Annotated in this window: 217 protein-coding genes, 2 tRNA genes, 1 other RNA gene and 2 pseudogenes (1 of these 222 only partly in view); 67 read left to right on the forward strand and 155 right to left on the reverse strand. The window is 68.7% G+C overall.

Annotated elements, in window-relative coordinates:
- Nucleotides 1–13 precede the first annotated feature (13 nt).
- Nucleotides 14–703: a sigma-E factor negative regulatory protein gene (locus tag DER72_RS00235; protein WP_110068006.1), complete on the reverse strand. Its 690-nt coding sequence runs from the start codon at nt 701–703 to the stop codon at nt 14–16.
- Nucleotides 704–897: 194 nt separating this feature from the next.
- Nucleotides 898–1,503, reverse strand: a complete 606-nt coding sequence (gene rpoE / locus DER72_RS00240) for an RNA polymerase sigma factor RpoE (RefSeq protein ID WP_110068007.1) — start codon at nt 1,501–1,503, stop codon at nt 898–900.
- 341 nt (nt 1,504–1,844) lie between these two features.
- Here rpoE and DER72_RS00245 point away from each other — a divergent pair, with 341 nt between their 5' ends.
- Complete coding sequence (locus DER72_RS00245) at nt 1,845–2,930, forward strand: 3-deoxy-7-phosphoheptulonate synthase (RefSeq protein WP_110068008.1); 1,086 nt, start codon at nt 1,845–1,847, stop codon at nt 2,928–2,930.
- Nucleotides 2,931–2,996: 66 nt separating this feature from the next.
- On the opposite strand, the gene dinG is transcribed toward DER72_RS00245, so the two are convergent.
- Together dinG and rhlB are read right to left on the reverse strand one after the other, a co-directional pair.
- Complete coding sequence (gene dinG / locus DER72_RS00250; protein ID WP_110068009.1) at nt 2,997–5,135, reverse strand: ATP-dependent DNA helicase DinG; 2,139 nt, start codon at nt 5,133–5,135, stop codon at nt 2,997–2,999.
- Nucleotides 5,136–5,139: 4 nt separating this feature from the next.
- Nucleotides 5,140–6,417 carry an ATP-dependent RNA helicase RhlB gene (gene rhlB, locus DER72_RS00255; RefSeq protein WP_258306129.1) on the reverse strand — a complete coding sequence of 426 codons (1,278 nt, stop codon included), beginning with the start codon at nt 6,415–6,417 and terminating at the stop codon, nt 5,140–5,142.
- 152 nt (nt 6,418–6,569) lie between these two features.
- Between rhlB and DER72_RS00260 the strand changes: the two genes are divergently transcribed.
- Both DER72_RS00260 and xthA read left to right on the forward strand, forming a co-directional pair.
- A complete protein-coding gene (locus DER72_RS00260; protein WP_110068011.1) occupies nt 6,570–6,824 on the forward strand; it encodes a hypothetical protein in 255 nt (84 codons plus the stop codon).
- Nucleotides 6,824–7,651: an exodeoxyribonuclease III gene (gene xthA / locus DER72_RS00265; RefSeq protein ID WP_110068012.1), complete on the forward strand. Its 828-nt coding sequence runs from the start codon at nt 6,824–6,826 to the stop codon at nt 7,649–7,651. The genes DER72_RS00260 and xthA overlap by 1 nt, the downstream gene beginning before the upstream one ends.
- 188 nt (nt 7,652–7,839) lie before the next feature.
- Here the strand turns inward: xthA and DER72_RS00270 are convergent, their stop codons facing one another.
- From DER72_RS00270 to DER72_RS00295, 6 genes are all read right to left on the reverse strand, one after another.
- Nucleotides 7,840–8,568: an energy transducer TonB gene (locus DER72_RS00270; RefSeq protein ID WP_110068013.1), complete on the reverse strand. Its 729-nt coding sequence runs from the start codon at nt 8,566–8,568 to the stop codon at nt 7,840–7,842.
- On the reverse strand, nt 8,565–8,969 hold the full coding sequence (locus tag DER72_RS00275) for a biopolymer transporter ExbD (protein WP_110068014.1): 405 nt from the start codon (nt 8,967–8,969) through the stop codon (nt 8,565–8,567). The genes DER72_RS00270 and DER72_RS00275 overlap by 4 nt, the downstream gene beginning before the upstream one ends.
- On the reverse strand, nt 8,962–9,528 hold the full coding sequence (locus tag DER72_RS00280; protein ID WP_110068015.1) for a MotA/TolQ/ExbB proton channel family protein: 567 nt from the start codon (nt 9,526–9,528) through the stop codon (nt 8,962–8,964). The genes DER72_RS00275 and DER72_RS00280 overlap by 8 nt, the downstream gene beginning before the upstream one ends.
- On the reverse strand, nt 9,512–11,161 hold the full coding sequence (locus tag DER72_RS00285; RefSeq protein WP_146209024.1) for a MotA/TolQ/ExbB proton channel family protein: 1,650 nt from the start codon (nt 11,159–11,161) through the stop codon (nt 9,512–9,514). The genes DER72_RS00280 and DER72_RS00285 overlap by 17 nt, the downstream gene beginning before the upstream one ends.
- 277 nt (nt 11,162–11,438) lie before the next feature.
- Nucleotides 11,439–12,377, reverse strand: coding sequence for an electron transfer flavoprotein subunit alpha/FixB family protein (locus DER72_RS00290; RefSeq protein WP_110068016.1), 939 nt, complete (start codon nt 12,375–12,377; stop codon nt 11,439–11,441).
- 14 nt (nt 12,378–12,391) lie between these two features.
- Nucleotides 12,392–13,141, reverse strand: a complete 750-nt coding sequence (locus tag DER72_RS00295) for an electron transfer flavoprotein subunit beta/FixA family protein (RefSeq protein WP_110068017.1) — start codon at nt 13,139–13,141, stop codon at nt 12,392–12,394.
- A gap of 473 nt (nt 13,142–13,614) precedes the next feature.
- On the opposite strand from DER72_RS00295, the gene DER72_RS00300 reads away from it, so the two are divergent.
- Nucleotides 13,615–15,279 carry an electron transfer flavoprotein-ubiquinone oxidoreductase gene (locus DER72_RS00300; RefSeq protein WP_110068018.1) on the forward strand — a complete coding sequence of 555 codons (1,665 nt, stop codon included), beginning with the start codon at nt 13,615–13,617 and terminating at the stop codon, nt 15,277–15,279.
- Nucleotides 15,280–15,425: 146 nt separating this feature from the next.
- Here the strand turns inward: DER72_RS00300 and DER72_RS00305 are convergent, their stop codons facing one another.
- The 16 genes from DER72_RS00305 to DER72_RS00380 form a co-directional block, all read right to left on the reverse strand.
- A complete protein-coding gene (locus DER72_RS00305) occupies nt 15,426–15,572 on the reverse strand; it encodes a hypothetical protein (RefSeq protein ID WP_181395574.1) in 147 nt (48 codons plus the stop codon).
- Nucleotides 15,569–17,785 (reverse strand): ATP-dependent helicase, encoded by a 2,217-nt coding sequence (locus DER72_RS00310; protein WP_110068019.1) that lies wholly within the window; start codon nt 17,783–17,785, stop codon nt 15,569–15,571. The genes DER72_RS00305 and DER72_RS00310 overlap by 4 nt, the downstream gene beginning before the upstream one ends.
- The gene (locus DER72_RS00315; protein WP_110068020.1) at nt 17,782–18,339 is read right to left on the reverse strand and encodes a DUF1285 domain-containing protein; all 558 of its coding nucleotides are present in this window, start codon (nt 18,337–18,339) and stop codon (nt 17,782–17,784) included. Before DER72_RS00315 ends, DER72_RS00310 begins: the two co-directional genes overlap by 4 nt.
- 23 nt (nt 18,340–18,362) lie before the next feature.
- Nucleotides 18,363–19,211: a TatD family hydrolase gene (locus DER72_RS00320; protein ID WP_110068021.1), complete on the reverse strand. Its 849-nt coding sequence runs from the start codon at nt 19,209–19,211 to the stop codon at nt 18,363–18,365.
- Between the two features lie 12 nt (nt 19,212–19,223).
- Nucleotides 19,224–19,562 carry a PilZ domain-containing protein gene (locus DER72_RS00325; protein WP_110068022.1) on the reverse strand — a complete coding sequence of 113 codons (339 nt, stop codon included), beginning with the start codon at nt 19,560–19,562 and terminating at the stop codon, nt 19,224–19,226.
- 14 nt (nt 19,563–19,576) lie between these two features.
- Nucleotides 19,577–20,575 (reverse strand): DNA polymerase III subunit delta', encoded by a 999-nt coding sequence (locus DER72_RS00330; protein ID WP_110068023.1) that lies wholly within the window; start codon nt 20,573–20,575, stop codon nt 19,577–19,579.
- Nucleotides 20,566–21,186, reverse strand: coding sequence for a dTMP kinase (tmk, locus tag DER72_RS00335; protein WP_258306148.1), 621 nt, complete (start codon nt 21,184–21,186; stop codon nt 20,566–20,568). The genes DER72_RS00330 and tmk overlap by 10 nt, the downstream gene beginning before the upstream one ends.
- 209 nt (nt 21,187–21,395) lie before the next feature.
- Nucleotides 21,396–22,400 carry an endolytic transglycosylase MltG gene (gene mltG / locus DER72_RS00340; RefSeq protein ID WP_110068025.1) on the reverse strand — a complete coding sequence of 335 codons (1,005 nt, stop codon included), beginning with the start codon at nt 22,398–22,400 and terminating at the stop codon, nt 21,396–21,398.
- A gap of 21 nt (nt 22,401–22,421) precedes the next feature.
- Nucleotides 22,422–23,237 (reverse strand): aminodeoxychorismate lyase, encoded by an 816-nt coding sequence (pabC, locus tag DER72_RS00345; RefSeq protein WP_110068026.1) that lies wholly within the window; start codon nt 23,235–23,237, stop codon nt 22,422–22,424.
- Between the two features lie 19 nt (nt 23,238–23,256).
- Nucleotides 23,257–24,495 (reverse strand): beta-ketoacyl-ACP synthase II, encoded by a 1,239-nt coding sequence (gene fabF, locus DER72_RS00350; RefSeq protein WP_110068027.1) that lies wholly within the window; start codon nt 24,493–24,495, stop codon nt 23,257–23,259.
- Nucleotides 24,496–24,692: 197 nt separating this feature from the next.
- Nucleotides 24,693–24,926, reverse strand: coding sequence for an acyl carrier protein (acpP, locus tag DER72_RS00355; protein WP_008956801.1), 234 nt, complete (start codon nt 24,924–24,926; stop codon nt 24,693–24,695).
- A gap of 131 nt (nt 24,927–25,057) precedes the next feature.
- Nucleotides 25,058–25,801 carry a 3-oxoacyl-ACP reductase FabG gene (gene fabG / locus DER72_RS00360; protein ID WP_110068028.1) on the reverse strand — a complete coding sequence of 248 codons (744 nt, stop codon included), beginning with the start codon at nt 25,799–25,801 and terminating at the stop codon, nt 25,058–25,060.
- Between the two features lie 30 nt (nt 25,802–25,831).
- Nucleotides 25,832–26,800 carry an ACP S-malonyltransferase gene (gene fabD / locus DER72_RS00365; RefSeq protein WP_110068354.1) on the reverse strand — a complete coding sequence of 323 codons (969 nt, stop codon included), beginning with the start codon at nt 26,798–26,800 and terminating at the stop codon, nt 25,832–25,834.
- Nucleotides 26,801–26,805: 5 nt separating this feature from the next.
- On the reverse strand, nt 26,806–27,921 hold the full coding sequence (gene plsX / locus DER72_RS00370) for a phosphate acyltransferase PlsX (RefSeq protein WP_110068029.1): 1,116 nt from the start codon (nt 27,919–27,921) through the stop codon (nt 26,806–26,808).
- Nucleotides 27,922–27,964: 43 nt separating this feature from the next.
- Nucleotides 27,965–28,135 (reverse strand): 50S ribosomal protein L32, encoded by a 171-nt coding sequence (gene rpmF / locus DER72_RS00375; RefSeq protein ID WP_023005526.1) that lies wholly within the window; start codon nt 28,133–28,135, stop codon nt 27,965–27,967.
- Between the two features lie 32 nt (nt 28,136–28,167).
- Entirely contained in the window at nt 28,168–28,695 is a 528-nt protein-coding gene (locus DER72_RS00380; RefSeq protein WP_110068030.1) for a YceD family protein, read from the reverse strand.
- A gap of 102 nt (nt 28,696–28,797) precedes the next feature.
- Between DER72_RS00380 and DER72_RS00385 the strand changes: the two genes are divergently transcribed.
- Nucleotides 28,798–29,379 carry a nucleoside triphosphate pyrophosphatase gene (locus DER72_RS00385; RefSeq protein ID WP_110068031.1) on the forward strand — a complete coding sequence of 194 codons (582 nt, stop codon included), beginning with the start codon at nt 28,798–28,800 and terminating at the stop codon, nt 29,377–29,379.
- On the opposite strand, the gene DER72_RS00390 is transcribed toward DER72_RS00385, so the two are convergent.
- From DER72_RS00390 to DER72_RS00400, 3 genes are read right to left on the reverse strand one after another with little or no spacing between them, the layout of a single operon-like run.
- Nucleotides 29,371–30,477 carry a S49 family peptidase gene (locus DER72_RS00390; RefSeq protein ID WP_110068032.1) on the reverse strand — a complete coding sequence of 369 codons (1,107 nt, stop codon included), beginning with the start codon at nt 30,475–30,477 and terminating at the stop codon, nt 29,371–29,373. The two genes, DER72_RS00385 and DER72_RS00390, sit on opposite strands and share 9 nt — an antisense overlap.
- 3 nt (nt 30,478–30,480) lie before the next feature.
- Nucleotides 30,481–31,134 carry an HAD-IA family hydrolase gene (locus DER72_RS00395; RefSeq protein WP_110068033.1) on the reverse strand — a complete coding sequence of 218 codons (654 nt, stop codon included), beginning with the start codon at nt 31,132–31,134 and terminating at the stop codon, nt 30,481–30,483.
- Between the two features lie 9 nt (nt 31,135–31,143).
- Nucleotides 31,144–32,091: an RluA family pseudouridine synthase gene (locus DER72_RS00400; protein ID WP_110068034.1), complete on the reverse strand. Its 948-nt coding sequence runs from the start codon at nt 32,089–32,091 to the stop codon at nt 31,144–31,146.
- A gap of 556 nt (nt 32,092–32,647) precedes the next feature.
- Between DER72_RS00400 and rne the strand changes: the two genes are divergently transcribed.
- Nucleotides 32,648–35,683 carry a ribonuclease E gene (rne, locus tag DER72_RS00405; protein ID WP_110068035.1) on the forward strand — a complete coding sequence of 1,012 codons (3,036 nt, stop codon included), beginning with the start codon at nt 32,648–32,650 and terminating at the stop codon, nt 35,681–35,683.
- A 110-nt stretch (nt 35,684–35,793) separates the two neighbouring features.
- On the opposite strand, the gene murB is transcribed toward rne, so the two are convergent.
- The 9 genes from murB to DER72_RS00450 are packed head-to-tail and all read right to left on the reverse strand — an operon-like array spanning nt 35,794 to nt 44,590.
- Nucleotides 35,794–36,822, reverse strand: a complete 1,029-nt coding sequence (gene murB / locus DER72_RS00410) for a UDP-N-acetylmuramate dehydrogenase (RefSeq protein WP_375153248.1) — start codon at nt 36,820–36,822, stop codon at nt 35,794–35,796.
- On the reverse strand, nt 36,819–37,295 hold the full coding sequence (locus DER72_RS00415) for a low molecular weight protein-tyrosine-phosphatase (protein WP_110068036.1): 477 nt from the start codon (nt 37,293–37,295) through the stop codon (nt 36,819–36,821). The genes murB and DER72_RS00415 overlap by 4 nt, the downstream gene beginning before the upstream one ends.
- On the reverse strand, nt 37,295–38,095 hold the full coding sequence (gene kdsB, locus DER72_RS00420) for a 3-deoxy-manno-octulosonate cytidylyltransferase (RefSeq protein ID WP_110068037.1): 801 nt from the start codon (nt 38,093–38,095) through the stop codon (nt 37,295–37,297). Before kdsB ends, DER72_RS00415 begins: the two co-directional genes overlap by 1 nt.
- Nucleotides 38,095–38,304 (reverse strand): Trm112 family protein, encoded by a 210-nt coding sequence (locus tag DER72_RS00425; RefSeq protein ID WP_110068356.1) that lies wholly within the window; start codon nt 38,302–38,304, stop codon nt 38,095–38,097. The genes kdsB and DER72_RS00425 overlap by 1 nt, the downstream gene beginning before the upstream one ends.
- 10 nt (nt 38,305–38,314) lie before the next feature.
- Nucleotides 38,315–39,385 carry a tetraacyldisaccharide 4'-kinase gene (lpxK, locus tag DER72_RS00430; protein ID WP_110068038.1) on the reverse strand — a complete coding sequence of 357 codons (1,071 nt, stop codon included), beginning with the start codon at nt 39,383–39,385 and terminating at the stop codon, nt 38,315–38,317.
- Entirely contained in the window at nt 39,382–41,142 is a 1,761-nt protein-coding gene (gene msbA / locus DER72_RS00435; RefSeq protein WP_110068039.1) for a lipid A export permease/ATP-binding protein MsbA, read from the reverse strand. Before msbA ends, lpxK begins: the two co-directional genes overlap by 4 nt.
- Nucleotides 41,139–41,576, reverse strand: a complete 438-nt coding sequence (locus DER72_RS00440; RefSeq protein ID WP_110068040.1) for a biopolymer transporter ExbD — start codon at nt 41,574–41,576, stop codon at nt 41,139–41,141. The genes msbA and DER72_RS00440 overlap by 4 nt, the downstream gene beginning before the upstream one ends.
- Nucleotides 41,573–42,271, reverse strand: a complete 699-nt coding sequence (locus DER72_RS00445) for a MotA/TolQ/ExbB proton channel family protein (protein WP_181395575.1) — start codon at nt 42,269–42,271, stop codon at nt 41,573–41,575. The genes DER72_RS00440 and DER72_RS00445 overlap by 4 nt, the downstream gene beginning before the upstream one ends.
- 42 nt (nt 42,272–42,313) lie before the next feature.
- A complete protein-coding gene (locus DER72_RS00450; protein ID WP_258306130.1) occupies nt 42,314–44,590 on the reverse strand; it encodes a DNA internalization-related competence protein ComEC/Rec2 in 2,277 nt (758 codons plus the stop codon).
- 135 nt (nt 44,591–44,725) lie between these two features.
- Between DER72_RS00450 and DER72_RS00455 the strand changes: the two genes are divergently transcribed.
- Complete coding sequence (locus DER72_RS00455; RefSeq protein WP_110068042.1) at nt 44,726–45,268, forward strand: DUF2062 domain-containing protein; 543 nt, start codon at nt 44,726–44,728, stop codon at nt 45,266–45,268.
- A 117-nt stretch (nt 45,269–45,385) separates the two neighbouring features.
- Here the strand turns inward: DER72_RS00455 and DER72_RS00460 are convergent, their stop codons facing one another.
- From DER72_RS00460 to DER72_RS00470, 3 genes are all read right to left on the reverse strand, one after another.
- The gene (locus DER72_RS00460) at nt 45,386–46,138 is read right to left on the reverse strand and encodes an ABC transporter ATP-binding protein (RefSeq protein WP_110068043.1); all 753 of its coding nucleotides are present in this window, start codon (nt 46,136–46,138) and stop codon (nt 45,386–45,388) included.
- Nucleotides 46,131–47,372 (reverse strand): lipoprotein-releasing ABC transporter permease subunit, encoded by a 1,242-nt coding sequence (locus DER72_RS00465; protein ID WP_110068044.1) that lies wholly within the window; start codon nt 47,370–47,372, stop codon nt 46,131–46,133. The genes DER72_RS00460 and DER72_RS00465 overlap by 8 nt, the downstream gene beginning before the upstream one ends.
- 97 nt (nt 47,373–47,469) lie before the next feature.
- The gene (locus DER72_RS00470; protein ID WP_110068045.1) at nt 47,470–47,610 is read right to left on the reverse strand and encodes an EAL domain-containing protein; all 141 of its coding nucleotides are present in this window, start codon (nt 47,608–47,610) and stop codon (nt 47,470–47,472) included.
- A gap of 128 nt (nt 47,611–47,738) precedes the next feature.
- Between DER72_RS00470 and DER72_RS00475 the strand changes: the two genes are divergently transcribed.
- Nucleotides 47,739–48,794 (forward strand): agmatine/peptidylarginine deiminase, encoded by a 1,056-nt coding sequence (locus tag DER72_RS00475; RefSeq protein ID WP_110068046.1) that lies wholly within the window; start codon nt 47,739–47,741, stop codon nt 48,792–48,794.
- Nucleotides 48,795–48,937: 143 nt separating this feature from the next.
- Nucleotides 48,938–49,840 carry a carbon-nitrogen hydrolase gene (locus DER72_RS00480; RefSeq protein WP_110068047.1) on the forward strand — a complete coding sequence of 301 codons (903 nt, stop codon included), beginning with the start codon at nt 48,938–48,940 and terminating at the stop codon, nt 49,838–49,840.
- 45 nt (nt 49,841–49,885) lie between these two features.
- Here DER72_RS00480 and DER72_RS00485 read toward each other — a convergent pair whose 3' ends face one another.
- The 7 genes from DER72_RS00485 to DER72_RS00515 all read right to left on the reverse strand — a co-directional run bounded on the left by DER72_RS00485 (nt 49,886) and on the right by DER72_RS00515 (nt 55,907).
- The gene (locus DER72_RS00485) at nt 49,886–51,130 is read right to left on the reverse strand and encodes a uracil-xanthine permease family protein (protein WP_110068048.1); all 1,245 of its coding nucleotides are present in this window, start codon (nt 51,128–51,130) and stop codon (nt 49,886–49,888) included.
- 65 nt (nt 51,131–51,195) lie between these two features.
- Nucleotides 51,196–51,825, reverse strand: a complete 630-nt coding sequence (upp, locus tag DER72_RS00490; protein WP_110068049.1) for a uracil phosphoribosyltransferase — start codon at nt 51,823–51,825, stop codon at nt 51,196–51,198.
- 119 nt (nt 51,826–51,944) lie between these two features.
- A complete protein-coding gene (gene ung, locus DER72_RS00495) occupies nt 51,945–52,643 on the reverse strand; it encodes a uracil-DNA glycosylase (protein WP_110068050.1) in 699 nt (232 codons plus the stop codon).
- Nucleotides 52,644–52,661: 18 nt separating this feature from the next.
- Nucleotides 52,662–53,141, reverse strand: a complete 480-nt coding sequence (gpt, locus tag DER72_RS00500) for a xanthine phosphoribosyltransferase (protein ID WP_110068051.1) — start codon at nt 53,139–53,141, stop codon at nt 52,662–52,664.
- Nucleotides 53,142–53,145: 4 nt separating this feature from the next.
- A complete protein-coding gene (locus tag DER72_RS00505) occupies nt 53,146–53,691 on the reverse strand; it encodes an adenine phosphoribosyltransferase (protein ID WP_110068052.1) in 546 nt (181 codons plus the stop codon).
- 43 nt (nt 53,692–53,734) lie between these two features.
- A complete protein-coding gene (locus tag DER72_RS00510) occupies nt 53,735–55,036 on the reverse strand; it encodes an NCS2 family permease (protein ID WP_110068053.1) in 1,302 nt (433 codons plus the stop codon).
- A 241-nt stretch (nt 55,037–55,277) separates the two neighbouring features.
- Nucleotides 55,278–55,907, reverse strand: coding sequence for a riboflavin synthase subunit alpha (locus DER72_RS00515; RefSeq protein ID WP_110068054.1), 630 nt, complete (start codon nt 55,905–55,907; stop codon nt 55,278–55,280).
- A 405-nt stretch (nt 55,908–56,312) separates the two neighbouring features.
- Between DER72_RS00515 and DER72_RS00520 the strand changes: the two genes are divergently transcribed.
- The 4 genes from DER72_RS00520 to DER72_RS00535 all read left to right on the forward strand — a co-directional run bounded on the left by DER72_RS00520 (nt 56,313) and on the right by DER72_RS00535 (nt 59,470).
- Nucleotides 56,313–57,371 (forward strand): methionine ABC transporter ATP-binding protein, encoded by a 1,059-nt coding sequence (locus DER72_RS00520; RefSeq protein ID WP_110068055.1) that lies wholly within the window; start codon nt 56,313–56,315, stop codon nt 57,369–57,371.
- Nucleotides 57,352–58,005 carry a methionine ABC transporter permease gene (locus DER72_RS00525; protein WP_110068056.1) on the forward strand — a complete coding sequence of 218 codons (654 nt, stop codon included), beginning with the start codon at nt 57,352–57,354 and terminating at the stop codon, nt 58,003–58,005. Before DER72_RS00520 ends, DER72_RS00525 begins: the two co-directional genes overlap by 20 nt.
- A gap of 66 nt (nt 58,006–58,071) precedes the next feature.
- On the forward strand, nt 58,072–58,866 hold the full coding sequence (locus DER72_RS00530; protein WP_110068057.1) for a MetQ/NlpA family ABC transporter substrate-binding protein: 795 nt from the start codon (nt 58,072–58,074) through the stop codon (nt 58,864–58,866).
- Nucleotides 58,867–58,999: 133 nt separating this feature from the next.
- The gene (locus DER72_RS00535; protein ID WP_110068058.1) at nt 59,000–59,470 is read left to right on the forward strand and encodes a GAF domain-containing protein; all 471 of its coding nucleotides are present in this window, start codon (nt 59,000–59,002) and stop codon (nt 59,468–59,470) included.
- A gap of 98 nt (nt 59,471–59,568) precedes the next feature.
- Here DER72_RS00535 and DER72_RS00540 read toward each other — a convergent pair.
- The 3 genes from DER72_RS00540 to glpK all read right to left on the reverse strand — a co-directional run bounded on the left by DER72_RS00540 (nt 59,569) and on the right by glpK (nt 61,312).
- Nucleotides 59,569–59,645 (reverse strand) — tRNA-Val (locus DER72_RS00540).
- Between the two features lie 21 nt (nt 59,646–59,666).
- Nucleotides 59,667–59,743: transfer RNA gene (locus DER72_RS00545), tRNA-Val, on the reverse strand.
- Nucleotides 59,744–59,824: 81 nt separating this feature from the next.
- Nucleotides 59,825–61,312 (reverse strand): glycerol kinase GlpK, encoded by a 1,488-nt coding sequence (gene glpK / locus DER72_RS00550; protein WP_110068059.1) that lies wholly within the window; start codon nt 61,310–61,312, stop codon nt 59,825–59,827.
- A 150-nt stretch (nt 61,313–61,462) separates the two neighbouring features.
- Here glpK and DER72_RS00555 point away from each other — a divergent pair, with 150 nt between their 5' ends.
- Nucleotides 61,463–62,227: a DeoR/GlpR family transcriptional regulator gene (locus DER72_RS00555; protein WP_110068060.1), complete on the forward strand. Its 765-nt coding sequence runs from the start codon at nt 61,463–61,465 to the stop codon at nt 62,225–62,227.
- A 154-nt stretch (nt 62,228–62,381) separates the two neighbouring features.
- Nucleotides 62,382–63,878: a glycerol-3-phosphate dehydrogenase gene (gene glpD, locus DER72_RS00560; protein WP_110068061.1), complete on the forward strand. Its 1,497-nt coding sequence runs from the start codon at nt 62,382–62,384 to the stop codon at nt 63,876–63,878.
- Nucleotides 63,879–64,271: 393 nt separating this feature from the next.
- Here the strand turns inward: glpD and DER72_RS00565 are convergent, their stop codons facing one another.
- Nucleotides 64,272–65,651, reverse strand: a complete 1,380-nt coding sequence (locus DER72_RS00565) for a lyase family protein (protein ID WP_110068062.1) — start codon at nt 65,649–65,651, stop codon at nt 64,272–64,274.
- Nucleotides 65,652–65,865: 214 nt separating this feature from the next.
- On the opposite strand from DER72_RS00565, the gene DER72_RS00570 reads away from it, so the two are divergent.
- Both DER72_RS00570 and DER72_RS00575 read left to right on the forward strand, forming a co-directional pair.
- Entirely contained in the window at nt 65,866–66,249 is a 384-nt protein-coding gene (locus tag DER72_RS00570) for a phasin family protein (protein ID WP_110068358.1), read from the forward strand.
- Between the two features lie 171 nt (nt 66,250–66,420).
- Nucleotides 66,421–66,957: a carboxypeptidase-like regulatory domain-containing protein gene (locus DER72_RS00575; RefSeq protein ID WP_110068063.1), complete on the forward strand. Its 537-nt coding sequence runs from the start codon at nt 66,421–66,423 to the stop codon at nt 66,955–66,957.
- Between the two features lie 27 nt (nt 66,958–66,984).
- On the opposite strand, the gene hda is transcribed toward DER72_RS00575, so the two are convergent.
- Nucleotides 66,985–67,686 carry a DnaA regulatory inactivator Hda gene (hda, locus tag DER72_RS00580; RefSeq protein WP_110068064.1) on the reverse strand — a complete coding sequence of 234 codons (702 nt, stop codon included), beginning with the start codon at nt 67,684–67,686 and terminating at the stop codon, nt 66,985–66,987.
- Nucleotides 67,683–68,759, reverse strand: coding sequence for an AI-2E family transporter (locus DER72_RS00585; RefSeq protein WP_110068065.1), 1,077 nt, complete (start codon nt 68,757–68,759; stop codon nt 67,683–67,685). The genes hda and DER72_RS00585 overlap by 4 nt, the downstream gene beginning before the upstream one ends.
- A gap of 176 nt (nt 68,760–68,935) precedes the next feature.
- On the opposite strand from DER72_RS00585, the gene purM reads away from it, so the two are divergent.
- Together purM and purN are read left to right on the forward strand one after the other, a co-directional pair.
- A complete protein-coding gene (purM, locus tag DER72_RS00590) occupies nt 68,936–70,003 on the forward strand; it encodes a phosphoribosylformylglycinamidine cyclo-ligase (RefSeq protein WP_110068066.1) in 1,068 nt (355 codons plus the stop codon).
- Nucleotides 70,000–70,731, forward strand: a complete 732-nt coding sequence (gene purN / locus DER72_RS00595; protein WP_110068067.1) for a phosphoribosylglycinamide formyltransferase — start codon at nt 70,000–70,002, stop codon at nt 70,729–70,731. Before purM ends, purN begins: the two co-directional genes overlap by 4 nt.
- An 86-nt stretch (nt 70,732–70,817) precedes the next feature.
- On the opposite strand, the gene dcd is transcribed toward purN, so the two are convergent.
- The 6 genes from dcd to DER72_RS00625 all read right to left on the reverse strand — a co-directional run bounded on the left by dcd (nt 70,818) and on the right by DER72_RS00625 (nt 75,679).
- Nucleotides 70,818–71,384 (reverse strand): dCTP deaminase, encoded by a 567-nt coding sequence (gene dcd / locus DER72_RS00600; RefSeq protein ID WP_110068068.1) that lies wholly within the window; start codon nt 71,382–71,384, stop codon nt 70,818–70,820.
- Between the two features lie 101 nt (nt 71,385–71,485).
- Entirely contained in the window at nt 71,486–72,289 is an 804-nt protein-coding gene (gene apbC / locus DER72_RS00605; protein WP_110068069.1) for an iron-sulfur cluster carrier protein ApbC, read from the reverse strand.
- Between the two features lie 155 nt (nt 72,290–72,444).
- Nucleotides 72,445–73,461 carry a kinesin gene (locus DER72_RS00610; RefSeq protein WP_110068070.1) on the reverse strand — a complete coding sequence of 339 codons (1,017 nt, stop codon included), beginning with the start codon at nt 73,459–73,461 and terminating at the stop codon, nt 72,445–72,447.
- A gap of 178 nt (nt 73,462–73,639) precedes the next feature.
- Entirely contained in the window at nt 73,640–74,383 is a 744-nt protein-coding gene (locus DER72_RS00615) for an RNA pseudouridine synthase (RefSeq protein ID WP_110068071.1), read from the reverse strand.
- Complete coding sequence (locus DER72_RS00620) at nt 74,380–75,003, reverse strand: hypothetical protein (protein ID WP_110068072.1); 624 nt, start codon at nt 75,001–75,003, stop codon at nt 74,380–74,382. The genes DER72_RS00615 and DER72_RS00620 overlap by 4 nt, the downstream gene beginning before the upstream one ends.
- Nucleotide 75,004: 1 nt before the next feature.
- Nucleotides 75,005–75,679: a hypothetical protein gene (locus DER72_RS00625; protein WP_110068073.1), complete on the reverse strand. Its 675-nt coding sequence runs from the start codon at nt 75,677–75,679 to the stop codon at nt 75,005–75,007.
- A gap of 147 nt (nt 75,680–75,826) precedes the next feature.
- Here DER72_RS00625 and DER72_RS00630 point away from each other — a divergent pair, with 147 nt between their 5' ends.
- Complete coding sequence (locus tag DER72_RS00630) at nt 75,827–76,810, forward strand: serine hydrolase (RefSeq protein ID WP_110068359.1); 984 nt, start codon at nt 75,827–75,829, stop codon at nt 76,808–76,810.
- A gap of 159 nt (nt 76,811–76,969) precedes the next feature.
- The gene (locus tag DER72_RS00635; protein WP_110068074.1) at nt 76,970–77,896 is read left to right on the forward strand and encodes a YihY/virulence factor BrkB family protein; all 927 of its coding nucleotides are present in this window, start codon (nt 76,970–76,972) and stop codon (nt 77,894–77,896) included.
- A 38-nt stretch (nt 77,897–77,934) separates the two neighbouring features.
- Here the strand turns inward: DER72_RS00635 and DER72_RS00640 are convergent, their stop codons facing one another.
- Both DER72_RS00640 and DER72_RS00645 read right to left on the reverse strand, forming a co-directional pair.
- Nucleotides 77,935–78,162 carry a lipopolysaccharide assembly protein LapA domain-containing protein gene (locus DER72_RS00640; RefSeq protein WP_110068075.1) on the reverse strand — a complete coding sequence of 76 codons (228 nt, stop codon included), beginning with the start codon at nt 78,160–78,162 and terminating at the stop codon, nt 77,935–77,937.
- A 114-nt stretch (nt 78,163–78,276) separates the two neighbouring features.
- Nucleotides 78,277–79,695, reverse strand: a complete 1,419-nt coding sequence (locus DER72_RS00645) for a phospholipase D-like domain-containing protein (RefSeq protein WP_110068076.1) — start codon at nt 79,693–79,695, stop codon at nt 78,277–78,279.
- A 350-nt stretch (nt 79,696–80,045) separates the two neighbouring features.
- Between DER72_RS00645 and DER72_RS00650 the strand changes: the two genes are divergently transcribed.
- Nucleotides 80,046–81,464, forward strand: a complete 1,419-nt coding sequence (locus DER72_RS00650) for a xanthine/uracil/vitamin C permease (protein WP_110068077.1) — start codon at nt 80,046–80,048, stop codon at nt 81,462–81,464.
- Between the two features lie 90 nt (nt 81,465–81,554).
- Here DER72_RS00650 and DER72_RS00655 read toward each other — a convergent pair whose 3' ends face one another.
- The gene (locus DER72_RS00655) at nt 81,555–82,358 is read right to left on the reverse strand and encodes a glycerophosphodiester phosphodiesterase family protein (RefSeq protein ID WP_258306132.1); all 804 of its coding nucleotides are present in this window, start codon (nt 82,356–82,358) and stop codon (nt 81,555–81,557) included.
- Nucleotides 82,359–82,543: 185 nt separating this feature from the next.
- Here DER72_RS00655 and DER72_RS00660 point away from each other — a divergent pair, with 185 nt between their 5' ends.
- Both DER72_RS00660 and DER72_RS00665 read left to right on the forward strand, forming a co-directional pair.
- On the forward strand, nt 82,544–83,098 hold the full coding sequence (locus DER72_RS00660) for a hypothetical protein (RefSeq protein WP_110068079.1): 555 nt from the start codon (nt 82,544–82,546) through the stop codon (nt 83,096–83,098).
- A gap of 114 nt (nt 83,099–83,212) precedes the next feature.
- The gene (locus DER72_RS00665) at nt 83,213–84,190 is read left to right on the forward strand and encodes an NADPH:quinone reductase (protein ID WP_110068080.1); all 978 of its coding nucleotides are present in this window, start codon (nt 83,213–83,215) and stop codon (nt 84,188–84,190) included.
- 70 nt (nt 84,191–84,260) lie between these two features.
- Here the strand turns inward: DER72_RS00665 and DER72_RS00670 are convergent, their stop codons facing one another.
- The 20 genes and pseudogenes from DER72_RS00670 to DER72_RS00765 form a co-directional block, all read right to left on the reverse strand.
- A complete protein-coding gene (locus DER72_RS00670; protein WP_219983214.1) occupies nt 84,261–84,500 on the reverse strand; it encodes a hypothetical protein in 240 nt (79 codons plus the stop codon).
- Between the two features lie 47 nt (nt 84,501–84,547).
- On the reverse strand, nt 84,548–85,189 hold the full coding sequence (ureG, locus tag DER72_RS00675) for an urease accessory protein UreG (RefSeq protein ID WP_110068081.1): 642 nt from the start codon (nt 85,187–85,189) through the stop codon (nt 84,548–84,550).
- 41 nt (nt 85,190–85,230) lie between these two features.
- Entirely contained in the window at nt 85,231–85,950 is a 720-nt protein-coding gene (locus DER72_RS00680; protein ID WP_219983217.1) for an urease accessory protein UreF, read from the reverse strand.
- Nucleotides 85,940–86,449, reverse strand: a complete 510-nt coding sequence (ureE, locus tag DER72_RS00685) for an urease accessory protein UreE (RefSeq protein WP_110068083.1) — start codon at nt 86,447–86,449, stop codon at nt 85,940–85,942. Before ureE ends, DER72_RS00680 begins: the two co-directional genes overlap by 11 nt.
- A gap of 66 nt (nt 86,450–86,515) precedes the next feature.
- Complete coding sequence (ureC, locus tag DER72_RS00690; protein WP_110068084.1) at nt 86,516–88,219, reverse strand: urease subunit alpha; 1,704 nt, start codon at nt 88,217–88,219, stop codon at nt 86,516–86,518.
- Nucleotides 88,216–88,578, reverse strand: coding sequence for an urease subunit beta (locus DER72_RS00695; RefSeq protein ID WP_110068085.1), 363 nt, complete (start codon nt 88,576–88,578; stop codon nt 88,216–88,218). The genes ureC and DER72_RS00695 overlap by 4 nt, the downstream gene beginning before the upstream one ends.
- Nucleotides 88,579–88,731: 153 nt before the next feature.
- Entirely contained in the window at nt 88,732–89,034 is a 303-nt protein-coding gene (locus DER72_RS00700; protein ID WP_110068086.1) for an urease subunit gamma, read from the reverse strand.
- 29 nt (nt 89,035–89,063) lie between these two features.
- Nucleotides 89,064–89,954 carry an urease accessory protein UreD gene (locus DER72_RS00705; RefSeq protein WP_110068087.1) on the reverse strand — a complete coding sequence of 297 codons (891 nt, stop codon included), beginning with the start codon at nt 89,952–89,954 and terminating at the stop codon, nt 89,064–89,066.
- A gap of 260 nt (nt 89,955–90,214) precedes the next feature.
- Nucleotides 90,215–90,913, reverse strand: coding sequence for an urea ABC transporter ATP-binding subunit UrtE (urtE, locus tag DER72_RS00710; RefSeq protein ID WP_110068088.1), 699 nt, complete (start codon nt 90,911–90,913; stop codon nt 90,215–90,217).
- On the reverse strand, nt 90,913–91,752 hold the full coding sequence (urtD, locus tag DER72_RS00715; RefSeq protein WP_110068089.1) for an urea ABC transporter ATP-binding protein UrtD: 840 nt from the start codon (nt 91,750–91,752) through the stop codon (nt 90,913–90,915). Before urtD ends, urtE begins: the two co-directional genes overlap by 1 nt.
- Nucleotides 91,749–92,915 (reverse strand): urea ABC transporter permease subunit UrtC, encoded by a 1,167-nt coding sequence (gene urtC / locus DER72_RS00720; RefSeq protein WP_110068090.1) that lies wholly within the window; start codon nt 92,913–92,915, stop codon nt 91,749–91,751. The genes urtD and urtC overlap by 4 nt, the downstream gene beginning before the upstream one ends.
- A gap of 3 nt (nt 92,916–92,918) precedes the next feature.
- Entirely contained in the window at nt 92,919–94,514 is a 1,596-nt protein-coding gene (urtB, locus tag DER72_RS00725) for an urea ABC transporter permease subunit UrtB (protein ID WP_110068091.1), read from the reverse strand.
- A gap of 92 nt (nt 94,515–94,606) precedes the next feature.
- Nucleotides 94,607–95,951, reverse strand: a pseudogene (gene urtA / locus DER72_RS00730) (urea ABC transporter substrate-binding protein).
- Between the two features lie 316 nt (nt 95,952–96,267).
- Nucleotides 96,268–97,770 (reverse strand): tripartite tricarboxylate transporter permease, encoded by a 1,503-nt coding sequence (locus DER72_RS00735; RefSeq protein WP_110068092.1) that lies wholly within the window; start codon nt 97,768–97,770, stop codon nt 96,268–96,270.
- Nucleotides 97,771–97,819: 49 nt separating this feature from the next.
- Nucleotides 97,820–98,302 (reverse strand): tripartite tricarboxylate transporter TctB family protein, encoded by a 483-nt coding sequence (locus DER72_RS00740; RefSeq protein ID WP_110068093.1) that lies wholly within the window; start codon nt 98,300–98,302, stop codon nt 97,820–97,822.
- A gap of 91 nt (nt 98,303–98,393) precedes the next feature.
- The gene (locus DER72_RS00745) at nt 98,394–99,389 is read right to left on the reverse strand and encodes a tripartite tricarboxylate transporter substrate binding protein (RefSeq protein WP_110068094.1); all 996 of its coding nucleotides are present in this window, start codon (nt 99,387–99,389) and stop codon (nt 98,394–98,396) included.
- A gap of 154 nt (nt 99,390–99,543) precedes the next feature.
- Entirely contained in the window at nt 99,544–100,272 is a 729-nt protein-coding gene (locus DER72_RS00750) for a response regulator (RefSeq protein WP_110068095.1), read from the reverse strand.
- Between the two features lie 46 nt (nt 100,273–100,318).
- Nucleotides 100,319–102,013, reverse strand: a complete 1,695-nt coding sequence (locus tag DER72_RS00755) for a sensor histidine kinase (RefSeq protein ID WP_110068096.1) — start codon at nt 102,011–102,013, stop codon at nt 100,319–100,321.
- Nucleotides 102,014–102,086: 73 nt separating this feature from the next.
- Nucleotides 102,087–102,914, reverse strand: a complete 828-nt coding sequence (gene cobA / locus DER72_RS00760) for a uroporphyrinogen-III C-methyltransferase (protein ID WP_110068097.1) — start codon at nt 102,912–102,914, stop codon at nt 102,087–102,089.
- A gap of 162 nt (nt 102,915–103,076) precedes the next feature.
- Nucleotides 103,077–104,537 (reverse strand): sodium-dependent transporter, encoded by a 1,461-nt coding sequence (locus DER72_RS00765; protein WP_110068098.1) that lies wholly within the window; start codon nt 104,535–104,537, stop codon nt 103,077–103,079.
- Between the two features lie 141 nt (nt 104,538–104,678).
- Between DER72_RS00765 and cfa the strand changes: the two genes are divergently transcribed.
- The 5 genes from cfa to DER72_RS00790 all read left to right on the forward strand — a co-directional run bounded on the left by cfa (nt 104,679) and on the right by DER72_RS00790 (nt 111,221).
- Nucleotides 104,679–105,830 (forward strand): cyclopropane fatty acyl phospholipid synthase, encoded by a 1,152-nt coding sequence (cfa, locus tag DER72_RS00770; RefSeq protein WP_110068099.1) that lies wholly within the window; start codon nt 104,679–104,681, stop codon nt 105,828–105,830.
- 79 nt (nt 105,831–105,909) lie between these two features.
- Nucleotides 105,910–107,880, forward strand: coding sequence for an ATP-dependent DNA helicase RecQ (locus tag DER72_RS00775; protein WP_110068100.1), 1,971 nt, complete (start codon nt 105,910–105,912; stop codon nt 107,878–107,880).
- A gap of 101 nt (nt 107,881–107,981) precedes the next feature.
- Nucleotides 107,982–108,320 carry a 4a-hydroxytetrahydrobiopterin dehydratase gene (locus DER72_RS00780; protein ID WP_110068101.1) on the forward strand — a complete coding sequence of 113 codons (339 nt, stop codon included), beginning with the start codon at nt 107,982–107,984 and terminating at the stop codon, nt 108,318–108,320.
- Nucleotides 108,321–109,508 carry an amino acid aminotransferase gene (locus DER72_RS00785; RefSeq protein WP_110068102.1) on the forward strand — a complete coding sequence of 396 codons (1,188 nt, stop codon included), beginning with the start codon at nt 108,321–108,323 and terminating at the stop codon, nt 109,506–109,508.
- 201 nt (nt 109,509–109,709) lie between these two features.
- A complete protein-coding gene (locus DER72_RS00790) occupies nt 109,710–111,221 on the forward strand; it encodes a uracil permease (RefSeq protein WP_110068103.1) in 1,512 nt (503 codons plus the stop codon).
- Nucleotides 111,222–111,294: 73 nt separating this feature from the next.
- Here the strand turns inward: DER72_RS00790 and DER72_RS00795 are convergent, their stop codons facing one another.
- The 4 genes from DER72_RS00795 to DER72_RS00810 all read right to left on the reverse strand — a co-directional run bounded on the left by DER72_RS00795 (nt 111,295) and on the right by DER72_RS00810 (nt 116,722).
- Nucleotides 111,295–112,242 carry a Nudix family hydrolase gene (locus DER72_RS00795; protein WP_110068104.1) on the reverse strand — a complete coding sequence of 316 codons (948 nt, stop codon included), beginning with the start codon at nt 112,240–112,242 and terminating at the stop codon, nt 111,295–111,297.
- Between the two features lie 71 nt (nt 112,243–112,313).
- Nucleotides 112,314–113,531, reverse strand: a complete 1,218-nt coding sequence (gene argJ, locus DER72_RS00800; protein ID WP_110068105.1) for a bifunctional glutamate N-acetyltransferase/amino-acid acetyltransferase ArgJ — start codon at nt 113,529–113,531, stop codon at nt 112,314–112,316.
- A 30-nt stretch (nt 113,532–113,561) separates the two neighbouring features.
- Complete coding sequence (gene secA, locus DER72_RS00805; RefSeq protein ID WP_110068106.1) at nt 113,562–116,291, reverse strand: preprotein translocase subunit SecA; 2,730 nt, start codon at nt 116,289–116,291, stop codon at nt 113,562–113,564.
- 59 nt (nt 116,292–116,350) lie between these two features.
- Nucleotides 116,351–116,722 (reverse strand): hypothetical protein, encoded by a 372-nt coding sequence (locus DER72_RS00810; RefSeq protein WP_258306133.1) that lies wholly within the window; start codon nt 116,720–116,722, stop codon nt 116,351–116,353.
- 116 nt (nt 116,723–116,838) lie between these two features.
- On the opposite strand from DER72_RS00810, the gene DER72_RS00815 reads away from it, so the two are divergent.
- Nucleotides 116,839–117,300 carry a DUF721 domain-containing protein gene (locus tag DER72_RS00815; protein ID WP_110068107.1) on the forward strand — a complete coding sequence of 154 codons (462 nt, stop codon included), beginning with the start codon at nt 116,839–116,841 and terminating at the stop codon, nt 117,298–117,300.
- 86 nt (nt 117,301–117,386) lie between these two features.
- On the opposite strand, the gene lpxC is transcribed toward DER72_RS00815, so the two are convergent.
- The 17 genes from lpxC to rsmI form a co-directional block, all read right to left on the reverse strand.
- Nucleotides 117,387–118,298 carry a UDP-3-O-acyl-N-acetylglucosamine deacetylase gene (gene lpxC / locus DER72_RS00820; protein WP_110068108.1) on the reverse strand — a complete coding sequence of 304 codons (912 nt, stop codon included), beginning with the start codon at nt 118,296–118,298 and terminating at the stop codon, nt 117,387–117,389.
- Nucleotides 118,299–118,410: 112 nt separating this feature from the next.
- Nucleotides 118,411–119,586, reverse strand: a complete 1,176-nt coding sequence (ftsZ, locus tag DER72_RS00825; RefSeq protein WP_110068109.1) for a cell division protein FtsZ — start codon at nt 119,584–119,586, stop codon at nt 118,411–118,413.
- A 34-nt stretch (nt 119,587–119,620) separates the two neighbouring features.
- On the reverse strand, nt 119,621–120,910 hold the full coding sequence (ftsA, locus tag DER72_RS00830; protein WP_110068110.1) for a cell division protein FtsA: 1,290 nt from the start codon (nt 120,908–120,910) through the stop codon (nt 119,621–119,623).
- A 194-nt stretch (nt 120,911–121,104) separates the two neighbouring features.
- Nucleotides 121,105–121,830, reverse strand: a complete 726-nt coding sequence (locus tag DER72_RS00835) for a cell division protein FtsQ/DivIB (protein WP_110068111.1) — start codon at nt 121,828–121,830, stop codon at nt 121,105–121,107.
- Nucleotides 121,827–122,756: a D-alanine--D-alanine ligase gene (locus tag DER72_RS00840; RefSeq protein WP_110068112.1), complete on the reverse strand. Its 930-nt coding sequence runs from the start codon at nt 122,754–122,756 to the stop codon at nt 121,827–121,829. Before DER72_RS00840 ends, DER72_RS00835 begins: the two co-directional genes overlap by 4 nt.
- Nucleotides 122,753–124,165, reverse strand: a complete 1,413-nt coding sequence (gene murC, locus DER72_RS00845; protein WP_110068113.1) for a UDP-N-acetylmuramate--L-alanine ligase — start codon at nt 124,163–124,165, stop codon at nt 122,753–122,755. Before murC ends, DER72_RS00840 begins: the two co-directional genes overlap by 4 nt.
- Nucleotides 124,166–124,217: 52 nt before the next feature.
- Nucleotides 124,218–125,306, reverse strand: coding sequence for an undecaprenyldiphospho-muramoylpentapeptide beta-N-acetylglucosaminyltransferase (gene murG, locus DER72_RS00850; protein ID WP_375153249.1), 1,089 nt, complete (start codon nt 125,304–125,306; stop codon nt 124,218–124,220).
- Entirely contained in the window at nt 125,303–126,586 is a 1,284-nt protein-coding gene (gene ftsW / locus DER72_RS00855) for a putative lipid II flippase FtsW (protein WP_110068114.1), read from the reverse strand. Before ftsW ends, murG begins: the two co-directional genes overlap by 4 nt.
- Nucleotides 126,583–127,962 (reverse strand): UDP-N-acetylmuramoyl-L-alanine--D-glutamate ligase, encoded by a 1,380-nt coding sequence (gene murD, locus DER72_RS00860; protein ID WP_110068115.1) that lies wholly within the window; start codon nt 127,960–127,962, stop codon nt 126,583–126,585. Before murD ends, ftsW begins: the two co-directional genes overlap by 4 nt.
- 44 nt (nt 127,963–128,006) lie before the next feature.
- Entirely contained in the window at nt 128,007–129,089 is a 1,083-nt protein-coding gene (gene mraY, locus DER72_RS00865) for a phospho-N-acetylmuramoyl-pentapeptide-transferase (RefSeq protein ID WP_110068116.1), read from the reverse strand.
- Nucleotides 129,090–129,098: 9 nt separating this feature from the next.
- Complete coding sequence (murF, locus tag DER72_RS00870) at nt 129,099–130,484, reverse strand: UDP-N-acetylmuramoyl-tripeptide--D-alanyl-D-alanine ligase (RefSeq protein ID WP_110068117.1); 1,386 nt, start codon at nt 130,482–130,484, stop codon at nt 129,099–129,101.
- Nucleotides 130,481–132,007 (reverse strand): UDP-N-acetylmuramoyl-L-alanyl-D-glutamate--2,6-diaminopimelate ligase, encoded by a 1,527-nt coding sequence (locus DER72_RS00875; RefSeq protein WP_110068118.1) that lies wholly within the window; start codon nt 132,005–132,007, stop codon nt 130,481–130,483. The genes murF and DER72_RS00875 overlap by 4 nt, the downstream gene beginning before the upstream one ends.
- A 51-nt stretch (nt 132,008–132,058) precedes the next feature.
- Nucleotides 132,059–133,768 carry a penicillin-binding protein 2 gene (locus DER72_RS00880; protein ID WP_110068119.1) on the reverse strand — a complete coding sequence of 570 codons (1,710 nt, stop codon included), beginning with the start codon at nt 133,766–133,768 and terminating at the stop codon, nt 132,059–132,061.
- Complete coding sequence (ftsL, locus tag DER72_RS00885; protein WP_110068120.1) at nt 133,765–134,088, reverse strand: cell division protein FtsL; 324 nt, start codon at nt 134,086–134,088, stop codon at nt 133,765–133,767. The genes DER72_RS00880 and ftsL overlap by 4 nt, the downstream gene beginning before the upstream one ends.
- A gap of 10 nt (nt 134,089–134,098) precedes the next feature.
- Nucleotides 134,099–135,055, reverse strand: coding sequence for a 16S rRNA (cytosine(1402)-N(4))-methyltransferase RsmH (gene rsmH, locus DER72_RS00890; RefSeq protein WP_110068121.1), 957 nt, complete (start codon nt 135,053–135,055; stop codon nt 134,099–134,101).
- 61 nt (nt 135,056–135,116) lie between these two features.
- Nucleotides 135,117–135,469: RNase P RNA component class A (rnpB, locus tag DER72_RS00895), an RNA gene on the reverse strand.
- Between the two features lie 50 nt (nt 135,470–135,519).
- Entirely contained in the window at nt 135,520–136,377 is an 858-nt protein-coding gene (gene rsmI, locus DER72_RS00900) for a 16S rRNA (cytidine(1402)-2'-O)-methyltransferase (RefSeq protein WP_258306136.1), read from the reverse strand.
- A gap of 49 nt (nt 136,378–136,426) precedes the next feature.
- Between rsmI and DER72_RS00905 the strand changes: the two genes are divergently transcribed.
- From DER72_RS00905 to DER72_RS00920, 4 genes are read left to right on the forward strand one after another with little or no spacing between them, the layout of a single operon-like run.
- Entirely contained in the window at nt 136,427–138,175 is a 1,749-nt protein-coding gene (locus tag DER72_RS00905) for a penicillin-binding protein activator (protein ID WP_110068123.1), read from the forward strand.
- Complete coding sequence (locus DER72_RS00910; RefSeq protein ID WP_110068124.1) at nt 138,159–138,527, forward strand: YraN family protein; 369 nt, start codon at nt 138,159–138,161, stop codon at nt 138,525–138,527. The genes DER72_RS00905 and DER72_RS00910 overlap by 17 nt, the downstream gene beginning before the upstream one ends.
- 37 nt (nt 138,528–138,564) lie before the next feature.
- Nucleotides 138,565–139,158, forward strand: a complete 594-nt coding sequence (locus tag DER72_RS00915; RefSeq protein ID WP_110068125.1) for a phosphoheptose isomerase — start codon at nt 138,565–138,567, stop codon at nt 139,156–139,158.
- A 5-nt stretch (nt 139,159–139,163) separates the two neighbouring features.
- Nucleotides 139,164–139,742 carry a BON domain-containing protein gene (locus tag DER72_RS00920; protein WP_110068126.1) on the forward strand — a complete coding sequence of 193 codons (579 nt, stop codon included), beginning with the start codon at nt 139,164–139,166 and terminating at the stop codon, nt 139,740–139,742.
- A 102-nt stretch (nt 139,743–139,844) separates the two neighbouring features.
- Here DER72_RS00920 and DER72_RS00925 read toward each other — a convergent pair whose 3' ends face one another.
- From DER72_RS00925 to zapE, 8 genes are all read right to left on the reverse strand, one after another.
- Nucleotides 139,845–140,339: a ClpXP protease specificity-enhancing factor gene (locus DER72_RS00925; RefSeq protein ID WP_110068127.1), complete on the reverse strand. Its 495-nt coding sequence runs from the start codon at nt 140,337–140,339 to the stop codon at nt 139,845–139,847.
- A 49-nt stretch (nt 140,340–140,388) separates the two neighbouring features.
- Nucleotides 140,389–141,015, reverse strand: a complete 627-nt coding sequence (gene sspA / locus DER72_RS00930) for a stringent starvation protein SspA (RefSeq protein ID WP_110068128.1) — start codon at nt 141,013–141,015, stop codon at nt 140,389–140,391.
- A 142-nt stretch (nt 141,016–141,157) separates the two neighbouring features.
- Nucleotides 141,158–141,925, reverse strand: coding sequence for a cytochrome c1 (locus tag DER72_RS00935; RefSeq protein WP_110068129.1), 768 nt, complete (start codon nt 141,923–141,925; stop codon nt 141,158–141,160).
- Nucleotides 141,925–143,184, reverse strand: coding sequence for a cytochrome bc complex cytochrome b subunit (locus DER72_RS00940; RefSeq protein WP_110068130.1), 1,260 nt, complete (start codon nt 143,182–143,184; stop codon nt 141,925–141,927). The genes DER72_RS00935 and DER72_RS00940 overlap by 1 nt, the downstream gene beginning before the upstream one ends.
- Nucleotides 143,184–143,777: a ubiquinol-cytochrome c reductase iron-sulfur subunit gene (petA, locus tag DER72_RS00945; protein ID WP_110068131.1), complete on the reverse strand. Its 594-nt coding sequence runs from the start codon at nt 143,775–143,777 to the stop codon at nt 143,184–143,186. Before petA ends, DER72_RS00940 begins: the two co-directional genes overlap by 1 nt.
- A gap of 224 nt (nt 143,778–144,001) precedes the next feature.
- Nucleotides 144,002–144,391 carry a 30S ribosomal protein S9 gene (gene rpsI, locus DER72_RS00950; RefSeq protein ID WP_110068132.1) on the reverse strand — a complete coding sequence of 130 codons (390 nt, stop codon included), beginning with the start codon at nt 144,389–144,391 and terminating at the stop codon, nt 144,002–144,004.
- Nucleotides 144,392–144,404: 13 nt separating this feature from the next.
- Nucleotides 144,405–144,833: a 50S ribosomal protein L13 gene (gene rplM / locus DER72_RS00955; RefSeq protein ID WP_110068133.1), complete on the reverse strand. Its 429-nt coding sequence runs from the start codon at nt 144,831–144,833 to the stop codon at nt 144,405–144,407.
- Nucleotides 144,834–145,006: 173 nt separating this feature from the next.
- Nucleotides 145,007–146,194 carry a cell division protein ZapE gene (gene zapE, locus DER72_RS00960; RefSeq protein WP_110068134.1) on the reverse strand — a complete coding sequence of 396 codons (1,188 nt, stop codon included), beginning with the start codon at nt 146,192–146,194 and terminating at the stop codon, nt 145,007–145,009.
- A gap of 194 nt (nt 146,195–146,388) precedes the next feature.
- On the opposite strand from zapE, the gene DER72_RS00965 reads away from it, so the two are divergent.
- Nucleotides 146,389–146,838 carry a YhcB family protein gene (locus tag DER72_RS00965; RefSeq protein WP_181395576.1) on the forward strand — a complete coding sequence of 150 codons (450 nt, stop codon included), beginning with the start codon at nt 146,389–146,391 and terminating at the stop codon, nt 146,836–146,838.
- Between the two features lie 299 nt (nt 146,839–147,137).
- On the opposite strand, the gene DER72_RS00970 is transcribed toward DER72_RS00965, so the two are convergent.
- Nucleotides 147,138–147,899: a Nif3-like dinuclear metal center hexameric protein gene (locus DER72_RS00970; RefSeq protein WP_110068135.1), complete on the reverse strand. Its 762-nt coding sequence runs from the start codon at nt 147,897–147,899 to the stop codon at nt 147,138–147,140.
- A 102-nt stretch (nt 147,900–148,001) separates the two neighbouring features.
- Between DER72_RS00970 and DER72_RS00975 the strand changes: the two genes are divergently transcribed.
- On the forward strand, nt 148,002–149,255 hold the full coding sequence (locus tag DER72_RS00975) for a S1C family serine protease (protein WP_110068136.1): 1,254 nt from the start codon (nt 148,002–148,004) through the stop codon (nt 149,253–149,255).
- An 84-nt stretch (nt 149,256–149,339) separates the two neighbouring features.
- Here DER72_RS00975 and hisD read toward each other — a convergent pair whose 3' ends face one another.
- From hisD to DER72_RS01020, 9 genes are all read right to left on the reverse strand, one after another.
- The gene (gene hisD, locus DER72_RS00980; RefSeq protein WP_110068137.1) at nt 149,340–150,659 is read right to left on the reverse strand and encodes a histidinol dehydrogenase; all 1,320 of its coding nucleotides are present in this window, start codon (nt 150,657–150,659) and stop codon (nt 149,340–149,342) included.
- Nucleotides 150,660–150,778: 119 nt separating this feature from the next.
- Nucleotides 150,779–151,429: an ATP phosphoribosyltransferase gene (gene hisG, locus DER72_RS00985; RefSeq protein WP_110068138.1), complete on the reverse strand. Its 651-nt coding sequence runs from the start codon at nt 151,427–151,429 to the stop codon at nt 150,779–150,781.
- 19 nt (nt 151,430–151,448) lie between these two features.
- Nucleotides 151,449–152,711, reverse strand: coding sequence for a UDP-N-acetylglucosamine 1-carboxyvinyltransferase (murA, locus tag DER72_RS00990; RefSeq protein WP_110068139.1), 1,263 nt, complete (start codon nt 152,709–152,711; stop codon nt 151,449–151,451).
- Between the two features lie 12 nt (nt 152,712–152,723).
- Nucleotides 152,724–152,978 (reverse strand): BolA family protein, encoded by a 255-nt coding sequence (locus tag DER72_RS00995; RefSeq protein ID WP_110068140.1) that lies wholly within the window; start codon nt 152,976–152,978, stop codon nt 152,724–152,726.
- Between the two features lie 123 nt (nt 152,979–153,101).
- On the reverse strand, nt 153,102–153,437 hold the full coding sequence (locus DER72_RS01000; protein ID WP_110068141.1) for a lipid asymmetry maintenance protein MlaB: 336 nt from the start codon (nt 153,435–153,437) through the stop codon (nt 153,102–153,104).
- Nucleotides 153,434–154,087 carry a phospholipid-binding protein MlaC gene (locus DER72_RS01005; RefSeq protein WP_110068142.1) on the reverse strand — a complete coding sequence of 218 codons (654 nt, stop codon included), beginning with the start codon at nt 154,085–154,087 and terminating at the stop codon, nt 153,434–153,436. The genes DER72_RS01000 and DER72_RS01005 overlap by 4 nt, the downstream gene beginning before the upstream one ends.
- Nucleotides 154,088–154,131: 44 nt before the next feature.
- Nucleotides 154,132–154,596, reverse strand: coding sequence for an outer membrane lipid asymmetry maintenance protein MlaD (gene mlaD / locus DER72_RS01010; RefSeq protein WP_110068143.1), 465 nt, complete (start codon nt 154,594–154,596; stop codon nt 154,132–154,134).
- 54 nt (nt 154,597–154,650) lie between these two features.
- Nucleotides 154,651–155,433 carry a lipid asymmetry maintenance ABC transporter permease subunit MlaE gene (gene mlaE, locus DER72_RS01015; protein WP_110068144.1) on the reverse strand — a complete coding sequence of 261 codons (783 nt, stop codon included), beginning with the start codon at nt 155,431–155,433 and terminating at the stop codon, nt 154,651–154,653.
- On the reverse strand, nt 155,430–156,242 hold the full coding sequence (locus DER72_RS01020) for an ABC transporter ATP-binding protein (RefSeq protein ID WP_110068145.1): 813 nt from the start codon (nt 156,240–156,242) through the stop codon (nt 155,430–155,432). Before DER72_RS01020 ends, mlaE begins: the two co-directional genes overlap by 4 nt.
- A gap of 249 nt (nt 156,243–156,491) precedes the next feature.
- Between DER72_RS01020 and DER72_RS01025 the strand changes: the two genes are divergently transcribed.
- The 10 genes from DER72_RS01025 to DER72_RS01070 all read left to right on the forward strand — a co-directional run bounded on the left by DER72_RS01025 (nt 156,492) and on the right by DER72_RS01070 (nt 163,658).
- The gene (locus DER72_RS01025) at nt 156,492–157,487 is read left to right on the forward strand and encodes an SIS domain-containing protein (RefSeq protein WP_110068146.1); all 996 of its coding nucleotides are present in this window, start codon (nt 156,492–156,494) and stop codon (nt 157,485–157,487) included.
- Nucleotides 157,488–157,513: 26 nt separating this feature from the next.
- Nucleotides 157,514–158,071 carry an HAD family hydrolase gene (locus DER72_RS01030; protein WP_110068147.1) on the forward strand — a complete coding sequence of 186 codons (558 nt, stop codon included), beginning with the start codon at nt 157,514–157,516 and terminating at the stop codon, nt 158,069–158,071.
- A gap of 4 nt (nt 158,072–158,075) precedes the next feature.
- On the forward strand, nt 158,076–158,660 hold the full coding sequence (gene lptC / locus DER72_RS01035; protein ID WP_110068148.1) for an LPS export ABC transporter periplasmic protein LptC: 585 nt from the start codon (nt 158,076–158,078) through the stop codon (nt 158,658–158,660).
- Complete coding sequence (gene lptA, locus DER72_RS01040; RefSeq protein ID WP_110068149.1) at nt 158,657–159,163, forward strand: lipopolysaccharide transport periplasmic protein LptA; 507 nt, start codon at nt 158,657–158,659, stop codon at nt 159,161–159,163. Before lptC ends, lptA begins: the two co-directional genes overlap by 4 nt.
- Nucleotides 159,164–159,171: 8 nt before the next feature.
- Nucleotides 159,172–159,897: an LPS export ABC transporter ATP-binding protein gene (lptB, locus tag DER72_RS01045; protein WP_110068150.1), complete on the forward strand. Its 726-nt coding sequence runs from the start codon at nt 159,172–159,174 to the stop codon at nt 159,895–159,897.
- A 154-nt stretch (nt 159,898–160,051) separates the two neighbouring features.
- Entirely contained in the window at nt 160,052–161,464 is a 1,413-nt protein-coding gene (locus DER72_RS01050) for an RNA polymerase factor sigma-54 (RefSeq protein ID WP_110068151.1), read from the forward strand.
- 175 nt (nt 161,465–161,639) lie between these two features.
- Nucleotides 161,640–161,948 carry a ribosome hibernation-promoting factor, HPF/YfiA family gene (gene hpf / locus DER72_RS01055; protein ID WP_110068152.1) on the forward strand — a complete coding sequence of 103 codons (309 nt, stop codon included), beginning with the start codon at nt 161,640–161,642 and terminating at the stop codon, nt 161,946–161,948.
- A gap of 7 nt (nt 161,949–161,955) precedes the next feature.
- Entirely contained in the window at nt 161,956–162,420 is a 465-nt protein-coding gene (gene ptsN, locus DER72_RS01060; protein ID WP_110068153.1) for a PTS IIA-like nitrogen regulatory protein PtsN, read from the forward strand.
- A 45-nt stretch (nt 162,421–162,465) separates the two neighbouring features.
- Nucleotides 162,466–163,386, forward strand: a complete 921-nt coding sequence (gene rapZ, locus DER72_RS01065; protein WP_110068154.1) for an RNase adapter RapZ — start codon at nt 162,466–162,468, stop codon at nt 163,384–163,386.
- 2 nt (nt 163,387–163,388) lie between these two features.
- The gene (locus DER72_RS01070) at nt 163,389–163,658 is read left to right on the forward strand and encodes an HPr family phosphocarrier protein (RefSeq protein WP_110068155.1); all 270 of its coding nucleotides are present in this window, start codon (nt 163,389–163,391) and stop codon (nt 163,656–163,658) included.
- Between the two features lie 3 nt (nt 163,659–163,661).
- Here DER72_RS01070 and pmbA read toward each other — a convergent pair whose 3' ends face one another.
- A complete protein-coding gene (gene pmbA / locus DER72_RS01075; protein WP_110068156.1) occupies nt 163,662–165,002 on the reverse strand; it encodes a metalloprotease PmbA in 1,341 nt (446 codons plus the stop codon).
- Nucleotides 165,003–165,116: 114 nt separating this feature from the next.
- Between pmbA and yjgA the strand changes: the two genes are divergently transcribed.
- Nucleotides 165,117–165,656, forward strand: coding sequence for a ribosome biogenesis factor YjgA (gene yjgA, locus DER72_RS01080; protein WP_110068157.1), 540 nt, complete (start codon nt 165,117–165,119; stop codon nt 165,654–165,656).
- Between the two features lie 183 nt (nt 165,657–165,839).
- Here the strand turns inward: yjgA and tldD are convergent, their stop codons facing one another.
- The 7 genes from tldD to DER72_RS01115 form a co-directional block, all read right to left on the reverse strand.
- Nucleotides 165,840–167,294 (reverse strand): metalloprotease TldD, encoded by a 1,455-nt coding sequence (gene tldD / locus DER72_RS01085; RefSeq protein ID WP_110068158.1) that lies wholly within the window; start codon nt 167,292–167,294, stop codon nt 165,840–165,842.
- Nucleotides 167,291–171,124, reverse strand: a complete 3,834-nt coding sequence (locus DER72_RS01090) for a YhdP family protein (protein WP_110068159.1) — start codon at nt 171,122–171,124, stop codon at nt 167,291–167,293. Before DER72_RS01090 ends, tldD begins: the two co-directional genes overlap by 4 nt.
- Nucleotides 171,125–171,128: 4 nt before the next feature.
- Nucleotides 171,129–172,592, reverse strand: coding sequence for a ribonuclease G (gene rng, locus DER72_RS01095; protein ID WP_110068160.1), 1,464 nt, complete (start codon nt 172,590–172,592; stop codon nt 171,129–171,131).
- 80 nt (nt 172,593–172,672) lie between these two features.
- Nucleotides 172,673–173,290, reverse strand: a complete 618-nt coding sequence (locus DER72_RS01100; protein WP_110068161.1) for a nucleoside triphosphate pyrophosphatase — start codon at nt 173,288–173,290, stop codon at nt 172,673–172,675.
- Nucleotides 173,291–173,303: 13 nt separating this feature from the next.
- Nucleotides 173,304–173,798: a rod shape-determining protein MreD gene (gene mreD / locus DER72_RS01105; protein ID WP_110068162.1), complete on the reverse strand. Its 495-nt coding sequence runs from the start codon at nt 173,796–173,798 to the stop codon at nt 173,304–173,306.
- Entirely contained in the window at nt 173,798–174,646 is an 849-nt protein-coding gene (gene mreC, locus DER72_RS01110; protein WP_375153250.1) for a rod shape-determining protein MreC, read from the reverse strand. The genes mreD and mreC overlap by 1 nt, the downstream gene beginning before the upstream one ends.
- A 104-nt stretch (nt 174,647–174,750) precedes the next feature.
- Nucleotides 174,751–175,788, reverse strand: a complete 1,038-nt coding sequence (locus DER72_RS01115; protein ID WP_102588540.1) for a rod shape-determining protein — start codon at nt 175,786–175,788, stop codon at nt 174,751–174,753.
- A gap of 172 nt (nt 175,789–175,960) precedes the next feature.
- Here DER72_RS01115 and gatC point away from each other — a divergent pair, with 172 nt between their 5' ends.
- From gatC to DER72_RS01135, 4 genes are read left to right on the forward strand one after another with little or no spacing between them, the layout of a single operon-like run.
- Entirely contained in the window at nt 175,961–176,248 is a 288-nt protein-coding gene (gene gatC, locus DER72_RS01120) for an Asp-tRNA(Asn)/Glu-tRNA(Gln) amidotransferase subunit GatC (protein WP_110068164.1), read from the forward strand.
- A 29-nt stretch (nt 176,249–176,277) separates the two neighbouring features.
- A complete protein-coding gene (gene gatA / locus DER72_RS01125) occupies nt 176,278–177,738 on the forward strand; it encodes an Asp-tRNA(Asn)/Glu-tRNA(Gln) amidotransferase subunit GatA (RefSeq protein WP_110068165.1) in 1,461 nt (486 codons plus the stop codon).
- Nucleotides 177,738–179,192, forward strand: a complete 1,455-nt coding sequence (gene gatB / locus DER72_RS01130; RefSeq protein WP_110068166.1) for an Asp-tRNA(Asn)/Glu-tRNA(Gln) amidotransferase subunit GatB — start codon at nt 177,738–177,740, stop codon at nt 179,190–179,192. The genes gatA and gatB overlap by 1 nt, the downstream gene beginning before the upstream one ends.
- A gap of 12 nt (nt 179,193–179,204) precedes the next feature.
- Nucleotides 179,205–179,756, forward strand: a complete 552-nt coding sequence (locus DER72_RS01135) for a cupin domain-containing protein (RefSeq protein ID WP_110068167.1) — start codon at nt 179,205–179,207, stop codon at nt 179,754–179,756.
- Nucleotides 179,757–179,774: 18 nt separating this feature from the next.
- On the opposite strand, the gene DER72_RS01140 is transcribed toward DER72_RS01135, so the two are convergent.
- The 4 genes from DER72_RS01140 to DER72_RS01155 all read right to left on the reverse strand — a co-directional run bounded on the left by DER72_RS01140 (nt 179,775) and on the right by DER72_RS01155 (nt 183,817).
- Nucleotides 179,775–179,945 carry a DUF6435 family protein gene (locus tag DER72_RS01140; protein WP_110068168.1) on the reverse strand — a complete coding sequence of 57 codons (171 nt, stop codon included), beginning with the start codon at nt 179,943–179,945 and terminating at the stop codon, nt 179,775–179,777.
- Between the two features lie 155 nt (nt 179,946–180,100).
- A complete protein-coding gene (locus DER72_RS01145; RefSeq protein WP_110068169.1) occupies nt 180,101–181,618 on the reverse strand; it encodes an aldehyde dehydrogenase in 1,518 nt (505 codons plus the stop codon).
- The gene (locus tag DER72_RS01150; RefSeq protein WP_110068170.1) at nt 181,615–183,033 is read right to left on the reverse strand and encodes an aspartate aminotransferase family protein; all 1,419 of its coding nucleotides are present in this window, start codon (nt 183,031–183,033) and stop codon (nt 181,615–181,617) included. Before DER72_RS01150 ends, DER72_RS01145 begins: the two co-directional genes overlap by 4 nt.
- Nucleotides 183,034–183,046: 13 nt before the next feature.
- Nucleotides 183,047–183,817: a gamma-glutamyl-gamma-aminobutyrate hydrolase family protein gene (locus tag DER72_RS01155; protein ID WP_110068171.1), complete on the reverse strand. Its 771-nt coding sequence runs from the start codon at nt 183,815–183,817 to the stop codon at nt 183,047–183,049.
- A gap of 169 nt (nt 183,818–183,986) precedes the next feature.
- Between DER72_RS01155 and DER72_RS01160 the strand changes: the two genes are divergently transcribed.
- Nucleotides 183,987–185,357: a glutamine synthetase family protein gene (locus DER72_RS01160; protein ID WP_110068172.1), complete on the forward strand. Its 1,371-nt coding sequence runs from the start codon at nt 183,987–183,989 to the stop codon at nt 185,355–185,357.
- 97 nt (nt 185,358–185,454) lie between these two features.
- On the opposite strand, the gene DER72_RS01165 is transcribed toward DER72_RS01160, so the two are convergent.
- The 13 genes from DER72_RS01165 to hemA all read right to left on the reverse strand — a co-directional run bounded on the left by DER72_RS01165 (nt 185,455) and on the right by hemA (nt 199,667).
- Entirely contained in the window at nt 185,455–186,153 is a 699-nt protein-coding gene (locus tag DER72_RS01165; RefSeq protein ID WP_110068173.1) for a glycine zipper 2TM domain-containing protein, read from the reverse strand.
- Nucleotides 186,154–186,412: 259 nt separating this feature from the next.
- On the reverse strand, nt 186,413–187,705 hold the full coding sequence (locus DER72_RS01170; protein WP_110068174.1) for an FAD-binding oxidoreductase: 1,293 nt from the start codon (nt 187,703–187,705) through the stop codon (nt 186,413–186,415).
- 30 nt (nt 187,706–187,735) lie between these two features.
- Nucleotides 187,736–188,578 carry an ABC transporter permease subunit gene (locus DER72_RS01175; RefSeq protein ID WP_110068175.1) on the reverse strand — a complete coding sequence of 281 codons (843 nt, stop codon included), beginning with the start codon at nt 188,576–188,578 and terminating at the stop codon, nt 187,736–187,738.
- 2 nt (nt 188,579–188,580) lie between these two features.
- Nucleotides 188,581–189,492, reverse strand: a complete 912-nt coding sequence (locus tag DER72_RS01180; protein ID WP_110068176.1) for an ABC transporter permease subunit — start codon at nt 189,490–189,492, stop codon at nt 188,581–188,583.
- Nucleotides 189,493–189,570: 78 nt separating this feature from the next.
- The gene (locus tag DER72_RS01185) at nt 189,571–190,704 is read right to left on the reverse strand and encodes an ABC transporter ATP-binding protein (protein ID WP_181395577.1); all 1,134 of its coding nucleotides are present in this window, start codon (nt 190,702–190,704) and stop codon (nt 189,571–189,573) included.
- Nucleotides 190,705–190,890: 186 nt separating this feature from the next.
- Entirely contained in the window at nt 190,891–191,994 is a 1,104-nt protein-coding gene (locus DER72_RS01190; protein WP_375153251.1) for a polyamine ABC transporter substrate-binding protein, read from the reverse strand.
- Between the two features lie 108 nt (nt 191,995–192,102).
- Complete coding sequence (locus tag DER72_RS01195; RefSeq protein WP_110068179.1) at nt 192,103–193,449, reverse strand: glutamine synthetase family protein; 1,347 nt, start codon at nt 193,447–193,449, stop codon at nt 192,103–192,105.
- Nucleotides 193,450–193,485: 36 nt separating this feature from the next.
- Nucleotides 193,486–194,793 carry an FAD-binding oxidoreductase gene (locus tag DER72_RS01200; RefSeq protein WP_110068180.1) on the reverse strand — a complete coding sequence of 436 codons (1,308 nt, stop codon included), beginning with the start codon at nt 194,791–194,793 and terminating at the stop codon, nt 193,486–193,488.
- A 211-nt stretch (nt 194,794–195,004) separates the two neighbouring features.
- A complete protein-coding gene (locus DER72_RS01205) occupies nt 195,005–195,751 on the reverse strand; it encodes a molybdopterin-synthase adenylyltransferase MoeB (RefSeq protein ID WP_110068181.1) in 747 nt (248 codons plus the stop codon).
- Nucleotides 195,752–195,753: 2 nt separating this feature from the next.
- Nucleotides 195,754–196,254, reverse strand: coding sequence for an Lrp/AsnC ligand binding domain-containing protein (locus DER72_RS01210; protein WP_110068182.1), 501 nt, complete (start codon nt 196,252–196,254; stop codon nt 195,754–195,756).
- A 181-nt stretch (nt 196,255–196,435) separates the two neighbouring features.
- Nucleotides 196,436–197,299, reverse strand: a complete 864-nt coding sequence (gene prmC / locus DER72_RS01215; RefSeq protein ID WP_110068183.1) for a peptide chain release factor N(5)-glutamine methyltransferase — start codon at nt 197,297–197,299, stop codon at nt 196,436–196,438.
- A complete protein-coding gene (gene prfA / locus DER72_RS01220; RefSeq protein ID WP_110068184.1) occupies nt 197,299–198,390 on the reverse strand; it encodes a peptide chain release factor 1 in 1,092 nt (363 codons plus the stop codon). Before prfA ends, prmC begins: the two co-directional genes overlap by 1 nt.
- An 8-nt stretch (nt 198,391–198,398) precedes the next feature.
- Nucleotides 198,399–199,667, reverse strand: coding sequence for a glutamyl-tRNA reductase (gene hemA / locus DER72_RS01225; protein WP_110068185.1), 1,269 nt, complete (start codon nt 199,665–199,667; stop codon nt 198,399–198,401).
- Nucleotides 199,668–199,830: 163 nt separating this feature from the next.
- On the opposite strand from hemA, the gene DER72_RS01230 reads away from it, so the two are divergent.
- The 11 genes from DER72_RS01230 to htpX all read left to right on the forward strand — a co-directional run bounded on the left by DER72_RS01230 (nt 199,831) and on the right by htpX (nt 210,645).
- Nucleotides 199,831–201,591: a tetratricopeptide repeat protein gene (locus DER72_RS01230; protein WP_110068186.1), complete on the forward strand. Its 1,761-nt coding sequence runs from the start codon at nt 199,831–199,833 to the stop codon at nt 201,589–201,591.
- 37 nt (nt 201,592–201,628) lie between these two features.
- Nucleotides 201,629–202,246 carry a lipoprotein insertase outer membrane protein LolB gene (lolB, locus tag DER72_RS01235; protein WP_110068187.1) on the forward strand — a complete coding sequence of 206 codons (618 nt, stop codon included), beginning with the start codon at nt 201,629–201,631 and terminating at the stop codon, nt 202,244–202,246.
- A 4-nt stretch (nt 202,247–202,250) separates the two neighbouring features.
- A complete protein-coding gene (gene ispE / locus DER72_RS01240; protein WP_110068188.1) occupies nt 202,251–203,153 on the forward strand; it encodes a 4-(cytidine 5'-diphospho)-2-C-methyl-D-erythritol kinase in 903 nt (300 codons plus the stop codon).
- Between the two features lie 28 nt (nt 203,154–203,181).
- Nucleotides 203,182–204,123 (forward strand): ribose-phosphate pyrophosphokinase, encoded by a 942-nt coding sequence (locus DER72_RS01245; RefSeq protein WP_181395578.1) that lies wholly within the window; start codon nt 203,182–203,184, stop codon nt 204,121–204,123.
- A 110-nt stretch (nt 204,124–204,233) separates the two neighbouring features.
- A complete protein-coding gene (locus DER72_RS01250) occupies nt 204,234–204,869 on the forward strand; it encodes a 50S ribosomal protein L25/general stress protein Ctc (protein ID WP_110068190.1) in 636 nt (211 codons plus the stop codon).
- A gap of 99 nt (nt 204,870–204,968) precedes the next feature.
- Nucleotides 204,969–205,556 carry an aminoacyl-tRNA hydrolase gene (pth, locus tag DER72_RS01255; RefSeq protein WP_110068191.1) on the forward strand — a complete coding sequence of 196 codons (588 nt, stop codon included), beginning with the start codon at nt 204,969–204,971 and terminating at the stop codon, nt 205,554–205,556.
- 74 nt (nt 205,557–205,630) lie between these two features.
- Entirely contained in the window at nt 205,631–206,722 is a 1,092-nt protein-coding gene (gene ychF, locus DER72_RS01260; RefSeq protein WP_110068192.1) for a redox-regulated ATPase YchF, read from the forward strand.
- 146 nt (nt 206,723–206,868) lie between these two features.
- On the forward strand, nt 206,869–207,270 hold the full coding sequence (gene msrB / locus DER72_RS01265) for a peptide-methionine (R)-S-oxide reductase MsrB (RefSeq protein WP_110068193.1): 402 nt from the start codon (nt 206,869–206,871) through the stop codon (nt 207,268–207,270).
- Between the two features lie 94 nt (nt 207,271–207,364).
- Nucleotides 207,365–208,333, forward strand: a complete 969-nt coding sequence (gene ylqF, locus DER72_RS01270; protein ID WP_110068194.1) for a ribosome biogenesis GTPase YlqF — start codon at nt 207,365–207,367, stop codon at nt 208,331–208,333.
- A gap of 42 nt (nt 208,334–208,375) precedes the next feature.
- A complete protein-coding gene (locus DER72_RS01275) occupies nt 208,376–209,605 on the forward strand; it encodes a pyridoxal phosphate-dependent aminotransferase (RefSeq protein WP_110068195.1) in 1,230 nt (409 codons plus the stop codon).
- A gap of 137 nt (nt 209,606–209,742) precedes the next feature.
- Complete coding sequence (htpX, locus tag DER72_RS01280) at nt 209,743–210,645, forward strand: protease HtpX (RefSeq protein ID WP_110068196.1); 903 nt, start codon at nt 209,743–209,745, stop codon at nt 210,643–210,645.
- Nucleotides 210,646–210,735: 90 nt separating this feature from the next.
- Here htpX and DER72_RS16320 read toward each other — a convergent pair.
- Nucleotides 210,736–210,879, reverse strand: a pseudogene (locus tag DER72_RS16320) (IS3 family transposase); the annotation flags it as partial.
- A 179-nt stretch (nt 210,880–211,058) separates the two neighbouring features.
- Here DER72_RS16320 and DER72_RS01285 point away from each other — a divergent pair.
- The gene (locus DER72_RS01285; RefSeq protein WP_110068197.1) at nt 211,059–211,241 is read left to right on the forward strand and encodes a hypothetical protein; all 183 of its coding nucleotides are present in this window, start codon (nt 211,059–211,061) and stop codon (nt 211,239–211,241) included.
- The gene (locus DER72_RS01290) at nt 211,238–212,866 is read left to right on the forward strand and encodes a class I SAM-dependent methyltransferase (protein ID WP_110068198.1); all 1,629 of its coding nucleotides are present in this window, start codon (nt 211,238–211,240) and stop codon (nt 212,864–212,866) included. Before DER72_RS01285 ends, DER72_RS01290 begins: the two co-directional genes overlap by 4 nt.
- A 45-nt stretch (nt 212,867–212,911) precedes the next feature.
- Here the strand turns inward: DER72_RS01290 and DER72_RS01295 are convergent, their stop codons facing one another.
- From DER72_RS01295 to pdxB, 4 genes are all read right to left on the reverse strand, one after another.
- Nucleotides 212,912–214,060 carry a phospholipase D-like domain-containing protein gene (locus DER72_RS01295; RefSeq protein WP_110068199.1) on the reverse strand — a complete coding sequence of 383 codons (1,149 nt, stop codon included), beginning with the start codon at nt 214,058–214,060 and terminating at the stop codon, nt 212,912–212,914.
- Between the two features lie 149 nt (nt 214,061–214,209).
- Nucleotides 214,210–214,959, reverse strand: a complete 750-nt coding sequence (locus DER72_RS01300) for an endonuclease NucS domain-containing protein (RefSeq protein WP_110068200.1) — start codon at nt 214,957–214,959, stop codon at nt 214,210–214,212.
- A gap of 92 nt (nt 214,960–215,051) precedes the next feature.
- The gene (locus DER72_RS01305; RefSeq protein ID WP_146209026.1) at nt 215,052–215,342 is read right to left on the reverse strand and encodes a hypothetical protein; all 291 of its coding nucleotides are present in this window, start codon (nt 215,340–215,342) and stop codon (nt 215,052–215,054) included.
- Between the two features lie 366 nt (nt 215,343–215,708).
- On the reverse strand, nt 215,709–216,884 hold the full coding sequence (gene pdxB / locus DER72_RS01310) for a 4-phosphoerythronate dehydrogenase PdxB (RefSeq protein WP_110068202.1): 1,176 nt from the start codon (nt 216,882–216,884) through the stop codon (nt 215,709–215,711).
- Nucleotides 216,885–216,977: 93 nt separating this feature from the next.
- Between pdxB and DER72_RS01315 the strand changes: the two genes are divergently transcribed.
- Nucleotides 216,978–217,259, forward strand: a complete 282-nt coding sequence (locus DER72_RS01315; protein WP_110068203.1) for a hypothetical protein — start codon at nt 216,978–216,980, stop codon at nt 217,257–217,259.
- A gap of 3 nt (nt 217,260–217,262) precedes the next feature.
- Here the strand turns inward: DER72_RS01315 and DER72_RS01320 are convergent, their stop codons facing one another.
- Together DER72_RS01320 and rlmKL are read right to left on the reverse strand one after the other, a co-directional pair.
- On the reverse strand, nt 217,263–217,610 hold the full coding sequence (locus DER72_RS01320) for a glutaredoxin family protein (RefSeq protein ID WP_110068204.1): 348 nt from the start codon (nt 217,608–217,610) through the stop codon (nt 217,263–217,265).
- Between the two features lie 82 nt (nt 217,611–217,692).
- Nucleotides 217,693–219,897 (reverse strand): bifunctional 23S rRNA (guanine(2069)-N(7))-methyltransferase RlmK/23S rRNA (guanine(2445)-N(2))-methyltransferase RlmL, encoded by a 2,205-nt coding sequence (rlmKL, locus tag DER72_RS01325; RefSeq protein ID WP_110068205.1) that lies wholly within the window; start codon nt 219,895–219,897, stop codon nt 217,693–217,695.
- Between the two features lie 244 nt (nt 219,898–220,141).
- On the opposite strand from rlmKL, the gene rmf reads away from it, so the two are divergent.
- Nucleotides 220,142–220,348, forward strand: coding sequence for a ribosome modulation factor (rmf, locus tag DER72_RS01330; RefSeq protein WP_110068206.1), 207 nt, complete (start codon nt 220,142–220,144; stop codon nt 220,346–220,348).
- Between the two features lie 106 nt (nt 220,349–220,454).
- On the opposite strand, the gene DER72_RS01335 is transcribed toward rmf, so the two are convergent.
- Nucleotides 220,455–220,666, reverse strand: the 3' end of a protein-coding gene (locus DER72_RS01335) for a quinone-dependent dihydroorotate dehydrogenase (protein ID WP_110068207.1). It continues 814 nt past the right edge of the window; the window shows 212 of its 1,026 coding nt (coding positions 815–1,026); its start codon lies beyond the right edge, outside the window; the stop codon is at nt 220,455–220,457.

A 220,666-nucleotide genomic window follows, 5' to 3' on the forward strand; every position in this document is an offset into this window, starting at 1 on the left:
CACCCCGCTGCGCTCAGCGCTGACCGAGACCGTCGGCGCCGGAGGCGCGCAGCAGCGGCATCCAGGTATCGCCGCTGCGGTAGGCGGCCCCCTCGGCGTGGCGATCCAGGTAGGACTGCAGCAGGCGGGCCTGCTCCTCGTCGATGAGTAGCGACTGGCGCTGCCCCGGCGCCATGAACATGGGGGAGGCGTCAGCGCCGGCCCCCACGGTCATCAGGCCCTGTCCGGCGCCCTGAGGCAGCTGGAAGAGGGGCAGGTTGACCAGCGAGGGAGGCGCGGCACTCTCGCCGGCCGCCAGGCTGGCGGGTGCTGGCTGAGTGGCGCTGCCGCCGGCGACACTCGGCTGAGTACCATCGGAGCCGCCGCCCCCGTAGAACTGCACGCCGGTGATGACCATCAGCGAGACCGCGGCGGCGATGCCGGCGCTGCGCGCGAAGGGCAACGAGCGGCGGGTGGTGGGAGCAGGAGCATCCATCCGGGGCGGCTGCTCGTCCTTGAGGCGCGCCATGATGCCGGCGGAGAGATCGGTGGCGACGTCGATATCGGGCTCCCGACGCATCAGGCTGCGCATCAGGTGATAACGCCGCCACGCCTCGGCGGCATCGGGGGAGGCCTCCAGCGCCTTGAGCACTCGGCGCAGCTCCAGCTCGTCCCCCTCGTTATCCATCAGGGCAGAAAGCGACTCCCGTGCGTTCTGACTCATTCTCAACACCCTCTACAGTGGCAGGACGCTCCGCCCTGCTCCCTCGATTTCAGCCTGGAATCGGCATTCCCGGAATGGGCCGGGAATGCCGACGCAATCTCCGCCTGGCAGGCGGGTCGAACATAGCTTCTGACGTCAAAGGCGATCGACAGTTCAGCCAATCGGCAAAAAGTGTGCAGCCGCCCCTGTCGCCCCTACTCCTCCACGGTCTCGCGGTTGCGGGAGGTGGTGACCAACGGCTGGATGTGCTGGTCCACCGCCTCCCGGGCGCGGAAGATCCGCGAACGCACCGTGCCCACCGGGCACTGCATGATGTTGGCGATATCCTCGTAGGAGAGCCCCTCGAGCTCACGCAGGGTGATCGCCGTGCGCAGGTCATCGGGCAGATTGTCGATCGCCTCGAAAACCGCCGCCTCGAGCTGGTCGCGGGCCATGGCCGCCTCCGGCGTCTCGGAATCCGCCAGGCGTCCGCTGTGGTCGACGATCTCGGCATCCGCGATATCCAGGTCGCTGCCCGGCGGACGGCGGCCTCGGGAGACCAGGTGGTTCTTGGCGGTGTTGATGGCGATGCGATACATCCAGGTATAGAAGGCGCTCTCGGCGCGAAACTTGCCCAGTGCCCGGTAGGCCTTGATGAAGGCCTCCTGGGCCACGTCCTGCACCTCGGCATGGTCGTGGACGTAGCGCCCGATCAGGCCGATAATCTTGTGTTGGTACTTCCTCACCAGCAGGTCAAAGGCCTGGTTGTCGCCCTTCTGGGCGCGCTCGATGAGCTGCTGGTCGGTCTCCCTGTCACCCATTCACGGCCTCCCCGACAGACGGCGAGGAGAGCGTGACGAGTGCGCTCGGGGAGCGACGGTCATGTTGAAGAGTGCGTGCATGGCATCAACCCGAAGCCCTGAAGGGGCAGCAAAAATTCCGGAGGCCGTAGCCCAAAGTCGCACAAGTGTTCCCTTTTCCTGGCCATCCATCAACCCGGGGCGGGTCATCGTGGCATCGCCAGGGCGAACCGCGCTGTGACCAGCAGGCCCCGGCGAGGGTTCCGTGATTGATCTGATGCGGCCCCACCGGTGTATAGTAGGGGAAAAACGATTCCTCGCCCCCGGGGCCATCAGCGCAGACACGACACACAGGTAGCCGAATGACAGATCAGCAGGTCAGCAACCTCAACGTCCTCTCCCAGGACGTCCTTATCACTCCCGAGGCCCTGAAGCAGGAGATCCCCCTCACCGAAGCCGCCGAGCGCACCGTCATCGAAGGGCGCGAGACCATCCAGCGCATCCTCGACGGCGAAGACCCCCGCCTGCTGGTAGTGGTGGGCCCCTGCTCCATCCACGATGTGGATGCCGCCCTCGACTACGCCCGCCGCCTGCGCCGCCTGGCCGACGAGGTGAAGGAGAGCCTCTACATCGTAATGCGGGTCTACTTCGAGAAGCCGCGCACCACCGTGGGCTGGAAGGGCCTGATCAACGACCCGCACCTCAACGGCTCCTTCGAGATCGAGGAGGGCCTGCACATCGCCCGCCGGCTGCTGGTGGAGCTGGCCGAAATGGGCCTGCCCCTGGCCACCGAGGCGCTGGACCCGATCTCGCCGCAGTACATCCAGGACTGCATCAGCTGGTCGGCCATCGGGGCGCGCACCACCGAGTCCCAGACCCACCGCGAGATGTCCTCCGGTCTCTCTTGCCCGGTCGGCTTCAAGAACGGCACCGACGGCAGCCTGGAGGTGGCGGTCAACGCCCTGCAGTCGGTGGCCCACCCGCACAACTTCCTGGGCATCGACTATGCCGGCCGGGTGGCGATCATCCGCACCCGCGGCAATGCCTACGGCCATGTGGTGCTGCGCGGCGGCAACGGCAAGCCCAACTACGACAGCGTCAGCGTGGCCCTGGCCGAGCAGGAGCTCAGGAAGGCCGGCATCAAGCCCAACATCATGATCGACTGCTCCCACGCCAACTCCAACAAGGACCCGGCACTGCAGCCCCTGGTGCTGGAGAATGTCACCAACCAGATCCTCGAGGGCAACCGCTCGATCATCGGCCTGATGGTGGAGTCGAACATCGGCTGGGGCGCCCAGAAGGTGCCCGAGGACCTCAGCCAGCTGCAGTACGGCGTCTCCATCACCGACGCCTGCATCGACTGGGACACCACCGAGCGCGCCTTCAAGGCGATGAACGAGAAGCTCGCCCCGGTGCTGGCCAAGCGGCTCGAGGCGCAGCCGGCGTAATCGAGGCGCCTCCTGAACGCAAGCGGGCCCGCCGACTGGCGGGCCCGCTTGCGTTTACCCTGCCCCCTACTGGCGGACGCCGTCGATCTCGCGCACGAAGGGTGGCAGGGCGTCGAGCAGGGCCTGGCCATAGCGGCGGGTCAGCACGCGGCGATCGAGCAGGGTGATGCGGCCGCTGTCCTGCTCCTTGCGGATCAGCCGGCCACAGGCCTGCACCAGCTTGATGGAGGCGTCCGGCACGCTGATGCGCATGAAGGGGTTGCCGCCACGGCTCTCGATCCACTCGGCGAGCGTCGCCCCCACCGGGTCGTCGGGGACCGCGAAGGGCAGCCGGGTGATCACCACGTGGGTGAGGTAGTCGCCGGGTAGGTCGACCCCCTCGGCGAAGCTGGCCAGGCCGAAGATGATGCTGCCCTCTCCCGCATCGACCCGCGCCCGGTGCCGGGTGATCAGCTCGCGCTTGGGCAGCCGATCCTGGGCCAGCACCCGCTCGCCCAGGGCCTTGGGCAGCGCCTTCTCCACTGCGCGCAGCTGCGCCCGGGAGGAGAACAGCATCAGTACCGCCTCCTTGTCCCCCAGCGCCTGGACGAAGTCGACGATGGCGCGCTCATGGCCCTCGCGGTCGGCCGGGTCCACGGCCTCCCGGGGTACGCTGAGCACCGCCCGGGAGTAGTCGAAGGGGCTCGGCAGGCGCTGGTAACGGTAGCGGTTGGCGAGCCCCGCGCGCTCTTGCAGCCGCTCGAAGCGCCCCAGCGCGGTGAGCGTGGCCGAGGTGACCACGGCGCCGAAGGTGGCGCCCCACAGGCTCTTCGCCAGGGTATGGGCCGCCGAGACGGGGCTGGCCGAGAAGCTCAGCTCCGGATCGGCCCCGAAGCGCTCCAGGGTCAGCCAGCGCGCCCGCGGAGGCTCGCCCTCGGGGTCTGCCTCGCAGAAGGCCTGCCACAGGGCGTGGGCCTCCAGGGCGCGACCGTGGAGCAGCGCCACCAGCGGCAGCCACGCCTCGGCCTGTTCCTTCGGAAGCCCAGTATGCTTCTCCGGGTCGAGGCTCTCGCGCAGGATATCGGTCATGCTCTCCAGGGTTCGGGAGAGCTCGGCGAAGATCACCAGCAGGGCCCCGGCCAGTTCGCGCAGCGCCTCCGGGGCGCGGCCCAGCTCGAAGCGGTGCTGGCGAGCCTCCTCGCCGTCGGCGAGGCCCTCGGGGCGCCCGGCCAGTTGGTGGCCCAGGGCGAAGGCCTCGCCGAGTTTCGGCTCCAGCGCCTCGATGGCCTGGGGCAGCGTGGCCAGCAGCCGCGCCAGGGTCGGCTGCACGGCCAGCGCCTGGTTGAGCTCGGTCAGCGACTTCTTCAGGGTGCGCAGCCAGCCCAGGGCGCCGCCCACGGCGAAGCGATGGGTGAAGTGGTTGAGCGCCTTGTCGGGCAGGTGGTGGCCCTCGTCGAAGACGTGGATGCAGTCGCCGGGGTCGGGCAGCACCACCCCGCCGCCCAGGGAGAGGTCGGCCAGCACCAGGTCGTGATTGGCGACGATGATGTCGGCCTGCTCCAGGTCGCGCCGGGCGCGGAAGAAGGCGCAGGCCCCGAAGTGACCGCAGCGGCGGTTGGTGCACTGGCGGTGGTCGACGGTGAGCCGGCGCCAGTGGGTGTCCTCAATGGCCTCGGGCCAGCTGTCGCGATCGCCGGCCCAGCGGCCGTTGCCGTAGGCCTCGCCCAGCGACTGGGCCAGGGCCTGGAAGTCGTCGCCGCCGCTGGCGATCTCGCGCTCGAAGAGCGACAGGGTGGGGTTCTCCTCGACGCCCTCGAGGACCTGGTCGAGGCGCGCCACGCAGACGTAGCGGCCGCGCCCCTTGGCCAGGGCATAGCCGAAGTCGATGCCGCTGTGGGCCTTGAGGGCGGGCAGGTCCTGGTGCAGCACCTGCTCCTGGAGGGCGACGGTGGCGGTGGCCACCACCAGCCGCTTGCCGCGGGCCTTGGCCACCGGCAGCGCGGCCAGCAGGTAGGCCAGGGTCTTGCCGGTGCCGGTGCCCGCCTCGAGCACGCAGACGTGCTCGTCGCTGACCCGCTTGCCGGCCTCGTCGGCCTCGATCCCCCCCAGGGTGCGGGCGATCTCGGCGATCATCAGCCTCTGGCCGTAGCGGGGCGTCAACTCGAGGCCCTCGAGCACGCGGCGGTAGGCGGCCTGGATCTCCCCCTTCAGGGCCTCGTCGAGCATGGGCTTAGAGCAGGCCTTCGGGCGGATGCTCGCAGGGCAGCTTGTCGCCGATGAAGCGCTCGATCTCGGGGAGCGAGAAGGCGTCCTCCTCACCGACGAAGCTGATCGAGACCCCCTTGGCGCCGGCGCGGCCGGTGCGGCCGATGCGGTGGACGTAGTCCTCCGGGTCTTCCGGCAGGGTGTAGTTGATCACGTGGCTGACATCCTCGATATGGATGCCGCGGCCGGCCACGTCGGTGGCCACCAGCACCTGGATCTCGCCCTCGCGGAACTTCTCGAGGGTGGAGATACGCTGGTTCTGGGGCACATCGCCGGAGAGCATGGCGGCGTTGATGCCGGCCTTGCTGAGCAGCTCATCGAGCTTGCGCACCAGGTCGCGGCGGTTGCCGAACACTATCACACGGTCGAAGCTCTCCTGCTTGAGCAGGTTGACCAGCAGGCGCTGCTTGTCGGCATCGCTGACCAGGTAGACCCGCTGATCGATATCGGCGGCATTCTCCACCGTGACCGCGATCTCGATGTGGGTCGGCTCATGGGTCCACTGGCTGGCCAGGTTGAGGATGTCCTCGGTGAAGGTGGCCGAGAAGAGGAAGGTCTGACGCTCCTCCTTCTTCGGAGTGTGGCGGATGATGCGCTTGACGTCCGGGATGAAGCCCATGGAGAGCATCCGGTCGGCCTCGTCGAGCACCAGCACCTCGACCTGGGTCAGGTCGACATCGCGCTTCTGGTGGAAATCGAGCAGCCGGCCCGGGGTGGCCACCAGGATGTCGAGGCGGTCGGCCAGGGCCTCGCGCTGCTTCTGGTAGTCCATGCCGCCGACGACGCTGGCCACCTTGAGGTCGGTGAAGCGGGCCAGGGCCCTGGCGTCCTTCTCGATCTGCAGGGCCAGCTCCCGGGTCGGGGCGACGATCAGGGCCCGCGGGGCGCCGGGCTTCTGGGCGTTCGGCGCCTCCTCCTCGAGGAAGTAGGCGAGGATCGAGATCAGGAAGGCGGCGGTCTTGCCGGTGCCGGTCTGGGCCTTGCCGACCACGTCGCCGCCCAGCAGGGTGTGGGTCAGCGCCTCTGCCTGGATCGGGGTGCAGTACTCGAAGCCCAGGGCATGAATGGCACGCATCAGCGGCAGCGGCAGATCGAAGTCATGGAAGCGCCACTTGCCTGCCACGGCAGGCACCTGGAACTGGCGCAGGTCCCAGCCGGAGGCGTTGCGGCGCCGCGGCTTGCGACGACGACGCTTGGGCTTGCGATCCTGGGCCGGTGCGTTGATCTGATCCGACTCGCTCATAGGCTGCTGTCTGTCCGTTTGGGTGGTTGAGTGCATAACACAAACGCGCATTGTAACAGCCAATGCGACGAAGGGCGCGTCTCGTGAGCGCTTCGCCTGTAGTAGGCGCGGTGGGACTGGTAGAATGCGCGCCAGACCAGAGGAGTTGACCCATGACCCGTCGCAAGAAGACCCGCTCGCTCGCCGACAAGGTGACCATCCGCACCGGTCGGCGCAAGGACTACAAGAAGTGGCGCCACGAGAACCCCGACCAGGTCACCTCGTCGACCCGCTACACCCAGAAGAAGCGCCAGCAGCGCAAGCTCCAGGCCGCCCGCAAGCTGGCCCGCCAGGAGGCCGGCCAGAGCATCGTCATCCACGCCGAACAGCAGACCGAGACCCCCGACCAGGGAGGTCCGCAGAGCTGATGCGCCTGGTGTCCTTCAACATCAACGGCATTCGCGCCCGGCTCCACCAGCTCGAGGCACTGGTGGCCACTCAGCGTCCGGCGGTGATCGGCCTGCAGGAGACCAAGGTCCAGGACAGCGAGTTTCCCCGCGAGGCGGTGGAGGCGCTGGGCTACCGAGTGTTTTTTCACGGCCAGAAGGGGCACTACGGGGTGGCGCTGATGATCGACGCCGGCCAGTGCGGCGAGCCCGAGACGGTCCACTACGGCTTTCCCGACGACGGCGAGGAGGCCCAGCGGCGCATGATCGGCGTGCGCCTGGTGCTGGCCGACGGCGAGGTGCTGACGGTGTGGAACGGCTACTTCCCCCAGGGCGAGAACATCGACCATCCGGTGAAATTTCCCCACAAGCGCGACTTCTACGCCCAGCTCAGGCGGCTGCTGGAGACGCAGCATCGCCCCGACGAACGTCTCGCGGTGATGGGCGACTTCAATATCTCCCCCGAGGAGATCGACATCGGCATCGGCGAGGCCAACCGCAAGCGCTGGCTGCGCGAGGGCAAGACCAGCTTCCAGCCGGTGGAGAGGGAGTGGCTCGACGGTATCAAGGCCTGGGGGCTCGTCGACAGCTACCGGGTGCGCTATCCGGCGGTGGACGACCGTTACAGCTGGTTCGACTACCGCTCGAAGGGCTTCGACCGCGAGCCCAGGCGCGGCCTGCGCATCGATCATATCCTGGTCACCGCACCGCTGGCCGAGCGGGTCGTGGACGCCGGCATCGACTATGACCTGCGCGGCATGGAGCGGCCCTCCGACCACGCCCCGGTGTGGACCGAGCTCGCTCTGTGAGCCTGTCCCCTCGGGGCGGCTGAGCTGGCGGTTGGCCCGCTCCCGGCGGGGCCCTATAGTGAGGGGCCCGCCCACCACGCCGGGGATCGCCACCATGCCCGGGGCAGCAGCATGGCCACCCCCCTGGTGCTCAGCGACGAGGCCTTGACCGCCCTGCTTGCCAGCCGACTGTAGGTTCCTAGCGCAACCTAGCGCAGCTGGAACTCGAGACGCTGGCGGGCGCGCCGCAGGCGGCCGTCGGCCTCGAAGCGCCACTGCCCCACCGCCTCTTCGGCGGCCTGCTCGAAGACCTGGCGCGGCCGGGCATCCAGCACCCGGATACTGGCGCGATCGACGCTGCCGTCGGGCCGAATCAGGAACTCCAGCTCCACATGGCCCTCGATCCCACGACGCTGGGCGCGTCGCGGATAGCCGGGCGGTACGCGACTCAGCGGCACGGCCTCCCCCACCTCCACCGGCCCGCCATCAGCGACCGCCGGCTCGCCCCGGCCCTCGTCCGCCCTGCGCTCCCGAACCTGCTCTGCCCAGGGCGCTTCGACTGGTTCGGCGACCGGCGCTGGCTGCGGCATTGGCGCAGGTTCGGGCGCAGGCTCGGGCGCAGGCTCGGGCGTCGGCTTGGGCATCGGCTCGGGCGTCGGCTCGGGTATGGGCTCGAGCGCAGATGTCCCTTCGGCCGAGGCGCTCTCGACAGGCTCGCTCTCGACCGCCGTATCAGGTAGCGCCGGCGCGTCGGCGACCTCCTCGGGTGCCGGCTCGCCCGCCTCGTCGCTCTCCGTCAGCGACGCCATCCGCAGCGGCATCGCCGCCTCCAGCGGCGCCACCTCTTCCATCGGCGGCGTCACCAGCAGCGCCAGCAGCCAGAACAGCCCCACGGCCAGGGCGGCACCACCGAGCCCCGAGAGGGCCAGCCGCATCATGGACCGCTCCGGGTGGCCGCCACCGCCACGTCCTCGACGCCCGACTCCCGCAGCCGGTCCATCACCTCCACCAGCAGCCCGGTGGTGGAGCGGCGATCGGCCTGGATCACCACGCCGCCCTCGCTGCCAAGCAGCCCGGCCACCTCGGCGCCGACCCGGTGCAGGTCCACCGGGCGCCCGTCGACCCACACCGCCCCTTCCGCGGTGAGTGCCACCATGACCTGGGCCTCGGGCCTCGGGGTCGCAGCGCTGGAGTCGGGGCGCTCGATCTCAACGCCGCTCTCCTTGATGAAGCTGGTGGTGACGATGAAGAAGATCAGCATGATGAAGACCACGTCGAGCATCGGCGTGAGGTCCACTTCGCTGGCCTCGCTGTCGGCCTCCAGGCGGCGTCTACGCATCCCGCTCGTCTCCCCTCTCTTCGACGGCACGGGCCAGGCGGTCATGCAGCCGCTGGCGCTCGCGCCGAATGATCACTTCCAGGCGTGTGGTGGCCAGCAGGCCCGCCACGGCCACCGCCATGCCGGCCAGGGTGGGCAGGGTGGCCCGGGCCACCCCGTCGGCCATGGCCCGCGCCTGGTGGGTCTCGCTGAGCGCCAGGCCGTCGAATACCACGATCATACCGGTCACGGTCCCCAGCAGGCCGAACAGCGGACAGAGCGCCACCAGCAGCTTCATCCACGGCAGCGGACGGCGCAGCCGGGCCACCAGCTCGCGGCTCCAGGCCTCGCGCAGGGTGCGCGCGCTCCAGCTCGCGTGATCCCGGCGGGCCGACCAGCGGCGCAGCAGGGCGCGGCGCTCCGCACGCCAGGTGACCCGAAAGTACCACCAGCGCTCCAGGGTCAGGGCGAAGAGCAGCGCGGCCACCAGCATGATGCCCACCAGCACGGCACCGCCCGCCTCCACCAGGCGTTGAAGCGGCGCGGCCCAGCCCCACCAGGCCTCAGGCGGAAAGGGCATGGGACTCTCGTGACGACGCCTTGGCGGGGGTGGAGTGCGCCTCCAGGTGGTCGGCCAGGGTCGCGCTGGCGTGCCCCTCCAGCAGGCCCACCAGGCGTCGACTGCGGCTGACCAGGGCGGTATGGGCGAACAGCAGCGGCACCGCGGTGATCAGGCCCAGCACCGTGGTGACCAACGCCTGGCTGATCCCGCCGGCCATCAGCTGCGGGTCCCCGGTGCCGAACACCGTGATCGCCTGGAAGGTGACGATCATGCCGGTGACGGTACCCAAAAGGCCCAGCAGTGGCGCCACGGCGGCCAGCAGCTTGACCAGCCCCTGGCCACGCTCGAGGCGCGGCAGCTCCGCCAGCAGCGCCTCGTCCAGGCGCGCCTCGAGCGCCTCGGGCGGCAGGCCATCGGGCAGTGCCTCGAAGCGCGCCAGCACCCGCCCCAGGGGGTTGTCATCGCGCAGCCGCTCGGGGGTCCTGCACTGACGGCGCAGCCGCAGGGTGACCCCCAGCAGGTAGGCGTACTGCAGCAGCGCGGCGAGCAGGCCGAGCCCGCCCAGCGTCACCACCACGTAGCCCACGGCGCCACCCTGGTGGAAGCGCTCCACCAGGGTGGGCTGGGCCGACAGGGCGTCCAACAGCCGACCGGCGGTGGGGTCCAGCAGCAGCGCCTCGCCGCCGGACCAGGCCGCCGCCAGGCGGTTTCGCTGCTCGGCGGAGAGCCCTTCGACCACCGCCAGGCGCGGTGTATCGCCATGCTCGGAGGTGCTGCGGCGCAGCAGATCGCCGCCGCCGAAGGCCATCAGGTCGCCCAGGCGGGCCACTTCACGCGGCGCGATATGGCCCGCGAGGTCGGCCACCGGCGCCTCGAAGCGCCGCCAGCGTCCGCTCTCCGCGGTCCAGGCCTCCAGCCCACGCAGCAGCTCCGCACTCGCTGCGATGCCGCTCGCCCCCTGTGAGGGTCGTGTCGGCAGCTCGAGCCCGCTGCCCAGGCGCAGCCAGCTCCCGGCGAGGCTGTCACGCAGCTCGCCGGCCTGGCGATCCACCCGTGCCAGCAGCTCGGCGTCGCCGCCATCCTCGGCGATCGGGGTCACGGGCAGCGGCACGCTGGCGGGGGCGCCAGCCTGCTCGGCCTCAGGCGACAGGGAGACCGGCAGCGCCAGCAGCTCAGGGGGGCGCCGCGCGCGGGCAATAGCCAGCCCCTTGCGCAGTTCGGCCAGCGCGGCTGCGTTCAGGGGCTGCCAGCCCGCCTCCGCGCGGGACCAGACGCCCCCTTCACGGCCATCCGGGCTCAGGAAATAGAGGCCCACCCGACCCAGCCGCAGGTAGTCCACCTCCCGGGACGCGTCACCCACCAGCAGCCCCCGCCAGCTGTCGATCTCGCGCCCGTAGGCGAGCTCCTGGCGCCAGGCGGCCACCAAGCCCTCCCACTGTTCATGGGCCAGCAGCGGCTCGGCGGCCAGCTCTCGGCGCAGATCGCCCACCCGCGCCCGGCGCTGCTCGACCAGAAAGGGCAGGTCGCCGGCGATGAAGGCCTCCAGCCGCGCCAGGCTGCGCGCCATCTCGGCGGCCAGCGGCAAGGCCAGGCCGAGCGCGCCTGGCTCGAGCCTCGGGTCCGCCTCCTCCGGCGATGCCCCGCTGGCCATGCCCGGTGTTATCAGCAGGGCCAGGCACAGGCAGGCGGACCTGATCCACCACCTCGCCCTTGATCTTCCTCTACGCTCGTTCACCCTCGTCTCCCGAAACAGCGACTGGCGTGATGCTCCCCCATGGCGCGCTGCTCTGCCATGGTCCAGATCCAATGCGACATTAATGCAAATGATTCTCTATTCTACCCTGACGACACCCCATAAAAAACCGGCCCTCGTTCGAGGGCCGGCAACGGCGTGTTCGATGCGCCTGTCGAGAGCAAGGCTCTCTTGCTTACAGCTTGCTTTCCAACTCGGGTAGGGCCTCGAAGAGGTCGGCCACGAGGCCATAGTCCGCGACCTGGAAGATCGGCGCCTCCTCGTCCTTGTTGATGGCGACGATCACCTTGGAGTCCTTCATGCCGGCCAGGTGCTGGATGGCACCGGAAATGCCCACGGCGATGTAGAGCTCAGGCGCGACGATCTTGCCGGTCTGGCCCACCTGCATGTCGTTGGGCACGAAGCCGGCGTCCACCGCGGCGCGCGAGGCGCCGATGGCCGCGCCCAGCTTGTTGGCGATGCCGTCGAGCAGCTTGAAGTTCTCGCCACTGCCCATGCCGCGGCCACCGGAGATCACCACCCGGGCGGCAGAGAGCTCGGGGCGGTCGGACTTGGCCAGCTCCTCCTTGAGGAAGGTGGACTGGGTGTTGTCGGCCCCTTTCGTGAAGGACAGGTCCACCGCCTCGACGGCGGCACTGCCCCCTTCGGCAACGGCATCGAAGGCGGTGGTGCGCACGGTGATCACCTTGAGGGCGTCCTCGCTCTGCACGGTGGCGATGGCGTTGCCGGCGTAGATCGGGCGCTTGAAGGTGTCCGGGGACTCCACCGCGATGATCTCGGAGATCTGGGCGACGTCCTTGAGGGCGGCGACCCGGGGCAGCACGTTCTTGCCGGTGGTGGAGGCGGCCGCCAGCAGGTGGGTGTAGTCGCCGGCCAGCGCGTTGAGCAGCGCCGCGGTGGGCTCGGCCAGCAGGTGGGCGTAGGCGGCGTGGTCGGCCACGCGGACGCGGGAGACGCCGTCCAACTTGGCGGCGGCCTCGGCGATGGCGGCCACATTTTCGCCTGCCACCAGCACGTCGATATCACCGCCAATGGCCTTGGCAGCGGCGACCACATGGGCAGTGGTGCCGGCCAGGACGCCATCGTGATGTTCCGCGAGTACCAGAATGCGCATGAAATTCGCTCCTATCAAAGCACTTTGGCTTCGTTCTTGAGTTTGTCGACCAGCTCATCCACGGAGCCCACCTTGACGCCGCCCTGGCGCTCGGCCGGCGGCTCGACCTTGAGCAGCTTGACCTTGGAGGCCACCTCGACGCCGAGATCCGCCGGGGTCTTGACGTCCAGGGGCTTCTTCTTGGCCTTCATGATATCCGGCAGCTTGGCGTAGCGCGGCTCGTTCAGGCGCAGATCGGTGGTGACGATGGCCGGCAGGGAGAGCTCGATGGTCTGCAGGCCGCCGTCGATCTCGCGGGTCACCTGGAGCTTCTCGCCCTCGACCTTCACCTCGGAGGCGAAGGTGCCCTGAGGCAGGCCGGTGAGGGCCGCCAGCATCTGGCCAGTCTGGTTGTTGTCGGTGTCGATGGCCTGCTTGCCGAGGATCACCAGGCCCGGCTGCTCCTCCTCGACCAGCTTGGCCAGCGCCTTGGCGGCACCCAGCGACTCGACGCGCTCATCGGTCTCGACGTGAATCGCCCGGTCGGCGCCCAGTGCGAGCGCGGTGCGCAGCTGCTCCTGGGCGGCCTTGGGGCCCACGGTGACGGCGACCACCTCGCTGGCGACCCCGCGCTCCTTCAGGCGCACCGCCTCTTCCACGGCGATCTCGCAGAAGGGGTTCATGGCCATCTTGACGTTGGTGAGGTCGACGTCGGAGTGATCCGGCTTGACCCGAATCTTGACGTTGTAGTCGATGACGCGTTTGACCGCGACGAGTACTTTCATGGTGTCCTCGCTTGGTATCTGGTGCGGCACTGGCGTGCGCGCACCTTCCTGAAACGGGCCGCTTAGGGGAAACACTGATTTATTGCTGCGCTCGATATCCTGACCGCCGGCGGTACTCAAAATCCTCATTTACTGCCGTGTAAACTCCGGTTTTTCCGTTCCGGCGGCGGTCAGCCTCTCATCGCTCGCGACATAAATCAGCGCTTCCTTAGAACGGCGCGACATGCCTTTATAGATTTCATGCGAGCGTTTGATAGGCGCCGCATCGAAAAACCCTGTCAATGTGCCATAGCCGGGCCCATGGCAACAATCCCACCTTGGGACGCCCACCTCCTCGGCCTAACGAATCGAAGGGGGTGACCTGAATCCGCTATTATGCCTATCATGGAGCCAGGCCAGAAGCAAACGACCGTTTTAATTACCTTCGACGTTGGTGGCAGACCATCGGCAGCGAAGCGAGGGAGGAGACCCCAGTGGAACAAGTAGAACGCGATTCGATGGACTTCGATGTGGTCATCGTCGGCGCCGGGCCTTCGGGCCTGGCCGCGGCGTGCCGGCTGATGCAGCAGGCCAATGCCGCCGAGCAGGAGCTAAGCGTCTGCGTGGTAGAAAAAGGCTCCGAGGTGGGCGCCCATATCCTCTCCGGCGCCGTCTTCGAGCCCCGCGCCCTGGCCGAGCTCTTCCCCGACTGGGAGGCGCGCGGCGCGCCGCTGACCACCCCGGCGATCCGCGACGAGCTCTACCTGCTCAAGAATGCCGAGAAGGCATTGAGGCTGCCCAATGCCCTGGTGCCCAAGTCCATGCATAACACCGGTGGCGACATGCCGCGCTATGTGATCAGCGCCGGCAACCTGTGCCGCTGGCTGGCCGAGCAGGCCGAGGGCCTCGGGGTCGAGATCTTCCCGGGCTTCGCCGCCCAGGAGGCGATCGTCGAGGAGGGGGTAGTCAAGGGCATCCTGATCGGCGACATGGGCGTGGGCGCCGACGGCGAGCCCAAGGACAACTACATGCCGGGCATGGAGCTGCGCGCCAAGTACACCCTGTTCGCCGAGGGCGCCCGGGGCCATATCGGCAAGCGCCTGATCCAGCAGTATGACCTCGACGCCGGCCGCGACCCCCAGCACTACGGCATCGGCCTGAAGGAGCTGTGGGACATCCCCGCCGAGCAGCACGAACCCGGCCTGGTGCTGCACGGCTCCGGCTGGCCGCTCGACAAGTCCACCCACGGCGGCTGGTTCCTCTACCACGCCGAGAACCAGCAGGTGGTGGTGGGCCTGATCATAGACCTCTCCTACCAGAACCCCTGGCTGTCGCCCTTCGACGAGTTCCAGCGCATGAAGCACCACCCGGTGCTGGCCAAGCATCTCGCGGGCGGCAAGCGCATCGCCTACGGCGCCCGGGCCATCACCAAGGGCGGCCTCAACTGCCTGCCGAAAATGACCTTCCCGGGTGGCCTCTTGATCGGCTGCGACGCCGGCACCCTGAACTTCGCCAAGATCAAGGGGCTGCACACCGCCATGAAGTCTGGCCTGGTGGCCGCCGAGGCGGTCTTCGAGGCCATCGCCGGCGGTGATGAAGGGGGACAGGAGCTGACCGCCTTTACCGAGAAGTGGGAGGCGAGCTGGGCCTACGCCGAGCTCAAGGAGAGCGCCAGCTTCGGCCCGGCGATCCACAAGTACGGCACCGTGGGCGGCGGCGCCTACAACTTCGTCAACCAGCTGCTCGGCGGCAAGCTGCCCAACGTCCACGACACCACGCCGGATCACGCGGCCCTCAAGCCCGCCGCCGAGTGCGAGAAGATCGACTACCCCAAGCCCGACGGCAAGCTCTCCTTCGACAAGCTCTCCTCGGTGTTCCTCTCGAACACCAACCATGAGGAGGACCAGCCCTGCCACCTGCGCCTGGCAGACCCGGAGTTGCCGATCCGTGACAACCTGCCGACCTACGCCGAGCCCGCCCAGCGCTACTGCCCGGCCGGGGTCTACGAAGTGATCGAGGGGGACGACGGCAAGCCGCAGTTCCAGATCAACTTCCAGAACTGCGTGCACTGCAAGACCTGCGACATCAAGGACCCGGCCCAGAACATCACCTGGGTGGCACCGGAAGGCGGCGGCGGGCCCAACTACCCCAATATGTGACCCCATCCAAGATAGCCGCTCTACTCTTGCGCTCCCTCCGCGGGAGCGCAATTCGTTGTGCCCCCGAAGGGAGCTCATGACCTCAGGGACTGATCGCTGCTTCCACCAGTAGCCTCGAGCCTCATCGAGGCTTGTGGGCACGGATGCTACTCGCCAGTGGCCAAGGGCCGCGACGGGTCGCGGTCCAAGTCGAGGTGGTCGCCCAGGCGGGCGCGGCAGTCCAGCAGCCTCGGCGGCAGGCGACTGTCGAGGGCCTCGGCCAGTTCGGAAGCGGTGATCAAGGAAGGGCTCATGGGCGGTCTCCTTCCAGCAGTTCGATGGGCGCCCGGCGCGCGATCAGGCGCCGGCGGCCGGCATGGCGGAAGCGCACCTCAATCACCGGGTTGTCCGGGTCGCCCTCCACCAGGTCGATCTCGCCCTCACCAAAGACAGCATGGCGCAGGCGCTGCCCCACGTCGAAGGCGCGATAGTCGACGGCACCCTCGGCCACCCCCGACGAGGCCGCCGAGGCAAGTGGCAGCGAGGTGCCGAGCCTCGCCAGATAGCGCTCGACCAGCGCTGGCCGCGACACCGCCAGGGGCGCCTCGGCCCTGGCGGCCGACGCTGACGGCTCCTCCTCAAGCCGCTCGGCCACCCGCTGGCACTCCTCCCAGGCGCTCTCGGCCAGGAAACGGCTCGGCCGGTGGTCGCCGCCGTCGTGGAGCAGCAGTAGCCGCTCCCGGGCCCGGGTGATGGCCACGTAGAAGAGCCGGCGCTCCTCCTCCAAGCGCTGGGCGGTCAAGGGGTTGTCGCGGCTGTAGTGGGGAAAGTCCTGCTCGTTGGCCCCGGCCAGCACCACCAGCGGCCACTCCAGCCCCTTGGCGCCGTGCACCGTGGTGATCAACACGCCCTGTGCATCGCTCTGCACCGGCCGCTGCAGCAGTTCGATGAAGGCCGCCGGGTCGTTGCCGAGCTCGGCGGCCTGCTCCAGCAGCACGTCGAGCAGGCGCACGTCCTCCTCGCCCTTGTCGCGCCGGGCCGCGGCGCGCTTGAGCACCTTCTCGGCCTCCACCGCCTCCACCACGTGCTCGAGCAGGCGCGCGGGCGGCCAGGCCGAGCGCTTGGGCAGCTCACAGAGCAGCGCCCAGCGCTTCTTGAGGGTGCGCTGCTGGTGAGGCTTGAGGCCGGCCAGCAGCGGGTCGTGGCGCTCCGGCCAGCGCTGGGTGTCGGCCAGCACGGCGGCGAGGCGCTCCAGTCGCTCCCGGGCCACGAAGGGGGTCGGCTGGCTCAGCAGCAGCGCCAGGTGGGCGGGATCTGCCAGCAGGGCCGGCTCCCGCGCCAGGCGCAGGTAGCCGGCCAGGGCCTGGACCAGCGGCAGGCGGAAGACGAAGCGATCCTGGCGCGAGAGCCGGAAGGGTATCCCCTCGCGGAGCAGCGCCAGCTGCAGCGGCACCGAGAGCGACCAGCTGCGCACCAGCACGCAGGCCTCGTTGAGCCGACGGCCATCCCCCTGCCAGGCCGCCAGGGTCTCGATCAGGGCGCGGCTGCCCTGAGCCTGGGCCAGGCGGGTCTTCGGGTTGCCCGGTGCGGCCAGGCAGAGCTGGTCGGGGCGGCGCCGATTGGCCTCGATGGCGTGGTTGGCGGCCAGGGCCAGGGCGTGGCCATGGCGAAAGGTGGTGGAGAGCGGGTAGTCGAGCGCGGCACCGAAGGTGGCGGTGAAGCGTTCCAGCATGGTGTCCGGATGGGCGCCCCGCCACTCGTAGATGCACTGGTTGGCGTCGCCCACCGCCATCACCTCGGCGCGATCACCGGCCAGCACCGCCAGCAGGCGCTGCTGGGCGACGTTGATGTCCTGGTACTCATCGATGATCACGTGATCGAGAAAGCCCTGCACGCGACTGCGCAGCCGGTCGTCGGCCTCCAGGGCGCGCAGCGGGCGGTAGAGCAGGTCCGCATAGCCCATCAGGCCATGGTCGTCGAGCAGCGCCTCGGCGTGGTCGAAGGCCGCCACGAAGTGCTCGGTGGCCTCGCCAAAATCGAGCCGCGTGTAGAGCTCCGCCGGCGGAAGCATCTCGGCCTTCACCAGGGCGCAGAAGTGGGCCAGGGCCTCGAGGCGTTCGGCGTCCAGGGCCGCCTCCCCCGCCTCGGGACGGTCGACCAGGGCGCGCTGGGTGGCCTGACGCAGCAGCCGCTCGCCCTGCCAGTCGGCGGTGAGCAGCGTGCGCGGCGACAGCGCCCCCCAGCGGGTCAGGCTGGCGGTGAGGCGGTGGCCCAGGGAGTGGAAGGTGCGCACGTCGGGCAGCGGCTGCCCGGCAGGTGCCATGGCGGCCAGGCGCGCCTGAAAATCCTCGCGGGCCGAGCGGTTGAACATCAGCACCAGGATCCGTTCCGGCGCCACGCCCCGGGCCAGCAGCTGCAGCACCCGGGCCACCATGGTGGTGGTCTTGCCGGAGCCTGCCACCGCCGCCACCCGTGCGTGACCGCCCCCGTGCTCGACGACGGCACGCTGTTCGGGGGTCAGCCTCACGCCGTGTCGCCGCTGTCCAGGCGCCCCAGGGGCTGCCAGACGCCGGCGCTGACCAGGCCCAGCTCCTCGCCGCCGCCTTGCAGCGGGCGGTGCTCGGCGGCCTCCACCAGCCGGTAGTAGACGTTGCGCCCGAGGCGCGCGGCGAGGCCGAAGCGTACCGGCACCTCGGGCACCGTCTCGCCGGCAGGCGTCTCGCTCAGCGACAGGCGATGGTCCTCACCCAGCGCCAGACGGTCGCCGACGTTGGTGGTGAGCCACCAGGTACCCTGTGCATCCGGGTCGGCGTCCACCACCACGAAGGGACGATCCTCCACCCGGATGAACTGCTTCTCGGCCGGGGTCACCAGGGCATGGCGGCCGTCATCCTCGCGGCGCAGGATCGTCGAGAGCAGCCGCACCAGTCGCGGACGTGCGATCGGCGTCCCCTCGTGGAGCCAGCGGCCGTCGGCGACGATCACCAGGTCCATCTCGCCGACCTGCTCGGGATGCCAGCGATCCACCGGCGGGATCTCGCCCTCAGAATCGAGTTGCGCCAGCAGCGGGTCGAGGTTCATGGCGGCTCCAGCCTTGCAATGAATCAGCCCAGCAGGCCCGCGCCGCGCAGCGTCTCGCGCAGCTCGGCGGGCGCCTCGGGGGCCGCGGCCCGGAACAGGCGGTAGAAGTTGGCGGTGGTCTGCATGGCAACCTCCTCCACGCTGATGCCACGCTCGGCGGCGATGCACTCGGCGACCTCCACCACCCAGGCCGGCTCGTTGGGCTTGCCGCGATGGGGCACCGGCGCCAGGTAGGGGCTGTCGGTCTCGATCAGCAGCCGGTCCAGCGGCACCTTGCGCGCCACCTCGCGCAGCGCCTCGGCGTTGCGGAAGGTGACGATGCCGGAGAGCGAGATGTAGAAGCCGTGGCGCACCGCTTCCCGGGCCATGTCGAGATCCTCGGTGAAGCAGTGCAGCACGCCGCCGATGGCCGGATCGGTGTGCTCGCGGAGCATCGCCAGGGTCTCCTCGCGGGCCTCCCGGGTGTGGATGATCACCGGCAGCTCGAGTTCGGTCGCGGCGATCAGCTGACGGCGGAAGCGCTCGCGCTGCACCTCGCGGGAGGGCACCTTGTCCGGCGCCTTCTCCAGATAATGGTAGTCCAGGCCACACTCGCCGATGGCCACGGCGCCGAAGCGCTCGGCGGCCTCCTTGATCGCCTCGAGGCTCGGTTCCTCGGCGACGCTGTGCAGCGGGTGAACCCCGGCGGAGATCACCACGTCGTCATGGGCCCTGGCGATGGCGGCGATACCGGGCAGCTCCTCCAGGGTCACGCCGATGGCCAGGAACTGCTTCACCCCGCGGGCGCGGGCGGCGTCCAGGGTGGCGGCGAGGTCGCCGCCATGAGTCGCGGGGTCGAGGCGATCGAGATGGCAGTGGGAATCGACAAACATGGGGGTCCTTGATTACAGCGTGTAGGTGGGCGCGCCCTTGTCCAGATGGCCGGCCAGCAGGCTCTCGATGCGGTCGCGCACCGACTGGTCACCGGCACTGAAGTGGATGCCGACGCCGGGCATGCGCCGTCCACTGACCCCTTCCGGGGAGACCCACACCACCTGGCCGGTGACCGGGACCCGGTCGCTCTCGCCGGGCAGGGTGAGCAGCAGGTAGATCTCCTGCCCCAGCTCGTAGCGCTCCCGGGTGGGCACGAAGATGCCCCCCCGCTCGAGCATCGGCATGTAGGCCGAGAGAAGCGTCTGGACATCCTGGATATTCAGCGACAGGGCCTTCTGGGCAGCCGTCATGGGCCTCTCCTCGTTCACGAGCGCAGCAGCGCGGACCAGCGCACCAGCCAGGCTTCGAGCACCAGCTGGGGGTTGGGATTGCCGCCCGCGGTCAGCAGGCGACGCTGTTCCCGGGCGTAGTCGAGCAGGCGGAACCAGTCGCGTAGGCGCGCGTTCTTCACCGCCTGGCGGTAGAGCGGTAGCAGATCGGGATTGCGCAGCTCGCTGGATTGCCCCGAGAGCCCCAGCCGGATCAGGTCCTCCAGCCAGGCGATACCGTACCACAGGATCGCCTCCGCCGACTGACGCTCCAGCCGGGCGGCCTCGGCCACCGGCTCGGCGCCGCGAACCAGCGCCTCGAAGGTCTCGACCAGCTGCTGGCGCAGCGCCCGGGAGGCCGGCTCGGCCTGGGCCAGGGCGGCCAGGGGCAGCCCGCCGGCGAGCCCCAGCCAGAAGCGGGCCTCCTGCTCGTCGCCGAGTCGCTCGGCTAGCCAGGGCAGGCAGGCCGCCTCCCCGGGCACCGCCAGGCTCCAGTGCTGACAGCGTGAGCGGATGGTGGGCAGCAGGCGCGAGGGAATGTCGGCGAGCAGCACGAAGAGGGTGCGCTCCCCCGGCTCCTCGAGGCTCTTGAGCAGGGCGTTGGCGGCAGCCAGGTTCATGGCCTCGGCCGGGGCGATGACGATCACCCGGTAGCCGCCCTGCTGTGGGGTCTGGGCCACGAAGGCGTTGACCTCGCGGATGACATCGATGCGGATCTGGCGCTTGCCCTCCTCCGGCTCCACGCGCAGCAGGTCGGGGTGATAGCCCGAGGCCAGCATGCGGCAGCCGTGGCAGCTGCCGCAGGCGCTCTCACCGGGGGAGGCGCACAGGGTGCGCGCGACCAGGGCGTCGGCCAGGGAGCGCTTGCCTACCCCGCGCGGCCCCGAGATCAGCAGCGCATGGGGCAGCCGGCCCGCCTGGGCCAGGCGCGTCAGCTCGGCGAAGCGCGGCGCCAGCCAGGGCAGCGGTTGGCCGACCGAGGACGCTACCGCCATGCCGACACCCGCTGGGCCAGGAGCGCCTCGATCTGCTCCCCGACCACCGCCAGGGGGCGCGAGGCGTCCACCACGGCGATACGCTCGGGGGCGGCGGCGGCGCGGGCCAGGTAGGCCTGGCGCACCGCTGAGAAGAACTCGCCGCGTTCGCGCTCGAAGCGATCCGGCGTCTCGCCGCGCAGGGCCACGCGTTCGCGGGCCGCCTCGATGGGCATGTCCAGCAGTAGGGTCAAGTCGGGGGCGAGGTCCCGCTGCACGAAGCGCTCCAGCTCGGCGATGCGCGCGGGGTCGATGCCCCGCCCGCCGCCCTGGTAGGCGTAGGTGGCATCGGTGAAGCGGTCGCAGACCACCCAGGCGCCGCGCTCGAGCGCGGGGCGAATCACCCGCGCCAGGTGCTGGGCGCGGGCGGCGAAGACCAGCAGCAGCTCGGCATCGACGTCTAGCGGCTCCTCGACGTCGGGGTCGAGAAGCAAGCGGCGGATCGCCTCGGCCCGCGGGGTACCGCCGGGTTCGCGAGTCTGCACCACCTCGAGCCCTCGGGCTTCGAGCCAGGCGACCACCCGGGCCAGGTTGGTGGACTTGCCGACCCCCTCGCCCCCCTCCAGGGTAATGAAGCGCCCCTTCCCTTGATTCCCTTGATCGCCATTCCGCTCGGAATTTTCCCGGCGACACTCCCCGGAGCGCCGGACCGTCGAGGAGGCGCTGTGAATACTTCCCTGTACGCTACCGGCGCCATCCCTGGCGCAGGAGCTTCTCTGCGGACTATCCCCGGCGTTCCTCGCTATCCGGTCGGCGTCTTGGTTGCTCATGCCTGCTCCCGTCAGCGATTGCGGATATACCGGTTCACCGCGTTGTTGTGCTCGCGCAGGGTGCGCGAGAAGTGGTGCGTACCGTCGCCTCGGGAGACGAAGTAGAGGGTCTCGCCGGGCAGCGGATCCACCGCGGCCTCCAGCGACGCCCGGCCCGGCATGGCGATGGGCGTCGGCGGCAGGCCGTCGATCACGTAGGTGTTGTAGGGGGTCGCCTCGCGCAGGTCGGCGCGGGTGATGCGGCCCTCGTAGCGCTCGCCCATGCCGTAAATCACGGTGGGATCGGTCTGCAGGCGCATCCCGGTCTGCATGCGCCGCTTGAAGACACCGGCGATCTCGCGGCGCTCCTCGGGCGCACCGGTCTCACGCTCGATCAAGGAGGCCATGATCAGCGCCTCGTAGGGCGACTCGATGGTGAGGTCGTCGGCGCGCCCCTCCCATACCTCCTCGAGGATCGTCTCCATGCGGGTGAGCGCCTGGCGGAGGATCTCCACGTCGCTCACCCCCTTGTGGTAGCGGTAGGTGTCGGGGAAGAACCAGCCCTCGGGATGGACGCCCTCGCGGTCCAGCAGCGCCATCACCTCCTCGTCGGAGAGGCCGGCGGTGCGGTTCTCCAGCTTGGGGGCGTTGTCCAGCAGCTGGCGCATCTGACGGAAGGTCCAGCCCTCGGGGATGGTCAGCGGGTAGGTGACCACCCGGTCGCTGCCGAGCAGCGCCACCAGCTCGCGCCCGCTCATGCCCGGCTCCAGCATGTACTCGCCGGCACGCAGGCGCGGCACGCTGTCGGGCTCCAGGCGGGTCAGCAGGCGGAAGGCCCAGTCGTCCTCGATCATTCCGCGCTGGGCCAGGTCGGCCACCACCCGGTTGTAGCCGGCGCCGCGGGGCACCTCGTAGAGGGTCGGCTCGCTCACCGCGATGGGCGCCTCGAGCCGGGATTCCCAGTAGCGGTAACCACCGAACAAGGCAGCGGCGGCCAGGATGGCCAGCACCAGCAGGATCTTCAGCACACGCAGCATCGGCGTCCTCGTCGTCTCAGGTCAGGTCGGATCGGGCAGTGGATAGCCCAGCAGGCGATGGGCCTCGGCCTGGAAGCCCCGGTGCAGCGGCGCAAGGGACCAGCGCTGCCGCACGATGCCGTCGGCATCATCGAGGCGAACCACCGGCCAAACCCCCTGCACCGAGTTGCAAAGCCACACCGCCTCGGCCGCGATGAGTGCCTCGGGCCCGGCCTCGACCTCGGCGATGGAAAGGCGCTCCCTCAGGGCCTCGCGCAGGGTGCCCGCCACGCCGCAGCGGTCGAGGCGCGGCGTCTCCAGGCGGCCGTCACGCTGCCAGAAGAGGTTCATGGCGGTCGCCTCCACCAGCCGGCCATCGCTGTCGCAGAGCAGCCCCTCGGCAACTGTTTCGTCGTCCCACTCCGAACGGGCCAGCACATTCTCCAGGCGATTGAGGTGCTTGATCCCCGCCAGCGCCGGCTGGATGCCCAGCCGCAGGCGGCAGTGTCGCACTCGCACGCCCTCCCACCAGTGGCTCTGCGCGGGGGCGAAGGTCGCCAGCTGCCAGCGCAGGCGAGGCTCGGGGGACGCCGGCGGCCGGTAACCGCGGCCACCGCTGCCGCGAGTCAAGATCAGCTTGAGTACCACGAGCCCCGGCCCCGCCTCGGCCAGGGGGGCGGCCAGCTCACGCTCGGCGGGCATCGGAATGCCCAGGGCATGGCAGCCACGCACCAGCCGCGCCAGGTGCTCATCCCACAGCAGCGGACGGCCATCGCGCAGCAGCACGGTCTCGAATAGGCCGTCGCCGTAGGCGGCTCCGCGGTCGTCCAGCGGCCAGCCGCCCTGCCCGTCGCGCATCGGCTTGGCTACTCCCGGGTCAGACCCGGGAGAAGATCAGGGTGCCATTGGTGCCGCCGAAGCCGAAGGAGTTCGACAGCGCCACGTCGATCTTCATCTCCCGGGCAGTGTGCGGCACGTAGTCGAGATTGCAGCCCTCCTGGGGGTTGTCCAGGTTGATGGTAGGCGGCGCCACCTGATCGCGGATGGCCAAGATCGAGAAGATCGCCTCCACGGCGCCGGCGGCCCCCAGCAGGTGGCCGATCATCGACTTGGTGGAGCTCACCGCCACGGACTTCGCCGCCGCGCCCATCACCTTCTCCACAGCGCGACTCTCGGCCAGGTCGCCGGCCGGGGTGGAGGTGCCGTGGGCATTGATGTAGTGGATGGCCGAGGCATCGATGCCGGCATCCCTGACGGCATTGGCCATGGAGAGCGCCGCGCCGCTGCCGTCCTCGGGCGGGGCAGTCATGTGGTAGGCGTCGTCGCTCATGCCGAAGCCAATCAGCTCGGCGTAGATGGTCGCACCGCGCGCCCTGGCGTGCTCGTACTCCTCCAGCACCAGCACTCCGGCGCCATCGGAGAGCACGAAGCCGTCGCGGTCACGGTCCCAAGGGCGGCTGGCCGCCTCGGGCGCCTCGTTGCGGGTCGACAGCGCCCGCGCCGCGGAGAAGCCGCCCAGGCCCAAGGGCGTGGTGGCCATCTCGGCCCCGCCGCAGATCATCACGTCGGCGTCACCGTAGGCGATGGTGCGGGCGCTGTAGCCGATGTTGTGGGTACCGGTGGTGCAGGCAGTGGTGATGGCGATGTTGGGGCCACGGAAGCCGTGCTGGATGGCCAGATTGCCGGAGATCATGTTGATGATGGAGCCGGGCACGAAGAAGGGCGAGATGCGCCGCGGGCCGCTCTTGAGCATGGCGCTGTGGTTGTGCTCGATCATCGGCAGGCCGCCGATGCCGGAGCCGATGGCCACGCCGATGCGCGCGGCGTTCTCCTCGGTACACTCGATCCCGGAATCCTGGATCGCCTGGGCCCCTGCCGCCACCCCGTACTGGATGAAGAGGTCCATCTTGCGGGCCTCCTTGGGGTTCAGGTAGGGACTGATGTCGAAGTCCTTCACCGAGCCGCCGAAGCGGGTGTTGAAGCCGCTGGCATCGAAGTGCTCGATGGGGGCGATACCACTCTTGCCGGCCTTGATGCTGGACCAGCTCTCCTCGACGCTATTCCCCACCGGCGTGACCAGTCCCAGACCGGTCACCACTACCCTTCTACGTGCCATCAGTGTTCCTCCAGACATCCAGTATGACAGGGCTCCCCCGCGAGGAGCCGTCCTTTGCGCGCATTATACCGAGTCTCCCCGCCCTGCGCTGCCCTGACAAGCCTCCTATCCCGCTGCCACGAAAAAGCCGCCTAGCGAGGCGGCTTTTCTCCGGGGAAGCGGTTCCCCGCGTCAGGCGGCATCGACCGCCACCAGGCTTACTGGTGGGCGTTGACGTAGTCGATGGCTTCCTGGACGGTGGTGATCTTCTCGGCTTCTTCGTCCGGGATCTCAGTATCGAACTCTTCCTCGAGCGCCATGACCAGCTCGACGGTATCCAGGGAGTCGGCGCCCAGGTCCTCGGTGAAGGAGGAGCTGTTCTGGATGTCCTCTTCCTTGACGTTCAGGCGCTCGGCCACAACCTTCTTCACGCGCTCTTCGATGGTGCTCATTATGACGTACTCCAGTCGTTCAAATTGGCCGTCCAGATGACCAGCCGTTGGGGTTCCAGATCCGCAGACGGAAGCTGCGGGGTAGTTTATAGACGCCCCGGGGCCGGCGCAACCGCCGTCCCGGAAGGGACTCAACGCATGTTCATCCCACCGTTGACGTGCAGCGTCTCGCCGGTGATGTAGCTCGCCGTGTCGCCGGTAAGGAAGCCCACCGCCGCGGCAATTTCCTCCGGCTGGCCCAGCCGCGCCAGGGGAATCTGGCCCAGCAGCATCTTGTGCTGCTCCTCGGGCAGCGCCTCGGTCATGTCGGTGGCGATGAAGCCCGGGGCCACCGCATTGACGGTGATGGCGCGAGAGGCAACCTCGCGGGCCAGGGCCCGGGTGAAGCCCTCCATGCCCGCCTTGGCGGCAGCATAGTTGGTCTGCCCCAGATTACCCATGGTGGCCACCACCGAGCTGATGTTGACAATGCGACCGAAGCGCGCCCGGGTCATGCCACGCAGGCAGGCCTTGCTGACGCGATAGACCGAGGTCAGGTTGGTGTCGACGACGTCGCTCCACTCCTCTTCCTTCATGCGCATCAGCAGGTTGTCGCGGGTGATCCCGGCATTGTTGACCAGGATGGTCGGCGCTCCGAACTCCTCGGTGACCGCCTTGACCAGGGCCTCGACGCTGGCCGCGTCGGTGACATCGAGCCGGCGCCCGGCGCCCTGGATCCCCTGGGCCTTGAGATCGGCGTCGATCTTCTCGGCGCCGGCATCGCTAGTGGCGGTGCCGATCACAATGCGCCCCTGACGGCCCAGCTCATGGGCGATGGCCCGGCCGATGCCGCGGCTGGCGCCGGTGATCAGGGCAACTCTCGTTTCGGTTGTCATGGTGTTTTCGCCTTCGTCCTGAGGAATGGTTCAGCCGTTGGTCGAGCCGCCGTTGGCGGCGCTGCGGGCCAGCTCCAGGGCCGCCTCAAGGCTGTCCGGGTCGTTGACGGCCAGCCCTTTGCTGCCCCGAGCGATGCGCTTGCCGAGGCCGGTGAGCACCTTGCCGGGGCCGCACTCGATGAACACCTCGGCGCCGCCCTCGACCATGGCCTCGACGCAGGAGGTCCAGCGCACCGGGCGATAGAGCTGCTCGATCAGCCGGGTACGCAGGGTCTCGGTATCGGCGTGGGCCTGGGCATCGACGTTCTGGAAGACGGTATAGCGCGGGGCACGCAGCTCGATGGCGGCCATCGCCTCGGCCAGGCGCTCGGCGGCGGGCTCCATCAGCGCACAGTGGGAGGGCACCGAGACAGGCAGCGCCATGGCACGCTTGGCACCGGCCGCCTGGCAGGCGGCGATGGCGCGCTCCACGGCGGCACTGCTGCCGGCGATCACCACCTGACCGGGGGCATTATAGTTGACCGCGGAGACCACCTCGCCCTGGGCGGCCTCGGCGCAGGCCTGCTCCACCACGCCATCGTCGAGACCGAGGATCGCCGCCATGGCGCCCTGACCCACCGGCACCGCCGCCTGCATCGCCTCGCCGCGCAGGCGCACCAGCTTGACGCCCTCGGCGAAGCTCATCACCCCGGCGCACACCATGGCGCTGTACTCGCCGAGGCTGTGACCGGCCATGGCACCGGGGCGCGGCCCCTCCAGCTCCTGCCAGACCCGCCAGATGGCGACGCTGGCGGTGAGCAGGGCAGGCTGGGTGCAGGCGGTGGCATTGAGGGCGTCTGCCGGCCCCTCCTGCACCACCTGCCAGAGGTCATAGCCCAGCGCGTCGGAGGCCTCCTCGAAGGAGGTACGCACCACGCTGTAGCGTTCCGCCAGCTCCCGCAGCATGCCGATCTGCTGGGAACCCTGCCCGGGGAACACGAGGGCGAGGGATTGAGTCATCTTGGTCACCTTTGCTCTTGTTGGCTGTCATCAGCGCCGGAAATTCCCGGCGTGAGGATGTCGGGATCGCTGGCGACTCGACCGGCCCTGCCGATCGACTCGCCAACGCCCCGCCGTGGGGCCAGGCCCGCCGCCAGGCAGCGCGGCAGGTCATGCCGCACCTCCTGGACCGCCCGCAGCACCGCATAGTGGAAGCCTGCGGCGTCGGCACCGCCATGGCTCTTCACCACGATGCCGCCTAGGCCCAGCAGGCTGGCGCCATTGTAGCGCACCGGATCCAGCTCGCCCTTGAGGCGGCGCAGCGCCGGCCGCGCCAGGGCCCCGACCAGGCGGCTGCTCCAATGGGCCTCGAAGGTCGCCTGGACCCGCTCCACCAGCATGCGCGCCAGCCCCTCGCTCGCCTTGAGCACGGCGTTGCCGACGAAGCCGTCGCACACCACCACGTCCACCTGGCCGGCGAAGATGCCGTCGCCTTCCACGTAGCCACGATAGTCGAGTCCGCCGAGGGCACGCAGCCGCGCATCGGCCTCGCGAACGCTGGCCGTGCCCTTGGTGCCCTCGACGCCGACGTTGAGCAGCGCCACCCGGGGGGCCTCGATCCCGTCCACATGACGAGCCATCAGCTCACCCATCAGGGCAAAGTCCACCAGCCGCTCGGCGGAGGCCTCGACGTTGGCCCCCAGATCGAGCAGATAGCAGCGCCCCTGGCTGCGGGTCGGAATGGCAGTGCTGATCGCCGGACGCGGAATGCCGGCCACGGTGCCCAGCGCCTGGCGCCCCAGCGCCACCAGGGCACCGGTGTTGCCGGCGCTGACCCCCGCCGCGGCGTCGCCGGCCGCTACCGCGGCCAGCATCCTGGCCATGCTGCTGGCCTGGCCATGGCGCAGGGCGTCGGCGGGGCGCTGACCAGGGGCGATTACCTCGGCGGCATCCACGACCTCCAGACGCGAACCAGCCGCGACGAGACGCCGCGGCAGGCAGGAGATCTCTCCCTCCAGCTGTCGACGCGGGCCGAACAGCAGGAGCGAGAGACGGGAGTCCTGGAGGGCCGCACTGGCCGCTCCTCGCACGGTGGCGCGGGGACCGAGGTCACCGCCCATCGCATCGATGGCGATCCGCACGGGGAGTCAGCGGCCAGGCGTCACCGGGAGATGCGTCGTCGCCTCAGGCGTCGACGACCTTGCGACCACGGTAGAAGCCGTCCGGAGAGACGTGGTGGCGCAGGTGAGTGGTACCGGTCTCCTTGTCCTGGGACAGGGCCGGAGCGCTCAGGGCGTCGTGGCTACGACGCATGCCGCGCTTGGAACGGGTCTTGCGGTTCTGTTGAACTGCCATGGGATGTCACTCCAGAGTAAAACGATGATGAATCAGGATTTGCCCTTGAGGTGCCTGAGCACATCGAAGGGGCTCGCTGCGGGCTCCCGGGATGCCAGGGCATCCTCCCCGCTGGTCAGCTGGTCGCGAGAGACCTCACAGTCGGCCTCATCGTGGTAAACCACCTGAGGCAGGCTGAGGATCAGTTCGTCCTCGACCACCGTCAGCAGGTTCAGCTGTTCGTCTTCCACCAGCACCGGCTCATGCGTGCTCGGCAACTCGGCTGCCAGATCGTCGCTGGTGACCATCCCCAGCAGGAAATCGCTCTCCACGCGCTGCGCCAGGGGCGACAGGCAGCGCCGGCACGGCAGCTGCAGGTCGGCCTCCAGGCGGCCATGGATCACTCGGCGTCCCTGGGCGTCGATGCCGAAACCGAGGGTGACGCGAATATCGCCGGTCTGGGCGCCGACCTCTTCGGCCAGGCGTGTAAAATCGACGAGGGCCATCAGGCCCTCGAGTCGCTCGGCGCGGGCTGCAAGCTTGTAGGGCTCGACCCTGATGGGAAGTCGTGTGGTCAACATAGGCGCGCAATGATAGGCACTCCCCCCTCCCCTGTCAAAGCCGCCGTTGAGCGTTCGGCTCATGCTACCCTCGGTTATCCATCCGCCACTGGGAAAGTCCCCATGTCACGACTCGTCCTCGCCTCAGGTTCTCGCTGGCGCCGCCAGCTCCTCGATCGCCTGGAAATCCCCTACGCCTGGCAGAGCCCCGACATCGACGAGACCCCACACCCGGGGGAGGCTCCCGCCACCCTGGTGCACCGGCTGGCGCTGGGCAAGGCCCAAGCCCTGGCCGAGACGTGGCCCGACCACCTGATCATCGGCTCCGACCAGGTGGCCCTGTTCGACGGCGATATTCTCGGCAAGCCAGCCGATGCGGCCGCCGCGAGACGCCAACTGGCGCGCTTCTCCGGGCAGCGGGTGCGTTTCCTGACCGGCCTGGCCCTGCTGGACACGCGCCGTGGGCGCCACTGGGTAACCCATGAGACCTATGACGTGGTGTTTCGCCGGCTCGGCGAGGGCGAGATCGCCCGCTACGTGGAGAAGGAGCTGCCGCTGGAGTGCGCCGGCAGCTTTCGCATGGAGGGGCTGGGGGTCGCCCTGTTCGAGAAGCTCGAGGGCGACGACCCCAACACCCTGATCGGCCTGCCGCTGATCCGCCTCTGCGCCATGCTGCGCGAGGCGGGCCTCGACCCGCTAGGGTAACTGATAGCGCAGCGGCGAATCGGCGCGGGGCACCCCCAGCAGCTCCATGGCGACGCGACCAAACTGCCGGGAGAAACGCTCGAAGGGGTCCAGGCGCGGGGTGTAGTCCCGCACCCTGGGCTCGACCAGCCGCTCCCGGGCCAGGCCGCCCAGGCTGCCGATGCCGTCCACCAGGCCCAGCCCCACGGCCTGCTCGCCGCTCCACACCAGGCCGCTGAACAGTCGCTCGTCCTCGCTCAGGCGATCGCCCCGCCCTTCTCGCACGGCCTCGATGAACTGGCGGTGGGTAGTGGCCAGCACCGACAGCCAGAAATCGCGCTGCTCGGGTGCCAGCGCCGAGAAGGGGTCGAGGAAGGCCTTGTTGTCACCGGCGGCGAAGACACGTCGTTCCACGCCCAGGCGCTCGATCGCCTCCTCGAAGCCGAAGCTGGCCGAGATCACTCCGATGGACCCCACCAGGCTGGCCGGCGCTACCAGGATCTCGTCGGCCGCCGCGGCTATATAGTAGGCGCCGCTGGCCCCCACATCCTCGATCACCGCGATGATCGGCTTGTCGCCCTCGCCGCGCAGCCGCATGATCTCGTCGAAGATGCGCTGAGACTGCACCGGACTGCCGCCGGGGCTGTCGATCTGCAGCACCACCGCCACACTCTCCTCGGCATCCCAGGCGCGATTGAGCCCGGTGATGATGCGCTCGGCACTGGCCGGCGACTCCGAATCGATCACGCCGCGCACCTTGACCACCCCCAGGTGCGGCCCGGACGCGGCACTGCTGCCGGGGGGGCCGGCCACCAGGCTGTAGAGAGTCGCCGAGAGCGAGGCCAGGATCAGCGCCGCGAACAGGAAGCGGAAGAAGAGCTTCCAGCGTCGCGCGCGGCGCTGCTCCGTCAGCATCCCGCCGATCCAGCGATCCATCATCTCCAGCTGCTGGAGGCGCTGGCGCTCGCGCAGGGCCTCGGCGCTCTCGGCCTGCGCCGCGACCGGTTCCGCCAGTGTGCGGCGCGCCTCGCGCTCCTCGCGAGCCTGCTCGGGGCTGCGCTCCTCCCCCTGGGTCCAGGGGTCCTGCGTGGTACCACGCTTCTGATCGTCGTCACTCATGCCTTACCTTCCCTGCAGCCAATCGAAGAGTTCGGGCACCGCCTCGGCGGTGAAGGTCGGCCAGCTGGCCGCCAACCGCGCGGGCGCATGCACCCCCCAAGTCACCGCCACCCGGTCCATGCCGATGGCCCGGGCCATCTCCAGATCATACTCGGTGTCCCCCACCATTACCGCCTCCGCCACGTCCACCTCGAGCTCGTCCAGCAGCTCGTTGAGCATCTGCGGGTGCGGCTTGGAGCGGGTCTCGTCGGCGGTGCGGCTGGCGTGGAACCAGCGACCGCTGCCGCTCTCGCGGAAGACGCGGTCGAGGCCTCGGCGGCTCTTGCCCGTGGCCACCGCCAGACGCTGCCCGCCACGGCCGTACAGGTCGGCAAGCCCCGCCTCCACCTCGGGGAAGAAGCGCATCGGGGTGTCGTTGCCCTCGACGAAGTGCCAGGCGTAGCGGCTGCGCAGCAGCTCGGCGCGGTCGGGGTCGATCCCCGGACAGAGGGTGGCGATCGCCTCGGGCAGACCCAGGCCGATGATGTCACGCACCGCGGCGGGCTCCAGATGGCCCCAGCCCGCGTCCCGGGCCGCCGCCTGCATGCAGTCGACGATGCGGGCCACGGAGTCCATCAGGGTCCCGTCCCAATCGAAGATCACCAGTCGATAGCGCATCGTCACTCCTCAGCCGGCCTGGCGGGCGCGGGCGAGCGCCGCCTGGAGGTCGTCGGGCAGCGGCGCCTTGATCTGCACCGGGCGGCCGCTGGTGGGCTCGGGGAAGCTCAGCGATTCGGCGTGCAGGAAGAGCCGCGTCACGCCGAGGGACTCGCTGAGCCGCTGGCTGTCGCGACTGGCATACTTGTCGTCGCCCAGCAGCGGATGGCCGGCATGGGCGGCATGCACGCGGATCTGATGGGTCCGCCCGGTGACCGGCTCGGCCTCCAGCAGCGTCACCCTCGGCAAGGCCTCACGCACCGCGAAGAGCGTGCGGGAGACCTTGCCGGCCGGATCGACCCGCACCCGACGCTCGCCGTTGGCCAGGGTGTAGCGGTCCAGCCGTGCCGCCACGTAGTCTCGCCGCGCCGGCCAGCGACCGGCCACCAGGGCCAGGTAGCGCTTGCCCATCTGCTGCTGCTTGAGGGCCTCGTTCAGCACCAGCAGCGCCGGACGCGACTTGGCCAGCAGCAGGCAGCCGGAGGTGTCGCGATCCAGCCGGTGCACCAGCTCCAGGAAGTCCAGGTCATCGCGCACCTGGCGCAGCGCCTCGATCAGGCCGATCTTGACCCCGCTGCCGCCGTGTACGGCGAGCCCCGCCGGCTTGTTGATCACCAGCCAGTCGCGCCCCTCGACCAGCACGCTGCCGGCCAGCAGGTTGCGCAGGTTGTCACTCACCTCCCGCACCGCCTCGCGGGGAGAGAGCTTGAGTGGCGGGATGCGCACCAGATCACCGACCACGAGGCGGGTGTCCGGCTTGACGCGCTTCTTGTTCACCCGCACCTCGCCCTTGCGCACGATGCGGTAGATGAGCGCCCGCGGCGCTCCCTTGATCCGGGTCATCAGGAAATTGTCGACCCGCTGGCCATCCTGACCTTCCGTCACCTCGACCCACTGTACGTCGCGCCCTTCGGCCATGCCGAGACTCCACTGCCGGAAACTGCCAAAAGGCGCATTCTATCGCAGTGGGCTTCCCGGCGCGCCAATTGCTGGCGCGGCCCGGTTGCTGTTATATTGCCAATTCGCTCCAATGGACCAAACCCGGCCCTCTGGCGCCTGCCCGACAGACACGCAGGCCGGAGCGAAAAGATCAGGCCGCGACGACGTCGATACGTCCCGCCGCCCGCAGCAACGGAAACACAGCGATAGATACAGCGCCACGCCCGGATCCCCCGATGTTTCCCCCGTCATGGAACCTCGGCAGGCCACGGGACACGTTCAACAGCGTGCCGGAGACCGGCGGCGGCGAATCGATGAATGCCAGGTGTTGGCGGTGACCGCAGGGCCGGATGGGTGACCCCCACCGAGACATGTCCTGCCTCCGCCCCGTACTCAACAACTCGTGCCGTGACGCGTCGTCATCGAACCGCCATGGCCGTAGATACGCGTATTCCTGCGATACGCTGAGCACAGGCACGCAGCACACAGAGGTTCGCCACGTCGTTCTCGCCGGCACTCCATAGTGCGAGACAACATGAAACGGATGCTCATCAATGCGACCCAGCCCGAAGAGCTGCGGGTCGCGCTGGTCGATGGACAACGCCTCTACGACCTGGACATCGAATCCGGTGCCCGGGAACAGAAGAAAGCCAATATCTACCGCGGCAAGATCACCCGCATCGAGCCCTCCCTGGAAGCCGCCTTCGTCGATTTCGGCGCCGATCGCCACGGCTTCCTGCCCCTCAAAGAGATCTCCCGGGAGTACTTCGTCAAGGAGCCCGACGGCCGCCCCAGCATCAAGGAGGTGCTGAAGGAGGGCCAGGAGGTCATCGTCCAGGTCGACAAGGAGGAGCGCGGCAACAAGGGTGCGGCCCTGACCACCTTCATCTCCCTGGCCGGACGCTTCCTGGTCCTGATGCCCAACAACCCCAAGGCCGGCGGCATCTCGCGGCGCATCGAGGGTGAGGAGCGCAGCCAGCTCAAGGAGGCGATGAACCAACTCAGCGTGCCTGACGGCATGGGCCTGATCGTGCGCACCGCGGGCATCGGCCGCAGCCCCGAGGAGCTGCAGTGGGACCTCGACTACCTGGTGCAGGTGTGGGAGTCGATCACCAGCGAGGCCAGCAAGCGCCCCGCCCCCTTCCTGATCTACCGCGAGTCCAACGTCATCATCCGCGCCATGCGCGACTACCTGCGCCAGGACATCGGCGAGGTGCTGATCGACAGCCCCGAGGTGCATGAGCAGGCGCTGGCCTTCATCCGCCAAGTGATGCCCTCCTACCAGCAGAAGATCAAGCTCTACACCGACGAGGTGCCGCTCTTCTCGCGCTTCCAGATCGAGTCGCAGATCGAGACCGCCTACGAGCGTGAGGTGAAACTGCCCTCCGGCGGCTCCATCGTCATCGATCACACCGAGGCGCTGGTCTCCATCGACATCAACTCGGCGCGCGCCACCCGTGGCAGCGATATCGAGGAGACCGCCCTGCAGACCAACCTGGAGGCGGCCGACGAGATCGCTCGCCAGCTGCGTCTGCGCGATATCGGCGGCCTGGTGGTGATCGACTTCATCGACATGAGCCCGGCACGCAACCAGCGCGAGGTCGAGAACCGCATGCGGGATGCGCTGAAGCTCGACCGCGCCAGGGTGCAGATCGGCCGCATCTCGCGCTTCGGCCTGATGGAAATGTCCCGCCAGCGCCTGCGCCCGTCGCTGGGCGAGACCAGCGGCGTGGTCTGCCCACGCTGCGACGGCCAGGGCACCATCCGCGACGTGCGCTCCCTGTCGCTCTCCATCATGCGCCTGATCGAGGAAGAGGCCATGAAGGAGCGCAGCGCCCAGATCCGCGCCATCCTCCCGGTACCGGTCGCCACCTACCTGCTCAACGAGAAGCGCAACGTGCTGGCCGACATCGAGCGTCGCCAGGGCGTGCGGGTGGTACTGCTGCCCAGCCCGGACATGGATACGCCCCACTACGATGTCCAGCGACTGCGCGACGACCACGTGGACGAGGAGGGCTCTGCCTCCCTCTCCAGCTTCGAGCTCTCCACCGACACCGAGGTCGGCCGCGAGCCGGAACCCTCCTTCGGCAAGCCGGTGCAGCGCGCCGAGGCCGCGGTGAAGACGGTCATTCACCACGAGCCTGCCCCCGCCTCCCTGCAGCAGGAAGAGGCCCCGACACCCAAGGCCCCCGCCAAGGCCCCTGCCCCGGCAGCCAGGGCGCCGGCCCGCCCGCCCGCGGTGCAGCAGCCGGTCGCCGAGTCCCAGACCGGCGTGCTGGGCCGCCTGGTCAAGGGCCTGGCCAAGCTGCTCGGCGGCGACGAAGCGCCTGCCGACAGCGGCAAGGCCCCCGCCGCCCGCGGCGAGGAGTCACACACAGACCAGGGCGCCCGCAAGCCCGCTCAGCGCGACGACGAGCGCAGCGGTCGCCATCAGCGTCAGCGTCGCCCGCGCAGCGAGGAGCGCCGCAGCGCGCCGCGTCAAGAGAGCGAGCGCAGCGACGGCAGGGCCGACTCCGCCGACAACCGCGGTGGCCGCGGCGGTCGTGGGCGCGGCCGCCAGGACGACGCCCGTCAGGCTCGCCAGCCGGAGGCACCCAAGCGCGATGACAGGCCGCGGGACGAGAAGCCCCGCGACGACGCGCGTCGTCCCCGCGGCGGCGACCGGCGTGACGAGCGGCCCGCCGAGAAGCCGGTAGAGGCGAAAAGCAACGCGCCCAAAGCCGAGGCGCCGGTAGACGACGGCAAGCCCAAGCGCACCCGCAACAACCCGCGCAACCGCAGCCGCCAGCACGCCATCAGCCCGAGGGCACTAGAGGAGCAGCAGCGCCTCCAAGCCCAGGCGGCCGAGGCCCAGCCGGAAACAGCAGCAGAGGCGCCCAAGCCCGCCGAGCCGAAGGCCGAGGCACCCAAGCCCGACGCGCCGAAGGCCGAGACGCCCAAGCCGATCGAGCCCAAGGCCGAGACGCCAAAAGCCGCCGAGCCCAAGGTCGAAGCACCCAAGCCCGACGCGCCGAAGGTCGATACGCCGAAAGCCGCCGAGCCCAAGGCCGAAGCACCCAAGCCCGACGCGCCGAAGGTCGAAGCACCGAAAGCCGCCGAGGCGAAGGTCGATACGCCGAAAGCCACCGAGCCCAAAGCCGAAGCACCCAAGCCCGACGCGCCGAAGGCCGAGGCACCGAAAGCCGCCGAGGCGAAGGCCGAAGCACCCAAGCCCGACGCGCCTAAAGCCGCCGAGCCCAAGGTCGAAGCACCGAAAGCCGCCGAGGCGAAGGTCGATACGCCGAAAGCCGCCGAGCCCAAGGCCGAAGCACCCAAGCCTGCCGAGGCACCGAAAGCCGCCGAGCCGAAGGCCGAAGCACCGAAAGCCGCCGAGCCCAAGCCCGAAGCACCCAAGCCCGACGCGCCGAAGGCCGAAGCACCCAAGCCCGACGCGCCGAAGGCCGATGCCAAGGCCGAGGAGACGCCGGAGGAGCGCCGCGCCAACCGCCGTCGCCGCCGCGCCCACAACGACCCGCGCGAGGTCCGCCGTCGCGAGCTCGAGGCCAAGGCCCAGGAGGGTCCTCAGCGCTAGTAAATAGAGGCAAGCAGGGCTGAGGCCCCGCTTGACCCTCTTTGAGACGACAGCGCCCGCAGCCATGGCTGCGGGCGCTGTCGTTATGGCGTGGCCGTCGAATCAGGCCATCAGCACTCGCCGGCCAGCCGGGGCTCCCGCTCCAGGGTCACGCCGAAGCGCTCGTGCACGCGGCTCGCCACCCGCTCGGCGAAGCCAAGCAGCTCCGCCGCACTGCCGCCACCGAAGTGGACCAGCACCAGCGCCTGGCGCTCATGCACACCGAAGTGCCCGTCGCGCAGGCCCTTGAGGCCGCAGCGGTCGATCAGCCAGCCGGCGGCCAGCTTGACCCGCCCGTCGGGCTGGGAGAAGTGGGGCATCTCGGAGTGCTCGGCCAGCAGTCGCTCGGCCAGCGCCTGCGGTACCACCGGGTTCTTGAAGAAGCTGCCGGCGTTGCCGAGCACCGCGGGGTCGGGCAGCTTCTCGCGGCGAATGGCACACACCGCCTCGGCCACTGACAGCGGCGTCGGGGCCTTCCCCACCCGGCTGGCCAGATCGCCATAGCCCAGACGCGCCCGCGCAGTGCGCGAAAGGCGCAGCACGAGCCGGGTGATCACCACCCGCCCCGCGAGACGCCCCTTGAAGATGCTGTCGCGGTAGCCGAAGGCGCACTCCTGCGGCGTCATCCAGCGCTCGCGGCCATCCGCCAGATCCACCACCTGCAGCGCCTCCAGCACCTCGCAGAGCTCGACCCCATAGGCGCCGATATTCTGGATCGGCGCCGCCCCGCAGTGGCCGGGAATCAGCGCCAGGTTCTCGGTGCCCCACAGGCCGAGGCGCGCCAGGGCCATCACCAGCTCGTGCCAGATCACCCCCGCCTCGGCGTGGACCCGCACCTCGCCCTCCTCGCCTTCCTCAACCTCCTCGAGCCACCAGGCCGCCATGGCCGGCCGGATGACCAGCCCAGGCAGGCGCTCGGGCAGGATCAGGTTGCTGCCGCCGCCGAGCAGGGTCAGCGGCCAATCCCGGGCGCGCGCCTCCGCCAGGGCCATCTGCAGCTCGGCCAGGCTCGCGGGCGCAACGAAATGCTCCGCCATGCAGGGCAGGCCCAGGGTGTTCGACGCGGCCAGATCATGCGCAGGATAAGCCAGCGGACTCAAGGGCGGCGCTCCAGCCGCGCCTCGATCTCGGCCAGCAGGCCGCGCCCCCCCTGCTCCACCAGGTCGAGCACCTCCTCGAAGCCCTGCTCACCGCCGTAGTAGGGGTCGGGCACCGCGCGATCCGGCATACCGGCGAAGGCGAGAAAGAGCCCGAGATGGGCGTCGAGGGTCGCAGGGGCTCGGGCCCGCATGGCCGCCAGGTTGTCATGGTCCATAGCCAGCAGGTAGTCGAAGGTGTCGAAGTCCTCATCATGCAGCTGGCGGGCACGCAGCATCGAGAGATCGATGCCGCGGCGGGCGGCCGCCTCGCGAGTGCGCGGATCCGGCGCCTTACCGACGTGCCAGCCCGCGATGCCGCAGGAGTCGACCTCGACCCGGTGAGCCAGGCCGCGCTCATCGAGCAGGCGACGGAACACCCCCTCGGCGGTGGGTGAGCGGCAGATATTGCCCAGGCAGACGAAGAGTACCCGCATCACTCCCCTCCCCCGCGTTCGGCGGTGTCCAGCAGGGCCCTCACCCGGGCCAGGTCCTCGGCGGTATCGACCCCGGCGGGGTGCGGCTCCCGGGCCAGGGCCACCTGAATCGCGTGGCCGTGATGGAGCGCGCGCAGCTGCTCAAGCTGCTCGAGCCGTTCCAGAGGCGACGGCACCCAGTTGCGATACTCGGCCAGGAAGCCGGCGCGATAGGCGTAGAGACCGATGTGGCGCAGCCAGGCGTCGGTCTCGAGCAGCTCGGGGCGGGCGGCGAAGGCGTCACGGTCCCAGGCCTCTCTATCCCAGGGCAGGGGCGCCCGGGAGAAGTAGAGCGCCCGCCCGGAGAGGGCGCGCACCACCTTCACCACGTTGGGATTGAAGAGGCTCTCCACGTCGCTGATCGGCTCGGCGAGGGTGGCGATGGAGGCCTCCGGGTCGTCGAAGAGCCGGTCGGCCACCTGGTCGATCAGCGTCGCCGGGATCAGCGGCTCGTCGCCCTGGACATTGACCAGCACGGCGTCATCGGCCAGGCCCAGCCGCTCGGCCACCTCGGCCAGGCGGTCGGTGCCGGAGGGATGGTCGGCGCGAGTCATCACCACCTCGGCGCCCTCGGCCGACATCGCCTGCTCGATGCGGCCATCGTCGGTGGCCACCACCACCCGGACGGCCCGACTCTCGCAGGCGCGCTGCCAGACGTGGGCCACCATGGGCCGGCCGGCGATCTGGGCCAGGGGCTTGCCGGGCAGGCGCGAGGAGGCGAAGCGCGCCGGAATGACGGCGATGAAGTCGCGCTCGGCCATCACGCCTCCCCCGTGCGTCCGGGGGAGGCGCGAAGCTTCTCGTCGGCGGAGAGCCGGCGCGCCTCCTCGGGCAGCATCACCGGGATGCCGTCGCGCACCGGATAGACCAGGCCATCATAGAGACAGTGCAGCTCCTCGGCCTCGCGCTGGTACTTCAGCTTGCCCTTGCACAGCGGGCAGACCAGCATGGCCAGCAGTTCCTTGTCCATCATGTTCACCTCACTCCTGGTGGTGAGCCGGCGCGCTGCCGGCTCGCGAATTCATGTCGGGCGCCGCGGCGTCCAGGGCGGCCAGCCGCGCCTCGAGCCAGCGGACGAAGGCGGGATCCGGCGTCGCCTCCACCTCCAGCACCCAGCTGTCACGGGGCGCCAGGTCACGGCACTTCACGGCGTCCTTGGCGGTCATCACCAGCGGGCGACCGTCGGCGAAGGCGAGCTCCTCGGAGCGATAAGCGTGGTGGTCGTCGAAGGGGTGGGCAGTCGCCTCGACGCCGAGCTCGGCCAGGGTCTCGAAGAAGCGCGCCGGGCGGCCGATGCCGGCCACGGCGTGCACCGGCCCCGTGAACGGCAGCGGTAGCGGTGGATAGCGCTTGCCGTCACCCAGCCGGCGCCAGGCGACCGGGGCCAGCGTCATCGCGAAGGCCCCCGGCGGCGGGGTGAAGGCCGGCTGGCCGTCGACCGCCACGCCATTGATCACGACCGCGTCGACACTGGCCAGTCGCGAGAGCGGCTCGCGCAGCGGCCCCGCCGGCAGGCAGCGGCCGTTGCCGAAGCCCCGGGCCCCGTCCACCACCACCAGCTCGAGGTCGCGCCCCAGGGCCAGATGCTGGAGGCCATCGTCGCTGACCAGGATGTCGCACCCCGCCGCCAGCAGCCTGCCTGCCCCGCGGGGGCGGTCCGGGTCCACCACCACCGGCACCCCGGTCTGGTCGGCCAGCATGCGCGGCTCGTCGCCGCACTGCGCCGCGGGTGTCCGGTCATCGACCCACAGCGGATAGGCGTCGCTCTGCCCGCCATAGCCGCGGGAGAGGATGCCCGGGCGATGACCGCGCTCGACGAGGTGGCGCACCAGCCAGGCCACCAACGGCGACTTGCCGGTGCCGCCCAGCGTCAGGTTGCCCACCACCACCACCGGCACCGGGGCCCGCCACACCGCGCGGCGCCCCTCGGCATAGGCAGCGGCGCGACGCGCCACCGCGGCGCGGTAGAGACCCTCCAGGGGACGCAGCAGCGCCAGCCAGGGTGCACCGCCATAGGCGGCGGCCAGCCAGCGCTCGCCCAGCCCACTCATGCGGGGTCGGCCTCCTGGAACTGCAGGCGGTACAGCGCGGCGTAGGCGCCGTCGCGGGCCAGCAGCTCGGCGTGGCTGCCCTGCTCGATCACCTCGCCCTGCTCCATGACCAGGATCCGGTCGGCGTGCTCGATGGTGGAGAGACGGTGGGCGATCACCAGAGTGGTACGCCCGCGGCAGACCTCTTCCAGCGCCGCCTGGATATGGCGCTCGGACTCGGTGTCCAGCGCCGAGGTGGCCTCGTCGAGGATCAGCAGCGGCGAGTCCTTGAAGATCGCCCGGGCGATGGCCAGGCGCTGACGCTGGCCGCCGGAGAGCATCACGCCGTTGTCGCCCACCACGGTGGCGTAGCCGCCGGGCAGGCGCTCGATGAACTCGTGGGCATGGGCGGCCCGGGCGGCGGCCTCGATGGCCGCAGGGTCGGCGTCGGGTACGCCATAGGCGATGTTGTCGGCGATGCTGGCGTTGAACAGGGTCACCTGCTGGGAGACCAGGGCGATCTGGCGGCGCAGCGGCGTCAGGCGGTAGTCGTCCAGGGGCACGTCATCGACCAGCACCCGCCCCTCGGTGGGCCGATAGAAGCGCGGCAGCAGCCCCACCAGGGTCGACTTGCCGCTGCCCGAGCGGCCCACGATGGCGATCATCTCGCCCGGCGCCACCTCGAGGTCGATGCCCTTGAGCACCTCGGGCTGGCCCTCGCCGTAGCGGAAGCGCACGCCCTCGAAGCGGACCCTGCCGACCAGCCGGCCCGGCTCGTGGTGCCCCTCGTCCCGCTCGGCGGGCACCTCCAGCAGGCCGAACAGCTCGGCGGCGGCGGCCAGCCCCTTCTGGATCTCGCTGTTGATCTCGGTGAGCTGGCGCACCGGCTTGGCCATCAACGAGGCGGCGGTGATGAAGGCGACGAACTCGCCGGCGGTCATGTTGTCCATCAGCGCCGGCGACATGGCCAGCCACACCAGCACCGCCAGGGCCAGGGCCACCAGCAGCTGAATCACCGGAGTGCTGACCGCCTTGGTCAGCGCCTCCTTCATGCTCTGCTGGCGGTTGTACTCGCTGGCGGCGGCGAAGCGAGCCTTCTCGAAGCCCTCGGCGCCGTGGGTGCGCACCACCCGGTAGCCGGAGAGCGCCTCGGAGGCCACGTGGGTGACGTCCCCCATGGAGGCCTGGATGCGCATCGAGATGCGCCGGAAGCGCTTGCTGGCGTAGCTGACCACCCCGCCGATCAGCGGCGTGACGGTCAGGAAGAGCAGCGTCAGCATCCAGTTGGTCCACAGCAGGTAGCCCACCAGGCCGAGGACGAAGAGCCCCTCGCGCAGCAGGATGGTCAGCGCCTTGGTGGCCGCGCCGGTGACCTGCTCCACGTGGTAGGTGACCCGCGAGATCAGGTGGCCGCTGGAGTGGCTGTCGAAGAAGCGCCCCGGGAGGTGGAGCATATGGTTGAAGACGTTGCAGCGCAGGGCGTGGACCACGTTGCGCGCCACGTTGCTCATGAAGTAGGTGCCGAGGAAGGTGCCGAGGCCCCGGGCGGCGAACATGCCCACCACGAAGAGCGGCAGGAAGAGCCGGAAGGAGGCATCGGGGTTCTGGATGCCATCGATCAGGCGCTTCATCATCTCGGCGAGCGCCGTGCTGGAGGCGGCATAGATAACGTAGCCGACAATGGCCAGGCCGAAGGAGCGCCAGTGGGGGCGCACATAGCTCAGCAGGCGCTTGTAGAGCGTCCAGCCGGAGTGTTGGGGGGTCCTGTCCTGATTCACGGCGTCTCCGCTTGTGGGGAAATGGTCTCGCCGGTGCGGCTTTCGGTGGTGGCGATACGCACCCGCTCGATGCCCTGCAGACCGGCCTGGTCGAGCACGCGGACCACATCGGCGTGGCTGGCGCGGCCATCGGCCTCCACCACCAGACCGTGCTCGCGGGCCTGCTCGGCCTCGGCGGCCAGCGCCGAGGCCAGCTCGGCCGGCGTCAGCTCGCGCTCGCCGAGGCGGTAGACGCCGGCCGCGGTGACCACCAGGGTGACCGGCGAGACCTCGGCGGCGGCCCCGCTGGTCGTCTCGGGCAGTTCGAGCTCCAGGGCCTGGCGGGTCTCGAAGGTGGTGGAGACCATGAAGAAGATCAGCAGCAGGAACACCACGTCGATCAGCGGCGTGAGGTTGACCTCCACCGGGTCGCGGCGGGTACGCGCAAACCTCACGAGCGCTTCACCCGGGGCGCCATCCGCCCGTCGGCCTCGAGGCGCTCCTCCTCGGCGGCGGCCTCGTGGCGCTCGGCCAGGGTCAGCTCGCCGCCGTAGTGGGCGAGGAACTCCACCACCTGGCCCGACTGCTCCTCCATGCGCACGGTGATGTCCTCGACCCGGCGCAGGAAGTAGCGGTGGAACATCAGGGCGGGAATCGCCACGGTCAGGCCCGCCGCGGTGGTCACCAGGGCGCGGGAGATGCCCCCGGCCAGATCGGCGGTGCGGCTGGCGCCGTCGCCGGCGACGATCACCGAGAAGACCTCGATCATCCCCACCACGGTGCCCAGCAGCCCGATCAGCGGAGCGATGGCGGCGATGGTGCCGAGGGGGCTCAGGAAGCGCTCCATGTCATGGATCACCGCGGTGCCCGCCTCCTGGAGACGCGCCCGCACCTGTTCATGGCCGAGGCGCGCGTTGCGCAGCCCCGCGGCCAGCACGCCGCCCAGCGGCGAGTGGCTCTCCAGCCAGAAGAGGTTGACCTGGCCCCGGGAGACCAGAGTGCAGACCTCCTGGCCGAGCCCCCGGGGCGCGATGCGCCCGGCACGCAGGGTCCAGAGGCGTTCGATGATGATCACCGTGGCCAGCAGCGAACAGCCCAGCAGTGGCAGCATCAGCCAACCCCCGGCGATCAGGGCCTCCATCATGTCCATGCGCTTTCCCTCGAAGATGCCCCGTGAACCTTGATCCCGAACTCAGGGCGATTCTAACGCAAGGCAGTCGGCTCCGACACCGCCCCGCCGCCAGGGCAGTGGCCGTGTGCTCTCGACGACCCGACCCGCCTCGCCCCCCAGCCGGAACGTCAGCGCGCCATCCAGCGCCGTGCTCCACTGGCAGCTGCCGGCGCCGCGGAAGCGCCTGACCACCTCGTCGTGGGGATGGCCGAAGGCGTTGCGCCGCCCGGCGCTGTAGACCACCTGACGCGGGGTGAGCCACTGCACCAGCTGAGGCCCGGAGCTGGTCTGGCTGCCGTGGTGGCCGGCCACCAGCAGGGTCACCGGCGCCTCGGCCTCGAGCAGGAAGGCGCGCTCCACCCGGCGCCCCACGTCGCCGGTGATCAGCAAGCGCTGCCCGCCCACGCTCGCCTCCAGCACGCAGGAGCGGTCATTGCTGGAGAGCGCGGCGGTCTCCTCCGGCGGCCACAGGAAACGGAAGCGCACGCCGTCCCGCTCCCAGCTGTCGCCGCGCCGGCAGGCGGCGAAGGGAACGCCGATCTCCTCGCCAGGCGGCGCCAGGAAGCGCCCCACGCGATGGCGCTCCGCCAGCAGCGCCACCCCGCCGGCATGATCGATGTCATCGTGGCTGACGATCACCTCGTCGAAGCGCTGACCCGGCGGCCACAGCACGCTGACCGGGACGAACCCCGAGGCGAAGCGTGGCCCCGCATCATAGAGCGCCCGATAGCCGGCGGTGCGCAGCTCCACCAGCTGCCCCTGGCCCACGTCCAGCACGCGCACCTCCAGCTGGCCGGGGGGGATGCCCGCCGGCGCAAGGCTCAGCGCCACTGCGGCCAGCGCCAGGCTGCCCGTGGCGCGCAGCGGGGCCGCAAGCCCGGGCAGCACCCAGAGCAGCGCCATCAGCCCCAGGCAGAGCGCCAGGGGCGTCACCAGGGCCGGCTCGGGGAGCCACAGCGGCAACCAGGCCACGGCGGCCTCCAGGCCTCGGGCCAGGGCCTCGCTCAGGTGCGCGAAGAGCCACCAGCAGAGCGCGGAGAGCGGCGGCAGCGGCGCCAGCAGCCAGCCGAGCAGCCCCAGTGGCACCAGCAGGCTGCTGACCACGGGCACCGCCACCAGGTTGACCAGCGGCGCGGCCGGGGCCAGCCGCGCGAAGGCCAGCAGCACCGCCGCGGCCATCAGCGGCGCCAGCAGCAGCTGGGTCCTAACCAGAGCCCACAGCCAGCCGCGCACGCCACGGGGACGTGGCCGGCCCTGCCAGGCCAGGATCAGCAGCGCCACCGCCAGGAAAGAGAGCCAGAGCCCCGGGCGCCAGGCGCTCAGCGGGTCGATGGCCAGCACCACGGCCAGCGCCAGCCACCACCCCTGCCAGGGCCCCGGGGCGTGGCGCCCGCTGGCGACCCACAGCCCTATCAGCGCCATCACCAGGGCACGCAGCGCCGGGGGCTCCAGGCCGGCGAGGGTCGCATAGCCCGCCGCCGCGACGCCGGCCATCCACCAGGGCCACACCGCCAGGCGCCATCCCCCCGGGGTCGCCAACCGCGCGGCTCCCCGGCCCAGCAGCAGGGCAAACCCCGCGACCAGCCCCACATGCAGCCCGGAGATCACCATCAGGTGGGTGGTGCCGCTGGCGTTGAGCAGGGCCCAGTCATCCGCCGTCAACCGATCGCCGGCGCCCAGGGTCAGGGCCGCCAGCCAGCGCTCGGCGCGAGGTGGCAGCGCCCGGCCCTCCAGATGCGTGAGGGCATGCTCACGCAGGCCGGGCGCGGACTCGGCCAGCCGCTGCGGCGGCGGCTCATGGCGCACATAGCCGGTGGCCTGGATGCCCTCGCGCCACAGCCAGGCCTCGTAGTCAAAGGTGTGGGGATTGGCGAAGCCCGCCGGCGGACGCAGCCGCACGGTGAGCGCCCAGTGCTCGCCGGGCTGCATGGGGGGCGCCTCGAAGGCGCTCAGGCGCACGCGTCGCAGGCGTTCGCAGGCGGGGCGCGCCGCGGCAAGCGGGTGGCAATCGCTCACCGCCAGGGTGAGGCGGGTCAGCCGCTCCTCCTCCGTCACCTCCACCAGCCGCCCCTGGATGGCGAGATCCTCGCGCAGCAGCCCATCGGGCAGGACCGCCCCGCGTGCCAGCAGCACGGCGGCCGTCACGCCGACCAGTGCCGCCAGAGGCAGCCAGTCGGCCGGTCTCCGCCTGGCCAGCGCGCCGAGGGCGAGGAGCCCCAACCCCTCGAGCAGCCCCGGCGGCGGCTGGCTGCCCAGTCCCAGGCCAGCGAGCGCGGCCAGGGCCAGGAGGATGGCCATTCCAAGTCGCATTCCCTTGCTCCGGATGGGTGCATGTCTGCCCGTGCCCGGCGCCCTGCGTGGAAGCGCAGTCATGGCAAAGGCAGGCCCTTGTATGGATAATAGCTCGCGTCACGATGCCGCGAGCCCGACGACATGCCGCGCCGCTTTCTCCAGCGCTACATGCCCCACCCCGAGACACTCAGGCGCCAGCGCTCGCTGCGTTTCATGAGTCACCTGATCGGCAACCCGGCCCTGTGGGTGTTGAGTCGTCGCAGTGTGGCCAACGCCTTTTCGGTGGGCCTGTTCAGCGCCATGCTGCCGATTCCCTTCCAGATGGTGGTGGCCGCCTTCGGCGCCTGGCTGGCGCGCGCCAACCTGCCCCTCTCCGTGGGCCTGGTATGGATCACCAACCCGCTGACCATGCCGGTGATCTTCTACGCCAACTACCGCCTCGGCGCCTGGCTGATGAACATGCCGGCGCGGGAGGTGCCCGAACGCCTCACCACCCGCTGGATTGCCGAACAGATGGCCGATATCCTGCCCGCCCTGGCGGTGGGCTCGGTGGTCACCGCCGTCGCCCTGGCGCTGCTCGGCAACCTGGCGATCCGGCTGATCTGGCGCTGGCAGGTCTCGCGCAGCTGGAAGGCCCGGCGGCGCCGGCGGCGCCAGGCGCCCTGCGACAAGGATCTGCCCTGAGGCGCCGCTGCTCCCACCCTATCGTTGCCCTATCGACTGCCCATACGCGAACGGCCGGCCCCAAAGGGGGCCGGCCGTTCGCGGTTGCCAGACGATGGCGGCGTCGCGCCTGCGGGCTTACGCCACCGGGGTGGGCCGCGGCTGCTCGCTCAGGCGTCCCTCGTCCAGGCGCATGACCCGGTCCTGATGGGCCGCCAGCCCCGGGTCGTGGGTCACGATGACGAAGGCGCAGGCGGAGGTGCGCGCCAGCTCATCCATCAGCGCCAGGATGCTCGCCGCGGTGTGCTGGTCCAGGTTGCCGGTGGGCTCGTCCATCAGCACCAGGCTCGGGTCGGTGACCAGGGCCCGGGCGATGGCCACCCGCTGGCGCTCGCCGCCGGAGAGCTCACCCGGCTTGTGGTCGGCGCGCCCGGCCATGCCGACCCGCTCCAGCAGCTGGCGGGCGCGCGCCTCGGCGACCTTCTTGCGCTGCCCGCGCACGATCAGCGGCAGCGCGGCGTTCTCCAGGGCGGAGAACTCGGCCAGCAGGTGGTGGAACTGGTAGACGAAGCCGATATGGCGGTTGCGGAAGTGGCCCAGGGCCGCGTCGCCCAGCGCCGAGAGCGACTCGCCGGCGATGCGCACCTCGCCTCGGGTGGGCTGGTCCAGGCCGCCCAGCAGGTTGAGCAGGGTGGTCTTGCCGGAGCCGGAGCTGCCGACGATGGCGACCCGCTCGCCGGCATGCACGGTGAGCTCGAGTCCGTCCAGCACGGTGACGTCCTGGGGACCCTCGCGGTAGATGCGGGTCAGGTCGCGGCACTCCAGCATCGGCGCCCCCTGCACCGTGGCGGCGCCCTGCTCGGCGGTAGCTTGCATGGTCGTCTCACTCATAGCGCAGCACCTCGGCCGGCTGGACCTTGGCCGCCCGCCAGGCCGGATAGAGGGTGGAAAGGAAGGTCAGGCCCAGGGCCGCGGCGACGATGTCGCGCACGTCCGTCCAGTCGAGGCGCGACGGCAGGTTGCTGATGAAGTAGACCCCCGCGTCGAGGAACTGGATGCCGAACAGGCTCTCGACCCCGTCGATGATGTCGGAGATGGTCAGCGCCAGCAGCACCCCGAGCGCCACCCCGACCAGAATGCCAATCACCCCGATGGCCAGCCCCTGGACGATGAAGATGCCCATGATCGAGCGTGGCGTGGCGCCGATGGTGCGCAGGATGGCGATGTCGGCGTGCTTGTCGGTGACCACCATCACCAGGGTGGAGACGATGTTGAAGGCAGCCACGGCGATGATCACCGTCAGCAGCAGCGCGATCATACGCTTCTCCATCTGGATCGCCTGGAAGAGGTTGCCGTGAGAGAAGGTCCAGTCGATGCCGCGATAGCCCGGCCCCAGCTCGTTGATGATGCTGCGGGTCTCGGCGGCGGCCAGGAAGAGGTCGTCGAGCTCCAGGCGCAGGCCGCCCACGGCGTCGCCGAGGCGTGCCAGGGTCTGCATGTCCTCGATATTGGCATAGGCCAGGGCGGCGTCCAGGTCGGCACCGACGCTGAACACCCCGCTCACCGTGAAGCGCTTGAGGCGCGGGAAGACACCGGCCGGGGTGATCGAGGCCTCGGGCACCAGCAGGGTCACGGTATCGCCCACGCCGACCCCCAGCCGCCGGGCCAGGATGGAGCCCAGCACGATGTTCCACTCGCCGGGCTGCAGGTCGTCGAGCCTGCCCTGCTGCATGTGGCGGCCGATGATCGAGACACGATCCTCCCATTCGGGGTGGATGCCGTTGACCATGGCGCCCTCGTTGCGTCCACCCACCGAGAACATGCCCTGCTGCTCCACATAGGGCGCGGCGCCGATCACCCGCTCGCGCTCCATTAGCCGGGCGGCCAGGGACTCCCACTCCACCAAGCCGGTACGCGATTCGATCTTGGCGTGGGGCACCATGCCGAGGATGCGGGTACGCAGCTCGTGGTCGAAGCCGTTCATCACCGAGAGCACCAGGATCAGCACCGCCACGCCCAGCATCAGGCCCAGCATGGAGGTCAGCGAGATGAAGGAGATGAAGTGGTTACGGCGCTTGGCGCGCACGTAGCGCAGCCCGATCAGGAATGGCAGACGGTCAAGCATGGAGGCGTTCCTTGTCAGCGGGCGCCCATGGTACGGCTTTTTGGACGCCGCCGCACCGGGGCGGCGACGTCTTGCCGCGGATTTGCACGACTCCCGCTCAGGCCAGACGAGGCTCGGTGATCGGCAGCGCCTCGGACATGCCGATGCAGGCTCCCTGAGCATGGTCGACGCCCAACTCGCCCACCCGCGCCAGCACCTCGGGGCTATGCACGAACTCCGCCACCGTCTCGATGCCCAGCTCCCGAGCGAGCGAGGGCGGGGGTCGCGGAGGGGAACCCTCTCACGGTCGCCACTTGCATCGCCGTGCATTGATGCCTACATTCGCGACCTGACCCACCGATCCACCCAGCGGGGCTTTCTCTGACCATGGCCAAACGCCTGCTTCCCGAATGGCACCCTCAGGATGCCGTCCAGCTCACCTGGCCCGGCCCCGAGAGCGACTGGGCGCCGCTGCTCGAGCGCATCGAGGCCACCCTGGAGGCCATGGTGGTCGCCATCGCCCGCTATCAGGCCGTGCTGATCAGCGTGCCCGACACCGCCACCCGCACCCACCTGGCCGGCCGCTTCGCAAGCCTCGGCGTGCCGGAGAAGCGAGTGACGCTGGTGGTGGCGCCCGCCGACGACACCTGGGCCCGGGACCATGGCCCGCTGGCCGTGGAGGATAACGGCGAGCTGCGCCTGCACGACTACGTCTTCACCGGCTGGGGCGGCAAGTTTCCCGCCGCCCGGGACAATACCCTGACCCGGCGGCTGGCAGAGGCCGGCGTCTACGCCTGCCCGGTCAGCGAGCGCGGCCTGGTGCTGGAGGGTGGGGCGCTGGAGAGCGACGGTGCCGGCACCCTGCTCACCACCGAGGCGTGCCTGCTCAATCCCAACCGCAACCCCGGCCTCGATCGAGCGGCGGTGGAGGCCTGGCTGCACGAGGACTTCGGGGTGACCCGGGTGCTGTGGCTGGCCCATGGCCACCTGGAAGGGGACGACACCGATAGCCACGTGGACACCCTGGCGCGCTTCTGCGACCCGGCCACCATCGCCTACGTGCGCTGCGACGACGAGAGCGACCCCCACTACCCGGCGCTGGCCGCCATGGAGGCGGAGCTCAAGGCCCTGCGCCGCCGGGACGGCGAGCCCTACCGGCTGGTGCCGCTGCCCTGGCCGAGCCCCTGCTTCGACCCGGTCGACGGCCACCGCCTGCCGGCCACCTACGCCAACTTCCTGATCATCAACGGCGCGGTGCTGGTGCCTACCTATGGCGACGCCGCCGACACCCGGGCGCTGACCGCCCTGGCCGGCGCCTTCCCGGGGCGCGACATCATCCCCATCGACTGCCTGAGCGTGATCCGCCAGCACGGCAGCCTGCACTGCCTGACCATGCAGCTGCCCCAGGGTAGCCTGGCCATCGAGAAGCGGGACGCCACCTGAAACAAGAGGCGCCGAGGGACAGGTCATCGCGGGGTCCTTTTCCAGGGGTGGAAAAGGTAGCGTACAGGGAAGTATTCACAGCGCCCCCGCAGAGACCTGTCGCCGGACCCGCCTCAAAAAGAGACATACGAGGAGGTTTCATCATGCCCCACCAACTGAAGGTCGGCCTGGTCCAGCAGCCCGCCTGGCCCGACAAGGCCAAAAGCCTCGCCGAGAGCGAGGCCGGCATCCGTGAGCTGGCCGCCGCCGGCGCCGAGCTGGTGATGCTGCAGGAACTGCACGCCACCCACTACTTCTGCCAGTACGAGGACACCGAACTCTTCGACCTGGCCGAACCCCTGGACGGCCCCACCGGCACCCGCCTGGCGGCGCTCGCCGCCGAGCTCGATATCGTGCTGGTGGGCTCGCTGTTCGAGCGCCGCGCGCCGGGGCTCTACCACAACACCGCCGTGGTCTACGACCGCAAGCACGGTGCCGTGGGCCACTACCGCAAGATGCATATCCCCGACGACCCGGGCTTCTATGAGAAGTTCTACTTCACCCCGGGCGACGCCGACGACGCCCGCGGCCAGGGCTTCCACCCCATCGACACCTCGGTGGGCCGGCTCGGCCTGCTGGTGTGCTGGGACCAGTGGTACCCGGAGGCGGCGCGCCTGATGGCGCTGGCCGGGGCGGAGCTTTTGCTCTACCCCACCGCCATCGGCTGGGACCCCGCCGATGACGACGCCGAGAAGAGCCGCCAGAAGGACGCCTGGACGCTGATCCAGCGCAGCCACGCGGTGGCCAATGGCGTGCCGGTGATCGTCGCCAACCGGGTCGGCCACGAGCCGGATCACTCCGGGGTCGGCCGCGGCATCGACTTCTGGGGCGGCAGCTTCATCGCCGGCCCCCAGGGGGAGCTACTGGCCCACGGCGGCGTCAACGCCGAGCGCCTGCTGGTGACCCTGGACATGGCGCGCGGCGAGGACGTGCGCCGGATCTGGCCGTATCTGAGAGATCGCCGCATCGACGCCTACGGCGATCTGACCCGGCGCTACCGGGACTGAGACTGGTGCCGTCAGCAAGCCAGAGGGCGCCGGGGCAGTTGCTACCTACTCGCCCTCTTCGGCCCGCGGCAGCACCCAGTTGAGCACGATGCCCACCAGGGCCGCGAGGCTGACCCCCTGCAGGGTGAACTGGCCGCCGCCGAACTGCATGCCGCCGATACCGAAGACCAGGATCAGCGAGATCACCACCAGGTTGCGCGGCGCGGTCAGCGAATGGCCGGCGCGCACCAGGGTGTTCATGCCTACCACGGCGATGGAGCCGAACAGCAGGGTCATGATGCCGCCCATTACCGGCCCCGGGATGGTCTGCAGCAGGGCGCCGAGCTTGGCCACGAAGGCCAGGCCGATGGCGAGACAGGCCGCCACCACCATGTATTTCGGGTTGAAGGCCCGGGTCAGGGTCACCGCGCCGGTCACCTCGGAATAGGTGGTGTTGGGCGGGCCGCCGAACAGCGCCGCGGTGGTGGTAGCCAGGCCATCGCCCAGCAGGGTGCGATGCAGGCCCGGCTTCTCCAGGTAGTTCTTCCGCGTCACCGAGCCGATGGCCACCATGTCGCCGATATGCTCCACCGCCGGCGCGATGGCCACCGGGATCATGAAGAGGATCGCCGCCCAGTGGAAGCTCGGCGCGGTGAACGCCGGGATCGATAGCCAGGCCGCCTCGCGCACCGGCGTGAAGTCCACCATGCCCATCGCAAGCGCCAGCACATAGCCGGTGACGATGCCGCCCATGATCGGGATCAGGCGGATCAGGCCGCGGCCGAACACCGCCAGCACCAGCGTCACCAGCAGGCTGGTCATGGAGAGGAAGATCGCCGGGGCATAGCCGATGTTGTCGCTGGTCTCACCGGTGGCCATGCTGACCGCCACCGGCGCCAGCGCCAGACCGATCACCATGATCACGGGTCCCACCACCACGGCCGGCAGCAGCCGATGCAGCCAGGCGGTGCCCTTGAGGCGCACCGCCTGGGAGATCACCACGTAGACCAGGCCGGCGGCCATCAGGCCGCCCATGGTGGCCGGAATACCGAAGTTGGCCACCGAGCCCTGGATCGGGGCGATGAAGGCGAAGGACGAGGCCAGGAAGACCGGCACGGTGACCCGGGTCACACCGTGGAACACCAGGGTCCCCACGCCGGCGGTGAACAGCGCCACGCTGGGGTCGAGCCCGGTGAGCAGCGGCACCAGTACCAGGGCGCCGAAGGCCACGAAGAGCATCTGGGCCCCAGTCAGCAGGGTCCTGGGCAGTGATTCGGCCGCGGGCTGGGCGGCCGCCGAGGTGTCAGTCATGAAAGTTCTCCGAAAAAACGCCCCTGGAGCGAGGTCTCAGGGGCGCGATGACAACAGGCAGGGAATCAGCGAGTACCGAAGATCTTATCGCCGGCATCCCCGAGGCCGGGCACGATATAGCCGTGCTCGTCGAGGCGCTCGTCCACGCCGGCGGTGTAGATCTCGATGTCCGGGTAGGCGTCCTGGACCCGTTTGATCCCCTCGGGCGCCGCTACCAGCACGATCACCTTCATCTGCTTGCAGCCGCGCTCGCGCAGCATGTCCAGGGTCGCCACCATGGTGCCCCCGGTGGCCAGCATGGGGTCGATCACGATGGCCATGCGCTCGTCGAGGTCACCCGCGAACTTGGCGAAGTAGGGCACCGGCTCGAGGGTCTCCTCGTCGCGGTAGAGCCCCACCACGCTGATCCTGGCGCTGGGGATCAGGTCGGTGACGCCGTCGAGCATGCCGAGGCCGGCGCGCAGGATCGGCACGATGGTGACTTTCTTGCCCTTGAGCAGGTTCACGGGGATCTTGTTGCCGCTCCAGCCGTCGATCTCCTGGACCTCGAGCTCGAGATCCTTGGTCGCCTCGTAGGTCAGCAGCTTGGCCAGCTCGCCGGCCAGCTCACGGAAACTCTTGGTGCTGATGCCGGCTTCGCGCATCAGGCCCAGCTTGTGCTGGACCAGGGGGTGCTGGATGGCGTAGACGCTCATGGGAGGACCTCTTTCACTGGTGCGACGGCAGTCGCTGGCGGCGGAAAGGTGCATCGACCTTGGTCGGATGGACCAGGGTGACAAATTGCGCGCCATTCTACCCGCATCCCGCGTGGAGGTTAAGGCGAACCCGCGTCCGGTCGCTCGGGCAGCTGCCAGTCGATGGGCGCACGGCCGTGTTCGACCAGAAAGGCGTTGGCCCGGGAGAAATGGTGGTTGCCGAAGAAGCCGCGATGGGCGGAGAGCGGCGACGGGTGCGGCGACTCCAGCACCAGGTGGCGCGAGGCATCGATCAGCGCCCTCTTCTTCCGCGCGTGGCTGCCCCACAGCAGGAACACCGTGGGCTCGCCGTGCTCGCTGACCGTGGCGATGGCGCGGTCGGTGAAGGTCTCCCAGCCGCGCCCCCGGTGGGAGCCGGCATTGCCCTGCTCCACCGTCAGCGAGGTGTTGAGCAGCAGCACCCCCTGGCGCGCCCAGTGCTCCAGGTGGCCGTGGGCCACCGGGCGGAAGCCGACATCGCTGGCCAGCTCCTTGTAGATGTTGGCCAGCGACGGCGGAATGCGCACCCCCGGCTTCACCGAGAAACACAGGCCATGGGCCTGGCCGGGGCCGTGGTAGGGATCCTGACCGAGGATCACCACCTTGACGGACGGCAGAGGCGTCAGCTCGAAGGCCCGGAACCAGTCGGCGGAGTGAGGGTAGATGATCTTCCTGGCCGTCTTCTCGGCGGCCAGGAAGTCGCGCAGCGACTGCATGTAGGGCGCCTGGAACTCCTCGCCCAGCCACTGCTGCCAGCTATCGGGAAGCGGTGCCGCCATCCCTGCCCTCCTCGCGCCTCAGCGCTTGACCTGGTCGACCAGCGGCTCGACGTAGGCCACGCCCATGTCCCAGGGAAACTGGATCCAGCAGTCCTGAGCCACCTCCGTGAGGTACTGGTCCACCAGCGGGCGGCCCTCCGGCTTGGCATAGACGGTGACGAAGTGCGCCCGAGGCAGCAGCTCGCGCACCTTGCGCGCGGTCTTGCCGGTGTCCACCAGGTCGTCGACCAGCAGCCAGCCCTCGCCGTCATGGTCGACGCCCTTCATCACGTCGAGCCCCCCCTGCTCCATGTGGTCGTAGCTCTTGATGCAGACGGTATCGATCAGCCGCACGTTGAGCTCCCGGGCGATCAGCGCGGCGGGGATCAGCCCGCCGCGGGTAATGGCGATGATGCCCTTGAAGTCGCGCTCCACCAGCTGGTGGCAGAGCTCGCGAACGTCGCGATGCAGCTGGTCCCAGGAGACGGTGAAGTGCTTGTGGTAGCGGTTGCTGCTCATGGGGTCACTCGTCCTCGGTGAAGGAACAGACAGCGAAGACGTTGAAGCCCGCCTCGCGGATGCGCGCAGAGCCGCCGAGATCCGGCAGGTCGACGATGGTGGCGGTCTCCACCACCTGGCCCCCGCTGCGGGTGATCAGCTTGGCGGCGGCCAGCATGGTGCCGCCGGTGGCGATCAGGTCATCGACGATCAGAATGCGATCGCCCTGCTTGAAGGCGTCGGAGTGGAGCTCCACCTCGGCCTCGCCGTACTCCAGGGTGTAGGTCTCGCTGATGGTACGGAAAGGCAGCTTGCCCTTCTTGCGCACCGGCACGAAGCTGCAGCCGAGCTCGTAGGCCAGCGGCGCCCCGACGATGAAGCCGCGGGCGTCGATGGCGGCGACGGCATCAATCTCCATTTCCTGGTAGCGGTGCACGAAGCTGTCGATCAGTTTGCGGAAGGCCGCGCTGTTCTGCAGCAGCGGCGTGATGTCACGGAAGTTCACCCCCGGCTGCGGCCAGTCGGGGACGGTGCGGATGACGGACTTGATGTAGTCGCCGTAGATGCTCATCGATACGGGTCTCGGTGAGTGGGTGCAAGCGGTAGTCGGGGGATCAGTCGAGGAACAGGAACTTGGCGGCGAACAGCAGCGCCAGCACGACCACCGCCGGATTGAGGTCCTGGAAGCGCCCGGAGAGCGCCTTGATCGCCGCATAGCTGATGAAGCCCAGGGCGATGCCCTCGGCGATGGAGAAGGTCAGCGGCATGGCCAGGGCGGCGATCAGCACCGGCGCGGCGTCGGTGGGGTCTTCCCAGTTGGCATGGGCCAGGCTGCCGGCCATCAGCACCGCCACGTAGAGCAGCGCGCCGGCGGTGGCGTAGGCGGGAATCGAGCCCGCCAGCGGGGCGAAGAAGAGGCTGATCAGGAACAGCACCGCGACCACCACGGCGGTCAGACCGGTGCGCCCGCCGGAGGCGATGCCCGCAGTGGACTCGATGTAGCTGGTGGTGGTGGAGGTGCCGAGCACCGCACCGGCCATGGAGGCGGTGCTGTCGGCCATCATGGCGCGCCCGAGGCGCGGCAGCTTGCCGTCCTTGTCGAGCAGCTTGCCGCGATGGGCCACGCCCACCAGAGTGCCGGAGGTGTCGAAGAGGTCGACGAACAGGAAGGCGAAGATCACGCTGAGCATGGCGATGTCCAGCGCCCCCCACAGGTCCAGCGCCATGAAGGTGGGGGCGATGGAGGGCGGCATGGACATGATGCCGCCATACTCGTTGTGGCCGAGCAGCATGGCCATCACGGTGATGCCAAGGATGCCGATCATCACCGCCCCGGTGACCTTCAGGTAGGCCAGCGCGGTGATCACGAAGAAGCCCAGCAGCGCATAGATGGCCGCCGGCTGGGAGAGATCTCCCAGGGAGACGTAGGTGGCCGGGTTGGAGACCACGATACCGGCGTTCTTCAGGGCGATCATCGCCAGGAAGAGGCCGATACCGGCGGCGATGCCAAGGCGTAGGGAGAGCGGGATCGAGTGGATGATCCACTCGCGCACCTTGAAGATGCTGAGCAGGAAGAAGCAGAGACCGGAGAAGAAGACCGCGCCGAGCGCCGCCTCCCAGGTGTAGCCCATGCCCAGCACCACGCCGTAGGTGAAGAAGGCATTGAGGCCCATGCCCGGCGCCTGGGCGATGGGGTAGTTCGCCCACAGCCCCATGATCAGACAGCCGATGGCCGCGGCCAGGCAGGTGGCGACGAAGACCGCGCCATAGTCCATGCCTGCCTCGGAGAGGATGCTGGGGTTGACGAAGATGATGTAGGCCATGGTCAGGAAGGTGGTGATCCCGGCGATGACCTCGGTCTTCACGTTGGTGTTGTGCTCGGACAGCTTGAACTGCTTGTCGATCAGGCTCTTCATGAGGCTCATTCCTGCGCGCGTGGACGGTGCGACGGTCCCTTGGGGGGACGAGAAGGGTCACGAGAAGGGTCACGAGAAAAGCGGCCTATGGTACCCACATCCCCGGCGGGATGCGAGAGACCGGAAGGCCGCCGATTCAGACGCTTCACGCTGCTCTTCACACTGTATAAGCAAAGGCCGGGCCAGGCGCCAGCCGCGCCGCCAACGCAGACCTGACGAAATGGTCAATCACCCGCTGCGTTCAGATGCCGCGGGCCGCCAGCACCCGCTCCACGGTCTCGACGATGGCCTGGGTCTGGGGGTCGATCTCGATGTTGACACGATCGCCCGGCACCCGGTCCACCAGGGTGGTACGGGCCAGGGTCTCGGGGATCAGGTTGACGCAAAAGCGCGGGCCGTGGGCGGCGCTGGCCGGGCGCACCTCGCCGATGGTCAGGCTCGCGCCATCGACGCCGATGTAGCCCTTGTCGAACAGGAAGCGCCCCAGGGCGTGGGGCAGTTCGAACCAGAGGCGACGATTGTTGGGTGCCTCATCGAGCTCCACCAGTTCGGCCATCGCCATCACGTGGCCGGACATCGAGTGCCCGCCGATCTCGTCGCCGAAGCGGGCGGCGCGCTCGATATTGACCCTGTCGCCGACCGCCAGTGCACCAAGATTGGTCACCCTGAGGGTCTCGCGCATCAGGTCGAAGCTAATCCGCTCTCCGTCGATGGCGGTCACCGTCAGGCAGACCCCGTTGTGGGCCACCGAGGCACCGAGCTCAAGCCCCTGGCGCAGCGCCTCGGGCAGGGCGATGACATGGGTGCGGAACTGCTCCGCTTCTTCAATGGCGACCACCTCGGCGGTGCCCTGCACGATACCGGTGAACATGGCGTCTCCTCGACTGGGATGGGCCCCGGACGGGGCCAAGGCTCACGAGTGTAGAGAACTCCGCCCCGCCGCGTCCACGCCGGGACCCGGCAGCTCAGCACTTTCACCTACCATCCACGATTGAACAGGAAATTATTCTGTCTACCTGGCGGGTCGGCCACAACAACACCCAGGCTGATTGACAGCCACGTCCGCCGCGCCTAAGCTTCCTCGCTACATTGAACGGCGCCGATTTGTACCCGGCTTGCGGGCGCCAGCGCGGTGGCACGCTCCTCGGAGCGGCCAGCGTGTGAAGTGCAGCTAAAAGGGTGTGTCCAGCGTTGATGGCCACCCGCAAGGGTGGCCTTTTTTGTGCTCCACCCTGTCCTGCCCCGCCCGCCCCGGCGCCCCGTTTGCGGTGCTTCCATGATCCGACTACGTAACGTCTCCAAGACCTATGTCCTCAAGGGCCGGCGCGGCAGCGCCCGGACCGTCCAGGCGTTGAAGGATATCGACTTCCACGTGCCCGCCGGCCAGATCCACGGCGTGATCGGCCTCTCCGGGGCCGGCAAGTCGACCCTGATCCGCTGCGTCAACCTGCTCGAACACCCCACTACCGGCACCGTCACCGTGGACGGCCAGGAGCTCACCGGGCTCTCCCGCCAGGCGCTCAACCAGGCGCGCCACGGGATCGGCATGATCTTTCAGCACTTCAATCTGCTGACCAATCGCACGGTATTCGCCAACGTGGCCCTGCCCCTGGAGCTGATGGGCATGAAGCGCGCCGAGATCCGCAGCCGGGTCACGCCGCTGCTGGAGCTGGTGGGCCTGGCCGACAAGGCGGCCCAGTACCCGGCCCAGCTCTCCGGCGGCCAGAAGCAGCGGGTGGCCATCGCCCGAGCGCTGGCCAGCCGGCCCAAGGTGCTGCTGTGTGACGAGGCCACCTCGGCGCTGGATCCCCAGACCACCGCCTCGATCCTGGCGCTCTTGCGCGACATCAACCAGAAACTCGGCCTGACCATCCTGCTGATCACCCACGAGATGGAGGTGGTCAAGGCGATCTGCCACCGGGTCAGCCTGATCTCCGATGGCGAGCTGGTCGAGGAGGCCGAGGTCGGCGACTTCTTCACCTCGCCCAAGACCCAGCTGGGCCGCGAGTTCCTCAACGACTTCCTCCGGCTGGAGCCGCCCCGGGCGCTCTTCGAGCGTCTGGAGGCGACGCCCGGCGAGCACACCCACCCGGTGGTGCGCCTGGCCTTCTCGGGCGACGCCGTCTCCACCCCGCTGATCTCCCGGCTCGCCCGGGAGTGCGGCGTCGACGTCAGCATCCTGCAGGCCAAGGTGGAGTCGATCCAGGAGCGCACCCTGGGGCTGATGATCGCCGAACTGATGGGCCCGCCGGTCAAGACCCGCGAGGCCATCGACTACCTCGAATCCCATGATCTGCACGTGGAGGTGCTCGGCCATGTCCAGCGCAATGATTGACCTTATCCTCCGAGCCACCCTGGACACTCTCTACATGGTGGCCATCTCCGGGGTGCTCTCGGCTCTGGTGGGCATTCCCCTCGGGGTGCTGCTCTACGTCACCCGCCCCGGCCAGCTGCTGGCCCAACCGACGGTGAACGGCGTGCTCGGCATCGTCACCAACATCGGCCGCTCGATACCCTTCATCATCCTGATGGTGGCGATCATCCCCTTCACGCGCATGCTGGTGGGGACCTCCATCGGCACCAATGCCGCCGCCGTGCCGCTGACCATTGCCGCCATCCCCTTCATCGCCCGCCTGGTGGAGGGCGCGCTGAACGAGATCAACCCGGGCCTGGTGGAGGCCGCCCAGTCCATGGGCGCCACCCCCTGGCAGATCATCCACAAGGTACTGCTGCCCGAGGCCCGCGGTGGTATCTTCACGGCGCTGACCGTCACCGTGGTGACCCTGGTGAGCTACTCCGCCATGGCCGGCGCCGTGGGCGGCGGCGGCCTGGGTGATCTGGGCATCCGCTACGGCTACAACCGCTTCAACCCCACCATCATGCTGATCACGGTGGCGATACTCGTGGTCATGGTGCAGGGCTTTCAGAGCATCGGGGACTATCTCGTTCGCAAGAGCGATCACAAATAGCAAAAAGCTATTTAAAATTATATTTTTATTCCGCTATTATCACACCATCATCACAGGAGACCCGCCATGCGCAAGATACTGCTCAGCACCCTGCTCGCCTCCAGCCTGGCCCTCGGCGCCGGCAGCGCCCTGGCCGACGAGCACCGCATCAAGGTCGGCACCGTGGCCGGCCCCGAGACCGACGTGATGCAGGTAGCCGCCGAGATCGCCCTGCGCGAGTACGGCCTGACCGTGGAGATCATCGAGTTCACCGACTACGTGACCCCCAACGCGGCCCTGGCCGACGGTAGCCTGGACGCCAACGCCTACCAGCACGAGCCCTACATGCTGGCCATGGTCAACGACCGCGGCTACGACTTCGCCATCGCCGGACGCACCTTCGTCTATCCCATCGGCGCCTACTCCGAGAAGTACGCAAGCATCGACGAGCTCCCCGAGGGCGCCCTGATCGCCCTGCCCAACGACCCCTCCAACGAGGGCCGCTCGCTGATCCTGATGCACAACGAGGGGCTGATCCAGCTCGACGATCCGGAAAACCTCGAAGCCACCCCCCTGAACGTGGTGGAGAACCCGCGCAACTTCCGCTTCCGCGAGATCGAGGCGGCCCAGCTGCCCCGCGTGCTGCCCGACGTGGACATGGCCTTCATCAACAACACCTTCGCCCAGCCCGCCGGCCTGAGCCTGGACGACGCCCTGATCAAGGAGGGCCCGGAGTCCCCCTACGTCAACCTGATCGTGGTGCGCAGCGGCGACGAGGAGCGTGAGGCGATCCAGCAACTGGTGCGCAGCTACCAAACCGAGGAAGTGAAGGCCAAGGCGGCCGAGCTGTTTGGGCCGGCGGCGGTGCCCGGCTGGGAATAAGACCGGCTGGGAATAAGACCGGCTGGGAATAAGAAAAACGGAGAGGCTAGTGCGTAACGCATCTCCGAATTTTCATGATGACCCATAGAGCATTGGAGGCCGGCCTTAGCCGGCCTCTGCCATTTCAGGAGCCATGATGATCGTTGACTACCCCCTGCTGGCCCGCCAGCTCGCCGCCCTGCTCGATACCCGCGACTGGCTGACCAACAGCGCCCAGACCGCCGCCTTCCTGATGCAGGAGCTCCCCGAGCTCAACTGGGTGGGCTTCTACCTGCAGCGCGCGCCCGAAACGCTCTGCCTCGGCCCCTTCCAGGGCAAGCCCGCCTGCCACCCCATTCCCTTCAGCAGGGGGGTGTGCGGCGCCGCGGCGCGCACTCGCAGCACCCAGCGCATCGACGATGTCCACGCCGTGACCGACCATATCGCCTGCGACGCCGCCTCCCAGGCCGAGCTGGTGGTCCCCATCGTGGCAGGCGACTGGCTGTGGGGCGTGCTAGACCTGGACAGCCCGAGGCGCGGGCGTTTCAGCGCCGACGACCAGGCCGGCATCGAGGCCCTGGTGGCGATCTTTATCGAGCGCACAGAACTGACGCTGCCCGCCTGACGCGTGGCGCCGGCAGAAAATCGGAAGACACGGCTCGCGGCTGATGAAGCAAAAAGCAGAACGCCCCCGCAGCAGGGCTGCGGGGGCGTTCTGGAATCTGGTAGGACCAGGCGGATTCGAACCGCCGACCTCTACCATGTCAAGGTAGCGCTCTAACCAACTGAGCTATGGTCCTGTGGTGATGCCTGCTGCGTGCTGGTAGGACCAGGCGGATTCGAACCGCCGACCTCTACCATGTCAAGGTAGCGCTCTAACCAACTGAGCTATGGTCCTGTTTCAGCAGCAGATTGCCGGGGCGTGCTCGCCTCGGCAACGGATGCATATATTACCGATCCCCAAGGATTTTGCAAGCCTTCAGCGATCGCTTTTGACCCTTTCCACCGCCTCCTGCCAGCCACGATAGAGCCGCTCACGCTCCTCCTCCGGCCTCTGCGGCATGAAGCGGCGCTCGCACTGCCAGAGCTCGGCGATCTCGTCGAGGTCGCGATACCAGCCCAGGCGCAATCCGGCCAGGTAGGCGACCCCCAGCGCCGTGGTCTCAAGCACGGTGGGGCGGTCCACCGGCACGCCCAGCATGTCGGAGAGGAACTGCATCACCCAGCTGTTGGCCACCATCCCCCCATCGACGCGCAGGGTGTCGGGCTCGGCCGCCATGTCGTCGCTCATGCAGGTCTGCAGGTCGCGGGTCTGGTAGCAGACCGCCTGAAGGCCGGCGGCGACGATCTCGGCGATGCCGGTATCCCGGGTCAGGCCGAAGATCGCCCCGCGCGCCCGAGGATCCCAGTGGGGCGCCCCCAGCCCGGTGAAGGCCGGCACCAGGTAGACGCTGTGGCCGGCCCGGGTCTGGCGCGCCAGGGCCTCGGTCTCGGTGGCATCCGCGAACAGCTGCAGGCCATCGCGAAGCCACTGCACGGTGGCCCCGGCCACGAAGATGCTGCCCTCCATGGCATAGGTCGTCTTGCCGCCGATCCGGTAGCCCACCGTGGTCAGCAGGCGATTGCGCGAGCGCTCGGCCGTGTCGCCGGTGTTGACGATCATGAAACAGCCGGTGCCATAGGTGCTCTTGCCCATGCCCGGCGAGAAGCAGGCCTGGCCGACGAGCGCCGCCTGCTGGTCACCGGCGACCCCGGCGATGGGCAGCGCGGCCCCCAGCCACTCGGGATCGAGCGTGCCGAAGTCGTCGCTCGAATCCTTCACCTCGGGCAGCAGCGATGCGGGGATGTCGAACAGCTCGAGCAGCGCCGGGTCCCAGCACTGCTCGTGAATATTGAAAAGCGCCGTGCGCGAGGCGTTGGTGGCATCGGTGGCATGCACCCGGCCCCCGGTCAGGCGCCAGATCAGAAAGGTGTCGATGGTGCCGAAGGCCAGCTCACCACGCTCGGCGCGCGCCCGGGCCCCCTCCACGTTATCGAGGATCCAGGCCAGCTTGGTGGCCGAGAAGTAGGGGTCGATCAAGAGCCCCGTGCTCGCCTGCACTGCCTCGAGGTGGCCGGCGTCGCGCAGCGCCTGGCAGGCATCGGCGGTGCGCCGATCCTGCCAGACGATGGCATGGTAAAGCGGCCGGCCGGTCTCGCGATCCCACAGCACCGTCGTCTCGCGCTGATTGGTGATGCCCACGCCGAGTAGCCGCTCCACGCCGACCCCGGCGCTCGCGATCGCCTCGCGACAGGTCGCCAGCACGCTCTCCCAGATCTCCTCGGGGTCGTGCTCCACCCAGCCATCATGGGGAAAGTGCTGGGTGAATTCGCGCTGTGCCGATGCCACATTGCCGCCTTCACGATCGAACAGGATCGCGCGGGAACTGGTGGTGCCTTGATCGATCGCCAGTATCAGGTCAGCCATGGTGGCTCCTGTCGAGAAATGTTCGCTTATAGTCACCAAGGGTACTGCAGCGTGTTCGGAAATCTCTACAACCTTGGTCGCTCATGACGCCAGCTGCGATGCCGACGCCGCCCCGATCGCCTAAACTGCCGCCAGCCAAAGGGAGTCGACATGAACCAACAGCAGCGACACGAAGCCATCGTCGAGCTGGTGCGCCGCGAAGGCTATGCCAGCATCGAGCAACTGACCGATCACTTCAGCGTCACCCCTCAGACCATTCGCCGCGACCTCAACGCGCTGGCCAATGACGGCCTGCTGCGCCGGGTCCACGGCGGCGCGGGGCTCGAGTCGAGCACCGTCAACACTGCCTATGCCACTCGCAAGACCCTCAACCTCGAGGCCAAGCGCCGCATTGCCGCGCTGTTGGCCAGCAAGATCCCCGACCGCTCATCGCTGTTCATCAATATCGGCACCAGCAACGAGGTGATCGCCGAGGCGCTGCTGGAGCGCCACCGCGAGCTGGAGGTGATCACCAACAACCTCAACGTGGCGGCCATCCTCCAGCACAAGGAGGACTTCAACGTGATCATCGCCGGTGGCCAGGTGCGCTCCCGGGATGGCGGCATCATCGGGGAGGCCACCATCGACTTCATCAACCAGTTCAAGGTGGACTACGGCATCATCGGCATCAGCGGCATCGACGAGGACGGCTCACTGCTGGAGTTCGACTACCAGGAGGTGCGCGTGGCCCAGGCCATCATCCAGAACTCGCGCCAGGTCTACCTCGCCGCCGACCACTCCAAGTTCCGCCGCAATCCCTCGGTGCGCCAGGGCAACATCACCCAGATCCACGCCCTCTTCACCGACCTGCGCCCCCCCCAGTCGATCTGCCAGCTGATGGAGAGCCACGACGTGGCCCTGCATATCGCCGACTGAGCCCTGCCCTCCGACCCGCTCTCGAAAGCGAACCCGAAAGAGTTCGATTTCGCCCATTGATGTTCTTTTCCGAGTGGCGTATTTTCACTTATGAAAAACACCGACAGAAGAGCAGGCGGCGACCACCCCGCCGAGCGATGGATCGGAGGAGACAATGACCCCCCTGGACCTCATGGTGATCGGCGGCGGCATCAACGGCACCGGCATCGCCAACGACGCCGCCGGCCGCGGGCTGCGCGTCGGCCTCTGCGAACAGGGCGACCTCGCCAGCGCCACCTCCTCCGCCAGCAGCAAGCTCATCCATGGCGGCCTGCGCTACCTGGAACACCGCGAGTTTCGACTGGTGAGCGAGGCGCTGCGCGAGCGCGAGGTGCTGATGGCCAAGGCGCCCCATATCATCTGGCCAATGCGCTTCCTGCTCCCCCACCGCTCCCATCTGCGGCCGGCCTGGATGATTCGCGCCGGCCTCTTCCTCTATGATCATCTGGGCAAACGCCGAGCGCTTCCCGCCTCCCGCGGCGTGCGCTTCACCGCCCAAAGCCCGCTCGCACCGAGCATCACCCGCGGCTTCGAATACTCCGACTGCTGGGTGGACGATGCCCGCCTGGTGGTGCTCAACGCCCTGCAGGCCCGGGAGCACGGCGCCGAGGTGCTGGTCCGCACCCGCTGTATCGCTGCCCGCGAGGTGGAGGGGCTCTGGGAGCTGGAGTTGGAGGATGCCGCCAGCGGCGAGCGCTTCCTGCGCCGCGCCCGGGCGCTGGTCAACGCCGCCGGCCCCTGGGTGGAGCAGGTGATACGCCAGGGGCTCGCGCGCGAGCCGCGCTATGGCATCCGCATGATCCAGGGCAGCCACCTGGTGGTGCCCCGCCTCAACGAGGACGAGCGCGCCTACATCCTGCAGAACCAGGACGGGCGCATCGTCTTCGTGCTCCCCTGGGAGGAGGACTTCAGCCTGGTGGGGACCACCGATCGCCGCTACGACGGCGATCCGGCCCGGGTCACCGCCACCGACGAGGAGATCGACTACCTGCTGGGGGTCGTCAACGCCCACTTCCGGCGACCGCTCGCCCGCAAGGACGTGCTGCGCACCTTCTCCGGCGTCCGGCCGCTGTGCGATGACGAGTCGACCGCCCCCTCCGCCATGACCCGCGACTACACCCTCCATCTGGACACCAGCGGGGCACCGCTGCTCAGCGTCTTCGGCGGCAAGCTGACGACCTACCGCCGGCTCGCCGAGGCCGCCCTGGCGCAGCTGGCCCCGCACCTACCGACGATGGGACCCGCCTGGACCGAGAAGGCTCCCCTCCCCGGCGGCGACATCGGCAGCCAGGCCGATTTCACGGCGCGGCTGCTCGCGGAGTTTCCCTGGCTGGGCGAGGCGCGGGCGCGCCGGTTCGCGCGCACCTATGGCTCTCTCTGCCTAGAGTTTCTCGCCGGCGCCCGGGCCGAGGCCGATCTCGGCCAAGCGTTCGGCGCCGGCCTCACCGCCCGGGAGGTCGACTATCTGGTCGACCGGGAGTGGGCAGTCGGCCTCGAGGATGTCCTGTGGCGGCGGACCAAGCTCGCCATGCGCCTGAGCGAACGGGACCGTCAGCGGCTCGACCACTACTTGACGACGCGCCAGAGGCGCACCTCCATGGGCGTCAATTGACCGTTAGGTCTAGGCACTGTCCGAAAACTGACTGCGCTCGTCCATACGGCGTTAAAAATCGGCTCAAAGTACTCATTTACACTGCGTAAACTCCGTCTTTTCGCCGATTTTTGCCTTGTCTGGCCTTCGCTCGCCGACTTTTCAGACAGCGCCTAGTGTTTGACATCGCCCGGCGGCAAAACCAAGCTGAGGGAGCAATCTTTCGGAAGCAACCAGACTTGTTCTCGGCATGTCGGTTTCCGAACATCGCTATGCCTATGCCCCCAGGGTTACCCAACCCGCATCGCTTACCCGGTCCGCTCCCGCCCTGGCCGACTGCCTCGAGGCGATCTGGAGAAGCGATGCGCAGCGGACGCCTGCATATCGCCGGCTTCTCTACCGGGCCGCCGCCCCCTACTCCGGAATCCCGCCTCGGGTCAGCGCCACCGGGTCCAGCAGCCGCTCGAGCTCCTCCCGGGAGAGCTCGGTCTGCTCCTCGGCGACGTCGAGGATCGGCCGCCCCTCCTGATAGGCCTGCTTGGCGATCGCCGCGGCGGCGTTGTAGCCGATCACGGAGTTGAGCGCCGTCACCAGGATGGGGTTGCGCGAGAGCGGCGCCTGCAGGCGATCCTCGCGCACCCGGAAGGTGGCGATGGCCCGGTTGGCGAGCAGCCAGGCGGTGTTGCTCATCAGCATGATCGAGGTGAGCAGGTTGTAAGCCACCAGCGGCAGCATCACGTTGAGCTGGAAGTTGCCGCTCTGACCGGCGATGGTCACGGCGACGTCGAGGCCGATGACCTGGGCGGCCGCCTGGGCCGCCGACTCCGGGATCACCGGATTGACCTTGCCCGGCATGATGGAGCTGCCCGGCTGCAGCGCCTCGAGCTCGATCTCGCCGAGGCCGGCCAGGGGGCCGGAGTTCATCCAGCGTAGGTCGTTGGCGATCTTCATGATCACGCAGGCGAGCCCCTTGAGCTGCCCCGAGAGCTCCACCGCGGCGTCCTGGGAGGCGAGGCTCGCGAAGAGGCTGTCGTTGGGCACGAAGGCGAGTCCGGTCTGCTGCGAGAGCTCCGCGGCCATGCGCGCGGCGAACTCGGGGTGGGCGTTGATGCCGGTGCCCACCGCCGTGCCGCCCTGGGCCAGGCGGCAGAGCCGCACCAGGGCGTCGTCCAGGCGCTCGACCGCCTGCCCCACCTGGCTCGCCCAGCCGCCCAGCTCCTGGCTCATGCGCAGCGGCATGGCGTCCATCAGGTGAGTGCGGCCGGTCTTCACCACCCCGTCGAGCTCCACCGCGCGGGCCTCGATGGTCTCACGCAAGTGGACCAGCGCCGGGCGCAGCCGCCCGCTCACCTCCAGCGCCGCGGAGAGGTGGATCGCCGTGGGGATCACGTCGTTGCTGGATTGCCCCATGTTGACGTGATCGTTGGGCCCGACCTCGACCCCCTCGCGGCTCGCCAGATGGGCGACCACCTCGTTGACGTTCATGTTGCTGGAGGTGCCGGAGCCGGTCTGGAAGATATCCACCGGGAACTGGTCGTCATGCTCGCCACGGATCACCGCCTCGGCGGCGGCGGCGATCGCCGTGGCCCGCGGGGCGTCGAGCAGGCCAAGCTCGGCGTTGACCCGGGCGGCGGCCAGCTTGATGCGGGCGATGGCGTGGATGAAGGCCGGCGGCATCGGCTGCCCCGACACCGGGAAGTTGTTCACGGCACGCTGGGTCTGGGCGCCGTAGAGGGCATCGGCCGGCACCTCCAGCTCGCCCATGCTGTCTCGCTCGATACGCGTCTCGTTCATGGCTCGCTCCTCGCAGGCGGCGTGATCATCGGGTTCAGCCTGGCGCTGCCACCTCGGATCCGCAAGCGTGAGACGACGCGTGGCGACGCATCCGAGCATGAGAGTTTTCACCCCGAGGCGATGTTGCAGTGCACAAACCACTCTGCTATTGTGCATTGCAACAGGGCAGGCTTCCTGCTCCTCAACACCAGATGAACCAGGAGGTTCTACCATGATGAACGCCTTCAACTTCGACACCAAGCAGTTCGACACCCAGCAGTTCGACGCCCTCTTCTTCGGCCCGGCCCGCGCCTACGCCTCCCTGTCCGTGGACTACGCCGAGAAGCTGGCCCACGCCCAGCTGGACGCCACCAAGGCCTACACCGACACCGGCCTGGCCCAGCTGCGCACCCTGATGGCCGTCAAGGATGCCGAAGGCCTGAAGAGCTACATGGAAGGCCAGCAGAAGGTCGCCAAGGACCTGGCCGAGCGCCTGAAGGGCGACGCCGAGAAGGTCGTGGCCCTGCAGCAGGACTTCGTCCAGCAGAGCCAGAAGCTGACCGAAGAGAACGTCAAGCAGGCCCAGGCGACCGCCACCAAGGCTACCGCCCAGAAGTAAGCCGCCGCTGCCGGCCAGGCCGGCAACCGCCGCGCTTCAGAAAAGCCGCCGCCCTCCGGGGCGGCGGCTTTTTGCTGGGCGCTCGACACGCACGGCGTGGCCTGGGCAGCGGCTTGCGCTATGCTCTTGGGCTGGCACAGGGCGCCGATGAACCTCTCAGGGAGTGACACCATGAAACGCTGGATACCGATGCTGCTGCCGGGGCTGCTGCTGGCCGGCTGCGAGATCATGCCCCCCGCCCCGACGCCCACCGAGCGCATCGAGGTGGTCGACCGCGAGGTCGAGCCGGCAGAGGAGGTCCGCGAGGTCGCTCCCGGGCGTGTGGCTCGCCAGGTGGCCTTCCCCGCCGCCGAGTATGCCGCCCTGGAGAAGTCGGGCAGCGCCGTGATCAGCGGCCGACTGACGCTAGGCGGCCAACCGGTGGCGGGCGCCGGCGTCTCCGCCGCGCCGGTGACCACCTACTCCGCCGAGGCGGCGGAGAAGGCGCTGGCCGGCATCGCCGTGGAGCCCGCCGACCCGCGGGCGCGGGAGTACACTCACAGCACGCGTACCGATGGCAGCGGCCGCTTCCGCCTCACCGGCCTGCCCGCGGGTGCGTTCTACCTCTCCGGCACCGGCCCCGACCCGCGCACCGGCGAGGCGCGGGTGGTGATCCGCCAGGTGCAGCTGAGCCGTGGCCAACAGCTGGAGGTCGACCTCAGCCGCTGAGCGGCCAAGGCGGCACCGCCAGCCGCCCTACCAGCCCAGCGCCTGCTTGACGAAGGGAATGGTCAGCTTGCGCTGGGCGGAGAGCGAGGCGCGATCGAGGGTGGCCAGCACCTCGAAGAGTTCGCCCAGCCGTCGCGGCCCGCGATGCAGGATATAGCGGGCCACCTCGTCCGGCAGCGCCATGCCCCGCCCCCGGGCGCGCAGCTGCAGCGCGGCCAGCCGCCCGGCATCGTCGAGCCCCTGAACGTGGAAGGTGACGCCCCAGGTGAGCCGCGAGGCGAGATCGGGCAGCTTGACCGGCAGCTGCCGGGGAGCGGCGTCGGCCGCCACCAGCAGCCGCTTGCCCGCATCACGCAGGCGATTGAAGGCGTGGAACAGCGCCTCCTCCCAGCGCTTGCGCCCGAGCACCCGCTCCAGGTCGTCGATGGCCACGAGGTCGAGGCGCTCGATCTCCTCGAGCATCAGAGGCGGAAAGTGTCCAAGCTCCGCCAGCGGCAGGTAGAGGGCGCGCAGGCCCCGATCCGAGGCGGCATGGCAGGCGGCCTGGAGCAGGTGGCTGCGACCCACGCCCTCTGCGCCCCAGAGGTAGAGAAAGGGCTCCCCCTCGGCATCGAGCTGATGGGCCAGACGGTTCACCAGGCTGGCATTGGGGCCGGGATGGTAGTTGACGAAGGTGGCGTCGTCGCGCAGACCGACGCCCAGCGGCAGCTGCGCCGGGGTCCTGCTCATGGCGCCTCCTCATCGTCGCGTCGAGCGAGCGTGGCGTCGTACAAGGTACTGTTCTTGTAGCGTTCATTGAGCTCGCGCAAGAGTACCATGATCACCGCCGCCGCAGGCAGCGCCAGCAGCACCCCGGTGAAGCCGAACAGGTTGCCGCCGGCCAGCACGGCGAAGATCACCGCCACCGGGTGCAGGCCGATGCGGTCCCCCAGCAGCTTGGGCTGCAGCACCGTACTCTCGATCGCCTGGCCGATGCTGAACACCGCCACCACGCCCAGCAGCGCCAGCCAGGTGCCGAACTGGAAGAAGGCGACGATCAGCGCGATGCTGATGCCGACGATGAAACCCAGGAAGGGCACGATGCTGGCCAGCCCCGAGATCAGCCCGATCAGCACCCCGAAGCGCACCCCCATCAGGGTGAGCCCCAGGCCGTAGATCACCCCCAGGCTCAGCATCACCAGCAGCTGGCCGCGCAGGAAGGCCGAGAGCACCTCGTCACAGCGCCCGACCAGGCGCAGCGTGTCGGCCTCCCAGCCCCGCGGCAGCAGGTCGCGCAGGCTGGCCATCAGGCGCTTCCAGTCGAGCAGCAGGTAGAAGGTCACCACCGGGATCAGCGACACATAGGTCACCCAGGTGATGAAGGCCATGCCCGAGCGCCCCACCTGGCCGAGGAACTGGGCCAGGTAGCCGCCGGCATCCTGCCAGTGGTCGGCCAGGGTCGCCTGGACGTTTTCCAGCTCCGCCGCCACGTCGAAGCCGGTCCAGGCCTGGATCTGCGGCGCCACCACCGTCTCCAGCCACTCGAAGATGCCCGGGGTCACCTCGCCGAGCTGGCGAAGCTGCTGCACCAGCAGCGGAATCAGCACCAGCAGCCCCACCGCCAGCACCGCCAGCAACACCAGGAAGACCGCGCAAACCGCCAGCGATCGCGACAGCCCCCAGCGCTCCAGGCGATTGGCCAGGGGGTCGGCCAGGTAAGCCAGGATCATGCCGGCGATGAAGGGCATCAGCATCGTCTCGAGCTGCAGCAGCAGCCACACCAGGCCGACTGCCGCCGCCAGGACCCACCACTCTCTGCGCATCTTGTTCTCCCTGTCAGGGCCGCGCGGCATGCCCTCACGGCTGCCTGCGCGGCGTCTTGATGCTACAATCCTGCACCCGATCTTGATTCAGCAGCCGCTCTTGCCCATCCGCCTGGACCACGCCTGCGCTGACAGCCGGTGCGGCCCACGCCGACGACCTATCGACAGGACCCGAGATGACCGACTCCCCCTCTTCCCGCCCCTCGCTCAGCTACAAGGACGCCGGCGTCGATATCGATGCCGGCAATGCCCTGGTCGACCGCATCAAGGGCGTCGCCAAGCGCACCACCCGCCCCGAGGTGATGGGCGGCCTGGGCGGCTTCGGCGCCCTGTGCCAGCTGCCGAGCGGCTACCGGGAGCCGGTGCTGGTCTCCGGCACCGACGGCGTGGGCACCAAGCTGCGCCTGGCCATGGACCTGGGCCGCCACGACACCATCGGCATCGACCTGGTGGCGATGTGTGTGAACGACCTGGTGGTGGCGGGTGCCGAGCCGCTGTTCTTCCTCGACTACTATGCCACGGGCAAGCTCGATGTGGACATCGCCGCCGACGTGGTGACCGGCATCGGCGACGGCTGCGAGCAGGCCGGCTGCGCCCTGGTGGGCGGCGAGACCGCCGAGATGCCCGGCATGTACGAGGGCAGCGACTATGACCTGGCCGGCTTCTGCGTCGGCGTGGTGGAGAAGTCCGAGATCCTCGACGGCAAGAAGGTCGCCGAGGGCGATGCGCTGCTGGGCATCGCCTCCTCCGGCCCCCACTCCAACGGCTACTCGCTGATCCGCAAGATCCTCGAGGTCTCGGGCGCCTCTCTCGACACCGACCTGGACGGCACGGCGCTGGGCGACGCCCTGATGGCGCCCACCCGCATCTACGTCAAGTCGCTGCTGTCGCTGATCAAGGAGAGCGGCGTGCCGGTCCACGCCCTCTCCCATATCACCGGCGGTGGCCTTACCGAGAACCTGCCCCGGGTGCTGCCCGACAGCCTCGCGGCCAAGGTCGATGTGACCAGCTGGGCCCGTCCGGCGGTCTTCGACTGGCTACAGCAGCAGGGCAACGTGGCCGAGGAGGAGATGTACCGGGTGCTCAACTGCGGCATCGGCATGGTGGTGGTGGTGCCGGCCGAGAAGGCCGACCAGGCCCGCGCCCACCTGCAGGCCCTGGGCGAGACGGTGCATCGCATCGGCGAAATCGTCGCCCGGGACGGCGACGAGGAACAGATTCGCCTGGAGAACCTTCGGGCATGAGCGATACCGACTACGCCAGCGACACCCTGAACGACTTCGCCTCGGAGCCGGTCGGTGCGCGCCGGGTGGTGGTGCTGATCTCCGGCAGCGGCAGCAACCTGCAGGCACTGATCGACGAGCAGACCCATGACCGCCTGGGCGGCGAGATCGTCGCCGTGATCTCCAACGAGCCCGACGCCTACGGCCTCACCCGCGCCCGGGAGGCCGGGATCGACGCCGTGGTGCTCCCCCACCGCGAGTACGACAGCCGCGAGGCCTACGATGGCGCCCTGATCAAGGTGATCGAGCGCCACGAGCCGGACCTGATCGTGCTGGCCGGCTTCATGCGCATCCTCACCCCGCGCTTCGTGCAGCGCTTCCTCGGGCGGATGCTCAATATCCACCCCTCGCTGCTGCCCGCCTACCAGGGGCTCGACACCCACGCCCGGGCCCTGGCCGACGGCGTGGCCGAGCACGGCTGCAGCGTGCACTTCGTGACCGAGGAGCTCGACGGCGGCCCCGTGGTGATCCAGGCGGCCGTCGACGTGGCCGAGGGCGAGACCGAAGCGAGCCTCAAGGAGAAGGTGCACGCCCGCGAGCACCTGATCTACCCCATCGCGGTGAAGTGGTTCCTGGAGGGACGCCTGCAGTTCGTTCCCGGCGGCGCCACCCTTGACGGCACCCCGCTGCCGGCACAGGGCGTGCGGCTCTCCCACGCCGATGCGGCCGAGGAGCTGGACGAGCAGTAGCGGCAGCATGATGCCGCCCCAACGAAAGACCCGCCGGCGTCCGACGCCGGCGGGTCTTGTCGTTTCCAGCAGCAGGCGCGCCGCGGTTACGTACGCGGCAGAGTCACCCCGCGCTGCCCCATGTACTTGCCGCCGCGGTCCTTGTAGGAGGTCTCGCACACCTCGTCGGACTCCAGGAAGAGCATCTGCGCCACGCCCTCGTTGGCGTAGATCTTGGCCGGCAGGTTGGTGGTGTTGGAGAACTCCAGGGTCACGTGACCCTCCCACTCCGGCTCCAGCGGCGTCACGTTGACGATGATGCCGCAGCGCGCGTAGGTGGACTTGCCCAGGCAGATGGTCAGCACGCTGCGCGGGATACGGAAGTACTCCACGGTGCGCGCCAGGGCGAAGGAGTTGGGCGGAATCACGCAGACGTCGCCCTTGATGTCGACGAAGCTCTTCTCGTCGAAGGCCTTGGGGTCCACCACCGCCGAGTGGATGTTGGTGAACACCTTGAACTCGTCGGCACAGCGCACGTCGTAGCCGTAGCTGGAGGTGCCGTAGGAGATCACCCGACGGTCATTCACGTAGCGAACCTGGTCGGGCTCGAAGGGGTCGATCATTCCCTCCTGCGCGGCCATGCGGCGGATCCACCTGTCGGACTTGATGCTCATCGGGACATTTCCTGCTGAAGTGAAGTCTTGGGCCTGGGCGCCAGGCCGCGGGGCCACATGATAGCGGCCCCGGCCACGGGCGTCACCTCGACGCCGCGGGCTCAGTCGCTGAAGGAGATGCTGGGCCCCTCATCGGCCTGCGCCTGCACCTGCGCGGCCACCTGGCGGGCCATGTCGCAGAAGATGGCCGTCACCTCGCCGTCGGGTTCGGCGACCACCGTGGGCCGCCCGCCGTCGACCTGCTCGCGAATGGAGAGCGCCAGGGGCAGCCGGCCCAGCACCCGGGTCTCGTACTCTGCGGCGATGCGCTCGCCGCCCCCCTCGCCGAAGATCGGCTCGGCGTGGCCGCAGTTCGAGCAGACGTGGAGACTCATGTTCTCCACCACGCCGAGCACCGGCACCTTCACCTTGCGGAACATCTCGATCCCCTTGCGGGCGTCGAGCAGGGCGATGTCCTGGGGGGTGGTGACGATCACCGCGCCGTCCACCGGCACCTTCTGGGCCAGGGTCAGCTGGATGTCGCCGGTGCCCGGTGGCATGTCGATGAACAGGAAGTCCAGGTCATCCCACTGGGTCTGGGTCAGCAGCTGCTGGAAGGCACCGGCCACCATGGGCCCGCGCCATACCATGGGCTCCCGGGTGTCGACCATGAAGGCCATGGACATCGCCTGGAGGCCGTGGGCCTCGAGCGGGTGCATGCGGTTCTCGCCGGCGGCCTGGGGCCGCACGCCCTCGCCTACCCCCAGCATCTGGGCCTGGCTGGGCCCGTGGATATCGGCATCCAGGATGCCGACCCGATAGCCTTCGGCCGCCATGGCCAGCGCCAGATTGACGGTGACGGTGGACTTGCCCACGCCGCCCTTGCCGGATGCCACGGCGACGATATGCTTGACCCCTTCGATCACGGACTGCTCCTCTCGCTTGTCATCGGCCGGGGCCTGCGTCGCCGCCCCGCGCTGTCGGACCAGTATACCCATAGGGCCCGGCGCCGTCCCGGCTCCCCCAACGGCGAACGGCGGGCCGAAGCCCGCCGTTGCCCTGGCGCCATCCCGGGAGATGACTACTCCTCGTCGGCCTCTTCGGCGGTGACGCTGGCCTCGAGATCGGCCAGCTCGCTGCGCCAGGTGGCCAGCTGGGCCTCCAGGCGCTCGAGCTGCTGCTCGCGGCGCTCCGCCTCCGCCTCGATGGTGGCCACCTCGTCGCGGCCGATGCCGATGGCGATCATCAGGTCGTCGCGCTCGGCGCGGGCCTCCTGCACCTCGGCGCGAGCGGCGTCACGCTCGTCGCGGGCCTCGCCGACCTCCTCGGCGACCTCGTCGCGCCAGATCTCCAGCGCCTCGATCTCCTCCTCGAGGGCCTCGAGATGGGCCTGGCGCTCCTCGAGCTCGGCCTCGATGCCGGCCAGCCGCTCCTCGGTCTCCTCGACCCGCTCCTGCAGCGACGCCAGCTCGGCATCGGCCTCATCGCGAGCCGCCTCGGCCTGCTCGCGAGTGTCGACCGCCTGCTGGCGCTCCTCCTCGGCCTCCTGACGGGCGGCCTCCGCCTCCTGGCGTGACTCCTCGGCATCCTGGCGGGCGGCCTCGGCGTCGTCGCGCGCCTGTTCGACGGCCTCGACCTCCTCGCCCAGCGCCTCGAGCGCGGCCTGCAGTTCGGCCTGCTGCGCCTCGAGGGCCTCGAGCTCCTCCTGAAGGCCATCGCGCTGCTCGGTGAGCGACTCGAGCTGCGCCTCGGCCTCGCCGATCTCGGCATTCAGACGCTCGAGCTCGCCGCGCGCCTCGGCCTGCTCCTCGGCCATGGCGGCCTCGGCGGCATCGCGCTCGTCCTGGAGTTCGGCCAGGCGCGCCTGCAGCGCCTCGATCTCCTCGCCGGCCTCGTCGCGCTCGTCGAGCTGACTGGCCAGCGTCTGGTTGCGCGACTCCAGCGCGGCGAGCTCCGCCTCCAGGGCCTCGCGAGCCTCACGATGAGAGCCGGAGTTGGACTGGGCGACGAGGGCCCAGATGACGGCGACGGCGGCGACGCCCGCCAGCCCCTTGACGCGGTTGTCCTTGAACGGTGATGTCTTGGAGGTTTCCGACATGGATGCATCCTCTCTGAGTCAACCTAGGGATCGGGACCGGCCGGCATGGGCCGAGCGGCCAAGCACTTCGAATCCTGCCCGGGTGGCGTTCAGGCGATCAGGATTCCAACCTACTGAAGCCCAGCATACAGAGGGGGTCTCACAGGGGAAAGGGACGGCGCCGGGGGAGGCTCAACGCTCAGAAGCGCTCCGCGGCCCTGAGAAACCGCCACTCGCCCACCGGCACCCGGCCCAGCGACACCCCGCCGATGCGCAGCCGGCGGGTGGCGACCACGGTCAGCCCCACGGCCCGGCACATCAGCGCAAGCTGGCCGGGCACCATGCCCTTCAGCGCGAAGCGCAGGCGGGTCTCGCTCTGCCAGCTGACCTTGCCGGGCGCCAGCCGTCGTCCCGGCACCGCCGTGCCATCCCGCAGCGATGCGAGCTGACGCTCGTCCAGGCTGCCGATCACCTCCACCTGCCATTCCTCTTCCAGGCGCGTCCGCCCCTCCTCGAGACGCCGCGCCACCCCGCGATCCTGGGTGAACACCAGCAGCCCCTCCTCGCCGGGGGCCAGCGGCAGCAGCGTGGTCAGGCCGCGAAAGTGCGCCTTGAGGGGGGCCTGGCCGGCGGGGTCCTCGGCCCAGTGGGTGGCCTTGCGGATCAGCCGCCTGGCCAGGTCCTCGCCTTCGCCCCCGGCCTCGGCGGCAGCGATGTCGGCGGGCGCATTGAACAGCAGGGTGGCCGGCGGGATCTCCCGGGGCGTGGCGCCGGGGGCGAGCTCGATACGCTCATCGGCGACCTTGAACTGGGGCTCCTCGACGATGCGGCCATCGACCCTCACCCAGCCACCGGCGATATAGAGCTCGGCCTCGCGGCGCGAACAGGGCAGCTCGCGGGCCAGCCGCTTGGAGAGCCGCTCACCGGCGTCCGTGTCACTCATGTTTCATCCTTCTGCTGATCGATGGGGTGGGGTGGCGCCTCGAGGCGCCAGTTGGAGAGCCAGGGGATGCCCCGCACCTCCACATCCAGGCTGCGCAGCCAGCGGGCGGTGACCAGGTTGGACTGGTGGGTCAGCCAGTAGGCGCGGGGATAGGGCACGAAGGCGAGATCGAACTCCTCGCTGTAGACCGGCGCGACGCCTGGCGCCTCGAAGTGGGCATCCAGACGGCGCTTGAGGGCCACCACCCGGGCCTCTTCGGCCACCAGCGGATAGACCCGCACCAGCCCTTCCGGGGCGAGGCCTGCCAGCTCGCCCCGGGTAGTGATTGTCTCGTGCACGCCGCGCCCCAGGCCGCTGGCGGTGGGCCAGAGCAGGGCCGAGGCACCGGCCAGCAGGTGGCGCTCGCCCTCCACGTACCAGCGCCACTCGCCGTAGCTGTAGCGCACCATGCCGCCCTCCCGGCGTGGCAGCACCAGGCTGGCGTGGCGGCCGTGGTCGAGCAGGTAGACCGTCACCGGCGCCACGCTGGCCTCCGGCGGGGTCAGCCGACCGGCACAGCCGACCAGGCCCAGCAGGGCGAGCAGCAGCGCTCCCCGGATCAGCGCGCTCGAGATGCCCATCTCAATGGGCCAGCCAGATGCAGTGCTTGGCTCCCTTGCCGGGGCGATGGGCGCGCACCGTGACCGTCTCGACCAGCAGGCCGACCCGGCGCAGGCGCTCGGTGAAGGCCGGATCCTGGCCCGCCGACCACACCGCCAGCACGCCGTCGGGGCGCAGCGCCGCCTGGGCGGCGGCCAACCCCTTGGGCGAGTAGAGCCAGTCGTTCTCGCGCCGGGTCAGCCCCTCGGGACCGTTGTCCACGTCAAGCATGATGGCGTCGAAGCCGCCGGGCTCGCGGCGCAGCAACTCGCCCACGTCGCCCACGCTGACACGGGTGCGCGGATCGTCGAGGGGGTAACCGGCGGCGGCGCCGAGCGGGCCCCGATTCCACTCCACCACCCCCGGCACCAGCTCGGCCACCACCACCTCGGCGTCCTCCCCCAGGGCGGCCAGCGCCGCGGCCAGGGTGAAGCCCATGCCCAGGCCACCCACCAGCACCCGGGCCGCGGGACGCTCGGCGATGCGCTGGCAGGCGAGCTCGGCGAGGGCATCCTCGGAGCCGTGCAGGCGCGTGTTCATCAGCTCGCCGGCGGTGCCGGCGATGCGGATGGAGAATTCATCATTGCGCCGCAGCAGGCGCAGCTCGGTGCCCTTGCCGGGAATGCTGGCGGTGCCGATCAGTTCGAACTTGGCCATGGTCTCTCGCTGGCGATGGAAGATGGAGGGCGGAACCCAGCGGCCGCTGGCGCCTCGAAGGTCAGGTCCACACCCGGCCAACGAGGAGTCCCGATGCCGACCCCGCGCCCCCTGAGTGCCCTTCGTCCCCTGCTGGGGGGACTCATTATGCTGGCAGTCGCCGCGGCTTGCCATGCGCAGGCCGGGGAGGCGTCACCACCGCCCCTCGACCAGGCCAGTCTGGAGCGCCTCGACGCCCAGGCGTCGCGCCTGGAGAGGCTGCACGCCCTGGTGGTGGCCGAGCAGGGCGAGATCCGCTTCGAGCGCGCCTATGGTGGCCCCGGGGTCGACCGGCCGACCAACGTCAAGTCGCTCTCCAAGACGGTGCTGGCGGCGCTGGTCGGCGCCGCCATCGAGGCGGGGTACCTCGACTCGCCGGACCAGCCGGTCGCCGAGCTGCTCGGGCCACGGGTCCCCGCCGAGGCCGACCCGCGGGTCCGCGAGATCACCCTGGGCCACCTGCTGTCGCTGCAGGCCGGCCTCGAGCGCACCTCCGGCGCCAACTACGGCAGCTGGGTGGCGAGCCCCGACTGGGTGCGCGACGCCCTCTCGCGCCCCTTCGTCGACGAGCCGGGCGGGCGCATGCTCTACTCCACCGGCTCGAGCCATCTGCTCTCCGCGGCGCTGACCCGCGCCGGCGGCGAGAGCACCCTTACGCTGGCACGGCAGCTGCTGGGCGAGCCGCTCGACATCGCCATTCCCGCCTGGCCCCGAGATCCCCAGGGGGTCTACTTCGGCGGCAACGACATGCAGCTCTCGCCGCGGGCGCTGGTGAGAATCGGCGAGCTCTACCGCCTGGACGGCGTCATCGATGGCACCCGGGTGCTGCCCGAGGGGTGGGTCGAGGCCTCCTGGCAGACGCGGGGCCGCTCGCCCTGGACCGGCGACGGCTATGGGTACGGCTGGTTCGTCACCGAGCTCGCCGGCGAGGCCGCCTACTACGGCCGCGGCTTCGGCGGTCAGGCGCTCTATGTGATTCCCGGAAGGGGGCTGACCGTGGCGATCACCTCGGACCCCGAGCCACCCTCCCCCGGCGGCCAGTTCCAGCAGATGCTGCACGCCCTCGTCGAGGGCATGCTGGGAGCGCCTTGAACAGGAAAACGTCGCAGCAACGGGGGCGATGCGCCCCCCCTGCGGGGTCCCCACCCGGGTAGCGGCATCGGCATCCGGATGATCATCGCGCGCATGCGGTTGGCCGGCGGGCAGCGGGGAGGCGTATCATGCCTGCAGCGCACAAGGATGGCAGTCCCCATGGCACGAATCCGCACAATGCGACCCAGCGCCTTCCCCCTGCTACCCCGGGTAGCACGCTTCCTGTGGCGGGTGCTCACCGCCTTCCTGCGCAACCGCGGCATCCTGCTGGCCGGCGGGGTGGGCTACAACATCCTGCTCTCCATCGTGCCGCTGTTTGCGCTGCTGGTGGTGCTGCTGGCCCGGGTGGTGGACGAGGCGCACCTGCTCGGGGTGCTGAGCATCCAGGCCCAGCACCTGGCCCCGGCCCACGCCGAGGTGCTGCTGGAGGCGGTGCGCGCCCTGCTCGACACCCGCGAGGTGATCGGCATCCTCGGCTTCCCGATCCTGCTGCTGTTCAGCTCCTTCGCCTTCCGCATGCTGGAGGACGCCCTGGCGATCATCTTCCATGCCCCGGACACCCACCATCACGGCCGCAGCGCCTGGGTCTCGGTGCTGCTGCCCTATGCCTTCATGGTGGTGCTGGGAGCGGGGCTGATGGCGCTGACCCTGCTGGTCAGCCTGCTCAGCTCGCTCAACGCGCTATGGCTGGCGCTCTTCGACCGCGAACTGCCGCTGGCCGGACTCTCGGATCCGGTGCTCAACCTGGCCAGCTTCTTCGGGGTCTTCCTGCTCTTCAGCGCCATCTACAAGGTGCTGCCGGTGGTCAAGGTCGCCCTGCGCCGGGCGGTGATCGGCGGCCTGGTGGCCGCCCTGCTGTGGGAGGGGGTGCGCCTGCTGCTGGTCTACTACTTCGCCAACATCTCCTTCGTCAACGCCGTCTACGGCTCCCTGGCCACCCTGATCGTGATGCTGCTGAGCCTGGAGGTGGGGGCCATCATCCTGCTGCTGGGCGCCCAGGTGATCGCCGAGCTGGAGCACAACGCCCGCCAGGGGTTGGCGTGGCACATCGACCCCCGCCGCCAGGCCGTCACCCATGTGGAATAAGGTGGCAGCGCCGGGGGTGAGAAGGCCCGCAAGCGCCCTCAGCGACGGGATGTCTCCGAGCCGCCCTGGCGCAGCCGGCGGATCAGACCCATCAGGCTCTTGCCACTGATCATGCCCAGCAGGTAGATCGCCACCAGCAGCAGGGCCAGGGGCAGCGACAGGCTCCAGGTCAGGAAGCGCACCTCCACCACGGCGATGTTCTGCACGAAGAGAATCAGTACCAGGGCCGTGATGATCAGCTTCACGGCCAGCAGCAGCTTGTCCATGCCCGCTCTCCTTGTCGAATCGGCCCTTCCAAGCTGGTCGGTGAGCCTCGCCCTGTCAAGGCATCCCCCGCCGCAGGGCCGGGACGCCGTCAGAAGGTAGAGAGCCTTCAGCCGTCAGAAGGTAGAGAGCCCGGTGGCCTCCATGATCCGGTAGCGCCAGCGCTGCCAGACGGTGGCGTCATCGTGTGCCGCGAAGGGCTCGCTGGTGGTGCGCTCCGGGGAGCTCTGCCAGCGGCGCTCGAAGAAGGCCGCGGCCTGCTCGAGGGCCGGCGAGCCGGGGGCGTCCAGCATCCTGACGCTGGTCTCCAGGTTGAGGTTGTCGAGGTTGCGCCGGGTGAAGTTGGCCGAGCCGAGGATCAGCTCCGCTTCGCCCCCCCGGGCGGGTCGGCGCAGCAGCAGCTTGCTGTGGCACTGCTCGCCCCGGGTGGCGCACCAGCGCACCGCGATGCCCGCCTCGACGAGCTCGCGGGCCACCGGCCGGTTGGGGATGCCGCCCTTCTCCAGGCCGAAGGCGTCGCGATTGAGGTCCAGCAGGGCGCGCACCTCGGCGCCCCGCTGCCTGGCCCGCTTGAGCGCCTCGATCACCTCGCGGTGGGCGAGGTAGAAGACCGCCAGGTCGAGGCGATCCCCCTCGCCGCTGGCCCCGATGGCGGCCAGCAGGGCATCGCGGATCGCCCCTTCGGTGAGCACCTGTAGCCTTCCCCCCTCGAGGGTGGGCGGGGCCTGCCGTGGCCCCGGGCCCGGCAGGCGGACCCCGGACCAGTCGGCGACCGTGCGCTCGGAGGCCAGCAGGTCCAGAGCGGCGGCCCCCGCGAAGCGCAGGGCCACGTTGCCGTGGAGGCTGCTGGCGTCATGGGGGTTGGCGGAGGTCACCAGCCCCGCCCAGCCCTCGCCGCGATCCACCACCAGGGTCTTGCGATGGTTGGCGTTGAAGTTGAGCAGCGCCAGGTAGCTGCGCAGGGTGACCCGTCCGGGCCCCAGGGCATTGGGCAGCCAGCCGCCACGGGCGCTGTTGCCGAGCCAGCGCGCCCCCAGGTACCAGAGGCCCGACCACAGGGGGTTGGAGGCGCGCAGCCGATCGAGGTCGGTCAGCACCACCTCGATGCCGGCGTGGCGCAGCACCGCCAGGTGCTCGGGCTCGATGCCGCCGTAGAGCGTATTGAGCGGATCGCTGATCACCACCACCTGGAGCTCGGGATGATCGCGCTTGCGCTCGACCAGGGCGTCGGTCAGCTCGGCACTGAGCGGCCGCAGGCCGTCGGCGTCGCCGGCGAAGTCGTTGAACAGGAAGATATCCAGCACCACCAGGCGCCGGGCCTGACCGATCAGCGCCAGCACCTCGTCGAAGATGACCTGCTCGAGGCGACGCTCCCCCGCCGCATCGAACCAGGACTCGTCGGCCAGGAAGCGCACCTCATCGGCCGCGCGCTGCGGCCAGGCCACGCCGACGCCCGCCGGCAGCGGCTTGACGCGCTGCCAGAGGCCCATGGCGACCCAGGCCGCCAGCGCCGCCGTCACGATCCATGGCCACATGCGCCCTCCTCGTTTCGTCCACGTACAGCCCCTCGGGCGCTCCCCGGCTCACGTATCGGGGCCCATTGGACCAAAGTTTACGTTTACGTAAGCTACTGAAGTAAGCCTCCGCGTGTCGACAACGATGCCGTCATATGCCGGCGCCTTGGCGGCATTTCCCCGTCATTTCGCGATACTTCCACCGCTCGCCGCAAAGATTGTCGACACTCCCGACCTGCCGGGGACGAGCCGCCTCGTTACAAGGTCGAATGTTCCCCCCCGGCGGCGCCGAGTACAAACGCCTCAGCCAAGAACAACAACAGCAAAGCGAGGAATGCCCATGAACAACCAGAACCGCTGAGGTTAACGACGTGCTACTGAAACGTAAGTATGGTGAGGAACAACCCTACTGGCCGGTGGGACCCTTCAAGGTTCGCCTTCCCTTCATCCACTTCCCCTGGGCCATCCCGGAGACCATCCAGGCGCTGGTGATGTTCGTCATCTCCCTGGGCATGATCCCGCTGCTGGAACAGTACCTCGGCATCCCCTACGAGGTGGCACTGGCCTTCGTGGTGGTCTGCGGCATCGGCTTCATCCTGCCGCCGCTGCTCGGGATTCCCTTTATCGCCGGCTGGATCACCCCGGCCATTCCGGTCGTACTCCTGTTCATCGGCCAGTACGAGCCGGGCCCGGACGCCCTCAAGGCGATGATCGCCCTGCAGCTGATGGTCACCGCCATCTTCCTGTTCATGGCCGTCACCCGTCTGGGCACCAAGCTGGTCAACAATGTCCCCGACTCCATCAAGGCGGGCATCCTGCTGGGCGCCGGCATCGCCGCCATCAGCGGCGAGATCAGCGTGGGTGGGCGCCTCTACAATACTCCGATCTCGCTCGGCATCGGCGGCCTGATCACCCTCTACGTGCTCTTCTCGCTCTCCTTCCGCGACCTGGCCGAGAAGTACCGCTGGGCCCGCAACATCGTCGCCTACGGCATGGTGCCGGGCATGCTGATCACCATGGCCATCGGCTGGGGCGTGGGCGAGTACCCGCTGCCGACGGTGGAGTGGGGCATCGCCATCCCCGACTTCGGTGGCATCTGGGCCTACCTGCCCTTCTCCATCGGCGCACCGGGCATCGAGCTGATGATCGCCGCCATCCCCACCGCCATCATCGCCTACATCATCGCCTTCGGTGACATCATCGTCGGCCAGACCCTGATCAAGCGCGTCGACCACCTGCGCCCCGACGAGAAGATCGAGGTGGACGTGGATCGCGTGCACCTGATCACCGGCCTGCGCAACCTGATGCACTCCCTGCTGGCCCCCTACCCGGGCCTGGCCGGCCCGCTCTTCACCGGCGCCATGGCGACGGTCACCGAGCGCTACCGCTACGGCCGCAAGGCGATGGAGACCATCTATTCCGGCACCGCGGTGTTCTGGATCGTCGGCTTCTTCGCCCTCTTCCTGCTGCCGCTGGTCACCGCCTTCCGTCCGGTGCTGCCGATCGCCCTCTCCATCACCCTGCTGATCACCGGCTACCTGTGCATCGCGGTCGCCGTGGAGCAGATCAAGAACGCCACCGCCATGGGCGTGGCGGGCATCATGGGCGTGGTCCTGGCCACCCACGGCGCCGCCTGGGGCCTGGGCATCGGCCTGATCCTCTACTTCCTGATCGAGCACCGCGCCCGCAGCGTGCGCGCTGCCGAGGACGAGGAGCCGATCCACGTCGAGGATGACATGGTGGTGGAACAGGATGATGGCCGCGAGGAGATCTCCCCGGCCACCCGCTGAGCCAAGTGCCACCGGATGACCGCATCCGAACCAACCGCAAGGGGCCGCTCCATCGGAGCGGCCCCTTGCGTTGCCATGCGGGCTGGCCGGTCACTCCCGGTCGGGCAGGTGCCCCGCAAAGCGGGCGGGATCGTCGCTGATCACGCTGGTCACGCCCCACGCCCACTGGTGGGCGAAGGCCGCCGGATCGTTGGCGGTGTAGCAGAGCAGCGGGTAGCCGGCCTCACACACGGCCCTGGCACCGCGCCCACTCAGGCGCGTCCAGTCGGCATGCACGCTGAAGGCGTCCAGCGCCTCGCAGCGCTGCCGCCAGTCGTCGGGAATCCCCTCGAACAGCACGCCCAGGGCCAGCCGGGCGGCGGGGGCCAGGTCCCGGGCGCAAGCCAGCGCCTCGCCACTGAAGGAGGAGACGATCAGCCGCTCGGGGGACAGGACATCCAGGGCTGCGGGGACCGCCTCTTCGACCAGGGCCGCAGCGCTGCGGCCGCGGTTCACCTTGAGCTCCAGATTGAGGCCGAGCCCCAGGGCATCGACGAGGGCGAGCATCTCCGAGAGGGTCGCCATGCGCTCACCGCGGAACTCGTCGCCGAACCAGCCGCCCACGTCCAGGCGACGGGCCCGGGGCAGGTCCAGGTCCGCCAGGCGGGCGCGGCCATCGGAGCAGCGCTTGACCGTGGCGTCATGCCAGACCACCGGCGTGCCGTCGCCCAGCAGCTGGACGTCGAGTTCCACCCAGGTACAGCCCGCCCGGTGGGCGGCGCGCACCGCGGCCAGGGTATTCTCGGGGGCCCGAGCCGACAGGCCGCGGTGGGCGATCAGGCGTGGCAGGCTGATCGCGGGATGGGACGTGGCGGAATGAGGCATGAGGGGATGGGGCGTTGTGGGATAGTTCATGGGGCCTCTCGCGTCCTTGAGGGGGCCGGCCACCACGAGCGGATGGCAGCGGCGACCGGCAATGGAAGCCAGCATAGCGAGATGCAGGAGCCAGGCACAGCCCCTGCGCGGAGGGATGGCGGCCGAGCATGGGCGGGCAGATATGATAGGCTTCGCGCCAACCCGTCATGGAGTGGAGAATCCGGATGAAAGTGGTGAGTCTCGAGCCCGGCGCCAGGCGCGATGCCTGCCTGGCGCGCCTGTGCGCGGCGGTCCACGGCACCCAGGCCGGCCTGGCGCCGCTGGTGGCCTTCAGCGGCACCCGTCACCTGCTGTTTCCCGCCGAGGCGGCACGGCTCTGGGCGCTGCTGGACAACAAGGGTCGGCCCCTGGCGCTGGCCCTGCTGGTCATGGACGAGAGCGGCGAGGGCATGGCCGTGACCCTCGCTGCCTCCCTCGAGGAGAGCCGTGAGCCGCTGAGGCGCCTGCTTCGCGACCTGGCCCTCAACGCCCCTCTCTCGGTCACGCCCGGCGAGACCCTGGACGAGGCCTTCCTCGAGGCGTGCGGCATCACCCGCTGGGTGAAGAACGCCCAGGGGGAGCGGGTCGGGCTCGCCTTCCAGCACCCCGCCGCCCTCTCCGGCCGGCTCTGTGCGCCGCTCGCCTTCGACGAGTCGGCGGTGCTGCGTCGCTTCAAGCAGGAGCGCACCTTCTTCGAGGCGGAGAAACAGGCCTTCGTCGAGGGGCTCGCCGACGCCTGAGCCTGCCGTTGGCGCTGCCGACTTGACCGGACACGTGAACGGCGTTTGGATATTGTCCCTATCCCGACGGTCTCTCATCCCGTACAGCATTCTGCAAAACAAGGACTTACCGACATGGCCAAGCGTATCCAGTTTGCCCGCACCGGCGGCTCCGAGGTGCTCGAACTCGTCGATGTCTCCCCCGCCGAGCCCGGCCCCGGCGAGGTGCGAATCGCCAACCGCGCCATCGGCCTCAACTTCATCGACATCTACTTCCGCACCGGTCTCTACCCCGCCCCGTCGCTGCCCTCCGGGCTCGGCACCGAGGGCGCCGGCGTGGTCGATGCGGTGGGTGAAGGGGTCAGCCACCTCGCGCCCGGCGACCGCGTCGCCTACGCCCAGGGCCCGCTCGGCGCATACGCCGAGCTGCATACCCTGCCCGCCGACAAGGTGGTCAAGCTGCCCGACACCATCGACTTCGAGACCGCCGCGGCCAGCATGCTCAAGGGGCTGACGGTGCAGTACCTGATGCGCCAGACCTTTGCGCTCAAGGGCGGCGAGACCATCCTGTGGCACGCCGCGGCCGGCGGCGTTGGCTCCATCGCCTGTCAGTGGGCACGGGCGCTCGGCGTGAAGCTGATCGGCACCGTCAGCTCGCCGGAGAAGGCGGCCCTGGCCGAGAAGAACGGCGCCTGGGCCACCATCGACTACACCAGGGAGAACGTGGTCGAGCGCGTGCGCGAACTCACCGACGGCGCCATGTGCGACGTGGTCTACGACTCGGTGGGCAAGGACACCTGGGAAACGTCCCTCGACTGCCTCAAGCCGCGCTCGCTGATGGTCAGCTTCGGCAACGCCTCCGGCGCGGTCGAAGGCGTCAATATCGGCATCCTCAACCAGAAGGGGTCGCTGTTCCTCACCCGCCCCAGCCTCAACGGCTATGCCGACACCCCCGAGCGGCTGCAGATGATGGCCGACGAGCTCTTCGCCATGCTCGACAACGGAAAGCTCAAGGTCGATATCTCCCACCGCTACCCGCTGGCCGAGGCCGGCAAGGCTCAGGACGCCCTGCAGGGCCGCCGGACCACCGGCTCCACCATCCTGCTGCCCTGATCACCACCCTGCCCCCATGCAGAACGCCCGGCCACTGGCCGGGCGTTCTGCATGGGGGTGACGCCGACATTCAGCGCTGACGCTGCAGCCGTCGCTGGCGAAGGACACGCCGTAGCAGCAGGGCAAGTCCCGTCACGCCCAGCACGGCGAAGGCGCCCGCCAGCAACAGCAGCGGATGGCCGGTATGCGCATGGACATCGGGGGCGCCATGGCCCGGGTGGGCCAGGGCGGAGCCGGCCACAAGCAGCAGGCCGGTGGCCGCGGCAGCCGTGGCGGCGCGCTTCGAGAGAGACATCGAGAGTAAGGTCATGGTGGCGATCTCCTTGCCGGGGTGTCGAGTCGGTATGGGGGAGTGAATCAAGCGGTAGCGCCGGTATCGGCCGACGGCCGGCGTTCCGGCAGCATGCCGCGCTCGAGGATGAACTGGATGATGGTCTCGAGGCCTACGCCGTCGTAGAGGTTGGTGAAGACGAAGGGACGCTCGCCGCGCATCTTTTTCGCGTCGCGCTCCATCACCTCAAGGGACGCATGCACCTGCTCGGCGATATCGATCTTGTTGATGATCAACAGGTCCGACTTGGTGATGCCGGGGCCGCCCTTGCGGGGGATCTTGTCGCCGGCGGAGACGTCGATCACGTAGAGGGTGAGGTCGGAGAGCTCGGGGCTGAAGGTGGCCGAGAGGTTGTCGCCGCCGGACTCCACCAGCACCAGCTCGAGGCCAGGGTGGCGCCCCTGGAGCTCGTCGATGGCGGCGAGGTTCATGGAGGCGTCCTCGCGGATGGCGGTGTGGGGGCAGCCGCCGGTCTCCACGCCGAGGATGCGATCCGCGGCGAGCGCCTCGTGGCGCAGCAGGAAGTCGGCGTCCTCCCGGGTGTAGATGTCGTTGGTGACCACGGCGATATCGTAGTGGTCGCGCAGGGCCAGGCAGAGCTGCTTGAGCAGCGCCGTCTTGCCGGAGCCCACCGGGCCGCCGACGCCAACGCGTAAACAATGGGTCATGGTCGTCTCTCCTGGTTGTGCATCGTCAGCTTCTGGTCACATCAGCTTCTAAACAGTCGCGAATACTGGGTCTCGTGCTGGGCGCTGGCCAGGGCGAGGCCGGGCAGCGCCGGGCCGAGAGCGTCATCGGGCAGCGCCAGGGCTTCGTCCACCGCGGCGACCAGGGCCGGACGCAGCCGTTCCACGATTCGCTGGGCAGCGGTGTGGCCCAGGGGCAGCGCCTTGCAGGCCACCGCCAGCTGGTTCTCCAGCCAGGCCCAGGCGAAGCCGAGCAACGCCTGGCGCACCGGTATGCCGCGCACCCGGGCCGCCCAGGCAAACAGCGTCACATAGCCCGCTCCTTCCGGGAGCTCGGGCCCATGACGTGAAACATCAGGGGGCAGCAGCGCCAGACTGCCCAGCAGCCGCTTGAGCGAGGCCCCGAGCCGCGCATCCTCGGCGGCGAGCTCCGCGGTCTCGCGGTTGGCGGCAAGCCACTGGTCCCACTCGGCCACCGCCTCGCCGTCGCCTTCCGACCAGGCGGCATGCAGGCGCGAAAGCGCCGGCAGGTCGCAGCGGGTCAGGCCATCCTCGAGCACCCCTTCGAGCCAGTCGCCTAGGCTCGCCTCGTCGCTCACCCAGCCTAGCTCGAAGGCGCTCTCGAGCCCCTGTGAGAAGGCGAAGGCGCCGATCGGCAGCGCAGGGCTGACCAGTTGCAACAGGCCCAGCAGCGCCAGGTCATCGCCCTGCACCATGGCCGGCAGAGACGGCTCAGTGAGCATGATGATGGCCATGGGCGTGGTGATGGCTGTGCTCATGGTCATGTGCATGTGAATGGCCGAGCTGGTTATAGGCCCCAGGCTCCGGATCGAAGGGGGCGACATGGCGCTCCAGGGTGGCGCCGAGCAGCTCGGCCAGTTCCTCCAGCACATGATCCGGCGAAAAGCGCACGTATCCCCCCTTCTCGTCCTCGCCCAGGGCCAGCTGCACATGGCGGTTGCCCAGATGGTAGGCGAGTCGCGCCAGGGGCAGGCCGGGGGCGATGCGGGCGGTGACCACCGGCTCGTCGGCCGCCCTCACCCGCACGATCTCGCCACTCTCGGCGCGCAGCCCCTCACCGTCGTGCAGCACCGGCCCACGGTCGAGGAAGAGGCCGAGCTCGCGGCCGGTGTCGCTTGTTGCCCTCAGGCGGCCCAGCACGCGCCGCTCATAGGGCAGCGTCAGGGTATCGCTGGCGTGGTCCGCCGCGATGGGGCCCAGCCGTTCAATCAGTTTCAGCATTGGCATCGTCTCTGGTGTCTATCGCAGCTCATCCAGCGCCGCTCACCTTGGTGTCTACCTAGGTGCTCAGAACAGGTGATAGCGCTGAGCCAGCGGCAGCTCAGTGGCCGGCTCGCAGGTCAAGAGCTCGCCGTCGCAGCGCACCTCGTAGGTCTGGGGGTCTACCGTCAGCTCCGGGCAGGCGTCGTTGAGTTTCATATCCCCTTTCCTGACGCCGCGCACGTTACGGCACGCCACCAGCCGGCTGGCGAGGCCCAGCCGCTCCTGGATCCCCGCGTCCAGGGCCGCCTGGCTGACGAAGCTGACCCGGGTCTCGCTTGCCGCCCGCCCCAGGGCACCGAACATCGGCCGGTAGTGGACCGGCTGGGGGGTGGGGATCGAGGCGTTGGGGTCGCCCATGGGCGCCATGGCGATCATCCCCCCCTTGAGGATCAGCGCCGGCTTGACGCCGAAGAAGGCCGGGCTCCAGAGCACCAGGTCGGCCAGCTTGCCCACCTCCACCGAGCCCACCTCGTGGCCGATGCCGTGGGTGATCGCCGGGTTGATGGTGTACTTGGCGATGTAGCGCCGGGCGCGGAAGTTGTCGGCGCCGAGCGCCTCGTCCTCGGGCAAGAGGCCCCGCTGCACCTTCATCTTGTGGGCGGTCTGCCAGGTGCGGCACACCACCTCCCCCACCCGGCCCATGGCCTGGGAGTCGGAGGCGATCATCGAGATCACGCCGAGATCCTGGAGGATATCCTCGGCGGCTATGGTCTCGCGGCGGATGCGCGAATCGGCGAAGGCCACGTCCTCGGGGATGTTGGGGTCCAGGTGGTGGCACACCATCAGCATGTCGAGATGCTCGTCGACGGTATTGACCGTGTAGGGCCGGGTCGGGTTGGTGGAGGACGGCAGCACGTAGGGCTTGGCGCAGGCGGTGAGGATGTCCGGCGCGTGGCCGCCCCCGGCCCCCTCGGTGTGGTAGGTGTGGATGCCGCGCTCCTTGAACGCCGCCAGGGTGTCCTCAACGAAGCCCGACTCGTTGAGGGTGTCGGTGTGGATGGCGATCTGGACGTCGTAGCGCTCGGCCACCGAGAGGCAGTTGTCGATGGAGGCCGGGGTGGTACCCCAGTCCTCGTGGAGCTTGAGGCCCATGGCCCCGGCCTCGAGCTGCGCCGCCAGCCCCTCCGGCAGGCTGGCATTGCCCTTGCCCAACAGGCCGACGTTCATGGGCAGTCCATCCACCGCCTGGAGCATGCGGCCGATATGCCATTCCCCCGGGGTGCAGGTGGTGGCCTTGGAGCCGGTGGCGGGCCCGGTGCCCCCGCCCAGCATGGTGGTGATGCCGCTGGCCAGCGCCTCCTCCACCTGCTGGGGGCAGATGAAGTGGATATGGGCGTCGATGCCGCCGGCGGTGAGGATCATGCCTTCGCCGGCGATCACCTCGGTGCCGGGGCCGATCACGATCTCCACGCCCGGCTGGGTATCGGGATTGCCCGCCTTGCCGATGGCACTGATCCGCCCGGCCTGGATCCCGACGTCCGCCTTGACGATGCCCCACCAGTCGAGAATCAGCGCGTTGGTGATCACGGTGTCCATCACCGTGGCATTGGCACGCTGGCTCTGGCCCATGCCGTCGCGGATCACCTTGCCGCCGCCGAACTTCACCTCCTCGCCGTAGTGGGTGGCGTCGCGCTCCACCTCGATCCACAGCTCGGTGTCGCCCAGGCGCACCCGGTCGCCCACCGTGGGGCCGTACATATCGGCGTAGGCCTGTCTCGAGATCTTCATGACTGGCCTCCTTGGTCTGGTTTCTGCGCCTTTCGCGCGGTTTCGGGCGCGTTAGAGAGCGCGCCCATGACGTCGCCGCGGAAGCCGTAGATATGGCGCGTACCGGCAAAGGGCATCAGGGTCACCTCCCGGGTCTGGCCCGGCTCGAAGCGGATCGCGGTGCCGGCGGCCACGTCAAGGCGATGGCCGCGGGTCTTGTCGCGGTCGAAGACCAGCGCCGGGTTGGCCTCGGCGAAGTGGTAGTGGGAGCCGATCTGGATCGGCCGGTCGCCGGTGTTGGCCACCTCGACGGTGATCCGCTCGCGCCCCTCGCAGAGCGCAATCTCGCCGTCCTTCAGCTGATATTCGCCAGGAATCATAAGGCCTTACCTTTCGTTAATGGCTGCTGCACAGCTAAAACTGAGCGAACGAAGGCCAGGCAAGGCGGCGAGCGGCAAAAAAGCGGAGTTTACTTTAGTAAATGAGCAATTTTTGTCGCGAAGCCAACACAGCATGGCCGAGTGCAGCCGGTTTTAGACGATTGGGGTGTGGACGGTGACCAACTTGGTGCCGTCCGGGAAGGTAGCCTCCACCTGCACCTCGTGGACCATCTCGGCCACCCCCTCCATGACGTCATCGCGGCCGAGAATCTCGCGGCCGGCGCTCATCAGGTCGGCCACGCTGCGGCCATCGCGGGCGCCCTCCATGATCTCGAAGCTGATCAGCGCCACCGCCTCGGGGTAGTTGAGCTTCAGGCCGCGGGCGCGGCGGCGCTCGGCCAGCTGAGCGGCCAGAAAGAGCATCAGCTTGTCCTTGTCGCGGGGAGTCAGTTCCATGGCGTCGTCTCGTCGGTGAAGGTAGGGAATCAAGTCAGCCAGATGCGCGGGATCTGGGCCTCGAGGCCCAGCAGCCGCGGGCGCAGCACTCGCCAGGCGGCCTCGCACAGCGCCCAGGCCGCGTTGCGCTCCTGGCCCAGGTAGCGCAGCAGCAGCACCCCGTGGCGCAGCGTCACCGCCCAGCATGGGCCGGCCGGCAAGGCCTCGCGCAGCGCCTCGATGGCCTCGGGTTCGTCGTCGAGGCCCACCACCCAGAGGGTCGCCTGGACACTGGCGCCCCCCTGTCCCCAACGCCCCGTGAAGCGCGGGTGGGTAGGGTCCAGCGGCTGGCGCTCCAGCCACAGGGGCCTGCCGTCGCGGGTGAGGCGAAAGCGCTGTTCGAGGCGCCCCGAGCGATAGGGCAGCGCGCTTGCCGGGCGCCCCAGGGCCAGCACCTCCCATCCCAGGCAACGGGCGGTGCCGGAAAGGTCGATCCGGGTGCTCTGCTCCCCCCGGGAGCCGTCGAAGGCGATGGTTTCCTGGGGCAGCCACTCCAGGCTGCCGCCATCGTCGACCGCGAGGTGGGTGGCCTGGCGCCAGGCCACCCCGTGGCTGTCGGTACGATAGAGCTTGTTGGCCGCCGGCGTAGTGAGCAGCGCCTGGGCACCCGCCTCGACCCGCGCCGAAATGGTCAAGGCATCGCCGCTGACCAGCCCCCCCGGGGGGTGCAGCAGGTAGAGGTGGCAGACGCCCGCAGGCCCCTCCGGATAGAAGGGGCGCTGCACCCGCAGCGGCCCGCAATGGCGCGCCCGGGACAGCCGCGTCGCCCCGTCCCGCGCGGCGAAACGCAGCGCCAGCGTCGCCTCCCAGCGCCGCTGGGCATCGAAGCGGTGGCCGGATGCCGGCGGCGGGGGGGCAAGGGTAGGCTCGAAGGCAGTCATGGGCGGCTCGTGCGGTGGTGTCTCTGACCAGCCTTCAGCAAGGGGCGTACCAAAATGGAGAGAGGGATATATTTCCCTTATCATTCATAACGTTGAAATGAATGCCGGGACCCGACCGACGGCATACACGCCCTCTCGCGGTGCATCGAGGGAGGCCGCCGCGCACCTTTCGGGTGCAGGCGCACGGGCGGGCTGGCCAGAAAGGTGCAGGACGCCCCCCATGAACCACAGGAGGCGCCTCGATGCTTGGCGCGTTGCGCCTAGACCGTCAGGTGCTCCCTGATCAGCGCATTCGAGAGCTCGCCGATGGCCCCCTTGGCCACCGGCCGGCCGCGGTCCATGATCACGAAGCGGTCGGCGTACTTGCGGGCGAAGGGCAGCTTCTGCTCCACCAGCAGCACGGTGAGGCCGTCTTCCGCGATCAGCCTGCGGATCACCTCGCCGATCAGGGTGACGATATTGGGCTGGATGCCCTCCCCCGGCTCGTCGAGGATCAGCAGCCGCGGCTCGAGCACCAGCGCCCGTCCGATGGCCAGCTGCTGCTGCTGGCCGCCGGAGAGATCGCCGCCGCGTCGGTGCTTCATCTCTTGAAGCACCGGGAAGAGCTCGTAGATGCGCTCGGGAATCGTCCTGCGGCCGTCGCTCCGGGCGGCGAGCCCTGTGCGCAGGTTCTCCTCCACGGTGAGCAGCGGGAAGATCTGGCGGCCCTGGGGCACATAGCCGATGCCGAGACGCGAGCGCTCCTCGACGCGCCGCTTGGTCAGCTCCACGTCGTCGGCGTAGCAAAGGCTACCGGAGGCCACCCTCACCTCGCCCATGATCGCCTTCATCAGGGTGGTCTTGCCCACCCCGTTGCGGCCCATCACGCAGGTGCACTCCCCCGCCGGCACCGCGAGGTCGAGATCCCAGAGGGTGTGGCTCTCGCCGTAGTACTGGTTGAGCTTGTCGATTTTCAGCATCACGCCATCTCCTCGTCGACCTCGGCCCCCAGGTAGACCTCGATCACCCTGGGGTCGCTGGCCACCTGGTCCATGGTCCCCTCGGCCAGCACGCTGCCCTGGTGGAGCACCGTCACCTGGCGAGCGATGGAGCGCACGAAGCCCATATCGTGCTCCACCACCACCACCGACTGCTTGCCGGCAAGCCCGGTCAGCAGCTCCGCGGTGCGTTCCATCTCCTGCTCGGTCATGCCGGCCACCGGCTCGTCCACCAGCAGCAGGCGCGGCCGCTGCATCAGCAGCATGCCGATCTCCAGCCACTGCTTCTGGCCGTGGGAGAGGATGCCCGCCGGGCGGTCGCGCAGCGCGGTGAGGCCGATGGTGGCCAGGCCCTCCTCGATGCGGTCGCGCACCTCGCCGCTCATGCGGGCGGTCAGGGTCGGCAGGATGCGCTTGTCGGCGGCCATGGCAAGCTCCAGGTTCTCGAACACGCTGAGCGCCTCGAAGACCGTGGGCTTCTGGAACTTGCGGCCGATGCCGAGACTGGCGATCTCCGGCTCGTTCATCGTCAGCAGGTCGTGGCGGCTGCCGAACCACACCGAACCGGTGTCGGGGCGGGTCTTGCCGGTGATGATGTCCATCATGGTGGTCTTGCCGGCGCCGTTAGGGCCGATGATGCAGCGCAACTCGCCGTCGTCGATGGTCAGGTTGAGGTTGTCGATGGCCTTGAAGCCGTCGAAGCTCACCGTGACATCTTCCAGGTAGAGGATCGGGCCGTGGCGCACGTCCACCGGCGAGGCGGCGGGCACCAGGAAATCGAAGACGCGATCGCGGTCGGCCAGGGAGCTCAGGAAACTCATGGGGTCACCTCCGAGCCGGTGGCGCCGTCTTGATTGCCGGACGCGCCGTGTTCACCGCCCCGTCGGCGACGCTTCAGGCGATAGGCAAGCAGCCCCGCCACGCCCCTGGGCAGGAAGACCGTGACCAGCACGAAGAGCCCGCCGAGAGCAAAGAGCCAGGCGTCGGGCATGGCGCCGGTGAAGACCGTCTTGGCGTAGTTGACCAGTATCGCGCCGATCACCGCCCCGTAGAGGGTCGCCCGGCCGCCGAGCGCCACCCACAGCACGATCTCGATGGAGAAGAGCGGCGAGAACTCGCTGGGGTTGATGATCCCCACCTGGGGCACGTAGAGGGCGCCGGCAATCCCCGCCAGCATCGCCGAGACCACGAAGACGAAGAGCTGGAAGCGCTCCACCCGGTAGCCGAGAAAGCGCGTGCGCGCCTCGGCGTCACGGGTGGCCACGCAGACCCGGCCGAGCTTGCTCCCCACGATGGCCCGGCACAGGATGTAGCCCAGGGCGAGGGCCACGCCGCTGGCCAGGAAGAGCCCGAGGCGCGTCTCGTTGCTGCGCAGGTTGAAGCCCAGGATCTCGCGGAAGTCGGTCAGGCCGTCGCTGCCGCCGAAGCCCATCTCGTTACGGAAGAAGGCCAGCATCAGGGCGAAGGTGAGCGCCTGGGTGATGATGGAGAGATAGACCCCGGTGACCCGGGAGCGGAAGGCGAGAAAGCCGAACACCAGCGCCAGGGCGCCGGGCACCAGCAGCACCATCAGGAAGGCGAACCAGGCCATGTCGAAGCCGAGCCAGTACCAGGGCAGGTTCTCCCAGCTCAGAAACACCATGAAGTCAGGCAGCACGGGATCGCCATACACCCCACGGTCGCCGATCTGGCGCATCAGGTACATGCCCATGGCGTAGCCGCCCAGCGCGAAGAAGGCGCCGTGGCCGAGGCTCAGAATGCCCAGATAGCCCCACACCAGGTCCACGGCGACGGCGAGCAGCGCATAGCTCAGGTACTTGCCGAAGAGGTTGACGGTATAGGCGTTGACGTAAAGCGGATGGCCCTGGGGCACGGCCAGGTGCAGCAGCGTCACCAGGGTCATGGCCGCCAGCAGCACGCCGAGGAAGAGCTGCGTCGAGCGCTCGGCGAAGGGGCGCGTCAGCCAGAAGTGTGTGGAATGCATCGGTTAGCCCTCCGCCGCCCGGCCCTTCTGCGGGAAGAGTCCGCGGGGGCGCTTCTGAATGAACAGGATGATGAAGACGAGCACGATGATCTTGGCCAGCACGGCGCCCGCCCAGGGCTCCAGCACCTGGTTGATCACGCCCAGCGACAGGCCCGCCACCAGGGTGCCCCAGAGGTTCCCGACGCCGCCGAAGACCACCACCATGAAGGAGTCGATGATGTAGCTCTGGCCCAGGTTGGGCCCCACGTTGGTGAGCTGGGAGAGCGCCACCCCGGCGAGTCCCGCCACCCCGGAGCCCAGGGCGAAGGTGAGGATATCGACCCGGGTGGCGCGGATGCCCATGGAGCGCGCCATGGCGCGGTTCTGGGTCACCGCCCGCACCTCGAGCCCGAGCCGGGTGCGGCGCATGATCAGCACCAGGGCGGCGAACACCGCCAGAGCGAAGGCGATCACCACCATGCGGTTCAGGGTCAACGAGAGGGCGTCGTTGATGGCGATGGAGCCGCTCATCCACTCCGGGGAGACCACGGTGCGGTTCTGGGGCGAGATCAGGGTACGCACCAGCTGCTGCAGGATCAGGCTGATGCCGAAGGTGGCCAGAAGGGTCTCCAGGGGCCGCCCCTTGAGGAACTGGATCACCCCGCGCTCGATGGCGATGCCGGCCAGCGCCGCCACCAGGAAGCCGGCGGGAATCGACAGCACCAGCGCCAGCCCAGGCTGGCCGGGCAGCAGCTGCTGCATCATCCAGGTGGTGTAGGCGCCGAGCATGATCAGCTCGCCGTGGGCCATGTTGATCACCCCCATCACCCCGAAGGTGATGGCCAGGCCGATGGCCGCCAGCACCAGCACCGAGCCCAGGGAGAGTCCGAAGTAGAGGGTCTCGGCGGCGCGGTTGACCTTGAGCATCTGCTCGATGCCGCTCAGGGCGCTGCGGGCGGCGTCGGCCAGCACCGGGTCGTCTCCATTGGCAGCGCCGTTGAGGGCGACGCGCACCCGGGAGTGCAGGCTGCCCTCGAGGTCGGCCACGGCGGCCACCTCGCCCTGCTCCAGGCGATGGATGGCGAGCGCCTGGGTCAGGCGGCGGCGCACCCGGGCATCCTCCTCGCCCTCGATCACCTCGGCAAGGGGGCCGGCCAGGTCGACGTCCACCTCGCCGAGCAGCCGCTCAGCGGAGGCGCGACGCAGTGTGAGGTCCGCCGAGTAGAGATCCACCACGGCGATGGCGCTGCGCAGCTGGTTGCGCAGGGCGTTGTTGATGCCGATGCGGTCGAGATCGCGCCGGGACATCTCGCCCAGCGCCTCGCCGGTGAGGGCATCCTCCACCGGCCAGTCGCGGCCGCGGTTGTCCAGCACCACCACGAAGCGGCCGTCGTCGGCGCGCTGCAGGCGGCCGTCGAGCAGGGCCTGGAGCCAGTCCCGGGCCCGGGGATCGTCGCTGGCCACGATGGCGTCGATGGCGCGGCTCTTGGCGGGGAAGCTGTCGACGTCGAGGGCGTCGAGCAGCTCGATGGCGGCGGAATCGTCGGCCGCGGGCTGGGCCTGGGCGCCCAGCGGCACGGCCAGCAGCACCAGCAGCCAGAGAAAAAGGAGACGCCTCATGGGTTCATCCTTTGGATTAGGGAGTCACTAAGGGGGTAAAGCGGGCGTGCGCCCCCGCCATGGAGCGGCGGGGGCAGGGGCGGACAGGGGCGTTACTCGGCGAGGGCGGCCTCGGCTTCCTCGGCGGCGGTGCTGCCGCCGCAGCGGCCGGTGGCCACGTTGAAGTTGCCGCAGCGCATGGGCGCCTGCCAGTCGGCCATCAGGTCACGGGAGCCGGGCAGGAAGTCGGACCAGGCGTCGCCGACCACGGTGGAGGGGGTCTGCCAGACGATGTCGAACTGGCCGTTGTCCTGGACCTCGCCGATCAGCACCGGCTTGGTGATGTGGTGGTTGGGCATCATCGCAGCAAAGCTGCCGGAGAGGTTCGGCACCACCACGCCGATGATGGCGTCCTTGATGGCGTCGGGGTCGGTGGTGCCGGCCTTGCGCACCGCCTCGGCCCACATGTTGAAGCCGATGTAGTGGGCTTCCATGGGGTCGTTGGTGACCGCCTCCTCGTCGCCGGTCCACTCGATCCAGGCGTCGATGAAGTCGTAGTTGGCGTCGGTGTCGACGCTCATGAAGTAGTTCCAGGCGGCCAGGTGGCCCACCAGGGGGGCAGTGTCGATGCCGGTGAGCTCCTGCTCTCCCACCGAGAAGGCGATGACCGGAATGTCGCCAGCGTCCACCCCCTGGTTGCCCAGCTCCCGGTAGAAGGGCACGTTAGCATCGCCGTTGATGGTGGAGACCACCGCGGTGGGCTTGCCCTCGCTGCCGAAACGGCGCACCTCGGCGACGATGTTCTGCCAGTCGCTGTGCCCGAAGGGGGTGTAGTTGACCATGATGTCCTCGTCGGCGATGCCGTGCTCCTCCTTGAGGAAGGCTTCGAGGATGCGGTTGGTGGTGCGCGGATAGACGTAGTCGGTGCCGAGCAGCGCGAAGCGCTCGATGCCCATCTCGTTGATCAAGTACTCCACCGCGGGGATGGCCTGCTGGTTGGGCGCGGCGCCGGTGTAGAAGACGTTCTCGGAGGACTCCTCCCCCTCGTACTGCACCGGATAGAAGAGCAGGCCGTTGAGCTCCTCGAACACCGGCAGCACCGCCTTGCGCGACACCGAGGTCCAGTTGCCGAAGACCACGTCCACCTCATGCTGGGCGAGCAGCTCCCGGGCGCGCTCGGCGAACAGCGGCCAGTTGGAGGCCGGGTCCACCACCACCGCCTCGAGCTGGCGGCCGAGCAGCCCCCCCCTGCTCGTTCTGCTTGGCGATCAGCATCTCCACGGTGTCCTTGAGCACCGTCTCGCTGATCGCCATGGTGCCGGAGAGCGAATGCAGGATGCCCACCTTGATGGGGTCGTCGTCGGCCAGGGCCTGGCCGCCGGCCCCCAGCAGGGAGGCGGTCAGCAGCGCGGCGGTCAGGGGACGAAGCGGCAGCGACTTGCGATGGGAAGGGGTCACGAGAATCTCCTTGCTCCCCGAAGGGGGTCGTTGTTGTGGGACAAGGAGACATTGCAAGGGGTGCGCCACAGCGGGCCATTCACGATAAAGACGTTATAAGACAATCAGTTGTCAGCAATTGATGCGGCGCAGCAGCGTGCTTGACGCACCACCTCGGTGCAACCGAGGGCGCCGCCATGCACCGTTCGGTGCGTCGTGCCCGCCTCCTTGCGCCAGGTCAGTGCGCGGCGGACGTGCCGCGCGCCGAGAGCCCGGGTACAACGACGCGGGGGCGCCGGCATAGCCGGCGCCCCCGTCGGGCACTGCGCGGCAGGGATCAGGCGCCCCGGCGGGTCCGCAGCTTGTGCATCATCGGCTTGACCACCGGCAGCAGCAGCGAGAGTGCCGCGATGATCAGCAGCCACATGGAGATCGGCTTGTCGATGAAGACCATCCAGTCGCCGCCGGAGATCTGCAGGGCACGACGCATGGACTCCTCCATGATGGCCCCCAGGATCAGCGCCAGGATCAGCGGTGCCGCCGGGAAGCCGAACAGCCGCATGCCCAGCCCCACCAGGCCGAAACCGAGCAGGAACAGCAGGTCGATGATGCTGAAGCTCATGCCGTAGACGCCGACCATGCAGAAGATCAGGATCATCGAGAGCAGCAGCGGTCGCGGCATATCGAGAATCTTGGCGATCAGCGGAATCAGCGGCAGGTTGAGTAGCAGCAGGAAAATATTACCGATGTACATACTGGCAATGACCCCCCAGAACACATCCGGGCGCTGCTCCAGCATCATGGGGCCAGGCGTCACACCCATGACCAGCAGCGCCCCCAGCAGCACCGCCGTGGTGCCCGAGCCAGGCACACCCAGGGTCAGCAGTGGTACGAACGAGCCAGTACAGGCGGCGTTGTTGGCCGCCTCGGGAGCTGCCACGCCCTTGATGTTGCCCTTGCCAAAGGTGTCACCATCCTTGGCCAGGCGTTTTTCCATGCTGTAGCCCAGGAAAGAACCAATGGTGGCACCGGCCCCCGGCAGTACGCCGGTAAAGAAGCCCAGTACCGAGCTACGACTGATGGGGCCTGCAATTTGCTTCACTTCACTACCGCTCAGCTTGAGCGAGCCGATGGCATTGCGCGGAGCTTCCTTGCCACCGCCCCCACGCAGCAGCATGTAGAACACTTCCGCCAGGGCGAAGATTCCCAGCGCCACGACCAGGAAGTCGATGCCGTCGAGCAGGTGGGCCGAGCCAAAGGTGTAGCGCTCGGTGCCGGTTTGCATGTCGATACCGACGATCGAGATCATGATGCCGATCACCGCCGCAATCAGGCCCTTCACCAGCGATTTGTCCGACAGCGAGACGACCGCCGTCAGGCCCAGCACCATGAGCGCGAAATATTCGGGCGGCCCGAAGCTGACCGCCACCTTGGAAAGCAGCGGCGCCACCAGCATCAAGAAGACGACCGATATCGTGCCGCCGATGAACGACGCGTAGGCGGCAATGGCCAGCGCCTTGCCCGCCAACCCCTGCTTGGCCATGGGGTAGCCATCGAAAGAGGTCGCGACCGTGCCTGCCACCCCCGGTGCGTTGAGCAAGATGGAAGAGGTCGAGCCACCGAAAATGGCCCCGTAATAGACGCCGGCCATCAGGATCAGGCCTGATGCAGGCTCCATTGAGAAGGTGATCGGGATCATCAGCGCCAGGGCACTGATCGGGCCAAGGCCCGGCAACATACCGATGATGGTACCGGCAAACACACCGGCAAAAACGTAAGCGATATTGATGGGCTCGAGCGCGATGCCAAAGCCGTACATCAAGTTGTTCAAGGCATCCATAGGCGTATCTTTCTTAAAAAACTACGACAGGTGTGTGGGCACGGCGTATTCAGAACGGCAAGAGGCCAGTGGGCAGGTACACATCCATGACGCGCGTCATGGTGAGATACAGCGCCAGGACCACCCCCAGGGAAGCCGCCAGGTTGATGCCATGACGACGGTAGCCGTAATAGGCCGTTAACCCCGTGCACAGCAGCGTCGATGCCAACACGAAGCCCAACGGCACCAGCAGGAAGGCATAGGCGGCGATGGCCACGGCGGTGATCACGACCCGCGCCCAAGGCGTGAACAGCAGCGGACCATTGGTGGCCTCTTCGTCGATCTCGTCAGCGCCTGCCAGCGGTACCGGTTTTTCAAAGAAGAGCAGCCCTGCTAGCAATAACAAGGTCATTCCCAGCACTTTTGGAAACAGGTCTGAATCCACCGGGCGCGGCAGAGGAAAGGTTGGAATTTGCCAGGCCATTGCTAGATAGGCGGCGGCGAGAAGCGCCAGCACGAGGGACAGCCACTGGTTAGTGTTCAATCGAGTCATGGGGAGTCTCTCCGAAGGCGCAGGTTGCGCTTACGGTCACAGGCAGTGACCCCGGGCCTGGCTGGCCCGGGGTAGCACGGTGAAGCGGGGGTTATTGAGCCAGCAAGCCCAGGTCGCTCAGGACGCTGCTGAACTGCTCTTTCTGCTCATCCAGGAACGCGCCAAACGCTTCACTGTCCTGGTAGGCATCGATCCAGCCCAACTGGTCACGCGCCTGCTGCCAGCCATCGGTCTCGAGCATCCGAGCGAACAGATCCTCATAGTAGGCCACCGCCTCAGCGGGCATGTCGGGGGTACCCATCACGCCGCGCCAGATATCGAAGGTGTAGTCCACACCCTGCTCCTGGTACGTGGGCACGTCGGCCAGGGCGCCGCCCAGGCGCTCAGGGGCAGATACGCCCAGTGCACGCAGTTGGCTGCCTTCGCCGAGCTGGCCTACGGACTCACCCGCGCCGGTAATGACTGCCTCGATATGCCCCCCCATCAGGTTGGTCATGGCATCGCCACCACCCGAGAAGGGAATATAGTTCACTGTAGAGGCATCGAGACCCATCGCAGATGCCAGGCCAGCCACCGAAATATGGTCCATCGAGCCCGGCGCACTGCCGCCACCCACGCTCAGGCGCGGGTTCTCTTTCAGCGCGTCGAACAGATCATTGATGGTCTGATATTCGGAATCCGCTGACACCAGAATGATGGAGTAGTCGGTGATCAGACGCGCCACGGGCGTGAAGTGCGTGTGGTCATAGCGCGAAGCGCCTGCCAGCGGCACCAGAATGATGGGCGGGCTGGTGGCGAACAGCTTGTGCGGGTTACCGCTGTCACGGGCGATTTGCGCCCATGCCACGGCACCGCCGCCGCCTGGCACGTTGATGGTCGCAAAGTTACGGTCTGCCAGCTGCTCTTCCTGCAACACGCGGGAAACAGTACGCACCAGCGTATCCCAGCCACCGCCTGGGTTGGCAGGTGCGACGAATTCGATGGAGCGTGTCGGGGTCCACTCCTGGGCCTGTACGCCAGTGGTCATGGCAAGGGCTGCCAGAGGCAGAGCAAATACAGCGGCGCGCTTGAAGGAAAGCGAGGTCATGGGCGTTCTCCACAGTCAATTATGTTGTTATGCGCGGTGATAAACACGCGGCAATTGTGATTACACTGCGAACGTTAGAAGAAAGCCACCTTTCAGGACAAGCTTGTGACCATAAACGACAAATTGTTCTTTATGAACGTTTTGTTCATTTTGTTCACACATCGAGCCAGCCGTGATCCCCCTTCAATAGGCGGTAGCGCCGCTCGGGTCGCCCGACATCCCCGTAACCCAGCTCTGCGCCTACGGCTTGCTCGGCCACGAGAAACTCCAGATAGCGGCGTGCCGTCGAACGGCTGGCGCCCATGGTACGCGCCACCTGCATGGCGGTCAGGGCGCCGCTGTCTGCTGCCAAGGCTTCTACCACACGGCGCAGGGTCAAGCGGTCGATGCCCTTGGGCAAGCTGCGCTGAGGGGCGCGTGCAGGCTCACTGGGCGTCACCCGGGCCAGCACATGGTCCAGCTCGTCCTGGTTCAGCTCGGCGCGGTTGGCCAGCGCCTCCCGTTCGCGCCGAAAACGCGCCAGCATCTGGTTCATTCTTGCCGCTTCGATGGGTTTGATCAGGTAATCGAACACCCCGCCACGCAACGCCTCGCTGATGGTCTCCACCTCACGGGCCGCCGTCACCATGACGATATCCACGTGCACATGGTCGCGGCGAATCGACCACAAAAGCTCCAGCCCTTCCACGTCGGGCAGGTAAGCATCCAGCAGAATCAGCTGTATTTGCGAGGCGTGTTCGGCCATCAGCGCTTTGGCTTCGCTGCCGTTGCGCGCCATACCCACCACATAAAAACCGTCGCTTTGCTCGATGAAGGCGCGGTGGATATCGGCGATGCGGAAATCGTCTTCGACGACCAGAATGCCGTATTGCGTCGCAGACATGCGTCATCCTCTTGTTAACATCGTCGTCATTAAGAGTGTGAACCGTTTAGCCTGGTGGGCCGGGTTCATCGCTGCGGGCACATAGCGAGCGGTCCAGCACGGCAATGAAACAGGCGCCCCCCAGCTCGCTCTCTTCCAGGGTGATCGCGCCACCGTGCTGACGACACAGCCGTTCCACCAGTGCCAGGCCGATGCCTCGGTGCTTGCCGGTCTTGGTCGAAAAACCCTCCTTGAAGATCGACCCGGCGTGCTCCGCAGGGACCCCCGCCCCATTGTCTTCGACCTCGACCAACAGCTGTTCGCCCAAATCGGTGAAGAACAGCCGCACCCGGGGTGCGCTGGCGTGGGGGCCATTCAGTGCCGCATGGCAGGCATTATCCAGCAAATTGCCCACCACGCTCATCATGACCTCCTGCCCCGTTGGCGTCAGCGGGCAAGAGAGCGAGCTTTGTTCGTCGATTTCCAGCGCCACGCCCAGTTCTCGAGCGCGGGTCAGCTTGCCCAGCAGGGTGCCGCTCAGCACCGCATCGGCCACGTGGCGCATCAGGAAGTTCATCTGCGCCTGGGCACGCTCGGTTTCCTGATGAATCAGGGCCAGCGCTTCCTCGATGCGCTGCAACTGCAGCAGTCCGGAAATGGTGTAGAGCTTGTTGGAGAACTCGTGGGCCTGGGCGCGCAGCATATCCACGTCGCGGCTGGCCTGGGTCAGCGCCTGGGAGAGGTCGATGATTTCTCGGCGGCTACGGAAGGTCGCCACGGCACCTTCGATCTCGCCCTCGTGAATGATGGGCACGCGGTTGACCACCACTGGGTGATCCCCCAGCCACATTTCCTGGTCGAACTCCTGCTCACCGTGTCTAAGCACTTCCAGCAGGCGGGAATTGGGCACTACCTCGCGGATGGGCTGCCCCAACAGCACATGCTCGTCGGGCAGCTCCAGAAAGCGGCGCGCCTGCTGGTTCACCAGGGTAATGTGGCCATCCCGATTGACCGCCAGAATGCCCTCGTGGATCGACTGCAGGATCGCCTCCTTCTCCATGGCGAGGCGGGCGATCTCGTGGGGTTCGAGGCCCAGGATCACCCGCTTGAGATGGTGGGAGAGCCCGTAGGCGCCAGCAAAGCCCAGGGCGATCATGGCCGCCACCAGCCACCAGCCGAGGCTGGTGTGTCGCACCACGTCCAGGGCCACCCGGTCGAGCATGAAGCCCACCGAGACGATGCCGATGATGTCGCCCTCGGCGTCGAACACCGGGGTCTTGCCGCGCATCGCCTCGCCGAGCGAGCCCTCCGCCTCGGAGACATAGGACTCGCCGCCGATCAGCGCCCGGTCGTTGTCTCCGCCGACCATGGGCAGGCCGAGGCGGTCCGGCAGCGGGTGGGAGTAGCGGATGCCATCGGCGTTGCCCACCACCACATAGCGGGCCCCGGTGTCGCGGCGGATACGCTCGGCGATGGGCTGGATGGTGGCGCTGGGGTCGGGGTCGTCGAAGGCCGCGACCAGCTCGGGAATGGTGGCCACGCTCCGGGCCACCGCCAGGGCACGCTGGCCCATCTGGTCGCTGATGATCTCCGCCTTGCGGTGATTGAGGTAGGCGCCCTGGGCCAGCAGCATGGCGGCGAGCAGCACCCCCACCAGCAGCATCACCTGCAGGCGGAAGCTGCGCATCAGGCGGTGGCGACGCGGGCGCTGGTGGCGCAGCCGCCTCACCTCGGCGAGGGCATCCTTGGGACGAGCCGTCATGATGGGCTCCCGACGATCATGGAGCCCTCATTGTCGCACGCGACGACTACGCCGTCGCCGGCAGCGCCCCGCCTCAGCCGCGGTTGCCGGTCTCCCAGCCACCAGCCCCGGCATGGGCGGGATCGAACCAGGCCAGAGTGCCGTGCAGCCCGACCACCCCACCGACGATGATCAGGGTAGGCGGCCGGGGCGACACCTGAGCCAGCCGCGCCGGCAGGTCGGCGAGGGTGGCGCGATGCACCCGCTGGCGCGCCGTGGTGCCCTGCTCGATCAGGGCCGCCGGGGTGGTCTCGGGGAGGCCATGGGCCACCAGCTGCCGGCAGATCTCGGGCAGGCCATGCAGGCCCATGTAGAAGACCAGGGTCTGGCCGGGGCTGGTCAAGGCCGGCCAGTCCAGCTCGGCGCTGCCGTTCTTCAGGTGGCCGGTGATGAAGCGCACCGACTGGGCGTGGTCGCGGTGGGTCAGCGGGATGCCAGCATAGGCGGCACACCCCGAGGCGGCGGTGATGCCGGGGACGACCTCCACCGGGATGCCTGCCGCCGCCAGGGTCTCGAGCTCCTCGCCGCCGCGCCCGAAGATAAAGGGGTCCCCGCCCTTGAGCCGCAGCACCCGCTTGCCCTGGCGCGCCCATTCCACCAGCGCCTGGTTGATGCCCTCCTGGGGAACGCTGTGATTCGAGCGCGCCTTGCCCACGTAGAGGCGCTCGGCCTCCGGGTTGGCCAGAGCCAGGATCTCCGCCCCGACCAGCCGATCGTGCAGGACCACCTCGGCCTGCCGGAGGCGGCGCAGCGCCTTCAGCGTCAGCAGCTCCGGATCGCCGGGGCCTGCCCCCACCAGGCAGACGCTGCCCGGCGCGAAGGCGGTGCCTGGGGGCTCGTGGGGAGACGGGCGCTGCTGCATATTCCATTACCTCGAACAATCTATTTGTTGATATTCCGAAAGGTAATGATTTTGCCGCGCGCCTGCCACTCTCCTTCCGCACCGAGCTTATAACCTTTTCCACCGCCCGAAACGGCATCGCCCCCGACGAGGCGGGAGCGATGAGCGGGTGGCGAGAGGGGCTCACTCCTGGAGGGTGCGACGCAGCCTGGGACAGGCGAGCTCACCGATCAGGGTGATCACGACCAGGGTCGCCAGCAGCCAGGGCCAGTGCAGGCCGAACTCGATGCGGGCCACGCCCAGGGCGTCGGCGAAGATCACCAGGATGCCCAGCGGGGTCAGGTAGCGCACGGCGAAGAGCCACAGCGCATGGGCCCGCGGCGAGAGCCCGAGTTCGTCGCGCAGGATCTCGCTCTTGAGCACGAAGCCGGCCAGCAGCACCAGGCCGAGCCCGCCCAGCGGCATCATCCAGCGCGCGGTCAGGTAGTCGAGCCAGTCGAAGACGTTGCGCCCGGCCAGGGTCCAGTCGGCGCCCAGGTTGAAGGAGAGCATCGCCAGGGTGCTCACCACCCACAGCACGATGCCGGTGCCCCAGGCCGCGGCGCCGCGCGAGATCCCCTTGTTGTCGGTCAGCCAGGAGACGGTGGCCTCCACCATGGAGATCGACGAGGTGAGCGCCGCCATGGAGAGCATCACGAAGAAGAGGATGCCGAACAGGGTGCCCAGCGGCATTGCCTGGAAGGCCAGCGGCAGGCTCATGAAGATCAGCCCCGGCCCTTCTGCCGGACTCATGCCGTTGGCGAAGATGATCGGGAAGATCGCCAGCCCGGCCATCAGCGCCACCAGGGTATCGGCGGCGGCCACGGTCAGGGTGGTGCGGGCGATGGAGGCCCGGGCCGGCAGGTAGCTGCCGTAGGTGAGGATGGCACCGGAGGCCAGCGACAGGGTGAAGAAGGCATGGCCCAGGGCCGCCAGCATCCCCTCGCTCGACAGGCTGCCGGCGTTGAAGGCGAACAGGAAGCGCCACGCCTCGCCGAAGCCCCCGGAGAACACGCCGTAGCCGATCAGGATCGCCAGCATCACCACCATGCCGGGCATCATCCAGCTGACGCTGCGCTCGATGCCGGCCTGCACCCCCTTGCCGACGATCAGCATGGTGGCCACCACCACCAGGGTGCTCCAGAAGCCGAGGTTCAGCGGGTTCTCGTTGTTGGCGACGAAGATGCCCACCATGTCGTCGGCGCCGGCCCCGGCGAAGACACCGGTCAGCATCTTCCAGAGGTAGGCGAAGGACCAGCCCGCCACCACCGCATAGAAGGAGAGGATCATGAAGCCGCAGAGCATCGCCATCCAGCCCAGCAGCGACCAGGCGGAGGTGCGGCCGGACTCGTTGACGACCCGCCGCACGGCGTCGATGGGGCTGCCGCGGCCGCGACGCCCGAAGGCGATCTCGGTCATCATCACCGGAATGCCCACTGCCAGGATGCAGGCCAGGTAGACCAGCACGAAGGCGCCGCCGCCGTACTCGCCGGTGATGTAGGGAAATTTCCAGATATTGCCGAGCCCCACCGCGGAACCGGTGGCCGCCAGCACGAAGCCCCAGCGGCCTAGCCACTGGGCACGAGGTTGGGTATCGGTCGTCATTTCAGCGCCCATTGCAGTATCAGCCGAGCCGCCCGCCGAGGTGGCGGCGACAAAATGCGCTATTCTGCCGGATTTTTCCCTGTCTGGCAGGTTTGGCTATGCTCAGGAGTGTTAACGCGCTCCCCGGCCCGGACGGACAGCATGAACAGTAACGCGCCCACACACCTCACCGCCCTTCCCGACTCTCGCGCCAGGCGAGCTATCGAGCGCCTGCTGAAGGGCTCCGGCATCACCCTCAACGGTCCGGCACCCCGAGACCTCAGGGTCTACCACCCCGACCTCTTCGAGCGCGTGCTCCGCCAGGGCACCCTGGGCCTGGGGGAGGCCTATATGGATGGCTGGTGGGAGTGCGAGAGGCTCGACCAGCTGGCCTGTCGGCTCCTGCAGCACGGCCTGGGGGAGCGCGTACACCCTCCCTCCGAGCGGCTGATGTACCGTCTCCAGGCAGGCTTCTTCAACCTGCAGAGCCGGGCTCGCGCCTACCGGGTCGGCGAGGTCCACTATGATCTGGGCAACGACCTCTTCCAGCGTATGCTCGACCCCACCCTGTGCTACTCCTGCGGCTACTGGAAGGAGGCCGATACCCTGCATGGGGCCCAGCTCGCCAAGCTGGAGCTGGCCTGCCGCAAGCTCGAGCTCGAGCCCGGCATGCGCGTGCTGGATATCGGCTGCGGCTGGGGGAGCTTCGCCGAGCATGCCGCTCGCCACCACGGCGTCGAAGTCACCGGCATCACCATCTCGAAGGAGCAGGCCGAGCTGGCGCGGCAGCGCTGCGCGGGGCTGCCGGTCGCCATCGAGCTGATGGACTATCGCGACCTGGAGGGGTGCTTCGACCGCATCGTCTCCATCGGCATGTTCGAGCACGTGGGGCATCGCAACTATCCCGTCTACTTCCGGACGGTCGAACGGCTGCTGGACGCCGAGGGGCTGTTCCTGCTGCATACCATCGGCTCCAACAGCTCGGAGATCACCGCCGACCCCTGGATCAACCGCTACATCTTTCCCAACGGCGTGCTGCCCTCGGCGATGCATATCGCCCGGGCCAGCGAACCCTACTTGCTGCTGGAGGACTGGCAGAACTTTGGCCCCGACTATGACCGCACCCTGATGGCCTGGCTCGGGAACTTCGATGCCCGCTGGGGCGAGATTGCCGACCGCTACAACGAACGCACCCGCCGCATGTTCCGCTACTACCTGTCGGTCTGTGCCGGGGCCTTTCGCGCTCGCCACCTGCAGCTCTGGCAGGTGCTCTTCTCTCGGGGCCGCGAGCAGCGCTATGACGCGCCGCGCTGAGCGCGAGACCTCCAGTGGAGCAGCGACAGGCTCGGTCGGCTACACTGGCGGCCAGCCAGTCCTGACTCCGGAGCCCCCGATGATCCAGCAGACCCTTCAAGAGGTCTTCGGCTACGCCGACTTTCGCCCCGGCCAGCGCCCGGTGATCGAAGCGGTGACGGCCGGCCGCTCGGCGGCGGCCATCTTCCCCACCGGCTCGGGGAAGTCGCTCTGCTACCAGCTGCCCGCCCTGCACCTGCCCCACCTCACCCTGGTGATCTCGCCGCTGCTGGCGCTGATGCAGGACCAGCTCGCCTTCCTCGAGCGCCACGGCATCCGAGCCGCCAGCATCGACTCCGCCCAGAGCCGGGAGGAGGCCGCCGCGGTGATGGCCGGGGTCGAACGCGGCGAGATCCGCATCCTGATGATCTCGGTGGAGCGCCTCAAGAACGAGCGCTTCCGGGCCTTCATTCGCCGGGTGCCGATCTCGCTGATGGTGGTGGACGAGGCCCACTGCATCTCCGAGTGGGGCCATAACTTCCGCCCCGACTACCTGAAGCTCCCCGACTACCAGCGTGAGTTCGGCATCCCCCAGGCGCTGCTGCTCACCGCCACCGCCACCCCGCGGGTGATCGACGACATGCGCGGACGCTTCGCCATCGCGGCCGCCGATGTCACCGCCACCGGCTTCTACCGGAAGAACCTCGACCTGACGGTCGCCCCGGTGGCCGCCGACGCCCGCCCTCGCGCCCTGGCCGCCTGGCTCCAGGCGCGACGCGGCGCGGCCCCCTTCCCCACCATCGTCTACGTCACCCTGCAGCAGACCGCCGAGCGCCTGGCCGCCTACCTGGGCAAGGCCGGCATCCCCGCCACCGCCTACCATGCGGGGCTCGGGGCCGACAGGCGCGAGGCGATCCAGCGCGACTTCATGGCCGGCAGGTGTGACTGCATCGTCGCCACCATCGCCTTCGGCATGGGCATCGACAAGGCCGACATCCGGGCGGTGGTGCACTTCGACCTGCCCAAGTCCATCGAGAACTACAGCCAGGAGATCGGCCGCGCGGGCCGCGACGGCGCCTCCTCCGAGTGCCTGATGCTGGCCGGGCGCGACACCCTCGGCGTGCTGGAGACCTTCGTCTACGGCGACACCCCGGAACGCCACGGCATCCGCCGGGTGGTCGACGAACTGCTCGCCGCCGGGACGCGCTGGGAGCTGAGCCTGAACGCCCTCGCCCAGCACGCCAACATCCGCCCGCTGCCGCTCAAGACCCTGCTGGTGCAGCTGGAGCTGCGCGGCATCCTGCGCCCGCACCACGCCTACTTCGCCGACTACCGCTTCAAGCTCAACGAGGCACCCGAGGCGCTGGTGGCCCGCTTCCAGGGCGAACGCCAGGCCTTCGTCCAGGCGATCCTGGATGCCGCGCGCAAGGCACGCACCTGGCACGAGCTGGATTTCGCCGCGCTGGAGGCCCTGGGCCGGGAGCGGGGCCTGGATACCCGCCGCGGCCGGGTAATCACCGCCCTGGACTACTTCGTCGACAAGGGCTGGATGGAACTGCAGAGTCGTCAGCTCACCGAGGTCTACGAGGTGAGCCGCGCCGACCTCGACCCGGAGGCGCTGACCGAGGAGCTCCACGGCTACTTCCGCGACAAGGAGGCCGCCGAGATCGAGAGGCTGCACGCCATGCTCGCGCTCTTCGAGAGCGAGGGCTGCCTGAGCCGCCGCCTGGCCGAATGGTTCGGCGACGACCGCACCCCCGAGCGGTGCGGCCACTGCTCGGCCTGCCGCGGCCAGCCCGCCCGGCTGCCGCCGGGGCCCGAGCCGCCCTCCCTGGCAGACCGGCGGCCCGAGGCGCTGCTCGGCGACCTCCGGACGCGCCTGGCCGAGCAGGGCGAGGGGCATCCCGCCACCCCGGACCTGCTGGCCCGCTTCCTGTGCGGCATCACCACGCCGCTGTTCACCCGGCTCAAGGCACGCCGGCTGGCGGGTTTCGGCGCCCTGGAGGGCACCCCCTACGCCGAGGTGCGCGCCTGGCTGGCCGCCCATGGCGCGAGCGATTCAGCCCAGTAGCCCCCGGCGCTGCAGAGCGCGCCTCCTGCCTCCAGCGCTTGACGCCTCGCGGCGTCTGCACGACCTTGACAGGGTCATGTCATCACCCCGGGAGCCACACCATGAGCCAGCTTTCCCGAGAGGCCTGCGAGGCCTGCCGCAAGGGCGCCCCCACCGTCAGCGAGGCCGAGATCGCGCTGCTCAAGCCGGAGATCCCCCAGTGGAAGATCGTCGAGCGCGATGGCATCATGCAGCTGGAGCGGGCCTTCACCTTCCCCGACTTCAAGCAGGCGCTGGCCTTCACCAACCGCGTCGGTGCGATCGCCGAGGCGGCGAATCACCACCCGGCCCTGCTGACCGAATACGGCAAGGTGACCGTGACCTGGTGGTCCCACAAGATCAAGGGGCTGCACAGGAACGACTTCATTCTTGCCGCCAGAACCGACGAGGTAGCGAATTAAATGTTCGAACACATTGAGCGGGTTCCCGGGGACGCCATCCTCGGTCTCATCGAGGCCTTCAAGAAGGATACCAACCCCCAGAAGGTCGACCTCGGCGTCGGCGTCTACAAGGATGCCCAGGGCAACACCCCGGTGATGCGCGCGGTCAAGGAAGCCGAGGCCCTGCTGCTCAAGAACGAGACCACCAAGACCTACATCGGCTCCCACGGGGCGCCCGCGTACGGCGAGGTGGTGCTGCCGATGGTGTTGGGCGAGAGCTCTCCGGTCCTCGCGGCGAACCGCGCCAGCGCCACCCAGTCACCCGGCGGCACCGGAGCCCTGCGCCTGGCGGCCGACTTCATCGCCAAGGAGCTGCCCGGCAAGGGGATCTGGGTCTCCGACCCGACCTGGCCGAACCACCACGGCATCTTCACCGCCGCCGGCATCGCGCTGCACAAGTACCCCTATGTGGACGCCGACAACCGCCTCGACTTCGACGGCATGCTCGCCGCCCTGAAGCAGATTCCCGAGGGCGACGTGGTGGTGCTGCACGCCTGCTGCCACAACCCCACCGGCTTCGACCTCTCCCGGGAGCAGTGGCAGACCGTGCTTGGGGTGCTGCGCGAGCGCAACCTGCTGCCGCTGGTCGACTTCGCCTACCAGGGCTTCGGCGAGGGCCTGGAGGAGGACGCCTACGCCGTGCGCCTGCTGGCCGAGCAGCTCGACGAGGTGATCATCACCAGCTCCTGCTCCAAAAACTTCGGCATCTACTGCGAACGTACCGGCGCCCTGATCATGGTGGCGAAGAACGCCGAGCAGATGGAGAACGTCCGCTCGCAGATCGCCATCGTAGCCCGCGAGAACTACTCCAACCCGCCGGCCCACGGCGGCGCCATCGTCAGCGAGATCCTGCACTCCGCGGAGCTCGCCGCCATCTGGCGCGAGGAGCTCACCGAGATGCGCGACCGCATCAACACCCTGCGTCGCGACTTCGTCGAAGCCCTGAAGCCCTACGGCCTCGACCAGAAGTATGCCCACATCGCCGAGCAGCGCGGCATGTTCAGCTACACCGGCCTGACGCCTGAGCAGGTCGATCGCCTGCGCGACGAGTTCGGCATCTACATGGTGCGCTCCGGCCGCGCCAACGTGGCGGGCTTCTCCCACGAGAACCTGCCCTACCTGGCCAAGGCCGTCGCCGCGGTCAACTGATCGCCGCGCCGCCAGCCAAGCCGACGCCCGGGCCCTGCCCGGGCGTTTTCGTTTCGGGTAGACTCCCCCTGTTTTTCGCTGCACCGGGGATCAGGGCGGCCTCGGGGCACCCCCGGCAGCGAGGGCTTGACCAATCAGTCAATCTGCATACAGACTGATGGCTGCCTTGTACACAACCTCTCCAACAGCAAGAGGCTCCCCATGGCGGCTACCCCCGGCAGCTCCCCCGTGCACTATCCCTGGTACAGGAAGGAGGACACCGACGCCTTCTTCGCCCTGTTCCAGAACAACATCGCCAACTTCGTGATCATCGCCATCACCATGCTCGGCATGGGCTTCACGGCGTCGATCGTCTTCGGCCAGGTGCTGCCCGGCGCCGCGGTGGCCGTGATGGTGGGCAATTTCTACTACGCCTGGAGCGCGGCGCGCCTGGCCAGGAAGGAGAACCGCGCCGACGTCACCGCTCTCTCCTACGGCATCTCCACCCCGGTGATGTTCGTCTTCCTGTTCGGCGTGCTGCTGCCCGCCAAGCAGCTCACCGGCGATGCCGAACTGGCCTGGAAGGTAGCGGTGGCCGCCTGCTTCATCAGCGGCGCCATCGAGGCACTCATCAGCCTGATCGGCCGCTGGGCCCAGCATCACCTGCCCCGGGCGGCGATGCTCGGCGCCGTGGCCGGGGTGGCGCTGACCTTCATCGCCGGCGAGATGCTGTTCAAGACCCTGGAGATGCCAGTGATCGGCCTGCTGGTGCTGGCGATCATCATCGTCGGCCTGGTGGCCCGGGTCGCCATGCCCTTCCGGCTGCCCACCTCGCTCTTCGCCATCGTGGTGGGGACCGCCATGGCCTACCTGATCGGAGATGCCGGCGGCGAGCGCTTCAGCGATGCCTTCACCCACCTGGGCTTCTACCCGCTGCTGCCCAACCTCGCCTGGTTCGAGGGGCTGGGGCTGCTTTTCACCGGCATGCTGGCGGTGCTCACCGTGGTGCTGCCGATTACCCTCTACAACGCCATCGAGACCATGAACAACGTCGAGGCCATGGAGGCCGCCGGTGACAGGTACGACGTGCGCGAGTGCCAGGCGGTGGACGGCGCCGGCACCATGATCGGCGCCCTGTTCGGCGGCGTCTTCCCCACCACCGTCTACATCGCAACCGTGGGCGCCAAGTGGATGGGCGCCGGGCGCGGCTACAGCCTGCTCAATGGTGCGGTCTACGGCCTGGCCACCATGTTCGGCCTGATCGCCGCCCTGGCCGCCATCATCCCGGTCTCGGTGGTGGCGCCAATCCTGATCTTCGTGGGCATGTCGATGATCGCCACCGCCTTCCAGAGCAACGACACCCGCTACTACCCCGCGGTGGCACTGGCCATGCTGCCCTACTTCGCCAACTACGTGATGACCCGCTTCGGACGCGCCGCCGAGGAGACGGTGACCGGCATCTCCACCGGGATCGTGCCGCTGGGCCAGGGCGCCATGTTCATGGCGATCCTGATCGGCGCCATGACGGTCTCGGTGATCGACCACCAGTTCCGTCGCGCCGCCGCCTTCGCCGCCGTGGCCGCAGGCTTCTCCTTCGTGGGCCTGATGCATGCCCCGGCGCTTGCCCTCAATGCCGCCCCGGACTATGTGGTGGGCTACCTGGTGATGGGGGCCCTGTTCCTCTATTTCGCCTGGCAGCAGCGCCTGGCCGCGGGGCCCTCGGGGCGCTCCTAGCCCTGCCCACGAACGCAGCGCGCCCCACCGGATGGCGGGGCGCGCTGCGGTTATCGGGCGTTCGGCCGTGCCGCTATTTCCAGAAGTCGCGGATCGAGGCGATCCCCTGGGCCCCCACGGCACGGGCGTGGTTGGCATCGAAGCGGGTCATGCCGCCCAGGGCGAAGACCGGCATGGCGGCACGCTCCACCAGCTGCTGGAAGTCATGCCAGCCCATGGGGGGCACCTCGGGGTGGGAGGGGGTGGTGCGCAGCGGCGAGAGGGTCACGAAGTCGCAGCCCAGCTTGCCGGCCTGGCCCAGCTGCTCGCGATCGTGGGTTGAGGCCGCCAGCCACTTCCCCTCGGCGATGGGGCGACGCTCGAGGCGCATCAGCCATTCGCTGGTGAGATGGATACCGTCGGCATCGACCCGCTCGAGGAGCTCGGGCTCGGCGTTGAGCAGCAGGCGAGCCCCATGCTGGCGACACAGCGCCAGGGTGGCCTCGGCGCGGGCCAGGTAGGCGGTCTCGTCGAGCTGCTTGGCGCGCAGCTGCACCAGGCGGACGCGATCCTCCACCAGGGCACGCTCGAGGCGCTGAAGGTAGAGACCCTCGTCCTCCTCCTCGGCAGTGATGAGGTACTCGGTCGGCAGCGCGACGGCACGCAGGATCGGCAGGTTGGCCGCCGGGAAGGGGTAGTTGACCAGCTCCTCCATGGGCACCCAGCGCACCGCCTGCCCCTCGCGGCCGAAGGGCTCGCCGGAGAACTCATGCACCTGCCAGACGTCGAGCAGGATGTGCTTGTCGGGATACTCGTGGTGGATGCGGATCAGCGGCTGCGCGCGCTGGATCTCCACCCCGAGCTCCTCATGGAGTTCGCGCTTGAGCCCGCCGAGGCCTGTCTCGTACGGCGCCAGCTTGCCTCCCGGAAACTCCCACAGCCCGCCATGGTCGACGTTGCTGGGCCGGCGGGCGATCAGGACCTGCCCGCCGTCGGCACTGATGATGGCGGCGGCCGCCACATGCACCCTTCTCTTCACCATTGCGTTCATTCACCTTTCCAACTGGCCCGCCCTCGGGGGCAGGATGCTCTGTCCGGCGGCTGACCGATCGCTCAGCTGCGATAGTCGGCGTTGATGGTTACATACTCATGGGAGAGGTCGGTGGTCCATACCGTGGCGCTCTCCTCCCCGCGCCCCAGGTCGATGCGAATGGGGATCTCCTCCCTGGCCATCACCGCACTACCGGCCTCTTCCGTGTAGCAGGGGGCCCGGCCACCGGCCTCCACCAGGCGAACCTCGCCCAGGTCGATGGTCACCCGGGAGACATCGAAGTCCTCGACCGGCGCACGGCCGACCGCCGCCAGTATTCGGCCCCAGTTGGCATCCGAGGCATAGAGCGCGGTCTTGACCAGCGGCGAGTTGGCCACGGTGAAGGCCACGTCGAGAGCCTCCTGACGGCTCGAGGCTCCGTTCACCTGCAGGGTCACGAACTTGGTCGCCCCCTCGCCGTCGCGAATGATCGCCTGGGCCAGCTCGGTCATGACCCGCTGCAGACCGTTGCGGAAGATGGCGATGGCCTCCTCCCCCTCGACCCGCGGCCCCTGCTGGGTACTGATCAGCATGCAGGCGTCGTTGGTGGAGGTATCGCCGTCCACGGTGATGCAGTTGAAGGAGCGATCCACCGTCTCGCGCAGCATCTCCTCGAGCAGCGCCTGGTCGAGGGTGGCGTCGGTGGCCACGAAGGCCAGCATGGTCGCCATGTTGGGCTGGATCATGCCTGAGCCCTTGGCGATGCCGTTGATGGTGAACGTGGCCTCCCCCAGCGCCAGGGTCACGCTGGCGCCCTTGACGCGGGTGTCGGTGGTGAGGATGCCCTCGGCGGCCTGGCGCCAGGACGCCCCCTCCTCCCCCAGGTTCGCCAGCGCCACGGGCAGGCCCGCCAGTACCCGCTCCATGGGCAGCGGTTCGCCGATCACCCCGGTGGAGAACGGCAGCACGGCCTCGCCAGGCACCCCGGCCAAGCGTCCCAGCTCGGCGCAGGTGGCGCGGGCATCGGCAAGCCCTACCTCGCCGGTACCGGCATTGGCGTTGCCGGTATTGATCACCAGGTAGCGGGCCGACTGGCCGGAGGCCAGGTGCTCGCGGGCCACGGTGACCGGTGCCGCGCAGAAGGCGTTGCGGGTAAAGGTCCCCGCCACGCGGGCACCGGCGGGCGCCTCGATCACCACCAGGTCACGGCGGTTGGCCTTCTTGATGCCCGCCATGGCGGTACCCAAGCGCACGCCGGGGATCGCCGGCATCTCGGGAAAGCTTGCATTACCCACTGCCATCGTCTCGTCTCCTGTCTGCTGGGCGGCAGCTCAATCCAGCTTGCCACAGCACTGCTTGTACTTCTTGCCCGACCCGCAGGGGCAGGGATCGTTGCGGCCCACCTTGGGCCCCTCCCGGCGCACCGGGCGTCCATCCGCTCCCGGCAGCGGCGCCCCCGACTCCTCCGGGCGGTCGAGTGCATCGGGACCCTCGTGACGGCTGTCCGCCATGGCCTTCTCGCGCTCCAGCGCCTCGCGACGCTTCTGCTCGAGCTCCTCGACCTCCTCGGGACGCCGCACCTGCACATGGCTGAGGATGCGCGTCACGTCGGCCTTGATATTGGCCAGCAGGTTCTGAAACAGCTCGAAGGACTCGCGCTTGTACTCCTGCTTGGGGTTCTTCTGGGCGTAGCCGCGCAGGTGGATGCCCCGGCGCAGGTGGTCCATGGACTGCAGGTGCTCCTTCCAGCGGGTGTCGAGCACCTGCAGCATCACCTGCTTCTCGAAGCGGCGCATCAGGGCCTCGCCGGCCTCGGCCACCTTGGCCTCGTAGGCCTCGCGATGCAGGGTCTGCAGGCGCTCGCGCAGCTGCTCCTCGTGGAAGCGGTCATCCTCCTCGGCCCACTGCACCACCGGGACGTCCAGGTTGAACTCGGTCTTGAGGTGGTCCTGAAGCCCGGGGAGATCCCACTGCTCGGGCAGGCTCTGGGGCGGCACATAGTCGCTGATGGCCAGGTCCAGCACCTCCTGGCGAATGCCGGTCACGGCCTCGGAGACCTGCTCGGCGGCGAGGATCTCGTTGCGCTGCTCGTAGATCACCCGGCGCTGGTCGTTGGCCACGTCATCGTATTCAAGCAGCTGCTTGCGGATATCGAAGTTGCGGCTCTCGACCTTCTTCTGGGCGCGCTCCACGGCGTTGGAGACCATCTTGTGTTCGATCGCCTCGCCGCGCTCCAGGCCCAGGGCCTTCATCATGCGCTGCACCCGGTCGGAGCCGAACAGCCGCATCAGGCTGTCCTCCAGCGACAGGAAGAAACGGGTGGAACCCGGGTCCCCCTGGCGACCGGCGCGGCCGCGCAGCTGGTTGTCGATGCGCCGCGATTCGTGCCGCTCGGTGCCGATCACGTGCAGGCCGCCGGCGGCCAGCACCGCATCGTGGCGCTCCTGCCAGGCGGCCTTGAGCGCCTCGAGCTGCTCGGGGCTCGGGTTGTCGAGCTTGGCCGCCTCGGCCTCCCAGTTGCCGCCCAGCATGATGTCGGTGCCGCGGCCGGCCATGTTGGTGGCGATGGTGATGGCGCCGGGGCGGCCCGCCTGGGCGATGATCTCCGCCTCGCTCTGGTGCTGCTTGGCGTTGAGCACATTGAAGGTGAGGCCGGCCTGTTTCATCAGCCCGGCCAGGTACTCGGAGGTCTCGATGGAGGCGGTCCCCACCAGCACCGGGCGTCCGGCCTCGGTCTCGGCCTGGACGTCCTTGATGATGGCCTCGAACTTCTCCTCGGCGGTCAGGTAGACCAGGTCGTTGAGGTCGCGGCGCACCAGCGGCTTGTTGGTAGGAATCACCACCACGTCGAGGCCGTAGATCTGGCGGAACTCGAAGGCTTCGGTGTCGGCGGTACCAGTCATGCCGGCCAGCTTGTCGTAGAGGCGGAAGTAGTTCTGGAAGGTGGTCGAGGCGAGGGTCTGGCTCTCGCGCTGCACTGCCACGCCCTCCTTGGCCTCAACCGCCTGGTGCAGGCCCTCGGACCAGCGCCGCCCCGGCATGGTGCGCCCGGTGTGCTCGTCGACGATCACCACCTGGCCGTCGGCAACGATATAGTCCACGTCACGGTGGTAGAGGTGACGGGCGCGCAGCGCCGAGTGCATGTGGTGCAGCAGATTGAGGTTCTGGGCCGCGTAGAGGGAGTCCTCCTCGCCCAGCAGCCCCTCCGCCCGCATCAGCTCCTCGACCTTGGCGTGGCCGGTCTCGGTGATCTCCACCTGCTTGTGCTTCTCGTCGAGCAGGAAATCACCGCTGGCCGGCTCCTCGGGGTCCTCACAGGCCACCAGGTGGGTCGCCAGGCGATCCACGACCTTGTAGAGCTCGGTATTCTCATCGACGGCGCCGGAGATGATCAGCGGCGTCCTCGCCTCATCGATCAGGATCGAGTCTACCTCGTCGACGATGGCAAAGTTGAGCCCGCGCTGGACCTTGTCCTCCAGCGAGAAGGCCATATTGTCGCGCAGGTAGTCGAAGCCGAACTCGTTGTTGGTGCCGTAGGTGATGTCGCAGCCGTAGGCTGCGCGCTTCTCCTCGCTGGTCTGCCCGGCATGGATGATGCCGACGGTGAGGCCGAGGAACTCATAGAGCGGACGCATCCACTCGGCGTCACGGCGCGCCAGGTAGTCGTTCACCGTGACCACGTGCACGCCCTTGCCGGGCAGGGCATTCAGGTAGACGGCCAGGGTCGCCACCAGGGTCTTGCCCTCGCCGGTCTTCATCTCGGCGATGCGGCCATTGTGCAGGGTCATGCCGCCGATCATCTGCACATCGAAGTGGCGCATGCCCATCACCCGCTTGCCCGCCTCGCGCACGGTGGCGAAGGCCTCGACGAGCAGGTCATCGAGTGTCTCGCCGGCGTCGAGACGGCCACGGAAGGTTTCGGTGCGCGCCCGCAGAGAGGCGTCGTCCAACGCCTGCAGCTCCGGCTCGAGAAGGGTGATGCGCTCGGCCAGGCGGCTCATGCGTTTCACTTCACGATCGTTCTTGGAGCCAACGACCTTGCGTAACAGGGAATTGATCATAGGGGGGTCCAGTCTTTGCGTATGGCAACGTGCCAACCGCCCGAGGCAGCCGGCCAGGATCAGGGGTTCAGCGTGCCGACGCAGGGCGGACCCCGGCGGGTCAGGACATCATGGGCCGCGGTCGCCAGACGACGGCAGGGGGATGGCGGTAGGGGGCGTCGCCCACGCGCGCCGGGGCGACCGAGGACGCGCAGCGGCCAGGCACGCCGCGCGCGGCGGCGTGCCTGAAGCCGGGAGCTGGCCCGGATCAGCGCCGGTGCCAGGATGCATACCTGCACCAGGCGCTCGGCCTGGCGCAGCGTCTCACCCTGGGCCAGGCCGGCCGGCAGCAGGCACCCCACCAGCAGTCCGGCCAGCCACCAGCGCGCCGGACGCCGCCGGCTCATGGCGGCGGGCGACTTGGCATCGTCATGCTGGGTGCGAGCGGGCATGCTGTCGATGGACTCCCGAGCGTGCTAGGCTGGCGGGCATCAGCGCCCGGCGCAGAGAGAGAGTGAGAATAGCGCCCTGTGCGGCATGCCGGCACAGGGCCCCGAGAAACAAGCCCATGAGTATAAAGGCTAAGCGCTTCCGCGCCCAGCCCATGACCCGCCTGCTCGACGGCCACGGCGAACTCGGTTCGCTGATGCGCATGGCGCGACTGATCGAGCGCGCTCAGCAGCACCTGCGTGACCAGCTCCCCCCGGAAGTGGCCGAGCACCTGCACGTGGGCGGCTTTCGCGATGGTCGCCTGACACTGATCACCGACCGCGCGGCCTGGCTCACCCGGCTGCGCTACGAGCAGCCGCGACTGCTCGAACGGCTTCACCAGCTGCCCGGCTTCGAGGCGGTGACCGGCTTCACCCTCAAGGTCCGCCCGGTACGACCGGTCAAGGCGCCGCTGCGCCAGGTGCGCCATCTGCCGGCCCGAGCGGCCGATGAACTCGCGAGCTGCGCCGAGGACGTGGTCGACCCGCGGCTCAAGGCAGCGCTCCAGCGACTGGCCGCCCATGCCGCGCGCGAGCCATGACGGCAACGCCCCGAGCCCCATAGCAAGAAAGGCCCGCCAGATGCTGGCGGGCCTTCTCGATGCCACGGGCGAGGGGCGAGATGGCGTCAGGCCATGGCCGGGGCCGCGTAGGAGATGGGCGCGGCGGCGGCCTCTTCCTCGAAGGTGACGATCTCGTAGGCGTGGGGCTGGGCCAGCAGGGCGCGGCAGAGCTGGTTGTTGAGGGCGTGACCGGACTTCACCCCGCGGAACTCGCCGATCAGGCTGTGGCCGAGCTGGTAGAGATCACCGATGGCATCCAGCACCTTGTGCTTGACGAACTCGTCGTCGTAGCGCAGGCCACCCTCGTTGACGATGCGGTAGTCGTCCACCACGATGGCGTTGTCGAGGCTGCCACCGAGCGCCAGGTTGTTGGAGCGCAGGTACTCCAGGTCACGCATGAAGCCGAAGGTGCGGGCCCGCGACACCTCCTTGACGAAGGAGGTGGTAGAGAAGTCTACCATGGCCGTCTGGGTCTGCTCCTCGAACACCGGATGGTCGAAGTCGATGGAGAAGGCAACCTTGAAGCCCTGATGCGGGCGAAAGGTGGCCTCCTTGTCGCCCTCGGTCACCGTGATCTCGCGCCTGATGCGGATGAACTTCTTGGGCGCATGCTGCTCGCTGATGCCGGCGGACTGGATCAGGAACACGAAGGGGCCAGCACTGCCGTCCATGATCGGCACCTCGGGGGCGCTGAGGTCGACATAGGCGTTGTCGATGCCGAGTCCGGCCAGGGCCGACATCAGGTGCTCCACCGTGGCCACCTTGGCGCCGCCCGAGGAGAGCGCGGTGCACAGGGTGGTGTCGGTGACGTTGTGGGCCTTCGCCGGAATCTGCACCTCGGGATCCAGATCGGTGCGCACGAAGACGATGCCGGTATCCACGGGCGCCGGGCGAAGGGTCATGTAGACCTTCTTTCCAGAGTGCAGGCCGACGCCCGTGGCGCGGATGACGTTCTTCAGGGTGCGTTGTCTGATCATGAGAGGTGGCCAGGCTGTTGTCGGGTTATCAAACACTGTTCACTATAACACCGAACGGGCGTTTCGACAAAGAAACCTCTCCCGGCACGCCCTATGGGCTCGATAGCGCCCCTCAATCCGCCTGGCGTCGCAGGAAGGCCGGGATATCGAGATAGTCATCAAGCTCCTGGGAGCGTCGCTTCTCGGCACGCGGCTTGGCGACTTCCTCCGGCTCGGCGGCGGCGCGGGCGGCCTGCTGGCGCATGGCTGGCTGCACCTGACGCTGACGATAGTCGCTGCCTGCCTCGACACGCTTGGCCGGCTCGCGGGTCGCGGCCTTGGCCTGCTGACGGCCGTCGAGCCCGGCGGCCACCACGGTGACACGCAGCTCGTCGGACATTTCCATGTCGATGGAGGTGCCCACCACGATGGTGGCGTCCTGGGAGGCGAACTCCTGAACGGTGGCGCCCACGTCGTTGAACTCGCCGATGGAGAGATCGGGGCCGGCGGTGATGTTGACCAGGATGCCACGGGCACCGTGGAGGTCGACGTCCTCGAGCAGCGGGCTGCGAATGGCCTTCTCGGCGGCTTCCCGGGCGCGGTTCTCGCCGATGGCGCTGCCGGAGCCCATCATCGCCATGCCCATCTCGGACATCACGGTGCGCACGTCGGCGAAGTCGACGTTGATGATGCCGGGGCTTGTGATCAGCTCGGCGATGCCCTGAACGGCGCCCAGCAGCACATCGTTGGCGGCGCTGAAGGCGGTCAGCAGGCTGGCGCTCTTGCCCAGCACCGAGAGCAGCTTTTCGTTGGGAATGGTGATCAGTGAGTCGACGTGCTCGGAGAGCTCCCGCATCCCCTCCTCGGCGGCGCGCATGCGCTTGGGACCCTCGAAGGGGAAGGGGCGCGTCACCACCGCCACGGTGAGGATACCCAGCTCCTTGGCCACCTGAGCCACCACCGGGGCACCGCCGGTGCCGGTACCACCGCCCATCCCGGCAGTGATGAAGACCATGTCGGCACCGTTGAGCAGCTCAGCGATCCGCTCGCGGTCTTCCATGGCCGCCTGGCGCCCCACCTCGGGATTGGCGCCGGCACCGAGCCCCTTGGTGATCTCGGTGCCGAGCTGGAGCACGGTCTTGGCGGAGACCCGCTTGAGCGCCTGGGCATCGGTGTTGGCGCAGATGAACTCCACGCCCTCGATGTTGCTCTCGACCATATGATTGACGGCGTTGCCGCCGCCGCCGCCGACACCGATCACCTTGATGACCGCGCTGCTTGAGGGTGCGCTATCTACCAGTTCAAACATTTGCCCCGTCTCCTGGGTCGCCATGGCGACCCTGTCAGAAATTTCCTTTCAACCAGCCCTTGAACCTTGCCAGCGCCGGTATGCTTTCCCCGAAGCCGCGACGGCCGGCGTCCTCACGCCGCGCCTGAACCGGCACCAAGCTGCCCTGTGTCTGTCGACCATGCCCCTGCCGATTTTCCTGCAGAGCGTAATGTAGCAAACCGACTCCGGTCGAATAAATCGGGTTGCGGACCACATCGGCCAGGCCGCGCACGTTCTGCGGGCAGGCGATGCGCACCGGCATGTGGAAGATCTCCTCGGCCAGCTCCACCACCCCTTCCATGCGCGCGGTGCCGCCGGTCAGCACCACCCCGGCGGCCACCAGATCCTCGTAGCCGCTGCGGCGCAGCTCGTCGCGCACCAGGGTGAAGAGCTCCTCGTAGCGCGGCTCCACCACCTCGGCCAGCGCCTGGCGGGAGAGGTCACGGGCCGGGCGGTCGCCGACGCTGGGCACCTTGATCAGCTCGTCGCTGGCGGCCAGCTGGGTCAGCGCGCAGGCGTACTTGACCTTGATCTCCTCGGCGTGCTGGGTCGGGGTGCGCAGGGCCATGGCGATGTCGTTGGTGACCTGGTCCCCGGCGATGGGGATCACCGCGGTATGGCGAATCGCCCCCTCGGTGAACACGGCGATATCGGTGGTGCCGCCGCCGATGTCCACCATGCAGACGCCCAGCTCCCGCTCGTCCTCGGTGAGCACCGCCATGCTCGAGGCGAGCTGCTCGAGGATGATGGCATCGACCTCGAGGCCGCAGCGGCGCACGCACTTCTCGATGTTCTGCACGGCGTTCAGCGCCGCCGTGACCAGGTGCACCCGGGCTTCCAGGCGCACCCCGGACATGCCCAGCGGCTCGCGGATGCCGCCCTGGGTGTCAATGGAGAACTCCTGAGGCAGCACATGAAGGACCCGCTGGCCCTCGGAGATGGCCCGGGCCCGAGCGGAGTCGATGACGCGATCGATGTCGGAGGGGGTGACCTCGCGCTCCTTGATCGCCACCACGCCATCGGAATTCATGGAGCTGATATGGCTGCCGGCGACGCCGACATAGACCGAATGGATATCACAGCCGGCCATCAGCTCGGCCTCCTCCACGGCGCGTTGGATGGAGAGCACCGTGGATTCGATGTTGATCACCACCCCTTTCTTCATGCCGCGGGAGGGGTGCGAGCCGATACCGGCGATCTCGATGCCGCCATCGTCGGTGGGCTGACCCACGATCGCCACGACCTTGGACGTTCCGATATCCAGCCCGACTACCATATTGGACGCATTGGAAGGACCTGCCATGAGTCGGGAACTCTCCTAGAACCTGGCCCGCTTCGGGGCCTGCAACACGGAAAATGAACCTGGGGGCAATTATAGGAACAACTCGGGTTGATCCTCCACCCCACAGAAAAATTCACCTTTCACGATACGGTGATTTTGCCTCAAAAGAAACAGGCGCAGTCCCTCGAACATGCGCCTTTGCGGAGAAAATGGTCTCAGCCCTCGGCCGACTCATCATCCTCGGCGGGGTCGGATTCACCGTGCCAGGCAACGGCCACGCCGTTGGGGTATCGCAGGTCGATGTAGCGGATATGCGACGCCTGGGAGCCGAGCTGCCGCTGCCAGGCCGCGGAGAGCCTGCCCAGCCGCGCCTCGCGGTCGTTGCGACCGAGCATCACCCAGACCCCATCGTCCAGCTGGAAGCGCCAGGCGCCGCGGGGCTCCAGGCGCAGCTGGGAGAGCTCGAGGCCCATGGCGCCGAAGCGGGTGGCCAGCCGTTCGTGGTAGGCCAGCACCTCCGCCCCGCTGCCGGCGGGACCGGCGAGATCCGGCAGGTCGCCGGGCGGCGACACCGGGCCGAAGGCGAAGGGCTCGCCCTCGGGATTGAGCAGGTAGTCGTCGTTCCAGCGTGCCACCGGAATCTGCTCGACCAGCTCGAAGGTCAGCGCATTGGGCCACTCCCGAGTGACCCGCACCTCGGCGAGCCAGTCGATGGCCAGCGCCTCCTGGCGCAGTTCGGCCACGTTGACCGACAGCCAGGTGCGGCCGCGGATCAGCGGCGCCAGCTCATCGCGCAGGTAGTCGGCGCTGACGTGGGTGAACTCGCCGGCGATGGAGACCCGCTCGATGGGCCGGTCGAGCCACAACCACAGGGCCCGACCGCCGGCGCCGAACAGCACCAGCAGCAGCACCACCCCGAGCAGGCCACCGCGACGCGTCATGCCCGCTTCGCCTCCAGGGTACTGGCCAGGATGCGCAGCACCAGGGCCTCGAAGTCGATGCCGGCGTGGGCCGCGGCCTGGGGCACCAGGCTGTGGTCGGTCATGCCCGGCGAGGTGTTGATCTCGATCAGCCAGAAGCGCCCCTCGGCGTCGCGCATCACGTCGACGCGCCCCCAGCCCTCGGCGCCGACCGCCTCGAAGGCGCGACGGCAGAGCTCGCCGAGCTCGGCCTCCTCGGCATCGGCGAGCCCGCAGGGCAGGTGGTAGCGCGTCTCGTCGGAGAGGTACTTGGCCTCGTAGTCGTAGAAGCCCCCGGGCACCTCGACGCGGATCGCCGGCAGCACCTCGTCGCCAAGCAGCGACACCGTATACTCGTCGCCCTTGATGAAGCGCTCGGCCATCACCCGGGCGTCGAAGCGGGCCGCCTCGTGGTAGGCCGCCGCCAGGGCCTCGGCGCTCTCGACGATGCTGATGCCCAGCGTCGAGCCCTCGTGTACCGGCTTGACGATCAGCGGCAGGCCGAGGCGCGCCACCACCGCCGACCAGTCGGCGTCGGTCTCCAGCATCACCGACTCCGGCGTGGGCAGGCCGAGTGCCTGCCACACCAGCTTGGTGCGCTGCTTGTCCATGCCCAGGGCCGAGGCGAGCACGCCACTGCCGGTATAGGGAATACCGAGCAGCTCCAGCGCCCCCTGCAGGGTGCCGTCCTCGCCGCCGCGGCCGTGCAGGGCGATGAAGACGCGGTCCGGGGCCAGGGCCTCGAGCCCCACCAGCCCGCCATCGGCGGGGTCGTAGCCGATGGCATTCACGCCGGCACGGGTGAGCGCCGCCAGCACCGCCGCCCCGCTCTTCAGCGAGACCTCCCGCTCGGCGGAGCTGCCGCCGTAGATCACGGCCACGCGGCCGAGGTCGTTCACCAGGCTCATAGGGTCACCTCGTCGAGCTCAAGGGCCGCCTCGGCCAGGGCCAGGGAGATGCCGCCCACGTCGCCGGCGCCCTGGGTGATCAGGATGTCGTCCGGGCGCAGCACCCGGGCCAGCAGGCCCGGCAGTTCGCCCTTCTCCTGGACGAAGATCGGGTCCACCTCACCGCGCTGGCGGATGGAACCGGCCAGGGTGCGACCCTCGGCGCCGGGAATCGGCGCCTCGCCGGCGCTGTAGACGTCCAGCAGCAGCAGGGTGTCGACGCCGGAGAGCACCCGCACGAAGTCCTCATAGAGGTCGCGGGTGCGCGAGTAGCGGTGGGGCTGGTAGAGCATCACCAGGCGCCGCTCGGGCCAGCCGGCGCGTACCGCCCGGATCACCATCTCCACCTCGCGAGGGTGGTGGCCGTAGTCGTCCACCAGCATCACCTCGCCCTCGCCGCCCGGCGCCGGGAAATGCCCCTGCACCTGGAAGCGACGTCCCACCCCCTGGAAGCCGGCCAGGCCGCGCAGGATGGCGTCGTCGTCGACCCCGGCATCGGTGGCCACGGCGATGGCCGCCAGGGCGTTCAGGGCGTTGTGGCGGCCGGGCATGGCCAGCCGAACGGCGAGCGGCGCCAGCCCGCCGGGGCGATGGGCGGTGAAGCGGATCTCGCCGGCCTGCTGGGCGAAGTCGGCGATGCGGTAGTCGGCGTCCTCGCTGAAGCCGTAGGTGATGAACTGGCGATGCACCCGGTCGAGCAGGCCGCGCACGTTGTCATCGTCGATGCACAGGATCGCCAGGCCATAGAACGGCAGATTGTGCAGGAACTCGAGGAAGGTGGTCTTGAGCTTCTCGAAGTCGCCGCCGTAGGTGGCCATGTGGTCGGCATCGATGTTGGTGACGATGGAGACCATGGGCTGCAGGTGCAGGAAGGAGGCGTCGGACTCGTCCGCCTCGGCCACCAGGTAGTCGCCCTCCCCCAGCCGGGCATTGGTGCCGGCGCTGGTCAGCCGCCCGCCGATCACGAAGGTGGGGTCGAGCCCCCCCTCGCCGAGCAGGGTCGCGGTGAGGCTCGTCGTGGTGGTCTTGCCGTGGGTCCCGGCCACGGCGATGCCGTGGCGGAAACGCATCAGCTCGGCGAGCATCTCGGCGCGGCGCACCACCGGCACCCGGTGCTCCCGGGCCCAGACGATCTCGGGGTTGGCTTCGTCCACCGCGGTGGAGACCACCACGACATCGGCGCCGACCACATGGTCGGCATCGTGGCCGATGGCGACCGTGATGCCGCACTGGCGCAGCCGCGCCACCACCGTCGACGCCTTCAGGTCGCTGCCGCTGACCGTATAGCCCTGGTTGGCCAGGACCTCGGCGATGCCGCACATGCCGGCGCCGCCGATGCCCACGAAATGGATGTGCCGGATCCGGCGCATGCCAAGGCCCCGCTCGGGGGGGACGGACTGGCCGGGAACCGGCCGTGACGTGCTATCGCTCAAAACCTGTCTCCATGCAGCCGGCCACCAGGCGCTCGACGGCGTCGAGGTGCGCGCAGGCCCTCGCTCGCACGGCCATGGTGGCAAGGGTATCGGGATCGAGCAGCGCCGCCAGCCGATCGGCCAGCGTCGCCGCCGTGAGGTCGGTCTGGGGCAGCAGCTCGGCGGCCCCCTCCTCCACCAGCGCTCGGGCGTTGGCGGTCTGATGATCGTCCACCGCGAAGGGAAAGGGCACGAAGAGCGCCGGCCGGGCCGCGGCGGCCAGCTCCGCCACCGTCAGGGCGCCCGCCCGGCAGACCACCAGGTCGGCCCAGCCGTAGGCCTCGGCCATGTCATCGATGAAGGGCGTCACCTCGGCGCTCACGCCCTCGCGGGCGTAGGCCTCGCGGGTGGCGGCGTCCTTGTCGCGCCCCGCCTGGTGGCGTACCTCGGGTCGCTCGCCCTCCGGCAGGCGAGCCAGGGCCTCGGGGAGACGCTCGTTGAGCGCCTGGGCCCCCAGCGAGCCGCCCACCACCAGCAGGCGCAGGCGCCGGCCACGCATCGCCGCGGCCGGGCGGGGCGACTCACCCAGGGCGGCGATCTCGGCGCGCACCGGGTTGCCGACCACCTCGGCGCGACCGGGGAAGGCCTGGGGAAAGGCGGCGTAGACGCGCCGCGCCAGGCGTGACAGCGCGCGGTTGGTGAGCCCCGCCACGGCGTTCTGCTCGTGGATCACCAGGGGGCGGCGCGCCAGCCAGGCGGCGAGACCGCCGGGGCCGCTGGCGAAGCCACCCAGCCCCACCACCAGCTGGGGGTCGAAGGCACGGATCACGCGCCACGCCTGCCACACGGCGCGGGTCAGGTTGAACGGCGCCAGCAGCCAGCCGGCCGCACCGTTGCCGCGCAGCCCCGATACCGCGATACGATGCAGGGGAATACCGGCCGCTGGCACCAGGCGGTTCTCGATGCCGCGGGGGCTGCCCAGCCAGGCCACCTCCACCCCCTCGGCGTCCAGGCCCCGGGCCAGGGAGAGGGCAGGGATGACGTGGCCGCCGGTGCCTCCGGCCATGATCAGGACACGGCGTCCCGGTCGCTTGCTCACTTGGTGACTCCTTGTCGTTGAGCAGGTCGTTGAGAAAGTGGCGAGGAAGCGGGAGCCGACGCTGCCAGGGAGGGCTCCCGGCGTCCATCCCCCCTGGGCGCCGCGGGGCTCGCCCGCCGCTGGGCCTGGCGGGTCTCGATGTCGGCCCGCAGCAGCAGCGCCATCATCACCGCGCTGACCAGCAGGCTCGACCCGCCGTAGCTGAGCAGCGGCAGGGTCAGTCCCTTGGTGGGCAGCATGCCGCTGCTCACGGCGATATTGATGAAGGCCTGGGCGCCGATCACCAGGGCGATGCCGTAGCTGAGGTAGGCGGCGAAGGGCAGCCGGGCCAGCTCGGCACGGCGGCCCACCGCCATGGCCCGCCAGATCAGCAGCGCGAAGAGCCCCACCACCCCCACGGCGCCGAACAGGCCGAGCTCCTCGGCGAGCACCGCGAAGACGAAGTCGGTGTGGGCCTCGGGCAGGTAGAAGAGCTTCTGGACGCTGTTGCCGAGCCCCATGCCCAGCCAGCTGCCGCGGCCGAAGGCGATCAACGCCTGGGTCAACTGGTAGCCGCTGGCGAACTGGTCCGCCCAGGGGTCGGCGAAGCTGGCCAGGCGCGCCAGGCGGTAGGGCTCGGCGATGGCGAGCAGGGCCCCGCCGGCGGCGACCAGCAGCGCCAGCAGCAGGAAGCGCCCCCAGGGGGCACCGGCCATCAGCAGCATGCCCATCACGCAGCCGGTCATCACCACCACGGCGCCGTAGTCCGGCTCGAGGATCAGCAGCACACCGATGATGGCCAGGATCAGCAGCGGACGCAGGAAGGCGCCCCACTGCCGGCGCACCTGGGGCAGGAAGCGCTCCAGGTAGCCAGCCATGTAGGCGATCAGGCAGAGCTTGGCGACCTCGGAGGCCTGCAGGTTGAAGGGCACCCCGGGGATCGAGATCCAGCGCTTGCTGCCGTTGATCTCGCGCCCCACCAGCAGCACCAGCACCAGCAGGGCGATGCCCACCAGCAGCAGCAGCGGACCGTTGACCTTCCACCACCCCAGGGGAATGCGCAGCACGAAGACGGCCGCGGCCAGCGCCATCACCAGGAAGAGGCCGTGACGGATGCTGAAGTACCAGGGATTGCCGGTCAGGCTCGCCGCCACCTCCGATGACGCCGAGGTCACCATCACCCAGCCGATCAGCATCAGCGACAGGGTCGCGATCAGCAGCCAGCCGTCGAAGGGCTGGTCGCGGGTGGAGAGCCGCTCGCGGAGCCGGGAGAGCCGGGCGAACCGGGGCGCGCGCTTCATGCCTCCTCCTCGGCCAGGTGGCGGCGCACCCAGCGCCGGAACACCTCGCCCCGCTCCTGGTAGTTGGCGAACTGGTCGAGGCTCGCACAGGCCGGCGAAAGCAGCACGCAGTCGCCGGGCTCGGCGATCTCGGCGGCCCGGGCCATGGCCGCGGCCAGGTCCTCCACCTCGGTCAGCGGCAGCCGCCCGCGCAGGGCGCGCGCCAGGCGCTCGGCATCCAGGCCGAAGAGGATCGCCTCGCGGCCATGGCGGGCCAGGGGCTCGGCCAGGGGGGCGAAGTCGGCCCCCTTGCCGACGCCGCCGGCCAGCAGGATCAGGCGGCCCGCCAGGGTCGGGCCGAGCCCGGCGATGGCGGCCAGGGTGGCCCCCACGTTGGTGCCCTTGGAGTCGTTGATCCAGCGCACGCCGCCCACCTCGGCCACCACCTCGCCACGATGGGGCAACCCCGGAAAGCGCCGCAGCACCCGGCACATCGGCTCCATGGGCAGGCCCAGCCGGCGCCCCATGGCGAGCGCGGCCAGGGCATTGGCCTGGTTGTGGCGACCGGCCAGGCGCACCTCGGCGGCGGGCATCAGCGGCGTGTCGCCATGCATCAGCCAGTCGGCATCCCGGTGGCGGCCGATGCCCCACTCGCCGGCCTCGGGTGGGCGGGTGGTGAAGCTGTCCTGAAAGGGCAGCCGCTGCTCCGGCCAGGTGTTGGGGTCCTCGGCGTTGACCACCCCGTGACGCGCCCCGCGGAAGATGCCGAGCTTGGCGGCCCGATAGCCGGCCATGTCGCCGTGGCGGTCCAGGTGATCCTCGGAGAGGTTGAGAAAGGCCGCACTCTCGGCACCGAGCCTGGGCGTGGTCTCGAGCTGGAAGCTGGAGAGCTCCAGCACGTAGAAGTCGGCGTCGGGCTCGTCGGCGAGCAGGTCCAGGGCCGGGGTGCCCAGGTTGCCCCCCACCGCCACGCGGCGGCCCGCCTCGGCGGCCATCTCCCCCACCAGGGTGGTCACGGTGGACTTGGCGTTGGAGCCGGTGATGGCCGCGATGGGCGCCCTGGCGGCGCGCACGAAGAGCGCGATCTCGCCGACCACCAGCGGCTCGCCGGTGGCCTCGCGGCTGCGCCGGGCCAGAGCGTCGAGGCCCGGGGTGCGCGGGTCGATGCCCGGGCTCACCACCACCTCCTCCACCTCGGAGAGGTCGAGGGCGGTCAGCGGGCCGCAGTGGATGGTCACGCCGGGGTGGGCCGCGTGGAAGTCGTCGATGCCCGGCGGCACGGCACGGGTATCGGCCACCATGTAGGGCACCCGCTGGCGCTCCAGATGACGACAGATGGCGCGGCCCGAGATCCCGAGCCCGACCACCAGAGTGACGCCTGCCGGCACCTTGACCATATCCTGCTCCTTGCCCGCGTGGAGGGCCGCGTGGAGGGCCTCGCTCAGCGCACCTTGAGGGTGGCCAGGCCGATGAGCACCAGCACCACGGTGATGATCCAGAAACGCACGATGACCCGTGGCTCGGGCCAGCCCTTGAGCTCATAGTGGTGGTGCAGCGGGGCCATGCGGAAGATGCGCCGCCCGGTGAGCTTGTAGGAACCCACCTGCAGGATCACCGAGATGGTCTCCATCACGAAGACGCCGCCCATGATGAAGAGCACGATCTCCTGGCGCACGATCACCGCCACCACGCCGAGCGCCGCTCCCAGCGCCAGGGCCCCCACGTCGCCCATGAAGACCTGGGCAGGGTAGGTGTTGAACCACAGGAAGCCGAGCCCCGCGCCGGCGATGGTGGCGCAGAACACGGCCAGCTCCCCGGCTCCGGGAATGAAGGGGATCTGCAGGTAGTTGGCGAACACCGCATTGCCGGTGGCGTAGGCGAACACCGCCAGGCCCATGGCCACGAGCACGGTAGGCATGATCGCCAGGCCGTCGAGGCCGTCGGTGAGGTTCACCGCGTTGGAGCTGCCGACGATCACGAAGTAGGTCAGCACGATGAAGAACACCCCCATCGGCACCACCACGTCCTTGAACAGCGGCACGATCAGGCTGGTCTCCACCGGCGAGGCCGCGGTGGCGTAGAGCAGCACCGCGGCGGCCAGGCCGACCACCGACTGCCAGAGGTACTTCCAGCGCGCGGGCAGGCCGCGGGGGTTCTTCTCGACCACCTTGCGATAGTCGTCGACCCAGCCGATGGCCCCGAAGCCCAGGGTCACCCCCAGCACGATCCAGACGTAGTGATTGCCGAGATCGCCCCACAGCAGGGTGCTGACGGCGATGGCCATCAGGATCATGGCCCCGCCCATGGTGGGCGTGCCGGCCTTGGAGAGGTGTGACTGGGGGCCGTCGTCGCGCACCGCCTGTCCGATCTGGCGCTCGACCAGGCGGCGGATCATCACCGGCCCTAACCATAGGCAGAGCCCGAGAGCGGTGATGGTGCCCAGGATCATGCGCAGGGTCAGGTAGTTGAAGACGTTGAAGGCGCTGAAGTATTGCGCCAGGAACTCAGCCAGATAGAGCAGCATGTATCGCGTTCACCTTGATCGATCCTGGCGCAGTGCCGTCACCACCTGCTCCATGGCGGCACTGCGCGATCCCTTGACCAGCACGCTGGCGCCGGGAGGAAGATGGTGGAGGGCGTGACGCACCAGCGCCTCGCGCTCCTGGAAGTGGCACCCGCCTGGACCGAAGGCCCGGGAGGCGGCACGGGCCGCCTCGCCGCAGGTGCCGAGGAAGTCGATTCCCAGTTTCCGTGCGTAATCTCCGATCTCGGCATGCAGCCGTTCGGACGCCTCCCCCAGCTCCCCCATGGCGCCCAGCAGGCACCAGTGGGGGCCGGGCAGCGTGACCAACAGGTCGAGCGCCGCCCTCACCGCGCCGGGGTTGGCATTATAGGTATCATCCAGCAGGCGTGAGCCGTTGATGCCCGGCACGACGGAGAGCCGTCCCGGCATCGGCACCGCCTCGGCAAGGCCTGCCACCACCTCGTCGGGGGCCAGGCCCATGGCCAGGGCCGCCGCCGCCGCCGCCAGGGCATTGGCCACATTGTGGCGCCCCAGCAGACCGAGCTGCACGCGCCCCAGCTCGGCGCCGTCGGCGACAAGCGTGAAAGCATAGCGCCCCAGGGCATCGCAGGCCAGCGCCCGGGCGGTGACCCGGGCGCGGGGATCGAGGCCGAAGTCGCGCACCTCCCGCGGCGCGGCGAGGCGCGCCCAGGTGGCGAAGTAGGCGTCGTCGCGATTGAGCACCGCCACCCCGTCGGCCGGCAGGCCGGTGAGGATCTCCGCCTTGGCCTGGGCGATGCGCCCCATGCCACCGAACTCGCCGACGTGGGCGCCGGTGACGTTGGTGATCACCGCCACCCCGGGCTCGGCCAGCACGCTGGTCCAGGCGATCTCACCGAGGTGGTTGGCACCGAGCTCCACCACCGCCTGGCGGTGCTCGGGGGCTAGCTCGAGCAGGGTCAGCGGCGCGCCGAAGTCGTTGTTGAGGTTGCCCCGGGTGGCCAGGGTCGCCCCTCGCCGCGCCAGGATGACGGCCAGCATCTCCTTGACGGTGGTCTTGCCGCTGTTGCCGGTCACCGCCACCAGGGGGCCGCCCCAGGCGCGGCGCCGGGCGCGGCCGAGCAGCCCCAGGGCCAGGCGGGTATCGGCCACCTCGAGCAGCGCCAGGTTCTCCGGGCGAGCCCTGTCCGCCATGGCGCCGGCCTCGACCAGCACCGCCGCGGCGCCGGCCTCCCGGGCCTTGTCGAGGAAGTCGTGAGCATCGAAGCGCTCGCCGCGCAGGGCGACGAACAGGCTGCCCGGGCTCAACCGACGGGTATCGGTGACGATCGCGTCGATGGGCAACTCCGCCGCCGGCGCCTCGAGGCCCAGCGCCTCGGCCACCTCGGCCAGGGTGGTCAATCCGCAGCGGCTCATGGCGTCGCCTCCCCGTCGGCCGGCGCCCAGGCGGCCAGGGCGCGCTCGGCCTCGACCAGATCCGAGAAGGGATGCCGCACGCCAGCGATCTCCTGGTAGGTCTCGTGGCCCTTGCCGGCGATCACCACTAGGTCCTCGACGTCGGCATCGGCCAGCACCCGGGCGATCGCCGCGCCACGCCCGGCGATCTCCAGCGCCTGCCGGCGCGCGCCGGCGGAGAGCCCGGCCAGCACCGCCGCGCGGATCGCGGCCGGATCCTCCCCGCGGGGGTTGTCGTCGGTGACCACCAGGCGGTCGGCGTGGCGCTCGGCGGCGGCCGCCATCAGCGCCCGCTTGCCCGGGTCGCGGTCGCCGCCGCAGCCGAACAGGCACCACAGCCGGCCATCCGCCGGCCGGTGGGCGCGCAGGGCGGCCAGGGCGTTGTCCAGGGCATCGGGGGTGTGGGCGTAGTCGATCACCACGGTGGGCGCGCCGGGGCGCACCAGCGCCTCCATGCGCCCCGGCACCGGAGCGAGGCCCGCGGCGGCCTCGAAGAGCTCGACGATGCCATGCCCGAGCCCGTAGAGGGTGGCGATGGCCAGCAGCACATTGTCCAGGTTGAAGCGACCGAGCAGCGAGGTCTCCAGCACCCGCTCCCCCTCGGGGGTGGCTACCAGCGCCCGCTGGCCGGCACCGTGGGGGTGCCAGTCGATGACCCGGAAGGTCACCGCCTCGTCCTGTCCGGTGGCCAGCACCCGCACCCGTCCCTCTTGACCACCGGGGAGCCCGGCCAGCATCAGCCGGGCCAGGGAGTCATCGGCGTTGACCACGGCAAGGCGCAGCTCCTCACGGCGAAAGAGCCTGGCCTTGGCCGCGGCGTAGGCGGCCATGCTGCCGTGATAGTCGAGGTGGTCGCGGGTCAGGTTGGTGAAGACCGCCGCGGCCAGCCGGCAGCCGTCGAGGCGCCCCTGCTCCAGGGCGTGGGAGGAGACCTCCATGGCCACCCGGCGAACACCCGCATCGGCCAGCTCGGCCAGCGCCGCCTGCAGCGCCAGCGGCCCCGGCGTGGTCAGGCCGCCGTCGTGCAGCGCACCCAGGCGCCCGCACCCCAGGGTACCCACGAGCCCCGCCGACACTCCCAGCGCCTCACTCAGCTCGGCGATATAGTGGGTCACCGAGCTCTTGCCGTTGGTGCCGGTGACGCCAATCAGCTCCAGGCTGTCCGGCACCGCGAAGAGCTCGCGCCCCAGCTCCCCCAGCCGCTCGCGCAGGCCGGGCAGCGGCACCACGCGTGGGTCGTCGGGGCAGGCGCGCTCATCGCCCGAGTGGCAGAGCACCGCACAGGCCCCGGCTGCCAGCGCCGCCGCGATGAAGTCGCGGCCATCGGCGGCCACCCCGGGCACCGCCACGAACAGCGTGCCCGGCCCGGCACGGCGGCTGTCGGTCGAGAGCCCGAGGGTCGCTACGGCGAGTTCAGGCAAGGGGCGCGCCTCGGGCCAGAGGCGCTGGAGGGTCGCCGTCAGGCGAGAGGGGGTCACCTGCATGTTTCGCCTCGCAGCTGTCGGGTCGGGAGTGGGCTCAGGGTCATGGGGGCCTCAGCGGCTGCGCTGGTCGGGCGGCACGTCGAGCAGGCGCAGGGCGCTGCCCACGACGCGGGAGAAGACCGGCGCCGCCACGGCGCCGCCGAAGTAGCTGTCACCACGAGGGTGGTCGATCATCACCACGGTGACGATGCGCGGGTCGGAGACCGGCGCGATACCGGCGAAGAGGCTGCGATAGGCGTTCTGCACATAGCCGCCGGCACCGGTCTTGCGCACCGTGCCGGACTTGCCGGCCACCCGGTAGCCGGGCACCATGGCGCGCCGCGCCCCGGTGGTCGGCTGCACCGACTCCTCCATGATGCGCAGCAGGTCGTGGGCCACCCCTGGGTCGATCGCCGGCTCCCCCGGCGGCGGTTCGGGAAGCTTGAGCAGCGACGGCGGCAGGCGTTCGCCGCCGTTGGCAATGGCGGTGTAGGCGCTGGCCAGCTGCAGGGCGGACGTGGAGAGGCCGTAGCCGTAGGAGAGCGCGGCCCACTGGCTGCGCGACCAGCGCACCGGGGCCGGCAGGGTGCCGGTGGATTCGCCGGGGTAGCCGGTCTCCGGGCTCTGGCCGAACCCGAGCCGGCGGTAGAGGTCCGGCACCAGGGGGTCGTCGAGTTCCAGCACCAGCTTCGACATGCCGATGTTGGAGGACTTCTCGAGGATACCGGCCAGGTCGAGCTTGCCGTAGTTGCGGATGTCGCGGATGGTGAAGCGGTCGATGCGCATCCAGCCCGGCGAGGTGTCCACCTCCACGTCGCGGGGGAACTGACCGCTCTCCATGATGGCGGCCATGGCCAGCGGCTTCATCACGGAGCCGGGCTCGAAGACGTCGACGATGGCCTGGTTGCGCAGGCCGCGGGGGTCGAGGCCGGCGCGGTTGTTGGGGTTGTAGGAGGGCTGGTTGGCCATGGCCAGCACCTCGCCGGTGCGGGCGTCCATCATCACCACCACGCCACCGTCGGCGTCATGTTCGGCCACCGCCGCCTTGAGCTCGCGATAGGCCATGTACTGCAGGCGCTGGTCGATGGAAAGGGTCAGCTCACCGCCGGGGCGCGCTTCGCGCAGCACCTCGAGGTCGCGCACCAGGCGCCCGCGACGGTCCTTCAGCACGCGGCGCTGCCCCGGCTCGCCGGCCAGGTAGGGCTGGTAGGCGAGCTCGAGGCCCTCCTGCCCCACATCGTCGACGTTGGTGACCCCGAGCAGCTGGGCGGCCACCTCCCCCGCCGGGTAGTAGCGCTTGTATTCGTCCTGGCGGTAGACCCCGGGGATGCGCAGGTCCAGCACCCGCTGGGCCGCCTGGGGCGTCAGCTGGCGGCGCAGGAACATGAACTCCCGGCTGGCAAAGCGCGCCAGACGCGCATCGAGGTCATCGAGCTCCATGCCCAGCGCCCTGGCCAGCTGCAGCCGCTGGATGGGATCCTCCGGGACGTCCTGAGGATTGGCCCACAGGGTGACCACCGGCGTGGAGATGGCCAGGGGTTCGCCGTTGCGGTCGCTGATCATGCCGCGGTGGGCGGGGATCGGGTCGGTACGCAGGGTGCGGGCGTCGCCCTGCCCCTGCAGGAAGGGGCGGTCGACCACGTGGAGGATGACGATGCGCCCCACCAGCAGGCCCAGCCCCAGCAGCACGATGGCCAGCATCAAGCCATAGCGAAATCCGCCCATGGGCGCCATGGGCGGTGGGCGGCGGGGCGAGACGCCGCTGCGGACCTCGGTGCTCATGGCCGGATCACCTCGACCTCGTACACATCGGGCAGGCGCATCTCCAGGCGCTCCATGGCCAGCCGTTCGATGCGCGCCGGCGACGACCAGGCGCTCTCCTCGAGCAGCAGCTGCCCCCACTCGGTCTGCAGCTGGTTCTGCTCGCGCTCGAGCTGCTGCAGGCGGCCATACTGTTCACGGGTCAGGTGGCTGGTGGTGATCACCGCCAGGGCGCTGACCAGGCTGGCCACCACCAGGGCGGCCACCACCAGCAGGGAGGGGGTGAGCCGCAGGATCAGCGGCCAGCCGAAACCGGATGTCGACATTCGTCCCTGTGTCATATCGCCTCCCTCAGTAACGCTTGCGTGCCGCTCGCATCACCGCGCTGCGTGCCCGGGGGTTCTCCTTCACCTCCTCGGGGCCGGCCTGCCGGGCCTTGCCCAGCGCCTCGAGACGCCGCTCGAGCTCCGCGTCGGCAATCGGTATGCCCCGCGGCAGGTGGGAATCGCCGCGCACATGGTGGCGAATGAAGCGTTTGACCCGGCGATCTTCCAGCGAGTGAAAGCTGATCACCACCAGATGGCCGCCGGGGGCCAGGGCCTCCAGGGCCGCCTCCAGGGCCGCGTCGAGCTGCTCGAGCTCACCGTTCACATGGATGCGCAGCGCCTGGAAGACCCGCGTCGCGGGGTGCTTGTGCTTCTCCCAGGCGGGGTGAGCCGTCTTGACCACCTCGGCCAGATCCGCGGTACGCAGGAAGGGGTGTTCGCCACGCCGGGCGACAATCGCCCTGGCCAGCCGCCGGGCATAGCGCTCCTCGCCATACTCCTTGAACACCCGCGCCAGCTCGGCCTCGCTGGCGCGCGCGATGAAGGCCGCGGCGCTCTCTCCCTGAGTGGGATCCATGCGCATATCCAGGGGGCCGTCGCGCAGGAAGCTGAAGCCGCGCTCGGGGTCGTCGAGCTGCGGCGAGGAGACGCCCACGTCGAGCAGGATGCCGGCCAGCTTGCCGTGCACCCCGTGCTGTCGGGCGATCTCGCCCAGGCGGGCAAACTCCGCGCGCTCGATGGTGAAGCGGCCGTCCTCGAGGGTCGCGGCCTCGGCGATGGCCTCGGGGTCGCGGTCGATGGCGATCAGGCGCCCGGCCGGCGAGAGCCGGGCGAGGATGGCGCGGGAGTGGCCGCCGCGGCCGAAGGTGCCGTCCAGGTAGACCCCGTCGGTGTCATGCACCAGGGCCTCGACGGCGCCATCGAGCAGGACGCTGGCATGACGGAAGCCGCGCGAAACAGTATCAGGTGCGGATGACGACATGCGGTTCTCGATCAAGGGCTGGCGGGTCGGCCACAGACCACACGCTCAGGGGTGGAAATCAGGGGGGAGCCGGCCGATAAGCCGGGTTCTGTCGTGGACAGTCATTCCTCTAGGGGGCGCGTCACCGCGACCCTCAAGCAACCTACCCGAACCCGACGCGGGCCACGTCATGGGGTTCCTATTTGGTCTTGCTCCGAGTGGGGTTTACCGTGCCACGCACTGTTACCAGGCGCGCGGTGCGCTCTTACCGCACCCTTTCACCCTTGCCGGCCTCCCGAAGGAGACGTAGGCGGTCTGCTCTCTGCTGCACTTTCCGTCGGCTCACGCCGCCCAGGCGTTACCTGGCACTCTGCCCTGTGGAGCCCGGACTTTCCTCCCCCGGATCACTCCGGCGGCGACTGTCTGGCCGACTCCCGCGGCAAGGATAACAGCGCCCCGCAGGCCCCTCAATGCCTGATCGCGGCTCACCCCGCATCCTTGAGCGCCTGGGCGCGGGCATACCAGACCTTTTTGGCACCCCCCAGCACCCGTGCCGCCACCGCGGCGGCCTGCTTGACGCCGACGCCCTCGGCCAGCAGCACGGCGAGCAGGGCCTCGCCCTCCACCACCGAGGCCTCTTCCTCCTCGCGGGGGGCGGCACCGGCCACCATCACCACGAACTCGCCGCGGGCCTGGTCGGGATCGGCCTCCATGCGCGCCAGCAGCTCGCCCGCCGAGCCGTCGAGGAAGGTCTCGAAGGTCTTGGTCAGCTCCCGGGCCAGCACCACCCGACGCGCCCCCAGCACCGTGGCCAGGTCGGCCAGGGTGTCGCGGATGCGATGGGGCGACTCGTAGAAGACCAGGGTCTCCTCCCGGCCGGCCAGCGCCTCGAGGCGTGCGCGGCGCCCCGCCCCCTTGGCCGGGAGGAATCCCTGGAAGGTGAAGCGGTCGGTAGGCAGCCCCGCCGCCGAGAGCGCGGCCACCAGGGCGCAGGCCCCCGGTACCGGCACGATACGCCGCCCCCGGGCGCGCAGCTCGCGCACCAGCACGAAGCCCGGGTCGCTGATCAGCGGCGTGCCGGCGTCGGAGACCAGGGCGATGGACTCGCCGGCCACCAGCCTGGCGTCGAGCTGCTCGACCCGCGCCGCCTCGTTGTGCTCATGCAGCGAGAGCAGCGGCACCGATAGGCCCAGGTGACGCAGCAGCCGGCCGGTGTGGCGGGTATCCTCGGCGGCAATCAGCGCCACCTCCCCCAGCAGCCGCGCGGCGCGCGGGCTCAGGTCCTCCAGATTCCCAATCGGCGTGGCGACCACGTACAATGAGGCTGAGTTAGCGTCTGACACTTGTGGCTCCTCGGCGCAATGACCGACACAACGGACTAAGGACGGATTCATGCGGATACCCACTCGCGGCCTGCTGGCCACCGCGCTCTGTGCGCTGCTGCTGGCGGGCTGCGCCACGGCACCGGGCGTCGTCGATCGCGTGACGGAAGACGACCCCGCACGCCTGCTCGAGCAGGCCGGCCAGCAGGAACCGGCCCAGGCGGCCAGGAGCCGGCTCGAGGCGGCCGACATCCTAGCACGCCAGGGGGAGCGCACCCAGGCGCTTCGGGTCGCCTCCGACATCGACGACAGCCTGCTCGAGGGGCCACAGCGCGCCCGCTGGGCCCTCCTGCTGGCCGACCTCGGCGAGGCGCTGGGCGAGCCACAGACGGTGATCCAGGCCACCCGCCACCTGGATGAACTCGACCTGGAGCCCGCCCAGGCCAGGGCGCTGCGCGAGCGGATGGGCCTGGCACTGCTGGCCGAGGGTGAACCCGCCGGCGCCGCCCGGGCGCTGCTGCGCGTCCAGGCAGAGAGCGATGACGTGGCGCTCAACGATCCGATCTGGGAGGCCCTCATCCGCATGGACCGCCAGGCCATGAGCGACCTGGCCCAGGCGGACGACGCCCTGACCCATGGCTGGGTCGAGCTCGCCGACCTCTACCGCACAAGCGGCGGCGATATCGAACGCTTCCTCGAGCGGCTGGAGGAGTGGCGCAGCCGCAACGGCCGCCACCCGGCGGCCCGCCAGCTGCCCACCAACCTCGGCGCCCTGAGTGAACTGCGCGGCCTGGAGGTTCGCCATATCGCCGTGCTGCTGCCGGAGTCCGGCCCCCTGGCGCGCCCCGCCGCGGCCATCGCCGAAGGCATGCGTACCCAGCATCGCAATAGCAGCGGCGACATCCGCCTGAGCTTCATCGACGCCGCCAGCGGCGACCTCGAGTCGCTCTATCGCGAGGCCGAGAGTCGTGGCGCCCAGGTGGTGATCGGCCCCCTGGACAAGGACCAGGTCAGCCAGCTCGAGGCCCGAGACCGCGTACCGCTGCCCACCCTGGCGCTCAACTACGGCAACGCCGAGCGCAACCGGGCCGTGGGGCTCTTCCAGTACGGCCTCTCCGCCGAGGACGAGGCGCGCCAGGCCGCCGCGCGTACCTGGCAGGACGGCCACCGCCGCGCCGCCCTGCTGGTGCCCGACAACGACTGGGGACGCCGCGTCGGCGAGGCCTTCTGGAACGAGTGGCAGGCCCGTGGCGGCGAGGTGACCAACGCGGTGCGCTACAACCCCGGCGCCCCGGCTACCGAAAGCACCCGCCGCGCCATCAGCAATCCGCGCCCTGACGCCCTGTTCCTGCTGGGCCTGCCGGACTACGCGCGCCAGGTACCGCCCACCCTGGACTACTTCAACGCCAGCAGCCTGCCGGTCTACGCCACCTCTCACCTCTTCGAGGGGCGCATCAACCCGCGCCTCGACAACGACCTGAACGATGTCCAGTTCCTCGACATCCCCTGGCAGATCCCCGAGGCCGCCGTGGGCGGGGTCGAGGTCCTTCCCTTCCTCGACAGCTACTATTCGCTGCGCGAGGAGTCGGACCCCACGATCTTCCGCCTGCAGGCCATGGGCGTGGATGCCTTCGAACTGGCCCGCCGCCTGCCCCAGTTGCAGGCCATCCCCGGCAGCGAGCTGCAGGGCGCCACCGGCACCCTGCGCCCGGGCAGCGATGGTCGCATCGAGCGCCAGCTGCCCTGGGCGCGCTTCGTCAACGGCGTTCCCCAGCCGGTGCTGATCCCGGGATTCTTCGGCGATGACCGGGCCCCGTGACGCCCGCGCCCGCGGCGAGGCCATCGAACGCCTCGCCGCGGCCTGGCTCGCCGCACGCGGCCTCGCGCTGGTGGCAGTGAACCAGCACGCCAAGGGCGGCGAGCTCGATCTGGTGATGCGCGACGGCGAGACGCTGGTCTTCGTCGAGGTGCGCCACCGGGCCGACAGCCGCCACGGCCATCCGCTGGAGACCGTCACCCCCGCCAAGCAGCGTCGCCTGGTCCAGGCCGCGCGTTTTTATCTCCATCGCAACCGGCTATCATGTCCCTGCCGCTTCGATGTGCTGGCCGTCACCGGCCTGCCGCCTCACCTCGAGTACGACTGGGTCGCCAACGCCTTCGAGGCGTACTGACCGGTCATGTCACACTGCCAAAGGACCCGGACGCCACATGGATTTCCAGCAGCGCATTCTCGGCCATTTCAACGCCAGCATCGACACCAAGACCTACGCCAGCGAGGTCCTGCCGCCCTTCATCGAGGTGGCCAGCCAGATGATGGTCCAGTGTCTGGTCAACGAGGGCAAGATCCTGGCCTGCGGCAACGGCGGCAGCGCCGGGGACAGCCAGCATTTCTCCTCCGAGCTGCTCAACCGCTTCGAGCGCGAGCGTCCCAGCCTGCCGGCCCTGGCACTGACCACCGACACCTCGACGCTGACCTCCATCGCCAACGACTACAGCTACAACGAGGTGTTCTCCAAGCAGATCCGCGCCCTGGGCCAGCCCGGCGACATCCTGCTGGCGATCTCCACCAGCGGCAACTCGGCCAACGTCATCCAGGCCATCCAGGCCGCCCACGACCGCGACATGACGGTGGTGGCACTCACCGGTCGGGACGGCGGCAACATGGCCTCGCTGCTCGGTCAGGACGACTGCGAGATCCGCGTCCCGGCCACCTCCACGGCCCGCATCCAGGAGGTGCACCTGCTGGTGATCCACTGCCTCTGCGACCTGATCGACGAACAACTCTTCGGTACAAGCGAGTAAAGCCCATGACCCGCAAGCCCCTGCTCACCTCCCTGCTGCTGGCCACCGCCCTGGGCGTCGCCGGCTGCACCACCGTCACCGGCCTCACCCACCAGGGCACCATCGACGAGAACTACGGCAAGCGCACCATCGGCACCCAGATTGAAGATCAGAACATCGAGACTAAGATCAGCCACAACCTGCGCCGCACCGATGCCCGCCTGGGCGACGCCCGCATCAACGTCGACGCCTACAACGGCGTGGTGCTGCTCACCGGCCAGGTGCCGAGCCAGGAGCTCAAGGAGAAGGCCAGCGAGGTCGCCCGCGAGGTGCGCAACGTGCGCGAGGTGCACAACGAGCTCTCCGTGGCCGCCAACCTCCCGGCCAGCCAGCGCCTCGCGGACTCCTGGCTCAACACCCGCATCCGCACCAGCCTCGCCGCCAACGAGCACATCGACTCCGGGCGGATCCGCGTGGTCACCGAAAATGCCAGCGTCTACCTGATGGGTATCGTCAGCCGCGCCGAAGGCGACCGCATCGTCGACGCCGTCTCCAACGTCGGCGGCATGCAGCGCATCGTCAAGGTGTTCGACTACACCGACTGAGGGCGGCCTCCCGGCCAGAAGCGCGAGCCGCAAACGCGAAACGGCAGGCCACTGGCCTGCCGTTTCGCGTTGTTGGCACCGTGCCGAGACCTCGGCGAGGCGCTACTTGATCACTCGCAGCGAGGGCTTGCGCTTGCGCGGCGTCTCGCCGGCCTTCTCGCCACTGCCCTGCTCACCCCCCTCGCGCCGGGGAGCGCCGGGCGCTTCGCCGTCGCCCTCCACGCTGGTCAGGCTCGGCCCCTCCTCGCCGGACGCCTCGGCGCTGGCCAGCACCGGCTCATGGCCGAATACCATGCCCACGCCGTTCTCGCGGGCATAGATGGCCACCAGGGCCGAAGTGGGCACCATCACCCGCATCGGCTGGCCACCGAAGCGAGCGGAGAAGCCCAGCGCCTCGTTCTCCATGAAGAGGTCCCGCACCGCGCCGGGCGAGAGGTTGAGCACGATCTGCCCGTTCTGGACGAACTGCCGCGGCACTTCCACGCCAGGCTGCTCCGCATCGACCACGATATAGGGGGTCAGGTCGTTGTCCAGCAGCCACTGATACAGGGCCCTGGCCAGATAGGGGCGACTCGACTCGGGGCGACTGGATGACATCGTCAGGCCCTCCGGATTGCGGCCCCCGGCCGGGCCGGGGGCGGTGTATTCAGCTGCGCATCTCGCGCTCGATTTCGCTCAGCGAGTCCTTGAAGCCCTCGCGCTCGAAGACCCGCTCCATGTAGCCGAGCAGCGGCTTGACCTGCTTCTCGGGCAGCTCGATACCGAGTGCCGGGAGACGCCAGAGCAGCGGCGCCAGGCAGCAGTCCACCAGGGTGAACTCCTCGCTCATGAAGTAGGGCATGTCCTCGAAGATCGGCGAGATGCCGATCAGGCTCTCGCGCAGCTCCTTGCGCGCCTTGTCCGCCTCCTTCTTGGGCCCCTTCTCGATCTGCTCGACCAGGGGGCACCACTCGCGCTCGACGCGATACATCCACAGCCGGCTCTGGGCACGGGCGACCGGGTAGACCGGCAGCAGCGGCGGATGGGGGAAGCGTTCGTCCAGGTACTCCATCATCACCTTGGACTCGTAGAGCACCAGCTCGCGATCCAGCAGGGTGGGCACGCTGTTGTAGGGGTTGAGGTCGGCAAGCTCCTCGGGGTGCTGCTCGTCGGTGACCTCGACGATGTCCACCGCCACGCCCTTCTCGGCGAGCACGATCCGTACGCGATGGCTGAGGTGATCAGCACCACCCGAGTAGAAGATCATCGACGACCGCTTGGCCACTACACCCATGAAAGAATCCTCGCATCAGTTCGAACGGCAATGATAACACGACAGCGGGCAGCGGGAGGCCGTGCTCCCAGGCTGCCAGCAGAAACCACAGGGGGCGCATGACCCTCGGCCATGCGCCCCCGAACGTCACCACCGCAGTGGATCAGTGGATATCGCGCCAGTACTCACGCTTCAGCAGGTAGGCGATGACACCGAAGATGAAGATGAAGATCAACACCTTGGGCGCCAGGGCCTGGGCCTGGAGCTTGGAAGGCTCGCCCACGTAGACCAGGAAATTGGTCAGGTCGTACATGGCCTCCTCGAACTCGTCCGGCTCCATGCTGCCCGGGCGAGTGATCTGCAGCACCTCGCAGGACTGGTACTTGCCGGTCAGCGGGTCCAGCTCGGCGCCCGGCAGCGGCCGGTCGCTCTCGCTGCACACCATCTCCTGCACGCCCTGCAGGGGCTCGAGCACGTTGGGCATGGCCGACGCCTCGAGCACGGTGTTGTTGACGCCGAGCGGCTGACTCGGGTCACGATAGAACCCCAGCAGATAGGAGTAGATGTAGTCCGCTCCCCGCAGGCGACTGAACAGCGTCAGATCGGGCGGTGCCACACCGAACCAGTTCTCGGAGTCACCCGACTGCATGGCAACATGCATCTGGTCGTTGAAGACCAGCTCGCTGGAGAAGATCAGATTCTCCTCGATCAGGTCCTGGGGAATACCCAGATCGGCAGCGGAGCGGGAGAAACGATGGTGCTCCAGAGAGTGGCAGCCCATGCAGTAGTTGACGTAGAGCTGCTTGCCACGCTGCAGGGACGCCGTGTCGCTGAGGTCCGGCGACATCGAGTGCGGCATGTCCGGCAGCGGAGCCGCCATGGCCGCGAACGGCACCAGCGCGAAGAGCAGTGCGAAGAGTTGCTTTTTCATTAGCCAGTCACCCTCTCCGGAACGGGTTTGGTCTTCTCCAGCCTGGTGTAGATCGGCATCAGCAGGAAGAAGGCGAAGTAGATCGCGGTGCACAGCTGCGCCACCGCAGTGCGGAGCCCTGTGGCCGGGATGGCGCCGAGGACGCCCAGGACCACGAAGCTGATGGCGAACAGGGTCAGCATCACCTTGGACATCCAGCCCTTGTAGCGCATGGAGCGCACCGGGCTGCGATCGAGCCAGGGCAGCACGAAGAGCACCGCGATGGCACCGCCCATGAAGAGCACGCCGAGGAACTCGGCCTGCAGCGGGCCAATATTGAAGGTGATCGCACGCAGGATCGCGTAGAAGGGCGTGAAGTACCACACCGGCGCGATATGGTCCGGCGTCACCATCGGGTTGGCGGGCTCGAAGTTCGGACGCTCGAGGAAGTAGCCGCCGCCCTCGGGGAAGTAGAAGATCACCGCCGCGAAGACGAACAGGAACACGGCCACGCCGACGATGTCCTTCACCGTGTAGTAGGGGTGGAAGGGGATGCCGTCCAGCGGCTTGCCGGTCTCGTCCTTCTTCTCCTTGATGTCGATGCCGTCCGGGTTGTTGGAACCCACCTCATGCAGGGCGATCAGGTGCAGCACCACCAGCGCCAGGATCACGATGGGCAGGGCCACCACGTGCAGGGCAAAGAAGCGGTTCAGGGTGATACCGGAGATCAGGAAGTCACCGCGAATCCACTGGGCCAGGTCGGGACCGATGAACGGGATGGTGGCAAACAGCGAGATGATGACCTGGGCACCCCAGTAGGACATCTGCCCCCAGGGCAGCAGGTAGCCCATGAAGGCCTCGGCCATGAGCAGCAGGTAGATGGCCATGCCGAAGATCCACACCAGCTCGCGGGGCGCCTTGTAGGAGCCGTAGAGCAGGCCGCGGAACATGTGCAGGTAGATCACCACGAAGAAGGCCGACGCACCGGTGGAGTGCATGTAGCGAATCAGCCAGCCCCACTCCACGTCGCGCATGATGTACTCGACCGAGGCGAAGGCGCCCTCGGCGGAGGGGTTGTAGCTCATGGTCAGCCAGACGCCGGTGAGGATCTGGTTGACCAGCACCAGCAGGGCCAGCGAGCCGAAGAAGTACCAGAAGTTGAAGTTCCTGGGCGCGTAATACTTGGTCAGGTGGTCCTGAACCATCTGGGTGGCGGGGAAGCGATCATCGACCCAGCGCATCAGGCCCTTTTCTGCCTTCGCCTTGTTCGGGTTACCCATCAGGCAGTCTCCTCGTCTTCACCGACAATGATGATGTCGTCGGTCTCGAAGCGATACGGCGGCACCTCCAGGTTGGCAGGCGCCGGCACGTTGCGGAATACGCGACCCGCCAGGTCGAAGTAGGAGCCGTGGCAGGGGCAGAAGAAACCGCCCGGCCAGCCACTCATGTCGACCGCATCGGGCTCGGGACGGAAGAGCGGCGAGCAGCCCAGGTGGGTACAGATGCCGATCAGCACGCCAATCTCGGGGCGGATGGAGCGCAGCGGGCCACTGATGTAGGCGGGCTGCTGCGGCACCTGCGAATCGGGATCGGACAGGCGAGAGCCGTCGAAGCTCTCGGTGCGCTCGATCATCTCCGGCGTGCGGTTGATGATCCATACCGGCCGACCGCGCCACTCGACGGTCATGCGCTGCCCCGGCTCAAGCTTGGAGATATCCGCCTGAACCGGCGCACCCGCCGCTCTCGCCCTGGCACTGGGCTGCCAGGAAGCCACAAAGGGGACCGCTACCCCGACGGCACCCACCGCACCCACGACGGTGGTGGCACCTACGAGGAAACGGCGCCGACCCTTGTTTACGCCGCTATCTGCCATTTCAAGGTTTCTCCCATCAGCTTACCCGTTGATCCATCACGGGCGGAAAAGCATCCCGCGACCACGGATACCAAATGCGCACTATAGTAAGAAAATGCGGCTCACCATACAAGGACAATGACCCTTGACGAAGGTGTAACACGCCCGTCAAATCATTGATCCTAAAACAAAAACGCCCGAGTCGTAGACTCGGGCGTGAGCGTCTCTGGCGCGATAATCGGCGCTTAACGCTTGGAGAACTGCGGGCGACGACGCGCCTTGCGCAGACCCACTTTCTTACGCTCGACCTGACGGGCGTCGCGGGTCACGTAGCCGGCCTCACGCAGCTGGCTGCGGAATTCCTCGTTGTACTCCATCAGGGCACGGGTGATGCCGTGACGGATGGCACCGGCCTGGGAGGAGCCGCCGCCGCCCTTGACGGTCACGAAGACGTCGAACTGGTTCAGGGTGTCGGTCAGCTCGAGCGGCTGGCGGACCACCATGCGGCCAGTGACGCGGCCGAAGTACTGGTCCAGCTCAAGGCTGTTGACGGTGATCTTGCCGGTGCCCGGCTTCATGAAGACACGGGCGGTAGAGGTCTTGCGGCGCCCGGTACCGTAATACTGCTGTGTCATGGCGAAGACTCCCTCAGATGTTCAGTTCTTGCGGCTGCTGGGCGGCGTGCGGATGCTCGGCACCGGCATAGACCTTGAGCTTGGAATACATGGCGCGGCCCAGCGGACCCTTGGGCAGCATGCCCTTGACGGCGCCTTCGATGATGCGCTCGGGCGCATGGTCGAGCAGCTTGTCGAAGGTCATGGAGCGCAGGCCACCGGGGTAGCCAGTATGACGGTAGTAGGTCTTGGCCTTGGCCTTGTTGCCGGTGACCTTCACCTTCTCGGCGTTGACGACGACGATGTAATCGCCGGTGTCGACGTGCGGGGTGAATTCCGGCTTGTGCTTGCCACGCAGGCGACGAGCGATTTCGGTGGCCAGGCGGCCGAGCGTCTTGTCCGTGGCGTCGACGACATACCAGTCGCGCTGGACGGTCTGCGGCTTAGCAGTGAACGTCTTCATGGAGCTATCACCAGTTCAAGTGTATTGGGTTCTCAGCCGGCTCTCCGGCATGGAACCATCCCTATTCTTCTTGGTTGCCACCCGCCGGGGCTCGCCGCGTGGCGAACAGGGACGGGGACAACGAGTAGAGCGCGCGAATTCTACACGAGACGATGCCCCGGGCGCAATGCCGATCACGGCTTGTGGGGCAGCGCCAGGTACTCGTGGGACTGCATCTCCTGCAGACGCGACAGCGTGCGCTGGAATTCGAACTCGAGGCGACCATCGGCGTAGAGCCGCTCGGCGGGCACCTCGGCGGACATCAGCAGCTTGACCCCGCGGTCGTAGAACTCGTCGACCATGTTGATGAAGCGCCGCGCCTGGTCATCCGTCGCCCCGCTCATGCGGGTGACATTGGCGACCAGCACGGTGTGAAACTCGCGAGCCAGCTCGATGTAGTCGTTCTGGCTGCGCGGGCCATCGCACAGCTCCCGGAACTCGAACCACACCACGTCATCGTGCAGCCGCCGGGCACGCAGCACGCGATGGTTGATCTCGATGGGGGCATCCGCTTCGCCCTCATGGCCGGCGATCTCCCGGAAGCTGCGTGCAAGCTCGCTCTCCGCGGCGGCATCCAGCGGCGCATGGAAGATCTCGGCGCGCTCCAGGGCGCGCAGCCGGTAGTCGATGCCCGAGTCGACGTTGACCACCTCGCAGTGACGCTTGAGCAGCTCGATGGCCGGCAGGAAACGCGCTCGCTGCAGGCCGTCCTTGTAGAGGTCGTCGGGCACGATATTGGAGGTCGCCACCAGCACCACGCCATGCTCGAAGAGCGCCTCGAGCAGGTTGGCCAGGATCATCGCGTCGGTGATGTCCTTGACGAAGAACTCGTCGAAGCAGATCACCCGCGCTTCGCTGGCGAACTTGGCGGCGATCAGCTTCAGGGGGTTCTTCTCGCCCTTGTAGTGGGTCAGCTCGTTGTGGACCCGCTGCATGAAGCGGTGGAAGTGGGTGCGCATCTTCTCCGGGAAGGGCAGCGACTCGTAGAAGGCGTCCACCAGATAGGTCTTGCCGCGCCCCACCCCGCCCCAGAAATAAAGGCCCGTGACCTCGGGCAGCACCGACTCGGGCGCCGACGCCTGACGGCTGCGCTTGCCGAACAGGCCGGCCATGCGCGAGGCGATCTTCCCCTGGGGAGGCACGGCCCGTGGCCGGCGCCGCGGAGCGGCCATCAGGTCGTCATGCAGACGCTGCAGGTGGGCGACCGCCTGCTCCTGGGCGGGGTCGTACTGGAAGTCGTCCCGCTTCAGGTCGGCGCGATAGCGCTCGGTGGGCGACAGGCGAGCGTCTCGGGACTCGGGCGGGGTCGGCGTGGCACTCATGCGGGGTTCGGACCATCTCGGCTGTAGGTGGTTGCGCATTATACGCATAGAGGCCGAGGCACGCACCGCCATGACCCCGCCAGAGGGGCGCGTTGACCCGCCGCCGCGGCTCGGCCCTATAATGGGCGCCCGGGGCCTCGCCCCAGACGGGCCCGCACCGAGGCGGGCCGATCCACCGCCGCAGGGAGACAGACGTGGACGCAAGCAAGATCAACTGGATTCTGGCCATCGCCTGCCTGCTCGCCGGCATTGGGCTGGGCGCACTGGGCTACCACCTGCTCAACTCCAGCGCCGCCAGCCTGCAGAAGCTGCGCCGGCGCCTGGCCGAGCGCGACCGTGAACTGGCGGCCCTGCGCGATGGTGTGGACGATCACCTGGGGGAGATCTCCCGCCTGGTGAGCGCCCTGCAGCGCGACGGCGAGGCGCTGGCCAGCCGCCTGGCCCAGGACGCCAGCCGCCTGGGCGGCAAGGGCGCCCCGCGCGCCGGCCTGGAGGCCACCCCCGCCAGCGCCCCCGCGGCCGAGGGCAGCGAGGAACCGGCCACTCCCCGGGACTATGCCGATGGCACCGGCGGCACCCTGTCGGAGGATTTCGGCCTCAAGGACGACGAGGACGCCAAGGCGCCTCAACCGCCCCGCTACTGAGGCCGCCGCGGCACACTCTCAGAGCTCTCGACAAGGTCTCGGCCTCAAGGACGACGAGGACGCCAAGGCGCCTCAACCGCCCCGCTACTGACCTCCTCCCCCACCGCCCCGGCCTCCGGGGCTATCACAGTCACCGATGCCTTGTCAGCGAAAGGCGCCGGGGATAGGCCGGAGAGGGGGTCCGTGGACCAGGGATGGTCTAGGTAGCCCCCAGGGAGGGGTTCATGGCGCCCCCTAGCAGGCCTATCGCCGGAACAGCCTTGAGCGATGCCGCCGTCAACCGTAGTCCTGCCCCGGCCTCAGGCGGGGTTGTCGATATCCACGAAGCGGTGCTCGATACCGAACTCATCGGCCAGCCACTCGCCCAGCGCCTGGACCCCGTAGCGCTCGGTGGCATGGTGCCCTGCCGCCAGGTAGTGGATGCCGAGCTCCCGGGCCAGGTGGGTGGTGCGCTCGGAGATCTCGCCGGAGATGAAGGCGTCGGCACCCGCCTCCCAGGCCGCGGTGATCATGTCCTGGGCGCCCCCCGTGCACCAGGCCACCCGGCGAATTTCGCCCTGGCCCGGCGCCTGTACCAGCAGCGGCTCGCGCTCGAGCCGCTGACCCACGTGGGCGGCCAGGCCGCGGGCATCCAGCCCCGTCGGCGGCGAGCCCAGCCACAGCAGCCCCTCGCCCGTCTCACCGTCGGCGCAGCCCTGCACCCGGAACGCCAGCCGGCGAGCCAGCTCGGCGTTATTGCCCAGACTGACATGGGCATCCAGCGGCAGGTGATAGGCCAGCAGGCTGATGTCGTGGGCCAGCAGGGTGCGGATGCGCCGGCGCTTCATGCCGGTGATCGCCACCGGCTCGTTCTTCCAGAAGAAGCCGTGGTGCACCAGCACCAGGTCCGCTTGCCAGGCCACCGCCTCGTCGAGCAGCGCCTGGCAGGCGGTAACGCCGCTCAGCACCCGGCGCACCGTCTCGCGGCCCTCGACCTGGAGGCCGTTGATCGTGTAGTCCTTGAAGCGTTCCGCCGCCAGTTCCCGGTCACAGGCGGCCACCAGCGCATCGCGATTCATCATGGAGAGCTCCCTACGTCTGCGGGGTGACAATGTTACAATTGCCCCATTGTACCGGCGGGGCCACCCTCCCCGCGACCGCCCGCCACAAGGACGCCGACCCGCATGCCTCGCCTTCTGCGCTCGCTCACGCCCTACCTGCTGCCGATCACCATCGGGGTGCTGCTGGCCGTGGTGCTGCTCAACACCTTCCCGCAGCTGAGCGGACGCCAGGCGGACCCCACACCGCCGCCGCAACCCACGGTCCAGCCGCCCCCGGCGCCATTGAGCGTCTCCCCCCGGGTCGAGGCACCGCAGGAGAGCGAACCGCGCCCCGCCCCGGAGCTGCGCCAGGCCGCCCCGCTCTCCCGCGAGCAGGGGCCGGTAAGCTACGCCGCCGCCGTGGAGAAGGCGGCGCCGGCGGTGGTCAACATCTACTCCTCGCGGGTGGTGGAGCGCGACCAGCACCCGCTGATGTCGGACCCCTTCTTCCGTCAGTTCTTCGGCGACGACGTGCCCGCCCGCCAGCGCATGCTGTCGAGCCTCGGCTCCGGGGTGATCGTCAGCGAGGAGGGCTATGTGCTGACCAACCACCACGTGATCGGCGGGGCCGATCAGATCCAGGTAGCGCTGCGCGACGGCCGCGAGACCCTGGCCGAGGTGATCGGCACCGACCCGGAGAGCGACCTGGCCGTGCTGCGCATCGACCTCGACTCCCTGCCGGTGATCGAGCTGGCCGACTCCACCGAGGTGGCCATCGGCGATGTCTCGCTGGCCATCGGCAACCCCTTCGGTGTGGGCCAGACCGTCACCATGGGCATCATCAGCGCCACCGGACGCAGCCACCTGGGCCTCAACGCCTACGAGGACTTCATCCAGACCGACGCCGCCATCAACCCCGGCAACTCCGGCGGCGCCCTGATCAACGCCGAGGGGGCGCTGGTGGGGATCAATACCGCCATCTTCTCGCGCTCCGGCGGCTCCCAGGGCATCGGCTTCGCCATCCCCGCCAACCTCGCCGCCAACATCCTCGAGGAGCTGGTCACCCAGGGGCGGGTGATTCGCGGCTGGCTCGGCGTCGAGGCCCAGGAGCTCAACCCGGAGCTGGCCGCCTCCTTCGGCCTGCAGGCGCCCCGCGGGGTGGTGATCGCCGGCGTGGTGCCGGACGGCCCCGCCGACCGGGCCGGCCTCCAGCCCGGCGATGTGCTGCTGGCCATCGACAACCGCCCGATCCTCGATGCGCGGGTCACCATGTCCGACATCGCCGCGGTGGCCCCCGGCGAGACGCTGCCGCTCACCGTGGTGCGCGGCGGCGAGACGCTGCAGGTCACCCTGGAGGTGGGCGAGCGCCCGGCACCGGAGCTGCGCCGCCCGGAGTAGCCTGTCGCGCCCCGCACCAACGCAGGAGGCCCCGCCATGGCGGGGCCTCCTGCGTCTCGACCGAACCGTCCGACCGGCTCGGGCTCACTCCTTGATGCGGTACTCGGCGCTGCGCGCGTGGGCGGTCAGCGACTCGCCGCGGGCCAGCACGGAGGCCACCCGGCCGAGTCGGGACGCTCCCTCGGCGGAGCAATGGATGATCGAGGAGCGCTTCTGGAAGTCGTAGACCCCGAGCGGCGAGGAGAAGCGCGCGGTGCCCGAGGTGGGCAGCACGTGGTTGGGGCCGGCGCAGTAGTCGCCGAGCGCCTCCGCGGTATAGCGGCCCATGAAGATGGCCCCGGCGTGGCGAATCTCCGGCAGCCAGCCCTCGGGGTTGGCCACCGAGAGCTCCAGGTGCTCGGGGGCGATGCGGTTGATCAGCGCCACCGCCTCCTCGCGGCTGGCGCACCGGATCAGGGCGCCGCGACGGGAGAGCGACGCGCGCACGATCTCCTCGCGCTCCAGGGTCGGCAGCAGCCGATCGATGGCGGCCGCCACGGCGTCGAGGTGCTCGGCGTCCCAGCTCACCAGGATCGACTGGGCATCCTCGTCGTGCTCCGCCTGGGAGAAGAGGTCCATGGCCAGCCACTCCGGGTCGGTGCCACCGTCGGAGACCACCAGGATCTCCGAGGGGCCGGCGATCATGTCGATCCCCACCTGGCCGAACACCGCGCGCTTGGCCGTGGCCACGTAGATGTTGCCGGGCCCGACGATCTTGTCGACCCGCGGCACTGTCTCGGTGCCGTAGGCCAGCGCCGCCACCGCCTGGGCACCGCCCACGGTGAAGACCCGGTCGACGCCGGCCAGGTGGGCGGCGGCCAGCACCAGCTCGTTGAGCACGCCGTCCGGGGTCGGCACCACCATAATGATCTCGCGCACCCCGGCCACGTGGGCGGGAATGGCGTTCATCAGCACCGAGGAGGGATAGGCCGCCTTGCCCCCCGGCACGTAGATGCCGGCGCGGTCCAGCGGCATCACCTGCTGGCCCAGCACGCTGCCGTCGGCCTCGGTGTAGTGCCAGGACTCGGGCTTCTGACGCTCGTGGTAGACGCGGATGCGCTCGGCGGCCTGGGCCAGCGCCTCGCGCTGCTCGGCGGGCAGGCCGTCATAGGCCTGGCGCAGCCGTTCGGCGGACAGGGTCAGCTCCGCCATGCCGGTCGCCGAGAGGCGATCGAAGCGGTTGCTGGCCTCCACCAGGGCCTCGTCACCGCGGGCCTTCACCGCCGCGATGATCTCGTCGACGCGGTGCTGCACCGCGGCGTCGGAGACCCCCTCCCAGGCCAGCAGGGTCGACAGGCGGTCTTCGAAGCTCGCCTCGGCAGTGGCAAGCCGGGCGATGCCGGAGGGGGCGGTTGTCTCGGTCATGGCAGCTTCCGTCATCAATCGGGGAGGACTCTATTGTTCGGGCCCGGGGGCCAGGGGGCAAGGGGGCTTGAGCTATGGCGTCGAGACGCCATGGCTATCATTCCTCCAACCCCGCCGGTTCAGGCCAGGGTTTCCCGGCGCGCGGCCACGGCCTGGCCGAGGCGCTCCAGCAGCGGCTTGATGCGCGCGTGCTTCATGGTCATGGCGGCCTTGTTGACCACCAACCGGGTGGAGACCTGCGCGATCAGCTCGCGGGGCTCCATGCCGTTGGCCCGCAGGGTGTTGCCGGTGTCGACGATGTCGACGATCTCGTCGGCCAGGTTCATCAGCGGGGCCAGCTCCATGGCGCCATAGAGCTTGATCACCTCGGCCTGGATGCCCTGCTCGGCGTACCAGCGGCGCGCCACCCCGACGAACTTGGTGGCCACCCGGCGCCTGGCGCGGGCCGGCTCGGCCCCGACGATCCCGGCGGTCATCAGCTTGCAGCGGGCGATCTCCAGGTCCAGCGGCTCGTAGAGCCCCTCGGCGCCGTGCTCGAGCAGCACATCCTTGCCGGCGACCCCCAGGTCGGCGGCGCCCAGCTGCACATAAGTGGGCACGTCGGTGGCGCGGATCACCACCAGCTTGACGTCGGGCAGGTTGGTGTCGAACAGCAGCTTGCGGCTCCTGCCCAGGTCCTCGGCCGGGGTGATGCCGGCATCGGCCAGCAGCGGCAGGGTCTCGTCGAGTATGCGGCCCTTCGAGAGGGCCAGGATCAGTTGTTTGCTCATGCTCTTGCCTTGGTCGTCCTTAGCCCGGCACGCGACGAATCTGCGCACCCAGCAGCTGCAGCTTCTCCTCGATGCACTCGTAGCCGCGGTCGATATGGTAGATGCGGTCGACCAGGGTCTCGCCCTCGGCCATCATCGCCGCGATCACCAGCGACGCCGAGGCGCGCAGGTCGGTGGCCATCACCGGGGCGCCGGAGAGGCGCTCGACCCCCTCGATCACCGCGGTATTGCCTTCCAGGGCGATCCTGGCGCCCATGCGGTTGAGCTCCTGGACGTGCATGAAGCGGTTCTCGAAGATGGTCTCCACCACCCGGGAGGTCCCATCGGCCACCGCATTCATGGCCACGAACTGCGCCTGCATGTCGGTGGGAAAGGCCGGATAGGGGGCGGTGCGGATGTTCACCGGCCGCGGGCGCTTGCCGTGCATGTCCAGCGCGATCCAGTCGTCGCCGGTGGTGATCTCGGCGCCGGCCTCCTCGAGCTTGGCGAGCACCGCCTCGAGGATATCGGCGCGGGTGCGGCGCACCTTGACGCGCCCCCGGGAGAGTGCGGCGGCCACCAGGAAGGTGCCGGTCTCGATGCGGTCGGGCATCACGTCGTGGTAGGCGCCGTGCAGGCGCTCGACGCCCTCGATGACGATGGTGTCGCTGCCGTGGCCGCGGATCCTCGCCCCCATCTTGATCAGGCACTCGGCCAGATCGACCACCTCCGGCTCCCGCGCGGCATTCTCGAGCACCGTGGTGCCGTCGGCCAGGGTGGCGGCCATCAGCAGGTTCTCGGTGCCGGTCACGGTCACGGTATCGAAGAAGATGGTGGCGCCCTTGAGGCGACCATCGACCCGGGCGCGAATGTAGCCGCCCTCGACGCGGATCTCGGCGCCCATGGCCTCGAGGCCACGCAGGTGGAGGTCCACCGGGCGCGAGCCGATGGCGCAGCCGCCTGGCAGGGAGACGTCGGCGTGGCCGAAGTGGGCCAGCAGCGGCCCCAGCACCAGGATGGAGGCGCGCATCTTCTTGACCAGCTCATAGGGCGCATCGCAGTGCTTCACCTGGGCGCCGTCGAGCTGAATGGTCATCTTCTCGCCCATCACCGGCTCGACGCCGAGGTGGCCGAGCAGCTCCAGGGTGGTGGTGATGTCCTGCAGGTGCGGCAGGTTGCCGATGGTCACCGGCTCCTCGGCAAGCAGGGTGGCGCACAGGATCGGCAGGGCAGCGTTCTTGGCGCCGCTGGCCCATACCTCGCCGTCGACCGGCCCGTTGCCGGTGATGATCAACTTGTCCATGGGGGCTCGATCTCAGGCACCGGCGTTTTCCGGCGCGCTTTCCCACTGCGCCGGGGTATAGGTCTTGATGCTCACCGCGTGCAGGGCGCCGGAGGCGATCTCGTCGGCCAGCGCCCCGTAGATGAGCTGCTGGCGCTTGACCGGCGACAGGCCCGAGAAGACCTCGCCCACGGCCACCACCTGGAAGTTGCAGCCTTCGCCCTGAATATGGAACTCGCAGCCTTCGATGCGCGCATCGAGCAGCGCCTTGACGTCGCTGGGGTGCATGGTGCGGCACTCCTGTCTATTAAACGGGAAGGCCACCGGGCGCGGCGCGGCCGATGGCACGAAACGGGGATGGCCCATGGTAATGAAAAGCGCGTCGCTTGGCGATCTCGGCAGGCCATCGCCTCAGGCAGCGTCGCTCTCCACCGGGAGCAGGCGCTCCAGTCCGGCGAGGTCGGTGAGCCGGCGCAGGGCCGGCGAAAGGCGCACCGCCTGCAGCTTGAGGCCGGCGGTGCGCGCGGCCCGGGCCCACTCCAGCAGCACGCTGAGCGCCGCACTGCTGACGTCGGCCACGCCGGTGAGGTCGAAGCTGACCCGGGTACCGGCGGGCTGGCTGGCGAGCCAGCCGCGCCCCGCCTCGGCCAGGGCCGCGGCGGCCTCGAAGCCCACCCGCCCCTCGACCTTGAGCGCGCTGCCGTCGGCCTCCAGGCAGACGTCCGCGCCCTCGAGCAGCCGGGTCATGCGCTGCCGCCCTCCTCGAGCTCCTCGACGGCCAGCTCCGGCGCCCAGTTGTTGATCACGGCGTCATAGTCGCGGCCCTGTTCGCGCATGGCCTGGTCGAACTGGTTGCGGAAGGTGAGCCCCAGGTTGATGCCGTTGACGATCACGTTGACCACCCGCCACTCGTCGCCGGAGAGGCGCAGCGAATAGCTGACCGGGTAGACCTGGCCATTGGTCGCGACCACCTCCATGTCGACGCTGGCCTGGTCCTCGTGGCGCTGGGGGCGCTGGCTGTTCAGCACCCGCAGCTCGCGATAGTCGAAGGTGACCAGGCCCTTGGTGTAGGTGTCGATCAGGGTCTGGCGGAAGGTATCGGCAAACCGCGCGCGCTGCTGGGGCGTGGCATTCTGGAAGTAGCGCCCCATCACGCTGGCCCCGATATAGCGGAAGTCGGCGATGTCATCCAGGCTCTCGTCGACCAGCGCCTTGAGCTCGTCGAGGTTGTCGGCGAAGTAGTCGCGACGCCCCTCGATCTCGGCGGTGAGCGTCTCGACGCTTTCACGGATCACCTGCTCGGGGGAGCGCTCGGGGGCGGCGCTGGCCGGCAGGGCGAACAGGGCCAGCGCCAGGCCGGCCAGCAGGGCACGCACGGGAAGAAAAAGACGGCTCATGCAGAAACTCTCCTTGAAGGGGGCACAAAGCGGTACCGCTCAGGTCAGTCGCTCATCATGTTGGACAGGAACTGCTGGATGAGTTCTTCCAGCACCACGGCCGACTGGGTGTCGCGAATGGTGTCGCCGTCGGAGAGGGTCTCGGGGTCGCCGCCCACGCTGAGCCCGATGTACTGCTCGCCGAGCAGCCCCGCGGTGAGGATCGCCGCGGTGGTATCCCGGGAGAGCCTGTCCTCCAGGTCGCCGTTGAGCTCGAGAATCACCCGGGCATCGTACCAGTCGGTGTCGAGCTCGATGGCCGAGACCCTTCCTACGGTGACACCGGCCATGGTGACCCGCGCCCGCGGCTTGAGGCCGCCGATATTGGCGAAGTTGGCCTCCAGGCGGAAGGTATCGCCGGGCGCCTGGAAGGTCAGGCCGCTGACCCGCAGGCCGAGGAATACCAGGCCGAGGATGCCGGCGAGCATGAACAGCCCCACCCCCAGCTCCATCATCTTGCTGCGCTTCATCGTTTCTCTCCGAACATCAGGCTTGCGGGGCGTCTCTTCCTGTCGGGCATCCGCTCAGGAGAGGCCACCGAACATCACCGCGGTCAGCACGAAATCGAGGCCGAGCACGGCCAGTGAGGAGTAGACCACGGTACGGGTGGTGGCCCGGGAGATTCCCTCCGAGGTGGGCACCAGGTCGTAGCCCTGGAACACCGCGATCCAGGTCACCACCACCGCGAACACCAGGCTCTTGACCATGCCGTTGCCCACGTCACCGATGAACTCGACGCTGGACTGCATGTTGCCCCAGTAGGAGCCCTCGAAGACGCCGAGCCACTCCACGCCCACCAGGTAGCCGCCGTAGATCCCCACCACGCTGAAGCCGATGGTGAGCAGCGGCAGGGCCACGAACCCCGCCCACAGCCGCGGGGCCACCACCCGGCGCAGCGGGTCGACGCCGATCATCTCCATGCTGGTGAGCTGCTCGGTGGCCTTCATCAGGCCGATCTCGGCGGTCAGCGCCGAGCCGGCGCGGCCGGCGAACAGCAGCGCGGCCACCACCGGCGCCAGCTCGCGCAGCAGCGACAGCGCCACCATCTGGCCCAGCGCCTGTTCGGCGCCGAAGTCCACCAGGATGGTGTAGCCCTGCAGCGCCAGCACCATGCCGATGAAGAGCCCCGAGACCAGCACGATGGCCAGCGACAGCACCCCCACGAAGTGCATCTGGCGCAGCCACAGGTGCCAGCCCTCCCGGCTGGGCACGCCCACCGCCGACTGGGCCACGAAGATGCCGGCCCGGCCCAGCGACTCGAGAAGCTCGCAGCCGCGCCGGCCGAGGCTGGTGATCCGCCCGATCATCGCCGCCCTCCCGCATTGAGGATATCGGTAAAGAAGTCCACCGCCGGATAGTGGAAAGGCACCGGGCCGTCGGGCTCGCCATGCACGAACTGGCTCACCCGGGGGTCCTGGTCCACGTCGAGCCCCTCGGGGGTGCCGTGGGCCATCACCTGGCCGTCGGCGATCACATAGACGTAGTCGGCGATGGTCAGCGTCTCCTTGATATCGTGGGAGACCACGATGGAGGTGAGCCCCAGCGCCTCGTTGAGGCGCTTGATCAGCTGCACCAGCACGCCCATGGAGATGGGGTCCTGGCCGACGAATGGCTCGTCGTAGAGGATCAGCTCGGGGTCCAGGGCCATCGCTCGGGCCAGCGCCACCCGGCGTGCCATGCCGCCGGAGAGCTCCGCCGGCATCAGGTCGCGGGCGCCGCGCAGCCCCACCGCCTCGAGCTTCATCAGCACCAGGTCGCGAATCATCGCCTGGGGCAGATCGGTGTGAACGCGCAGCGGGAAGGCGACGTTCTCGAACACGCTGAGGTCCGAGAAGAGCGCCCCGCTCTGGAACAGCATGCCCATGCGCCGGCGCATGGCGAACAGCGCCCGGCGCGACTGGCGATGCACGTCTTCGCCGTCGATCAGCACGCGGCCGGCATCGGGGACCAGCTGGCCGCCGATCAGCTTGAGCAGCGTGGTCTTGCCGGTGCCGCTGGGACCCATGATGGCGGTAATCCTGCCCCGCGGGATGACGAGATCGACGCCGCGGAAGATCTCCTTGTCACCCCGCGAGAAATGCAGACCCTCCACCACCACGAAGGGAGTGTCACTCATCGGCTCGTCAACTCTTCCGGAACCCTGGGGATAATTATCGAACATCGTATCCTAACTCCCCGGGCCTGCGCCAGCGACACGCTCTTCTCCCCTCCCCCGACGCCTTGCACTCCCCGAGGCCAGCGCGTTTAATGCGCCCTTCCCGCTTCTCCGCCAAGGACACCGCATGCTGGTACCGCTGATCGTCGTGCTGCTGGGCCTCGCCGCTGCCCCTTGAGTGAACCCGTGCAACAGGCAACAATCATCGCCATGACCCAACAGACTCCCCAGGCCCCACACGCCTCGCCGCTGCGCGACAGCGCCCGGCGCACCCTGCGCCTCGAGCAGCAGGCCATCGGCGCGCTCATCGCCCGCCTCGACGCCGACTTCGACCGCGCCTGCCAGCTGATTCTCGCCTGCCGCGGCCGGGTGGTGGTCACCGGCATGGGCAAGTCCGGCCATATCGCCGGCAAGATCGCCGCTACCCTGGCCAGTACCGGCACCCCGGCCTTCTTCGTGCACCCCGGCGAGGCCAGCCACGGGGACCTCGGCATGATCACCCCGGGGGACGTGGTGCTGGCGCTCTCCAACTCCGGCGAGACCGCCGAGGTGACCGCCCTGCTGCCGCTGCTCAAGCGCATGGGAGTGCCCCTGGTCAGCATGACCGGCCGCCCCGCCTCGACCCTGGCCCGCCACGCCGAGGCCCACCTCGACGCCGGCGTGGAACGCGAGGCCTGCCCGCTGGACCTGGCGCCCACCGCCTCCACCACCGCCGCCCTGGCGCTGGGCGATGCCCTGGCGGTGGCGCTGCTGGAGTCTCGCGGCTTCACCGCGGAGGAGTTCGCCCTCTCCCACCCCGGCGGCAGCCTCGGCAAGCGGCTGCTGCTGCGCGTGGCCGACCTGATGCACGACGGTCCCCGGTTGCCCATCGTGCCGCTGGGCAGCCCGCTACGCGACGCCCTGCTGGAGATCACCCGCCAGGGGCTCGGCTTCACCTGCGTGGTGGACGACCAGGGCCGGCTGGCCGGGGTCTACACCGACGGCGACCTGCGCCGCACCCTGGACCAGCACAGCGACCTCTCCGGCCTGACCGTCGACACGGTGATGACTCGACCCGGCAAGCGAGTGGCACCGGAGATGCTGGCCGCCGAAGCGGTGAAGCTGATGGAGGACCACCGCATCTCCGCCCTGGCGGTGGTCGACGACAACGACCGGCCGGTCGGCGCCCTGCACATGCACGACCTGCTCGCCAGCGGCGTGATCTGACCCTCACCCCCCGAACCGGAGCTCCCATGCCCCACACCCTCCCGCTGCAAGACCCCCGCCTGGTGGACCGCCTGCGCCGCATCCGCCTGCTGGCCCTGGACGTCGATGGCGTGCTCACCGACGGTCAGCTCTACTTCCAGGCCGACGGCATCGAGATCAAGGCGTTCAATGTGCAGGATGGCCACGGCCTCAAGCTGCTCAAGCGTGCCGGCATCGAGGTGGCGCTGATCACCGGCCGCGACTCCCCGACGGTGAGCCGCCGCGCTGCGGCGCTGGGCATCCCGCACGTCTTCCAGGGGGTGGAGAAGAAGCTGCCGGTGCTGCGCGACCTCTGCGCCCGCCTAGGCCTCGAATTCGACCAGGTCGCCTACTGCGGCGACGACATGCCAGACGTGGGCGCCATTCGCCGCGCCGGCGTGGGCATCAGCGTGCCGAACGCCCCGGAGTACATCCAGAAGCACGCCGACTGGGTCACCGTGAAGGGCGGCGGCCAGGGCGCCGCCCGCGAGATCGCCGACACCCTGCTCAAGGCCCAGGGCCACTGGGACGCCGTGATCGACACCTACCTGCACGGGGCCGGCTGAGCCCATGGCCCTGCCGCGGCCGTCGTTTCGGGTCTGGCTCTTCCTGCTGCTGCTGGCGCTGGGTGGCATGCTGGTGCTGCTCGACTCGCGCAGCGTCAGGGAGCCCGGCGCGGTCCCCCGGGACGAAGCCGGCGAGCCGGACTTCTACCTGGAGGGGGCACGACTGACCCGCTTCGACGGCGAGGGGCGCGCCCATCAGCGCATCGAGACGCCACGCCTGGTGCACACGCCCCACGACGACGTCACCCGCCTCGAGACTCCCGACGCCCGGCTCTACGACAACGCCGGCCGGGTATGGCTGGCCGAGGCCGACAGCGGCGTGCTGGGTCCCGGCGGCAACCCGCTCACCCTCTCCGGCAGCGCCAGGCTCCACGCCCCCGAGGAGCGCTGGCAGCTCGACACCGAGGTGCTCCACTACGACGCCGAGAGCGGTCACGCCTGGAGCGACACCCCGGCCCTGCTCCAGCAGCCCCCCCAGCGCATGAGCGGCGAGCGCTTCGACGCCTGGCTCCATGACAACCGCGCCCGACTGACCGACAATGTGCGCGGCCACCATCCGCCCGAGACCCGAGAGGACCCCCAGCCATGAAGCGAACCTCCGCCCTGCTGCTCTGCCTGCTGCTGCCGCTGGTCGCCGCGCCGACCCTGGCCCAGGGCCGCGATGCCGAGGCCCCCATCGAGGTGGAGGCCGACCGGCTCGACCTGGACGACCGCGCCGGCACCGCGGTCTATACCGGCGAGGTGGATATCCGCCAGGGCAGCATGCGCCTGACCGGCGATCGGGTGGAGATCCAGCGCAACGCCCAGGGCCAGCTCTCCCGCGCCATCGCCACCGGCGAGCGCGCCTATCTGGAGCAGCAGCCCGACCCCTCAGAGCCCATGGTGCGCGGGTGGGGCCGCACCATCATCTACCACGTGGCCGAGCGGCGTATGGAGCTGATCGACCGCGCCGAGCTGCACCAGGGCGGCGATACCTTCGACGGCGGCTATCTGGAGTACTTCCTCGACCGCCGCGTGGTCCAGGCCCGCAGCGAGGGCGAGGGTGTCGAAGGACGCCAGCGCATCCGCATGACCCTACAGCCCGAGCAGTAAGGCCGCCCATGAAGACCCTCCATGCCCGCCACCTGGCCAAGAGCTACAAGCGTCGCCGCGTGGTCCAGGACATCAGCCTGGCCATCCGCCAGGGCAGCATCGTCGGCCTGCTCGGCCCCAACGGCGCCGGCAAGACCACCTCCTTCTACATGATCGTGGGGCTGGTGCGCGCCGACGCCGGCGAGGTGGCCATCGACGACCTGGACCTGTCCCAGGCCGCCATGCACCAGCGCGCCCGGGCCGGCATCGGCTACCTGCCCCAGGAGGCGTCGATCTTCCGCAAGCTGTCGGTGGCCGACAACATCATGGCGATCCTCGAGACCCGCAAGGATCTCGACCGTGAGGGGCGCCGCGCCCGCCTCGAGCAGCTGCTCGAGGAGTTTCACGTGACCCATATCCGCGACAACCTCGGCATGAGCCTCTCCGGCGGCGAGCGACGGCGTGTGGAGATCGCCCGTGCCCTGGCCACAGAGCCCGCCTTCATCCTGCTCGACGAGCCCTTCGCCGGCGTCGACCCCATTTCGGTGGGCGAGATCAAGGGGGTCATCCGCCAGCTCAAGGCCCGCGGCATCGGCGTGCTGATCACCGACCACAACGTGCGCGAGACTCTGGATATCTGCGACACCGCCTACATCGTCGGTGACGGCAAGATCATCGCCGAGGGCAACGCCGAGGCGATCCTCGCCAACCAGCGGGTGCGCGAGGTCTACCTGGGCGAGGACTTCCGGCTCTGACCACAATCCCCTGATATGCCTGTCGTTATTAGATGACGGCATACCGATTGCGGGTGGCACAGAAGTTGCTTAACAAGCGCTTGCATGCCCGCGTCGCCCGCGCTAGGGTGAGGCCTTCCGGCCACTTCCCGGCACAAGAGGGCAGACGATCACGATGGCCATGAAAGCCTCCCTTCAGCTCCGCGTCGGCACGCAGCTGACCATGACGCCCCAGTTGCAGCAGGCGATTGCCCTGCTGCAGCTCTCCACCCTCGACCTGCGCCAGGAGATCCAGCAGGCGCTGGAGTCCAACCCCATGCTGGAGCTAGACGAGGGCTTCGGCGAGCAGTCGGTGAGCGAGCCTCCCGAGGACGACTGGGCCAGCGAAATTCCCGACGAACTCAGCACCGACAGCGACTGGTCGGACACCTACCAGGATCTGTCGATGCCGGCCGGCAGCGAGGGCCCCGACTTCGAACGCGAGGCCAGCGCCCAGAGCCTGCAGGGACACTTGGCCTGGCAGCTGGCGATGACCGACCTCGACCCCCGCGAGAAGCAGATCGCCGAGAGTCTGATCGATGCCGTGGACAGTGCGGGCTACCTGGCGCAACCCCTCGACGAGATCCGCGACGGCCTCAAGTCCCAGGGGCTCGGCGGCCTGCGCAGCGCCGAGGTGGAGCAGGTGCTGCTGCGCCTGCAACAGTTCGAACCCACCGGCGTCTTCGCCCGGGACCTGCGCGAGTGCCTAATGCTGCAACTCGCCGCCCTGCCCGACGACACCCCGTTGCTGCCCCAGGCGCGCCGCCTGGTGCGCCAGTTCCTCGAGGCCCTGGCCGGCGACGACCGTCGCCTGCTCAAGCGCCGCCTCGGCCTCGACGACGACGCCCTGGAAACGGCCATCGCCCTGGTCCGCTCCCTGGACCCGCGCCCCGGAAGCGCTTACTCCAGCCTCGAGAACGACTACGTGATCCCCGACCTGGTGGCACGCCAGGACAGCCGCGGCTGGCACGTGGAGCTCAACCAGGAGGCGCTGCCCCGGCTGCGCATCCAGCCCGACTACGCGGCGCTGATCCGCCGCGCCGACAAGAGCCAGGACAACCAGTTCCTCAAGGACCACCTGCAGGAGGCGCGCTGGCTGATGAAGAGCCTCTCCAGCCGCAATGACACCCTGCTGCGGGTGGGCCGCGAGATCATGGCCCGCCAGCTCGACTTCCTGGAGCAGGGCGAGGAGGCGATGAAGCCGCTGATCCTGGCCGACATCGCCCAGGCCGTGGAGATGCACGAATCGACCATCTCCCGGGTCACCACCCAGAAATACATCCACACTCCCCGGGGGGTGTTCGAGCTGAAGTTCTTCTTCTCCAGCCAGGTGGGCGGCAACGGCGAGGGCGACGCCCACTCCAGCACCGCCATCCGCGCACGGATCCGCAAGCTGATCCAGGAGGAGCCGCCGCGCAAGCCGCTCTCCGACAGCAAGCTGGTGACCCTGCTCGAGGAGGCCGGCATCCAGGTGGCCAGGCGGACGGTCGCCAAGTACCGCGAAGCCATGGGCATCCCCTCCTCCAGCGAGCGCAAGCGGCTGCGCTGAACCCCACTCCCCAGCATGCCCCATCCGCACGATCCGGGCAGCGTCTCCCGGGCACGAGCGAAGGTCGCGATGACCTGCATCACCGCGGCGCGCGGCGTCTCCGTCACGGGGGGTATGCAAGGCAGGAAAAAGGGTTACAATCGAATCACCACTAACGACGAGCAAGGAGCGTGTCATGCAAGTCAATATCACCGGCCATCATGTGGAACTGACCGATGCCCTGCGTGGCTATGTGAACGAGAAACTGGCTCGCGTGGAGCGCCATTACGACAACATCACCAACGTGCAGGTGACCCTGTCCGTGGAGAAGGAGCGCCAGCACGCCGCCTGCACCCTGCATGTCGCCGGCGCCGACCTGCATGCCGAAGCCCAGGACACTGACATGTACGCCGCCATCGACGCTCTGGCCGACAAGCTGGATCGCCAGCTGGTCAAGCACAAGGAGAAGGCCCAGGCCCGCGCCCAGGGCGCCGGCGCTCGTTGAGCCCATCATGACACTGGAAGCCATCCTGCCCCCGGAGCGCACCCTGTTCGGCGTGCCCGGGGGCAGCAAGAAACGGGTGCTGGAGTTCTTCAGCACCTTCATCGCCCAGAATACGCCGAGCCTCGACAGCCAGGAGGTGTTCAGCCGGCTGATCGGACGCGAACGCCTGGGCAGCACCGGCATCGGCAACGGGGTGGCCATCCCTCACGCCAGAAGCCCCCACTGCAAGGCCCCCATCGCCGGCTTCCTGAAGCTGGCTGAGCCGGTGGACTTCGATGCCATCGACGGCGAACCCGTCGATCTGGTGTTCGTGCTGCTGGTCCCCGAGGAGGCCGATGAGGCTCACCTGGCGCTGCTGGCCCAGGTGGCCGGGGTGATGAACGACGCCGACACTCGCAGCGGGCTGCGCCGCAGTGAAAGCCAGCGTGAACTGCACGAACGGCTCGTTGAGGCGATTCGACGGCAGGGGTAGCGCTCACGGGCCGACCAGCCAGATTGACGACCAGGAGATCCCCCCATGCAGCTCGTGATCATCAGCGGCCGCTCCGGCTCGGGCAAATCGATCGCGCTGCAGGCCCTGGAGGATCTCGGCTACTACGCCATCGACAACCTCCCGGCCATGCTGCTCGGCTCGCTGGTCGATGAGCTGGGCAGTTCGGAGTCGCCGCGCTCCTCCATCGCCGTCAGCATCGACGCCCGCAACCTGCCCCAGGCCCTGCAGAGCTTTCCCGGCCAGCTGCAGGCGCTCCAGGCCCGGGGCATCGCCTGCCAGGTGATCTACCTCACCGCCGATGCGCGCATCCTGCTCGAACGCTACTCTGCCACCCGGCGTCGCCATCCGCTGACCCGGGACAGCCAGATGACCCTGGCCGAGGCGATCGATTCCGAGGAGCTGGCCCTCGCCGAGATCCGCGACCTGGCCGACCTGGTCATCGATACCTCACGGCTATCGGTCCACGAACTGAGGCGCCGTATCGCCGACCAGGTGGCACTCCACCAGCCCGACCAGCTCACCCTCACCTTCGAGTCCTTCGGCTTCAAGCGCGGCGTGCCGCTGGACGCCGACCTGGTGTTCGATGCGCGCTGCCTGCCCAACCCCTACTGGGACCCGCAGCTGCGCGCCAGCACCGGCCGCGACGCGCCGGTCATCGAGTTCCTCGAGACCTACCCCCTGGTGGAGGCGATGCGCGCCGATATCCAGGCCTGGGTGGAGCGCTGGCTGCCCGCCTACCTGGCCAGCCACCGCAGCTACCTCACGGTGGCCATCGGCTGCACCGGCGGCCAGCACCGCTCGGTCTACCTGGCGGAGCGCCTGGCCGCGAGCCTCGCCGCCTCCCACCCCCTGGTCCGGCTCCGCCATCGCGAGCTGGGCATCCATGACACCCTGCTCCCGTTGCCGGATCCGGCGACCGACGTCACACCTCATCAAGGAAGTTGAGCGTGCCGCAACGCAAGCTGACCCTGAGCAACAAGCGCGGCCTGCATGCGCGCGCCGCCACCAAGCTGGTGCAGTGCTGCCAGCCCTTCGCCGCCTCCATCAGCGTGGCCAACGGGCCCATGCGCGGCGACGCCGCCAACATCATGTCGCTGCTGATGCTCGCCGCTCCTTGCGGCACCGAGCTCACGGTGACCGCCGAGGGCGAGGACGCCGAGGCGGCCCTCGACGCCATCGAGGCGCTGTTCGAGGCCCGCTTCGACGAGGATGAGTGACCCTCAACTACCCGCCACGGTCATCTCGTCGATCAGCCAGCTGCCGGTGTGGATGCTGCCGCGGGTATCGGTGTCGCTGCCGATGCCGGCCAGCCCCTTGAACATCGCCTCCAGATTGCCGGCGATGGTGAACTCCTCCACCGGGTGCCGGATCTGGCCATTCTCCACCCAGAAGCCCGCCGCCCCCCGGGAGTAGTCCCCGGTCACGGCGTTGACCCCCTGCCCCATCAGCTCGGTGACCAGCACCCCGCGCCCCATGCGCGAGAGCAGCTCCTCGCGCGAGGCCAGCGGCGCCTCGATGCGCAGGTTGCGCGCGCCCCCGGCGTTGCCGGTGGTCTGCATCCCCAGCCGCCGGGCGCTGTAGGCGGAGAGCATGTAGCTGGCCAGGCGCCCCTGCTCGATGAAGACGTTGTCGCGGGTCTGCACGCCGTCGCCGTCGAAGGGCGAACTGGCCATGGCGCCCATTTCCATGGGGCGCTCCTGAAGGCTGAACCACTCCGGGAAGAGCGCATCGCCGAGGCGGTCGCAGAGGAAGGAGGCCTGGCGATAGAGGGCCCCGCCGGCGATGGCCCCCATCAGCGAGCCGACCAGGCCCGACGCCAGGGTGGGATCGAACAGCACCGGCATTCGCCCCGTCGCCGGGCGACCGGCGCCCAGGCGACGCAGGGTGCGCTCGGCGGCGCTCTCGCCCACCCGCTCGGGTGCCAGCAGGTCGCGGGGATGGCGGGCGCTGGTGTAGTCGTAGTCGCGCTGCATGCCGCTCTCGTCCTGGGCGATCAGCATGCAGGAGAGCGAGTGGCGGCTGCCGCGCTGGCTGCCCAGAAAGCCGTGGCTGTTGGCATAGACCCGCACGCCCTCGCCGCTGGAGAGCGAGGCGCCGTCGGAGCTCATGATGCCCGGGCGGCGACGGCCGGCGGACTCGCAGGCCAGTGCCAGCTCGATGGCCTCCTCGGTGGAGAGTGCCCAGGGGTGGTGGACGTCGAGGTCGGGCAGCTCACGCGCCATCAGCTCGGCATCGGCCAGCCCCGATGCGGGGTCCTCGCCGGTGTGGCGAGCGATGGCCAGGGCCTTCTCCACCACCGCACGGATCGACGCCTCCCCGGCGTCGGTGGAGGAGGCACTGCCCTTGCGCTTGCCCACGTAGACCGTCACCGCGATGCCCTGATCGCGGGAGAGCTCCACCGTCTCCACCTCGCCCTCACGCACGCTTACGCCGACGCCCTGGTCGACGCTGGCGCCCACCTCGCAGGCGTCGGCGCCGAGCCGACGGGCCAGCTCCAGGGCCATCTGGGCGCGGGTCTCCAGCAGGGCCTGCTGGGCGGCGGCATCGAATGCCTGTGTCATGGGTCTCTCCTCGTCTGCCGGCCCTGCGGGCCAACTCTTCGTGATGTTGCGCTCAAGCCCGCCGCCGCGGGCTGGTATACTGTGGCTATTCTCAAGCCCAACCATGGATGCGGCATGTCCCAGGATTCCCCCCTCGAACTGCTCGACCAGCTGATCCAGCAGCAGCCCGACGAAGACGAACGCCCCAGCAAGTCCCAGCTCAAGCGGGAGATGCATGCCCTGCAGGCGCTGGGCGAGGCGATCATCGCCATGACCCCCGCCGAGCGCGCCCGCTTCCCCCTCTCCGACGACATGCTGGCCGCCGTGGAGGAGACCTCGCGCGTGCGCTCCCACGAGGGGCGCCGGCGCCACATGCAGTACGTGGGCAAGGTCATGCGCCGCGAGAACCTCGAGGCGATCAAGGCCGTCTACGACGAGATCGAGCAGGAGAAGCTGCGCCGCGACCACGCCTTCCATCGGCTGGAGGCCTGGCGGGACCGCCTGCTCGACGAGGGCGACGCCGCCGTCGAGGCCTTCATCACCGACTTCCCCGAGGTCGATCGCCAGGCGCTGCGTCAGCTGATCCGCAACGCCCAGCGCGAGCGCGAGAGGGGCAAGCCCCCCGCCAGCGCCCGCAAGCTCTTCAAGCTGATCCGCGATACCGCGGGGCTGTAGCACCCTCTCGCGGAACGTCGCCGAGCGATGGCCAGGGCTAGACCCGCTCCCTGCGGGCCTACGCATTTCCCACATCCCTGTGGGTCACCGGCGGCGTTCGGCGAGCCAGCGGAGTTTAGGGACCCTAAATGAGCATGGCGAGCCGAGCGCCAACGCCGTATGGGCGAGCGCAGGCACGTTCCCTCAGGACGCCGTGCCGCCCACCGTCAGCTCGTCCAACTTCAGGGTGGGCTGGCCCACTCCGACGGGCACCCCCTGGCCCTCCTTGCCGCACACGCCGATGCCGGTATCCAGCTCCATGTCGTGGCCGATCATCGAGACCCGCCCCATGGCTTCGGGGCCGTTGCCGATCAGGGTCGCACCCTTCACCGGCGCGGTGATCCTGCCGTCCTCCACCAGGTAGGCTTCGCTTGCCGAGAAGACGAACTTGCCCGAGGTGATGTCCACCTGGCCGCCGCCGAAGCTCACCGCATAGAGGCCACGCTTGACGCTCTTGAGGATATCCGCGGGGTCGTCCTGGCCGGCCAGCATGACGGTGTTGGTCATGCGCGGCATCGGCAGGTGGGCAAAGGACTCCCGCCGGGCGTTGCCGGTGGGCGCCATGCCCATCAGCCGGGCGTTGAGCTTGTCCTGCATGTAGCCGGTGAGGATGCCGTCCTCGATCAGCGTCGTGCACTGCCCCGGCGTGCCCTCGTCGTCGATGGTCATGGAGCCGCGGCGGTCGACCAGGGTGGCGTCGTCGACCACGGTCACCCCCCGGGCCGCGACCCGCTGGCCCATCCGCCCGGCGAAGGCGGAGCTGCCCTTGCGGTTGAAGTCGCCCTCCAGGCCGTGGCCCACCGCCTCATGGAGCAGGATGCCGGGCCAGCCCGGCCCCAGCACCACCGGCAGCTGGCCGGCCGGGGCATCGATGGCCTCCAGGTTGACCAGCGCCTGGCGAACCGCCTCCCGGGCGAAGCGCTCGGCCACCCCCTCGTCGCGCAGCCGGGCCATGGGGTAGCGGCCGCCGCCCCCGGCACTACCGCGCTCGCGGCGGCCGTTGCGCACCACGATCACGCTGACGTTGAAGCGCACCAGGGGGCGGATGTCCGCCGCCAAGGTGCCGTCGCTGGCGCGCACCAGCACCACCTCATGGACACCGGTGAGGGAGGCGTTGACCTGGCTCACCGCCGGGTCGGCGGCACGGGCCACTCGGTCGGCCTCCTTGAGCAGGGCGATCTTCTCCTCGGCGGACAGGCCGGTGAGGGGGTCGACCCCGCCATAGCGGGCCTCGCCCTGCACCACCACCCGCGGCGGCAGCGACAGGCGCGCACCGCTGCGCACGATGCCGGAGGCGGTGCGGCCGGTCTCGGCCAGGGCGTCGGCGGTGATCTGGTTGGAGTAGGCGAAGCCGGTCTTCTCGCCGGAGAGGGAGCGCACGCCGACGCCGCCGTCGATGTTGTAACTCGCCTCCTTGACCTCGCCCTCCTCCAGCACCCAGCCCTCGTGCCAGCTGCGCTGGAAGTAGAGGTCGGCGTAGTCGATGCCGGGGCCCAGGGCATGGCCGAGGCCGAGGTCCAGGTCATCGAGGGTCAGCCCCCCGGGGGTGAGCAGGATGGCTTCGGCTTCGTCGAGCAGGGAACGTCGGGATGCAGTCATTCGGCACTTTCCACTGAGATCTCGGGCGCGGTCCAGGGACCCCGCACACGATAATGAATTCGGGTCACGCGGTCGAGGGCGTCACCGAAGAGGCGGTCGGCGATGAACAGGGCTCCGCCGACCATCGGGGCGCCAGCGATCACCGCTGCCAGCGGCAGATTGCGGCTGACCGGCACTGTGACGCTCAGCCGCTGGTCGAGTTCCTGCCGCACCAGGTCGACGCGACCGTCCAGAGTGAAGCGGGTGGCCGGCCCCTCGATCTCCACCGGCCCGCGCGTCTCCAGGATGCCACCATACAGGGTCGCGGCGCCGGTGACACGATCGAAGGCGGTGCCCTGGCCGGTGACGTCGGAGAAGTCCAGGCGCAGCCGGCGCACCAGGTTGTCGACATTGAGCAGCCCCACCAGGCGGGCGGACGCCGAGGCGACATTGACGAAGCGGCCGTCGCGCAGCTCTGCCTCCACGCTGCCCCGGGAGCGCTCCAGGGCAAACTGCCAAGGCGCCCCCGGCCAGGCCAGCTGGCTGGCGACGCGGGTCTCGGCGCTGCGGATCACCGCGGTCTGGCCAAGCCGCTCCATGGCCGTGCCCAGGTCGCGGCCGTCCAGGTCGAGCCGCGCCCGGGTCAGGGTGTCGGCGGCCCCGGCGGCCTCCCAGACCAGCTCGCCCCGGGCGCTGATCTCGCCCAGAGTCAGCCCCAGCGGCGCGATGGTGAGACGCTCCGGGGTGGCCTGCCAGCGCGCCGTGAAGGGCCCCAGGCGCTGGCCGCCGCGCTCGATGTCCGCGATGCGCAGGCGGCCGTCGGGCAGCCCTCTCACCCAGCCGGGGAAGGGCGCGGGCTCGGGTGGGGTGGCGATCTCATCGAACAGCGACCCCATGGCCTCGGGCCCTGGGGCCAGGCCATCCAGGGAGAGGCGCATCAGGCTGATGTCAAGCGGCTGGGGGAGGTTCGGCCGGTAGTCGAGCTGGCCGGCCAGCAGGCTGCCGGCCAGCGCCAGGCTCCAGCCACCCCCCGCCTGGGACCGGCCCTCGGCCGCCAGCGAACCGATGCAACGGCTCTCGCTCTCCAGGCAGTCGGTGGCCAGGCGCATCTCTCGCAGGGCCGTGCCCCCCTCACCGCCCGCCAGGCCACCGAGCCCGCCCAGCGCCTCGACCCAGCGCGCCGGGTCCAGGCGCGGCTGATAGGCATCGACCCACCACCCCTCCCCCTCGGGCCAGCCTGCGGTCGGCACCCTGCCCACCCAGACCTGTCCCTGGCCCGGCCCGTCTCCGGGCAGGGCGCGCCAGCGCAGCGCCAGCTCGTCGCCCAGGCGCCCCTCGAGGCGCCTCTCGGTCAGATCCATGTCGAGCCGCAGCGGGCGCCGCTCGGCGGCACTCTTGCCCAGCGGGGCGGGCAGCGAGGTGGCCAGCCCCTCCAGGCCGCTGTCGAGGCCGAGATGGACGCGGTTCTCGCTGATGGCCAGCCGCCCCTGCCAGGCGAAACGCCCGCTCGCCAGGTCGGCGCTGTCGGCCAGTCCGGCCCAGCGCGCCAGGGCCGCGGCCTCGGCGCTGCCGGCGAGGCCCAGGCCGCCCCCCAGGGTATCGACATCGGCGCTCACCGGCCCGCCCAGCAGCCGCCCCTCGATGCGCCCCACAAGGCCCCCCTCCTCGCCCCGCTGACGCCAGCTCAGAGGACCCGAGAGATCGCTGAACCTAAGCTCCAGCGGACGGTATTCCAGCCGTGGGAAGGCGACCTCGGTCTCGATATCGAGCTCGAGCCCGCCAGGCTCGTCGGACTGACCCAGCGGCAGCGCCAGCTGCAGGCGCCCCTCCGCCTCCCCCTCGGCCTGCCAGTCGGCGACGGCCTCGATGCCCTCCACCGGCATGGCCAGCAGGTAGCGACGCAGCGCGTCCGCCGAGGCGGCGAGCTCCCCCTTCACCTCGAGGCGCTCATCGACCAGGCGCACCTGGCCGTTGCGGGCCGCCACCCCCAGGCTCTCGGCCCGGTCGAGGCTCGCCGCCAGGATGGTGTCCTGCAGGGAGAGCCGGCCCTCGACGTCGGTGAGGGGCGGCCAGGCCGGATCGAAGGCGAGACGCCCCTGCTCGATGGCGAGTTCCAGGCCGAAGCTCGGGTCGATGCGCTCCGCACCGCCGGCCAGGGGGAGATGCAGGCGCAGCGAGCCCTCGGGCACCCGGCCGGCCACGCCGTCCAGCCAGGTCCGCAGCTCTTCCCCGAGGATGCCCAACGGCAGCCACTCCGACAGCGGCGTCTCCACGGCGTCCACCTCCCGGAACCCCAGCGAGAGGCCGAAGCCGCCCCGCTGCCCGCCACCCACGGCGAGGCCGAAGCCACCCTCCACCTCGGCGCCGTTCCAGCCCACCCGCAGCTCGCGGCCGCTGACCAGGCTGCGCGGGCCGTCATAGGTCCACAGCACTTCGCCGGCGGCATGGTCCAGCTCCATCGGTCCCTGGAACAGCGTGGGGAAGTGCAGGCTGGCCCCCGGCTCTCCCGCGAAGCGCACCCGCCCGGTCAGGTCGCGGGCCTCGACCCACATGTCCACGGGGCCACCGCCGGGCGCCTGCTCCCAGGGCGAGACCTCCACCCCGCTGAGGGCGGCGCGGGCTAGCCACTGGCCCTCGCGATGGCCGAGGCGGAAGCCGTTGACCTGACCGCGGGGGTCCAGGGTATCCACCACCCGGGCCAGGGCCTCCGGCAGCGGTACCCGGTGACGCCAGGCGGCCAGCGACCCCAGATCGAAGCCGCTGGTATCCAGCCACCAGCCGTCGGCATCGCCGGCGAGCTGCCAGCGGTGCGGCAGCGCCGGCCCCCAGGGCGCCTCCAGGTCATCGGGCTCCGCCGACTCGGAGCTCTCCGCATCGCCCTCGAACCAGGCCTCCCAGCGACCGTCGCGGCGCAGCCACTGGCCGCGCCCCTCCACATCGGTGAGCTCGATGGCGTGACGCTCACCGCTCTCATCGGCGTGGCTCACCGCCAGCCGCGAGATCCCCAGGTCCAGACGCGCATCGGCCAGCTGGCCGCGGTGCCAGCGGCCCCACAACCGCGCCAGGCCGCTGGACTCATCGAGGCGCAGGGGCTCGTTGCGGCTCAGCACCTCCACCAGGCTGATCAGGCTGTCGAGCCGCATGTCGGCCTGCAGGGCGGCGCTGAAGTCGCGAAAGCCCCCAGGGCCGGGGAACACCTCCAGGGCGGCCTGCATGGCGGCGTCGGGATCCCCCTCGAGACGCACCTCGCCCTCGAGGTGAGCGCGTCGGTCATCGCCGGTCATCAACAGCCGCGGCGCCTCGAGCACCACGCGCCGCTCGCGTCCGTGCAGCACCAGGCGCAGGTCCTCGACCCAGGCGCGCTGGCGCAGCAGCACCCCGACCCAGAAGTCGAGGCGCTCAAGGTCGAGCTCGCCGCGGGGCTGGAGTTCGGGGGGCAGTTCGGCGGGGTCGGGCCAGTGCCAGCCGCCCTCGAGGGTCTGGTAGAGGTGCAGGGTCACCCCGGAGAGCCTGGCATCCTCCACCACTGGCACCCCGGCGCGCAGGGAAGCCAGGCTATCCAGGCGCAGCCGGCCGCTCTCCACCTCCAGCAGCGGCACCGCCCGCTCATGGGTGCGGATGCTCAGGGCGTCGAGGGAGAGCGAGGGGTCGAGGCCCGCCAGGCGGGTCTCCAGCTCGGCGATGCGCACCTCGGCCCCGAAGCGCGCCGAGAGCAGCGCCTCGAGGTTCGGGGTGAGCCCGTCGGCCAGCGACAGCGCCAGGCGCAGCGCCAGCAGCAGCAGGGCCAGCGACGCCAGCAGCAGCGCCACCAGGGTAAGGCTCCAGCGCGTCACCAGGCGAATCGGAGACATGGGCTCACATCAGCACGATGTCGTACTGCTCCTGGGAGTAGTGGGTCTCCACCTGGAAGCGGATCGGCTTGCCGATGAATTCCTCCAGGTCGGCCACCGCGGCGGACTCCTCGTCGAGCAGGCGGTCCACCACCGCCTGGGCCGCCAGCACCATGTAGGTCTCGGCGCTGTAGGCGCGCTCTTCGCGGAGGATCTCGCGGAAGATCTCGTAGCAGACCGTTTCCGGGGTCTTGAGGGTGCCGCGCCCCCCGCAGGTGGAACAGGCCTCGCAAAGGGTCTGTTCCAGGCTCTCGCGGGTGCGCTTGCGGGTCAGCTGGACGAGGCCCAGCTCGGTGACGCCGGTGCACTTGGTCTTGGCGTGGTCGCGCTCCAGCGACTTCTCGAGCATGCGCAGCACCTGGCGCTGGTGCTCCGGATCCTCCATGTCGATGAAGTCGATGATGATGATGCCGCCGAGGTTGCGCAGGCGCAGCTGGCGGGCGATGGCGGTGGCCGCCTCGAGGTTGGTCTTGAAGATGGTCTCCTCGAGGTTGCGGTGCCCCACGTAGCCGCCGGTGTTGACATCGATGGTGGTCATCGCCTCGGTGGGGTCGATCACCAGATACCCCCCGGACTTGAGCTGCACCTTGCGGCCCAAGGCCTTCTGGATCTCGTCCTCGACGCTGAACAGGTCAAAGATCGGCCGCTCGCCGGCATAGTGCTCGATGCGCTCCACGGCGTCGGGCATGAACTCCTCGGCGAACTCGATCAGCCTGACGTAGTTCTCTCGGGAGTCGATGCGCACCTTCTCGATGTCGTCGCGCATCACGTCGCGCAGGATGCGCATGAACAGGGGCAGGTCGTCATAGATGACGCTGGGCGCGCCGGCGGTCACCTTGCGCTCGCTCACCTTGCGCCACAGCCGCAGCAGGAAGTGCATGTCGGTGGCGAGCTCCTCCAGCCCCACCCCCTCGGCGGCGGTGCGCACGATAAAACCGCCGGTCACCTCCAGGCTCTGCTGGCCCTGGGCCTCCTCGATCAGGTCGCGCAGCCGCTCCCGCTCGCGCTCGTCCTCGATGCGCTGGGAGACCCCGTGATGGGGGGCGTCGGGCATATAGACCAGGTAGCGGGATGGCACTGACAGGTGGGTGGTGAGCCGAGCCCCCTTGGAGCCGATGGGGTCCTTGGTGACCTGCACCACCAGCGCCTGCCCCTCGTGGAGCAGCTGGCCGATGGAGAGCTGCTCCTCGGCCGGGGTGCCGGGGGGCATCACCTCATGGGCGTGGATGAAGGCGGCGCGGTCGAGGCCGATATCGACGAACGCCGCCTGCATGCCGGGCAGCACCCGGACCACCTTGCCCTTGTAGATATTGCCGACGATACCGCGCCGGCGGCTGCGCTCGATGAAGGCTTCCTGCAGCACGCCGTTCTCCACCACGGCGACGCGGGTCTCCATCGGCGTCAGATTGATCAGTACTTCGCCGCTCATGCGGAAGTCCTTATCCAGAATGCTTTGCGTCCATTATGACATAGTGTCATACGCCCAAGGCGTTGATGACCGGCAAGGGGTCAACCGAAGGTCCCGCCCCACAGCGCCACCCCCTGGCGGCGCAGCAGCTCGGCGGTCTCGTAAAGCGGCAGCCCCACCACCGCCGAGTGGCTGCCCTCGATGCGCTCGACGAAGACCGCCGCCAGCCCCTGGATGGCGTAGCCGCCGGCCTTGTCGGCGGGCTCGCCACTGGCCCAGTAGGCGGCGATCTCCGCCTCGCCGATCGCGCGCATGGTGACCCGGGTGGCGACACAGGCCTCGAGCACGCCGGCGGGCCCGCTTACCGCCACCGCGGTGAGCACCTCGTGGGTCCGGCCGGCGAGGCGACGCAGCATGCCGGCGGCATGCTCGGGTCCCTCCGGCTTGCCGAGGATCTCGCCATCGCAGACCACGGCGGTATCGGAGCCCAGGGTCGGCAGCGTCGTGAGCCGGGCCCCGGCCAGGGCCTTCTCCCGAGCCAGCCGGGTCACGTAGTCGGCCGCTCCCTCGCCGGGGCGCGGGGTCTCGTCGATATCCACCGGCCGCACCGCCACCGACACGCCGATGGAGGCGAGCAGCTCGCGGCGCCTCGGCGAGGCGCTGGCCAGGCAGAGCCTGGGGCGGACGGTGTCGGAGAGGAGCTGACGGGGATCGGACATGCGGGGCTCCGGATCAGTCGCGGGCCAGGCGCCGGCCCAGGGCCTCGAAGAGGGTGGCGAGCCAGGGCCACAGCACGGCGCCGATCAGCGAGGGCAGCAGGAAGGCCAGATGGATGGAGAAGGGGCCGAGCAGGGTGCGCAGCCACTGCTCGGCCAGCTGCACGGTGCCCAGCAGCACGAAGATCAGCACCGCCTGCTGGACCAGGGAGTAGGCCCGGAAGCGCGGATAGACCAGCGCGCAGAGGAAGGCCAGCAGCGACAGGATCAGGGCGTTCTGCCCGAGGGTGGCCCCCTCGATCAGGTCGAGCAGGATACCGAGCGCAAAGCCGTGGAAGACGCCCACCCGGCTCGGCGTTTTCATGCACCAGTAGATCAGCATCAGGCCCAGCCAGTCGGGACGCCAGATCTGCCAGCCGTCCGCCAGCGGCATCACCTGCAGGCAGAGCGCCAGCAGCAGCGAGAGCCAGATCCACGGCAGGGCCAGATGGGCGGAAGAGGGAGTGGCCATCAGCGTGCCTCCTGGTCGGCGTCGAGGCCGATCACCGCCCGCGCGGCCTCCATCGCCTCGGCGGAGAGCTCGAGTTCCCAGACCTCGTCGTCGACCCCCGGGGCGGGCGTCGGAAAGAGCAGCAGGAAGTGGCGGGAGCGCTGCAGCTGGGCCACCGGCGTGGCGGTGACCCGAGCGAAGGGCTGCCCCGGATCATGGACCACCTCGGCCACCCTGGCCACCGGGTAGCCCGGCGGGAAGCGCCCCGCCAGCCCCGAGGTGACCAGCAGGTCGTCCTCGCGGATATCGGCGGTGTCGGGGACGTGCAGCACGTTAAGGCGGTCGTAGTGCCCGCCACCCTGGAGGATGAAGCGCAGCCCGTTGCGGTTCACCTGCACCGGCAGCGCATGGCTGGCATCGGCCACCATCAGCACCCGGCTGGAGTAGGCGGAGACCGCCGTCACCTGCCCCACCAGGCCAGAGGCATCCATCACCGGCTGGCCCACGTAGACGCCGTTGCGCCGCCCCCGATCGATCACCATCTGGTGGGCGAAGGGGTCCGGGTCCAGGGAGAGCAGCTCGGCGGTGATGAAGGGCATGTCGTGCCGCTGAGCCGCGGAAAGCAGCTCGCGCAGGCGCACGTTCTCGGCGGTGAGGCTGGCCATGTGCTGCACGCGGTGGGAGAGAGTCAGGATCTGCTCGCGCAGCCGCCGGTTCTCCTCCAGCAGAGCGCGCTGGTCGGAGAGCGCCAGCGACCCCCAGGTGAGGATGCCACTGGGCAGGCTCACCGCCCACTGGACGGGGGCCACCAGGGTGGAGAGCTGGGCGCGCACCTCTTCCATGCGCGTGAGGCGGGTATCGGCGAACATCAGCGCCGACGCCACCAGCACGCACAGGAGGAAGCGGTAGCCGGGCAGCGATCCGTCGGAGAACAGCGGCTTGATAGGCGTTTTCCCCTAAAGTCAGCCCCGGGTCAGTCGCTGGAGAGCAGCTCGAAGGTGTGCTGGTCGATCATCTCCAGGGCCTTGCCGCCGCCGCGGGCCACGCAGGTCAGCGGATCCTCGGCGACGATCACCGGCAGGCCGGTCTCCTCGGCGATCAGCTTGTCCAGGTCGCGCAGCAGCGCCCCGCCACCGGTCAGCACCAGGCCGCGCTCGGCGATGTCCGAGGCGAGCTCCGGCGGAGACTGCTCAAGGGCGTTCTTCACCGCGGTGACGATGGAGGCCAGGGTCTCCTGCAGGGCATCGAGGATCTCGTGGGAGTTGAGCGTGAAGCTGCGCGGAATCCCCTCTGCCAGGTTGCGACCGCGCACGTCGATCTCGCGCAGCTCGCCGCCGGGATAGGCACAGCCGATCTCCTCCTTGATGCGCTCGGCGGTGGCCTCGCCGATCAGGCTGCCGTAGTGGCGGCGCACGTAGGCGATGATCGCCTCGTCGAAGCGGTCGCCGCCGACGCGGATCGACTCGGAGTAGACGATGCCGTTGAGGGAGATGATGGCGATCTCGCTGGTGCCGCCGCCGATGTCCACCACCATGGAGCCCTGGGCCTCCTCCACCGGCAGGCCGGCGCCGATGGCCGCGGCCATGGGCTCCTCGATCAGGAACACCTCGCGGGCGCCGGCACCCTCGGCGGACTCCTTGATGGCGCGCCGCTCCACTTGGGTCGACATACAGGGCACACACACCAGCACCCGGGGGCTCGGGGTGAGGAAGGTGCTCTGGTGGACCTTGCGGATGAAGTGCTGGAGCATCTGCTCGGTGACGGTGAAGTCGGCGATGACCCCGTCCTTCATCGGACGGATGGCGGTGATGTTGCCGGGGGTGCGGCCCAGCATGCGCTTGGCGTCGGAGCCCACGGCCGCCACGCTGCGCATGTTGCCGGACTGGCGGATGGCCACGACCGATGGCTCGTCGAGCACGATACCGCGGCCGCGGACGTAGATCAGCGTATTGGCCGTGCCCAGATCGATCGACAGATCGCTGGAGAACAGCCCCCTCAAGCGTTTGAACATGGAAGTCGTTACCTAGTGCAGTCCGGGAACCCTGTGCGGACGCAAACGGTATCACCGCGGCCCCCGCGCAGCAAGCGTGGAGCCCGCAAGCCCGGCCTCTCACGGACCTGCCCGCGGGTCGCGGTATGTGGTACCTTTTGCGGCCTGTTTTCCCTTCGAGGACATCCGAACCATGGCGCTTGAACACGCTGACGTGCTCAGGGCCGCGCACCTCGCCCGGCTCGGCCTGAGCGACGAGGACGCCGCCCACTACCTGGACGACCTCGGCCGTATCCTGGAGATGGTGGACCAGCTCCAGGCGCTGGACACCGAGGGCGTTGCCCCCCTGGCCCATCCCCTCGACGCCACCCAGCGGCTGCGCGCCGACGAGGTGACCGAGAGCGACCAGCGCGACCGCTTCCAGCGCTGCGCCCCGGCGGTGGAACAGGGCCTCTACCTGGTCCCCCGCGTGGTCGAATAAGCCTTCCTGCCTGACGGAGCCCCCGGCCCATGCATGACAAGACACTGAGCGAACTGGCCGCCGCCCTCACGGCCGGCGAGTTCACCAGCCGCGAGCTGACCGAACACCAGCTCGCGCGCATCGCGCGCCTCGACGGCGAGCTTAACAGCTTCATCACCGTGACCGCCGAGCAGGCCCTCGCCGCGGCGGAAGCCGCCGACGCCGCCCGCGCTCGCGGCCAGGCCGGCCCGCTCACCGGCCTGCCGCTGGCCATCAAGGACCTGTTCTGCACCGAGGGGGTGCTGACCACCGCCGGCTCGAGGATGCTGGCCAACTTCGTCTCCCCCTACGACGCCACCGTGGTCGAGAAGCTCAAGGCCGCTGGCACGGTGAGCCTGGGCAAGGTCAACCTGGACGAGTTCGCCATGGGCTCCTCCAACGAGAACAGCGCCTTCGGCCCGGTGAAGAACCCTTGGGATACCAGCGCCGTGCCCGGCGGCTCCTCCGGCGGCAGCGCCGCCGCGGTAGCCGCGGGCCTGGTGCCCGCCGCCATGGGCACCGACACCGGCGGCTCGATCCGTCAGCCGGCCGCCTTCTGCGGCATCACAGGCCTCAAGCCCACCTATGGCCGCGTCTCCCGCTGGGGCATCATCGCCTACGCCTCGAGCCTCGATCAGGCCGGCCCCATGGCGCGCACCGCCGAGGACTGCGCCCTGCTAATGAACGCCATCGCCGGCCCCGACCCGAAGGACTCCACCAGCGTGGCCCGCGGCGTGCCGGACTACACCGAGGAGCTCAGCGCCCCGCTCTCCGGCCTCAAGATCGGCCTGCCGGTCGAGCACTTCGGCGACGGCCTCGACCCCGAGGTGGAGGCCGCGGTGCGCGAGGCGGTGAGGGTCTTTGAGTCGCTCGGCGCCACGGTGCGCGAGGTGAGCCTGCCCCACACCCACTACGCGATCCCGGCCTACTACGTCATCGCGCCGGCCGAGGCCTCCTCGAACCTGTCGCGCTACGACGGCGTGCGCTTCGGCCACCGTTGCAAGGCCCCGAGCGACCTCATCGACCTCTACAAGCGCTCCCGCGCCGAGGGCTTCGGCGAGGAGGTCAAGCGGCGCATCCTGATCGGCACCCACACCCTCTCCGAGGGCTTCTTCGACGCCTACTACAAGAAGGCCCAGCAGGTGCGTCGGCTGATCCGCCAGGACTTCCTCGACGCCTTCGAGGAGGTCGACGTCCTGATGGGCCCGGCCTCCCCCACCCCGGCCTTCGACCTGGGTGCCAAGAAGGACCCGGTCTCCATGTACCTGCAGGACATCTACACCATCGCGGTGAACCTGGCCGGCATCCCCGGCATCAGCGTGCCGGCGGGCTTCGTGGGCAAGCGCCCCGTGGGCCTGCAGATACTGGGCACCCACTTCGCCGAGACGCGGCTGCTCAACGTCGCCCACCGCTTCCAGCAGGCCACCGACTGGCACCTGCGTCGTCCCGCGCTTGCCGAGGAGACCACCTGATGCAATGGGAAACCGTGATCGGGCTGGAGGTGCACGTCCAGCTCGCCACCCGCTCGAAGATCTTCTCCGGGGCCTCCACCGCCTTCGGCGCCGCGCCCAACACCCAGGCCTGCGCCGTGGACCTGGGCCTGCCCGGGGTGCTGCCGGTGCTCAACGAGCGGGCGGTGGCCATGGCGGTGCAGTTCGGCCTGGCGATCCACGCCGAGATCCCCGAGGTCTCGGTCTTCGACCGCAAGAACTACTTCTACCCGGACCTGCCCAAGGGCTACCAGACCAGCCAGATGTACCACCCCATCGTCGGCGCCGGCGAGGTGGAGATCACCCTGGAAGACGGCAGCAGCAAGCGCATCCGGGTGCACCATGCCCACCTCGAGGAGGACGCCGGCAAGTCGCTCCACGAGGACTTCCACGGCATGACCGGCATCGACCTCAACCGCGCCGGCACCCCGCTGCTGGAGATCGTCTCCGAGCCTGACATGCGCAGCGCCAAGGAGGCCGCCGCCTACCTGAAGGCGATCCACTCCATCGTCACCTACCTGGGGATCTCCGACGGCAACATGGCCGAGGGCTCCATGCGCTGCGACGTCAACGTCTCGGTGCGCCCGGTGGGCCAGGCCGAGTACGGCACCCGCACCGAGATCAAGAACGTCAACTCCTTCCGCTTCGTGGAGCGCGCCATCGAGTTCGAGGTGGAGCGCCAGATCGAGCTGCTGGAGGACGGCGGCAAGGTGGTCCAGGAGACCCGCCTCTTCGATCCCGAGCGGGACGAGACCCGCAGCATGCGCACCAAGGAGGAGGCCAACGATTATCGCTACTTCCCCTGCCCCGACCTGCTGCCGGTGGTGCTGGACCGGGCCTACCTCGACCACCTGCGCGAGGCGCTGCCGGAGCTGCCCGACGAGAAGCGCGCCCGCTTCCAGGCCGAGCTCGGCCTCTCCGCCTATGACGCCGGGGTACTCTCCGCCACCCGCGAGATGGCCGAGTTCTTCGAGGAGGTCAAGGAGACCTGCGGCGACGCCAAGTCCGCCGCCAACTGGGTGATGGGCGAGCTCGCCGGCGCGCTCAACCGCGAGGGGCTGCCGATCACCGACAGCCCCGTCTCGGCACGCCAGCTCGGCGAGCTGATTGGCCGAGTGCTGGACGACACCATCAACGGCAAGGCCGCCAAGCAGGTGTTCCAGGCGCTCTGGAACGGCCAGGGGCAGTCCGCCGACGAGGTGATCGAGGCCAAGGGGCTCAAGCAGGTCACCGACACTGGCGCCATCGAGGCGATGATCGACCAGGTGATCGGCGAGAGCCCCGCCCAGGTGGCCCAGTACCGCGACGCCGAGCCGGACAAGCGCGGCAAGATGATCGGCTACTTCGTGGGCCAGGTGATGAAGGCCTCCCGCGGCACCGCCAATCCGCAGCAGGTCAACCAGCTCCTCAAGGAGAAGCTGGACGCCCTGTGCTGAAGAGGAGCCACCATGGCCGATGACGTGGGCGAGCGGCTGCGCGCCCTGCGCACCCTGCGCGGCATCTCCCAGCGCGAGCTGGCCAAGCGCTGTGGGGTGACCCACTCCAGCCTGTCGCTGATCGAGCAGGGCAAGGTGAGCCCCTCGGTCAGCTCGCTGAAGAAGATCCTCGACGCCATCCCGATGAGCGTCGGGGACTTCTTCACCATGGAGCTGGAGAACGGCCGCCGGGTCTTCTATTCGGCCGAGGACCTGGCCGACGTGGGCACCGGCGACGTCATCTACAAGCTGGTGGGGGCCGATCGCCGCGACCGGGCGCTGGCCTTCATGGTGGAGACCTACCCGCCGGGGGCCGACACCGGCCGCGAGATGATCGCCCACCTGGGCGAAGAGGCCGGCATGGTGCTCGAGGGCGAGATCGAGATCACCATCGGCGCCGAGAGCCGGGTGCTCAAGGCGGGGGAGGCCTACTACTTCGAGACCAACGTCCCCCACCGCTTCCGCAACCCGGGCAGCGAGCCCTGCCGCCTGGTGAGCTGCGCGACCCCTGCCCGGGCCTTCTGAGCCACCCGAGCCCTCGCCCTACCCCTGTTTCAGCGCCTCGATCTCGGCGCGGATCGCCTCGGCCTCTTCGGTGAGCGAGGCGTTGGCGCGCATGTCGCCGTTGCGGGCGGCGTGCATCGCCTGCTCCAGCTTGCGCTCGTATTCCTTCTGCAGCTTCTTGGTCGGGTCGCTCTTGAAGAGTCCGAACATGGGAGTACCTCTGGCCGGGGAGTGTCAGCCACAGGCTACTCCCCTCGCCGAAAAAAATCGATACAAGAGCTGTACATTTTAATCATTCCGCATAGATACGACGAGGCCGGCGCCCATGGCGCCGACCTCGTCGCGTCAGGCTCCGGTGAAAGGGCTCAGCTCGAGAGCGAGATCCAGACGCTCTTGAGCGTGGAGTACTCCTCCAGGCTGTGGTGGGACTTGTCGCGCCCATTGCCCGACTGCTTCACCCCGCCGAAGGGCATGGTCTGGTCCCCGCCGGCCCAGTTGTTGACAAACACCTGGCCGGAGTGGAGCCGCCGGGTGACGCGCATGATGCGGTCGATGTCCTGGCTCCACAGCCCCGCGGCCAGGCCATAGACGCTGTCGTTGGCCATGGCCACCGCCTGCTCCTCGCTGTCGAAGCCGAACACCGAGAGCACCGGGCCGAAGATCTCCTCGCGGCCGATGGCCATCTCGGGGGTCACGCCGTCGAACACCGTGGGGGGAATGAAGAGCCCCTTGCCATCGACCCGGGTGGCCTCACCGCCCACACGCAGCCGAGCGCCCTCCTCGCGCCCCTTCTCGATATAGCCCAGGATGCGCCGATACTGCGCCTCGTCGACGATGGCCCCCATGAAGCTCTCCGGGTCCAGGGGGTCGCCGGGCTGCATCCCCTTGGCCGCCTCGAGCACCTGGTCGATAAAGGCCTCGCGGATGGGGTTCTCCACCAGCAGCCGGGAGCCGGCGATGCACACCTCCCCCTGGTTGTGGAAGATCGCCGAGGCGGCGTGCTTCGCCACCCGCTCGAGGTCCTTGCAGTCGGCGAAGACGATATTGGGGGACTTGCCGCCGCATTCCAGATAGACCCGCTTGAGGTTGGATTGGCCGGCATACTGCATCAGCTGCTTGCCCACCCCGGTGGAGCCGGTGAAGGCGAGGCAGTCCACCCCCATGGAGAGCGCCAGTGCCTTGCCCACGGTGTGGCCGAAGCCCGGCAGCACCTGGAAGACGCCAGGCGGCAGTCCCGCCTCCCGGGCCAGCGCCGCCAGGCGCAGCGCCGAGAGCGGCGACTTCTCCGAAGGCTTGAGGATCACGCTGTTGCCGGCGGCCAGCGCCGGGGCCACCTTCCAGGCGGTCATCATCAGCGGGAAGTTCCAGGGCACGATGGAGGCCACCACGCCGAGGGGCTCGCGCAGCACCAGGGCCAGGGCCTCCTCGCCGGTGGGCGCCACCTCGCCGTAGAGCTTGTCGATGCACTCGGCCTGGTAGCGGAAGCAGGCGATGGCGCCGGCCATGTCGCCCAACGAGCTTGCCACCGGCTTGCCCATGTCCAGGGTGTCGAGCAGCGCCAGCTCGTGTTTGTGGGCCTCCATCAGGTCCGCCAGGCGCAGCAGCACCTTCTTGCGCCGGCCAGGGGCCAGTCGCGACCACTCGCCGGCCTCGAAGGCGGCCCGGGCATGGCCCACGGCGAGCTCGGCGTCGGCGGCGTCGCAGCTCGCCACCTCGGCCAAGGGCTCGCCGGTGGCGGGGTTCGTCGTGGTGAAGGTCTCGCCGCTCAGCGCAGCGACGAAGGCGTCGCCGATAAAGGCGCGGGTCTCGAACCCCGTCTCGAACTGGGAGGCGGCCAGGGCCTGCCAGTCGGCCAGGGTCTTGGGGGATTCGGGGCGACTCATGCGGGGGGCTCCTCCTGGGGGTCGGATCGGGGGTCGGTCTGGGGTTCGGCCAGTCGCGCCAGGGTGGCATCCAGCGCGGCGCGCGCCTTGTCGATCAGCTCGTCGATCTCGTCACGGGAAATCACCAGCGGCGGCGAGATGATCATGGTATCACCCACCGAGCGCATCACCAGGCCGCCGGCGAAGCAGAGATCGCGGCACAGGGTGCCCACCCCTCGGGACTCAGCGAAGCGCTCGCCGGTGGCGGGGTCGATCAACTCCAGGGCGCCGATCAGCCCCAAGGAGCGCGCCTCGCCCACCAGCGGGTGCGCCTCGAGGGCCTTCCAGCGGCGGGCCAGGTAGGGGCCGATCTCGTCGCGGACCCGCTCCACCAGCCCCTCGGCCTCCAGCAGTTCGAGGTTGCGCTGGGCCACCGCGGCGCACACCGGATGGCCCGAGTAGGTGAAGCCGTGGAAGAACTCGCCGCCCTCCTCGATCAGGGTCTCGGCGACCCGATCCCCCACCAGCACCCCGCCGATGGGCAGGTAGCCCGAGGAGAGCCCCTTGGCGATGGGCATCAGGTCCGGCTCCAGGCCGTAGTGGACGCTGCCGAACCACTCGCCCAGCCGCCCGAAGCCGCAGATCACCTCGTCCACCACCAGCAGGATGTCGTACTTCGCCAGCACCGCCTTGACCGCCGGCCAGTAGCTCTCCGGGGGAATGATGGCGCCCCCGGCCCCCTGCACCGGCTCGGCGATGAAAGCGGCGACCTGCTCCTCGCCGAGCTCCTGGATCTTCGCCTCCAGGGCCGCGGCGCACTCCCGGCCGAAGGCCTCCGGGTCCTGTGCGGCCGTGCACCCTTCGCCAAACCGACCCTCTCCAAACCAGTAGGGCTGGCACACATGGGCGATCTTCGGCACCAGGGGGCCGCCCTGGGCGTGCATGGGGGCCATGCCGCCGAGGCTCACCCCCGCCACGGTGGAGCCGTGGTAGGCGTTCTTGCGGCCGATCACCCACTGCTTGTCGGGCTGGCCCTTGAGCGCCCAGTAGCGGCGCACCATGCGCAGCGTGGTGTCGTTGGCCTCGGAGCCGGAGCCGGTGAAGAAGACGTGGTTGACATGGGCGGGCGCCAGGCGGCAGAGGGTCTCGGCCAGCCTGACCGCCGGGGGGTGGGCGGTCTTGAAGAAGCTGTTGTAGTAGGGCAGCTGGCGCATCTGCTCGGTGGCCGCCGCCACCAGCTCCTCACGGCCATAGCCCAGGTTGACGCACCAGAGCCCCGCCATGCCATCGAGGATGCGGTTGCCCTCGGAGTCGTGAATGTAGACGCCCTCGGCGCGCTCGATGATGCGGCTACCCTCCTCGCCCAGGGCCTTGAAGTCGGTGAAGGGGTGCAGGTAGTGGGCGCGATCCAGGACCTGGTAGTCACGGGTATGCATGGGGGATCTCCAGTCAGCGGGGCGCGCGGGATTCGGCCTGGCGGGCTCGGCACGCCTCGGCGAAGGCGCGATAGAGGGCATCGTTGAGAGGATGCTCACGGGGGCGCCACTCGGGATGCCACTGCACGGCCAGGGCGAAACCGGCGGCATCGGCCACCGACACCGCCTCGATCAGCCCGTCCGGGGCATGGGCCTCGACCGCAAGGCCAGGCCCCAGCTCGGCGATGCCCTGCTGGTGCAGGGAGTTGACCCGCGCCCGGGGCTCGGGATGCAGCGCCGCCAGGCGCCCGCCGGGCACCAGGGTGATCTCGTGGGCGGGGGCATACTGCGCCTCGCGCTCCCCCGGGGGCTCGCGGTGGTCCTGCAGGCCGGGCACGCCCTGCACCGCCTGATGAAGGGTGCCGCCGAAGGCCACGTTGAGCTCCTGGAAGCCCCGGCAGATGCCGAACAGCGGCAGGCCGAGGTCCAGCGCCGCGGGAATCCACACCAGGGCCGCTGCGTCGCGATGGCGGTCACCCCGGGTGTTCTCCGGCACCCGCTCGGCCCCGTAGCGGCGCGGCTCGACGTTGGTGTAGCTGCCGGTCAGCAGCAGGCCATCGAGGCGGGCCAGCAGGGCGCGAGCGGCCTCGGGGTCGGCCTCCTGCTCCTCCCACACCGGCAGGATCACCGGCGACAGGCCATAGTCCCACAGGGCGCGCAGGTACTTGTCGGTCACCATCTGGGCGGGATGGCCCTCCACCTCACGGTGGCAGGCGATCACCCCCACCAGGGGTCGGCTCTTCATCGCGTCTCTCCTCATCGGAAGCGGGCCCGGTGTTATGTTTTATTCACCATAACCACCTGGCTCTCGCTTTCCAAGGCGGACTTTCCTGCTGCCACGTAAATTATTTGACAACACTGGGCACCCCTACAAGGATAGGAGCCACAAGGATCACAACGCCAGAGGTGCGCCCATGCCTGCTCCCGACGATGTCCGGGCCTTCCTCGACGTCCACCCGGAGATCAGCAGCGTCGACCTGCTGATCAGCGACCTCAACGGGGTGATGCGCGGCAAGCGCATCCCTCGGGAGAGCCTCGCCAAGGCCTATGACAGCGGCATCGCCCTGCCCGCCTCGGTCTTCGCCCTGGACATCAACGGCCACACCATCGAGGAGACCGGGCTCGGCCTGGACAGCGGCGATGGCGACCGCCTCTGCCGACCGATCGACGGTAGCCTCAAGCCGGTGCCCTGGATCACCCGGGGCCATCAGGCCCAGCTGCTGATGACCATGGAGGAGTTCGACGGCACCCCCTTCTTCGCCGACCCCCGCCAGCTGCTGGGCCGGGTGCTGGGCCGCCTGACCGCCCTGGGGCTGACCCCGGTGGTCGCCGTGGAGCTGGAGTTCTACCTGGTGGATCGCGAGCGCACCGCCGCCGGGCTGATCCAGCCGCCCTGCTCGCCGGTGAGCGGTGAACGCGCCAGCCAGAGCCAGCTCTACTCCATGCTGGAGCTCGACGAGTATGCCGACTTCCTCGAGGAGGTGCAGGCCGCAGCCCAGGTCCAGGACCTGCCCCTGGACACCGCTCTCAAGGAGTGCGCTCCGGGGCAGTTCGAGATCAACCTGATCCACTGCGACGATGCGCTGGCGGCCTGCGACCACGCCGTGCAACTCAAGCGCCTGATCAAGGGGGTCGCCCTGCGCCACGGCTTCGAGGCCACCTTCATGGCCAAGCCCTACGGCCAGGAGGCGGGCAACGGCATGCACGTGCATATCAGCCTGCTGGATGAGGCGGGTCGCAACGTCTTCAGCGAGCCGGGTGACGATCCCCTAGGCAGCCCGGCGCTGCGCCAGGCGGTGGCCGGCCTGCTGGCGCAGATGCCCGCCTCCATGGCGATCTGCGCGCCCAACCTCAACGCCTTCCGACGCTTCCAGGCGGGGCTCTACGTGCCCATGGCCCCCACCTGGGGCTTCGACAACCGCTCGGTGGCGCTGCGCATTCCCGCCGGGGCCCGGACCGCCCGGCGCATCGAGCACCGGGTGGCCGGCGCCGACGCCAACCCCTACCTGCTGCTGGCCGCCCTGCTCGCCGCCATCCACCATGGTCTCGCCGAGGGGCTCGAGCCGCCGCCGCCCAGCGTCGGCAACGCCTACGAGACGACGCCCCCCAGCCTGACCAACAGCTGGCAGCAGGCCCTCGACCTGCTGGAGGCCGACGAGGTCCTCGGCGAGGCCTTGGGACGCGACTTCCTCCACGTCTACCTGGCCAACCGTCGCGCCGAGCGTGCCCAGGCCCTGCAGGCGGTGAGCCGGCTCGAGTACGACTGGTACCTGCGCCACGTCTGAGCCCCGGCACATTCATCTGCAAACGCATGCGCCCCCGGACCCTGGCGGATCCGGGGGCGTGCATAAGCCGGGCCGGTGAGGCGCAGAGCGCTCTTGCTCAGCCCTCGCGCTGGGGCTCGGCCTCCTGCAGGGCGGCCTGCCACTGCACCTCGCCCTCGACGACCGGGAGGCGCTCGGCCTGGGGGGCGCTCTCCATGCGCCGGGTCAGCTCCTCGCCGTTGAGGCGATAGGTGACGTCGTAGCCGAGGTGCTCCTCGTGGCTCTCCATCACCGTCTGGCACTGCCGCTCGGTCACGGTCTGGTTCTGGGTCTCGTAACGGGTCTCGTAGCGGGTCTCGTACTGGACCTGGCTACCCGCCTGGGCGTGCTGGCGGGCTTCGACGCGGTTCTGCACCTCGCGCCCGGCCAGGCCGCCGCCGATGGCACCGGCCACGGTGGCCAGCTTCTTGCCGCTGCCGCCGCCCACCTGGTTGCCCAGCAGGCCGCCGACGATGGCCCCGGCCGCGGTGCCGACGACGCGATGGGGGTCCTGGCTCGCCCCGGGGCCTGAGGGCGCGGCCTGGGTGACGGGCACCTGGACGGGCACCTCCACCGGCACCTCGACGCTGACCACCTTCTCCACGTCTTCGCACACCTCACGGGGGCGCTCCACGCTGCGGGTGGCCGCCGCGACGTCAAGGATCTCGGCAAACTGCGGTTCGGGCGCGCGGTTCTCCTGGACCTGCCAGGCGCCGAAGGCCAGCCCCCCCAGCCCCAGGACGGCCAGGCTGGACCCCACGATGATCGACTTGCTCATGGTTCTCCTCCTCGCGGGCGTACGGGCGCCCGTCGCTGAAACTCGCATGGCTCCAGGCGTGGATGACTCAGTTCGGTGATGGTGACGATGAGAGCCGCGGCGGGGCCTCCTGCGCCACCGCGATAGGGGCATTATAGGCGCCCGCGCCACCCGGTGGAGGGCGCGGACAGGGTTTCCCCATTATCTGACCGGCTGTCGCAGGGATGCGACAGGCCGGTGGCGCCCGGGGGTCAGTGCCCCAAGCGGTCCCGGTTGGCCCTCAGAGCCCCAGACGGTCCCGGGTCGAGTAGTACCAGGCGCCCAGCGCCGAGAGCGGCACTCGCAGCAGCCGCCCGCCGGGGAACGGCAGGTGGGGAATGCCGGCGAAGGCGTCGAAGCGCTCACCCTGGCCATGGATCACCTCGGCGATCAGCTTGCCGGCCAGGTGGGTGCAGGTGACGCCGTGACCGGAGTAGCCCTGGGCGTAGTAGACGTTGCCGTTGACCACCCCGAACTGGGGCAGCCGGTTGAGCGTCATCAGAAAGGTACCGCTCCAGGCGTGGTCCACCTTGACGTCGGCAAGGCCCGGGAAGGTAGCCAGCATCTTGGGCCGGATCACCGCGGTGATGTCGGCCGGGTCCTCGCCGCCGTAGTTGACTCCGCCGCCGTAGAGCAGCCGATTGTCGCGGGTCAGCCGGTAGTAGTCGAGCAGGTAGTTGCAGTCCTCCACCGCCAGGCCGTTGGGTATCAGCGCCCGGGCCCGGGCCTCGCCGAGGGGCTCGGTGGTGATGATCTGGGTGCCGCAGGGCATCGAGCGGCCCTCGATCTCCGGCAGCACCCCGCGAAGGTAGGCGTTGCCGGCCATCACCACCCGCTCGGCGCGCACCCGCCCGCCGGCGGTGCGCAGGGTGACCGGCTCGCCGTGGATCACCTCGCGCACCGCCGACTGCTCGAAGATGCGCCCGCCGAGCGACTCGAGCGCCGCGGCCTGGCCCAGCACCAGGTTCAGGGGATGCAGGTGGCCACCGCCGTGGTCCACCAGGGCGCCCACGTAGCGGTCGGAGTTGACCTCGCGCTTCACCCCCTCCCCCTCCAGCAGCTCCAGCTCCCGGTAGCCGTAGCGCTCCCAGAGCGCCTTGTGCTCGCGCAGCCCGGCCAGCTGCTTGCGGTTGCAGGCGGCGAAGAGGTTGCCGTCGCGCAGGTCGCAGTCGATGGCGTAGGTCGCCACCCGCTCGCGGATGATGCGGCTACCCTCGAAGGCCATGTCGCCCAGGGCGCGGGCGGTCTGGGCGCCATACTTCGCCTCGATCACGTCCATGTCGCGGCTGTAGCTGTTGACGATCTGGCCGCCGTTGCGCCCGCTGGCGCCGAAGCCCACCCTGGCCCCCTCCAGCACCACCACCGAGAGGCCGCGCTCGGCCAGGTGCAGCGCCGCGGAGATGCCGGTGAAGCCGGCCCCCACCACGCAGACGTCGCACTCGACCTCCCCGGCGAGCGCCGGGCGCTCGGGGGCGGGGTTGGCGGTGGCGGCGTACCAGGAGGCGACGTGCTCGCCGGCGGGATAGTCAGGCATGAGAGGGCTCCAGACTCTGCGAAGGGGACATCAGGGCGTCTCCTGCTGGCGCAGGGCGGCCAGGCGGCGCGCCTCGCTGCGGCGCATGAAGTACCAGGCCAGGAAGGTGGCCAGCGATACCGCCAGGATGATCAGGGTGGCCAGGGCGTTGATCTTGGGCGAGACGCCCATGCGTACCGAGGAGAAGACCACCATGGGCAGGGTGGTGGCACCGGGGCCGGAGACGAAGCTGGCGATCACCAGGTCATCCAGCGACAGGGTGAAGGCCAGCAGCCAGCCCGCAGCCAGGGCCGGGGCGATCACCGGCAGGGTGATCTGGAAGAAGGTCTTCACCGGCGGCGCGCCGAGGTCCATGGCCGCCTCCTCGATGGAACGGTCCACCTCGCGCAGCCGCGACGACACCACCACCGCCACGTAGGCGCTGCAGAAGGTGGTATGGGCGATCCAGATGGTGGCCATGCCGCGATCCGCCGGCCAGCCGACGATCTGGGCCATCTGCACGAAGAGCAGCAGCAGCGACAGGCCGGTGATCACCTCCGGCATTACCAGAGGCGCGGTGATCATGCTGGAGAGCGCGGTCTTGCCGCGAAAGCGGCCGAAGCGGGTCATCACGAAGGCGGCCAGGGTGCCGAGGCAGACCGCCATGGTAGCGGAGAAGAAGGCGATGCGCAGGCTGGTCCACACCGCGGCGAGTATCTGCCGGTCGCGCAGCAGCTCCAGGTACCAGCGCCCGGAGAAGCCCGCCCAGACCGTCACCAGCCGCGACGAGTTGAAGGAGTAGACCACCAGCACCACCATGGGCAGGTAGAGGAACAGCAGCCCCAGGATCAGCATCAGGGTGGTGAACGACGGCGGGGTGACGGATCGGCGCATGGTCACTCCTCCAGCTCGCGGGACTGGTAGCGATGGAACAGCGCGATGGGGATCAGCAGCAGCAGCAGCATCACCATGGCCAGCGCCGAGGCCACCGGCCAGTCGCGGTTGAGGAAGAACTCCTCCCACAGCACCTTGCCGATCATCACCGTGTTGGGGCCACCGAGCAGCTCCGGAATCACGTACTCCCCTACCGCAGGGATGAAGACCAGCATGGAGCCGGCGATGATCCCCCCCTTGGAGAGCGGCAGGGTCACCTTCAGAAAGGTGTTGAAGGTCCGGGAGCCGAGGTCCGCGGCGGCCTCCAGCAGCGAATCGTCGAGCCGGGTCAGGTTGGCGTAGAGCGGCAGGATCATGAAGGGCAGGTAGGCATAGACGATACCCAGCATCACCGCGAAGTTGGTGTTCATCATGCGCAGCGGCGAGTCGATGAGGCCGATCCACAGCAGCAGGTTGTTGAGCAGGCCATTGGTGCTCAGGATCCCCATCCAGGCGTAGACCCGGATCAGGAAGGAGGTCCAGGAGGGCAGCATCACCAGCAGCAGCAGCACCAGCTGCCAGCGCGCCGGGGCCCGGGCCATGGCATAGGCCATGGGGTAGCCGATCAGCAGGCAGAAGAGCGTCGAGAAGAAGGCGATCTTCACCGAGCCCCAGTAGGCCGCCACGTAAAGTGAATCGCTGGCCAGGAAGAGGTAGTTGCCGAAGTTCAGGGCGATGTTGAGGGTCCCGGCGGTGAAGTCGAGGATCGGCTGGTAGGGGGGCACCGCGATGGCCGCCTCGGAGAGGCTGATCTTGAGCACGATGGCGAAGGGCGCCAGGAAGAAGAGGCTCAGCCAGATCAGCGGCACGGCAATGACCCAGCCGCGCCCCGGGCGCAGGCGGCGCGAGAGGCGCTCGAGGGGAGTCGATTTCATGGGGCTCCTCACTTGTTTGGGCTCACGCGTGCCGAGCCATTCGTGCAACGCTCGCTCATGCAGGGCTATTCATGCGGCTCACTCATGCAACACCACGGCGCTCATCTCGTCCCAGCTGACGTAGACCGGCTCGTCCCAGCCGGGGCGGTCGCCGCGACGCTCCACGTTGGCCAGGCTCGCCTTGACCAGGGCGCCGGCCTCGGTGCGCACGTAGTAGACCGAGAGCCCGCCCAGGTAGGCGATATCCTCCACCGTACCGGCGGTCCAGTTGTGCTCGCCCTCCGGGCGCGTGCGGGTGAGCGTGGTCTTCTCCGGGCGGATGGCCACCCACACCCGGCGCTCGTCGGCCTGGGTCGAGACCCCGTGGCCGATACGGATATCGCGCCCGAGTGCCGGGCTTGCGATGATGCAGTGGTCGGCCTCGTCGACGCGGATCTCCCCCTCGAAGAGGTTCACGGTGCCCACGAACTCGGCCACCATGCGGCTCGCCGGACTCTCGTAGATGTCCATGGGGCTGCCCACCTGGGCGATCCAGCCATCTGACATGATCACCACGCGATCGGCCATGGTCATCGCCTCCTCCTGGTCGTGGGTTACCATGATGCAGGTCACCCCAACCCGCTCGAGGATCGCCACCACCTCGAGCTGCATCTCGGTGCGCAGCTTCTTGTCCAGCGCCCCCATGGGCTCGTCGAGCAGCAGCAGCTTAGGCCGCTTGGCCAGCGAGCGGGCCAGGGCCACCCGCTGGCGCTGGCCGCCGGAGAGCTGGTGGGGGCGACGCTTGGCGAAGCCCTCCATATGCACGAGCTTGAGCATCTCGGCCACCCGCTGCTCGATCTCGGCCCGGGGCAGGCGGTCCTGCTTGAGCCCGAAGGCGATGTTCTGGGCCACCGTCATGTGGGGAAAGAGCGCGTAGGACTGGAACATCATGTTGATCGGCCGCTCATGGGGCGGCATGGCGGTGATGTCCTGACCGTCGAGCAGGATCTGGCCCTCGCTTGGCTTCTCGAACCCCGCCAGCATGCGCAGCAGGGTCGACTTGCCGGAACCCGAACCGCCCAGCAGGGCGAAGATCTCGCCCTGGCGGATGGTCAGGTTGACGTCGTCCACCGCCAGCACGCCGTCGAAGCGCTTGCTGATGCGGCGGATCTCGACCAGCGCCTCGCCGGTGCGTCGCCCGGGCGGACGCGCCGCGGTCTGGTTCTGTGGCATCGACATCTCCTCTGATAAGTGATTGCCACCGCACGCTGAGAGGCATGGAAACTCGGGGCTGATCCGACGGCATGCCATTCGCGGAGGCGCTGTGCCCCCTCCTTGGGCGCTACCGACACCTTCCCTGGCGTAGGACCTCCGCTCACGCCTGCCTCCAGCGCCCCTGACAGCTCATTGGGATGCGTTTCAGCGCCCCGACTTGACGCGGTTCCAGACCCGGGTGCGCACGCGCTGCACGGCCAGCGGCTTCTCCTCGGCCACGTAGAGGTTGTCCATCACCTCCTGGTCCGGGTAGATGGCCGGGTCGTTGAGGATGTCGGGATCGAGATACTCGTTGGCCGCCAGGTTGGGGTTGGCGTAGACCACGTACTCGGTGATCGCGGCGGCGATCTCGGGCTCCAGGATAAAGTTGATGAAGGCGTGGGCGTTGTCAGGATTCGGCGCATCGGCGGGGATCGCCATCATGTCGAACCAGAGCGCGGCGCCCTCCTTGGGGATGCTGTAGCGGATGGTGAAGTCGCGGCCCGCCTCCTCGGCGCGGTCGGCGGCCTGGAAGATGTCGCCGGAGTAGCCCGCCGCCACGCAGATGTCGCCGTTGGCGAGATCGGTGATGTAGCGCGAAGAGTGGAAGTAGGTGACGTTGTCGCGCATCGCGGCGATCAGGTCGCCGGCGGCTTCCAGGTCGGCACTCTCCTCGGAGAGCGGCGAGAGCCCCAGGTAGGCCATGGCCGGCGAGAGCATCTCGTCGCCGGAGTCGAGCATGGAGATACCGCAGCCCCCCTCGTGCAGCGCGGTGGTGATCTCGGGGTCGAAGAGCAGCGCCCAGGAGTCCACCGGGGCGTCGTCGCCGAGGATCGCAAGGACCCGCTCCTCGATGTAGCCGATGCCGTTGGTGCCCCACATGTAGGGAATCGAGTAGCGGCTGCCCGGGTCGACGAACTCCAGGTCATCCATCAGCTCCGGGTTGAGGTTGGCCATGTTGGGCAGCTTGTCGTGATCGAGTTCCTGGTAGACCCCGGCGCTGATGTGGCGGGTCAGGTAGTGGTTGGAGGGCACCACCACGTCATAGCCGGAACGGCCGGCGAGCAGCGCGGCGTCCAGCACCTCGTTGCTGTCGTAGACGTCGTAGATCACCTCGATGCCGGTGGCCTCGGTGAACTTCTCCAGGGTGTCCGGCGCGATGTAGTCCGACCAGTTGTAGATCCGTACCTCGCCTGCCGCCTGGGCGGCGGCGGCCCCCAGCGCCAGCCCGGCGGCGGCTACGGCCAGTGAGAGTTGCTTGGCTTGCATCATCCTGATCACCTCTTCGGTCGCTTGTTGTTATCGGTTGCCCTGGGCCGGGCCCGATGAAGTCAGCGTAGCGGCCCGCGGCGGGGCGCTCTCAACGCTGGGTGCGCATCAGACACTCAACAGCAGGAATTCCCGCTCCCAGGAGCTGATCACGCGCTTGAAGTTCTCGTTCTCCACCCGCTTGACCGCCACGAAGCCGGTCACGAACTTGCTGCCCATGTAGGTCTCCAGCTCAGCGCAGTGCTCCATGCGCTCCAGGGCCTGCTCCAGGGTGAAGGGCAGGCGCAGGTTGCGGCGCTCGAAGGCGCGCCCCTGCACCGGGGCCGAAGGATTGAGCTTCTGGATCATCCCCAGGTAGCCGCACAGCAGGGACGCCGCGATGGCCAGGTAGGCGTTGGCGTCGGCCCCCGGCAGGCGGTTCTCGACCCGGCGGTTCTGGGGGCTGGAGTCGGGCACCCGCAGGCCGCAGGTGCGGTTCTCCTCCCCCCACTCCACGTTGACCGGCGCCGAGGTGTCGGGCAGGAAGCGGCGGAAGGAGTTGACGTTGGGGGCCATCAGCGGCAGCGCCTCGGGGATGAACTTCTGCAGCCCGCCGATATGGTGCAGGAAGAGCTGGCTCATGGTGCCGTCGGCGTTGGAGAAGACGCTCTTGCCGCTCTTCGCGTCCAGCACGCTCTGATGGATGTGCATGGCGCTGCCCGGCTCGTTGGTCACCGGCTTGGCCATGAAGGTAGCGGCCACGTCGTGCTTGAGCGCCGCCTCGCGCATGGTGCGCTTGAACAGGAAGATCTGGTCGGCCAGGGTCAGCGGGTCGCCGTGACGGAAGTTGATCTCCATCTGGGCGGTGCCCTCCTCGTGGATCAGGGTGTCGATATCCAGCCCTTGGGCCTCGCACCAGTCGTACATGTCCTCGAAGAGCGGGTCGAACTCGTTGGCGGCGTCGATGGAGAAGGACTGGCGGCCGGTCTCCTGGCGGCCGCTTCTGCCGATGGGCGGCTGCAGCGGCAGGTCCGGGTCCTCGCAGCGCTTGGTGAGGTAGAACTCCATCTCCGGCGCCACGATGGGGCGCCAGCCCTGCTCGGCGTAGAGCGCCAGCACGCGCTTGAGCTGGTTGCGGGCGGAGAGCTCGATGGGATTGCCCATCTTGTCGAAGCAGTCGTGGATCACCTGGGCGGTGGGCTCCAGCGCCCAGGGCACCGGGTAGGCCGCCCCCGCATCGGGCTTGCAGACCATGTCGATGTCGGCGGGGTCGAGCAGCGAGTAGTAGATGTCGTCCTCGACGTAGTCGCCAGTCACCGACTGCAGCAGCACACTCTCCGGCAGGCGCATGCCCTTCTCGCCGACGAACTTCGACACCGGGGTGATCTTGCCGCGGGCGATGCCGGTGATATCCGCCACCAGGCACTCCACCTCGGTGATGCGTCGCTCCTTGAGCCAGCCTTCCAGGTCTTTCATGGGAACCTCGTCAGTCGCCCGGGGCCCGGGCGCTCATCATAGTCGATCGCGCAGCTTGTAGAAGGTGGTGGCCAGCACCAGCAGCGGCGTGCGCAGCCACTCTCCGCCGGGAAAGCGCCGGTGGGGTATGGCGGCGAAGGCATCGAAGCGCTCGCACTGGCCGGCCACCGCCTCCGCCATCAGCTTGCCGGCCAGCCCCGCCAGCGCCATGCCGTGGCCGGAGTAGCCCTGGGCATAGTAGAGCGTCTGGCCGATGCGGCCGAAGTCCGGCGCCCGGTTGAGGGTGATGGCCACCTCGCCGCCCCAGCGGTAGTCGATGGCGACGCCACGCAGCACCGGGAAGAGCCGGGCGATCTTGGCGTCCATGCGCGCCTGAAGGCCGCGGGGCTCACGCCCGGTATAGCTCACCTCGCCGCCATAGATCAGCCGCCGGTCGGCGGAGAGACGATAGTAGTCGAGCACGAAGTTGGCGTCCGAGAGGGCATCGTTCTTCGGCAGCACCTGGGCGGCGCGTTCGGCGCCGAGGGGCTCGGTGGCGATGAGGTAGTTGGCGGCGCGCATCACCCGGCCGGCGAGCTCCGGCACCAGGCGGTGCCGGAAGGCGTTGGTGCCCAGCACCACGATGTCGGCGGTGACGCTGCCGCCGGGCGTGACCACCCGGTGGGGAGCGCCGCGCTCGATCGCGAGCGCCGGGCTGCCCTCGTGGAGCACCGCGCCGGCGAGGCGGGCGGCGCGGGCCAGCCCCAGGGTGTAGTTGAGCGGGTGCAGGTGCCCCGCCTCACTCTCGTGGAGGGCGCCGGGATAGGCATCGCTGACCACCCGCTCGCGCAGGGCCTCGCCCTCGAGCCAGGTCATCGCCTCGTAGCCGTAGTCGCGGGCCAGGCGGTCGCGGAAGGCCTTGAGCTCGCGCACGTGGCGCGGCTTCACCGCGGCGTGCAGGTAGCCCCAGGCGAGATCGCAGGGGATGGCATGGCGCTCGATGAGCTCGGCGGTGAGCGCCACCGCCTCGCGGCTCATGGCCCAGATGTCACGGGCAGCGCCGAGGCCCAGCGCCCGCTCCACGGTGGCGATGTCGGTGCCAAGCCCCGGCAGGATCTGGCCACCGCTGCGCCCGGAGGCACCGAAACCGATCTCGCTGGCCTCCAGCAGCACCACCGAATAGCCCCGCTCGGCCAAGTGCAGCGCCGCCGAGCAGCCGGTGATCCCGCCGCCGATCACGCAGACGTCGGCACGCACCTCCCCCGCCAGCGGGGGACAGGGGCCGGGGTCGACGGCGATGGAGTCGCGGTACCAGGAGGCCGGACGCCGATCGAGGCGGGAAGAGGGGATCGCCGATGCGGTCATGCGCAGTGCGCTCGTTGTTGTGGGATGGAGGGCCGTGGGGCTCTGCTCTCAGAACAGTTTGACATCAGCCGACGCTAAATTGTCAAGTATTCAATAACAACGCCACACCTGGCAGCCGAGCAAGGCTCACTGGGAGCCCGCCTCTCTCGCCACCACCCCCCGTTCGCGATGCCTCAGGCGTCAAGAAATGACGACCAGCGGCCGCCAGGCCTCAGCCACCGCAGACCGGGCAGGCGGGATCCCGGGGCACCTTGAAGTGGCGCCACTGGCCGGTGAGGCCGTCGAAGGTGGAGAGCCCGCGGTGGGGGGTGCCGGCCCAGCTGAGCAGCTTGATCGCCTCCAGGGCCTGGAAGCTGCCGATCAGCCCCACCAGGGGAGCCACCACGCCGCTCTCGGCGCAGGAGAGCGCCTCGTCGCCGCGATCGTCCGGGGGATAGAGGCAGGCGTAGCAGGGGCCGCCGGGATCGCGGGGGTCGAACACCGCCAGCTGCCCCGAGAAGCGGATCGCCGCCCCGGAGACCAGCGGCACGCCGGCCGCGCGGCAGGCGGCGTTGATGGCGTAGCGGCTGGAGAAGCGGTCGGTGCAGTCGAGCACCACATCGGCCTCGGCCACCGCCGCGGCCATGGCCTCGCCCGCGAGATGGGCGGTCAGGGTCTCGATCACACAGCCGGGGTTCAGGGCCCGCGCCGCATCGCGGGCGGACTCAGCCTTGTTGCGGCCCAGGTCCGCCTCGCCGTGGGCGATCTGGCGCTGCAGGTTGGAGAGTTCCACCGCGTCGGCATCGGCCAGCGTCAGCCGTCCTACCCCAGCGGCGGCCAGGTAGAGGGCCACCGGGGAGCCGAGCCCGCCGGCGCCCACCACCAGGGCCCGGCCGGCCAGCAGCCGCTCCTGCCCCTCGATGTCGATCTGGGCCAGCATGATCTGGCGGCTGTAGCGCAGCAGGTCGGCGTCGTGCATGGTCACTTGTTCTCGAACTCCTCGATGTCGGGCACGTGGAGGGTGAACTCCTCTTTCACCTCCTCCATCACCACATAGCTCTTGGACTCCTTGACCCCCGGCAGGGTCAGCACCACGTCGCCGAGTAGCTGTCGATAGGCGGCCATCTCGGGGATGCGGCACTTCAGGATGTAGTCGAACTGCCCGGAGACCAGGTGACACTCCTGAATCTGCGGCAGCTTGGCCACGGCGCGACGGAACTCGTCGAACACCGCCGGCGACTGGGTCTCCAGGCTGATCTCCACGAACACCAGCAGGTTGGCCTTGAGCGCCCGGGGATCGAGCACCGCCTTGTAGCCGCGGATCACGCCCGCGCGCTCCAGGCGCTTGACCCGTTCGAGACAGGGCGTGGTGGAGAGCCCCACCTGGGCGGCGAGGTCAACGTAGGAGATGCGGGCGTTCTCCTGCAGGCAGCGCAGGATCTTGAGGTCGATGCGGTCGAGGGCGCGGGACTTGGCTTTCATGGCGGTGGCGGCTGCTCGGTCTCGGGAGTGGCAGAACATGCCGGCGCGACAGTCGATCCGACTGCAAACCACTGCCAGGAGAGCGGCATTGTGGTCTTCAGGCATGAAATCACGACGGCTTTAGGTGTTATTTTCTGATCAAGGTGTACCACACCCCCACCGATCGCCTCCAGTTGAACCCTCAACGCCCCGGCCAGCGCCCCAGGCTGACCCGCTCGAGGCCGGCCAGGTCGCGGCGGGTCGCCACCTCGTCATAGCCGGCCTCGATCAGGGCCTGGCGCACCGCCCCGCCCTGCTCGGCGCCGTGCTCGAGCAGCAGCCAGCCCGCTGTGGCCAGGTGCTCCCGGGCCGTGCGCACCAGGTGATGGAGGTCGGCCAGGCCGCCCTCGTCGGCCACCAGGGCGCTCACCGGCTCGAAGCGCACATCGCCACGGGCCAGGTGGGGGTCGTCGTCGGCCAGATAGGGGGGATTGGAGACGATCAGGTCGAAGCGTTCGGTGACGCCGTTCTCCCGGCCCTCCTCGAGGGCCGCGAACCAGTCGCTCTGTCGGAACTCGGCGTTGGCGATGGCGAGCCGCGCGGCGTTGCGGCGGGCGAGCGCCACCGCCTCGGCACGGATATCCACTCCCAGCACTCGCCAGCCCGGCCGCTCGCTGGCGAAGGCGAGCGCGATGGCGCCGGTGCCGGTGCCGAGATCCAGCAGCCGCCCGGTGGCAGCGCCCGCCTTCTCCAGGGCGGCCTCGACCAGGGTCTCGGTATCGGGACGCGGGATCAGGGTGCTCGGTTCGGTGGCCAGGCGCAGCCCCCAGAACTCCCGTTCGCCGGTGAGATAGGCCACCGGCTCGCCCGCCTCGCGGCGTGCCAGCAGGGCGGCGAAGCGCTCGGCCGTGGCGGGGTCCGCCTCGCGATCCCCCCAAGTGTAGAGCCAGGTGCGATCGACCTCGAGCAGGTGGCAGAGCAGCACCTCGGCGTCGAGGCGCGGGGTGGGCGAGCCGGCCGCCGCCAGGCGCGCCGCCGAGGCCACCAGCAGGGCATCGAGGCGCATCAGCTCTCCTGCTGCAGGGCGGCGAGCTGCTCCGCCTGATACTCGTGGATCAACGGCTCGATCACCTCGTCGAGCTGCTCACCGCTGATCACCTCAGCCAGCTTGTAGAGGGTCAGGTTGATGCGGTGGTCGGTGACCCGCCCCTGGGGGTAGTTGTAGGTGCGGATGCGCTCGCTGCGATCCCCGGAGCCCACCAGGCTCTTGCGCTCGTCGGCCTGGGCCTGGCGGCGCGAGGCCTCGGCGCTCTGTTTGAGGCGCGCGGCGAGCAGCGACATCGCCTTGGCGCGGTTCTTGTGCTGGCTGCGCTCCTCCTGGCACTCCACCACCACGCCGCTGGGCAGGTGGGTGATGCGAATCGCGGAGTCGGTGGTGTTGACGTGTTGGCCGCCGGCGCCGCTGGAACGGAAGGTGTCGACCCGCAGGTCGGCGGGATTGATGTCGATGTCGCCCACCGCATCGGCCTCGGGCATCACCGCCACGGTGCAGGCGGAGGTGTGGATGCGCCCCTGGGACTCGGTGGCCGGCACCCGCTGCACCCGGTGGGTGCCGGACTCGAACTTGAGCCGTGCATAGACCCCCTCGCCCTTGATGCGCGAGATGATCTCCTTGTAGCCGCCCTGCTCGCCGTGGCTGGCACTCACCACCTCGACCTTCCAGCCGTGCTGCTCGGCGTAGCGGGAGTACATACGGAAGAGGTCACCAGCAAACAGCGCCGCCTCGTCGCCGCCGGTGCCGGCGCGCACCTCCAGGAAGACGCTGCGACCGTCGTCGGGATCCTTCGGCACCAGCAGCTGCTTGAGGCGCACCTCCATGGCCGCGAGCCTGTCGCGCCCCTCGGCCAGCTCCAGCTCGGCCAGCTCGCGCATCTCCGGGTCGCTGTCGGAGGCGAGCTGCTGGGCGTCGGCGATGTCGTCCTCCACGCCACGGTACTCGCGCCAGGCCTCCACCAGCGCCTCGAGCTCGGCGTATTCGCGGGAGTAGTCGCGGAAGCGGGACTGGTCGCCGATCACCTCGGGATCCGCCAACAGGGCGGCGAGCTCCTCGAAGCGCTCGCCGAAGGCGTCGAGACGCGCACGCAGGGAAGCTTTCATGGGTTGTCCTATCGGGTCTTGTCAGGGGCGGCGCCGAGCAGCAGGGCGCCGGCGGCCTCGAGCAGGTCGTGACGCTCGGCGGAGGCGGCCTCGCGCAGCGCCACGGTGGGGCCGTGCAGCAGCCGGTTGGTCAGCTGGTGGGCCAGGCGGCGCACCACCGCCTCGGGGTCCTCGCCGCGGCCGAGCCGCGCCAGGGCCTGCTCCAGGGAGTGGTCGCGCAGGCTCTCGGCGCGGGAACGGTAGTCGTGGATCAGCTCGCCGCCACCGCGGATGCGCCGCTCGTGGAGCCAGGCGCCCACCCCGTGCTCGATCAGCGACTCGGCTTGGTCGGCGGCCACCTGGCGGTGACGGCGATTCTCCTCGATCACCTCCTGAAGGTCATCGACGGAGTAGAGGAAGATGTCGGCGAGCCTGCCCACCTCGGGCTCGATGTCCCGGGGCACGGCGATGTCGACCATGAAAATGGGGCGGTGGCGGCGCGCCTTCAGGGCCCGCTCCACCATGCCCTTGCCGATGATCGGCAGCGGCGCCGCCGTGGAGGAGATGACGATATCGGCCTCGACCAGCGCCTCGGGAATGGCGTCCAGGGTGATGGCGCGCCCGCCCAGGCCGCCGGCCAGCAGCTCGGCCCGCTCCCGGGTGCGGTTGGCCACGGTGATCTGGCGCACGCCGGCCTCGAAGAGGTGGCGCGCCACCAGCTCGATGGTCTCGCCGGCGCCGATCAGCAGGGCCCGGGCGCGACCGAAGTCATCGAAGATGCGGCTGGCCAGGCTCACCGCCGCATAGGCCACGGAGACGGGGTTGCGACCGATACCGGTCTCGGTGCGCACCTGCTTGGCCACCGCGAAGGTGTGCTGGAAGAGGCACTCGAGTTCCTTGCCGAGCCCGCGGGCCTCGCGGCTGGCCTGGTAGGCATCCTTGAGCTGGCCGAGGATCTGCGGCTCACCGAGCACCATGGAGTCGAGGCCCACGGCCACCCGCATCAGGTGGCGGGCGGCCTCGTGATCCAAATAGTGATAGGCGCAGGCCGAGAGGTCCGCCACCGGCAGGCCATGGAAGCGCCCCAGCCAGTCGAGGATCGCCATCTCCCCCTGGGGCTCGGTGACGCAGTAGAGTTCGGTACGGTTGCAGGTCGAGAGAACCGCTGCTTCCTTGACTTGGGGCAAACCGAGCAGCTCGCCGAGCGCCGTTTCCAGCTGGGCGGGGGTAAAGGCCACCTGCTCGCGCACCTCGACGGTGGCGGTTCGATGGTTGATTCCTAGGGCAAGCAGCGTCATCCGTCGGGCATCTTTACTGGTGGTGGCCGGCCTTGGCGGCGTCCTGATCATTGGGGGGTGGATTCTACCATAGCGTCGCCCGCTTGGCCGCCTTCGGTGGTGCGCTTTGCCCACGCCGGTCAAGCCGTTATGCTGACCCCTCGGCCCTGCCAGCGAGAACCCCATGCCTGCCGCTCTCCCCTCGTCACTACGCCCGCTCTCCGCCCGCCTGGCCCCGCTGGCGCTGGCCATGCTGCTCGCCGGCTGCCAGACGCTATCGGCCGTGGGCGGGGCCGGCGAGCCGCTGGACGATCCGCTGGCCGGCGCGCCCCCCATCGCGCGCGGCCTGGACGCCGAGGGGCTGGCCGGCCTGCTCACCGCGGAGCTCGCCGGCCAGCGCGGCGACTACCGCCGCGCCGCCCTGGGCTATCTGGAGGCCACCGAGCGCTACGCCGCCCCGGCCCTGGCCGAGCGCGCCGCCCTGGCCGCCAGCTTCAGCAGCGACCGCGAACTGCTGGCCCGGGCCGCCGACCGCTGGCAGGCGCTGGCCCCCGAGGCCGAGGCGCCCTCGCGGCTGCTCGCGGGGCTGGCGGTGCAGCGCGGCGACTGGCCCGATGCGCTGCGCCAGCGCCTGGCGCTGATCGAGCGTGGCAGCGAGAGCGACCTGACCGCCTTCGTCGAGGCGGCACTTGGCGAGAACGCCGACCCGGCACCGCTGCTGGCGCTGCTCCGCCCCTGGCTGCCCCGCGCGCCACAGGGCGCAGCCCGCCAGGACGCGGAGCTTGCCACCGCGCTGCTGGAGGTCTCCAGCGGCGACACCGCCGCCGCCGAGCGCCGTCTGGAACGGCTGGGCCAGAGTGCGCCGGAGCTGCCGGCGCTGTGGCTGACCCGGGCGCGCCTGGCCCAGGAGCGCGGCGACCACCGCGGCGCCCGCGAGGCGGCGCGGCGCGGGCTTTCCATCTCACCGGACGATGCCCGCTTCATCCTGCTGCTGGCCCAGAGCGAGCTGCGCCTGGGCAACGTCGCCGCCGCCGAGGCGAGCACCGACGCCCTGCTGGAGGATCATCCCGGCAACGCGGAGCTGCGCCTGTCACTGGCCCGCCTCTACCTCGAGGAGCGCGCCACCGAGGCCGCCCGCCGCCTGCTGCTGCCGCTGGTGGACGAGCCCGGTACCCCGCCCATGGCCTTCTACCTGCTCGGCACCACCGCCGAGGCGGAGGGCGAGGTGGACAACGCCCTGCTCTACTACCGCCAGGTAGCACCGGGGCCGGAGTTCCTGGCGGCACGCCTGCGCGCCGCCGAGATGCTGATCGAGGATGATCGCCTGCTCGACGCCCGCGCCTTTCTGCGCATCGAGCGGCTGCGCCATGAGGCCTACTTCGCCGATCTGGTCGGCCTCGAGGTGGAGCTGCTGGAGCGCGAGGGGCTCGCCGACGAGGCCACCGCCCTGCTCGACCGCGAGCTCGACCGCACCCCCAACGACGAGCAGCTGCTCTACCTGCGCGCCATGCGCGCCTGGGAGGCCGGCGACCCCGAGGGGATGGAGCGCGACCTGGGGCGCATCATCGAGCGCAACCCGGACAACGCCATGGCCCTCAACGCCCTGGGCTACACCCTGGCCGACCTGAACGTCACCGAGCGTCTCGACGAGGCGCGCGAGATGATCGAGCGTGCCCACGAGCTCGACCCCGGCAACCCCGCCATCATGGACAGTCTGGGCTGGGTCTATTATCGCCTGGGCGACCCCGAGCGCGCCCTGACCTGGCTCGAGCGCGCCTATGCCCAGATGCCGGACCAGGAGATCGCCGCCCACCTGATCGAGGTGCTGTGGGCCCTGGAGCGGCGCGCCGAAGCCCGCGAGCGCCTGGCCGAGGCCCTCGAGCGCTTCGACCAGCGCCCGCTGGTCGATGACCTGCTGCGGCGCATCCCCGAGCTGGCCCGCTGAAGGCCCGACACTCACCGACTACTGCCACGAGACACCCATGACGCCACGTTCCCTGACGACGCTGCTGATCCCCCTGCTCGCCCTGCTACTGCTGGCCGGCTGTGCCGGCCGCACGCCCGCCCCGGATGGCGAGCGCGCCGCCGGCCAGTGGCAGGCCCAGGCCGAGCGCACCGAGGCCCTGGACACCTGGATCCTGGTGGCACGCGTCGGACTGCGCACCTCTGAGGAGGGCACCAGCGCCAACCTCGACTGGAGCCAACACCCCCACTACTACAGGATGCTGCTCAGCGGCCCCTTCGGCAGCGGGCGCAGCACTCTGGAGGGCCGCGAGGGGCGCTTCTCGCTGACCACCTCCGAGGGCCGCTTCGAGGCCGAGACACCCGAGGCGCTGATGGAGGAGCAGCTCGGCTGGTCGCTGCCGATGGGCGCTCTGCAGGACTGGGTACGCGGCCTGCCCGGCTCGCAGAGCGACTACCGCCTGGAAGAGGATGAGCTGGGCTTCCCCCAGCGGCTTTCGCAGGACGGCTGGGAGATCGAGTACCGCGACTGGAGCCTGGCCGAGGGGCTCTGGCTGCCCCGCCGGCTGGTGATGACCTACGGCGACCTGCGCGTGACCCTGGTGGTCACCGACTGGCGCCCCGTGGTCGATGAGTAGGGCGATGAACGAGCCCCTCGTCCTGCCGGCCCCGGCCAAGCTCAACCGCCTGCTGCATATCGTCGGCCGCCGCCCGGACGGCTACCACGAGCTGCAGACGCTGTTCCAGTTCCTCGACCACGGCGACACCCTGCGCTTCCACCTTCGCGAGGATGGCGAGATCCGCCTGACCCCGGAGATTCCCGGGGTGCCCGCCGAGGAGAACCTGATCGTGCGCGCTGCCCGTGCGCTGCAGGCCGAGAGCGGCTGCCGGCTGGGCGCCGAGATCCATCTCGAGAAGCGCCTGCCGCTGGGCGGCGGCCTGGGCGGCGGCAGCAGCGATGCCGCCACCGCCCTACTCGGGCTCAATGCCCTGTGGCGGCTGGGGCTGACCCTGGACCGCCTGGCCGAGCTGGGGCTCGCCCTGGGCGCCGACGTGCCGGTGTTCGTACGCGGTCACGCCGCCTGGGGAGAGGGGGTCGGTGAGCGCCTCACCCCCGTCGAGCTCGACACCCCCTGGTTCGTGGTGGTGCATCCCGGCGTAGCGGTCTCCACCCCAGCGGTGTTCGGGGCCCCCGAATTGACACGCCACACCCCCCCGATTACCATGGCGCGCGCACTTCAGGGGGGTGCGTCGAGCTGGCGCAACGACTGCGAGGCCACGGTCAGGGCCCTCTATCCGCCCGTGGCGGAGGCGCTCGACTGGCTATCGGCACGAGCACCGGCCCTGCTGACCGGCACCGGCGCCTGCATCTTCGCCCGTCTGGCCAGCGAGGCCGCAGCCGACCGGCTGCTGGCCGAGATCGCCGGGCGCTGGCCGGCCTTCAAGGCCCGCGGCCTGAACCGCTCCCCTCTCCATGATGTTCTGGACCATGATGTTCTGGACCACGACGTCTTGGGGCATGACGCTGTGGAACTCGACTCCTGATGACCCAACCCTGCATAGGTGGCTGCGCGTGTCAAAATTGATGGTTTTCGCCGGGAACGCCAATCCCGAACTCGCCCGGAAGATCGCCGAGAGTCTGGACACCCGCATGGGCAACGCCACGGTCGGTCAGTTCAGCGACGGCGAGATCGCGGTCGAGATCAACGAGAACGTGCGCGGCAAGGACGTCTTCGTCCTCCAGTCCACCTGTGCACCGACCAATGACAACCTGATGGAGCTGGTGCTGATGGTGGACGCCCTGCGTCGCGCCTCGGCCCACCGCATCACCGCCGTGGTGCCCTACTTCGGCTACGCCCGCCAGGATCGTCGCGTGCGCTCCGCCCGGGTGCCCATCTCCGCCAAGATCGTCGCCGACATGCTGGTCAAGGCCGGCGTCGACCGGGTGATGACCATGGACCTGCACGCCGACCAGATCCAGGGCTTCTTCGACGTGCCGGTGGACAACGTCTACGGCTCGCCGATCCTGCTCGACGACATCGAGCGCCAGAACTACGAGAACCTGGTGGTGGTCTCCCCCGACGTGGGCGGCGTGGTCCGTGCACGCGCCATCGCCAAGCAGCTCAACGCCGATCTCGCCATCATCGACAAGCGTCGCCCCTCCGCCAACCAGGCCCAGGTGATGCACATCATCGGCGAGATCGAGGGGCGCAACTGCGTGGTGGTCGACGACATGATCGACACCGCCGGCACCCTGTGCAAAGCCGGCGAGGCCCTCAAGGAGCACGGCGCCCAGCGCGTGGTGGCCTACGCCACTCACCCCATCCTCTCGGGGCCTGCGGTCGACAACATCGTCGGCTCGGTGCTCGACGAGGTGGTGGTCACCGATACCATTCCGCTCTCCGACAACGCACGCCGCTGTGGCCATATCCGCCAGCTCAGCGTGGCCGGGCTGATCGCCGAGGCGATCCGTCGGGTGAGCAACGAGGAATCCGTCAGCGCCATGTTCCACTGAGGCACACGCCTCGGGAACCGCGCCGGAAAGCGCCCTGCGGGGCAACTGGAAGCGTCACGGTCAGGTCGCGGGCCGCGGCGCCTTCCTTACTTCACTGAAGAGGCAATACCATGTCTGATTTTACCCTAAACGCCAGCGTTCGTAACGACCTGGGGAAAGGTGCGAGCCGCCGCCTGCGTCGTGAGAACCTCCAGGTGCCGGCCATCGTCTACGGTGGTGAGAAGGCGCCCCAGCCGATCTCCGTCGAGAAGTCCGCCTTCTACAAGGCCGCCGAGAGCGAGTCCTTCTTCTCCTCCGTGATCAACCTGGTCATCGACGGCAAGAGCGAGCAGGTCGTGGTGCGTGACATGCAGCGTCACCCCTTCAAGCCGCTGATCACCCACGCTGACTTCCTGCGCGTGGACGCCACCCACGAGATCACCATCAACGTGCCGCTGCACGTGGTGGGCGAAGAGAAGTCCAAGGCCATCAAGGATAACGGCGGCGAGCTGCACGTGCTGGCCAACGAAGTCCAGATCAGCTGCCTGCCGAAGGACCTGCCGGACTTCCTGGAAGTGGACATCACCGACGTCGAGCTGGGTTCTACCCTGCACCTGACCGACCTGGTCCTGCCGGCCGGCGTGACCCTGGTCGAGCTGACCCACGGCGAGGACCACAACCAGGCGATCCTCAGCATCACCAAGCCCAAGGCCCGCGGTGGCGAGGCAGCCGGTGAAGGCGAGGAAGGCGAGGAAGGCGAGGAGTAATCCTCACCGCTCCATCCGACCGCCCGGGGCCGTGCCAGGCACGGCCCCTTCCGGTTACGATCAAGCGCCCCGGCGCTTGATTTTTTTTGGAGGCAACCCATGAGTCAGGTCAGAGCGATCATCGGGCTGGGCAACCCCGGCGCCGACTACGAGGCCACCCGCCACAATGCCGGCGCCTGGCTGGTGGAGGCGGTGGCCCGCCGCGCAGGGGCCGAGCTGCGCCCCGACCGCAAGTTCCTCGGGCTCCATGCCCGGGTGCAGTTCGAGGGCCACGACCTCCATCTGCTCAACCCGACGACCTTCATGAACCGCAGCGGTGGCGCCGTGGCGGCCCTCTGCCAGTTCTACAAGATCGCCCCGGACGAGCTGCTGGTGGCCCACGATGAGCTGGACATCCCCCCCGGCACCGCCCGCTACAAGACCGGCGGCGGCCACGGCGGCCACAACGGACTGCGCGACATCATCAGCGCCCTGGGCAACGAGCGCGGCTTCCACCGCCTGCGCCTCGGCATCGGCCACCCGGGCGATGCCAAACAGGTGACCCACTTCGTGCTGGGGCGCCCCGGCAAGGCCGAGCATGGCGCCATCCAGGCGGCCATCGACGAGTGCCTGGCCACCCTGCCCCAGGCGCTGGCCGGGGACTGGGTCAAGGCCATGAACCGGCTGCACAGTTTCAAGAGCGCCTAACGTTTCAAACGCGCTTCGCCCGCGTAGAATAGACGCCACCTTCCAATCGCGAACACGCTTTCCAGGACGATCCCATGGGTTTCAACTGCGGTATCGTCGGCCTGCCCAACGTCGGCAAGTCGACCCTCTTCAACGCCCTCACCAAGTCCGGCATCGACGCCGAGAATTTCCCCTTCTGCACCATCGAGCCCAACGTCGGCATCGTGCCGATGCCCGACCCACGCCTCGACCGGCTCGCCGAGATCGTCAAGCCGCAGAAGGTGATGCCCACCACCATGGAGTTCGTCGACATCGCCGGGCTGGTAGCCGGGGCCTCCAAGGGCGAGGGGCTCGGCAACAAGTTCCTGGCCAACATCCGCGAGACCCAGGCCATCGCCCACGTGGTGCGCTGCTTCGACAACGACAACGTCATTCATGTCGCCAACCAGGTGGACCCGCGGGCGGACATCGAGATCATCAACATGGAGCTGGCGCTGGCCGACCTGGACACCGTGGAGCGCGCCATCCAGCGCCTGGTGCGCGTGGCCAAGGGCGGCGACAAGGAGGCCATCGCCACCAAGGCGATCCTCGAGCGCATCCAGCCCCACCTGGCCGAGGGCCTGCCGCTGAGAAGCTTCGGCCTCGACGAGGACGAGAAGAAGCAGCTCAAGGGCTTCGGCTTTTTGACCCTGAAGCCCACCATGTACATCGCCAACGTCAACGAGGACGGCTTCGAGGCCAACCCCTATCTGGACGTGGTCCGCGAGATCGCCGAGGCCGAGGGCGCCGTAGTGGTGCCGGTGTGCAACCAGCTCGAGGCGGAGATCGCCGAGCTCGATGACGAGGAGCGCGCCATGTTCCTCGACGAGATGGGCATGGAGGAGCCGGGCCTCGACCGGGTGATCCGCGCCGGCTACGCCCTGCTCGGCCTGCAGACCTACTTCACCGCCGGAGTGAAGGAGGTACGCGCCTGGACCGTCAAGGTGGGCGCCACCGCCCCCGAGGCCGCCGGCGTGATCCACACCGATTTCCAGAAGGGCTTCATCCGCGCCGAGGTGATCGCCTACGACGACTTCGTCAGCCTCGGCGGCGAGCAGGCCGCCAAGGACGCCGGCAAGTGGCGCCTGGAGGGCAAGGAGTACATCGTCCAGGACGGCGACGTGATCCACTTCCGCTTCAACGTCTAGGCCCGCGCTCCCTCACGAGCGCTCGCCCCGGCGCGCGCTCAGCGTTGAGCTGGCGTGATCCCCGGGCGGCCGTTGCCGGTCACATTCCCGCCACGGGGTGCCACAATGAGAGGAGCTCACAGGCCCCGACGACGAGGAGAGAGGCTATGCGAACCAAGGTAAAGAAGAGCGAGGCCGAGTGGCGCCAGCAGCTGACGCCCGAGCAGTACCGGGTCACCCGCGAGAAGGGCACCGAGCCCCCCTTCAGCGGCCACTACCGGGTCAGCGACGAGCACGGCATCTACCACTGCGTCTGCTGTAACGCCCCGCTGTTCGAGAACGAGCACAAGTTCGACGCCGGCTGCGGCTGGCCGAGCTTCGATCGCCCGCTCGGCCGGCACAGCGTCGAGGAGCATATCGACACCTCCCACGGCATGGTGCGCACCGAGGTGGTCTGCGCCCACTGCGACGCCCACCTGGGCCATGTGTTTCCCGACGGCCCGCCGGACACTACCGGGCTGCGCTACTGCATCAACTCGGTGGCCATCGACTTTCACTCCGGAGAATAGCACGCCAGGGAATCGCCTTACGCCACATCCTGCCACGGCCGCCCATCTGGTAAGATGGGCGGCCGTTCTTTTGGCTGACCCAAGTGAGGCCCCCATGCTCGGCTGGTACCCGGGACACATGCACAAGGCGCGCCGCCAGATCACCGAGGCGTTGCCGGAGATCGACGTGGTGATCGAGGTCCTCGACGCCCGCCTGCCCTACTCCAGCGCCAACCCCATGCTCGCCCAGCTGACCCGTCACAAGCCGGTGCTGAAGCTGCTGTCGCGGGCCGACCTGGCCGACCCCGAACGCACCCGGGAGTGGGTGGCCCACTTCGACGCTCAGCCCGACATGCGCGCGCTCGCCGTCACCACCACCAACGCCCGGGAGCTCAAGCGCATCCCCAAGCTCTGCCACGAGCTGGCGGGCCAGGTGCGCGCCGACCGCGACGTGCGGGTGATGGTGATGGGCATTCCCAACGTCGGCAAGTCGACCCTGATCAACGGTCTGGCCGGCAGGAGCATCGCCAAGACCGGCAACGAGCCCGCGGTGACCAAGCGCCAGCAGAAGGTGCGCATCGGCGGGCGCATCGCCATCATCGACACCCCCGGGGTGCTGTGGCCCAAGATCGAGGACCAGGCCAGCGCCTATCGGCTGGCCGCCAGCGGCGCCATCCGCGATACCGCCATCGACTATGTCGACGTGGCGGTGGTCACCGCCGCCGAGCTGGCCCGCCGCTATCCCGAGGCGCTCACCGCGCGCTACCGGCTCAAGGCGCTGCCGGCCTACACCGCCAACCCCGAGGCCGAGCGGGTCGAGGCCGACGGCCCGGTGCGCGTGGACCTGCTGGCGCTGGCCAGCTTCGATGGCCACGCCATCCTGGCCGAGATCGCCAGCCGCCGCGGCGGCCTGCGCCCCGGCGGCGAGGTGGACCTGCACCGCGGCGCCGAGGTGCTGCTCCACGAGCTGCGCGACGGCAAGCTCGGCCGCCTGACCCTGGAGACCCCGGCGGATATCCCCCCCGAGCCAGTGGAAGAGCCGGCCTGTGCCGAGGATGACGCCGACCCCGACCACACCGCATAATCCCCCTTCGCCCGCCGCCCTGGACACTGGACACCGAACGACATGGACACCACCCCGATCCGGAAATCGCACAAGCTGCACAACGTCTGCTACGACATCCGCGGCCCGGTGCTCGACCACGCCAAGCGGCTGGAAGAGGAAGGCCAGCGCATCCTCAAGCTCAACATCGGTAACCCCGCCCCGTTTGGCTTCGAGGCGCCGGAGGAGATCCTCCAGGACGTGATGCGCAACCTGCCCACCGCCCAGGGCTACTGCGACTCCAAGGGGCTCTACTCGGCGCGCAAGGCGATCATGCAGGAGTGCCAGCGCAAGGAGATCCCCGGCGTCGGCATCGAGGACATCTACATCGGCAACGGCGTCTCCGAGCTGATCGTGATGGCCATGCAGGCGCTGCTCAACGACGGCGACGAGGTGCTGATCCCCGCGCCGGACTACCCGCTGTGGACCGCCGCCGCCAACCTCTCCGGGGGACGCGCCGTGCACTACCTGTGCGACGAGCAGGCCGACTGGGCGCCGGATCTCGACGATATCCGCAGCAAGGTGACCAGCCACACCCGGGCCATCGTGATCATCAACCCCAACAACCCCACCGGGGCCGTCTACCCGCCCGAGGTGGTGCGCGAGCTGCTGGAGATCGCCCGTCAGCACGACCTGGTGGTCTTCTCCGACGAGATCTACGACAAGATCCTCTACGATGGCGTCGAGCACGTCTCCACCGGCGCCCTGGCCGGCGAGGACCAGTTGGTAGTGACCATGAACGGGCTCTCCAAGAGCTACCGCTGCGCCGGCTTCCGCTCCGGCTGGATGATCCTCTCCGGCAACCTCGCCAAGCAGCGCGCCGCCGACTTCATCCAGGGGCTGACCATGCTCGCCTCCATGCGCCTGTGTGCCAACGTGCCGGCCCAGCACGCCATCCAGACGGCACTCGGCGGCTACCAGTCGATCAACGACCTGATCCTGCCCGGCGGGCGCCTGCTGGCCCAGCGCGACATCACCCATGAGAGGCTCAACGCCATCCCAGGGGTGAGCTGCGTCAAGGCCAAGGGGGCGCTCTACGCCTTCCCGCGGCTCGACCCCAAGGTCTACAACATCCGCGACGACCAGCAGCTGGTGCTCGACCTGCTGCTACAGGAGAAGATCCTGCTGGTCCAGGGCACCGCCTTCAACTGGCCGGAGCCGGACCACGTGCGCATCGTCACCCTGCCCTGGGCCGACCAGCTCGGCGACGCCCTGGAGCGCTTCGAGCGCTTCCTGTCGCGCTATCGCCAGTAGTGGCGCCGGCCAGGGCACCCGGCGCTTGAAACCCACGGGCCCCGGCCGTATCTAAGCTAATGCTTCTCAACGCCGCGCCTCGGCGCGGCACCTCACTCCGGCCCCCTTTCCCCCGATAACCATTGGAGACCCCCACCATGATGAGAATCCTGCTCTTTCTGGGCACCAACCTGGCCGTCATTATCGTCGCCAGCATCACCCTGCGGCTGCTGGGGGTGGAAGGCTACCTGCGCAGCCAAGGCATCAACTTCAACTCCCTGCTGATCTTCTGCTTCATCGTCGGTATGGCCGGCTCCATGATCTCGCTGTTCCTCTCCAAGTGGATGGCCAAGCGCAGCACCGGCACCGTGATCATCGAGACGCCCAGCAACGCCACCGAGAAGTGGCTGCTCGACACCGTGGAGGAGCTCTCCCGCCAGGCCGGCATCAAGACGCCCGAGGTGGGCATCTTCCCCGCCCAGCAGTCCAACGCCTTCGCCACCGGCTGGAACAAGAATGACGCCCTGGTGGCGGTCTCCGCCGGCCTGCTCAACCGCATGCGCCCCGAGGAGGTGCGCGCGGTGCTGGCCCACGAGATCGGCCACGTGGCCAACGGCGACATGGTGACCCTGGCGCTGATCCAGGGGGTAGTGAACACCTTCGTGATGTTCTTCGCCCGGGTGGTCGCCCACCTGGTGGACCAGTTCCTCAAGAGCCGCAGCGACGGCGCGGGGCTCGGCTTCATGGGCTACTTCGCGGTGGTGATCGTCGCCGAGATCGTCTTCGGCATCATCGCCTCGGCCATCGTCGCCTGGTTCTCGCGCTTCCGCGAGTACCGCGCCGACGCCGCCGGTGCCAAGCTCGCCGGCTCCGGCGCCATGATCAATGCCCTCGCCCGCCTCAAGGCGGAGACCGAGATGCCCGACCAGATGCCGGACACCCTGCGCGCCATGGCCATCACCAAGGGCCAGACCCGCTCGCTGATGGAGCGCATGTTCGCCAGCCACCCGCCCTTGGATGACCGTATCCGTGCCCTGAAGGAAGCGGCCTACCGCCAGTAAGCAAGCTTACGGAAAGCCACAACGCAGAGGGCCCGCCATTGGCGGGCCCTCTGCTGTTGGTGATCTTACCCAGCATTGGTGGACACCGGTCTAAGAGGTCATTCGGGCCTCGAAGGCCTCCGGGATGATCAGCCCAATCGCACTGTGCCGGCGTTGCCGGTTGTCGTCCAGTTCAATGTACTCGAACACCTGCTGCCGCATGGCCTCCCGGATCTCGAAGCGTTCGCCATGTAACGGGGTGTCCACTGCTGCTGGGCAAGATCAATCCATTATGGCTAACGCTTGGCTTTGCGGCGTACCGAAGCACAGCGTAGGTACGTCCGACAATAGCCACTTGTTAGGATTTTTCGTGGACATTTTGCACATAGGTAATATAATGCACATAGGTGCTATAGGTTACAAAGGGGATTGGAATGTCGAAAAGTGAATCTGGTCGATTAGTTCTTGAGATTGACCCCGAATTAAAGCGAAAGCTCTATGCCGTATTGGCATTGGAACAAAAAACCTTAAAAGAATGGTTTATCGAATCTTCATCATCTTATGTAAAAGAAAGACTCAAGGCAGAGCTGGATAGCTTAGGGGGTGAAAAAGAATGAAGTTCAAAGCAGATCAGACAACCCAAAAGCTCAGGGGCGGCTACTATACACCAAAACCCTTAGCAGACTATGTAACAAGCTGGGTTTGTGCAATTAACCCTGAGCACATTGCGGAGCCGAGTTGTGGAGATGGTGTTTTTCTGCAAAGCATTGCTGAGAAAACACTCAACAAAGACGTGCAGGTAACTGCTTATGAGCTATTCGATGTCGAAGCCGAGAAAGCCAGATCAAGAGCCGCCGAATCAGGGTTGAATAATTTTCAAGTAAATGAAGGTGACTTTTTAGATTGGGCCAATATTGCATTGTTAGAGAAAGCGCACCCTTTCGATGCTGTGGTTGGCAACCCTCCGTTCATCCGTTATCAGTTCCTTGAAAAGGAATTTCAGCTGAACACAGAACGGGTATTTCAAACACTCGGTCTTAAATTCACTAAACACACCAATGCATGGGTGCCTTTTATCCTGGCTTCCATTTCATTGCTACGCCCAGGTGGTCGACTGGGTATGGTCATTCCATCTGAAATTGTGCATGTTTTGCACGCACAGTCATTGCGTACTTACCTTGGTACCGAATGCAGCAAGGTTGTCATCATTGATCCTCAGGAAATTTGGTTCGAGGGCACGCTGCAAGGTGCGGTGATAATTATGGCCGAGAAGAAAATGGACTTTCATGAGCCGACCCAAGGAGTCGCCATTGAGAGCGTGCGCGGGTTTGACTTTCTTGAAACTGATCCGAATCAGCTCTTCGAAAACGCTGTCGGAATCAATGGTGAAACAGTCGCAGGGAAATGGACTAAGGCTCTGTTCTCCCCCGAAGATCTAGCTTTTTATAATGACATTTGTCGGCACGATGACGTCCATGTCTACAGTGAGATTGCTACAGTAGATGTTGGGATCGTTACTGGTGCAAACAAATTTTTCTTAATTGATGATGAGACAGTAAAGCAACACAAGTTGCATAAATATGTACACCCAATGTTTGGTCGAAGCGAGCATTGTAAAGGCGTCATATATGACGAAGCACAACACCAGTCTAATAAAGATTCAGGAAACCCAACGAACTTTCTTCTGCTGGAGAATGAGCTCGACACCTACCCAGAGAACGTGAAGCACTACATCGCTCAGGGTGAACAGGAAGACCTACACAAGCGCTACAAATGCCGGATCCGTAAACCATGGTACAAAGTGCCTTCTGTTTACGCTACTACCATTGGGATGCTTAAGCGTTGTCATGATGCTCCACGTTTAATTTCTAACCAAATTAGTGCATACACTACGGATACCGCATACAGAATAAGACCTCTGGGTAATATTGATCCAGACACTCTCGTGTATTGCTTTATAAATCCAATCACCGCAATTTCTGCGGAGCTGAATGGGCGGTATTATGGTGGTGGCGTATTAGAGCTGGTGCCATCAGAAATTGAAAAATTATGGCTGCCTATTCCTGATGGAGTTGATACCCAACTGGCACTGCTTGATGAAGAGATCCGAACCCTACCTATGGAAGAGGTGTTGCGCAGAAATGGCTATCGTGTGTTGCAGCATATCGGCTTGACTGAGCAAGATGTCGAAAGACTGGTTCAAATTTGGTCTGGGTTCCGAGACCGGAGACAAAGAAAATAATCAGGGAAATGAGGCGTTCAACTCACCTGACGCCTCTGATTACGTTTAGGTGATTTCTATCTGGTAGTTACTGCCTCCCAGGTGGTAAAGCGCCATGTGCTTACCCAAGAGTCCTCGCTTGGCAACAAGCGCTTTGGCAGCCCCCCAATGTATCTGAGTCATTGCATTATTTTGAGCATACGTTTTTGTGTTTGTTTTAGAATTGTGGGTCAAGCGCAAATCGTAATTACCATTTGAGATACCATTAATAATGATTTCAAAAGTTGCTGTTGCCCTCAATAGGTGTTTTTTACTGGGGCTGGCATCAGGTGTCCATGTGAGCCCTGCAAACACGCTATCCTTAAAATAGTGCCGTTGATCAATTCCATCAAGCAGGCCTTTCTTTAAGTACATAGACCCAGTTGGATTGGTGTTACTGCCAGTAGGGATGCATAAATCTCTTTCCGTTAACTCTTTACTGGACCAAACCAAACCTGCGGCTGGAGCAACTTGGGAATTCTGCGGTTTTGGTGGCGCAACAGGAACAGGTTGCGGTACAGCCTGAGGCTTTCTTCGATGTATTGGTAAGGCAGGTGTGGCCACTGATTGCCCACCTGGGGACTTAGTGCCAATGACGGGAGCTTTTTTCTTTATGCTCTCATCTTCCAACCGCCCTTCATTAACTAAGTCGTCTAACTGATTTCCAGCGGTGATCTGAAATACATTCAATGGATGCTGACCAATCAATGCTCTGAATGGGTCAATTAGCGCTGAAGCATACTGACTATCATCATGGCTAGTCAAATCAAGTTCAACTTTTGAACTAACCTCAACGTTGTCGCTAAGTCCACTCGCTGTCAGATTTGCACTCCCCACGATAAACGTGGCTTGTTGAGCGCCAATTGCCGCGTAGAGTTTTGGATGGAAAAGACTTGCTTGCGTCCCCATGTCAATGACGTGGGGTTGCACTCCGATTGCCAGGAGTTTAGCTAATGCTTGTTTAGAAGTTATTCCATTCGAAATACCAACAAAAACTTGAGCTATATTATTCTTTCTCTGAAGAGCCGTCTCAATTTTTGCTACTCCCGCTTCCCTCACAAATGCAACACTGATAAATAAGTTATCTGCCCACGGAGAATCAATTAAGTTGTTTATTGCATGCTCATGGTCATGATTAGGGGCAAGACCCTGTGTAAGAGCTGATACTTTTGCCAACTATATATCCTTTTTAATCATGAAATTATTGTTTACGAGTAGTGGTGACCACGATGAAGCGCTGATAACCCTAACGCAGAGCGCACCGGTGGCCTTTGTGGAACGAAGCGGAGGAAAGGGCATCCGTGTGACGCGTATTGTTAAATTCTTCACTCAAGTCGAGCCTCACGCAGACTGACGGATAGCTCATATTCGAATAACTGAACGCCCTGAACCCCAGAGCAAGCGAGTAACAAATCCTCTGAAATATGCCGAGCCACGATAATGCCTCGAACCGACTGCCCAGGTTCCGTCTGGTTTTTCCTGATCCAGGCCATGTACCGCAGCAACTGACCGACAACCCTGTCATACCCCTTCGACACTTTTAACTCTATGACAACGTAGTTGCCCTCCGAATCCGTGGCCAGAATATCAATAAATCTTCCACCCACTGGAAACTCAAGACCATTTATCCCTTCATCCTCAAACAGAGTAAGGCCTGACTCTATAAGGTGAAGGTTCCTTGCGAGGTAATTCTGCAAGTCTTTTTCATACGCGAACTCCGGACTACCTTCCTCTGCTAACTCTTGAACTTCTTCCTGTACTGCCTGTTCGGCATCATCCCCTGGGTAAATTGGCGCTGGGTCATTCTGTGGTCGATATAGGCGAAAATGTTTGGGGTCCACTTGAAAGAACAGGTCATCCTCTCCCGGCTTGGCCCCATAATGTACCCGGCTTTTCGAGTTAACTGACATTCTAAGCAGATGGGCAGCAATCGTTCCGTCTTTGATTTTTGGATAGTTTTCCCTGAACCAAGAACGGACTCGGTCACGCGAAATCACGGTATCCGGCTTCAAATCTATGTCACGCACCATGTCATGCATAAGGGCTCGAACGGGTTTGTCATAAAGTGATGCCATGGAACCTCTTAGAATTTAACGCCTTTGTTTAGCGGCGCCACGTCAGGGGCGTCCGGTGGAGGCCGCAGGCCGGAACAAACTACAACAGTTTGTTAGGTGCCAAACGCCCATGCGGAGACGCCAGCTATAACAAGCCCTAAAAGTAAGCCAGTAAATAGGTTCCACGCCCTGATCTTACTCTCGTAACGCCTGTTCTCTTTTTGCTCCAGCTTCGCTATCTGAACCTTCATCACAGCCGTGAAGGTTGGATTCGTGCCACGAATGCTTAGCCGGGCCTCGGCAGCTGCGAGTTCCTGAGCATCAAGAGTGTCTATTTCGCTCGGATCGCTACTCGCCAAGTACCGCTGAAACATCTTTACTATTTCATGGTCTGGCACAGACATTCTCAAAGCCTCGTTTCGCACCTAACAGGTATTAGACAGCGCGCTCGTTTATTGACTTGAACGCGCGTGCTCGTTCAAGTCAATAAACGAGCGTGCAAATTTCCCACCAAGTGACTGATTTTCCTGAAAATTAAGAATAATTTGACTGCATAAGAAGGATTCGCGTGCCTGCTCGCTCGGCCATTCAGGCACGCTACCGCCCACTGCATGTTGACATGACACCTGCCATCCATGCGGCGTAATGCGCCTTCTTGATGACGCTGGCGCCGTCGCGGCTAGCTTGCCGCATCTCAGCGTATGCCGGGGCCGTCATGGTTGCAAAGGGCAGTTAGGATGCGAAAGCCCTGCGCTCACCCTGGTGAGCTATCACCCCTTGCCGTTATCGCCCTGCAGCAGCCGGAAGCCCCCTCCCGCCAGCAGCGCGGCCAGGGCGGCGTCGGGCTCGGCCAGGGCGACCTCCAGGGTGGCGAACTCGCGGCGCAGGGGGTAGTGGGCGCGACAGGCATCGAAGCCCTTCGCCATGCCCTGGCGGCGGCTTTCGCGCAGCAGGCTGTCGTGGTCGCGGCGCACGTCATGGACGGCACGCAGGCAGAGCCGCAGCGCCTCCTCGGCGGCGAGGCCCGGGCCGAGTTCCAGGCGGCGCAGCGGCGGCGGGGGCAGCAGGTCGGCAAGGGAGACTCTGGCAGGCAGGCCCAGCTCGCGGCACAGTGCCCGGTAGATCTGATGGGTGCCGCGCCGCTTGCCGTCCAGGCTGTGGCCAGCGATATGTGGCGTGGCGATCTCGGCGAGGTCCCGCAGGGCGCCGTCGATGGCGGGCTCGTGCTCCCAGACATCGAGTACCGCGCTGATATCACCCTCCCCGGCCAGCCGCTGGCGCAGCGCCGCACCGTCCACGCAGTCGCCGCGACCGGCATTGAGCAGCACGGTGCCGGGCGCGAGTTCGGCAATCGCCCGGGCGCCCAGCAGGTGGTGGGTGGCATGGGGCCCCTCGCGCACTAGGGGGGTGTGCAGGCAGAGCACGTCGCACTCGTCGATCAGCGTCTCGAGGTCGACGAAGTCGGCCCTCTCCTTCTCCACATCCCCTGCCTCGACCCGGGGCGGGTCGCAGGCCAGGCAGTCGATCCCCATGGCGGCCAGGCGCCCCAGCAGCCGCCCGCCCACGTTGCCGGCGCCCACCACCCCCACCCGCCGCTCGGCGAGGCGCCAGCCCTGGCGCTCGGCCAGGGTGGCGAGGCTGCCGAGCACATGATCCACCACCGCCTCGGCGTTGCAGCCCGGGGCACTGGCGAAGGCGATACCGCGCTCGGCGAGCAGCGCGGTCTCGATATGGTCGGTGCCGATGGTGCAGGTGCCCACGAAGCGCAGCCGGTTCGCTCGGGCCAGCAGCGCTTCGTCTACCCGGGTGATGGAGCGCACCACCAGGGCGTCCACGTTGACCAGGTCATCGGCGGTGATCTCCCGCCCGGGCCGGCGGACAAGCTCGCCCAGCGAACCGAAGCAGGCCTCGGCGGCGGGGACGTTAGCATCGACAAGGATTCGCATGGTCTCTTGTTCCCACTTCTCAGGCGATTACAATACGCCCCAACCTACCACTCCCCCGCCGCCACGGGGAGCCTCTGCATCTCAGGAGCCTCGATGATCGTCCGCTGGGAAACCGACCACGACTATGTGCTGGTGCACATTCACCAGGACATGTTCGGCGACTGGATCTTCAGCCGCGCCTGGGGACAGATCGGCACCCAGTTCGGCGGGCTCAAGCACCAGCTGGCCGACGATCATGACCAGGCGCTGATGTGGCTGGCCGACGAGGCCACCATCCAGGCCTCCCGGGGCTTTCGCAAGGTGCTGGAGGTGGAGGACGAAAGCCCCGAGGGGCGCGAGGCGGTCAGCCAGCTCTCGCTCCTCGACGCCCTCTAGGCGCTAGCCCAGGTAGCGCCGACCGTTGCGCAGCTCGGCCCCGCGCACCTCGCGGGGCGGCTCCTCCCCCGCCAGCTGGCGGCGCAGGGCCTCCCAGGCCTCGACGTTCAACCAGTCCCGCTCGGCCAGCCAGGCCGCCAGCCGTGCCGCATCGAAGCCGCGGTCCAGCTCCTTCCCTTCGGCATCCGCCAGCACCGGGATGCGCACCCCGTAGCGCTCGACCAGGGCATCATCCTCGCTGATCTCGACCCGATCCAGGGCCACCGGCTCGCGGCTGAGGTGGCCAAGCAGCGCCTCGAGCTGGCTGCACAGGTGGCAGCCCAGGGTGGTGTAAAGCGTCAGCCGGACCATGCGCGCGCCTCCCGGTGGCGAATCAGGAAGACGTGGTGCAGGTCGGGGTTGCGTTTGCAAGTTAAAAAGCGGGTCGAAGGTCTCATGCCGCTTCCTCTCTGTGACGAATCAGGAAGACGTGGTGCAGGTCGGGGTTGCGTTTGAAATCCGGGTCGAAGGTCTTCGCCGAGATGTCGTCCACCGCGTAGTGCTCAGCCAGGTCAGCGTCCAGCGTGAAGCGGCGCTGGTTGTTGGAGAAGACCAGGGTGCCACCCGGCGCCAGGCGGGCCATGGCCAGGCGCACCAGGCGCCCGTGGTCGCGCTGCACGTCGAGGGTCCCCTCCATCTTCTTGGAGTTGGAGAAGGTGGGCGGGTCCATGAAGATCAGGTCGAACTCGGCCCCCGCCGTCTCTAGCCAGCGCAGGCAGTCGTCGCGCACCACCCGGTGGCGGCTCGGGTCGAGGCCGTTGAGGGCGAAGTTGTCTCGCGCCCACTCCAGGTAGGTGTTGGAGAGATCCACGCTGACGCTGTCGCTGGCACCGGCGCACCCCTCGGCGTCACGCGGCCCCAGCGCCGCCTGCACGGTGGCGGTGGCCGTGTAGCAGAAGAGGTTGAGGAAGCGCTTGCCCGGCGCCATCTCGCCCAGCATCCGGCGCACCGGGCGGTGGTCCAGGAACAGGCCGGTGTCGAGGTAGTCGCGCAGATTGACCCACAGCCGGGCGCGGCCCTCGCGCACCTCGAAGCGTTCGCCGCTGGCCGCCTGCTTCTGGTACTGGGCGCGGCCGCTCTGGCGTTCGCGGCGCTTGACCACCACCCGCGTCGGGTCGACCTCGAGCACCTCGGGAATCACCGCCAGCGCCTCGAACAGGCGCTTCTGGGCCTGGGCGGCGTCGACGGAGCGGGGCGCGGCATACTCCTGCACGTGGACCCGGCCGTCATAGAGATCGACGGCCAGGGCGTACTCCGGCATGTCGGCATCATAGAGCCGATAGCACGACTCGCCGCTCTGCTTGAGCCACTTCTTCAGGCGCTTGCGGTTCTTCTCCAGGCGGTTGGCGAACATCTGTGCCCCCTCGGAGCGACGCGGGGCAGCCCCCTTCCCGGACGCCGGGCCATCGGCCTCGGTGACCTCCATCAGCAGCAGCTTGGCCTCGAGCGGCCCGTTGCGCAGGGCATACTGCTTGTGGGCACGCAGACCGATGCGGTGGCCGAGATCCGGGTTGGCGGTGAAGACCGCAAGCCGCCAGCCGGGAAAGGCCGCGCGCACCCGCTCGCCCAGCTGCGCGTAGAGGCCGACCAGTTCCGGCAGCTCGCCCAGCCGCTCGCCGTAGGGCGGGTTGGTGATCACCAGGCCAGGCGGTTCGACGCCCAGGCCCTCGGGACGCGACAGCTGGGCCAGCCCCGCCCCGGTCAGGGTGATCAGCGCCGGGATGCCGGCGCGCATGGCGTTGGCCCTGGCCGCGGCGAGCGCCGCCGGGCTCTGGTCGAAGCCGTAGAGGTGTGAACGGCAGCGCTTGCGGCCGATGCTCGCTCGCGTCTCGGCCTCGCGCTTCAGTTCCCGCCACAGGGCCTCGTCGTGACCGGCCCAGCCATGGAAGCCGAAGCGCTCACGCAGAAGGTTCGGGGCCATGTCGGCGGCCATCATCGCCGCCTCGATCAGCAGGGTCCCGGCGCCACACAGCGGGTCCACCAGCGCGGCCCCCTCCCGGGCCAGGGCCGGCCAGCCGGCGCGCACCAGCAGCGCCGCGGCCAGGTTCTCCTTGAGCGGGGCATGGCCCACGTCACGGCGATAGCCGCGGCGGTGCAGGCTGTCGCCGGAGAGGTCCACGCCGATGATCAGCCGCCCGCGGTGCAGGTGGGCATAGAGGCGCAGGTCGGGGGACTTCAGGTCAATATCCGGACGCGCCAGCCCCGCGGCCTGCAGCCGGTCGACCACGCCATCCTTGACCGTCTGGGCGCCGAAGCGGGTGTGACGAATGGCCTCACTGCGCCCATGGAAATCCACCGCCAGCGTCGCGCCGGGCGCCAGGTGGCGCGACCAGTCGATGGCCGCCACGGCGGCACGCAGCTGCTCCGGGGTCTCGATTCCCTCCTCCCTGGCCAGGCAGAGCACTACCCGGTTGGCCAGCCGCGACCACAGGCAGGCGCGGTAGGCGCCGGCGAGGTCGGCGCGCAGGTTCACCCCGCCGACCGTGGTCTTGCCGGGCTCGGCGCCCAGGGCGGCGAGCTCTTCGGCCAGCAGCAGTTCGAGCCCCTGGGGGCAGGTGGCCAGGAGATCCAGCGTGGCGTCGTGTGGTGGTAGTGTCATCGCGTCGATACCGCTTGGCAGATTCTCGGGGTCCACCGTGTCAGACAGGTGAACGGGTTGTTACAAATCGGGGGTCGACAAGCCCGATCGAAGTGGGCTATCAATACCCCAGTAGCTACTGAAACACGCATGCGTTTGCTGTCAACGGGCTCGCTCTTCATGAACCGGCCCGTGGCACGTTAGGGTAAGTCTCGAGCCGACGGTTGGAGCCTGCCAGTTAGATACCTTTTCAAGAGGTAGTCCAATGAAACGACAGAAACGTGATCGCTTCCAGCGTGCCTACATTCATGGCTACAAGGCAGGTATTTCAGGTCGCTCTCGCGATGACTGTCCGAGCCAGGACATCAATCTTCGCGAATACTGGATGAGCGGTTGGCGTGAAGGTCGTGGGGATCAATGGTCCGGCATGACGGGAGTCTCCGGCATCCACAAGAACCCCATGGTGATGTGACCCCTACCCGCTTTCGGGTTCACACCCACCGATCTCGATAGACTGGAGATCCCAACTCGATGGAGCCCGTGGCACTCACCACGGGCTTTTTGCGTGCCTCACCAACTCATCGCGCGCCGGCCTGGGCCTTCAGGGCCCGGGCGCACTCGCCCACCAGGGCCGGGCCGCGATAGATGAAGCCCGAGTAGAGCTGCACCAGGTCGGCGCCGGCCTCGCGCTTGGCAAGGGCCGCCTCGCCGCTGTCGATGCCCCCCACGCCGATGATCGGCATCTCGGGCAGCTGCCGGCGCAGTTCGCGGATCACCGCATTGGAGGCCT

The organism is Halomonas sp. A11-A (assembly GCF_003182195.1).
Classification (GTDB): domain Bacteria; phylum Pseudomonadota; class Gammaproteobacteria; order Pseudomonadales; family Halomonadaceae; genus Halomonas; species Halomonas alkalicola.

What these genes read in the sequence shown, in the direction of transcription:
- DER72_RS00235 (WP_110068006.1), bottom strand. Translation starts at nt 703, where the DNA reads ATGAGTCAGAACGCACGGGAGTCGCTTTCTGCCCTGATGGATAACGAG.
- rpoE (WP_110068007.1), bottom strand. Translation starts at nt 1,503, where the DNA reads ATGGGTGACAGGGAGACCGACCAGCAGCTCATCGAGCGCGCCCAGAAG.
- DER72_RS00245 (WP_110068008.1), top strand. Translation starts at nt 1,845, where the DNA reads ATGACAGATCAGCAGGTCAGCAACCTCAACGTCCTCTCCCAGGACGTC.
- dinG (WP_110068009.1), bottom strand. Translation starts at nt 5,135, where the DNA reads ATGCTCGACGAGGCCCTGAAGGGGGAGATCCAGGCCGCCTACCGCCGC.
- rhlB (WP_258306129.1), bottom strand. Translation starts at nt 6,417, where the DNA reads ATGAGCGAGTCGGATCAGATCAACGCACCGGCCCAGGATCGCAAGCCC.
- DER72_RS00260 (WP_110068011.1), top strand. Translation starts at nt 6,570, where the DNA reads ATGACCCGTCGCAAGAAGACCCGCTCGCTCGCCGACAAGGTGACCATC.
- xthA (WP_110068012.1), top strand. Translation starts at nt 6,824, where the DNA reads ATGCGCCTGGTGTCCTTCAACATCAACGGCATTCGCGCCCGGCTCCAC.
- DER72_RS00270 (WP_110068013.1), bottom strand. Translation starts at nt 8,568, where the DNA reads ATGATGCGGCTGGCCCTCTCGGGGCTCGGTGGTGCCGCCCTGGCCGTG.
- DER72_RS00275 (WP_110068014.1), bottom strand. Translation starts at nt 8,969, where the DNA reads ATGCGTAGACGCCGCCTGGAGGCCGACAGCGAGGCCAGCGAAGTGGAC.
- DER72_RS00280 (WP_110068015.1), bottom strand. Translation starts at nt 9,528, where the DNA reads ATGCCCTTTCCGCCTGAGGCCTGGTGGGGCTGGGCCGCGCCGCTTCAA.
- DER72_RS00285 (WP_146209024.1), bottom strand. Translation starts at nt 11,161, where the DNA reads ATGGCCAGCGGGGCATCGCCGGAGGAGGCGGACCCGAGGCTCGAGCCA.
- DER72_RS00290 (WP_110068016.1), bottom strand. Translation starts at nt 12,377, where the DNA reads ATGCGCATTCTGGTACTCGCGGAACATCACGATGGCGTCCTGGCCGGC.
- DER72_RS00295 (WP_110068017.1), bottom strand. Translation starts at nt 13,141, where the DNA reads ATGAAAGTACTCGTCGCGGTCAAACGCGTCATCGACTACAACGTCAAG.
- DER72_RS00305 (WP_181395574.1), bottom strand. Translation starts at nt 15,572, where the DNA reads ATGAGCCCTTCCTTGATCACCGCTTCCGAACTGGCCGAGGCCCTCGAC.
- DER72_RS00315 (WP_110068020.1), bottom strand. Translation starts at nt 18,339, where the DNA reads ATGAACCTCGACCCGCTGCTGGCGCAACTCGATTCTGAGGGCGAGATC.
- DER72_RS00320 (WP_110068021.1), bottom strand. Translation starts at nt 19,211, where the DNA reads ATGTTTGTCGATTCCCACTGCCATCTCGATCGCCTCGACCCCGCGACT.
- DER72_RS00325 (WP_110068022.1), bottom strand. Translation starts at nt 19,562, where the DNA reads ATGACGGCTGCCCAGAAGGCCCTGTCGCTGAATATCCAGGATGTCCAG.
- DER72_RS00330 (WP_110068023.1), bottom strand. Translation starts at nt 20,575, where the DNA reads ATGGCGGTAGCGTCCTCGGTCGGCCAACCGCTGCCCTGGCTGGCGCCG.
- mltG (WP_110068025.1), bottom strand. Translation starts at nt 22,400, where the DNA reads ATGCTGCGTGTGCTGAAGATCCTGCTGGTGCTGGCCATCCTGGCCGCC.
- pabC (WP_110068026.1), bottom strand. Translation starts at nt 23,237, where the DNA reads ATGCGCGACGGGCAGGGCGGCTGGCCGCTGGACGACCGCGGAGCCGCC.
- fabF (WP_110068027.1), bottom strand. Translation starts at nt 24,495, where the DNA reads ATGGCACGTAGAAGGGTAGTGGTGACCGGTCTGGGACTGGTCACGCCG.
- acpP (WP_008956801.1), bottom strand. Translation starts at nt 24,926, where the DNA reads ATGAGCACCATCGAAGAGCGCGTGAAGAAGGTTGTGGCCGAGCGCCTG.
- fabG (WP_110068028.1), bottom strand. Translation starts at nt 25,801, where the DNA reads ATGACAACCGAAACGAGAGTTGCCCTGATCACCGGCGCCAGCCGCGGC.
- fabD (WP_110068354.1), bottom strand. Translation starts at nt 26,800, where the DNA reads ATGACTCAATCCCTCGCCCTCGTGTTCCCCGGGCAGGGTTCCCAGCAG.
- rpmF (WP_023005526.1), bottom strand. Translation starts at nt 28,135, where the DNA reads ATGGCAGTTCAACAGAACCGCAAGACCCGTTCCAAGCGCGGCATGCGT.
- DER72_RS00380 (WP_110068030.1), bottom strand. Translation starts at nt 28,695, where the DNA reads ATGTTGACCACACGACTTCCCATCAGGGTCGAGCCCTACAAGCTTGCA.
- DER72_RS00385 (WP_110068031.1), top strand. Translation starts at nt 28,798, where the DNA reads ATGTCACGACTCGTCCTCGCCTCAGGTTCTCGCTGGCGCCGCCAGCTC.
- DER72_RS00390 (WP_110068032.1), bottom strand. Translation starts at nt 30,477, where the DNA reads ATGAGTGACGACGATCAGAAGCGTGGTACCACGCAGGACCCCTGGACC.
- DER72_RS00395 (WP_110068033.1), bottom strand. Translation starts at nt 31,134, where the DNA reads ATGCGCTATCGACTGGTGATCTTCGATTGGGACGGGACCCTGATGGAC.
- DER72_RS00400 (WP_110068034.1), bottom strand. Translation starts at nt 32,091, where the DNA reads ATGGCCGAAGGGCGCGACGTACAGTGGGTCGAGGTGACGGAAGGTCAG.
- rne (WP_110068035.1), top strand. Translation starts at nt 32,648, where the DNA reads ATGAAACGGATGCTCATCAATGCGACCCAGCCCGAAGAGCTGCGGGTC.
- DER72_RS00415 (WP_110068036.1), bottom strand. Translation starts at nt 37,295, where the DNA reads ATGCGGGTACTCTTCGTCTGCCTGGGCAATATCTGCCGCTCACCCACC.
- kdsB (WP_110068037.1), bottom strand. Translation starts at nt 38,095, where the DNA reads ATGGCCGAGCGCGACTTCATCGCCGTCATTCCGGCGCGCTTCGCCTCC.
- DER72_RS00425 (WP_110068356.1), bottom strand. Translation starts at nt 38,304, where the DNA reads ATGGACAAGGAACTGCTGGCCATGCTGGTCTGCCCGCTGTGCAAGGGC.
- lpxK (WP_110068038.1), bottom strand. Translation starts at nt 39,385, where the DNA reads ATGAGTGGGCTGGGCGAGCGCTGGCTGGCCGCCGCCTATGGCGGTGCA.
- DER72_RS00445 (WP_181395575.1), bottom strand. Translation starts at nt 42,271, where the DNA reads ATGGACATGATGGAGGCCCTGATCGCCGGGGGTTGGCTGATGCTGCCA.
- DER72_RS00450 (WP_258306130.1), bottom strand. Translation starts at nt 44,590, where the DNA reads ATGGCCATCCTCCTGGCCCTGGCCGCGCTCGCTGGCCTGGGACTGGGC.
- DER72_RS00455 (WP_110068042.1), top strand. Translation starts at nt 44,726, where the DNA reads ATGCCGCGCCGCTTTCTCCAGCGCTACATGCCCCACCCCGAGACACTC.
- DER72_RS00460 (WP_110068043.1), bottom strand. Translation starts at nt 46,138, where the DNA reads ATGAGTGAGACGACCATGCAAGCTACCGCCGAGCAGGGCGCCGCCACG.
- DER72_RS00465 (WP_110068044.1), bottom strand. Translation starts at nt 47,372, where the DNA reads ATGCTTGACCGTCTGCCATTCCTGATCGGGCTGCGCTACGTGCGCGCC.
- DER72_RS00475 (WP_110068046.1), top strand. Translation starts at nt 47,739, where the DNA reads ATGGCCAAACGCCTGCTTCCCGAATGGCACCCTCAGGATGCCGTCCAG.
- DER72_RS00480 (WP_110068047.1), top strand. Translation starts at nt 48,938, where the DNA reads ATGCCCCACCAACTGAAGGTCGGCCTGGTCCAGCAGCCCGCCTGGCCC.
- DER72_RS00485 (WP_110068048.1), bottom strand. Translation starts at nt 51,130, where the DNA reads ATGACTGACACCTCGGCGGCCGCCCAGCCCGCGGCCGAATCACTGCCC.
- upp (WP_110068049.1), bottom strand. Translation starts at nt 51,825, where the DNA reads ATGAGCGTCTACGCCATCCAGCACCCCCTGGTCCAGCACAAGCTGGGC.
- ung (WP_110068050.1), bottom strand. Translation starts at nt 52,643, where the DNA reads ATGGCGGCACCGCTTCCCGATAGCTGGCAGCAGTGGCTGGGCGAGGAG.
- gpt (WP_110068051.1), bottom strand. Translation starts at nt 53,141, where the DNA reads ATGAGCAGCAACCGCTACCACAAGCACTTCACCGTCTCCTGGGACCAG.
- DER72_RS00505 (WP_110068052.1), bottom strand. Translation starts at nt 53,691, where the DNA reads ATGAGCATCTACGGCGACTACATCAAGTCCGTCATCCGCACCGTCCCC.
- DER72_RS00510 (WP_110068053.1), bottom strand. Translation starts at nt 55,036, where the DNA reads ATGAAGAGCCTGATCGACAAGCAGTTCAAGCTGTCCGAGCACAACACC.
- DER72_RS00515 (WP_110068054.1), bottom strand. Translation starts at nt 55,907, where the DNA reads ATGTTCACCGGTATCGTGCAGGGCACCGCCGAGGTGGTCGCCATTGAA.
- DER72_RS00520 (WP_110068055.1), top strand. Translation starts at nt 56,313, where the DNA reads ATGATCCGACTACGTAACGTCTCCAAGACCTATGTCCTCAAGGGCCGG.
- DER72_RS00525 (WP_110068056.1), top strand. Translation starts at nt 57,352, where the DNA reads ATGTCCAGCGCAATGATTGACCTTATCCTCCGAGCCACCCTGGACACT.
- DER72_RS00530 (WP_110068057.1), top strand. Translation starts at nt 58,072, where the DNA reads ATGCGCAAGATACTGCTCAGCACCCTGCTCGCCTCCAGCCTGGCCCTC.
- DER72_RS00535 (WP_110068058.1), top strand. Translation starts at nt 59,000, where the DNA reads ATGATGATCGTTGACTACCCCCTGCTGGCCCGCCAGCTCGCCGCCCTG.
- glpK (WP_110068059.1), bottom strand. Translation starts at nt 61,312, where the DNA reads ATGGCTGACCTGATACTGGCGATCGATCAAGGCACCACCAGTTCCCGC.
- DER72_RS00555 (WP_110068060.1), top strand. Translation starts at nt 61,463, where the DNA reads ATGAACCAACAGCAGCGACACGAAGCCATCGTCGAGCTGGTGCGCCGC.
- glpD (WP_110068061.1), top strand. Translation starts at nt 62,382, where the DNA reads ATGACCCCCCTGGACCTCATGGTGATCGGCGGCGGCATCAACGGCACC.
- DER72_RS00565 (WP_110068062.1), bottom strand. Translation starts at nt 65,651, where the DNA reads ATGAACGAGACGCGTATCGAGCGAGACAGCATGGGCGAGCTGGAGGTG.
- DER72_RS00570 (WP_110068358.1), top strand. Translation starts at nt 65,866, where the DNA reads ATGAACGCCTTCAACTTCGACACCAAGCAGTTCGACACCCAGCAGTTC.
- DER72_RS00575 (WP_110068063.1), top strand. Translation starts at nt 66,421, where the DNA reads ATGAAACGCTGGATACCGATGCTGCTGCCGGGGCTGCTGCTGGCCGGC.
- hda (WP_110068064.1), bottom strand. Translation starts at nt 67,686, where the DNA reads ATGAGCAGGACCCCGGCGCAGCTGCCGCTGGGCGTCGGTCTGCGCGAC.
- DER72_RS00585 (WP_110068065.1), bottom strand. Translation starts at nt 68,759, where the DNA reads ATGCGCAGAGAGTGGTGGGTCCTGGCGGCGGCAGTCGGCCTGGTGTGG.
- purM (WP_110068066.1), top strand. Translation starts at nt 68,936, where the DNA reads ATGACCGACTCCCCCTCTTCCCGCCCCTCGCTCAGCTACAAGGACGCC.
- purN (WP_110068067.1), top strand. Translation starts at nt 70,000, where the DNA reads ATGAGCGATACCGACTACGCCAGCGACACCCTGAACGACTTCGCCTCG.
- dcd (WP_110068068.1), bottom strand. Translation starts at nt 71,384, where the DNA reads ATGAGCATCAAGTCCGACAGGTGGATCCGCCGCATGGCCGCGCAGGAG.
- DER72_RS00610 (WP_110068070.1), bottom strand. Translation starts at nt 73,461, where the DNA reads ATGTCGGAAACCTCCAAGACATCACCGTTCAAGGACAACCGCGTCAAG.
- DER72_RS00615 (WP_110068071.1), bottom strand. Translation starts at nt 74,383, where the DNA reads ATGAGTGACACGGACGCCGGTGAGCGGCTCTCCAAGCGGCTGGCCCGC.
- DER72_RS00620 (WP_110068072.1), bottom strand. Translation starts at nt 75,003, where the DNA reads ATGGGCATCTCGAGCGCGCTGATCCGGGGAGCGCTGCTGCTCGCCCTG.
- DER72_RS00625 (WP_110068073.1), bottom strand. Translation starts at nt 75,679, where the DNA reads ATGGCCAAGTTCGAACTGATCGGCACCGCCAGCATTCCCGGCAAGGGC.
- DER72_RS00630 (WP_110068359.1), top strand. Translation starts at nt 75,827, where the DNA reads ATGCTGGCAGTCGCCGCGGCTTGCCATGCGCAGGCCGGGGAGGCGTCA.
- DER72_RS00635 (WP_110068074.1), top strand. Translation starts at nt 76,970, where the DNA reads ATGGCACGAATCCGCACAATGCGACCCAGCGCCTTCCCCCTGCTACCC.
- DER72_RS00640 (WP_110068075.1), bottom strand. Translation starts at nt 78,162, where the DNA reads ATGGACAAGCTGCTGCTGGCCGTGAAGCTGATCATCACGGCCCTGGTA.
- DER72_RS00645 (WP_110068076.1), bottom strand. Translation starts at nt 79,695, where the DNA reads ATGTGGCCATGGATCGTGACGGCGGCGCTGGCGGCCTGGGTCGCCATG.
- DER72_RS00655 (WP_258306132.1), bottom strand. Translation starts at nt 82,358, where the DNA reads ATGAACTATCCCACAACGCCCCATCCCCTCATGCCTCATTCCGCCACG.
- DER72_RS00660 (WP_110068079.1), top strand. Translation starts at nt 82,544, where the DNA reads ATGAAAGTGGTGAGTCTCGAGCCCGGCGCCAGGCGCGATGCCTGCCTG.
- DER72_RS00665 (WP_110068080.1), top strand. Translation starts at nt 83,213, where the DNA reads ATGGCCAAGCGTATCCAGTTTGCCCGCACCGGCGGCTCCGAGGTGCTC.
- DER72_RS00670 (WP_219983214.1), bottom strand. Translation starts at nt 84,500, where the DNA reads ATGACCTTACTCTCGATGTCTCTCTCGAAGCGCGCCGCCACGGCTGCC.
- ureG (WP_110068081.1), bottom strand. Translation starts at nt 85,189, where the DNA reads ATGACCCATTGTTTACGCGTTGGCGTCGGCGGCCCGGTGGGCTCCGGC.
- DER72_RS00680 (WP_219983217.1), bottom strand. Translation starts at nt 85,950, where the DNA reads ATGCTCACTGAGCCGTCTCTGCCGGCCATGGTGCAGGGCGATGACCTG.
- ureE (WP_110068083.1), bottom strand. Translation starts at nt 86,449, where the DNA reads ATGCTGAAACTGATTGAACGGCTGGGCCCCATCGCGGCGGACCACGCC.
- ureC (WP_110068084.1), bottom strand. Translation starts at nt 88,219, where the DNA reads ATGAAGATCTCGAGACAGGCCTACGCCGATATGTACGGCCCCACGGTG.
- DER72_RS00695 (WP_110068085.1), bottom strand. Translation starts at nt 88,578, where the DNA reads ATGATTCCTGGCGAATATCAGCTGAAGGACGGCGAGATTGCGCTCTGC.
- DER72_RS00700 (WP_110068086.1), bottom strand. Translation starts at nt 89,034, where the DNA reads ATGGAACTGACTCCCCGCGACAAGGACAAGCTGATGCTCTTTCTGGCC.
- DER72_RS00705 (WP_110068087.1), bottom strand. Translation starts at nt 89,954, where the DNA reads ATGACTGCCTTCGAGCCTACCCTTGCCCCCCCGCCGCCGGCATCCGGC.
- urtE (WP_110068088.1), bottom strand. Translation starts at nt 90,913, where the DNA reads ATGCTGAAAATCGACAAGCTCAACCAGTACTACGGCGAGAGCCACACC.
- urtD (WP_110068089.1), bottom strand. Translation starts at nt 91,752, where the DNA reads ATGAGTTTCCTGAGCTCCCTGGCCGACCGCGATCGCGTCTTCGATTTC.
- urtC (WP_110068090.1), bottom strand. Translation starts at nt 92,915, where the DNA reads ATGCATTCCACACACTTCTGGCTGACGCGCCCCTTCGCCGAGCGCTCG.
- urtB (WP_110068091.1), bottom strand. Translation starts at nt 94,514, where the DNA reads ATGAGGCGTCTCCTTTTTCTCTGGCTGCTGGTGCTGCTGGCCGTGCCG.
- DER72_RS00735 (WP_110068092.1), bottom strand. Translation starts at nt 97,770, where the DNA reads ATGGATGCCTTGAACAACTTGATGTACGGCTTTGGCATCGCGCTCGAG.
- DER72_RS00740 (WP_110068093.1), bottom strand. Translation starts at nt 98,302, where the DNA reads ATGACTCGATTGAACACTAACCAGTGGCTGTCCCTCGTGCTGGCGCTT.
- DER72_RS00745 (WP_110068094.1), bottom strand. Translation starts at nt 99,389, where the DNA reads ATGACCTCGCTTTCCTTCAAGCGCGCCGCTGTATTTGCTCTGCCTCTG.
- DER72_RS00750 (WP_110068095.1), bottom strand. Translation starts at nt 100,272, where the DNA reads ATGTCTGCGACGCAATACGGCATTCTGGTCGTCGAAGACGATTTCCGC.
- DER72_RS00755 (WP_110068096.1), bottom strand. Translation starts at nt 102,013, where the DNA reads ATGACGGCTCGTCCCAAGGATGCCCTCGCCGAGGTGAGGCGGCTGCGC.
- cobA (WP_110068097.1), bottom strand. Translation starts at nt 102,914, where the DNA reads ATGCAGCAGCGCCCGTCTCCCCACGAGCCCCCAGGCACCGCCTTCGCG.
- DER72_RS00765 (WP_110068098.1), bottom strand. Translation starts at nt 104,537, where the DNA reads ATGACGACCGATACCCAACCTCGTGCCCAGTGGCTAGGCCGCTGGGGC.
- cfa (WP_110068099.1), top strand. Translation starts at nt 104,679, where the DNA reads ATGAACAGTAACGCGCCCACACACCTCACCGCCCTTCCCGACTCTCGC.
- DER72_RS00775 (WP_110068100.1), top strand. Translation starts at nt 105,910, where the DNA reads ATGATCCAGCAGACCCTTCAAGAGGTCTTCGGCTACGCCGACTTTCGC.
- DER72_RS00780 (WP_110068101.1), top strand. Translation starts at nt 107,982, where the DNA reads ATGAGCCAGCTTTCCCGAGAGGCCTGCGAGGCCTGCCGCAAGGGCGCC.
- DER72_RS00785 (WP_110068102.1), top strand. Translation starts at nt 108,321, where the DNA reads ATGTTCGAACACATTGAGCGGGTTCCCGGGGACGCCATCCTCGGTCTC.
- DER72_RS00790 (WP_110068103.1), top strand. Translation starts at nt 109,710, where the DNA reads ATGGCGGCTACCCCCGGCAGCTCCCCCGTGCACTATCCCTGGTACAGG.
- DER72_RS00795 (WP_110068104.1), bottom strand. Translation starts at nt 112,242, where the DNA reads ATGGTGAAGAGAAGGGTGCATGTGGCGGCCGCCGCCATCATCAGTGCC.
- argJ (WP_110068105.1), bottom strand. Translation starts at nt 113,531, where the DNA reads ATGGCAGTGGGTAATGCAAGCTTTCCCGAGATGCCGGCGATCCCCGGC.
- secA (WP_110068106.1), bottom strand. Translation starts at nt 116,291, where the DNA reads ATGATCAATTCCCTGTTACGCAAGGTCGTTGGCTCCAAGAACGATCGT.
- DER72_RS00810 (WP_258306133.1), bottom strand. Translation starts at nt 116,722, where the DNA reads ATGCCCGCTCGCACCCAGCATGACGATGCCAAGTCGCCCGCCGCCATG.
- DER72_RS00815 (WP_110068107.1), top strand. Translation starts at nt 116,839, where the DNA reads ATGAGTATAAAGGCTAAGCGCTTCCGCGCCCAGCCCATGACCCGCCTG.
- lpxC (WP_110068108.1), bottom strand. Translation starts at nt 118,298, where the DNA reads ATGATCAGACAACGCACCCTGAAGAACGTCATCCGCGCCACGGGCGTC.
- ftsZ (WP_110068109.1), bottom strand. Translation starts at nt 119,586, where the DNA reads ATGTTTGAACTGGTAGATAGCGCACCCTCAAGCAGCGCGGTCATCAAG.
- ftsA (WP_110068110.1), bottom strand. Translation starts at nt 120,910, where the DNA reads ATGGCAGGTCCTTCCAATGCGTCCAATATGGTAGTCGGGCTGGATATC.
- DER72_RS00835 (WP_110068111.1), bottom strand. Translation starts at nt 121,830, where the DNA reads ATGACGCGTCGCGGTGGCCTGCTCGGGGTGGTGCTGCTGCTGGTGCTG.
- DER72_RS00840 (WP_110068112.1), bottom strand. Translation starts at nt 122,756, where the DNA reads ATGAGCCTGGTGAACGACCTCGGCCGCGTGGCCGTGATCTACGGCGGC.
- murC (WP_110068113.1), bottom strand. Translation starts at nt 124,165, where the DNA reads ATGCGCCGGATCCGGCACATCCATTTCGTGGGCATCGGCGGCGCCGGC.
- ftsW (WP_110068114.1), bottom strand. Translation starts at nt 126,586, where the DNA reads ATGAAGCGCGCGCCCCGGTTCGCCCGGCTCTCCCGGCTCCGCGAGCGG.
- murD (WP_110068115.1), bottom strand. Translation starts at nt 127,962, where the DNA reads ATGGTCAAGGTGCCGGCAGGCGTCACTCTGGTGGTCGGGCTCGGGATC.
- mraY (WP_110068116.1), bottom strand. Translation starts at nt 129,089, where the DNA reads ATGCTGCTCTATCTGGCTGAGTTCCTGGCGCAATACTTCAGCGCCTTC.
- murF (WP_110068117.1), bottom strand. Translation starts at nt 130,484, where the DNA reads ATGAGCCGCTGCGGATTGACCACCCTGGCCGAGGTGGCCGAGGCGCTG.
- DER72_RS00875 (WP_110068118.1), bottom strand. Translation starts at nt 132,007, where the DNA reads ATGCAGGTGACCCCCTCTCGCCTGACGGCGACCCTCCAGCGCCTCTGG.
- DER72_RS00880 (WP_110068119.1), bottom strand. Translation starts at nt 133,768, where the DNA reads ATGAGCACCGAGGTCCGCAGCGGCGTCTCGCCCCGCCGCCCACCGCCC.
- ftsL (WP_110068120.1), bottom strand. Translation starts at nt 134,088, where the DNA reads ATGACACAGGGACGAATGTCGACATCCGGTTTCGGCTGGCCGCTGATC.
- rsmH (WP_110068121.1), bottom strand. Translation starts at nt 135,055, where the DNA reads ATGTCGTCATCCGCACCTGATACTGTTTCGCGCGGCTTCCGTCATGCC.
- DER72_RS00905 (WP_110068123.1), top strand. Translation starts at nt 136,427, where the DNA reads ATGCGGATACCCACTCGCGGCCTGCTGGCCACCGCGCTCTGTGCGCTG.
- DER72_RS00910 (WP_110068124.1), top strand. Translation starts at nt 138,159, where the DNA reads ATGACCGGGCCCCGTGACGCCCGCGCCCGCGGCGAGGCCATCGAACGC.
- DER72_RS00915 (WP_110068125.1), top strand. Translation starts at nt 138,565, where the DNA reads ATGGATTTCCAGCAGCGCATTCTCGGCCATTTCAACGCCAGCATCGAC.
- DER72_RS00920 (WP_110068126.1), top strand. Translation starts at nt 139,164, where the DNA reads ATGACCCGCAAGCCCCTGCTCACCTCCCTGCTGCTGGCCACCGCCCTG.
- DER72_RS00925 (WP_110068127.1), bottom strand. Translation starts at nt 140,339, where the DNA reads ATGTCATCCAGTCGCCCCGAGTCGAGTCGCCCCTATCTGGCCAGGGCC.
- sspA (WP_110068128.1), bottom strand. Translation starts at nt 141,015, where the DNA reads ATGGGTGTAGTGGCCAAGCGGTCGTCGATGATCTTCTACTCGGGTGGT.
- DER72_RS00935 (WP_110068129.1), bottom strand. Translation starts at nt 141,925, where the DNA reads ATGAAAAAGCAACTCTTCGCACTGCTCTTCGCGCTGGTGCCGTTCGCG.
- DER72_RS00940 (WP_110068130.1), bottom strand. Translation starts at nt 143,184, where the DNA reads ATGGGTAACCCGAACAAGGCGAAGGCAGAAAAGGGCCTGATGCGCTGG.
- petA (WP_110068131.1), bottom strand. Translation starts at nt 143,777, where the DNA reads ATGGCAGATAGCGGCGTAAACAAGGGTCGGCGCCGTTTCCTCGTAGGT.
- rpsI (WP_110068132.1), bottom strand. Translation starts at nt 144,391, where the DNA reads ATGACACAGCAGTATTACGGTACCGGGCGCCGCAAGACCTCTACCGCC.
- rplM (WP_110068133.1), bottom strand. Translation starts at nt 144,833, where the DNA reads ATGAAGACGTTCACTGCTAAGCCGCAGACCGTCCAGCGCGACTGGTAT.
- zapE (WP_110068134.1), bottom strand. Translation starts at nt 146,194, where the DNA reads ATGAGTGCCACGCCGACCCCGCCCGAGTCCCGAGACGCTCGCCTGTCG.
- DER72_RS00970 (WP_110068135.1), bottom strand. Translation starts at nt 147,899, where the DNA reads ATGATGAATCGCGATGCGCTGGTGGCCGCCTGTGACCGGGAACTGGCG.
- DER72_RS00975 (WP_110068136.1), top strand. Translation starts at nt 148,002, where the DNA reads ATGCCTCGCCTTCTGCGCTCGCTCACGCCCTACCTGCTGCCGATCACC.
- hisD (WP_110068137.1), bottom strand. Translation starts at nt 150,659, where the DNA reads ATGACCGAGACAACCGCCCCCTCCGGCATCGCCCGGCTTGCCACTGCC.
- hisG (WP_110068138.1), bottom strand. Translation starts at nt 151,429, where the DNA reads ATGAGCAAACAACTGATCCTGGCCCTCTCGAAGGGCCGCATACTCGAC.
- murA (WP_110068139.1), bottom strand. Translation starts at nt 152,711, where the DNA reads ATGGACAAGTTGATCATCACCGGCAACGGGCCGGTCGACGGCGAGGTA.
- DER72_RS00995 (WP_110068140.1), bottom strand. Translation starts at nt 152,978, where the DNA reads ATGCACCCCAGCGACGTCAAGGCGCTGCTCGATGCGCGCATCGAAGGC.
- DER72_RS01000 (WP_110068141.1), bottom strand. Translation starts at nt 153,437, where the DNA reads ATGACCCGGCTGCTCGAGGGCGCGGACGTCTGCCTGGAGGCCGACGGC.
- DER72_RS01005 (WP_110068142.1), bottom strand. Translation starts at nt 154,087, where the DNA reads ATGAGCCGTCTTTTTCTTCCCGTGCGTGCCCTGCTGGCCGGCCTGGCG.
- mlaD (WP_110068143.1), bottom strand. Translation starts at nt 154,596, where the DNA reads ATGAAGCGCAGCAAGATGATGGAGCTGGGGGTGGGGCTGTTCATGCTC.
- mlaE (WP_110068144.1), bottom strand. Translation starts at nt 155,433, where the DNA reads ATGATCGGGCGGATCACCAGCCTCGGCCGGCGCGGCTGCGAGCTTCTC.
- DER72_RS01020 (WP_110068145.1), bottom strand. Translation starts at nt 156,242, where the DNA reads ATGAGTGACACTCCCTTCGTGGTGGTGGAGGGTCTGCATTTCTCGCGG.
- DER72_RS01025 (WP_110068146.1), top strand. Translation starts at nt 156,492, where the DNA reads ATGACCCAACAGACTCCCCAGGCCCCACACGCCTCGCCGCTGCGCGAC.
- DER72_RS01030 (WP_110068147.1), top strand. Translation starts at nt 157,514, where the DNA reads ATGCCCCACACCCTCCCGCTGCAAGACCCCCGCCTGGTGGACCGCCTG.
- lptC (WP_110068148.1), top strand. Translation starts at nt 158,076, where the DNA reads ATGGCCCTGCCGCGGCCGTCGTTTCGGGTCTGGCTCTTCCTGCTGCTG.
- lptA (WP_110068149.1), top strand. Translation starts at nt 158,657, where the DNA reads ATGAAGCGAACCTCCGCCCTGCTGCTCTGCCTGCTGCTGCCGCTGGTC.
- lptB (WP_110068150.1), top strand. Translation starts at nt 159,172, where the DNA reads ATGAAGACCCTCCATGCCCGCCACCTGGCCAAGAGCTACAAGCGTCGC.
- DER72_RS01050 (WP_110068151.1), top strand. Translation starts at nt 160,052, where the DNA reads ATGGCCATGAAAGCCTCCCTTCAGCTCCGCGTCGGCACGCAGCTGACC.
- hpf (WP_110068152.1), top strand. Translation starts at nt 161,640, where the DNA reads ATGCAAGTCAATATCACCGGCCATCATGTGGAACTGACCGATGCCCTG.
- ptsN (WP_110068153.1), top strand. Translation starts at nt 161,956, where the DNA reads ATGACACTGGAAGCCATCCTGCCCCCGGAGCGCACCCTGTTCGGCGTG.
- rapZ (WP_110068154.1), top strand. Translation starts at nt 162,466, where the DNA reads ATGCAGCTCGTGATCATCAGCGGCCGCTCCGGCTCGGGCAAATCGATC.
- pmbA (WP_110068156.1), bottom strand. Translation starts at nt 165,002, where the DNA reads ATGACACAGGCATTCGATGCCGCCGCCCAGCAGGCCCTGCTGGAGACC.
- yjgA (WP_110068157.1), top strand. Translation starts at nt 165,117, where the DNA reads ATGTCCCAGGATTCCCCCCTCGAACTGCTCGACCAGCTGATCCAGCAG.
- tldD (WP_110068158.1), bottom strand. Translation starts at nt 167,294, where the DNA reads ATGACTGCATCCCGACGTTCCCTGCTCGACGAAGCCGAAGCCATCCTG.
- DER72_RS01090 (WP_110068159.1), bottom strand. Translation starts at nt 171,124, where the DNA reads ATGTCTCCGATTCGCCTGGTGACGCGCTGGAGCCTTACCCTGGTGGCG.
- rng (WP_110068160.1), bottom strand. Translation starts at nt 172,592, where the DNA reads ATGAGCGGCGAAGTACTGATCAATCTGACGCCGATGGAGACCCGCGTC.
- DER72_RS01100 (WP_110068161.1), bottom strand. Translation starts at nt 173,290, where the DNA reads ATGTCCGATCCCCGTCAGCTCCTCTCCGACACCGTCCGCCCCAGGCTC.
- mreD (WP_110068162.1), bottom strand. Translation starts at nt 173,798, where the DNA reads ATGGCCACTCCCTCTTCCGCCCATCTGGCCCTGCCGTGGATCTGGCTC.
- mreC (WP_375153250.1), bottom strand. Translation starts at nt 174,646, where the DNA reads ATGTTCGCCGATACCCGCCTCACGCGCATGGAAGAGGTGCGCGCCCAG.
- DER72_RS01115 (WP_102588540.1), bottom strand. Translation starts at nt 175,788, where the DNA reads ATGTTCAAACGCTTGAGGGGGCTGTTCTCCAGCGATCTGTCGATCGAT.
- gatC (WP_110068164.1), top strand. Translation starts at nt 175,961, where the DNA reads ATGGCGCTTGAACACGCTGACGTGCTCAGGGCCGCGCACCTCGCCCGG.
- gatA (WP_110068165.1), top strand. Translation starts at nt 176,278, where the DNA reads ATGCATGACAAGACACTGAGCGAACTGGCCGCCGCCCTCACGGCCGGC.
- gatB (WP_110068166.1), top strand. Translation starts at nt 177,738, where the DNA reads ATGCAATGGGAAACCGTGATCGGGCTGGAGGTGCACGTCCAGCTCGCC.
- DER72_RS01135 (WP_110068167.1), top strand. Translation starts at nt 179,205, where the DNA reads ATGGCCGATGACGTGGGCGAGCGGCTGCGCGCCCTGCGCACCCTGCGC.
- DER72_RS01140 (WP_110068168.1), bottom strand. Translation starts at nt 179,945, where the DNA reads ATGTTCGGACTCTTCAAGAGCGACCCGACCAAGAAGCTGCAGAAGGAA.
- DER72_RS01145 (WP_110068169.1), bottom strand. Translation starts at nt 181,618, where the DNA reads ATGAGTCGCCCCGAATCCCCCAAGACCCTGGCCGACTGGCAGGCCCTG.
- DER72_RS01150 (WP_110068170.1), bottom strand. Translation starts at nt 183,033, where the DNA reads ATGCATACCCGTGACTACCAGGTCCTGGATCGCGCCCACTACCTGCAC.
- DER72_RS01155 (WP_110068171.1), bottom strand. Translation starts at nt 183,817, where the DNA reads ATGAAGAGCCGACCCCTGGTGGGGGTGATCGCCTGCCACCGTGAGGTG.
- DER72_RS01160 (WP_110068172.1), top strand. Translation starts at nt 183,987, where the DNA reads ATGCCTGCTCCCGACGATGTCCGGGCCTTCCTCGACGTCCACCCGGAG.
- DER72_RS01165 (WP_110068173.1), bottom strand. Translation starts at nt 186,153, where the DNA reads ATGAGCAAGTCGATCATCGTGGGGTCCAGCCTGGCCGTCCTGGGGCTG.
- DER72_RS01170 (WP_110068174.1), bottom strand. Translation starts at nt 187,705, where the DNA reads ATGCCTGACTATCCCGCCGGCGAGCACGTCGCCTCCTGGTACGCCGCC.
- DER72_RS01175 (WP_110068175.1), bottom strand. Translation starts at nt 188,578, where the DNA reads ATGCGCCGATCCGTCACCCCGCCGTCGTTCACCACCCTGATGCTGATC.
- DER72_RS01180 (WP_110068176.1), bottom strand. Translation starts at nt 189,492, where the DNA reads ATGAAATCGACTCCCCTCGAGCGCCTCTCGCGCCGCCTGCGCCCGGGG.
- DER72_RS01185 (WP_181395577.1), bottom strand. Translation starts at nt 190,704, where the DNA reads ATGCCACAGAACCAGACCGCGGCGCGTCCGCCCGGGCGACGCACCGGC.
- DER72_RS01190 (WP_375153251.1), bottom strand. Translation starts at nt 191,994, where the DNA reads ATGCAAGCCAAGCAACTCTCACTGGCCGTAGCCGCCGCCGGGCTGGCG.
- DER72_RS01195 (WP_110068179.1), bottom strand. Translation starts at nt 193,449, where the DNA reads ATGAAAGACCTGGAAGGCTGGCTCAAGGAGCGACGCATCACCGAGGTG.
- DER72_RS01200 (WP_110068180.1), bottom strand. Translation starts at nt 194,793, where the DNA reads ATGACCGCATCGGCGATCCCCTCTTCCCGCCTCGATCGGCGTCCGGCC.
- DER72_RS01205 (WP_110068181.1), bottom strand. Translation starts at nt 195,751, where the DNA reads ATGCACGACGCCGACCTGCTGCGCTACAGCCGCCAGATCATGCTGGCC.
- DER72_RS01210 (WP_110068182.1), bottom strand. Translation starts at nt 196,254, where the DNA reads ATGAAAGCCAAGTCCCGCGCCCTCGACCGCATCGACCTCAAGATCCTG.
- prmC (WP_110068183.1), bottom strand. Translation starts at nt 197,299, where the DNA reads ATGCGCCTCGATGCCCTGCTGGTGGCCTCGGCGGCGCGCCTGGCGGCG.
- prfA (WP_110068184.1), bottom strand. Translation starts at nt 198,390, where the DNA reads ATGAAAGCTTCCCTGCGTGCGCGTCTCGACGCCTTCGGCGAGCGCTTC.
- hemA (WP_110068185.1), bottom strand. Translation starts at nt 199,667, where the DNA reads ATGACGCTGCTTGCCCTAGGAATCAACCATCGAACCGCCACCGTCGAG.
- DER72_RS01230 (WP_110068186.1), top strand. Translation starts at nt 199,831, where the DNA reads ATGCCTGCCGCTCTCCCCTCGTCACTACGCCCGCTCTCCGCCCGCCTG.
- lolB (WP_110068187.1), top strand. Translation starts at nt 201,629, where the DNA reads ATGACGCCACGTTCCCTGACGACGCTGCTGATCCCCCTGCTCGCCCTG.
- ispE (WP_110068188.1), top strand. Translation starts at nt 202,251, where the DNA reads ATGAACGAGCCCCTCGTCCTGCCGGCCCCGGCCAAGCTCAACCGCCTG.
- DER72_RS01250 (WP_110068190.1), top strand. Translation starts at nt 204,234, where the DNA reads ATGTCTGATTTTACCCTAAACGCCAGCGTTCGTAACGACCTGGGGAAA.
- pth (WP_110068191.1), top strand. Translation starts at nt 204,969, where the DNA reads ATGAGTCAGGTCAGAGCGATCATCGGGCTGGGCAACCCCGGCGCCGAC.
- ychF (WP_110068192.1), top strand. Translation starts at nt 205,631, where the DNA reads ATGGGTTTCAACTGCGGTATCGTCGGCCTGCCCAACGTCGGCAAGTCG.
- msrB (WP_110068193.1), top strand. Translation starts at nt 206,869, where the DNA reads ATGCGAACCAAGGTAAAGAAGAGCGAGGCCGAGTGGCGCCAGCAGCTG.
- ylqF (WP_110068194.1), top strand. Translation starts at nt 207,365, where the DNA reads ATGCTCGGCTGGTACCCGGGACACATGCACAAGGCGCGCCGCCAGATC.
- DER72_RS01275 (WP_110068195.1), top strand. Translation starts at nt 208,376, where the DNA reads ATGGACACCACCCCGATCCGGAAATCGCACAAGCTGCACAACGTCTGC.
- htpX (WP_110068196.1), top strand. Translation starts at nt 209,743, where the DNA reads ATGATGAGAATCCTGCTCTTTCTGGGCACCAACCTGGCCGTCATTATC.
- DER72_RS01285 (WP_110068197.1), top strand. Translation starts at nt 211,059, where the DNA reads ATGTCGAAAAGTGAATCTGGTCGATTAGTTCTTGAGATTGACCCCGAA.
- DER72_RS01290 (WP_110068198.1), top strand. Translation starts at nt 211,238, where the DNA reads ATGAAGTTCAAAGCAGATCAGACAACCCAAAAGCTCAGGGGCGGCTAC.
- DER72_RS01300 (WP_110068200.1), bottom strand. Translation starts at nt 214,959, where the DNA reads ATGGCATCACTTTATGACAAACCCGTTCGAGCCCTTATGCATGACATG.
- DER72_RS01305 (WP_146209026.1), bottom strand. Translation starts at nt 215,342, where the DNA reads ATGTCTGTGCCAGACCATGAAATAGTAAAGATGTTTCAGCGGTACTTG.
- pdxB (WP_110068202.1), bottom strand. Translation starts at nt 216,884, where the DNA reads ATGCGAATCCTTGTCGATGCTAACGTCCCCGCCGCCGAGGCCTGCTTC.
- DER72_RS01315 (WP_110068203.1), top strand. Translation starts at nt 216,978, where the DNA reads ATGATCGTCCGCTGGGAAACCGACCACGACTATGTGCTGGTGCACATT.
- DER72_RS01320 (WP_110068204.1), bottom strand. Translation starts at nt 217,610, where the DNA reads ATGGTCCGGCTGACGCTTTACACCACCCTGGGCTGCCACCTGTGCAGC.
- rlmKL (WP_110068205.1), bottom strand. Translation starts at nt 219,897, where the DNA reads ATGACACTACCACCACACGACGCCACGCTGGATCTCCTGGCCACCTGC.
- rmf (WP_110068206.1), top strand. Translation starts at nt 220,142, where the DNA reads ATGAAACGACAGAAACGTGATCGCTTCCAGCGTGCCTACATTCATGGC.